Source organism: Amycolatopsis jiangsuensis (assembly GCF_014204865.1).
Classification (GTDB): domain Bacteria; phylum Actinomycetota; class Actinomycetes; order Mycobacteriales; family Pseudonocardiaceae; genus Amycolatopsis; species Amycolatopsis jiangsuensis.
The window spans coordinates 2,744,782-2,973,594 of record NZ_JACHMG010000001.1 but is presented as its reverse complement, the minus strand read 5'-3'; the positions used below and the strand labels follow the sequence as shown (position 1 = coordinate 2,973,594).

The window sequence follows — 228,813 nt, the reverse complement described above, 5'->3', positions numbered from 1 at the left end:
CCGGTCAGCGCGGCGACCAGTACCGAGGCCGGGGTGCTGTTGCCGATGCCCAGATCGCCGGCGATGAGCAGGTCGGCGCCGCCGTCGACCTCGGCGTCGGCGACCTTCCTGCCGGCCGACACGGCCGCGCGGACCTCGGCGTCGGTGAGGGCGTCCTCGACGTCGATCGACCCGGAGCCCCGGCGCACCTTGAACTCGCCGATCGAGCGCATCGCCGATTCTTCGGTGTCCACCGCCATGTCCACCACCCGCACGCCGGCGCCCGCCGCGGCGGCCAGCACGTTGATCGCCGCACCGCCGGTGAGCATGGTGGACACCAGCTGCGACGTGACCTCCCGCGGGTAGGCGGACACGCCCCTGGCCGCGATGCCGTGGTCGCCGGCGAACACCACCACCCGTGGCCGGGTGAACGGCCGCGGCGGGGCCTGGCCCTGACACGCCGCGATCCACACGCCGAGCTCCTCCAGCCGTCCGAGTGAACCGGCCGGCTTCACCAGCTTGTCGTGCAGTGCGATGGCCGCCGAACGTGCCTGGTCGCTGGGTGGCTCGATCTCGCCGAATTCGATGCCGGTTTCCGCGTCCACACCAGGCCTTCCTCTCGGCGGGTTTTCCCGCGCCCAACCTACCGCCCGCCCGGACGGGGTGGTTAGGGTCGGGTGCCGTGCGGGAAACGACGGCGGCCGGGGTCGTGCTGGCCAGTGGTGCGGGAACCCGGGTGGGGGCTACGCTCAACAAGGCTTATCTGCCGGTCGCGGGACGGCGCGTGGTCGCCTGGTCGCTCGCGGCGTTCGGTGAGGTGCCCGAAATCGGCGTGCTGGTGCTGGTGATCCGCCCGCAGGACGCCGAACTGGCCCGTGAGGTGCTGGCCGCGCGTCCGGGGCCGGTGGAGATCGTGCCCGGCGGCCCGACCCGGCAGGCCTCGGAACTCAACGCCCTGCGCCATCTCGCCCCGCGGATCGAGGACGGGACCGTGGACGCGGTGCTCCTGCACGACGCGGCCCGGCCACTGGTCCGGCCCGAGCTGATCGGTTCGGTCCTGCGACAGACGCGGGAGCACGGGGGAGCGGTGCCCGGCGTGGCGGCCGACGACGTGGTCTCGATGGCCGGACCGGACACCGTCGCGGGCCCGCTGCCCGGGGCGATCCGCGTGCAGACGCCCCAGGGTTTCCGCGCGCGGCCGCTGCTCGCGGCGTACGAACAGGCGGAGGCCGAAGCGTTCCTCGGCACCGACACGGCGTCGTGTATGGAACGGTTCTCCACCCTGCGGGTGCAGTGGGTGCCCGGCGGCGCGGAGAACCTGAAGATCACCTACCCGCACGACCTCGCGGTGGCCGAACGGCTGCTGACCCGCTGACCTGGTGGGGAGCGTGCGAACCCCGGGTCAGCCGGGGATCGGGTCGCCTGCGCGCAGCCGGGGTTTGGGGACCCGCAGCTTGCGGATCTGGCTGGCGCGGACGAAGGCGTACCAGCCCACGCCGCGGGTCACTTCCTTCGGGAAGCGCTCGCGGGCCAGCTTGCCGATCCGGCGGCCGTTGACGGTGCCCTCGATGGCCATGACCAGCAGCATCGCCATGCAGATCAGGGTGATGTACTGCTGCGCCGCGGGCGCCGGGATGAGCAGCGCCACGAACACCAGGATGGCCAGCGGCATGAACAGGCCCAGGATGTTGCGCCGGGAGTCCACGAGGTCGCGCACGTAGGCCTTGACCGGGCCGCGGTCGCGCGGGGGCAGGTACTTGTCCTCGCCGGACATCATCCGCTCGCGCCGCTGCTTCGCGGCCGCCCGGCGTTCTTCCTTGGTCACCGGGTTGGCCTTGCGCAGTTCCTTGTTGCGCTTCATCGCCTCGCGCATGGTGGTCGGCGGCGCCGCGACCGGTCCGCGCTTGCGTCCCTCGGCCTCCCGCCGCGTCGGCGTGGCCTTGCCCTTGCCCGGCGTGTACGCCTTGGCGGCGGGGGCGGACTCGACCCCGACGGCCTCGGCCGCGGACTCGTCGGCGGCGGGATCATCGGTCTTTCGGCGCAGGAACCTCACCGCACCAGGGTATTGCAGACGTCACGACGTTGTTCACCAGGTCGTGGCATGTGCGACGATGGAGTGGGAACAGATCGGGTGCCACCCGTGTTGGACGTGGTGGATGAGAAGTACCCGCAGCGAGTTCGACCTAGAGGGAGTGCCATGACGACCGCTGAGCAGACCGGCGTGGAGCAGACCGGCGCGCAGGCCGAGACCGCCGAGGAAACCCACGGCGTGACCTTGACCGACAACGCGGCCGCCAAGGCGAAGGCGCTGCTCGAGCAGGAGGGCCGCGACGACATGCACCTGCGCATCGCCGTCCAGCCCGGTGGCTGCGCGGGCCTGCGCTACCAGCTGTTCTTCGACGAGCGCACGCTCGACGGCGACCTGTTCCGCGACTTCGACGGCCTGCGTGTGGCGGTCGACCGGATGAGTGCGCCCTACGTGTCCGAGGCCGTGATCGACTTCGTGGACACGATCGAGAAGCAGGGCTTCACGATCGACAACCCGAACGCCACCGGCTCGTGTGCCTGCGGCGACAGCTTCCACTGAGCTGAGCACGAACGAAGGCCGCCTGCCGGGAACTTCCCGGCAGGCGGCCTTCGTTCGTTCCACGCGGTGACCGGGGTACGACCCGGAGTGCGGCCGGCGGGGTGACCAGCAGTGCGGCGCCTGGCTGGACCAGGCTTTCGGCACGCCCGGAGCTGCCAGGGATGTGTCGCAGACCGGCCGTGGGTCCGTTGCTGGTCACCCGTAGGGCGCCTGGTCGACCAGCAGCGCTGATCGACCGTGGATCAGACGTAGGCATCCAGGTCGGCGACCTGGGCGTGGCAGGCGTCGTCGACCGTCCACGGCCGCGGGCTGCGCGGGGTGGGCAGCCGGCCCGCCACGGCGGCCGTCCGGGGCGCGTGCAGCGCGGACGGGAGGTGGGCGCAGTCGGCGATCAGCTCGTCGAGACTTTCCGGTTCAGGCGTGAGGTCCACCCCTCGTACGCTATTGAGCCGCGTTCGAGGGCGACAGCGGTACCAGCCGGTAGTGTCGGCTCGTGCGCGGGAACTACCCGGAAGGGGCATGCCCGCGCCGAGGCGGGTACCCGACAGCTTCTGAGGAGAACCGGTGGCAGACAAGCCCAGGATCGCCGTGTCCGGCAGCATCGCGACGGACCACCTGATGCACTTTCCCGGGAGGTTCGCCGAGCAGCTCGTGGCCGAGCAGCTGCACCGGGTCTCGCTGAGCTTCCTCGCCGACGACCTGGTGGTCCGCCGGGGCGGGATCGGCGCCAACATCGCGTTCGGGCTCGGCGTGCTCGGGGTGGAGCCGGTCCTGGTCGGCGCGGTGGGGCCGGACTGGGCCGACTACGACTCCTGGCTGCAGCGGCACGGCGTGGACACCGGCGGGGTGCTCGTGTCCGAGGTCGCGCAGACCGCGCGGTTCGTCTGCACCACCGACGAGGACCTGTGCCAGATCGCCACCTTCTACGCCGGTGCGATGGCCGAATCCCGCAACATCGAGCTGAAGCCCATCGCCGACCGCGTTGGCGAGCTGGGCCTGGTGCTGATCGGCCCGGACGACCCCGACGGCATGGTCCGGCACGCGCAGGAGTGCCGGCAGCGCGGGTACCCCTTCGCCGTCGATCCGTCCCAGCAGCTCGCCCGGATGGACGGCGCGCAGGTCCGCGCCTTCGTCGAGGGCGCGAAGTACCTGTTCAGCAACGACTACGAATGGGAACTGCTGCTGCAGAAGTCCGGCTGGACCGAGGCGGACGTGCTGGAGCGCGTCGGCATGCGGATCACCACGCTCGGTGAGAAGGGCGTGGAGATCGTCGGCCGGGACGGGCTCGCCCTGCAGATCGGCGCGGTCCCCGAGCACGGCAAGGTCGACCCGACCGGCGTCGGCGACGGCTTCCGCGCCGGGTTCCTCACCGCTCTCGACGGCGGCCTGAGCCTCGAAAGGGGCGCCCAGCTCGGTGCGCTGATCGCGGTGCTCGTCCTGGAGACCGTCGGCACGCAGGAATGGTCCTTCGACCGCACGGAAGCGCTGCAGCGGCTGCGCGAGGCCTTCGGACCGGAGACGGCCGACGAGATCGCCCCCGTCCTCCCCGCCTGACGCACTCCTCTCGTGGGTGGGAACCGGGGTTCCCACCCACGAGGCGTCAGAGCTTGACCGGGTACACCGGCTGCGGGATGTCCGGTTTGATCCGGTGCTCGACGAAGATCCCGTGCCACAGCATGAACACCAGCAGCGCCCAGATCTGGCGGCTGCGGTCGAGCTGGCCGGCCTTGTGCTCCTCCAGCAGTCGCAGCACCGCGGCCTTGTCCAGCAGCTCGTCGGTCTTCGAGTCGGTGATGATGCCGCGCGCCCAGTCGTACATCTCGCCGCGCAGCCACAGCCGGATCGGCACCGGGAAGCCCAGCTTGCGGCGGTTGAGCACGTGTGCCGGGATGATCTTCGCCAGAGCCTGGCGCAGCGCGTACTTCGTGGTGCCGTGCGCGAGCTTCTGGTCCAGGGGAATCGAAGCGGCAACCTTGAACACCTCTGCGTCCAGGAACGGCACGCGCAGCTCCAGCGAGTTGGCCATGGTGACCTTGTCCGCCTTCACCAGGATGTCGCCGCGCAGCCAGGTGTAGAGGTCCACGTGCTGCATCCGGGCCACCGGGTCCCAGCCGCGCGACACGTCGTACCACGGGGCGGTGACGTCCTTGAACCCCACGCCGTCCTGGTAGGTGCGCAGCACCGCGCGCAGCTGCTCGTCGCGGAAGTTGCGCGCGTTGCCGTAGTAACGGTCCTCCAGCGACAGCGCACCACGGCGCAGCAGGTCCTTGCCGCGGGTGCCTTCCGGGATCTTGGTGGACACCTTCCCGATGAGCTTGCGCACACTTCCGGGCACCTTTTCGAACGGTGCCAGCGAAATCGGCTCGTTGTAGACGGTGTACCCGCCGAACAGCTCGTCCGCGCCTTCGCCGGACAGCACGGCTTTCACGTGCTTGCGGGCCTCGCGCGCGATGAACCACAGCGGAACCAGCGCCGGGTCGGCGACCGGATCGTCGAGGTACCAGACGATCAGCGGCAGCGCCTCCATCATCTCGTCCGCGGACACCGTGCGGACGACGTGCCGCACGCCGATCGCCGCGGCCGATTCGGCGGCGACGTCGACCTCGGAGTACCCCTCGCGCTCGAACCCGGTGGTGAACGCGATCAGGTTCGGGTTGTGCTCCTTGGCCAGGGTCGCGGTGGCCGTGGAGTCGATGCCGCCGGACAGGAACGCGCCGACCGTGACGTCCGGGTCCGAGATCATGTGCTTGCCGACGGAATCCCGCAGCACGTCGGCGATGCGCTCGTACAGCTGCTCGGCCTCGGCCTCGCCGCGCACCGGTTTCGCGGTGAACTGCGGGTGGAAGTAGCGGCTGAACTCGGGCTGCCCGCCCGGCGTGACGCGGAACCAGGTGCCCGACTCGACGCGGCGGATCGCCGTGTGCAGCGACTCCGGCTCCGGCACGTACTGCAGGACCAGGTAGTGCTGCAGTGCCGTGCGGTCCAGCTCCTGCGCCACGCCGAGCGTGTCCGACAGCTCGAGCAGCGACTTCTTCTCACTGGAGAAAGCCACTCCGCGCGGGCCTTCGGAGTAGAAAAGCGGTTTGATCCCGAACGGATCCCGTGCCCCGAAAACGACCTTTTCCGCCGAATCCCAGATCAGGAAGGCGAACATGCCGCGCAGCTTCTCCACCGCCGCCGCGCCGAGGTAGTGGTAAGCCGCGACGATCGCTTCGCCGTCCCCCTCGGTGGCGAACTTCGCACCGAACTTCTCCGCCAGCTCGTCGCGCAGCTCGCGGTAGTTGTAGATCTCGCCGTTGAAGTTGAGCGTGTACCGGCCCGGCGCCTCCGGCGGGCCCCACACCAGCGGCTGGTGCGCGTGGTCGACGTCGATGAACGCGAGCCGGTTGAAGCCGTAGACGACCTCCGCGTCGGCCCAGGTGTCCTGCTCGTCGGGCCCGCGGTGCCGCTGGCAGTGCATGGCCACGCCGACGGCGGAACGGGCCTTCGCCGCGTCGCTTTCGGTCGCGCAGATCAGTCCAAGCAGGCCGCACACGCGTACTCACACACCTCAGGTCGGGCCGGTCCGGGGAAGCGCCCAGTATGCCGCCCGCGCAGTGGGTACCCCGGCAGTGGGTGACGCGTGGCGCAACTGGTCCCCCCTTGGTCAGCGGGAGGCGCCAACTCGGCTAGGCTCCGCGTGTCACGAAGAAGGTGGAGGCGGCTCCGGTGACCGGGGCCGGTTGGGTGAAAGGGCAGGGCGCAGTGGGAAAGCCAGAGCGCACCCCGGTGGTCAAGCGGGCAGGGCGGATCACCGTGCTGGTCGCGTTCGTCGCGCTCGCCGCGACGGGCTGCTCCGGGGACGAGGTCCTCCGCTTCGGCTGGCCGGTCGGGGTGACCCCGCAGGCCGACCAGATGCGGAACCTCTGGACGTGGACGGTCATCGCCGCCCTGGTCGTCGGTGTCATCGTGTGGGGCCTGATCTTCTGGACCGCCACCTTCCACCGCAAGAAGAAGAACGCGACGGCCGAGGGTCCGCAGGACCTGCCCCGTCAGTTCCAGTACAACATCCCGCTGGAGATCTTCACCGTCGTCGTCCCGACGATCATGGTCTGCGTGCTGTTCTTCTTCACCGCGACGACCGAGAACCAGGTGCTGGACAAGAAGCCGGACCCGGACGTCACCGTCGACGTGGTGGCCTTCCAGTGGAACTGGGAGTTCAAGTACGACGACGCGAACGCCAAGCGCCCGGACGGCAGCCAGGTGAGCACCGTCGGGTCCTCCGGCGAGATCCCGCTGCTCGTGCTGCCGACGAACCGCACCATCGAGTACCGGCTGCGGTCCACCGACGTGATCCACTCGTTCTGGGTCCCGGAGTTCCACTTCAAGCGCGACGTGATGCCGGACCCGGAGAAGAACAACCAGGACAACTCCTTCCAGAACTCCATCGACCGCGAGGGTTCCTTCGTCGGCCGGTGCGCGGAGCTGTGCGGTACCTACCATTCGGTGATGAACTTCGAGGTGCGGGCGCTGTCCCCGGACAAGTACGACCAGTACCTGAAGCTGCGTACCCAGAACAACCCGAAGACCGGGGTGCCGAACACGGCGTCCGAGGCGTTGTCGGAGATGAACTGCGGCGAGCTGTGCAGCCCGTACGCGGTGACCACCAAGCCGTTCAACACCGACCGCACCGCACGTACCGCGTCCAACTGAGTCCACCCGGCCGTTCCGGCGAACCAGAGGAGTAGGGGAAAAGGCCATGAAGGTCGAAGCCCGGATTTTCTACCTGGTGGCGGCGTTCGCCGTCGTCATGTCCGCCATCTACTGGGTGATGACCGCCCTCTTCGCGACCGACCAGAAGGCCGAGCCGGTCGGCATCGTCGCGCTCCTGCTGACCGGTGGCCTCGCGTTCCTCGCGGGCAGCTACCTGCAGTTCGTGTCCCGCCGGATCGAACCGCGTCCGGAGGACCGCGAGGACGCCGAGGTCAGCGACGGCGCGGGGGAGCTGGGCTTCTTCAGTCCCGGCAGCTACTGGCCGATCGGGCTCGCCGCCTCGGCCGCGCTCGCCGGCCTGGCGCTGGCGTTCTTCCACATCTGGCTGCTCGTGATGGCGGTCGTGGCGCTGCTGATCACGATCGGCGGCTTGGTGTTCGAGTACCACACCGCCCCGGAACACGACTGACCGCGGCCGGTGCGCCGCCGCGCCGCGGAGCCAGCGCGGCGGCGAGCACCGCGAGCATGCCCAGCGCTTCGAGCCAGCTCAGGCGATGGCCGAAGGCGAGCACGTCCACGATCACCGCGACCACCGGGTACAGGTAGGACAGCAGCGCGACCGTCGTGGTCGGCAGCTTGCCGATGCTCGCGTACATCAGCACGTACAGCACCGCGGTGTGCACCGCGCCGAGCAGGACGAGCCACAGTAGACCCGGCACGGAGTGCGGTAGCGGCGTGAAGGCCAAGGCCGGCGCCAGCACGACCGTGCCGGTCACCAGTTGCACCGCGGCCAGCAAGTGCGGCCGCATGTGCTTCAGCTGCTTCGCGACCATCGAAGCTCCCGCGTAGAGCACGGCCGCCGCCAGGGCGAGTGCGATGCCCGCAAAGCGCACTGGTTGCCCGTCGTCGGCGTGCGCGGACAGCGCGATCACCACCACACCAGCGAAGGCCACGCCTGCGCGGGCGAGATGGGAACGAGACACCTTCTCACCGAGGAACACCGCTGCCAGACCGACCAGAATCAACGGCTGGGTGTGGTAAACGACTGTGCTCACCGAGATCGACGACAGCGCGTACGACGCGAACAGCAGCACCCAGTTGCCCACGAGCAGCAGCCCGCCCAGCACAGCCGTCACGATGTCGCGTCGCGGCGGCCGCCACCCGCGAAACCAGCCGCGCGCGAGGCACCACACCACGAGCAGGAGACCGCCGACGAGGCAACGTGCGAAAGCGACCGCTGGGGCGGCGGCACCGCTGGCGAGGACGACGGCACCGATCGTGCCGGACAGCGCCATCGCGGCGGACCACTGCAGGAGCGGGCGGGATTCGGAATTCGTCATGCGTTCCAGGCTCGGCTCCGCGGCCCGAGCCGACCAGTGTCAGAGATGACAGCGGTCGCAAAACTTGTGACATGCTGTCGGTCATGGACGTACGACGGGTCGCGGTGCTGCTGGCGGACCGGGTCTCGCCGTTCGAACTGGGGGTCGCGTGCGAGGTGTTCGGCACCGACCGCAGTGCGGACGACATGCCGGGCTGGGACTTCGGGGTCTGCTCGCCCGGTGGCGCCGACGTGGCCAGCTGGTCCGGATTCGGGCTGAACGGTGTGCGCGACCTGGACTTCGCCGCGTCGGCCGAGCTGCTGATCGTGCCCACCTGCGCACCTCGCACAGCCCCGCCGCCGGAGCCGGTACTGGCCGCGCTGCGCGTAGCCGCCGAGCGCGGCGCCTGGGTCGCGGGGTTCTGCGCGGGAGTGTTCTCCCTCGGGCACGCGGGCCTGCTCGACGGCCGGCGCTGCACCGTGCACTGGGCTTACGAAGCGGAATTCCGCCGTCAGTTCCCGGCCGCCGGGGTGGATCCGCAGGCGCTCTACGCGGAGGACGGCGGCGTGTTCACCAGCGCCGGCACGGTCGCCGCCGTGGACCTGTGCCTGCACCTGGTCCGGCGGACGCGCGGGGTCGCCGCGGCCACCGCACTGGCCCGGCGGATGGTCGCGGCACCCCACCGCGCCGGCGGGCAGGCGCAGTTCGTGCAGGCCCCGGTCCCGGCCACCGCGGCCCCGGACGACGCCGTGGTCGCCGAGGCCCTGGAATGGGTCGAACGGCGGCTCGACCGGCCGTTCACCGTCGCCGAGCTCGCGCGCCGCAGCGGGCTGGGGGAGCGCACGTTCCTGCGCCGGTTCGCCGCCGCCACCGGTACCACGCCGCACCGCTGGCTCACCGAACGCCGCCTCGACCGTGCCCAGGACCTGCTGGAACAGGGCCTGCTGTCCATCGAGGACATCGCGACGGCGTGCGGCTACTCGTCATCGGCGGCGCTCCGACACCAGTTCACCCGCCTGCGAGCAACGACGCCGAGCGCCTACCGCGCCGCGTTCGCCCGCTGAACCGCGGTGGACCGGGGCCCCGAAGCTTCGGCGCGAGTGCTCAGTGGCCGAACGCGATCCAGCGGTCCAGCAGGGCCGCCGCGGCACCGCTGTCGATGGCCTGGCGGGCGCGGTCCAGCCCGGCGCCCAGATCGTCCTCCAGGGAGCCGGAAAAGCCGCTGAACGCGGCGAGCGCGGCGGCTGCGTTGAGCACCACCGCGTCGCGCACCGGGCCGGTCCTGCCGCCGACCAGCTCGCGGATCACCTCGGCGTTGGCGGCCGCGTCGCCGCCGCGCAGGTCCTCGGCGGTGGCGCGGGCGATGCCGAGCGCCGCCGGGTCCAGCGTCCGTTCCGTCACGGTGCCGCCGGAGACCACCCACACCGACGTGGTCGTGGTGGTGGTGATCTCGTCGAGGCCGTCGTCCCCGCGGGCGACCAGCACGGACATCCCGCGGCGCGCGAACACCTCGGCCAGCACGTGGGTCTTGTCCGCGTAGGCGCAGCCGATCAGCGCGCTGCGCGGCTGCGCCGGATTGGTCAGCGGACCGAGCAGGTTGAACGTGGTCGGCACGCCCAGCTCGCGCCGCGGCGGGCCGGTGTGCCGGAACGCCGGGTGGAAGGCCGGCGCGAAGCAGAACCCGATGCCGATCTGCTCCAGCGACGCGCGGACGGCCGCGGGCGGCAGGTCGATCTTCACGCCGAGCGTTTCGAGCACGTCCGCGGCCCCGGACTTCGACGAGGCGCTGCGGTTGCCGTGCTTGGCCACCGGCGCGCCGGCCGCGGCCGTGACGATCGTCGCCATCGTGGAGATGTTCACCGAATTCGAGCGGTCGCCGCCGGTGCCGACGATGTCGACCGCCGGGCGGCTCAGCTCGATCCGGCGCGCGTGCGCGAGCATCGCGTCGGCCATCCCGGAGATCTCCTCCGGCGTCTCACCCTTGGCCCGCAACGCGACCGCGAACCCGCCGATCTGCGCCTGGGTGGCCGCGCCGGACATGATCTGGTCCATCGCCCACGCGGTGTCCTCGGCGGGCAGATCGGCCCGCGCGATGAGCCGGGTGAGCAGGGCCGGCCAGGTCGCCGCCGTGGTCGGGGTGCTTCCCACCGCGGCTCAGCCGCCGTTGACGGCGGGAACCCGCCCTGCGCGCAGCACGCCGGCGACGGTCTCCGCCGCGGTCAGCGGGTCGAGCGGGTGCTCCAGCACGGCGTCGGCCTGCGACCAGGTGGCGAGCCAGCGGTCGTCGCGCCTGCGGACGGTCACGACGATCGGCGGGCAGTCGGTGATCTCGTTCTTCACCTGACGGGTGAGGCCGATGCCGCCGGTCGGCTGCGCCTCCCCGTCCAGGATGGCCAGGTCGACGGTGCCCGCGTCCAGCTCGGCGAGCACATCCGCGACCCCGGCCGCCTCCACGTACTCGACCCGGCCCAGGTCGGCCGCGGGCCGCCGGCCGACGGCGTTGATGATCGCCTCCCGCACCCCGGCCTTGTGGCTGAACACCAGGATCCGCTGGGACTGCTCGCTCATTGAGCCCGCCTCCGTCTCGTCGCGCGTGGAACGTCCGTGATGCTATCCGCCGAGACACATCTCACGCGGACGCGGTCGGTGCGTCACCCGGTTGCCGCGCGTCCCAGCCGAGCGCGTCACCGCCGAGGCGCTGCGCCAGGCCCGCCATCCGCGCGCGTTCCTGCGCGCAGTGCAGTGCGTCGAGCACCTGCACCCGCACCGCGTGCGCCAGTACCCGGTCCCCGTCCCGGCCCTGTTCCCGCAGTTCGTAGCCGTCCTGGGCGAGAATGCCGGCTGCCTCGGCGATCCGCCCCGCGGGCAGGCTCAGGTGGTGGGTCAGCACCGCGGGCGCGGAGGTGACCCAGGCAGGTGAACTCTCGAGCACGTCCGAGTCGGCGACCGCCGGATCGAAGGCGGCCACGACGACCCGCAGATCGGGCGTGTCGGGCGTCAGACCGGGGGTTTTCGGCTTTCCGGCCAGGTCACGCAGCTTCTGCAGCCAACTCACGAGTAGCCGCTCCCTCCGCCGGTTACGGGTGTGATGCGAAGCTCCCACGACCCGCCGCGGACCCGGCAGGCGGGGTGGCGGCGCGGGAGGACATAATGCGATCCGTGACAACGGCAGCTCCCACCATCAGCCAGCGGGTCCACTCGCTGAACCGGCCGAACATGGTCAGTGTCGGCACCGTCGTGTGGCTGTCCAGCGAACTCATGTTCTTCGCCGGACTGTTCGCCATGTTCTTCACCGTCAAGGCGCAGAACCCGGCCGGGGCGTCCTGGCCGCCGCCGTTGCACGGCGAGGAATTCCACCTCAACGTCGGGTACGCGATCCCGTTCACGGTGATCCTCGTGCTGTCGTCGCTGACCTGCCAGTTCGGCGTGTTCGCCGCGGAACGCGGCGACGTGTTCGGCCTGCGCCGCTGGTACATCGTCACGCTGATCATGGGCGCGATCTTCGTGTTCGGGCAGGCGAACGAGTACCACAACCTGGTCGAGGAGGGGCTGACCATCCCGTCCGGGCCGTTCGGCACGGTGTTCTACCTCGCCACCGGGTTCCACGGCCTGCACGTCATCGGCGGGCTCTTCGCGTTCGTCTACCTGCTGATCCGCACCAAGCTCAGCAAGTTCACGCCCGCACAGGCCACCTCGGCGATCGTCGTGTCGTACTACTGGCACTTCGTGGACATCGTGTGGGTCGGCCTCTTCGCGGTGATCTACATCCTTCCGTGATCGCCTCCGCCGCCCACCTCGCACCATCGGCCTGAACTGACAGCAAGGGTTGCCGCAAGATGACCACCAGCAAGAAGTCCCCGGAGCGCCGCTCGCGCGCGCGCTCGAAGCTGCGCCGGCGCCTCGCCGGCGCGGTCGCGCTCGGCGTCGCACTGGTGGGAGCCGGTGCGCTGTACGCCGTGTTCGCGCCGGAGCCGCAGACCGCGCAGGCCCAGGGCGATCCGGCGCTGCTGCGCCAGGGTGAGCAGGTCTACAACAACACCTGCATCGAGTGTCACGGCGCGAACCTGGAAGGTGTGCAGGACCGCGGTCCGAGCCTGATCGGCATCGGCGACGCGGCGGTGTACTTCCAGACGTCGTCCGGCCGGATGCCCGCGGCCCGCCAGGAGGCGCAGGCCGCGCGGAAGCCGCCGAAGCTGACGCCGAGCGAGATCGACGCGGTGGGCGCTTACGTACAGGCGCACGGTGGCGGCGCGCAGCGGCCCGAGGAGCGCGGCGAGGCGCTGCGCGGCAGCGACCCGGCCCGCGGTGGCGAGCTGTTCCGGCTCAACTGCGCCTCGTGTCACAACTTCACCGGCCGCGGTGGCGCGCTGTCGGCCGGCAAGTACGCGCCGGACCTCGACCCGGCCACCGAGGAGCAGATCTACGACGCGATGCTCACCGGGCCGCAGAACATGCCGAAGTTCTCCGACCGGCAGCTCAACCCGGAGGAGAAGAAGGACATCATCGCCTACGTGAAGTCGGTGTCCGACGGCAACAACAACCCGGGCGGCAACGGTCTCGGCGGGGTGGGGCCCGCTTCGGAGGGCGTGATCGCGTTCGTCGTCGGAATCGCCGCGCTGGTCGGCATCACTCTGTGGATTGGATCGAAGGCATGAGTGCCGAAGGGCCCCAGCCGCCCTCGGAGGCGGAACTCGCGGAGATGGACCGCGACCAGCTGCTCAAGCTCGGCGGGCAGCTGGACGGCGTCGAGATCGTCGACTACCCGACCCCGTGGCCGGTCGAAGGAACCCGCGCGGAGCGGCGGGCGCAGCGCCTGGTGGCGCTCTGGTTCGCGCTGTCCGCGCTGTTCGGGCTGGCGTTCGTCGTGGTCATGGCGTGGCCGCACTGGTGGGAGTACAAGGACCCGAGTGACCCCAGCGGGCACGCGACCTACAGCCTCTACACCCCGGCGCTGGGCGTCTCGCTCGGCCTCGCGGTGCTGTTCCTGGGCATCGGCGTGATCGTCTACACGAAGAAGTTCGTGCCGCACGAGACCGCTGTGCAGCAGCGTGGCGACGGTCCGTCGAAGGAGGTCGACCGGGCCACGATCGTGGCGCACCTTGCCGACGCGGGGAACCGCAGCACGATCGCCCGCCGGTCGCTGATCAAGCGCACCGCGGGTGCCGGCGCCGGCGCGCTCGGCCTCGCGGTCGCCGCGCTGCCCGTCGCGTCCTTCATCAAGGACCCGTGGAAGGACACCGAGAACGAGGACGGCCTCTGGCACACCGGCTGGCTGCCGAAGTTCGAGGGCGAGAAGGTCTACCTGCGGCGCAACATCGGCAACCTGGACGAGGAGGTCGAGAAGGGCGTCACCCTGGTGCGGGCCGAGGACCTCGACGCCGGCGCCATGGAGACGGTCTTCCCGTACCGCGATTCGGAGAAGGGCGACCGTGAGGCGCTGGCCGAGGCGCTGACCCGGGTGGACAACCCGGTCATGCTCATCCGGCTGCGCCCGACCGACGCCGCGCGCGTGGTCAAGCGGAAGAACCAGGAAGACTTCAACTTCGGCGACTACTACGCGTACACGAAGATCTGCAGTCACGTGGGTTGCCCGACCTCGCTGTACGAGCAGCGCACGAACCGCATCCTGTGCCCGTGCCACCAGTCCCAGTTCGACGCCCTGCACTACGCCAAGCCGATCTTCGGCCCGGCCACCCGGCCGCTGGCGCAGCTTCCGATCACGGTTGACGACGAGGGATACTTGGTCGCGAAGGGCGATTTCATCGAGGCCATCGGCCCGGCCTTCTGGGAGCGTAAGTCATGAGTTCACTCACCACTCCGACCAAGGGGACGAGCGGCCTCGAGAAGCACCTCGGCGAGGCCGCGGACAACGCGGACCAGCGCTACAAGCTCGCCAAGGGCCTGCGCCACCAGTTCAACAAGGTCTTCCCCACGCACTGGTCGTTCCTGCTGGGCGAGATCGCGCTCTACAGCTTCATCATCATCCTGCTGTCCGGGGTCTACCTGACGCTGTTCTTCGACCCCTCCATGCAGGAAGTGACCTATCACGGCAGCTTCCAGAACATGCAGGGCATGCAGATGTCCCAGGCGTTCCGGACGACGCTGGACATCTCGTTCGACGTGCGGGGCGGCCTGTTCGTGCGCCAGCTGCACCACTGGGCGGCGCTGATCTTCGTCGCGTCGATGATGATCCACATGTTCCGGATCTTCTTCACCGGCGCGTTCCGCAAGCCGCGTGAGGCGAACTGGATGATCGGCGGGCTGCTGCTGATCCTGGGCATGTTCGAGGGCTTCTTCGGTTACTCGCTGCCGGACGACCTGCTCTCCGGTACCGGGATCCGGGCCACCCTGTCCGGCATCGTGCTGTCCGTGCCGGTGGTCGGCACCTGGCTGCACTGGGCGCTGTTCGGCGGGGAGTTCCCCGGCGACCAGATCATCCCGCGGCTCTACACCCTGCACATCCTGCTGATCCCGGGCATCATGCTCGCGCTGGTCGGCGCGCACCTTGCGCTGGTCTGGTACCAGAAGCACACCCAGTTCCCGGGGGTGCGGCGCAAGGAGACGAACGTCGTCGGCGTGCGCATCGTGCCCTACTTCGCGCTCAAGGGCGGGGCATTCTTCACCCTGGTCGTGGGTGTGCTCGCGCTGATGTCCGGGATTTTCCAGATCAACCCGGTGTGGAACTTCGGGCCGTACAACCCGTCCATGGTCTCGGCCGGTTCACAGCCGGACTGGTACATGGCCTGGGCCGACGGCATGCTGCGGATCTGGCCCGCCTGGGAGGTCTATCTCGGGAACTACACGATCCCGGCGGTCTTCTTCCCCGGGGCGATCGGGATGCCGCTGCTGTTCGGCCTGCTGCTCAGTTATCCGATGCTGGAACGGAAGCTGTCGAAGGACACCGCGCACCACAACCTGCTCCAGCGGCCGCGCGACGCCCCGGTCCGCACCGCGCTGGGCATGATGGCGCTCGGGTTCTTCGCGGTGATCGAGCTGTCCGGCTTCAACGACATCATCGCCGACAGTTTCGACATCTCGCTGAACGCGACCACCTGGGCCGGCCGGATCGGCGTGCTGGTCGTGCCGCCGATCGCGTACTACGTGACCTACCGGATCTGCCTGGGCCTGCAGCGGGCCGACCGTGAGGTGCTCGACCACGGCGTCGAGACGGGCATCATCAAGCGCCTGCCGCACGGTGAGTTCATCGAGGTCCACCAGCCGCTGGGCGGCGTGGACAGCCACGGCCACGCCATCCCGCTCGAGTACCAGGGCGCGGCGGTGCCGAAGAAGATGAACAAGCTCGGCACCGCGGGCCACGCCGTCCCGGGTTCGATCTGGACGCCCGATCCGGCGGAGGAGACCGCCGCGCTGGAGCGTGCGCACGACCACAACGGGCATGGCGAGCTGGGCAGCCCCCAGCTGACCGGCGCCCCGTCGGAGCAGCGCAGCCCCGAGCAGTGACCCACGAACGGCGAAGGCCCCTCGACCCGGTTCTCGGGTGGAGGGGCCTTCGCCGTTCGTGCGGGAGGCGTGCTCAGGCGCCTTCGACGCCGATCTCGAACGCCGAATCGGTGTCCGCCCGCGAATAGGAGCGGAACGCGATGTGCGTGACCGTGTCGAGCACGCCGCGGACCTTGCCGATCCGGCCGGGGATGAGGTCGGCGAGGTCCTCGTGGGCACCCACCCGGACGGTGGCGATGAGGTCGACGTCGCCGGCGCAGGAGTAGACCTCCCCGACCCCGTCGAGATCCGCGATCGCCTGCGCGGCCTCCGGAATCTCCTCGGCCTCTACGTTGATCAGCACGATCGCCGTGATCACAGCGTTCCTCCACTCCCTGGCGGTAACCGGTAGAGCGCGATCGTAGCCGGGAACACCCCGGGCTTCCCGGTTCGGCTTCCCGCGGCTCAGCCGGCGAGGTGTTCGAGCCCGCGGGCGTCCGAGACGCGCTCGAGCCAGTCACGCCAGCCGGCGACGGCTGCCGGTTCGGCCCAGGGGCGGGTGGTGCGGACGAGCCGGGTGCCGGGGCGGGCGAGCCAGCGCAGCAGGACGCCCACTTCCTCGCCGGACGCACCGTGCAGCGGTCCCTCGCCGGGCAGCACCGTCTCTCCGGCCGCCACCAGAGCCTCGACCACCGGCATCGGTGGTACGCCGCGCCGGGCGACGCCGGCGGAGGCGAGGCGGCCGTGCCGGATCACGGTGAGCTCCCAGCCACCGTTGCCGTCCGGGGCGGCGGCGATCAGCTCCGCGATCGACGCGAGCGCGGCCTGTCGATGCGCCCGGCCGACGGCGCGTACGAGGGCGGCCAGCTCGTCACGGCGCCGTGCGGCTTGTTCGTAGTGCTGCCCGTCCGACAGCCGCTCCAGCCGGTCCGCGGCCAGGTGCAGCGAACGGCCGTCTCGACCCGTGATCAGTCCGCGGGTCACGTCGACGGCAGGCGCGTACTCCGCGACGCTCTGCCGCCCCGCGCACGGCGCGCCACAACGGCCCAGCTCCGCCAGCACGCACGGAGTGCCGGCGGCGGCCGTGGCCGGGATTCGTTGCGTACAGGTGCGAAGCCCGGTCGCGTCGGCGAGCGTCTCGGCCGCGGTACGCGCGTCGGCTTGGCTGCGGAAAGGGCCGAGCGTGCCCGCGCGGGGGAGCCGTACCACCGACAGCCGGGGAAACGCCTCGTCGGTGAGACTCACCCACCACGCGTGGTGCGGATTCTTCGAACGGCGGTTGTACGCGGGCCGGTGCGCCGCGATCAGCCGCAGCTCCCGGATCTCGGCCTCGAGGGAATGCGCGCACTCGACCGCGTCCACGCGCTCGGCCAGCGCCACCATCTCGCGGATCCGGCCGCGGCTCTCCGAACCCGTGAAGTACGAGCGCACGCGCCGCTTCAGATCGCGCGCGGTGCCGACGTACAGCACTTCGTCGTTCGGCCCCTTGAACAGGTAGACGCCCGGCCGTGCGGGAAGATCGGCCGCCAGATGCCGCTTCCGGCGCTGCGCGGGTGTGACCTCGGGTAGGTAGTCGGCGAGCTCCTCGACGGTGTGCACGCCGAGGTTGCCGACCCGCTCCAGCAACGCGTGCAGTACGTCCACAGTGGCGCGGGCGTCGTCGAGCGCCCGGTGCGTGGGCCGGGTACGCGCGCCGAGGAGCATGGCCAGCGACGAGAGACGGTAGCTGCGTGCTTCTTCTCTCGGAATCACCCGTCGCGACAGCTTCACCGTGCAGATGACCGTGGCGCGCGGCCACACGTAACCGTGGCCCTCGCAGGCCGCCCGCATGAACCCGGTGTCGAAGCCGGAGTTGTGCGCCACCAGCACCGCTCCGGAGATGAACTCCAGGAACGCCGGCAGCACCCGGTCGATGCGCGGCGCGTCGTAGACCATCGCCTGGGTGATCCCGGTCAGCTCCACGACCTGCGGCGGGATGGGCGCGCCCGGGTTCACCAGCGTGGCGAACTCGCCCAGCACCTGCCCGCCGCGGACCTTGACCGCGCCGATCTCGGTGATCCCGTCCGGCCCCGGTTTGGTCCCGGTGGTCTCCAGGTCGAACACGACGAAGGTGGTGTCCCGCAGCGGGGTGCCGAGTTCGTCGAACGCCAGCTGTGCCGGGGAACGGTCGGGACGCGTCTCCATGATCGCGCACAGTAGGGCCGCCCACCGACAATCCCGGGCACGCCGCGGTCGTTCAGTCCAGATCGGAGAGATCGAGGACGAAGCGGTAGCGGACATCGCCGCGGCGGAGGCGGTCCACTGCCTCGGCGACCCGGGCCGAGGGCAGCACTTCGACGTCCGCCGTCACGCCGTGTTCCGCGCAGAACCGCAGCAGCTCCGCGGTCGCCGGACGGCCACCGCTGCCCGCGGAACTGAGTTTCTTGCGCCCTGCCAGAAGGTCCATCATCTCGACGGTGGAGCTGCCCAGGTAGCCGACCTGGCTCAGCGTGCCGTCCATGGCCACCATCCCGAGATAGGGCTTGAGGTCGTGTTCGGTGGCGATGGTGTCGATGACGATGTCGAAGCGATCGCGTGCGGCGGCCACCTGCGCGGGATCGGTGGACACGACGAGGTCCCGCGCGCCGAGCCGGCGGGCGTCCTCCGCCTTGTCCGCAGATCGGCTGATCACCGAGGTCTCCGCGCCCAGCGCGACGGCGAGCTTCACCGCCAGGTGTCCCAGCCCGCCCAGCCCGGCCACCGCGACGCGCGTGTCCGGGCCCGCGCCCAGCGACCGCAGTGGCTCCCAGACGGTGATTCCCGCGCAGAGCAGCGGTGCCGTGGCCGCCGGGTCGAGGCCGTCCGGCAGCGGATAGGCGAACGCCTCCCGGACGACGTACTCGCGGGAGTAGCCGCCGAGTGTGGTCGAGCCGTCGTGGCGGTCGGTGCCCTGGTAGGTCAGCGTGGGGAACTCCCGGCAGAAGTTCTCCTGCCCGGCGCGGCACGGCGGACAGATGCCGCACGAGTCGACGATGTTGCCGACCGCGACCGGGTCGCCGGGCCGGAACCGGGTGACCTCGCCGCCGGCCTCGGTCACCACGCCGGTGAACTCGTGGCCGGGCACGAGCGGGAGCCCGCCGGGGGAGTGTGCGTCGAGTGCGTGCAGATCGGTGTGGCAGACCCCGCAGTGGTCCACTCGCACGGCGATGTCGTCCGGACGCAGGTCCCGCCGCTCGAGGGTGGTCCGTTCCAGCACCGCCGGGGTGCCCTCGGCCTGGTATCCGCTCGTGGTGCGCATGGTGCTGCCTTTCAAACAGACTGTTCGGTCTATTAACCGTAGCGGGCGTTCCCGTGTAAGGCAAACCAACTGTTCTGTTGCTAATCTGGGTGCATGTCCGCACAGCCCCGTACGGCGAGGGGGACCGCGACCCGCGAGCGCATCGTCGAGGTGGCGACCCGGGAATTCGCCGAGTACGGCATCGCCGGCGCCAGGGTGGAGCGGATCGTGGCCGAGGCGAGTACCAACAAGGCCCAGCTCTACGGGTACTTCGGCAGCAAGGAAAAGCTGTTCGACACGATCTTCACCGCGTCGCTGGACCAGATCGTCGACGCCGTCCCGATCGGTCCGGATCTCGCCGACTGGGCGGTGCGCCTCTACGACCGGTACCTGCTCCGCCCCGACCTCATCCGGCTGGCGACCTGGGCCCGGCTCGAACGCCGTCCGGCCGGGCACCTGGTCGAGAACGCGATGGAGCGCACCGGTCACAAACTGGACGCGATCGTCGCGGAGCAGGAGGCCGGGACCGTGCGCCCCGGCGAGCCGTTCGACCTGATGGCCATGGTCATCGCCATGTCGATGGCCTGGTCGCCGGTCAGCAACGTCTACGCCGCCACCGCCGGAGAAGCCGCCGAGGTGCACGAGCGGCGCCGTGGTCTGCTCCGGGAGAGCGTCCGCCGTGCCGTGGCCGCCGGCTGAGCGCGTCCCAGACGGCGCGGGATCCGCCGCCGAGGCCTACCCTGGACCAATGCACCCCCAGCCCGTGCACCCCGAGGAACCCGAGGAGGCCGCAGGCCCCTCGGAGGTTCCGGCGCGGGCTCAGCCGGACGCTCCGGTGCCCGAACCGGCGTCGTGGGCGAACCTACCGGCGGCGGTGCGGGAGCGGATCGCCGAGCTGACCGCGGCGGCGGTCGCGAAGCTGCCCGCCGCCGACGTGCCACGGCAACTGCGGCCCGTGGCGAAGTTCGCGCCGGCGAAGCGCGCGAAGCTTGGCGGCACGGCGCTGTTGTCCGCTCTCGGTGATTCGGCGCAGTTCCGTACCGCAGTGCTCGAGTGGTTGCGGGAACATCGCACGGACGCGCTGGACCCGAATGCCGGCGACACCGTGGTCGCGGCGGCCGCGGCTGTGCTGCTCGGGGAATCGGGTGCCGCCGGGCGGGTCCGGCTCGTCGCGAAGAACGCCGAGGAGACGGCGTTGCGCGCGGAGCGGGACGCAGTGCTCGCTCGGAACCAACGGCTCGAGGCGGAAGTTGTCGAACTGCGCGCGGAGCTGGAGCATGCCCGCGAAGCAGTGGACAGTGCGCGCGGAGAGCGTGAAGGCGAAGTCGAAAAGCTGCTACGGCGGCTTCGTGAACAAGGCATGCAGCTGCGGCAGGCGAAGGACGCGGCCGAGGCCGCGCGCGCCGAACTGCGAACCGGGGGAGCGGAGCAACAGCTCGAGCTCGAAGCGCTCACCGCGAAGCTCGAGCGTGAGCGTCGTCGAGTGGCTGCCGAACGGACGCGCGCCGAGCGCGCTGTCGCCGACGCCGAGATGGCCCGCCAGTCGGCGCGTGAAGCTCGCGAAGCCGACGAGGTGCGGCTGGCGTTGCTCGTGGACACCATCGACGGCGCCGTACACGGCTTGCGCCGCGAGCTGGCTTTGGGAGACCGCGGCGCGCGCCCGGCCGACATGGTCAGCGGCGCGCGGTCCGGTCTCGGCCCCGGTGGGCGGATCCCGGACATCGTGTCGCTCGACCGGCACCTCGCGCTGCCGAACGTGCACCTGATCGTCGACGGCTACAACGTCACCAAGACCGGGTATCCCGAACTGGCGCTGGCGGATCAGCGGGATCGCTTGGTGCACCAGATGTCCGCGCTGGCCGCGCGTACGTCGGCGGAGGTGACCGTGGTGTTCGACGGGGCAGGCGTGCTGTCCGTGCCGGCTTCGGTGCCGCGCGGGGTGCGCGTGCTGTTCTCCGAACGCGGCGTACTGGCCGACGACGTGATCCGCTCGCTGGTCTCCGCCGAGCCGAAGGGCCGCCCGATGGTCGTCGCGACCTCCGACCGGGCAGTGGCCGATTCGGTCCGCGCGGCCGGCGCCCACCCCGTCCCGTCGGCGGTGCTCGTCAGCCGATTGGGTCGAGTCTGAGCCGCTCGCCCCGCGACTGAGCCGAAACTGTCGGTGGTGCTTCCTACCGTGCGAACCGGACGTGCTCCGGAACCGATCCGGACACGCGGACACCCGGAGGAGCCGGCCGTGGACGAGATCAGTGGGCAGTGCGGTGGACGCAGTGGGCACAGTGGGCAGCACGGCATCGAGCCGGATATCGGCAAGCCGGAGCCAAGCCGGCCGGAGCCAAGCCGGCCGGGGGCAGCCAAGATGAGTGAGGTCCGGTCGGGAAGCGCGGAAACCGAGCCGGCGCCCGTTCCCCGCCCGGCGGCGTCGCTGCCGCAGCGCTCGCCGTTGGCACTGCAGTCGCCCGCGTCAGGATCCGCTGTGGGTCAGCTACCCGGTTCGTCGCCAACCGCTTCGTCACCACCTGCTTCGGCACCGCCCGCGGCTCAGTCGCCGTGGCGCCCGAAGCAACCGCCGGATCCGGGGCGTCCACGTGCCGCGGCAGCCGGCATCGAGCCAGACGGTGCCACGCCGCAGAGTGCCGTGCCGGAGGGAGCGACCGCGGACGGGAGCGGCACGCTGGTCGTCGACTGTGATCGGTGCGCGGTGCGGGGGAGGGCGTGTTCCGGGTGTGTCGTGAGTGTGCTGCTCGGGCCTCCGGCCTGGGTGGTGTGGGACGCCGACGAGCGGCGGGCTGTCGACAGCTTGGCCGAGGCGGGGATGGTGCCCCGGTTACGGCTGGTTCCGTTGCCCGACCGTAAACCGGCGTGACCCGGGTGGGTGACGGCTGCTCGCCGAGCGGTCGGGGCACTGCGGTGAACGGTCTGTAATGACAGCGATCCCCAGGGCCAACTCAGTGTATGACGCGCGTCACATTCTGCTTCGCCGCTGGTCCGATGGTGTTTCCGCGCACTACGGAGAGTTTTTGTCCGGACCCCGGTGGACGCGCCCCGGGTCTTTTCGTAACCTGGCCGAGATCTCGTGGCAGGTAGCCGTCGGCAGGACGGCGACGCGGGATCGCCGCCGGGACGGCTTTGTCGGGGAGCCACTACCGGAACCACACCGCACGTGGGAAGGCCGGTGCAGTGCACCGCGGCCGGAACACGGGCGTCGCAGGCGCCTGAGTGAGGGCCCCCGACCTCACGGCGCAGCGGTTTCGGCGAAGGCGGCCCGACAAGCAAAGGAGACCCGCGCGACCGTGCAGTCGCATCCAGTCAAGCGCGTGGTGTCAGGTGCACTCGCGGCGGCGTCTGTGATCGCAGTCGTCACCGTGGCACAGCCGACGGCCGCCACCGCCGCCCCCCTCCCCGCCCTCCAGACCCCGCCGGACTCCGGTGGTTCGAGCGCCTTGGCCAAGTACCGCGACCTCGCGGCACAGGCCGAGAAGGCGAACGAGGACCTCCTGAAGGCACAGGACGACCTCAAGGCCAAGCAGAAGGACCTCGACAAGGCCAACGGCGATGTCGACACCGCCCACTCGCAGTCCGACGCCGCCGCGGCCGACGAAGCGAAGTACAAGGTGGACGTCGACAAGTTCGCCGGTGCGTCGTTCCTGTCCGGGGTGCAGATGAACAAGCTGTCAGCGTTGCTGGCCGGTTCGTCCACCCAGGAGTTCCTCGACCGTTCCGCCGCGCTCGACCAGATCGCGGCGGAGAAGGACGCCGCGCTGCAGAAGCTGGCCGGCGCGGTCCAGCAGGCCAAGGACGCGGAAAACCTGGCTTCGGATGCCGCCGAGCGGGCCACCACGGCCCGGGACGGCGCGAAGAAGCTGACCGACGACATCACGGCCAAGAAGAAGAAGCTGAACGACCAGATCGATCAGCTGAAGAAGACCGAGCCGTCGCTGAGCGCGCTCGACCGGAGCCTGCGTGGCGACACCGGCGGCGAGGTGCCGTCGAACATCCACGCTCCGGGTCCGGCCGCGGATGCCGCACTGCAGGCCGCGCTCAGCAAGCTGGGCAGCCCGTACGAATGGGGTGCCACCGGTCCGAGCCAGTTCGACTGCTCGGGCCTGATGAAGTGGGCCTACGAGAAGGCCGGGGTCTCGCTGCCGCGGTCCAGCAGCGCGCAGTCGACCTTCGGCACGCCGGTGCAGCGCAGCCAGCTGCAGCCGGGTGACCTGGTGTTCTACTACTCGCCGGTCTCGCACGTCGGCATGTACATCGGCAACGGCAAGATGGTGCACGCGCCGACCACCGGCGACGTCGTGAAGATCTCGCCGCTGCAGAGCCAGTACGTGGGCGCCCGCCGGGTGGCCTGAGCAGCGTCCTCGACCGGGGCGGTACCGCACACGCGGTGCCGCCCCTTCGTCGTCCGCGCTCCGACAGTAGCCTTCCGGGTGTGCTGAGGACCCTGCTCGTGACCAACGATTTCCCGCCGCGTCCCGGGGGGATCCAGAACTACCTCAACTCGCTCGCCACCCGGCTGCCGGGCGACGACCTCGTGGTCTACGCCCCCTCGTGGGAGGGCAGCAGTGGTTCGCACACCGAGTTCGACGCGGCGGCGTCGTTCGAAGTCGTGCGGCATCCGACGTCGCTGATGCTGCCGACCCCGGACGTGCTGCGTCGCGCGAAGCAGATCATGCGCTCCCGCGAGTGCGAGGCCGTGTGGTTCGGTGCGGCCGCGCCGCTCGCGTTGCTGGCGCAGCCGTTGCGAGAGGCGGGCGCGCGGCGCGCGGTCGCGTCGACGCACGGGCACGAGGTCGGCTGGTCGATGCTGCCGGGTTCGCGGCAGGCGTTGCGCCGGATCGGCGACACGGTCGACGTGGTCACCTACGTCAGCAAGTACACCCGCCGCAGGTTCGCCGCGGCCTTCGGCCCGCTGGCCGGCTTGGAGATGCTGCCGAGCGGGGTGGACACCGCGGTGTTCGCGCCGGATCCTGCTGCCCGCGAGGAAATCCGGGCCCGGCACGGCCTCGGTGACCGGCCGACCGTGGTGTGCGTTTCGCGGCTGGTGCCACGCAAAGGGCAGGACATGCTGGTGCACGCGCTGCCCGCGATCCGCGAACGGGTGCCCGGCGCGGCCCTGCTGCTCGTCGGCGGCGGCCCGTACCGCAAGCGCCTGACCCAGCTGGCCGAGGAGCGGGGCGTGGCGCGCGACGTGGTGCTCACCGGCTCGGTGCCGTGGGAGGAACTGCCGGCGCACTACAACGCCGGTGACGTGTTCGCGATGCCGGCCCGCACCCGCGGCAGGGGCCTGGACGTCGAAGGCCTGGGGATCGTCTACCTGGAAGCGTCCGCGACCGGTCTGCCGGTGGTCGCCGGCACCTCGGGCGGAGCGCCCGAGGCGGTGCTGGACGAGGTGACCGGCCACGTCGTCGACGGCCGCGACGTCGAGCAGCTGGCCGACACGCTGTCCGCGCTGCTGACCGACCGGGTCCGGGCCCGGCGGATGGGTGAGGCGGGCCGGGCCTGGGTGTCCGGACACTGGCGCTGGGACGTGATGGCCGAGCGCCTCTCGGGCCTGCTGGACGGAGAACCGGTCGCCGCGGTCCGCTGAACAGCGACCGCACGGACCACGACGGGCGTTCCCGGCGTTGCTGTGATCGCGGACGAATGTCGGTCACTCGCGGCGGTGCCGTGATCGTGGCCGGGCGGTTCCGTGCGGTGCAGGTCCCGCGGGCGGGTCAGGGCTCATACACCGCCGGATGTCGCGGATCGTCCACGCGGATCACGACGTCGGCGAGTGCGCTCGGGTCCACCTCGGCCTCGTAACGCTCGTACGCCGGCAGGGCCCAGGCATCGTCGTCCGGTATCCGCCGGCGCAACGCGGGCAGCGAGAGCCACAGGTGCACCACGAAGTCGAATGCCAGGCCGGCGCCCTGCAGGAACTCGCCGTCCACCAGGACCACGCCGCCTTCCGGGACCGGAACGCGGGGCAGCCGCGTGGCACGGTCGCGGGACGGATCCCACAGCGCCGGCAGGACCTCGCCGGTACCGCCGTCGCCGAGCGGTTCCAGCACCTCGCGGCGCAGGCCGCCCAGGTCGAGCCAGTCCGTGTAGCGCGCGTCCGGATCGCGTTTCCCGTGCTCGAAGCGCAGCGACGCCGGGCGCAGGAACCCCCGGGCGGACACCCGCAGCGTCTCCCGGCCCCGCACGCGCAGCGGGCCGGCCAGTGAGTCCGCCAGTCCGGCGGCCGAGGTGGCGTGGTCGGCGCCGTCGATGGCGACCGCGATCCGGCGTCCGGGCGCGAGCGCGGCGACCCGGTCGGTGAGCTCGGCGGTCAGCACCTCGGGGGAGATCGGGCGGTAGCGCACACCTCATGGTCTCGCACCGGATTCTGTCGATGCCCGGTGCCATCATGGCGAGCGCGCGGCTTCCCCCGGCGGCGGCGGAGCGTGCCGCGTCGCGGGCATACTGGAGGACACGTGATCGAGAGCGGCGGAGCCGTACTGGCCGAGCGCTAGAGAACCGCTACCGGGGAGGCCGGGTTGAGCGTCGAGGAATTTCCGGTGATCGACGACCGATTCCTGCAGCACACGCACGAGCGACTGGACGAGCTGCGCGGGCCGGTGTGCCCGTTCCACGGGTCCTGGGGCGGGGGTTCCTACCTCGTCACCGGGTACGAGGACGCGCGGGCGCTGCTCACCGATTCGCGGGTGAGCAAGAGCAACCAGGGGGCGCGCGAACTGCTGGCCGCGAAGATCGGCGAGGAGAACCTGTCCGGTCTGGGCACCCTGCTCGGCGACCACATGCTCAACAGCGACCCGCCGGACCACACGCGCCTGCGCAAGTTGGTGAACCGGGCGTTCACCGCCCGCACGGTCGCCCGGCTGCGGCCGCGGATCGAGGAGATCACCCGCGAGCTGCTCGACGGGATGGCCGGGCAGGAGCAGGCCGACCTGATGACCGCGTTCGCGCTGCCGCTGCCGATCACGGTGATCTGCGAGCTGCTCGGGGTGCGCCCGGAGGACCGCGGCGAGTTCTCCGGCTGGTCGAACACGCTGCTGGCCGGGGCGACCGAGGACTTCGGCGCGATCGAGCAGGCCGCGGTGCAGATGCACGGCTACCTCGCGAGCCTGGTCGAGGGCAAGCGCGCCGAACCGGGCGAGGACATGCTTTCGGCGCTCGTGCTGGCCACCGACGAGGGTGACGCGCTCACCGAGCAGGAGCTGGTCGGGATGGCGTTCCTGCTGCTCGTGGCGGGGCACGAGACCACGGTGAACCTGATCGGCAACGCCACGCTCGCCCTGTTGCGGGCCCCGGAGCAGGCGGCGAAGCTGCGTGCCGATCCGGAGCTGCTGCCCGGTGCGGTGGAGGAGTTCCTGCGCTTCGACGGGCCGATCAACCTCGCCACGATGCGCTACACCACCGAGGACGTGCCGGTCGGCGACAGCACCATCCCCGCCGGGGAGTTCGTGCAGGTCTCGCTGCTCGCGGCCAACCGCGACGAGGGCCGGTTCCCCGATCCGGACGATCTCGACGTCACCCGCCCGCCCGGCGGGCACCTCGCGTTCGGCCACGGCATCCACTACTGCGTGGGCGCCCCGCTGGCCAGGCTGGAAGCGGAGATCGCCCTCGGCGGCCTGCTGAACCGCTTCCCGGACCTGACACTCGCCGTGCCCGAGGACGAACTGGACTACCGCAAGAGCACGCTGGTGCACGGCCTGAACGCACTGCCCGTGCGGCTGGGAGCCGCCCGCCCGTAGCCGCAGTCGCTGTGGGGCCGTCCGGGCGTGGTGGTGAGCGGCCCGCCGTAGCCATCCGTGTGGGGCGATCCGGGTGTGGTGGTGAGCGGCCCACCCGTAGTGGCCCTCAGCGCCGTGCGGCTCGGGCCCGGCGGGAGTCGCCTGCCCGTAGCGGCAGTCAGTGCCGAGCGGCTCGACCACTGTGCGGCCGGGCGGTTCGGCGGCAGTGGTTGTGGCGGTGGTTGTGGCGGTGGCTGTGGCCGCTCGAACGCGGTCGCGGCCGGTTCGGCTCGGCTCGGCTGCCGTCCTGGCCGGGCGGCTGTAGCGACAGCCGCAGCGACTGGCCGTTGGCGACGATCCCACCCCAGTAGCGACAGTCACATTCACGGGCCGCGGCGGGTGGTTACTGTCCGTGGCATGGACTCCGCCGGCCTGCTCGCGCTCGACGCCGCTCACGTGTGGCATCCCTACGCTCCGATGCCGGGGCGGGTGCCTCCGCTGCTCGTCAGCGAGGCGAGCGGGGTGCGGCTCCGCCTCGCCGACGGCCGCGAGCTCGTCGACGGTATGTCGTCGTGGTGGGCGGCGGTGCACGGCTACCGGCATCCGGTGCTCGACGCGGCGCTGGCGGAGCAGGCCGGGCGGATGAGTCACGTGATGTTCGGCGGGCTCACCCACGAACCGGCGATCACGCTCGCGAAGAGCCTGGTGGACCTCACCCCGGACGGGCTGCAGCACGTGTTCCTGTGCGATTCGGGTTCGGTGTCGGTCGAGGTCGCCGTGAAAATGTGCCTGCAGTATCAGCGTTCCCGCGGCCTGCCCGGCAAACGGCGGCTGCTGACCTGGCGCGGTGGCTACCACGGCGACACCTTCACGCCGATGAGCGTCTGCGATCCGGATGGCGGGATGCACTCGCTGTGGTGCGGGGTGCTGCCGGAGCAGGTGTTCGTGCCCGCGCCGCCGGCGGGGTTCGGCACGCCACCGGATCCGTCCTATGTGGACGAGCTGGCCGCCGCGCTGGAACGGCACGCGCCGGAGCTGGCCGCAGTGATCGTGGAACCGGTGGTGCAGGGCGCCGGTGGCATGCAATTCCACCACCCCGGCTACCTGCGTGCCCTCCGGGAGCTGACGCGGGAGCACGACGTGCTGCTGGTCTTCGACGAGATCGCCACCGGCTTCGGCCGCACCGGCCGGATGTTCGCCGCCGAGCATGCCGGCGTGACGCCCGACGTGCTGTGCCTCGGCAAGGCGCTGACCGGTGGTTACCTGACGATGGCCGCCGCGTTGTGCACGCCGCGGATCGCCGGCGGCATCGCCCGGGGCGAGCTGCCGGTGCTGGCGCACGGCCCCACGTTCATGGGCAACCCGCTGGCCTCCGCGGTCGCGAACGCCTCGATCGGCCTGCTCGCCGACGGTAGCTGGGCGCGCGAGGTCACCCGGATCGAAGCCGGTCTGCGCCGAGGTCTGGAACCGGCGCGCGGGCTGCCGGGCGTCACCGACGTGCGGGTGCTCGGCGCGATCGGGGTGCTGGAGCTCGATCACGACGTGGACCTGGCGGTGGCGACCGACGTGGCGACCGCCGCGGGGGCGTGGCTGCGGCCGTTCCGCAACCTCGTCTACGCGATGCCGCCGTACGTCACCGGCGACGGCGACCTGGCCGTGATCACCTCCGCGATGTGCGAGGTGGCGCGGAAAGCGTGAATTCACCTGAAAGCGGCGGCGAGCCCGGATCGTGCACGGAGTGTCGACGCGAGTTGACGCAAAGTACTTGTCATCCCCGAGACGGGTGGATTTGCCCCCGTTCGTCCCGCTGTCGCAAGCGGCTTATGACCGTTATGTCCGTATCGGCGCCTCGCCGGCTAATCCGAGCATCGCTCACGTAGCGGACTTTTCCGCCGTTTTCCGCAATCCTGCGATCATGATCGAGATCATTCGCGGAGAACACGACACCGGACCCCCGTCCCGCCGTCCCGGAGGAATCGGATTCGGCCGGGCCCTGCGCACCGTCGCGCGCCATGACCTGCCCGCCTCGCTGGTCGTCTTCCTCGTCGCCATCCCGCTTTCCCTCGGTATCGCGCTCGCCGTGGGAGCCCCGCTGCTCGCCGGCCTCGTCTCCGCCGTCGCCGGCGGCCTGGTCGCGAGCCTGCTCGGCGGATCGCCGCTGCAGGTCAGCGGACCTTCGGCAGCCCTGACTGTGGTGCTCGCCGACACCATCGCCACCTACGGCTGGGCGGTCACCTGCGCGGTGACCGCCGGTGCCGGACTGCTGCAGATTTTGTTCGGCCTCTCCCGCGTCGCGCGGACCGCGCTGGCCATCTCCCCCGCGATCGTGCACGGCCTGCTCGCCGGCATCGGTGTGACCATCGTGCTCGGCCAGCTGCACGTCGTGCTCGGCGGCCGGGCGCAGGGCTCCGCCCTCGCCGACCTCGCCGCCCTGCCCGGGCAGCTCGCCGCGCACCACGACAAAGCGGTGCTGATCGGTTTGCTGACCATCGCGGTCCTGCTGCTGTGGCCCCGGCTGCCCGGGCCGGTGCGGAAGGTGCCCGCTCCGCTGGCCGCGGTCACGATCGCCACGGTCGTTTCCGTGACCACCGGAATGACGCTGCCGCGGATCGAGATGCCGGATGCGTTGCCATCGTTCGGTTTCGTGCCACAGCTGCCCGTCGGTGACTGGAGCGGGCCGGTGCTGGCCGCGGTGAGCGTCGCGCTGATCGCGAGCCTGGAGAGCCTGCTGTCCGCGGTGTCGGTGGACAAACGCCGCGGCGGGAAACGCAGTGACCTCGACCGCGAGCTGATCGGGCAGGGCGCGGGCAACGTCGTGTCCGGTGCGTTGGGCGGCTTGCCGGTGACCGGCGTGATCGTGCGCAGCATGACGAACTTCGAGGCCGGCGCGCGGACCCGTGCCTCGGCGGTGCTGCACTCCTGCTGGATCCTGGCGTTCTGCCTGCTGCTGACCGGAGTGCTGCGCTTCATCCCGCTCGCCGCGCTGGCCGCACTGCTGGTGTTCGTCGGCGCGAAGCTGGTGAACGTGCCCGCGCTGCGAGCAGTGCGGCGGCACGGCGATCTCGCGGTGTACGCGGTCACGCTCGGCGGCGCGGTGGCGATGAACCTGCTGACCGGGGTTGCACTGGGAATGCTGCTGGCACTGGGGTTGCTGGTGCGCCGCATGGTCAGCTCCGGGGTGCACGTCGAGCCGGACGGCGCACGGGTGCGGGTGGTGATCGAGGGTGCGCTGACCTTCCTTTCCGTGCCCCGCCTGACAAAAGTGCTGGTGCAGGTGCCGGAGCGGGCGGACGTCACGCTGGAGCTGATCGTGGACTATCTCGATCACGCGGCGTTCGACTGCCTGCGTGGCTGGCAGCAGGCGCACCAGCGAGCCGGCGGCAGCGTGCACGTCGACGAGATCGGCCATCCCTGGTACGAGCGGGGCAGTGCGGGGGAGCCGACGGTCCGGCGCGGGCTCGCCTCCCGGGTGTTGCCCCGGTGGCTGGCGCCGTGGTCACAGTGGCAAGCCGAGCATCTGCCCGGTCAGCGATCGGGGGAGTCGCCGCTCGGTCGCGGAGCTTCGGAATTCCAGCGCCGGGGCGCGCCGCTGCTGCGGGAGACGTTGAGCGGCCTGGCGAACGGCCAGCAGCCGCACACGTTGTTCATCACCTGTGGTGATTCGCGGATCGTGCCGAACCTGATCACCACGTCCGGCCCTGGCGACCTGTTCACGGTCCGCAACATCGGCAATCTGGTGCCACCCGCCTCGGCCGAGAGCGACGATTCGGTGGCCGCGGCGATCGAGTACGCGGTGGGTGTGCTGGAGGTGCCGGAAATCGTGGTGTGCGGCCATTCGTCGTGCGGTGCGATGAAGGCGCTGCTGAGCCGGGTCCCGGAAGGGATGACGGGGCTGGACGGCTGGCTCCGGCACGGTGCGCCCACGCTGCGCCGCCAAGCCGCAGAGCGCACCCCGACGCTGGCCGGTCACCGCCCCCCGGCCGAGGCGGACCGGCTGGCGCTGCACAACGTGGTCCAGCAACTGGCGCACCTGCGCGGGCATCCGGTGGTGGCCGCCGCCCTCGCACAGGACCGGCTGACCCTGACCGGCATGTACTTCGACGTCGGAGCCGCCCAAGTCTTCCTCCTGGACACCGCGACGACCGACTTCGCCCCGGCCGGAGTCCCGGCCCCCTGACGCGAAGGCCCGGCTCCCCGATCCCGACGCCGGGAGCCGGGCCTTCGCCCCGTTCGCCCCCTGTTCGACCGTCGCCCGGCCCCTGCGGTCCGCCTGCCCGGTTCGCCGGTCGCCCGGCCCCTGCGGTCCGCCGGTCGCCCGGCCCCGGTCGCCCGGCCCCTGCGGTCCGCCGGTCGCCCGGCCCCGGTCGCCCGGCCCGTTCGTCCGCCCGGCCGCCCTTCCCGTCCGTCCGGCGCGCGTCGTCCGCGCGGCCCCGTTCGTCCGGCCGGCCTCGTCCGCCGGCGCGCCCGCGCTTCGGTGCTCCGGCGGGCGCGAATGTGCCGGTCGGACTAGTTGCGGCAGAGCGGTGCGGTGGCCGGTCATCCTTCGCGGCGAGTAGTTGCGAGTAGCGGCGAGAGAGACCCGGCTCGCTTACTTCGACACTGGAGCCGGGACTTCGGCCCGTTCGCCCCGGCACCGGTCGCCCGGTCGCCCGCGCTCTGGCGCTTCGACGGGCGCGACTGTGCCGGTCGGGCCGGTTGCAGCAGAGTTGTGGCGGTCGCCGGTCGTCCTTCGCGGCGGGTAGCGGCGATGCGGCGGCCCGGTCTCCTGATCTTGACGCCGAAGGCCGGGTTTTCGCCCGTTCGCCCGGTGCCCGCCGTCCGGCACTCGCCGCCCCGTGCTCCGAAGTTGGTGCCGGTGAGTTTTCTCGGCTCACCGGCTCACCGGCTCACCGGCTCACCGGCTCACCGGCGCATGTGGCTGGGACGGCCCTGGTGTCCGCTCGCTCCGAGACAGCCGCCGGCGCGATGCTCGGACACCGCCCGCCCATTTGCCTGCTTGCTTGCCCGGTCCACTGCTTGCCTGCCTGCCTGCCTGCCTGCTGCCTGCTGCCTGCTGCCTGCGCCCGACCCTCACCCCTTCCATGCCTTGATCAACAGCGCAACCCGAAAGTGAGGGATCCAATAAAAATTCACTCCAAAGTGTGAGTCATAGCGGACATTTCACACAAATCCCGGTTTCCTGGTGATCATGAGACGTCTTGCCGTGCTTCGCCACGACGTGCCCGCCTCGCTCGTGGTCTTTCTTGTCGCTGTGCCGCTTTCGCTCGGGATCGCGCTCGCCTCCGGGGCGCCGATCGTCGCCGGGCTGATCGCCGCTGTCGTGGGTGGGGTGGTCGCCGGGGCGCTCGGTGGCTCCGCTCTGCAGGTCAGCGGGCCTGCCGCGGGGCTGACCGTGCTGATGGCGGAAACCATCGACACGTTCGGGTGGCAGGTCACTTGCCTGATCACCGTGCTCGCCGGGGGGCTGCAGGTGCTGCTCGGGCTGAGCCGGGTCGCCCGGGCCGCGCTCGCCATCTCGCCGGCCATCGTGCACGGGATGCTCGCCGGGATCGGGGTGACGATCGTGCTCGGCCAGCTGCACGTGATCCTCGGCGGGAAGGCGCAGAGCTCGGCCATCGAGAACATCGCGGAGCTGCCCGGGCAGATCTTCGATCACCAGGGCGCCGCCGCGGTGATCGGCCTGCTCACCATCGCCATCCTGCTCCTGTGGCCGAAGCTGCCCGCCGCGGTGCGGAAGGTGCCCGGTCCGCTCGCCGCGATCGCGGTCGCCACCGTGGTGTCCCTGGTCGCGGGCATGACGCTGCCCCGCGTCGAGCTGCCGGGTGACCTCCTGCAGATCCGCTTCGCCCCCGAGCTGCCCGGCGGCGGCTGGGTGGACGTCGCGGTCGCGGTCGTCACCATCGCGCTGATCGCCAGCGTGGAAAGCCTGCTCTCGGCCGTCGCGGTCGACAAGCTGCACACCGGGCCGCGGGCGAACCTCGACCGCGAGCTGATCGGCCAGGGCACCGCCAACATGGTGTCCGGCGCGATCGGCGGCCTGCCGGTGACCGGAGTGATCGTGCGCAGCTCCACCAACGTCGCGGCCGGCGCCAAGACCCGGGCCTCGGCGGTGCTGCACGGGGTGTGGGTGCTGGTGTTCGTGGTCGCGCTCGCCGGCGTCCTCGGCAGCATCCCGCTCGCCGCGCTCGCCGGGCTGCTCGTGCACGTCGGTGCGAAGCTGGTCAACCCCGGGCACCTCCGGCAGGTGCTGCGTCACGGCGATCTCCCGCTGTACCTGGTCACGCTCGCCGGGGTGGTGGTGTTCGACCTGCTCACCGGCGTGCTCGCGGGCGTCGCGCTGGCGGTGCTGCTGATGCTGCGCCGCACCGTGTGGTCCGGCATCCACGCCGAGCGGCACGGCGACGACTGGCGCGTGGTCGTGGAAGGCGTGCTCACGTTCCTGTCCGCGCCCCGGCTCACGAAGGTGCTCAGCACGGTCCCCGACCGTGCGAACGTCACGCTGGAGCTGGTGGTCGACTACCTGGACCACGCCGCCTTCGAAAGCCTCACCACCTGGCAGCAGGCGCACGAGCGCGCCGGCGGCACGGTGACCGTCGACGAGGTCGGGCATCCGTGGTTCGGCAAGGGCAAGGAGGGCAGTCCGACGCTGCGGCGCACCGCGGCCGCGCAAGCCGTCCCGCGCTGGCTCGCGCCGTGGTCGGCCTGGCAGGCGGCCGATCCGCCGCTGCCCGGCCAGCGCACGCACCGCGGTACGGCGGAGTTCCAGCGCCGGGCCGCCCCGCTGCTCAAGGACACCCTCAGCGGGCTCGCGAACGGCCAGAAGCCGCACACGCTGTTCATCACCTGCGGGGACTCGCGGATCGTGCCGAACCTGATCACCACGTCCGGGCCCGGCGACCTGTTCACCATCCGCAACATCGGCAACCTGGTGCCGGCCGGCCAGGCCGACCCGTCGATGAACGCGTCCATCGAGTTCGCCGTGGGTGTGCTCGGGGTACGGGAGATCGTGGTCTGCGGGCACTCCTCGTGCGGTGCGATGGGCGCGCTCGCCGAAGGCGCCCCGCCGGGCACGGCGCTGGCGGCGTGGATGGAGCACGCCCAGCCGAGCAAGCACCGCTCCGGCCCGGTGACCCTCGATGGCGAGCTGCCCGCGACCGAACGGGACCGGCTGGCACTGCACAACGTGCTGCAGCAGCTCGACCACCTGCGGCACTACCCGCTGGTCGCACAGGCCGAGGAACGGGGTGAGCTGCTGCTGAGCGGCTTGTACTTCGACGTCGGCGCCGCACAGGTGTACCTGTCCGATCCGGCACGCGGTGCGTTCGTCGCCGCGGGCTCACCGGCGACGGCGCTGCCCGCCCCCGCCGGCGGGTGATGCCGGACGGGCGTGGTGCGGGTGGGGTGCGGGTGACTAAGTTGGTGGTCCGTGACCACGCTCGTGATGACGGGGACCGGGACCGACGTCGGCAAGACGATCACCACCGCGGCGATCGCGGCGGTGGCGACCGGGCAGGGACGCCGAGTCGCGGTGCTCAAACCGGCGCAGACCGGCGTGGCGCCGGGCGAGGCGGGCGACCTCGACGAGGTCGTGCGGCTGGCCGGCAAGGGCGTCACCACCCGTGAGCTGCGCCGGTACCCGGACCCGTTGTCGCCGGAGGCCGCTGCCCGCCGCAGCGGCCTTCCGGCTCTCGGGCCGGGGGAGATCGCGGCGGCGGTGAGCGAGCTCGACGCCGGGCACGACCTCACGCTCGTGGAGGGCGCCGGCGGCCTGCTGGTGCGCTTCGACCCGCACGGCAGCACCCTGGCCGACGTGGCGTGGTCGCTGGGTGCGCCGGTGGTCATCGTCGCCACAGCGGGCCTCGGCACGCTCAACGCGACCGCGCTCACCGCCGAGGTCGCCACCCGGCGCGGGCTGAACGTGGTCGGTGTGGTGATCGGCTCGTGGCCGCCCGAACCGGACCTCGCGTCCCGGGAGAACCTGACCGACCTGCCGGTCGCCGCGGGAGCGCCGCTGCTCGGCGTGCTGCCGGCCGGCCTCGGCGGCGCCACACCCGAGGCGTTCGCCGAACAGGCGCGGCTCGGTCTTTCGCCGTGGTTCGGCGGGGAGTTCGATCCGGAAGCCTTCCCCACCCGGATGCCGGGCGGGATGACGTGAGCAGAGACGTGAGCAGGGTCGCATCCGGGCCGCGAGCGGCTCGGGCAGCATGGCATCCGTTCGCACCCCACTCGAAGGAGACGCCGTGACCGCAGCCCCGCAGACCACCGGCCCGGAACTCGGCGACGTGCTCGCCGTGGCCCGCGAGCAGGTACTCGGCCGCGGCGAAGGGCTGACCGAAGCACAGGTGCTTGCCGTGCTGCGGCTGCCCGACGAGCGGTTGTCCGAGGCCCTGCAGCTGGCGCACGAGGTGCGGATGCGCTGGTGCGGCCCGGAGGTGGAGGTCGAGGGCATCATCAGCCTGAAGACCGGCGGCTGCCCGGAGGACTGCCACTTCTGCTCGCAGTCCGGCCGGTTCCCCACACCGGTGCGTTCGGCGTGGCTGGACATCCCGGGCCTGGTCAAGGCCGCGCGGCAGACCGCGGAGACCGGCGCCACCGAATTCTGCATCGTGGCCGCCGTGCGCGGGCCGGACGCCCGCCTGCTGGCGCAGGTCCGCCAGGGCGTCGAGGCGATCCGCGCGGACGGCAACGACATCCAGATCGCCTGTTCACTCGGCATGCTCACCCGGGACCAGGTCGACGAGCTGGTCGGGATGGGCGTGCACCGCTACAACCACAACCTGGAGACCGCGCGTTCGCATTTCCCCGAAGTGGTCACCACGCACTCGTGGGAGGAGCGCTGGGAGACCCTGCGGATGGTCGGCGAGGCGGGCATGGAGGTGTGCTGCGGCGGCATCATCGGCATGGGGGAGACGGTCGAGCAGCGTGCCGAGTTCGCGGTGCAGCTGGCGCGGCTGAGTCCGCACGAGGTGCCGATGAACTTCCTCATCCCGCAGCCGGGCACGCCGTACGAGAACTACGAGATCGTCGAGGGCAAGGACGCGCTGCGCACTGTCGCGGCGTTCCGGCTGGCCATGCCTGCCACGATGCTGCGGTTCGCCGGCGGGCGTGAGCTGACCCTCGGTGACCTGGGTGCCGAACAGGGCATGCTGGGCGGGATCAACGCGATCATCGTGGGCAACTACCTGACCAACCTCGGCCGCCCCGCGTCCGCGGACCTGGACATGCTCGCGGAGCTGAAGATGCCGGTGAAGGCACTCAGTGACAGCCTCTGAGTATTGCGTCCACTGTGGACAGCCGGAGGCGGACGCCGGTCACGAGGCCTGCCACACCCTGCGCACCGCGCTGGAACCACCGCGCTTCTGCCGGTCCTGCGCGCGGCGCATGGTGGTACAGGTGACGACGTTCGGCTGGACGGCGCGGTGCAGCAGGCACGGGGAGACCTCCGGCGGGTGAGCCGCGCATGCCCTCCGGTGGGGCCACCGGTTACGCTGCGATCCGCACATGCGCAGGGAGGGAGTCCAGGGTGGTCGATTCCGCGGGCAAGGCAGCACACCGGTCGTCCGCCGTGGCCGAGACCTGGTCGGTACCGCTGCTGTTCCCGCCGCAGCGCCCTCGCGTGGTGGTGAAGGCGGATCTGCTGCCTGCCGTGAGCGTGCTCTCCACCGCGGCCCTGCTCGGCATTCCGCTCGGCTGGCTGTGGTCGCTGATGGCCCCGCCGCAGCGCGCCCGCGTGGTGACCGCCGACGGCGGGCTCGTACCGCTGGAGCTGGAGAGCTGGCACCGCTTCGACGACCTGGCGATCTTCGGCTTCCTCGCGATGGCCACCGGACTGCTGGTCGGCCTGGTCGCCTGGTTCCTGCGCGAACGCCGCGGACCGGTCGTGCTCCTGGCCGCGGCGGGCGGGGCGCTGCTCGCCGCCTGGCTGGGCACGCAGATGGGTGCGGCCTTCGCCAACTCGAAGTACTCGGTGGACAGCGCCCCCGCGCTCGGCGCGGTGATCGACCAGGCGCCACGACTGGAGTCCGGCTGGGTGATCCTGGCCGCGCCGCTGCTCACCAGTCTGGTCTACGCGCTGATGACCGCCTGGAACGGCCGGGAGGACCTGGGCCGCCGGCTCGGCTGAGGCCGCGCACGGAATTCAGGCCACCTGGCCGACCGGTCCGCCGTCGGCGGCGGGGACGAAGCGCGGCAGTTTCGCGGGGTTGAGGTTGTAGACCGGGTCGAACGTGTCGCGTTCCCAGGCCTTCGCCCAGGCCAGATCCGCTTCGGACAGCCCGCCGCCTGCCATCGCGGCACGGAGGTGCTCGCCGTAGCGGGTGTGGTCGTGCGAGGTCAGCACGACCAGGTTCGGCAGTGCCCGGTGCAGCCACTGGATCCGCCGGATCGAGTCGGCGAACAGCCCCGCGTCGGCGGTCTGCATTTGGCGGACCTGGTCGAGCGCCAGGTGCTGGATCGTGTACATCGCGTCGCCTGGCAGCAGCACGTCGTAGCCGTCCATCCGGACGAGGACGCTGGTGCTGCCCGGGCTGTGTCCCGGGGTGGGCAGCAGGACCAGGCTGCCGTCGCCGAACAGGTCCGCCGAGCCGTCGAAGCCGCCGATGCCGGGGTCGGTGAAATCGACCGGCCGCCAGTGCCGGACCGCCTCGATCGAACGGGGGTAGGCCAGCGGTATCAGACCGAGCGCCTTGGTGTTGCGTGCCTCGTACTCGGCCCGGCCGAGATGCACCTGCGCGTGGGGGAAGAGGTTCAGTGCCCCGATGTGGTCTTCGTGGAAGTGCGTGATGACCACGTCTTGTACGTCGGCGGGTCGGTAGCCGTGCCGGGCGAGCTGTGCCTCCATCCGCTCGCCTGCGGGCAGCTCGTACTCGTCGTCGTCCATCAGGTACTCCATGATCGAACCCCGGTAGTAACGGGCGTGCTCGCCTGCCTGCTCCGGCCCGATCCCGGTGTCCACCAGCACCGGGCCGCGCTCGGCGTGCTCGATCAGGAACGCGTGGATCGGCACCCGGATGAAGTGGTCCTTGTCCTCGGCGAACTCCGCGATCGAGAAGTCGCCCAGGCCACCGTAGAACTGGCCGTAGGGGACCTTGGTCCGGCCGATCCGCAGGGGGAACACCTTGCTGGCGGTCATCGTTGCCTCCCGTGATTCACGTCGGAACGGTCCCGTTCCGGCCTCGCGTTCGAAGGTAGTCGCACGTACGTCGGGACGCAACCGTTCCGTTCCGGTATGGTGCGGGACCATGGTGCGCACTCCGCAACGCCGCCCCGGCCGGGAACCCGCCGGGGCCGCGGTGCTCCGGGAATCGGTGACCGAGGCGATCGCCGCCGCGATGTTCGGTGAGCTGGCCGACGTCGGCTACGCCCGGATGTCGATGGAGGCGGTGGCGCGCCGGGCCGGGGTCGGCAAGGCGGCCGTCTACCGGCGCTGGCCGTCCAAGGAGGCGATGCTGATCGACCTGGTCGGTGGGGTGGTGCGGCGCAACCTGCCCGAAGCCGCGGACACCGGCACGTTCGCCGGGGATGTCCGGGCGCTGCTGGAGGTCACGCTCGAGCAGGCGCGCCACTCGTCGGTCATCCGCATCGTGCTGGACCTGATCGCGGAGACCGCGCGCACTCCGTCGCTGGCCTCGGCGCTGAGCGAAGCCGTGGGCGGGCCTCGCCGGGCGGCCGTCGCGGCGCTGGTGACCCGGGCGGTGGCCAGGAACGAGCTGCCCGCCGACGTCGATCTCGAACTCGCCGTCGACCTGCTGCTGGCACCGCTGGTGTTCCGGCTCGGGTTCACCGGCGGGCCGATCGACGAGGGCTACCTGACCCGGCTCACCGGCTCGGTCTGCGCGGCGATCGCCGTCGCCCGCCCGGTCAGTTCAGATTCGCCGGCTTCGTGAACTCGGTGAGCTGGGTGGGGGGCAGCGGAACCGCGCCGAGGGTTTCCAGGAAACCGGCCTCGCGGGTGAGCAGGCGGCAGGCGATGCGCAGCCGTCGCAGCGGATGGGTCTCCTCCAGCAGCAGCTGACGGTCTTCCAGCGGCAGCAGGCAGTCCGCGGCCAGCTGGTAGGCCAGTTCGGTCAGGTCGGCGTCCTCGTGCGGGGAATGCCAGTCGTCGGCGTGCCAGGCGGACTCGCAGTACCGTTCGTGCGCGGTGCGGGCCACCTCGCCGAGCCGGCGGCCGGTCGCCTCGATCGCGGCGGGCAGTGGCGCGTCGGGCAGCCACTCCACCGTGCCGATCAGGTACGGGGCGGATTCCCGGTCCAGCTCACGCAACCGGAACCGCCGGGAGGCGCGGGTGATCACGTCGTAGCGGCCGTCCGGCAGGCGCTTGGCCTCGCGCAGTACGGTGCTGCACCCCACGTCGTACACATGGTCCAGACCACGTACCTCACGCACGAGCGGGGCACGCAGCGCGACCACGCCGAACTCGCGGCCCGGCACGGTGCCGGTGACCAGATCGGCGGTCAGCTGCCGGTAGCGCGGTTCGAAGATGTGCAACGGCAGGTGGGTACCCGGGAGCAGCACAGTCTGCAGCGGGAACAACGGCAGGATCGCCGTGGTCCCTGGTGCTTGCTCCGGCTCGGTCACGGCGTCCACGGTACGGGCAGGCGGGCGGGCGCGCAGTCCGTGCGCGCGGGCTCACTTGCGGGGCGGGGGTTTCAGCACCGCGAACGGGTCGGTCACCTGCATCCCCTTGTCCGCGAAGGAGAACAGCGCCGCCGGACGCCCGCCCGCCCGGCCGGGGGAGACGGTGTGCCCGGTGGGGACGAGCAGGCCGCGCCGCTGCAGCACGCGTTGCAGGTTCGTCGCCGCCACCGTGTAGCCCAGCGCCGCGGAATACAGGCCGCGCAGCGCGGAGACGGTGAACTCGCCGGGCGCGAGTGCGAAGCCGAGGTTGGTGTAACTCAGTTTCGAACGGAGCCGGTCGCGGGCGCGCAGCACGATGGCCTCGTGGTCGAACGCGGTGCGCGGCAAGGTGTTCACGTCGTGCCACCGGGTGTCCTCGGGAACCACCGGGTCGACGTCCGACGGGACGAGGCCGAGGAACGCGGTGGCCACGACGCGTGGCCCCGGCACCCGGTCCGGGTCGCTGAACACGGCGAGCTGCTCCACGTGCTTGAGCTGCCGGACATCCACCTTCTCGGCGAGCTGGCGGCGGATCGAGGTCTCCACGTCCTCGTCCGGGCGCAGCCGCCCGCCGGGCAGGGACCAGCGGCCAAGGTGCGGGTCGAGCGCCCGGCGCCACAGCAGGACCCGCAGTGTGTCCGAACGCACTTGCAGGACGGCGGCCAGAACCTCGTGGACGAGCGGGGCCTGAGTGTTAAGATGACTTCGCACAGTTTTCGATTGTAAGGCGAAAACCAGGCGGAGCGGAACCGGGTGGCAACGGCCGGTTTCCGGGTCCAGGAGGGCCACACATGACCACCACGGTGGAGAAGGACCTGATCCCCTACGGCGGGGTCGAGGCGGACGCGGACTGGGCGGCCCGGGTGCGGGAGCTCGCCCGGGCGCGCAACGCGGTGCTGCTCGCGCACAACTACCAGGTGCCCGAGATCCAGGACATCGCCGACCACACCGGCGATTCGCTCGCGCTCAGCCGGATCGCGGCGAGCAGCGAGGCGGACACCATCGTCTTCTGCGGCGTGCACTTCATGGCCGAGACGGCGAAGATCCTCGCGCCGGGCAAGACCGTGCTGATCCCGGACGCGCGGGCAGGCTGCTCGCTCGCCGACTCCATCACCGGCGAGCAGCTGCGTGCCTGGAAGGCCGAGCACCCCGGCGCCGTCGTGGTCTCCTACGTGAACACCACGGCCGAGGTGAAGGCCGAGACGGACATTTGCTGCACCTCCTCCAACGCGGTCGACGTGGTCGCCTCGATCCCCGCCGAGAAGGAGGTGCTGTTCCTGCCCGACCAGTTCCTCGGGGCGCACGTCAAGCGCGTGACCGGGCGGGAGAACCTGCACGTGTGGGCCGGTGAATGCCACGTCCACGCCGGGATCAACGGCGCCGAGCTGGCCGCGCGCGCCGAGCAGGACCCGGACGCGGACCTGTTCATCCACCCGGAGTGCGGCTGCGCGACCTCGGCGCTGTACCTGGCGGGCGAGGGCGCGGTGGCCCCGGAACGGGTGAAGATCCTCTCCACCGGCGACATGCTGCACGCGGCGCGGGACACCCGGGCGCGTTCGGTGCTCGTGGCCACCGAGATCGGCATGATCCACCAGCTGCGCAAGGCCGCGCCGGAGATCGACTTCCGTGCGGTGAACGACCGGGCCTCGTGCCGGTACATGAAGATGATCACCCCGGCCGCCCTGCTGCGGTGCCTGGAGCAGGGCGCCGACGAGGTGCACGTGGACGCCGCCGTGGCCGCGCGGGCGCGTGCTTCGGTGCGGCGGATGATCGAGATCGGGCAGCCGGGCGGTGGCGAATGACCACCCCGGTTAGCGATCTCCAGGCGAAAACCCCGGTGTGGGAAGCCAGGGCCGATCTGGTCGTGGTCGGCAGCGGGGTGGCCGGGCTGACCGCCGCGCTGCGGGCCCACGAGCTCGGGCTGCACGTGCTCGTGGTGACCAAGGCGGCGGTTTCGGACGGCAACACCCGGTGGGCGCAGGGCGGCGTGGCCGTGGTGCTGGCCGGCGACCACGACCGGGACGACACGGTGGCCCAGCACGCCGAGGACACGGTCACCGCCGGGGCCGGGCTCTGCGAGGAGGACGCCGTGCGCTCGATCGTCGCGGGTGGTCCGGCCGCGGTCACGGAGCTGTTCGCGAACGGTGCGGTGTTCGACCGCGGGGCCGGCGGGCTGTCGCGGACCCGGGAAGGCGGGCACAGCGCGTTCCGGATCATCCACGCGGGCGGTGACGCCACCGGTGCCGAGGTCGAGCGCGCGCTGGTCGGCCAGGTGACCGACCGGCGGGTGCCGGTGCTGGAGCACCACATCGCGGTCGACGCGCTGCGCACGCCCGCGGGCGAGGTCGCGGGAGTGACCGTGCTGGACCGGCGTGGCGTGCCCGGCGTGGTGCGGGCCTCGGCGGTCGTGCTCGCCAGCGGTGGCTTCGGCCAGCTCTACCAGGCGACGTCCAACCCCGAGCCGGCGACCGGTGACGGGCTCGCGCTCGCGTTGCGGGCCGGCGCGACGGTCGCGGACCTCGAGTTCGTGCAGTTCCACCCCACGGTGCTCTACACGCCGGGCGCGCGCGGACGGTGCCCGCTGGTCAGCGAAGCGGTACGCGGTGAAGGGGCGACGCTGGTCGACGGCGCGGGGGCGCCGGTGATGGCGGGCGTGCACCCGCTGGGCGATCTGGCCCCGCGGGACGTCGTGGCCGCGGCGATCACCCGTCGGATGTCGCAGGCCCCCGGCGGCATCGACGATCACGTTCTGCTCGATGCCACGGGCATTTCCGCGTTCGCCGCAAGGTTCCCGACAGTGCACGCGGCCTGTGCGAAGGTGGGCATCGATCCGGCCGTGGACCCGATCCCGGTCACTCCTGCCGCACATTTCGCCTGCGGCGGCGTAGTGACCACTGTGGACGGACGGTCCACGGTAACCGGGCTGTACGCGGCGGGCGAAGTGGCGCGGACCGGGTTGCACGGTGCGAACCGGCTGGCGTCCAACAGCCTGCTCGAAGGTCTCGTGGTCGGGCAGCGGGCGGCGGAGGCGGTCGCCGCGGACCTCGCGGCCGGGATGCTGCCGGATCCGGGTCGTGGCCGGATGCCCGAACGGACGTCCGCACCGATCGCCGAACGGGATGCGCTGCAACGGGTGATGAGCCGGTACGCCGCCATCGGACGGGACGCCGACGGGCTCGCGGCCGCCGGTTCGGTTCTCGATCTGTCCACCGAGCTGGGTCCACTGTGGACGCATGCGGCGGTGGAAGACGCGGCGCTCACCGTGGTGGCGCAGGCGTTGCTCGTCGCGGCCGCGTGCCGTACCGAATCGCGGGCCAGTCACGTGCGTACCGACTTCCCGGACCGTGACGAGCGCCGCTGGCGGCGTAGCCAGCTGCTCCGGCTCAGCCCGTCCGGCCAGCCGGTGCTGGTCGGCCCGAACTCCCTGGAAGGAGCAGCATGACCGTCTTGTTCCCGTTCTCCGCCCCCGTGGCACTGGCGCTGGCCGAAGCCGGTCTCGACGAGGCCGACATGCGCCGGGTCGTCACGACGGCGCTGGAGGAGGACCTCCGGTACGGCCCGGACGCCACCACGGCGTCGACAGTGCCCGCGAACGCGCGGGCCGTCGCGGAGCTGACGCCGCGGGTCGCCGGAGTGGTCGCCGGAATTCCGGTGGCACTGGCGGTTTTCGACGCCGTGCTGGGGCCCGATTTCGAAGTGGTGGCCAGCCGTGAAGACGGTGCGCGGCCCGCCGCGGGGGAGCCGGTGCTCGTGCTCCGTGGTCCGGTGCGCGGGCTGCTGACCGCGGAACGCACGGCGCTCAACCTGCTCTGCCAGCTCTCCGGGGTCGCGACCGCGACCGCGGAGTGGGTGTCCGCGATCGAGGGAACCGGTGCCGCGGTGCGGGATTCGCGCAAGACCACGCCCGGCCTGCGGTTGCTGCAGAAGTACGCGGTGCGCCGCGGTGGCGGGGTGAACCACCGGATGGGGCTCGGCGACGCCGTGCTGATCAAGGACAACCACGTCGTCGCGGCCGGATCGGTCACCGCGGCGCTGGCCGCGGCCCGCGAACACGCGCCGCAGCTGCCGTGCGAGGTCGAGGTCGACGACCTGGCCCAGCTGGACGAGGCGCTGGAGGCGGGCGCGGACGAGGTGCTGCTGGACAACTTCACCCCGGGCGACTGCGCGAAGGCGGTCACCCGGCGGGACGAGATCGCGCCGAAGACCCGGCTGGAATCCTCCGGCGGGCTCACGGTCGACCGTGCGCGGGAGTACGCCGAGTCCGGTGTGGACTACCTCTCGGTGGGCGCGCTCACGCACTCCTCGCCCGCGCTGGACCTCGGGATGGATCTGCGCTGAACCCCTGTCTTGGCGGTCCACTCCGGACTAGGCTCCCCTTGCCGGGCAAGGAAAACGACGGGAGGTGACCAGCGTGCGGGGACTCGCTTCCGCGGCGGCGGCCGGGCTGGTCGCGTTGAGTCTGCCGGCTTCGGCCGGACCTTCGGGCGCGACGGGATCCGAGGAGGTGGTCACGTCCGCCGGTGTGGCTGCGTGGGCCGGCGCGGCCACTTGCCCGAATTTATCCGGTACCTGCTCCGGTGCGATGCCGCGGGGACAGCGGCCCGTGCATCCGCCCCGGCTGTGGCCGGTCACCAGGGGCGGGATCCAGCTGGTGCTCGGTACGGGTGCCGGCCAGGCCGACGGTCAGTTCGCCGCCGGGCAGGTAGTCGGCGGGGCCCGCACCACCGACGGCGATTGCGACAACCCGGGCACGATCGCGGCCGGGCTCGTCGGCACTCAACAGGCGGTCCCTGCGGGACGCCAGGTCGTGAACCGGTCGACCCTGACGGCTTCCCACTCGCCGTCCGATGGTCACGTGCCACGCCGGGGCCGGGGACGTGTCGATACCCAGATCACGGTGCCCTGGGCGTCTCCATCCACTGTGGCCGGTCATGGCGCGCCGGCTGAGCGATCGGCCTTGCCGGTGGCGGGACCGGTGCCTGCGAAGTCCCCTCCGGAAGGGAATGTCGCGGCCGGGATGACCGTCGTGGGTGCAGTGGTCGTCGCGGTTGCCGCGGGAATCGGCGTGGCCGCGTTCCGCCGTGGCCGGTCCCGGGGCCGGCGGCCTTCGGGGTTCGAACCCGTACGGATCAGACCGGTTCGGGACAACGGTGGGAACCGATGACGGCGAACGCTGCCGCAAAAGCGATCACCTCGTGCGGGGGTTCTCCGGTGGGTCTCCACTGGCGAGCAACGGATCCTGGTTTCGCCGGAGAGGTCCGCCAACCACCGCAGTAGCCCTTTCCGGGCAAGGCAGCGCGCCCTTCGCTGCCGTGACGGCACTGTTGCCGGCAGCCGGTGCGGTGGGGAGAGCCCTACCCGAGCCAGGCGGGCGGACACCAGTGCTTGCCTGCCCGCTGTGGACAACGCTGGCAGCATGACCGACTGGGGACCCGTACTCCGCACGCTGCACCGCCCGCTGGTGGTGCTGGCCGCGGCAATGGCACTGCTGCTGGCCGCGTCTACGGTGGGGCTGCTCGTCGATCACCGCACCCTCGTCAACGCACCGATCTGGGCCAAACCGTTCAAGTTCGCGATTTCGGTGGGGATGTACGCGCTCACCCTGGCCTGGCTGCTGTCCCTGCTGCGCCGTGGCAGGCGGGTGGGCTGGTGGCTGGGCACCGTATTCACGGTGGGCATCGGTACGGACATGGTATTGCTGGCGTGGCAGGTGATCTTCCGCGCCCGCACGCTGCACTTCAACACGGCGACGCCTGCTGACATCCAGATCAACAACTTCCTCGCCACCGGAGCGTTCACCGCGTGGGGAGCGACCGCGGCGGTGGTGGTGCTGTTGTTGTTCCAGAAGCTGCCGGACCGCGCGTTGACGTCGGCATTGCGCTGGGGAACCGCACTCGCGGCTACCGGAATGGGGTTGGCGCTGTTGATGTTCAGCGCGACGCCCGGGCAAAAGGCGGTGTACGCGGAGGGGGTGAAGCCGTCCACGGTCGGTGCTCACACAGTAGGACTTGCCGATGGCGGCCCCGGCTTGCCACTGCTGGGCTGGAGCACCGCAGGCGGGGATCTGCGCATCCCGCACTTCCTCGGAATCCACGCGATCCAGGTACTGCCGTTGATCGCGTTCGGACTGGTCGTGCTGGCCCGGCGTTTTCCGGCGCTGTCCGGCGACGTGGTGCGACGTCGTCTGGTCCGGACCGCGGCCGCAGGCTACGCGGGCACGCTCGCGATCGTCACCTGGCAGGCACTGCGTGGCCAGTCGATAGTGCGGCCGGACTTCTGGACGCTGGCCGCGGTGGCGGCATTGCTCGTCGTGGTGGCGACCGGGACGGTGCTGTCGGTGCGGACGGCCAAACCGGCGCTGCGGGCAATGGAGGTGTGATGGCCGGAGCCGCGGAGGCGTCACCGGCTCCGGCCGACGCACTGAGGGGATTCTGAGAACTCTGCGGTACTCCTTGTCCAGGAGGGTCCGGGCGACGAGGAGGACGGCCACGATGGGGTATCCGCAGGCACTGCTGGACGCGTTGCGCCGGGAACCGGGCGCGGTGGCGTTCGAGCACGGTCCTCGCCGTGTCACCCGCGGCGAGGTGCTCGAGCTGGTCGGCCGGCTGACCGCCGGTCTGCGGGCGGCCGGGGTGCGTCCCGGGGACGGCGTCGGCCTCGCCACCGCGGTCACACCGGAGGGATGGGCCGCGCAGCTCGCCGTGCAGACGCTCGGGTGCCGGGCGGTGGGGGTGCGTGCCGGGTTGCCGCCGGAGCACCTCCAGGCGGTGCTGGACGGAGTGGCCGCCGTGGTCGTCGACGAGGCGTCCGAGAGCACGCGGCTGCGCGCCGCGACGTCGGCCACGATGCTCCGGATCGGCCCGGAACTGCTTGCCGCGTATGAGGAACCGGTACCGCAGGGCACACCGGGCGAGCTCGGCTGGGTGGTGTTCACGAGTGGCAGCACCGGAGTGCCGAAGGGCGTCGCGTTCGATTTCGGCGCGCTCGCGGCGCTCGGTGTGGAACACCGGGGCCAGCCGGAGACCGAGCTGGCCGAAGAGTACCGGCGGTTCCTGCTCTTCGGCACGCTCACCAGCGCGGTGATGGTGATGCACCTGCAGGCCTGCCTGCTCGCCGGCGGCACCGTGGTGATTCCGGAGGCGCTGCCGGACTTCCCGTGGATTCTGCCGCGGCTGGACGTGACCGCGGCGCTGGTGACGGTGCCCCGGCTCTACCGGATCCTCGACGTGCTGCGCGAGGAGAACGTCGACCTGTCCGGCCTTCGGATGCTGACCGTCGCGGGCTCGCCGGTGGAACCGCGGCTGCTCGCGGAGGCGTTCGACCGGATCGGCCCGGCCCTGCGCCAGGGTTACGGCCAGACCGAGACCGGCAAGCTGACGGTGCTGAGCGCCGCGGACGTGATTGCGTATCCGCCGGCCCTGGCTTCGGTCGGCCTGCCCTGCGAGGGCGTGGAAGTGCAGATCCGCGACGCAGCGGGCACCGTGCTGCCTGCCGGGGCCTCGGGGGAGGTCTTCGTCCGGACGTCCACCGCGTTCGCCGGCTACTGGCGGGACCCGGCGCAGACTTCGGCGGTCCGGTCGGCGGGCTGGGTCCGCACCCAGGACGTGGGGCAGCTGGACGAGCGCGGATTCCTGCACCTGACCGGACGATCGCGCGACGTGGTGATCGTGAACGCGGTGATCCACTACACCGGGCCGATCGAACGCGCCCTCGCTTCCCACGAGGACGTGGACCAGGCCTACGTCGTGGCCGCGCCGGACGAGCGGACGGGGGAGGCAGCGCACGCCTTCGTCGTCGCGGCTCCCGGCCGGGCACCCGACCCGGACCGGTTGCGTGCGACGGTGGCGGCCGAGCTGGGGGAGGCCGCGGTACCCGCGACGTTCACCGTGATCGGCGAAGTTCCCGTGACAGCAGCCGGAAAACCGGACAAGACGGCACTGCTCGCGCTGCGCTGACCCTCGCGTGCCACCGAGAAAGGCACGCAAAACAGCGAAACCCCGTGCACCACATCGGAATTCCGATGTGGTGCACGGGGTTTCGCCGGTGGGGATCAGACGCCGGCGGTCTGCTTGATCCAGTCGCGGCTGCTGGCGACGCTGGCGTAGTTCTGCGTGCCGTTCTTGTCGCTGCCCGAGTTCTCGCCGGTGGAGCACACGCCCACCTGCACACCGTCGGCCAGCTGCGGGCCGCCGGAGTCGCCGTGCCAGGACGCGCCGGTCACGCCCTTGCTCGCGATCGCCTTGCCGTTGAACGCGTCGGTGCTGCTGCCGGTCACCTCCACGTCGGCGGTCTTGAGGGTGTCCGAGGGCGGGCTGTTGCCCTCGGTGCGGCCCCAGCCGTAGATCTGGTTGGTGGCGCCCTCGTCCGGGTCGGCGTCGGCGAGCTTCATGAACGTGGTGTCCACAGCGGACTCCAGGTGCAGCAGGGCGATGTCGCCGTTCGGCGAGGCCTCCTGCTGGTCCACCGCCACCTCGGTGCCCTGGCCCAGCGCGACGTCCCCGACCTTGACGTGCATGCCCGGCTCATTGAGGCAGTGCTGCGCGGTGAGCACCCACTGCGCGTCGATGATCGTGCCCGAGCACTCGAAGCCGCCGTACTCGGTCTGGTCGTCCCAGAAGACCTGGGCGCCCCAGGGCGCGGAGTCCACAGTGTCCCCGCCGATGATCAGGGGACCGGCACTGGCCGGTGCGGCGACCCCGACACCCAGCGCGGCTGCGGCCCCGACGACCACCGCAACGGTCTTAGCCAAACGCATGGAGTTCCCTCCGGTAGTGGATGATTTCCCCACCGTAGGTGGATCTTGGAAACCGGATAACCTACTGAAGTCGGGTTCGTGACCGGCGTCGGTAGTAGGCCGTTCGGAGCAGTCCCGACGGCGGCAGCCGGTGACAACGCCGGTGTTCCGGGAGGACGGAGCAAGTCGTGAAGGCAGCCGCATTCCGCCGGTTCGGCGGTCCGGAGGTGCTCGAGCTCGTGGATCTCCCCGATCCGCGTCCCGGTCCGGGACAGGTGCGGATCGTCGTGTGCGCCGCCGGGGTGAATGCGAGCGACTGGAAGAAACGCCAGGGCCTGATGGACCAGGAGCTCCCCCAGACCATGGGCCACGAAGCGGCGGGCATCGTCGACGAGCTCGGCGCGGGCGTCACCGACGTCGCGGTGGGAGACCGGGTGTTCGGGTTCTCCGCCGTCGCCGGCGCGCAGGCCGAGCTCGCGGTGCTGTCGCACTACGCGCCCATCCCGCCGGCACTCGACTTCGCCGCGGCCGCCGCGCTGCCGTCCGCGATCGAGACCGCCGCGCGCGCCCTCGACCAACTGGGCGTCGAGAGCGGCCGCACAGTGCTCGTCAACGGCGCTTCGGGAAGCGTTGGCAGCGCGGCAGTCCAGCTCGCGGTGGCACGGGGCGCGCGCGTGATCGGCACCGGCAGTCCGGCCACTCACGATTTCCTGCGTTCCCTCGGTGCCGAGCCGGTCGCCTACGGCGCCGGGATGACGGACCGGATTCGCGCGCTGACACCCGACGGGGTGGATCGGGCGCTCGACGTGGCCGGAAGCGGTGTCCTGCCGGAACTCATCGCACTGGCCGGCGGCCCGGACCGGGTGGTCACCCTCGCCGACTTCGCCGGCGCCGAACAGCACGGAGTCCGCTTCAGCCGCGGCGACGCGGGCCGCGCGCTGTACGTACTGGCCCGGATCGGCGAGCTGGTCGAGTCCGGCCGGTTCACCGTGCCGGTCGGCCAGACCTTCCCGCTGAGCGAGGTGGCGGAGGCCCATCGCGTCGGCGAATCGGGGCGGGTGCGGGGAAAGCTGGTCCTGGTTTCCGGGTGACGTGGGCCGGGGTCGACGTGGTTGCTCCCTGGACGGTCGACGGCGTGACTGCCGGCCGGGCGTCGGGTGTCCGAAGCGGTGGTGAGCCCCGTGTCCGGCTCGAGCCGTACCCGGCCGGGTCGTTGGGGGGAGCCGGGCCCTCCGGTGCCCGGGCTGTTCAGCCGAACCGGCCGGCCGTTCCCACCAGGCCGCCGGACAGCCTCCGGTTGGCCAGCGCCCCGGTGGTGTCGCGGGCGTGGACCGCCGCGGCCGCTTCCACGTCGGCCAGCAGCGTTTCCGGGGCGGCGCCGAGTGCGGCGGTCACCCGGCCGAAGCCGTCGGCCACCAGGGAGTGGCCGATGCCGGTTGGGGCTTTCGGGTTGACCTGAAGGCCGGTCGCCGCCGGGTCGGCCTGGTCGCAGGCCACCACCCAGCAGCCGGAGTCCAGGGCGCGGGCGCGGACCAGCAGCTCCCACTGCTCGCGTTTGCCCTCGCCGGCTCCCCAGGACGCCGGGACCAGCAGCACGTCCGCACCGTCGTCGGCCAGCCGGCGGAACAGCTCGGGGAACCGCAGGTCGTAGCAGGTCGCGACGCCGAACACGGTGCCGTCGGCCTCGAAGGTGACCAGCTCCGAGCCCGGGGCCACGGTGTCCGATTCGGCGAAGCCGAACGCGTCGTACAGGTGGATCTTGTGGTAGCCCAGATGCTGCCCGAGGCCCGTGACGAGCAGCGTGTTGCGCACCCGCCCGTCGCCGGACGGGGTGAACATGCCGGCGACCACCAGCACGTCGTGCTCCCGCGCGACCTCGGCCACCGCGGACGCCCACGGCCCCTCCAGCGGCTCGGCGACCGGTGCGAGCGGACGGCCGAACCGGACCATGGTGGCCTCCGGGAACACCACCACCCGCGCCCCGTCCGCGGCCGCGGACGCCACCGCGGCCCGCACCGACTCCAGGTTGGCCTCCGCATCGTCGCCCGAGGTGAGCTGGCACAACGCGATCCGGGGCACAGTGGCCTCCTCGTCCGGGGACAGCTGGTCACCACCGAGTATCCCCGCCCGGCGCGTGAAAGCCACCTCGTACCCTGGTGACCATGCTGAACCGCACCGACCTGCGTGGGCAGGTCCCGTCCGCCGCCGAACTGCGTGCCGTGCTGCCACGCGCCGAATACGACGTCGACGCCGCACTGCATCAGGTCCGGCCGGTGGTCGAGGCGGTGCGGGACCGGGGCGTGCCCGCGGTGCTCGAGTTCACCGAGCGCTTCGACAAGGTGCGCCCGGAGACCGTCCGAGTGCCCGCGGCCGAGCTGGCCACCGCGCTCGAAGCGCTCGACCCGCAGGTCCGGGCCGCGCTCGAGGAGTCCATCGCGCGGGCCCGGAAGGTGCACGCCGACCAGCGCCGCCAGGACGTGACCACCCAGGTGGTCCCCGGCGGCACGGTCACCGAGCGCTGGGTCCCGGTCGAGCGCGTCGGGCTGTACGCACCGGGCGGGCTGGCCGTCTACCCGTCCACCGTGGTGATGAACGTGGTCCCGGCGCAGCTGGCCGGCGTCCGGTCGCTGGTCGTGTGCTCGCCCCCGCAGGCGGCGTTCGGCGGTCTGCCGCACCCGACGATCCTGGCCGCCGCCGCGCTGCTGGGCGTCGACGAGGTGTGGGCGGTCGGCGGTGCGCAGGCGGTGGCGCTCGTCGCCTACGGCGGCACCGACACCGACGGTGCCGAGCTGGCCCCGGTGGACATCGTCACCGGCCCGGGCAACATCTTCCTCACCGCGGCCAAACGCCTCGTGCGCGGCACCATCGGCATCGACTCCGAGGCCGGGCCCACCGAGATCGCGATCCTCGCCGACGAGACCGCCGACCCGGTGCACGTGGCGGCCGACCTGATCAGCCAGGCCGAGCACGATCCGCTCGCGGCCAGCGTGCTGGTCACCACTTCGGAGCAGCTCGCGGACGCGGTCGAGCGCGAGCTCACCACCCGGGTCGCGGCCACCAAGCATTCCGAACGGGTCGGTGAAGCACTGGGTGGCAAGCAGTCCGGCGTGATCCTGGTGTCCACTGTGGACGATGGACTGCGCGTCGTGGACGCGTACGCCGCCGAGCACCTGGAGATCCAGACCGCGGACGCCCGCGAGGTCGCCGCCCGCGTGCGCAACGCCGGCGCGGTGTTCGTCGGCGCGTACGCCCCGGTGTCGCTGGGCGACTACTGCGCCGGCTCCAACCACGTGCTGCCCACCGGCGGGTTCGCCCGGCATTCCTCGGGACTGTCCGTGCAGAGCTTCCTCAAGGGCGTACACGTCGTCGACTACTCCGAGGACGCGCTGCGTGAGGTCGCTCCCCGGGTGGTCGCGCTCGCGGACGCCGAGGACCTGCCCGCACACGGCGAAGCCGTCACCGCCCGTTTCGAAGGAGACCGCTGATGACCTCCATCGACGTACGCTTTTCCTCGGAGGTGGCATGACTTCCGCCATTCCCGGCGCCGACGTCACCCTCGAGCAGCTGCCGTTGCGCGAGGACCTGCGGGGCAGGACGCCCTACGGTGCGCCGCAGCTCGACGTGCCGGTCCGGCTCAACACCAACGAAAACCCGTATCCGCCGCCGCCCGAGCTGGTGGCGGACGTGGCCGAGGCGGTGCGCGCCGAAGCGGCGTCGCTGCACCGGTACCCGGACCGGGACGCGGTGGCGCTGCGCACTGACCTCGCCGACTACCTCACGGTGTCCACGCGGGTGGTGCTGTCCGAGGCGAACGTGTGGGCGGCCAACGGGTCCAACGAGATCCTGCAGCAGATCCTGCAGGCCTTCGGTGGCCCGGGCCGCAGCGCGCTCGGGTTCGAGCCGTCGTACTCGATGCATCCGATCATCGCGTCCGGTACGCGCACCGACTGGGTGCCCGTGCCACGGCGCGCGGATTTCACCCTGGACACCGAGCAGGCCGCCGAGACGGTACGCGAGCGGCAGCCGGATCTGGTGTTCGTGACCAGTCCGAACAACCCCACCGGCGGGTCGATCCCGCTGGCGCAGCTGCGCGGCGTGCTGGAGGCCGCGCCCGGGCTCGTGGTGGTGGACGAGGCGTACGCGGAGTTCTCCTCGCAGCCGAGCGCGGTGGAGCTGATCGCCGAGTTCCCGGCGAAGCTCATCGTTTCGCGCACGATGAGCAAGGCTTTCGCTTTCGCCGGCGGACGGCTGGGGTACCTCGCCGCGGCACCGGCCATGGTGGACGCGCTGGCGCTGGTGCGGCTGCCGTATCACCTTTCCAAGCTCACCCAGGCCGCCGCGCGGGCCGCGCTGCGCCACGCGGACGCCACCCTCGGCAGCGTGCACAAGCTCGCCGCCGAGCGCGATCGGGTACTGGAAGCGTTGCTGGGGCTGGGTTTCACCCCGGTTCCGAGTGACGCCAATTTCGTCCTCTTCGGCCGGTTCCGCGATCCGAAGGCGGCCTGGCAGTCCTATCTGGACCACGGCGTGCTGGTCCGCGATCCGGGCATCGACGAGCACCTGCGGGTGAGCATTGGCACCCCGGAAGAGAACGACGCCTTCCTCGAAGCCAGTAAGGAAGTCACGCGATGAGCCGCATCGGCAAGGTGGAACGCACCACCAAGGAGTCCGCCATCCTGGTCCAGCTGGACCTCGACGGCACCGGAGCTGTCGAGATCAGCACCGGCGTGCCGTTCTACGACCACATGCTCACCGCCTTCGGCGTGCACGGTTCGCTGGACCTGAAGGTCGAGGCGACCGGCGACGTGCACATCGACGCGCACCACACCGTCGAGGACACCGCGATCGTGCTCGGTCAGGCGCTGCGCCAGGCGCTGGGTGACAAGAGCGGTATCCGCCGGTTCGGCGACGCGTGGATCCCGATGGACGAGACGCTGGCGCACGCCGCGGTCGACGTGTCCGGGCGGCCCTACTGCGTGCACACCGGCGAGCCGGACCAGTTCGCCACCTTCACGATCGGCAACAACTATCCGTTCGTGCTGAACCGGCACGTGTTCGACTCGCTGTCCTTCCACGCGCACATCGCCCTGCACGTCCGCGTCGTGCACGGTCGCGATCCGCACCACATCGCGGAAGCGCAGTACAAGGCCGTCGCCCGTGCCTTGCGCGCGGCGACCGAACCCGACCCGCGCGCGGGCGGCATCCCGTCCACGAAGGGCGTGCTCTGACCCGGTGGCCGAGGAGGGCGAGACGATGAGCGGCGCCTGGTCGCCGGACGAGCTGCGGCTGCTGGATGCGGCCGCGGAGCTGGAGATCGCGGTCGAACGCAGCGACGGCAGCCTGCGCAGGTGGGTGCCGATCTGGGTGGTATCCGCCGGAGGCCAGGTGTACGTGCGGACGTGGTATCGGCGCGACACCGGCTGGTTCGGCCAGGCGCTGCGCACCCGGCGAGCGCGGATCCGCGTGCCGGGCCTGGAAGCCGCGGTCACCATCGAGGACGTGGGTGCCGCCTCGGCCGGGGTCACCGTCGAGGTCGACGCGGTCTACCGGGCCAAGTACGGCCACGGCGGAGCGGAATCCATGGTGAGCGCCACGGCCGTCGAGACCACACTGAGGCTTGACCGGCAGTAGCGCGGGGAGGCCTCGTCTTCGCTGCGGCCGGGGTGTGGCACGCTGGCCGGGTGAGCAAAGAGGTGATCGCCGTCCTGCTGCTGGCGCTCGGCGGCTTTCTGATCGGCGGGGTCTACTCGACCTGGAAGACGGCCAAGTTCGTCGCCGTGGCGCTCGGCGTCGCGGCCCTGCTCGCCGTCGGCGGTGCGATCGCCTGGCTGGCCGGCTGAGGACGCACCGCCCGGCCGGTGAGGCCGCCGGCCGCGCGAAGGCTCGATCTGAGTCCGGCGAACCGGCCAGTGAGGTTTGTGGGCGGCTGAGTCTTTCGGCCGCGTGAAGGCTCGAGCCCGGCAGGCCGGCCGGAATCCCGGCCGGCCTGCCGGGGCCGTCACACCCGGGCCAGTTCCCGTTCGTCGTCGTCCGGGGCGTTGAGCTTGCGGGTCAGGCCCTCGCCCTCGACGTCCACGTTCGGCAGGATCCGGTTCAGCCAGCGCGGCAGCCACCAGGCACCGCGGCCGAGCAGCGACATCACTGCGGGCACCACGGTCATCCGGATCACGAACGCGTCGACCAGCACGCCGAACGCGAGCGCGAAGCCGATCGACTGGATCAGTGACGATTCGGCCAGCACGAACCCGGCGAACACCGAGATCATGATCAGCGCGGCCGCCACGACCACCCGTGCCCCGTGCCGGAACCCGGTGACCATCGACTCCTGCGGATCCGCGCCGTGCACGTATTCCTCACGCATCCGCGTCACCAGGAACACCTGGTAGTCCATCGCGAGTCCGAAGAGGACACCGATCAGCAGGATCGGCAGCATGCTCATGATCGGGCCGGTCGATTCGACGCCCAGCAGGTCGCTCAGCCAGCCCCACTGGAACACCGCGACCACCGCGCCGAACGTCGCGACCACCGAGCCGAGGAAGCCCAGCGTGGCCTTCAGCGGCACGACCACCGAACGGAAGACCAGCATCAGCAACAGGAACGCCAGCCCGACGATCAGCCCGAGGTAGGGCAGCATCGCGTCGGACAGTTTCTGCGACACGTCGATGTTGGCCGCGGTCTGGCCGGTCACCGACAGGCTGCCGCCGGTCGCGTCGTGCAGCGGATCGGACTGCGCGCGGATGGCAGCGACCAGGTCCTCGGTCTGGGTACTGCTCGGCCCGCTCTTCGGGATCACGGTCAACAGGGCGGTGTCGCCAGCGGTGTTGACCCGAGGCGGGGTCACCGCGGCCACGTCCGGCAGGGTCCTGATCCCCGCGGTCGCCTGCTGCAGTGCCTGCGGATCGTGGTTCGGCCCGGTGTCGACGACGACCAGCAGTGGTCCGTTCGCGCCCTCGCCGAAGCTTTCGCTGACCAGATCGTAGGCCTTGCGCTGACTGGTCTCCGGTGCCGCCGTGCTGTCGTTGGGCAGGCCGAGTTGCATGCTCAGGGCCGGGATCGCGACCACGGCCAGCCCGGCCAGCGCGGTCAGCAGCACCGGCAGCCGGTGCCGGGCGACGAACCGTGCCCAGCGTTCCCCGTGCGAGGGCTCACTCACCTTGCGGCGCACCCGGATCCGGCTGCTCGCCACGCGGGCGCCGGCGAACCCGAGTACGGCGGGCAGCAGCGTCAGCGCGATGAGCACGGCGATCGCGACGGTCACCGCGGCGGCGACGCCCATCTGGCCCAGGAACGGGATCCCGACCACGGTGAGCCCGGCCAGCGCGATGATCACGGTCAGCCCGGCGAACACCACGGCGGACCCCGCGGTACCCGCGGCGCGGCCGGCGGCTTCTTCGGGTTCTCGGCCCTCGTGGAGTTCGTGCCGGTACCGGGAGACGATGAAGAGCGCGTAGTCGATGCCCACCGCGAGACCGATCATCAACGCGAGGATCGGGGTGTTCGAATTCAGCTCGGTGGCCCCGGAGGCCAGGAGGATGCCCGCCATCCCGATGCCCACGCCGATCAGCGCCGTCAGCAGCGGAATACCGGCGGCCAGCAGCGAGCCGAAGGTGATGATCAGCACCACCGCGGCCACCACGACACCGAGACCTTCGGTGGCGCCGGTTTCCGGGATGCCCTGGACAGCGTCCCCGCCGAACTCGACCTCGTACCCCTGCTGCTTCGCTTGATCACCGCTGGAAAGCAGGGCTTGCCGGTCACTGTCGGTCAGCTCGTAGCCCAGGACCCGGTAGCTCACCTGGGCGAGGGCGACGTGCCCGTCGGGGGAGACCGACTTCGCCTGGAACGGATCGGCGACGGTGGCCACCTGGGGTGCCGCCTTCAGCTTCGCCACCACCGATTCGACCGCGGCCCGCCCGGCCGGATCGATGACCGACTGCCCGTCCGGCGCGGCGATGGCCACGCGTGCCGTACCGCCACCGGCCGCGGCCTGCGGGAACCGTTCCGCCAGCCGGTCGATGGTCTGCTGCGATTCGGTGCCCGGGATGGTCACCGAGTCCGACAGCTTGCCCGAGAGCGTGAGCGCCCCGACGCCGAGCGCCACGAGCACGGCCGCCCATACGGCCGTGACGAGGGCGCGGCGGCGGAACGACAGCCTGCCGAGCCGGTAGAGAAAGGTCGCCACGAGTCGTCTCCGTTTCGCCCGAACAGGGCCTTCGTCACACGATTCAGTGAGACCCAAGCTAGCCGTTCGGCAAGGCGGGTGCCAAGCCGATCGGCTAGTGTGTGACTAGCCGCACGGCAAGTGTTTTCCCTGCCGATCGGCAGGTGATCGTGGTTTGCCCGGCCGTGTGGCGGTGACGTACGCTCCCTCCGTTTCACAGAGGAGGCACGATGACGACCGCGGTCCCGGCCGAGGACACCCGCACCCGGCTGCTCGGCACGGCGCTGCGGCTGTTCGCCGAACACGGTGTCGAGGGCACGTCGCTGCAGATGATCGCCGACGCGCTGGGTGTCACCAAGGCGGCCGTGTACTACCACTTCAAGACGAAGGCGGAGATCACCGAGTCGGTGGCCGAACCCGGTATCCGGGAACTGGATCTGCTCGTGGTGGAGGCCGCCCGGCACCGCCGCCGGGGTGCGCAGGTGGACCACCTGCTCGACGGTTTCGTGGACCTGGTGGTGCGGCACCGCGTGCTGGTCGCGCTGTTCTCCAGTGACCCCGGCATCAACCGCGCGATCGCGAAGTCGGCGCACGGCATGGAAGGCTTCAAGGACGCGCTGATCGGCATCCTGGCCGGCCCGGAGCCGGACGTGACCGCCCGCGTGACCGCCATGGTCGCCCTCACCGGCGTCGCGATGGCAGGTGGCTCGCCCGACCTGGCCGAGCTGGACGACGAAACGTTGCGCCACGAACTGATCGACGTGGGCCGCCGCCTGCTCGGCCGCCCCCGGCGCCATCACGACTGAGCGTGGGGGCGGGCGGCCGGGACCGTTCCGCCGGTGGAAGAATTGCCGGTACTGCGAGCGGGTTCCGACGGTGATCGCGCCGGTGGAGTGCCGAGCCCGCCGGCACCCGCGAGTGGTTTCCGGCGTGACAGCTCCGGCGGATCCGGGCGCGCTGCCGTACCTTGCGGCGATACTCCGGTCGATGCTGCCCCTGCCGCGGGTTGTCCGTCGGACGCAGCAGCCATGGGCCTCGTCTGCCCGGGTCGCCAGGGAAACCCTGTCCTGAGCGGGATCCGGGCTCAGATCCCGCCTTCCAGCCGGGGCCGCAGTTTGCTCGCGCCCGGGCCGAAGCGGGCCAGTTCGTCGTCGGCGTTGTAGAGGTGGCAGCCGCGCAGGGACAGGCAGCCGCAGCCCACGCAGCCGGTCAGGCGGTCACGAAGGCGTTGCAGTGCATCGATTCGCGCGTCCAGTTCGGTCTGCCATTCCCGCGAGAGCCGGGCCCAGTCGGCCTTCGTCGGGGCGTGTTCTGCGGGCAGGGTTTCCAGTGCCGCGCTGACGTCCTCGAGCGACAGCCCCACCCGTTGCGCCGCGCGGATGAACGCGATCCGCCGCAGTACCGAACGCGAGTAGCGGCGCTGGTTGCCCGCCGAGCGTTCCGAGCTGATCAGGCCTTTCTCCTCGTAGAACCGCAGGGCAGTGTGCGGAACCCCGCTGCGGTCCGCGACCTGCCCGATGCTCAGCTTCTCCGCCAACCTCGTCATTGGTCCAGGTTAGCGCTTGACCTACAGTTTGGTCGAGGTTGCATCGTCAGGGCATGAGCACCACGAGAACCCGGTTGCCCGGGCTGATTTCCCTGATGACCGGCGACGACAAGCACCACGCGGCCGCGGAGTCCACGGTGGACGTTCTGTGGGTGCTGTTCGACCGCGTGCTGCGCGTGACGCCGGAGACCCTGCACGATCCGGGCCGCGACCGTTTCCTGTTGTCCAAAGGACACGGCCCGATGGCCTACTACGCGGTGCTGGCCGCGAAGGGATTCCTCGACGAGGCGGAGCTCGCCGACTGGAGCTCCGTCCGTTCCCGGCTCGGGCACCATCCCGACCGCGCCCGCGTGCCGGGCGTCGAAATCTCCAGCGGTTCCCTCGGACACGGCCTGCCGATCGCGCTGGGGACGGCGGCCGGCCTGCGTGCGCAAGGCCGCGACGCGCGGGTGGTCACCCTGGTCGGCGACGCCGAGCTCGACGAGGGCTCCAACCACGAGGCGATCGTCGTTGCGGGGCGGATGGGCCTGGACAACCTGACCACGGTGCTCATCGACAATCAGTCCTCCACCCACGGCTGGCCGGGCGGCATCGCGCGGCGCTTCGAAATTGAGGGCTGGGCGGTGCGCACCGTTTCCGGTCGCGACCACGAAGCGCTGTACGACGCGTTCACCACCGACCATGCGGGCCGGCCGCTCGCCGTGGTCGCCGTCGTGGCACCGAAAGGCGGGCACTGATGCCGGACATGCGAGAGGTTTTCCTCACCACCGCCGAAGAAATCCTGGACACCGACCCGGACACGGCGGTGGTGCTCGCGGACATCTCCGCCGCCCAGCTCGCCGGCGCCGCGCGGCGGCATCCGCACCGGGTGCTCAATGTCGGGATCCGCGAGCAGCTGCTGGTGAGCACCGGCGCCGGACTCGCCCTCGCCGGGCTGCGGCCGATCGTGCACACCTTCTCCCCGTTCCTCGTGGAGCGGGCGTTCGAACAGATCAAGCTCGACCTGAGTCATCAGGACCTCGGCGCGGTGCTCGTCTCCTACGGCGCGTCCTACGACATGCCCGCCGAAGGCCGGACCCACCAGGCGCCGGGTGACGTCGCGCTGATCGATTCGCTGCCGTCCTGGTACGTGCACGTGCCCGGGCATCCCGAGGAGGCCCGCCGGCTGCTGCTCGATTCGGTGCCCGGCGACGACCGCGTGTACCTCCGGCTTTCCGCGCAGCAGAACGCTTCCCCGTACTTCGGCGTCGGATTGCAGGCGCTGCGCCACGGCCGCCGCGGGGTGGTGGTCGCGGTCGGGCCGATGCTCGACCGCGTGCTCGAGGCGACCGAGCACCTCGACGTGACCGTGCTCTACACCTCCACTGTGCGCCCGTTCGACGCCGCCGGCCTGCGTGCCGCGGTGACAGGCGCGCCGGACGTCGCACTGGTCGAGCCCTACCTGCGGGGCACGTCGGCATACCAGGCGTCCGAAGCGCTGGCGGACCTGCCGCACCGGCTGCTGAGCCTCGGCACCCTGCGCGAGAGCGAGGTACGGATCTACGGCACGCTCGCCGACCACGACCTCGCGCACGGGCTCGACGCGGGCTCGATCGCCTTGTCCCTCAAGGAGTTCTTCCGCTGAGCCGGGGCCGGGATCAGCGGAACGCCGCGATCCCGGTCACCGATTGGCCGAGCGAGAGCGCGTGCATTTCCTCGGTGCCCTCGTAGGTCAGCACCGTCTCGAGGTTCGCCATGTGCCGCATGACCGGGTACTCGAGCGAAATGCCGTTCGCGCCGAGCATCGTCCGGGCGGTGCGGGCGACCTCGATCGCGGAGCGCACGTTCGCCAGCTTCCCGAAGCTGACGTGGTTGTGGTGCAGGGAACCGGCGTCCTTCAGCCGACCGATCTGCAGTGCGACCAGGCCGGCCCGGTTGACCTCCACCACGAGGTCGGCGAGTTTGCGCTGGGTGAGCTGGAAACCGGCGAGTGGTTTGCCGAACTGCTCGCGGGCCAGTGTGTAGTCCAGCGCCGCCTGGTAGCACGCGCGAGCTGCGCCGACGACGCCGAACAGGATGCCGTAGCGGGCTTCGTTGAGACATGACAGGGGACCGCGCAGCCCGCGGACCTCCGGGAACGCCGCCGATTCCGGCAGCCGCACGCCGTCGAGCACCAGCTCCGCGGTGAGCGAGGCACGCAGGGAAAGCTTGTGCCTGACCTCGTTCGCGGTGAACCCGGGCGTGTCGGTGGGCACGACGAAACCGCGGACTCCCTCGTCGGTCTGCGCCCACACCACAGCCACGTCGGCGACCGTGCCGTTGGTTATCCACATCTTCGTGCCGTTGAGCACCCAGTCGGAGCCGTCGCGCACGGCGCGGGTGCGCATGCTGCCCGGGTCGCTGCCCGCGTCCGGTTCGGTCAGGCCGAAACAGCCCAGCGCGTCCCCGGAGGCCATCCGCGGCAGCCATTCGGACCGGTGCTCCTCGGTGCCCCAGCGGTGAATGGCGAACATCGCCAGCGAGCCCTGCACGGACACGAAGCTGCGCAGGCCGGAGTCCACGGCTTCCAGCTCCCGGCAGGCGACGCCGTAGGCCACCGCGCTCGTGCCGGCGCAGCCGTAACCGTGCAGGTGCATGCCCAGCAGGCCGAGCTGGCCGAAGCCCTTGGCCAGCTCCCGCGCGGGCAGCGAACCGGTCTCGTACCACTCGGCGACCTGGTCGAGCAGCTGGTCGCGGGCGTAGTCACGGACGGCGTCCCGGATCGCTCGTTCGTCCTCGTCGAGCCCGGCGTCGAGGGCGAGGAAATCGTGCGGATCCGGGCTGCTGCTCATCGGTACTCCTTCGGGAGACGCATCGGTGCGGCCCTCGAAGGAAAGCACAACGACGTCAGCGGGGACCCGCCGATCGGCGCGTGGGATTGCTCACGTGCGCGCCGTCGCGTACCGCGTCGACCTCCGCGCGCGTCAGCTGCGGCGGGACCGTGGGCACGGTGAACTGCGGGATCGGCACGCTGTCGATGTCCTCCCGCCAGGCTTGGAACATCCGGCAGAGCAGGTCGGACTCGGACATCTCGTCCTCTTTCCGGGTCCGGGGGCACCGGCGGTGCGCCCGCGTGAGGCTGGTGAATACCCGTTCGGGTGCACACCGAAACCCGGCCGGGCGAAAAACCGGGCGCGCGGCTCCGGGGACTACCCTTGACGTGTGTCTCGTGTGGTGATCCTCGACTACGGCTCCGGCAACCTCCGTTCCGCCGAACGCGCGGTCGCGCGCGCGGGCGCCGACGTGGAGGTCACCGCCGATCCGCATGCCGCGCTCGAGGCCGACGGGCTGGTGGTACCCGGCGTCGGCGCGTTCTCCGCGTGCATGGCGGGCCTGCGGGAGGTCCACGGGCACCGGATCGTCGGCAAACGGCTCGCCGGCGGCCGCCCGGTGCTGGGCATCTGCGTGGGCATGCAGATCCTGTTCGGCCGCGGGGTCGAGCACGGCGAGGAGACCGAGGGCACCGGCGAGTGGCCGGGCACGGTCGAGCGGCTGCACGCCGACGTCCTCCCGCACATGGGCTGGAACACCGTGCGCGCGCCGGCGGATTCGGCGCTGTTCGCCGGGATCGACCCGGAAGAACGGTTCTACTTCGTGCACTCCTACGCCGCGCGCCGCTGGGAGCTGGACTCCGGGCTGGCCGGTCAGCAGCCGAAGGTCACCTGGGCCTGCCACGGTGAGGACTTCGTCGCCGCGGTGGAGAACGGCCCGCTGTGGGCCACCCAGTTCCACCCGGAGAAGTCCGGTGACGCCGGCGCCCGGCTGCTGCGCAACTGGCTCGACACCCTCTGACCACCTCGCGAGGCCGCAGCGGCACGGCCTTAGGCTGGGCGCGTGACTTTCACGCTCCTTCCCGCAGTTGATGTGGCCGATGGCCAGGCGGTCCGACTCGTCCAGGGCGAGGCCGGCACCGAGACGTCCTACGGCAGCCCGCTGGAGGCGGCGCTGGCCTGGCAGCGCGACGGTGCCGAGTGGATCCACCTGGTGGACCTCGACGCGGCGTTCGGCAAGGGCAGCAACCGCGAGCTGCTCGCCGAGGTGGTCGGCAGGCTCGACGTGCAGGTGGAGCTTTCCGGCGGGATCCGCGACGACGCGTCGCTGGAGGCCGCGCTCGGCACCGGCGCCCGCCGGGTGAACCTCGGCACCGCGGCGCTGGAGGACCCGGAGTGGACGGCGAAGGCGGTGGCCGCCTACGGCGACCGGGTGGCGATCGGCCTGGATGTGCGGATCACCGAGGCCGGGCACCGGCTCTCCGCGCGCGGCTGGACCTCCGACGGCGGCGACCTGTGGGAGGTACTGGACCGCCTGGACCGCGACGGCGCGAGCCGCTACGTGGTCACCGACGTGAGCAAGGACGGCACCCTGCGCGGCCCGAACCTCGACCTGCTGCGCGAGGTCACCGCCCGCACCGACGCCCCGGTGATCGCCTCCGGCGGAGTGTCCAGTGTGGACGACCTGCGTGCGCTGGCGAGCCTGTCCGGCGACGGCGTCGAAGGGTCGATCGTGGGCAAGGCGCTGTACGCGGGCGCGTTCACCCTGCCAGAAGCCCTGGCCGCCGTCCGCTGACGCGGTGCGCGCCGGCCCGTCCGGATCAGGCGGAACCCAGGGTCACGGCGATGCCGATGGTGCGGTCCGTGCCGCCGCGCAGCCGGCTGAAGAACATCGTCACGCGGCCCACCACGCCGTACTTCCCGGCGATGGCCCGCCGCACCCGTTCGGAGCCCTGCCGGTCGAGCAGCCGTGCCGTGCCGGCGACCTCGGCACCGTGCGTGCTGCGGCCGCGGACGTCGCAGGCCTGCACCCGCACGTCGCCGCCGTTGCGGATGCGTTTCACCTTGCCCGCGTTGCGGTCCGACCACACCACCAGCTCGTCGCCCTCGCGCGCCGCCCAGACCGCGGTGGGCACGGCGCGCCCGTCCCGGCGGAAGGTGGTGAGCAGGACGTACTTCTCGTCGGCCAGACGCTCCAGTTCGGACGGCATGGCTCCACGGTAGTGCCTCAGTCGCCGAGCCAGCCGTAGTCCGGGGCCGAGTCGAGTTCCACGCCGTCGGCCACCGCGATCAGTTGCGCCTGCGGCACCCGCCCGGACGCGGTCAGCCAGCGGCCGGACGGCAGGCGCACGGTGACCGACGCCTCCGCCGGACCGGACGCGGCCACGTACGCCCCGGGCAGGCCCCGCACCCGCACCGGCGCCGATCCGCCGAGGCCGGGGGAGCCGGCCCCGACGGTCACCCGCACCGCCACCGCACGGGGTGCCGCCGGAGCGCTCGCGTCCAGCGTGGTGCTGCCGTCCTCGGGACTGCTGCCCTGCACCGTCGTGGCCAGCTCACGAAGCCCGTTCGGCAACGAGCCCAGCCGCGCCTCGCCGCGGACCTGGGCGGGTTCGGCGCGCACGGAATCGGCCACCTGTTCGGCGACGCCGCGCGCGTCCGGCATCCCGTCCACCTCCGCGGTGAGCACGTGCCGGTCGTCGGGCATCCAGGTCACCGTGGCCGCCGCGGCGTTCTCGCCGGTCACCATGCCCACCCTGCCGTCCACCACGACCTGGTCCCGCAGGGCCGCGATGCGCAGCGCGGTCTGTGCCCACTCCGGCTCGGCGGTGGAATGCGCGGCCAGTTCCACCCTGGCCGGACCGGCCATCCACCGTCGCACCTGGACAGCGGTGCCCGGCCCGCCGGAGCGGTACTGCTCGGTGAAGCCGTCGGGCAGCCAGTCCGGCGTGTACCCGAGCACCGGCCGGCTCGCCGCCGGCGTCAGGTCGGCGGACGTGCCGGACACCACGTTCAGCGCCACGGGGATCCCGGCACTCACCACGACCACGGCTGCGGCGACGGCGGCGAGGGCGAGCCGGGGACGCCGCCGGCGCCGGGCGCGGGCCAGCGCGCCCCGGACCTCGCGGCCGTCGGGTGCGCGGTCGGCGAGCCGTTCGAGGCTGTCCCGCAGCAGCGTCTCGGTCTCGTGCTCGCTCATTCTCCCGCTCCGGTCGTGAGGGTGGTGGACATCGGGCGCACGCCGGCGCGCAGCGTGGCCAGCGCGCGGGAAATCTGGCTTCGTACGGTCGAAACGCCGCAACGCAGCACGTCGGCGATCTCCGCGTCGGTGTAGTTCTCGTAGTAACGCAGCACGAGCGCGGCCCGTTGTTTACGGGGCAGGGTGGCCAGCAGCGCGAGCATCTCGTCGCGTTCGTCGTAGGCCACGCTGGGATCGGCTTCCGGCGGGCTGAGCGAGTCGAGCACGGCGTGGTTCGACGGCACCATCCGGCGGGCCGCCCGGCGCCGCCACGACAGGTACTCGTTGGTGATCATCCGCCGTACGTAGGTGGGCGGCGAGGCGATCCTGTCCCAGCGCTCCTGAGCCCGCAGCAGCACGTCCTGCACGATGTCCTGCGCCAGGTGCGGATCGTCGGTGAGGACGGTCGCGTAGCGCAGGAGCCCGTCGAGGCGGGCCGCCACGAAGTCGTCGAAGCCGGTGGTCACGTCCTCCTAGACGCGCGAGACCCCGGTTTGGCTGCATCGGGTTGCCGAACTCACCTCTGACCAGCACAGCTACCCTGGGGGCATGGCTGTGGCGGTGCGGGTGATTCCCTGTCTCGACGTCGACGCGGGCCGGGTCGTGAAGGGGGTCAACTTCGCCGGGCTGCGGGACGCGGGCGATCCGGTCGAGCTGGCGCGCCGCTACGACGCCGAGGGCGCCGACGAGCTGACCTTCCTCGACGTCACCGCGTCGTCGGGCGACCGGGAGACCACCTTCGACGTGGTCCGCCGCACCGCGGAACAGGTCTTCATCCCGCTCACCGTGGGCGGCGGTGTGCGCTCGCCGGACGACGTGAACCGGCTGCTGCGGACCGGCGCGGACAAGGTGAGCATCAACACCGCCGCGATCACCCGGCCGGAGCTGCTGCGCGAGGCGTCGCGGCGGTTCGGCGCGCAGTGCATCGTGCTGTCGGTCGACGCGCGGCGGGTGCCCGACGGCAGCGAGCCGACCGCGTCCGGCTTCGAAGTGACCACGCACGGCGGACGGCGCGGTACCGGTATCGACGCCGTCGAGTGGGCTGCCCGCGGCGAAGAGCTGGGCGTGGGGGAGATCCTGCTCAACTCGATGGACGCCGACGGCACCAAGACCGGCTTCGACCTGGAGCTGATCGAGCTGGTGCGCAACGTCGTGCGGGTGCCGGTGATCGCCAGCGGCGGCGCGGGCGCGGTGGAGCACTTCCCGCCGGCGGTGCACTCCGGCGCGGATGCCGTGCTCGCCGCCAGCGTGTTCCACTTCGGACAGTTGAAGATCGGTGACGTGAAAGGCGCCCTGCGCGTGGACGGGGTGATCGTGCGATGACGGCGCTGGCTCCGGAAGTCGCCGCCCGGCTCAAGCGCAACTCCGACGGCCTGGTCGCCGCGGTCGTCGTGGAACACGCGACGTCCGACGTGCTGATGATGGCCTGGATGAACGACGAGGCACTGGCCGCCACCCTCGCCACCCGGCGCGGCACGTACTGGTCCCGCAGCCGCCAGGAGCTGTGGGTGAAAGGCGAGACCTCCGGTCACGTGCAGCACGTGCGCGAGGTCCGCATCGACTGCGACGGCGACACCGTGCTGCTGCGCGTCGACCAGACCGGCCCGGCCTGCCACACCGGCGAGCACACCTGCTTCGACAGCGAAGACCGGCTGCTGCTCGCCGACGACAGCTGAGGGCGGCCGGAGCGGTGCGCGCTAGTCGATGTCGCCGGTGAGGTAGCGCTGCAGGGTCGGAGCCACCGCGGTGACCAGCGTTTCCACTTCCGCTGAGGCCAGCGGTTCGAATTCGGTGACGTAGCGGACGAGGCCCATGCCGAGCAGCTGCGACGCGCACAGCGTGGTGCGCAGCTCCGGGCGGTCCGTGCCGATGCCGCGGATCACCTCGGCGAAGAAGCCCGAGAAGAACTGGCGCAGCACGCTTCCCGCGATCTCGTGTCCGGCGACGCTGCGAATGAGTGCCTGGAACTGGCTGCCACCGGCTCCGTCCCAGCGCGTGAGAAAGGTGCGCACGATCCGGTAGCCCAGTTCGGAGTCCGGGCCGGTGCGCAACTCCGTGACGAGTTCGTGGGGCGCGAACGGCAGCTTGAGCACCGCCTGCGCGAACAGGCCTTCCTTCCCCCCGAACCAGTGGTTGACCATGGCCGCGTCGACTCCGGCCCGCGCGGCGATCGTGCGGACCGTGGCACGTTCGTAGCCGTTCTCGGCGAACACCGCGCGCGCGGCGGTGAGCAGCGCGGCCCGGGTGTCCTGCCCGGCCGGACGGCGGCCGCGACGACGCGAGGTAGTGTCTTCGGTGCTCACCTGTCCCATCTTGACCGGTTCGTGCTTCAAATTCAACATTGGCTGAATTGGGAGCCCGCGCGCCGGGTGCGAGGACCGTGGCGGCACAATGAACCCATGGTCAGCTCAGCAGCCACCCCGGCCGGGCCCGGCCCGGTCTTCCCGTCTCGCGCGGAGTTTCGCGCCCTCGCCGAAAGCCGCCGGGTGATTCCCGTGGTGCGCCGGGTGCTCGCCGACGGCGAGACACCGCTCGGTGTGTACCGCAAGCTCGCCGCGGACCGGCCGGGCACGTTCCTCTTCGAATCGGCGGAGAACGGGAAGTCGTGGTCGCGCTGGTCGTTCGTCGGCGTCCGCAGCCCGGCCGCGCTCACCGTCCGCGACGGGCGCGCGGTGTGGACCGGCACGCCGCCGGTCGGCCTGCCCACCGAGGGCGACCCGTTGCAGGTGCTGCGCGCCACCGTCGAGGCGCTGCACAGCGAGCCGCTGCCCGGCCTGCCGCCGCTGACCGGCGGCATGGTCGGCTACCTCGGCTACGACTCCGTGCGGTGGCTGGAAAAGCTGCCCGAGCTGGCGGAGCGGGACCTCGACATCCCCGAGCTGACCATGTTGCTGGCCACCGACCTCGCGGCGTTCGACCACCACGAGGGCACCGTCACGCTGATCGCGAACGCGGTCAACTGGGACGATTCGCCGGAACGCGTGGACGCGGCCTACGACGACGCGCTGGCCCGACTGTCGGCGATGACCGAGGAACTGGGCGTGCCCGCGCCGCCCACGGTCGCCACCTTCGACCGGCCGGCACCGGAGTTCGCCCGCCGCCGCACCAAGGACGACTTCCACGCCGCCATCGGCAGGGCGGTGGAGGCGATCAAGGCCGGCGAAGCGTTCCAGGTGGTGCCCTCGCAACGGTTCGAGATGGAAACCGGCGCCGACGCGCTGGACGTCTACCGCGTGCTGCGGACCTCGAACCCCAGCCCGTACATGTACCTGCTGCGGCTGGAGGGCTTCGACATCGTCGGCTCGAGCCCGGAGTCGCTGGTCACGGTGCGCGACGGCCGTGCGACCACCCATCCCATCGCCGGTACCCGCTGGCGCGGCGCGGATCCGGAGGAGGACGCCCAGCTGGCCAAGGACCTGCTGGCCGACGACAAGGAGCGCGCCGAGCACCTGATGCTCGTCGACCTCGGCCGCAACGACCTGGGCAAGGTCTGCACGCCGGGCAGCGTGCGCGTGGTGGACTTCTTCGAGATCGAGCGCTACAGCCACGTGATGCACATCGTGTCCACGGTGACCGGCGAGCTGGCCGAGGGCCGCACGGCGTTCGACGCGGTCACGGCGTGTTTCCCGGCGGGCACCCTGACCGGCGCGCCGAAGGTGCGGGCGATGGAGCTGATCGAGGAGCTGGAGCCGGTGCGCCGGGCGGTGTACGGCGGAGTGGTGGGATACCTGGACTTCGCCGGCGACGCGGACACCGCGATCGCGATCCGGACGGCGTTGATGCGCGGCGGCGTCGCCCACGTCCAGGCAGGCGGCGGCGTGGTGGCCGATTCGGTGCCCGACTACGAGGACACCGAATCGCTGAACAAGGCCCGCACGGTCCTGTCCGCGGTGGCCGCCGCCGGCACGATGACGCTCGCCGGCCGGCTGGATCCCGCCGAGGACGCGGCCGGTGTCTGATGCCTGAACCGTCCGCGCCCGGAGACCACCCGCCTGCCGGATCCGTCCCGCCGGGCCACGAGCCGCCTGCCGGTGCCGCGCCGGCCACGGAACGTCCGGCGAAGCGTCCACTGTGGACTATCTTGCTGCTCCTCCTGCTCGGCGCGCTGTCCCTGTGGGGCGCGTCGCGGCTGGTGTGGTTCGCCGAGTTCCGGGACGAAGGGGTCCGGGGAGTCGTGCGCTACACCGAAAACGGTGCGCAGCAGGCCACCGCGCTCGTGCCGCTCGCCCTGCTCGCGCTGGCCGGCGTCGCCGGGGTCATCGCGACCGGAGGCTGGATCCGGCGGGTGCTCGGCGCGTTGCTCGTGCTGGCCGGGATCGCGGGCATCTGGAGCGGCGTGACCAGGCTGAGCTTCGAGTCCGCCCCCGGGCTGCCGGGCACCGAGATCCTGCTCGGGCACGGGCTCGCCGTGCTCGGCGGAATTCTCGTGGCCCTCGGCGGGTTGGCAGCGATCAAGTGGGCGGGCACCGCGAGGCGGCTCGGCGCGCGGTATTCCGCGCCCGGCGCGAAACGGGCCCGCCGGGATCCGGACACCGAGCTGTGGGAGGCGCTTTCCGGCGGTACCGACCCGACCGATCCCACCGGGCAACCCGGAACGGATCGGCCAACGAGCGGGGGTTAGCATCGTTTCGGCGGGAAGGGGAAGGTTTTTGTGAGCGACCTTGCGAATGGACGAGCGAGTTCGGCAGCGGGCGGGGGCACCCGGTGAGCGTGCTCGAAGACATCGTCGCCGGCGTGCGGGAGGACCTCGCGCAGCGGGAGTCCGTGCTGCCCTTCGACGAGCTGAAGGCCCGGTCGGCGAAGGCCACGCCCGCGCGTGACGTGATGACCGCGCTGCGCGAGTCCGGGATCGGCGTGATCGCCGAGGTGAAGCGGCGCAGCCCGTCCAAGGGCGACCTGGCCCCGATCGCCGACCCCGCGGCGCTGGCCAAGGACTACGAGGACGCCGGCGCCCGGGTGATCAGCGTGCTCACCGAGCAGCGCCGGTTCGGCGGATCGCTGGCCGACCTCGACGCGGTGCGCGCCGCGGTGGACATCCCGGTGCTGCGCAAGGACTTCGTGGTCAGCCCCTACCAGGTGCACGAGGCCCGGCTGCACGGCGCGGACCTGGTCCTGCTGATCGTGGCCGCGCTGGAGCAGAACGCGCTCGTCGCGCTGCTCGACCGCGTCGAATCGCTCGGCATGACCGCGCTGGTGGAGATCCACAACGCCGAGGAAGCCGACCGCGCGCTGGAGGCCGGCGCGAAGGTGATCGGCGTGAACGCCCGCAACCTGCACACCCTCGAAGTGGACCGGGACGTGTTCTCCCGCCTCGCGCCCGGCCTGCCGATGGATGTGTTCAAGGTCGCCGAGTCCGGCGTGCGCGGCCCGGGCGACCTGATGTCCTACGCGGGCCACGGCGCGGACGCCGTGCTGGTCGGCGAGGGCCTGGTCGCCTCGGGCGACCCGAAGGGCGCGGTGGTCAAGCTGGTCACCGCCGGTTCGCATCCGGCCTGCCCGAGGCCGTCGCGGTGACCGGCAGCCACGATCCGGACGAACGCGGGTACTACGGCCCGTACGGCGGCCGGTTCATGCCCGAGGCGCTGATCGGCGTCGTCGACGAGGTCGCGGCGGAGTACGAGAAGGCCCGGCACGACCCGGATTTCGCCGCGGAACTGCACCGGCTGCTCACCGACTACGCGGGCCGCCCGTCGCTGCTCACCGAGGCCGCGCGGTTCGGGGAGCACGCCGGCGGCGCGCGGGTGTTCCTCAAGCGCGAGGACCTCAACCACACCGGGTCGCACAAGATCAACAACGTGCTCGGCCAGGCGCTGCTGACCAAGCGCATGGGCAAGCAGCGGGTGATCGCGGAGACCGGCGCCGGCCAGCACGGCGTGGCCACCGCCACCGCGTGCGCGCTGCTCGACCTCGATTGCATCGTCTACATGGGCGAGGTCGACACCGAGCGGCAGGCGCTCAACGTGGCGCGGATGAAGCTGCTCGGCGCCGAGGTCGTGCCGGTGAAGACCGGTTCGCGCACGCTCAAGGACGCGATCAACGAGGCGCTGCGCGACTGGGTCACCAACGCCGACACCACGCACTACCTGTTCGGCACCGCGGCCGGGCCGTCGCCGTTCCCGATGATGGTGCGCAACTTCCACCACGTCATCGGCGAAGAGGCGCGCGAGCAGATCCTGGAGAAGGCGGGCAGGCTGCCGGACGTCGTGGCCGCGTGCGTCGGCGGCGGATCCAACGCCATCGGCATTTTCTCCGGCTTCTACGACGATCCGGGCGTGCGGCTGGTCGGGCTGGAGCCGGGCGGCGAGGGCATCGACGGTCCGCGCCACGGCGCCACGCTCACCCAGGGCAGCCCGGGCAACCTGCACGGCGCGATGTCGTACCTGCTGCAGGACGAGGACGGGCAGACTCGGGAGTCGCACTCGATCTCGGCCGGGCTGGACTACCCGGGCGTCGGCCCGGAGCACGCGTGGCTGAAGGACACCGGGCGCGCCGAATACCGTCCGGTCACCGATGCCGAGGCGATGGACGCCTTCCGGCTGCTTTCGCGCACCGAGGGCATCATCCCGGCCATCGAATCGGCGCACGCGCTGGCCGGTGCCGTGGAGCTGGGCAAGGAGCTGGGGCCGGACGGTCTGCTCGTGGTCAACCTGTCCGGCCGGGGCGACAAGGACATGGACACCGCGGCGAAGTGGTTCGGGCTCGTGGACGGGGAGGACAAGTGAGCGGCCTCGACGAGCTGTTCGCGGCCACGCGGGCGGAGCACCGGGCCGCGCTGGTGGGGTACCTGCCCGCCGGATTCCCCAGCGTGGCGGGGTCGAAGGACCTGCTGGCGGCAACCCTGGACGGCGGCGCGGACCTGGTCGAGGTCGGCGTGCCGTACTCCGATCCGGTGATGGACGGACCGACCATCCAGGCGGCCGCGGAGGCCGCGCTGTCGAGCGGGTTCCGGCTCAAGCAGCTGTTCGAGGTGGTCGAGTCGGTGTCCGCGCGTGGTGGCCGGGCCGTGGTGATGACCTACTGGAACCCGGTGCACCGCTACGGCGTGGACGCGTTCGCCCGCGACCTGGCCTCGGCGGGCGGTCTGGGGATGATCACCCCGGACCTGATCCCGGACGAGGCCGCCGAGTGGAGCGCCGCCTCGGCTGCGCACGGCCTGGACCGGATTTTCCTGGTCGCGCCGTCCTCGTCGGAGGAACGGCTGGCGAAGACCACGGCCGCCTGCTCGGGCTTCGTCTACGCCACCGCGGTCATGGGCGTCACCGGTGCCCGTGACGCGGTCGGCACGCATGCCGAGGACCTCGTCCGCCGCACCCGGGCACACACGGAGCTGCCGATCGGCGTCGGCCTCGGCGTCCGCTCCCGCGAGCAGGCCGCCCAGGTGGCCGGCTTCGCGGACGCGGTCATCGTGGGCTCGGCCCTGGTCACGGCCGCGGCCGAAGGCCCGGAAGGCGTGCGCGGGCTGGCCGGCGAGCTGGCGACCGGCGTGCGCGAGGCGGTCACCCTCGCCTGAATTTCCGGCCCGGGCTTTCCGTGCTCCGGAAACTGTCGGTGGTCGTTCGTACTCTTTCGGTATGCGAAGGAACCGAGGGGAAGCGAACGACCATGGCAGACTGGAGGCGGTACCGAAGACCGAGCGAGGGGGGAGGTGACACGGGATGGCAGCGCCTGCTGAGCCTTTTCAATTCACGGTGGTCACTCCGCCCGGAGGGTGGACCGTCGACCACGTTTTCGAGTTGCCCGCTGAGCAGCTTGCACGCGGGACGGTCGAACTCGTGGACGGGGTCATCATCGTGAGCCCGCTGGCCAGGCTCGAGCACCAGCGGCTCGTCGGACGATTGTGGGGCCAGTTGAGTTCCGGCGCCTCGCCACGCTGGGAGGTGCTACCGGGCGCCAATCTCGTGCTGGGGAACCGCAACAATCGGTTGCTGATCCCCGACCTGGTGGTCAGCAACGCACCGGGACTCGAAGGCGTCAGCCTCACCGAGAAGGAAGCCGTCCTGGTCGCCGAGATCGAGTCGCCGTCCACGCGGCTGCAGGATCGGATCTTCAAGAAGGCGCTCTACGCCGAGGCGTTCATCCCGTACTACCTGCTGGTGGATCCGGAGCAGCAGTCGGCCACCGTCTTCCGGCTCGTCGGCGGGGAGTACGCGCCGCACGCGAAGAGTGCGGCCGGCGTGCTGACGCTGGTCGAACCGTTCGAGGCGGAGGTGGATCTGCGCGGCTGACCGGCCGGGTGTACGGATCGCGGTTGTACGGATCGTGTACGTGCGGTGGGCACCGTGGCGGGTATGGCTTTCGACATCGGGCAACTGCCTCGGCGGACGTTTCTGCACGGAGTGGCCGGTCTGGGTGCCGCGGCGGCGGGGCTCGTCCTGCCCGGGGTGGCGATGGCGGCGGAGGAGCCGCGGATCTACAGCTGCGCCGAGTGGGGTGCGCGTCCGCCCGCGGACCCGCTCACCACGCTCGGCCATCCGGCCGACCGGGTGCTCATCCACCACATCGCGTGCCCCAACAGCACGGACTACTCGCTCGAGCACGCGTTCCAGGTGGCGCGCGACGACCAGGCCGACCACATGGACAACAACGGCTGGTCCGACGCCGGCCAGCACTTCACCGTTTCCCGCGGCGGCTACCGCCTCGAGGGACGGCACGGCAGCCTGGACGCGTTGCGCAGCGGCACGGAGATCGTCCGCGCCGCACACTGCCCCGGCCAGAACGACAACGCCATCGGCATCGAGAACGAAGGCACCTACACGGAGGTGGACCCGCCGGAAGCACAGTGGGAGTCGCTGGTGGTGCTGGTCGCGCATGTGTGCCGCCAATACGGCATCCCGCCCGAGGAGATCAAGGGCCACCGCGACTACTACAACACCGAATGCCCCGGCGACAGGCTGTACGCGAAACTGCCCGAACTACGCTCCCGCGTCGCCCGGCACCTGACGGGCTGACCTCGCACGAGGGGAGTGACCGGTTCGATGCACGTCCGCGCTGCCTGCCTGGCCGCGACCCGCGCGGCCGTCGGACAGTGCGGGGCCGCGGTACGACCCGTCGGCCGCGAGGTCCGCGACAGCTGCCCGGTGACCTGCCGGCGACTCGCGTCCGCGTGGCCCGGCCGCTGAACGGCAGCGGCCGGGCCGAGGACGGGCTGCGGACGGTCGGGATCGGAACGGCCGTGGGGATGGGCTGTGCGGAAACGGTCGTGTCGGACCGGCTGGTCGGACTGCTCGCGCCGGAGCGGCAGCGCGCGACCGGGCTGTGCCGGACTTGCCGTGCCGGGCAGGCTGCACGGAACAGACAGTGGGGGATCAGCTGGGTGGGATTGGCTGTGCCGGGCCGGTCGTGCGGGACCGGCTGTGCGGGACCGGCTGAGCCGGAACGGTTGTGCCGGACGGCTGCGCCCGACCGGCCGTGCCCGACCGGCCGTAGGGATGGGCTGCGCGGGACCGATTGTGCGGGACCGAATGTGCGGGACCGATCGTGCGGGACCGATCGTGCCGGAGCGGCTGTGCAGGACCGGCTACAGCCGGACGGCTGTTTGGGACCTGCCGCGCGGGGACGGTCGTGCTGGACGGCTGCGCAGGATCGGCCGCGCTGGATCGGCCGCGCTGGACCGGTCGCGCGGGAACGGTCGTGCTGGACGGCTGCGCAGGATCGGCCGCGCTGGACCGGCCGCGCTGGACCGGTCGCGCGGGAACGGTCGTGCTGGACGGCTGCGCTGGACCGGCCGCGCTGGACGGTAGTGCGCGACTGGCCGTGCAGGACCGGCCCTGCGTAAGCGGCCGGCAAGGCGCTGGCCAGGTGCCCGGTTATCCGGCCGGCCCCGGGCATCCGGCTCCACATGGCCTCGCCGGGGCGGTGTGGCCGGTTACCGTGGCGGCTGGGCTGCCTCGAGCAGGAGTTCGGTGAGTTCGGCGGGCATGGTGATCATGCTGTCGTGGCCGGTCGGCAGCTCTCGTACCGGTTCGTTCGCGGGGACGGGGCGGCGGGTGATGTCCGGCGGCCGGTTGCCGACGGAGTGGATGTGCGTGCGCGGGATCGTGCGCGCGGCCGGGTTGTCCAGCCGGACCGGTTCCACGAGGCAGCCCACCGGCTGGTCGGATAGCATCGAGCGCAACCAGGCGACGTCGCCGGGGTCGGTCACGCCGAACAGGCCCAGCGGCGGCGGCTGTTCCGGCAACGGCGGAACCCGCCAGCCGTCGACGGCGGCGTCGACCAGCTGTTTCGTGACCGGAATGACGTCGACCGCGGTTTCGCCGTCCTCGGGGACCATCGCGTCGAGGAACACCAGGCGCGCGATCCGTTCCGGGACCCGGCCGGACACACCCGAGATGACCATCCCGGCGTAGCTGTGCCCGACGAGCACGACGTCGTCGAGACGCTCGTCCTCGATCAAGCCCGCGATCTCGCCGACATGGGTGCCGAGCCCCACTTCGGGGCTCAGCAGGGACGCCTTGTCGCCATAGCCGGTCAGCGACGGCGCGAACACCCGGTGCCCGGCCGCTTCCAGCAGCGGGACCACCCGGTCCCAGCTCCGCCCGCTGTGCCAGGCGCCGTGTACCAGCAGAAAGGTAGCCATGGTGCTGCGGTTCCTCCTCGTTCCTCGGTACCCTTCGGTAACTGGAAACATCCTGAACCGCGCGACCCGGACCGGGCAATACGGCACTTTTCGGTGCCCCGGTTCTCTGGAGGTAACCATGCAGGACCCGTGCGAAGCCCGCGAAGTACTCGGCATCGTCGGGGACAAGTGGGCGCTGCTGGTCGTACGCATGCTCAAGGACGGCCCGCGGCGCTTCACCGAGCTCAAACGGGCCATCGACGGCATCAGCCAGCGCATGCTCACCGTGACGCTGCGCGACCTCGAGCGCGACGGAATCCTGACGCGCACGGTCCGCAACGTCATGCCACCGCACGTCAGCTACGAGCTGACCACGATGGGCCGGACCCTGCGCGAGGCCACCGCGCCGCTGCTCGACTGGAGCATCACGCATCTGCCGGAAATCGACGCCGCCCGCGTGACCTACGACCGACGGCAGCGCGCGGCTTCGGAAGAACAGTGACCGGCACGGAGGTTCGCGCGCGGGACCAAGCGCACGGTCTCCCGGGTCAGCACGGCCAGATCCGCCGCCCGTACCGGATCCGTTGCAGCGACGGACAGTTCGGCTGCCCGTCGCTTACTCGGGGCGAATCTGCTTCCCCGACGTGCTGGCTGTCCGAAGTGGACATCAGTGCGGAGGGCGGCCGACGTGCTCACTCGGCCGCGAGCGGCCGCCCCGTGCCAGCCCGCTCGCGCCAGCCGCACTGCAGAGCGCGCTTCGGAGGGAGGCGGGCTCATCGTGGTGTCGTTGAATTGCACTGGAAACTTCCTCGTTCCCGTGGCGAAGGGGCGCATCGTGTCGGACTTCGCCTGCCGGGGCCATGGCGCGCACGCTGCCGGTCCGGCAAGCTGACCAGCAGACCGAGTCAGTCTCTGCACTCAAACCAGGCAGGTTCGCTCGTAGGGTGGGGTGGAGCTCTCGAAGGGAGGGCACATGACCGCGCTGCTGGACTTCGTGGCCGATGCGCCGTTGATCGATCACCACTGCCACGGCGTGGTCGCCCACGACGTCGACCGCGGTGGGTTCGAGCGGATGCTCACCGAGGCTGACGTCGTCTCGCCGCTCGGGGTGTCTCTGTTCGATTCGCTCATCGGTCTCGCCGTGCGGGCCCGCTGCGCTCCCGTGCTCGACCTGCCGAAGCACGCGCCCGCTTCGGATTACCTCGCGCGTCGCGCCGAACTGGGCGTGACCGAGGTAAACCGGCGTTTCCTGCGCGCCACCGGTACCACGGACTTCCTCCTGGACGGCGGTTTCCAGCCCGGATCCGTGACCACCACGGCCGAGCTCGCGGACCTGTCGAACGCACGTGCCCACGACGTCGTGCGGCTGGAGCAGGTGGCCGAGGACGTCGTTCGCGCCGGGACCACCGCGGCCGGGTTCGCGGCGGACTTCGACGCCGAGCTGACGCGTCGTGCGGCCGGGGCGGTGGGGGTCAAATCCATTGCCGCCTACCGGGTCGGGCTCGGCCTGTCCGGCGAACGCCCGGCGCCCGCCGAGGTCGCCGACGCCGCCGGACGCTGGCTCGCCCGTGTCGAGTCCGGCGAACCTGTCCGGCTGGCCGACGAGGTCCTGCACCGGCACCTGGTGTGGGCGGGCATCGACCGCGGCCTGCCCGTGCAGTTCCACGTCGGGTACGGCGATTCCGACGTCGACCTGCACCGCTGCGATCCGCTCCTGCTCACCGGCCTGCTGCGGGCCACCCGGGGCAGCGGCGTGCCGATCCTGCTGCTGCACAACTACCCGTTCCACCGCCGGGCCGCCTACCTCGCGCAGGTCTTCGAGCACGTCTTCGCCGACGTCGGCCTCAGCACGCACAACGCCGGGCTCCGCGCGCCTGCTGTGCTCGCCGAGCTGCTCGAACTGATCCCGTTCGGAAAGCTGCTGTTCTCCACCGACGCGTTCGGCCTCGCCGAGCTGTACCACCTCGGCACCGGCCTGTTCCGCGAGGGCCTGTCCGATTTCCTGCGCTCCGCGCTCGCCGCCGACGAACTGTCCGAAGTGGACGCGATCCGGCTCGTCCGGCTGGCGGGCCACGAGAACGCGGCCCGGATCTACCGGCTGGAGCCCCGATGACCGAATTCGTCAGCCGCTGGCGCGCGGCGCTGGCCGAGGAACTGCCCGCCGCGATCGAGCTGCGGCACCGGCTGCACGCCGACCCCCGGGCATCCGGCGACGAGGAGGACACCGCACGCCTGGTCGCCGCCGCGATCGGCGCCGGCGCCGGCGAGCGGGCCGCCAAGACCGGCAGGCTGATCGACCTGCCGGGGCAGCACCCGGGTCCCGCGGTGGCGCTGCGCGCCGAGATGGACGCGCTCCCGGTGACCGAACGCACCGGCGTCGCGTGGGCCTCGAAATCGGGCTTGATGCACGCGTGCGGCCACGACGTGCACCTGGCCGCCCTGGTCGCGGTGTGCCGCGCGGCACGGCGGACCGGTGTGCCGAGGCCGCTGGTGGCGGTGCTGCAGCCGCGGGAGGAGACCGCCCCGTCCGGCGCGCAGGACCTGGTCGAATCCGGGGCGCTGGAAGGCCACGACGTGGACACGGTGATCGCCGCGCACGTGCAGCCCCGGCTCGCGTACGGCGTCGTCTCGGCCGCGCCAGGGCCGGTGAACGCGTCCACCGACGAGTTCGAGATCACCGTGCACGGCCAAGGCGGCCACGCCGGCTATCCGCACCTGCTGCGCGATCCGGTGCTCGCGTTGAGTCAGCTCGTGGTGAGCCTGCAGCAGGTCGCCAGCCGGCGGATCGATCCGGTGCACGGCGCGGTCTGCACGGTCGGGCGGATCCAGGCCGGCACGGCCGCGAACGTGGTGCCCACCACCGCGTCCGCGCTCGGCTCGCTGCGGCTGATGCGCGCCGCCGACCGGGAGAACGCGCTGGACATGCTGGCCGACATCACGCACTCCACCGCGCGTGCCTACGGCTGCACGGCCGAGGTGCGGATCAACCCCTGCGAACCGGTGTTGGTGAACGACCCGGCGCTCGCCACCGCCGCCCAGTCCTGGCTGCTGCGCGGCGGCGCCGACCTCGACGTGGACTTCCGCTCGTTCGGCGCGGACGATTTCGCGCACTACTGCGGCGGCGGCACCCGCGGGCTGATGCTCTTCGTCGGGCTCGGCGACACCGCCGGTGCGCGCAGCCTGCACGACGAGCTGTTCCTGCCCGGTGACGACGCGGTCGGGCTGGTCGCGGACGCGCTGCTGGCCGGCTACCTCGCCGCGGCCTCCGGTCCGGAGTACCCGCCGCTGTCCGCGACCGGTCCGTGACCGTCGTGGTCTTCGGCGGATCCCGGACCACCGGCGACGGTCGACGCGCTACGGTGGCCGCGTGTACTCCGCAGCCTTCCTGGCCACGATCCCGAGCCCCGACCGCGGTGTCTGGCACCTGGGGCCGATCCCCATCCGTGCCTACGCGCTGTGCATCATCGCCGGCATCATCCTGGCGATCTGGTGGGGGGAACGCCGCTGGGCGGCCCGTGGCGGCACCCAGGGCACGGTGCTCGACGTCGCGGTGTTCGCGGTGCCGTTCGGCCTGGTCGGCGGGCGGATCTACCATGTGATCACCGATCCCGAGCTGTACTTCACCGAGGGCCGGAACCCGTGGAACGCGTTCGCCATCTGGGACGGCGGGCTCGGCATCTGGGGCGCGGTCGCCCTCGGCGGCGTGGGTGCCTGGATCGCCTGCCGGCGCAAGGGCATCCCGCTGCCCGCGCTGGCCGACGCGATCGCGCCGGGCATCATCGCCGCGCAGGCCATCGGGCGCCTCGGCAACTACTTCAACCAGGAACTCTACGGCGCGCACACCGATCTGCCCTGGGGCCTGGAGATCTATCAGCGGTTCAACCCGCAGACCGGGGCGCCGGACGGGCTCGCCGGCGTGGCCACCGGCAACATCCCGCTGCCGGACAGCCCGGTGCACCCGACGTTCCTGTACGAGCTGATCTGGAACCTGCTCATCGCCGCGCTGGTCGTCTGGGCCGACCGCCGGTTCAAGCTCGGCCACGGCCGCGCGTTCGCGCTGTACGTCGGGGGGTACACGGTCGGCCGCTGCTGGATCGAGCTGATGCGCACGGACACCGCCAACCACATCCTCGGCCTGCGGGTCAACGTGTGGACCTCGATCCTGGTCTTCGCCGGTGCCGTGGTGTACCTGGTCGTGGCCGGCCGTCGCGGCCCCCGCGAAGCCCCGGAATCCTTGCGCAGCAAGGACGACGAGCGCCGGACCGCCGACACGGCCGATCCCGCCGCGGAGCCGGCCGACCCGGAGTCCACCTCGGACACCGAGGCCCGCGACGAGGTACCCGCCACGGCCAAGGGGGAACCCGAAAGGCCCGGCGAGTCCTGAGAAGCCGCCCGACGCAGGAGGGCCCCGGCCGATCGGCCGGGGCCCTCCTGCTCGCGTACGCCCAGTGCGGTGAAGCCGTGAAGACCTCCTGCAGGGAACGAGATTCTCTGGAGGAGGCCTTCACGGACTTCCGGGTGCTTCAGCGGAGGTATCCGCCGCCGAAGTAGTCGTCGTCGGAGTCCGGCGGGTCGTCGCGCTTGCGGCGCGACGGCGGCGGGGTCGGTGGCGGGGCGGGCTTCGACGGCGGAGTGTCCCGGTCGGCGATCGGGTTCGCGAAGTCGTCGTCGCTGTCGGCACTGTCGTCGCGGTTCCGGCGGTGGCTGAGCGGGCTGGCGAACTCGTCGTCCGGGTCCTGCTCGGCCGCGCGGTGCCGCGGTGGCGCGGGCGGCGTCTGCGGGGGCTCCGGTTCGGAACCGCCATCCGAGGACGGATAGTCCGGCTGCGAACTGCTGTACACCGGGCTCTCGTTCGAGTAGCCCCGCGACTGCTCCGGCTGCTGCCCGTAACCGGACCGGCCACGGTCGTCGAGCAGGCTTCCGCCGGACGCGCTGCCGGTGCGTGCCTCGAGCAGCTCCTCCGGCGGCACACCGTCTTCCAGCTCGTCGAGGAGTTCCTTCGCCTCGCCGAGCCGGCCCGCGGCCAGTTCACGCACCTCCGGATCGGCGAACGCCTTTCCCGCGGCCACGTCCTGCCAGGACAGCTCGCCCGCGTCCACCTTCTGCCTGATCCGCCGCAGCTCGGGCGGGGCGTCCGGGCGCGACGCGGCGTTCTTCAGCGCCTCGATTCGCTCCGGGGTGTCCGGCTTCTTCACCGGCGGCAGCTTGATCTTCTCCAGGTTCTTCAGCAGCTGCCGCGACTGGCTGATGGAGCGGTCGAGCGCGGACTCGGCTTCCCGGATCTCGGGCGTCTTCCACGCGTCCGGACCGGGCATGGGCTGCGACATGCGGCACTTCCTCCTTAGTCGTCGATCCGACCGCTGATCCGGCCGCTGGCCGCTCGCGCCGGGGTACGGGCGGGCGGCGCGTCCGGAGCACCGGCGGACACCGTCTGCGGCGAACGGTCCGCACCGTTGCGCGACGGCGAGTCGTCGTTGCCGCGGGACGAGTCGCTGCTGTTCGAGTCTCCGTCGCTACGCGAGGAGTCACTGCTGTTCGAGGAATCGCTGCTGTTCGAGTCGTCGTTGTTCTCCCGCTCGTTGCGGCGGTTCTCGTTGTCCTCGTGCTGCTGGTCGGACTCCTCGACGCCCTCCTTCGCGGTGTCCTTGATGTCCCCGGCGCTGCCGGCGATGTCCTCGGCGTCGTCCTTGATGTCCTTCATGTCGCCGCCGATGTTCTTGGCGATGTCGACCGCGTCACCGATGCTGTGGATGTCCTTGATCTTCGCCAGCTGCGAGCCGATGTCCTTGATCGAGTTCCACAGGTCGCCGACCTTCTCGATGATGTCGGAGATCATGTCGATGATCGAGATCAGCGCGTTGATCAGCGGCAGCAGCTCCGACAGCGCGGTGATCGCGTCGGCGACCCAGCCCGCGATCGGCACGCACGCCTCGGCCGCCATGATCAGCAGCCGGTCGATCAGGCTCTTGAGCAGGTCCAGCGCCTTCGCGGCGAGCTTCTTCGACGTGTCGGCGAGCAGGTCGAAGCCCTTGGCGATCAGCTCGGCGATACCGGCCTCGGCGGTCAGCCCGGCGCGCCAGCCGAGGTCCACGTAGGCCTTGTGCGCCGTCGCGGCCAGGCCCGTCCAGCTTTCGCCGAGGACGCCCTCGTTGGACACCATCACCGCGGAGAACGCCTTCATCGACTCGGCGATGTTCCGCCACGCCTCCGCGTCCGCGGTCATCTTCGAGAAGTCCCCGGTGAGCGGCTCGATGAACTGCTGGGTCAGCGTGGTGCCGGTGAACTTCTGGTAGACCCACTCGACCGCCATCACCTCGACGCCGGCGTCCTTGATCAGGTCCTGGACGTCGTCGCCGGACGTGTCCTCGGGCGGCTGCAGCGTCTCGGTGATCGAGCCGCCGTCGTCGTAGCCGCCCGGGCCGGTGCTGCTCCCGCCGGGGCCGCCTCCCTCGCCGCCCGGCGAGTCACCACCGGAATCACCGCCGGAGTCGCCGCCGTCTTCCCCGTCTTCTCCGTCCTCGCCATCGCGGCCGTCCTCGCCGTCCTGGCCGTCTTCTCCGTCCTGCCCGTCCTCGCCGTCGCGGCGGTTGCGACCGTCCTGGCCGTCTTCGCCATCGCGGCCGTTGCGGGGATTGCGGCGGCCGTCGTCGCCGTCGTCGCCGCTGGGGTGGGTGCCGTCGCCGGAGTCCGAGCGGCGGGGGATGCCGTCGTCGCCGGTGCCCTGGCGTGCGTTCGGGTCCTGGCGCGGCCGGTCACCGCCGGTGCCGTCCGGGGTCCCGGTCTGCGACCCGCCGGGCGAGTTGCTGTGCGATCCACCGGGCGAGTTGCTGTGTGACCCGGAATGCGACCCGGAATGCGACCCGCTGTGGGAGCTGCTCTGGGAACCGCTGTGCGACCCGTGGTGCCTGGCCATGTCCCTACCCCTCTCAGGCCTGGATGCCGCTGTCGATGCCGTCGGCCTTCATGCCGAACTGGGCGAGGATCGTCGCGGTGTTGTCGTCGTGGTTCTGGTAGTGGTCCGCGGCCGCGCGCATGCCGTCGGCGAGCGAGGTGAGCCGCTCGTCGCCGAACTTCAGCGTCTCGCCGTACAGGTTGCCGACCAGGTCGACCACCGGCTGCAGCACGACGAACAGGCCGGTGAAGCCGGACTTGTCACAGGCGGTGCTCTTCATGTAGTCCCTGATCTTGGCGACGGCGTCGTGCAGGCCGTCCACCGCCTGGGCGTAGTCCCGCATCGACTGCGGGTCGACCTCGAAAGACACTGGAAATCCCTCCCCGGGGGACGCTTGGTTGCCGAACACTATGGCAGTGGACGGGCCCGGGGGATTGCCGGTTCCGGCGAATTTCCCCGACTTGTGCCGGCTGAACCGGCCATCGCGGGGCAAAGCGGGCGAGCGGGGCGTGCGCTGCCGGCCGTCGCGGGGAGGACGTATGCTGGGGGCGACGAACCAGCGCGGCCCCATCAGAAACTACGTCGTTCCGCGCAGCCAGATCGTTACCGTCCGGCCGGTTTCCGGGCGCTCCACAAGGCTGCTCCCGTGTTTCCCAGATGTTAAAGTCGCGCTCACAAGCGGGCCATCGTCGTCCCGTGCGCTCCCGCGGCCGGCTCTCCCGGCCACCGCACGAAACGACGAAGGAGGTCCCTTCGATGATCTTCTCCGCCATTCCCGGCAAGCAGGGTCTGTACGACCCGGAGACCGAGCAGGACTCCTGTGGGGTGGCCATGGTGGCCGACGTGCAGGGCCGTCGTTCGCACGGCATCGTCACCGACGGTCTCACCGCGCTCACCAATCTGGACCACCGCGGCGCCTCGGGCGCCGAGCCGACCAGTGGCGACGGCGCGGGCATCCTGCTCCAGCTGCCCGACGAGCTGCTGCGCGCGGAGGCCGGTTTCGCTCTGCCCGGCAGCGGCGGATACGCCGCGGGCATCGCGTTCCTGCCCGCCGACGACGAGCAGCGCCGCAAGGCGGCCGGGCTGGTCGAGCGCATCGCGGGCGAGGAAGGGCTGGAAGTCCTCGGCTGGCGCGAGGTTCCGGTGGACGCCGCCGCCGCGGACCTCGGCCCCACCGCGCGGTCGGTGATGCCGCACTTCGCCATGCTCTTCGTGGCCTCCCAACACGACGAGACCGGGCTGGCGCTGGACCGGCTGGCGTTCTGCCTGCGCAAGCGCGTGGAGCACGAGAGCCGCACCGCCGGCTGCGGGACCTACTTCCCGTCGCTGTCCGCGCGCACGATCGTCTACAAGGGCATGCTGACGCCCGAGCAGCTGCCCCGGTTCTTCACCGACCTCACCGACCGGCGGCTGGCCAGCGCGATCGCGCTGGTGCACTCGCGGTTCTCCACGAACACGTTCCCGTCGTGGCCGCTGGCGCACCCGTTCCGGTTCGTGGCGCACAACGGCGAGATCAACACCATCCGCGGCAACCGCAACCGGATGCGGGCCCGCGAGGCGCTGCTGGAGTCCGACCTGCTGCCGGGCGATCTGACCCGGCTGTTCCCGATCTGCTCGGCGGACGCGTCGGACTCGGCCTCCTTCGACGAGGTGCTCGAACTGCTGCACCTGTCCGGCCGCTCGCTGCCGCACGCGGTGCTGATGATGATTCCGGAGGCGTGGGAGAACCACGCCACGATGGACCCGCAGCGGCGCGCGTTCTACCAGTTCCACGCGAGCCTGATGGAGCCGTGGGACGGCCCGGCGTGCGTCACGTTCACCGACGGGCGGCTGGTCGGCGCGGTGCTCGACCGCAACGGCCTGCGCCCGGCCCGCTGGTGGCACACCGCCGACGACCGGGTGGTCCTGGCCAGTGAGGCCGGGGTGCTCGACGTCGCCCCGGCCGACGTGGTGGCCAAGGGCCGGCTCAAGCCGGGCCGGATGTTCCTGGTGGACACCGAGGCCGGGCGAATCGTGGACGACGAGGAGGTCAAGTCCGCGCTCGCGGCCAAGCAGCAGTACGGCGACTGGCTGCACGCCGGTCTGCTCAAGCTCGCCGAGCTGCCCGACCGGGACCACGTGGTGCAAAGCCATGATTCGGTGCTGCGTCGCCAGCTCGCCTTCGGCTACACCGAGGAGGAGCTGAAGATCCTGCTCGCGCCGATGGCCGCCAACGGTGCCGAGCCGATCGGCTCGATGGGCTCGGACACCCCGGTCGCCGTGCTGTCGCAGCGCTCGCGGCTGCTCTACGAGTACTTCAAGCAGAACTTCGCGCAGGTCACCAATCCGCCGCTGGACGCGATCCGCGAGGAGCTGGTCACCTCGCTGAGCCGGATCATGGGCCCGGAGCGCAATCTGCTCGCCCCCGGTCCGGCCTCGTGCCGGCATCTGAACCTGCCCTATCCGGTGATCGACAACGACGAGCTGGCCAAGCTCATCCACATCAACGACGACGGCGATCTGCCCGGCTTCGCCTGCAGTGTCCTTTCCGGACTGTATGAAGTGGACGGTGGGGCGGACGCGCTGCGGATCGCCATCGAGCGCGTGCGCAGGGAGGCGTCCGAGGCGATCGCCGCCGGGGCGCGCACGCTCGTGCTGTCCGATCGCGACTCCGACCACCGGATGGCGCCGATCCCGTCGCTGCTGCTGGTTTCGTCGGTGCACCACCACCTGGTGCGCACCAAGGAGCGGCTGCGCGTGGCGCTGGTGGTGGAGACCGGCGACGCCCGCGAGGTGCACCACGTCGCGCTGCTGCTGGGATACGGTGCCGCGGCGGTGAACCCGTACCTGGCCTTCGAGACGATCGAGGACATGATCGCCCAAGGCGCGGTGACCGGGCTCGAATCGGCGAAGGCGGTCGGCAACTACGTGCAGGCGCTCGTCAAGGGCGTGCTCAAGATCATGTCCAAGATGGGCATCTCCACCGTCGGTGCCTACACCGCGGCGCAGGTGTTCGAATCACTGGGCCTGAGTCAGGAACTGCTCGACGAGTACTTCACCGGCACGTCCTCGAAGCTCGGCGGCGTGGGGCTCGAGGTGCTGGCCGAGGAGGTCGCGGTGCGCCACCGCAGGGCCTTCCCGGACAACCCGACCGACCGGGTCCACCGTGGACTCGACACCGGCGGCGAATACGCCTACCGGCGCGAGGGTGAGCTGCACCTGTTCACCCCCGAGACGGTGTTCCTGTTGCAGCACGCGTCGAAGACCGGCCGCGAGGAGGTGTACCGCAGCTACACCGAGGAGGTGCACCGGCTCTACCGCGAGGGCGGCACGCTGCGCGGATTGTTCGCCTTCCGCGACGGCGTCCGGGAACCGGTGCCGATCGACGAAGTGGAGCCGGCCGAGTCGATCCTGCGGCGGTTCAACACCGGTGCGATGTCCTACGGCTCGATTTCCGCCGAGGCACACGAAACGCTGGCCATCGCGATGAACCGGATCGGCGGGCGGTCCAACACCGGCGAGGGCGGCGAGGACCCCGAGCGGCTCTACGACGAGCAGCGCCGCTCGGCGATCAAGCAGGTCGCGAGCGGCAGGTTCGGCGTGACCAGTGAGTACCTGGTCAACGCGGACGACATCCAGATCAAGATGGCCCAGGGCGCGAAGCCCGGGGAAGGCGGGCAGCTGCCGCCGAACAAGGTGTACCCGTGGATCGCGCGCACCCGGCACTCCACGCCCGGGGTCGGGCTGATCTCGCCGCCGCCGCACCACGACATCTATTCCATCGAGGACCTGGCCCAGCTCATCCACGACCTCAAGAACGCCAACGAGCGCGCCCGTGTGCACGTGAAGCTCGTGTCCTCGCTCGGCGTCGGCACGGTCGCGGCGGGCGTTTCGAAGGCGCACGCGGACGTGGTGCTGATCTCCGGGCACGACGGCGGCACCGGTGCCTCGCCGATGAACTCGCTCAAGCACGCGGGCACGCCGTGGGAGATCGGCCTCGCCGAAACCCAGCAGACGTTGCTGCTCAACGGTTTGCGCGACCGGATCACGGTGCAGGTGGACGGTGCCATGAAGACCGGCAGGGACGTGGTGGTCGCCGCGCTGCTCGGCGCCGAGGAGTACGGCTTCGCGACGGCCCCCCTCGTCGTCGCGGGCTGCGTGATGATGCGGGTGTGTCACCTGGACACCTGCCCGGTCGGGGTCGCGACGCAGAGCCCCGAGCTGCGCCGCCGCTACACCGGGCAGGCCGAGCACGTGGTGCGGTACTTCGAGTTCGTGGCTCAGGAGGTGCGGGAAACGCTGGCGCAGCTGGGTTTCCGCACACTCGACGAGGCTATCGGGCACGCCGAGGTGCTGAACACCGACGAGGCCGTCACGCACTGGAAGGCCGCGGGGCTGGACCTCGCGCCGATTTTCGACATGCCGGCGGAGACCCCGTACGGCGGGGCGAAGCGGCGGGTTCGCGCGCAGGACCACGGTCTGGAGCACGCGCTGGACCGCACGCTCATCCAGCTCGCCGAGGCGGCGCTGGAGGATGCCCACCCGGTGCGGCTCGAACTGCCGGTGCGCAACGTCAACCGCACCGTCGGCACGTTGCTGGGCTCGGAGGTCACCCGCCGCTACGGGGGCGCGGGACTGCCGGACGACACCGTGCACGTGGTGCTCACCGGGTCGGCCGGGCAGTCGCTCGGCGCCTTCCTGCCGAGCGGGATCACCCTGGACCTGGTCGGCGACGCGAACGACTACGTGGGCAAGGGCCTTTCCGGCGGCCGGATCGTGGTCCGGCCGCATCCCGAGGCCGGTTTCACCGCCGAACGCCAGACCATCGCGGGCAACACCCTCGCCTACGGCGCGACCGGTGGGGAGTTGTTCCTGCGCGGTCAGGTGGGGGAGCGGTTCTGCGTCCGCAACTCCGGTGCGACGGTGGTCGCCGAGGGCGTCGGCGACCACGCCTTCGAATACATGACCGGCGGCCGGGCCGTGGTGCTCGGCCCGACCGGGCGGAACGTGGCGGCCGGGATGTCCGGCGGCACCGCGTACGTGCTGGACCTCGACCCGGCGAAGGTGAACGGCGACATGGTGGACCTGCTGCCGCCGGACGCCGAGGACCTGTCCTGGCTCAAGGAGACGGTGCGCAGGCACCACGACCTCACCCGTTCGGCAGTGGCGGCGTCGCTGCTCGGCGACTGGACGCGGCGGGCGGCCGGGTTCACCAAGGTGATGCCGCGCGACTACCGGCGGGTCCTCGAAGCGGCCAAGGCGGCGAAGGCCGCGGGCCGCGATGTCGACGAAGCGATCATGGAGGCGGCTCGTGGCTGACCCCAGCGGTTTCCTCAAGTACCGGCGCGAAGAGCCGAAGAAGAAGTCCACCCAGGACCGGCTGGCGTCCTGGGGCGAGGTCTACGCGAACGTCGATCCCGGTGAGCGCAACGAGGCCGTGCGCACGCAGGCGTCCCGCTGCATGGACTGCGGTATCCCGTTCTGCCATTCCGGCGGTTCCGGCTGCCCGCTGGGCAACCTGATCCCGGAGTGGAACGACCTGGTCCGCAGGGGTGACTGGGCGGCCGCGTCCGATCGGCTGCACGCGACCAACAACTTCCCCGAGTTCACCGGGAAGCTGTGCCCGGCGCCGTGTGAGGCAGGCTGTGTGCTGTCGATCTCACCGGACTCCGGCGGTCCGGTGGCGATCAAGCGGGTCGAGGCGACGATCGCCGACCAGTCCTGGGAAGCCGGGTACGTGCAGCCGCAGGCGGCCGAGGTGGCCTCGGGCCAGCGGGTGGCCGTGGTCGGCTCCGGTCCGGCCGGGCTCGCGGCCGCGCAGCAGCTGACCCGCGCGGGTCACGAGGTCACCGTGTTCGAACGGGACGACCGGCTCGGCGGCCTGCTGCGCTACGGCATCCCCGAGTTCAAGATGGAGAAGAAGGTCCTCGACCGCCGACTGGCGCAGTTGCGCAGGGAGGGCACGAAGTTCGTCACCGGCTGCGAGGTCGGTGCCGATCTCACCGTCGCGGATCTGCGGGCGGAGTACGACGCGGTGGTGCTCGCGGTGGGCGCGCTGCGCGGCCGCGACGACCGCACCACGCCCGGCCGTGAGCTGACCGGGATCCACCTGGCCATGGAGCATCTGGTGCCGGCCAACAAGTACGTCGAGGGCGACGGCCCGTCGCCGGTCGACGCGGCGGGCAAGCACGTGGTGATCATCGGCGGCGGCGACACCGGCGCCGACTCCTACGGCACCGCCACCCGCCAGGGCGCGCTGTCGGTCACCCAGCTCGACCAGTACCCGATCCCGCCGGCGAACCGTGACGACGAGCGTTCGCCGTGGCCGACCTGGCCCTACCTTCTGCGCACCTACCCGGCGCACGAGGAGTCCGGCGAGCGGAAGTTCGGGGTGGCCGTGCGCCGGTTCGTCGACGACGGACAGGGCCGGGTCAAAGCGATCGAGCTGCAGCAGGTGCGGGTGCGCCGGGACCCGGAGACCGGCCGCCGCGAGGTGGTGCCGACCGGCGACGAGGTCCAGACGCTGCCCGCGGACCTGGTGCTGTTCGCGATCGGGTTCGAGGGCGTGGAGGAGATGCCGCTGCTGGACGGCCTCGGCCTGTCGCTGAGCCCGCGGGGCACGCTGTCCTGCGGTTCGGACTGGCAGACCGAAAGCCCCGGCGTCTTCGTGTGCGGGGACGCCCACCGCGGCGCGTCCCTGGTGGTGTGGGCGATCGCGGAGGGCCGTTCGGTGGCCAACGCGGTGGACACCTACCTCACCGGTGCCTCGGACCTGCCCGCCCCGGTGCACCCGACGGCGCTGCCGCTCGCGGTGGTCTGAGGCCTCACCGCCGGGCGGCCCTGACCAGTCCGCCGCCGATGATCAGGCGCTGGATCTCACTGGTGCCCTCGTACAGCCGGAGCAGGCGGACGTCGCGGTAGATGCGTTCCACCGCGACGTCGCGCAGGTATCCGGACCCGCCGTGGATCTGCACCGCCAGGTCGGCCACCTTCCCGGCCATTTCGGTGCAGTACAGCTTCGCCGCGGACGGGCCGATCCGGCGGTCTTCGCCGGAGACGTAGCGGGCGGCGGTGTCGCGGACCAGCGCCCGTCCGGCCAGTACCCCGGTCTGCTGGTCGGCGAGCATGGCCTGAACGAGCTGGAACTCGCCGATCGGCCGGCCACCCTGGGTGGCGGTGGCCGCGTGCGTGACGGATTCGTCGAGCGCCCGCTGCGCGGTGCCGACGGCGAGCGCGGCGATGTGCACGCGGCCGCGAGCCAGCGACGTCATCGCCGCGCGGTACCCGGCTTCCTCGTCCCCGCCGACGAGGTTCGCGGCCGGGATGCGGACGCCGGTGAAGGCGACATTCGCGGTCCAGGCGCCTTCCTGGCCCATTTTCCGGTCGTGCGGCCCGACCTCGACGCCGGGCGTGTCCGCGGGAACGAGGAACACCGCGATGCCGGTACCGGATTCGCCGGCCGGCCGGGTGCGGGCGAACACGACGAACAGGCCGGCGATCGGCGCGTTGGTGATGAAGCACTTTTCGCCGTCGAGGACCCAGCTGTCGCCTTCACGGCGCGCCGTGGTGCGCAGTCCGGCGGGATCGGACCCGGCACCCGGTTCGGTGAGCGCGAACGAGGCCACGACCTCGCCGGAGGCCAGCCGCTCGAGCCATTCGCCGCGCTGCGCCGCGGTGCCGAAGGCGACGAGCACCTGCCCGGCGATGCCGTTGTTGGTGCCGAACATCGACCGCAGCGCGAGCGAGGTGTAGCCGAGCTCCATCGCCAGCTCGACGTCCTGGGTCAGGTCGAGTCCGAGCCCGCCCCACTCGTCGGGCAGCGCGTAGCCGAACAGGCCCATCGCGGCCGCCTGGTTCCGCAGGTCGTCCGGGACCGCGTCGGCCTCGGCGATCTCCCGTTCCCGCGGAACCACCTCCGTACGCACGAACTCCCGGACGAGGTCCCGGATGTGGCGGAAGTCCTCAGCGCTGACCGATCCCATGTGCCCACTATGGCCGTCGCGGCGGCGGCAGGCGACCGGGGTCCCCGGTCACGGTTCGCACTCCGGTTCCGGGCCCTGGTAGCCGTCGCGGGAGGACTCGTCGATCCCGACCTCGCAGTCGATGGACGGATCGAGGTTGTTGTCCTGCACGTGCGCGTCGGTGGAGTGGTTCTGCAGGCCGATCGCGTGGTCCGGGCCGGCCGCCCAGGTGTTGCCCGCCACGGTGAGCTTCTGCACGTCGTCGATCATCACCGCTTGCGAGGCTTCCCGGGTTTCGCAGTAGTTGCCGCGGAAGGTCCAGTTCTCCGAGACTCCCTCGCCGCTGCCGTCGCCGGCCTCGGAGTCCGGGCCCTCGGCCATCAGGCACATGTTGTCGACGCGTTCGCAGCGGTTGTTCTCGATGTCGACGTTCGTGCTCGCGATGTCCTCGTCGTCGGTGGCGAAGGTCTGCATGCAGTCGGCGTGCGCGCCGGTGCTGTTGTCCGTGTCGCTGATGGTGTTGTGCAGGATCCTGATGTGGTCGCCGAAGAAGCGGATGCCGTCGCCGTCGCCGCCCTGGGGCGCCTTGACCGTGATGTTCTGCACCGTCACGTTGCTGCCGTGGATCTCGATGCCGGGCGCCTCCGGGCGGTCCATCGTGTAGCCGTCCACCACGACGTTGTCGGCCTCCACGTCGATTCCGCCGACCTGCTCGCCGTTGCCCGAGTAGGTCCGCGGCTGGTCCGGGGTGCCGCCTTCGGTGATCCGCAGCCGGTCGGACCCGGCCGGGCCCGGTTGCGCATCGGCCGCCGCGGTCACGAACGGCAGGGCCAGTGCGGCGACCAGTACCGCCTTGCCGAGCAGGATCGGAGCTTTCACGGCGGAGTCCCCCTCATTTCTCGCGTGGCGACGCGATGCCGCCGGAAACCTGGACGGTGCGGACGCTAGTCGTGGGCACCGGGACTGGTCCCGGATACGACTTTCGGGGTAGCCGGGACGAGCCGACGAGCCGATTCGCGCCCCGGCCGGACGTCCGCATAATCGGGTCATCGAAGCCGAGGGTCCGAAGTGGACCCCCGAAGACCGGGAGAGGAACCGATGACCGTCACCGCAGCACTGGCCGACTCGATGATCGAGGCAACGGACGTGGGGTCCTACCTCGGCGCCGGGCTGATCGTCGCGTTGGTGGCCGTGCCGCTGGTGTTTTTCATCGCCGCACTGGTCAGTGTGCTCGGCAGCCCGCTCGGCTGCGGGGTGAAGCTGCTGTGGATCGTGTTCGCGTTCTGCGCACCGCTGCTCGGCCCGCTGCTGTGGTTCCTGCTGGGCAAGCGCAGTGCGTACCTGGACGCACGCTGACCGGTGCCCTCCCAAGCCGGCCGCCGGTGGCTCACTCCGCCCGGACCAGCCCGCTCAGCCACGTCGCCAGCACCTGCTGGGTGTCCGCACGCACCCGGTCCGGGTCGGTGGCCTTGGCGATCATCCGGGCGGCTTCCATCACCGCGCTCAGCACCAGCTGGGCCAGCGCGCGCACCGGAATGTCCACCAGTACGCCGCTTTCCCTGGCCTTCGTCAGGGTTTCCACCAGCAGGCCGAGCCCGTACTCGTGCTCGATCTCGCGCCAGGTGTCCCAGCCCAGCACCGCGGGGGCGTCGGTCAGCGAAATGCGCTGCACTTCTTCCCGCAGGCAGGCGTCCAGGAACACGGTTAGCGCCGTGGCCAGCCCGCTGAGCGGATCGGCTGCGGCGGCCAGCACCCCGGCCACTTCAGCGGTCAGGTCGCGTTCCACCTCCACGACCACGGCGCGGAACAAGCCCTGCTTGTCGTTGAAGTGGTGGTAGAGCGCGCCACGGGTGACGCCGGCCGTCCGGGTGATCTCCTCGGCCGGCACGTCGTGGTACCCGCGGGTGCCGAACAGCGTGCGGGCGGCTGTGGTCAGGGCCGAACGCGTGCTGTCGGAGCGTTCCTGCTGGGTACGTCGCACCCACCTAATCTGCCATGACGCCCGCGAAGCGGATGATGTGCCCGGCGAGAGCGTCCGGCTGGTCCTCCGGGACGAAGGTGTAGGAGTCGGCGACCTCCACGACCTCGGCGTGCGGCAGCAGGTCTGCCAGCCGGTGCGCGAGGCGGATCGGGAACAGCTTGTCCTCGGGCGGCCACACGAGCAGGACCGGCGGCTCGAACCCCCGCAGCCGTTCCGCCGCGGCGAGCGTGTGCTTCGGGTGCACCGACCGCAGCAGCTTGCGCAGATCCCTTCGTACGCCTGCGGATTTCCGCAACGGGGACAGGTACGCCTGCGCGATCTCGTCCGGCATCGGCCGCTTCGACACCCAGCCGAACACCATCGGCAGCGGGTGGAGCGCCTTGATCCGGAGCAGCTGCCCGAGCACCGCCATCGATCCGGGCACGTGCGCGATCGTCGACAGCGGCTTGAAGATCGGCGGGAAGAAGTACTCGAAACTGTCCGAGGGCGTCAGCACCACCCGCCCGACCCGCTCGGGGTACCGCGCGAGCAGCAGCTGCGTGACCGCGCCGCCGGTGTCGTTGGCGACGAGGGTGACCTCCCGCAGGTCGAGCTCGTCGAGGAAGTCGCCGAGCAGGGTGGCCGCTCCGGGGGCGCTCAGGTCGGCGTCCGGGCGCATTGCCGCGCTGTGCGCGCCGAACGGTAGATCCGGTGCCAGCGTGCGGAATCCGGCCTCCGCCACCGCCGGCACGACCTTCCGCCACAGCACCGCGTTGGTCAGCACTCCGTGCACGAAAACCACCGGAGCGCCGGTCCCGCGGTCGAAGTAGCGCAGCTCGCCCTGCGGTAGCCGGACGTGACGTGCCTGGCCCAGTTCCTCGTGTGTGGTCATGCGGGGCAGATTACATACATGCAGTCTGTATGTAAATTACCCGGGAGGTCACCGGTCGGCTCGGGTGTGTGCGCGGCCGTCCGCCGAGCAGCGGGAGCACAGGCCGGCGACCGGTTCGCCGGACGGATCCGCGGTCGAGGGCACGGCGTCCAGCCGGCCGCACTGGCCGCACACCAGGTGCTGGTGGGTGAGCAGGGCGGGCTCATACCGCTGCGCGACGCCGACGTGGTCGAAGCGGCGGACGAGTCCGGCGGTGACTCCGGTGGTCAGCACGTCGTGCACGGCGCGGGTCGAGACCATCGGCAGCCGGTGGCGGACCTGGGGCAGCAGTTCGGCGACGGTGCAGTGCGGATGCTCGGCGAGGGTCTCCAGGACGACCTGCCGGGCGGTGGTCACGCGAAGTCCGGCGCGCCGCAGCTGAGCGACGGCGTCGAGAGGTTCGGCTTCGAACGGGCCGGCGCTGCGCGGTTCGGCGTTGGTGGGCTCGGCGCCGCGGGATCCGGCGCTGTGGGGGCCGGCGCTGTGCGGGCCGGTGGCGAGGGGTTCGGCGGTGGCTGAGGTGGTGGACACCGTTCCTTTGTAGCTCGCAGACTTGATCGGGTCAATTGTATGATCCAATCAAGTCTGGGGCTGTGAGCCGTTGCACTTCAGAATGGATCCGGTCAACTCTGGCGGTACGATCCCGGCTATGGACGAGGTGGCGGCCCGATTGCGGGACAGGGGCCTGCGCAACACCCCGCAGCGACGGGCGGTGCTGACCGCGGTCGAGCGCACGCCGCACGTCACGGCCGCGGAGATCGCCACCGCGCTGCAGGCCGAAGGCGCGGTGGGCGGGCTGTCCCGGCAGGGGCTCTACAACGTCCTCGACGACCTTGTGGCCGCCCGTCTGCTGCGTCCGCTCGAGCCCGCCGGCTCACCCGCGCGGTTCGAGCTGGAAACCCACGACAACCACCATCACCTGGTCTGCCGCGGCTGCGGCCGGATCCAGGACGTGCCGTGCGCGATCGGCGCCAGTCCCTGTCTCGACCCCGGCGAGGTCCCCGGTTTCCGCGTCGACCAGGCGGAGGTCACCTGGTGGGGTCTCTGCGAAGCCTGCGAAAGCGCGGCTTCCTGACGCGGCTCAGCCCACGGCGTCCTGCAGTGCGGCGAGGCCGACCGGACCCACGGCGAGCGCGTCGTGGTGCCACTGGCGCAGCGTGAATCCCGGCTTCGCGGCGGCTTCGGCTCGCGCCCGCAGCCACGCGCGTTCCCCGAGCTTGTACGCGATGGCCTGGCCCGGCCAGCCGAAGTAGCGCACCACTTCGGCGTGCACTCGGTGGCCTCCGGCGAGCCCGCGTTCGCGCAGGAACCGGCAGGCGGTGGCGAAATCCCACCGGCTGCCGTCCGGCAGCGGAAGATCGAGGTGCGCCCCGATGTCGAGCACCACGCGGGCTGCCCGCATCGCGGATCCGGCGAGCATGCCCAGCCGCGTGCCGGGCTCGGCGTACCAGCCCAGCTCGTCGGCGAGCCGTTCGGCGTAGAGCGCCCAGCCCTCGGCGTGCCCGCTCACCGAGTGCACCCTGGCGAACCGGCTCGCCCGGTCCGCCGCCAGCTTCGCGGTGCCGATCTGCAGGTGGTGACCGGGTACTCCCTCGTGGAAGACGGTCGTCAGCTCCGACCAGACGGCGAAGCGCTCGCGTCCGCCCAGCGGCCACCAGGTCCGGCCCGGTCGGGTGCCGTCCTCGCTCGGGCCGGTGTAGTACGGCGCCCCGGCCGCCGATCCGCGTGCGATCGTCACGTCCAGGGCACGCAGCTGGTCCGGGATGTCGAAGTGCTCACCCGCCGCGTCCAGCGCGCGCTCGTGCGCGGCCCGCAGCCAGTCCAGATAGGACTCTTCACTGTCCACAGAGTACTGCTCGTCGAGGAGGGTGACCGCTTCGGAGACACTCGCGCCCGGGCGTACCAGCTTCGCCTCGGCGGCGAGTTCCTGTTCGATGCGGTGGAGTTCGTCCCAGCCCCACTGGTACGCCTCGGCGAGGTCGACGTCCGCGCCCAGGCTCAGCCGGGCGCCGGCCGCGTAGCGTTCGGCGCCGACGCCATCGGTTTCCGTGGCCCGCGGCGCGTAGTCCGTGCGGAGGAAGCGGGCCAGCTCCGCGTACGCGCGATGCGCGGTGTCGGCAGCGGTGCGCAATTCCCCGGCCAGCCGGCGAGTATCGGTTCCGCACCGGCCAGCCGGACGGCGACCACGCGCCAGTCCTCGGCGTCACGGCGGGGGAGGAGGTCCACCGAATCGCGGATCTGGCCGAGCGTGCCGAAGTGCGCCTTCACGGTGCGCAACGGTTCACCCAGGTCGTGCCAGGTCAGCTGAGCCTCCAGCCGCTCCCGCAAATGCGCGCCGGCGATCCGGTCCCCGGCCGATTCCGGCGTCAGCCGGGCCAGCCGGGCGAGCGTGGCCCTGGCGAGGTCGGCGCGGGCGGCGAAGCCGGACGGCGAGTAGTCGGTGAGCGCGGCCGGATCGGTGTCGACGCCGCTCACCGTGGCGGTGACCGGGTCCAGCGCGGCCTCAGCGGTGACATGGTCGGCGGAGAGCTCGAAGATCGGGGTCACCCGGCGACGCTATCCCGGCCCGGCTGTCGCGGGCCACTGGCTTGAACACCGGTTACCGCTAGGATCACGCCATGCACATCGTGGCCGTTCTCGCGCTCCCGCAGGTCGTCCCGTTCGACCTCGCCACGCCGATCGAGGTGTTCGGCCGCACTCGGCTGCCCGGCGGGGAACCCGCTTACGAGGTGCGGATCTGCGGGCCCACGGCGGAAATCGACGCTGACGCCTTCACCCTGCGGCCGCGATGGGGACTCGAAGCGCTCACGGCCGCCGACACTGTGATCGTGCCCGGCCGTTCGGAAGTCGACGAGGTCCCGGACGAGGTGATCGACGCGGTGCGTGCCGCGGCCGCACGGGGAGCGCGGCTCGCTTCGATCTGCACCGGTGCCTTCGTGCTCGCCGCGACCGGACTGCTCGACGGCCTGCGCGCGACCACGCACTGGGCTGCCGCACCGCAGCTGGCCGCGCGCTACCCGCGGGTCGAGGTCGACCCGGACGTGCTGTACGTCGACAACGGGCAGCTGCTCACCTCCGCGGGTGCGGCGGCCGGGCTGGACCTGTGCCTGCACCTCATCCGCCGCGACCACGGCTCGGAGGTGGCGGCCCAGGCGTCGCGGCTTTCGGTGATGCCGCTGGAACGCGAAGGCGGGCAGGCGCAGTTCATCGCGGCGGACCTGTCTCCGGTGCCGCGGGGTTCGATGCTGGAGCCGCTGCTGGCGTGGCTCGAAGAGAACTGCGAGAAAGACCTCACCCTGGACGACGTCGCCGCGCACGCCGGCCTGAGCACCCGGACGCTGAACCGCCGCTTCCGTGAGCAGATCGGAACCACGCCGCTGCAATGGCTGCTGCGAGCCCGGATCCGCCGCGCGCAGTATCTGCTGGAGGCCACGGACCACCCGGTGGACCGCATCGCCGACCAGGTCGGCTTCGGCTCGCCGGCGTCGTTCCGGGACCGGTTCAAACGCGTGGTCGGCACCAGCCCGCGGGCGTATCGCGGGAGTTTCCAGCGGGCCTAAGGGCGTGTCTCATGTGGTGTGTTTTTGTAGGTTCTTGCAGCAGGCGGGGGTGGCTCCGAGGGTGAGGAATGCAAGGAAATGGCGGGCTTTGCGTTCGTAGCGCAGGGTCAGGCGCCGGTATCCGGTGAGCCAGGCCATGGTTTGCTCGATGACCCAGCGGTGCTGGCCGAGTCTGTCGACAGACTCGATGCCCTTGCGGGCAATTCGTACCACGACGCGTTGATCACGTATCCAGCGCTCGGACCGCACAGGGATCTTCGAGCCGGACTTGCCTCGATCAACCGGGCTCGGCCCGGTCAGCGATCCCCATTGTTCGCGCGGACACAGGCACCGTCCACGATCGCGCGACTCCAGTCGAGCAATCCTCGGCTACCACCCTGCGGACGCGACTCGAACCCCGGAAGCAGCAGCTCCACCAGCTCCCACAACTCATCCGGCACCTACCGCAACCACAACCGATCAACCACGACCAAGATCATGCCGCATCATCAACTGCCCACAACCACGTAAGACACGCCCTTGGTGTCAAGACTTCGACAGCGAGCTGGGTCGTCGACCCGGTCGTGGACCGCTGGCAGGGTGAAAGAGGGCGTCCAGCCGAGGGGGTCTCGGCAACTCGTGGTCTGTGGCGGCATCGGACAGTCCGGCAAGAAGGATCGCCAGCGTGCGTTGCCACGCTGCATCTCCAGTCGTGCTCTCCATGCTGCACTGCACAGCAAGGAGAACGAGAAGAAGATCTTCGGGTACCACACCCGCCCTCAGCACGCCCGCATCCTGCCCGGCCCTGATGAGCTTCAGTTGCCGCAGTCGGAGCTGGCGACGCAAGCGGCCCGCGATCTGCGAGTTCGGCAGTGGGAGTGTGAACGTTCGGATCAGGCTGCGATCGACGAGCCCGCGAGCGCACAGGCCCCGCACGTAGGAGAGGATTGCCTCTTCGGGAGCCAGCGCGAGCGCGTCGTCAGCGGTGTTCACGTGTTCCAGCAGGCGTTGTTCGATGACGGCTTGGACGAGCTGCGCGCGGTCGAAGTGGCGTGAAAGCGTTGCCACGCCGACCTCGGCGGCAGCGGCGACCTCGGACAGCGGCACCTCGCACCCATGCTCAGCGAAAATCACTCGCGCAGCGCTGATGATCCGAGCACGACTTTCCATCGCATCTCGTCGTAGTGGCTTCACACCCATGCCTCAAGACTAGCATCCGGAAGTAATGCTTCCATCTTCTCGCGAGCCGCGGTACGGTGAGGACAAGATGGAACAGTTTATTCCACATGGACTGGCTGACTGATGCGGAAGCGCCTTCGAGGCCGACTGTGAGCACCGGAACGCGCCCACCGGGTACGCGACGTGGTGGTCGTTCTCGAGCGCTGCTTGAGCGGCAGCGAGACAGTCCGTCGCGACCAGTCAGGAGTCTCGACTTGCGAGCCATTGTCTACCGTCGCCCCGGCGCCTCCGACGTTCTGTCGCTGGCCGAGCGCGACATTCCCGAGCCCGGTCCGGGCGAAGTGCGGGTCCGCCTGATGCGTTCCGGGGTCAATCCCACCGATTGGCGATTCCGAAGCCGACCGCTGCCCTTCGATGAAGTGACGCCAGGGCAAGACGGTGCCGGCGTCATCGACGCGGTGGGGCCGCAGGCAGCCGATTTCAAGGTTGGCGATCGCGTCTGGCTGATTCTCGCCCAGCACGGAAAGCCTTTCGGTACAGCGGCTGAGTATGTGGTGCAACCGATCAGCCGCGTCGTTCCTTTACCCGATGGGGCGAGTTTCGACATCGGTGCCGCCATCGGGGTTCCGGCGCTGACTGCGCATCGTGCTCTGACAGTGCACGATCGCGGCCCCGCGCGTCTGGGGCCAGGTGCGATGACCGGACTGACGGTCCTGGTGCAGGGCGGTGCAGGAGCGGTCGGCAACGCCGCAGTCCAGTTGGCGCGCTGGTCGGGCGCGACCGTCGTCACAACGGTGAGTTCCAGCAGGAAGGAATCCTTGGCGAAGGCCGCTGGTGCCCACGATGTGATCAACTATCGGCAGGGCGACGTCGAGAGCGCGGTACGCGCGGCCGCGCCCGACGGCGTGGACTTGGTGGTGGAGGTCGCTCCAGCCCAGAACAACGCACTGGACCTTGCTGTCTTGAAAACCGGCGGAACCGTAGCGATCTATGCCAAGCACGGAGGCGACGAATACTCAGTACCCATTTTTGAAACATATTTCAAGAACCTCCGATATCAGTACCTTGTCCTGTACTCCCTGCACGCCGAAGCGCTGGCGTGCGCGGCGAGCGACGTGACGGCGGCCATCGCCACTGGTGGCTTCTGCGTCGGTGAGGACTCTGGGCTCCCGATCCATCACTTCTCCCTCGCGGAGGCTTCGGTGGCGCAGGACGCGGTCGAACAAGGAACGGTCGGCAAAGTTCTTTTGGACATCGCGGAGACATGATGGCGACGCTGATGCCTGGGGTCGAGGAGCATCTGTCACATTCCCGCTGGCTGTCGGTGATTTCTCGGACCGCGCTGAACACGTGTACCCCGACCGGGCGGCCGGCCCGGCGGAAACGGCGGGCAACGGGCCAAGGTCGTGCGGTGCCGCCGCGCGGAACTGGGTATGTTGCGGAGACCCACGCGGAACGAGGAGAACGGACGGATGAGCGAATCGAGCGGTCGAGACGTCTGGCGGCCTGGGCAGGACTGTCAGGCTGTGGCCACGGCGCTGGCGTTGGGCCAGGACGTGGATCGGATCCACGGAGCGCCGTGGGGTGTCGTCGGAACCCTGGGTGACAGCATTTGCTACGTCGGTGTGAACGACAAGGTCGACGCCATCCACGCCGCCATGGGGCGCCGGATCGCGGAGCGGGACCTGCCGGTCCGGTTGCTGGCGCCGAACTACTCGGGCGGGATCTCGGACGGGCAGCGCAACGGCACACCGCAGATGCGCTACTCCCTGATCGGCAGGGAGACGACCAACGACGGGCTGTCACTGCACTTCGAGGGCAGCGACATCCGTGGTGTCGTCGCCGTCGTCGCCTGTGACAAGCCGCCCGTCGGTACCACCGCGGCGATCATGGAACGCAACGTTCCCGCCGTGGTGCTCTCGGACGGCTCCATCCGCCCGGGCACGGATCCGCTGACCGGCGAGACGATCGACCTCGTCAGTTGCTTCCAGGTCGCGGGAGACCCGGATGCGGCGAAGCGCGAGCGCTGGGCCCGCAATGCCTGCCCCGGGCACGGCAGCTGCGGTGGGATGTTCACCTACAACACCATGCAGACCTTCATCGCGCTGTTGGGGCTCGAGCCGCTGCACATGGTGTCGCCCGCGTCCGAGGACCCGCGCCGGACCGAGGTGTTCCCCGAACAGCTCGTGGACTGCCTGGAGATCATGACCCAGCGGGCCATCACTCCCCGCGACCTCGCCACGCCCGCCGCGTTCCGCAACGCCACGATCGTGGCCATCGCGATGGGCGGATCGACGAACGTGCTGCTGCACGCACCCGAGATCGCCCGGGCCACCGGGATCGATTTCTGGACCGAGGTCATGTCCCAGCACGACTTCAACCAGCTTTCCCGGACCGTGCCGGTGCTGATCAACGCCCGCCCGTTCGGGAAGTACAGCATGGTGGACATCGACGCGGTCGGCGGTCTCCCGGTGATCGTCAAGGAACTCCTCGACCACGGCGTTCTCGACGGTTCGACGCTGACGTGCACCGGCGAGACCCTGGCTGAGCAGGTCACTCGTCTCGACCCGCCGGCGCCGGATGGCGAGGTCGTCCTCGGCGTGGCCACGCCGTTCAAGCCGACCGGTGGTCTCCGGCTGCTGTCGGGCAATCTCGCCCCGAACGGCGGTGCGGTGATCAAGCTGGCCGGTGTCGAGACGGGCATCGTGGACAACCGCTTCGTCGGGCGTGCGCGAGTATTCGACAGCGAGCGAGACTTGTTGAGCGCCCTCGTCGACACGCCGGACATCTTCGCGGACCAGGACATGGTCGTCATTCGCTACGAGGGCCCGCGCGGCGCGCCCGGAATGCCTGAAATGCTGGATCCGACGTCACGCATCACTGCCTTGTGCCGGCGGAAGGGGATCTCTGTCGCGCTGATGACGGACGCGCGTTTCTCCGGCGGATCGGTCGGCCTGGTCATCGGGCACGTCGGGCCGGAGGCCGCTCTCGGTGGGCCGATCGCGTTGATCGAGGACGGGGACACGATCACCGTCGACCTCGACCACGACACACTCGACTCCGCTGAATTGGCCGACTCGGCGACGTTCGAGGCGAGGCTGCGGCGTTGGCAGGACGAGGCCGCCTCGCACGGCGGCGAGCATCCCCTGGTCCGGCCGGTCACGACGCGGCTGTTGCGTCGCATGCGCGCCGCTGCCGCCACGGCCCTGGAGGGCGCCGGGATGGCCACGCCTTCCGGTACCCAGCGCTGAGTCACCGGTTCCAGGCTCCCGCTCGCCCGCAACGGGATGCCTGGGACCGGCACCGGGGCATTGTCTTGAGCCGTACGCTCTGGTCGGACCGCGGACTGCGGACCGCGGCGAGGCGGGCGGTCGCGCGAGCGGCGGTCGGTCTGGCGACTGGTGCGCGGATGGGTCGGGCGCATCCCGGCACCTCCGGAGTCGTGCGTGACAGCCGCCGGGGTGTTCAGGCCAGGCGGTCGAGCGAGGCGGTGCGGGCGTGACCGAACCGTAACAAACGACAACCGTGGCTCGAACGCACTGCCGAACACCTCCTCGCCTTCCTCATCCTCGGAACCAGTGCTGTGTCGCACAAGGGTGACGGGGATTGCCTGCCGAACATTTCGTGGCTCAGCACCAGCCTCATGTGCTACACGGAACTCCGAAGGCCCGGCACATGAGACACGCTCTCAGGGCAAGGGTGCGCTGAAACGTTCGATCTTGCCGTTGGAATGTTGCCGAACTTGGTCATATCCACATGGATCAGCGAGCCCGGGGTAGGGGTGTTCGTAGCGGCGTCACGGATCCCCGGTCACGCGGTCGATGCGGGACAGACGGTTGATCCGGCAGCGAACCAGGACCGCGTGCACGGTGGAGGCGGGCATAACGGGTACGGGGGTCAGGGCGGCATTGGGTTGCGACACGACACGAAGGCCTCCGGTCAGTGACGTGGTTCCTCGACAGCTCCACTTCACAACCAGAGGCCTTCGTCTTTCTGCACGACAGGCCGCCCATCGATCACCTCAAACCACAACAACGTCCCTGAACATCACACCTAAGCCAGCACCCGGGCGAGGTTTTCCAGTGCTGCCAACGGATCCGGCCCGGCGGGGTAGAGCACGTGGTGGTCGGCGGGGATCTCGGCGAGGCGGGCGCGGGCCTGGTCCGGGGTGCCGGCGACGGAGAGCTGATCGGCCCATTCGTCCGGGAGCTGCCGGGCGAAGTCCGACGGGGAGGCCGCGTTCTCGCGCAGCCGACGGAATTCCGCGGCGAACGGCAGCGGGGCGATGTGCGGTGCCCAGTCGGGCTCGCCGAACGTCTCCAGGTGCGGGCGGACGAGGGCGCGGGCGCGCTCGGCGTCGTCGTGCACGGCGGCGACGTGGTAGGCCACGATGTCCTTCGTGCCGACGACTTCCCGGGCCTGGTGCAGGTATTCCGGGGTCACCGGCTCGGCCAGGATCACGCCGTCGGCCACCTCCGCGGCGGCGGCCAGCGACCGCGGGCCGCGGACCCCGGCGTACAGCGGGGGAGGAACCGCCGGTGGCTGCTCCAGCCGGACGTCCTCGAGTCGGACGTACTTGCCTGCCACCGTGATCCGCTCGCCGTGCAGCAGCGCGCGGGTGGCGTCGAAGTACTCGCGCAGCAAGGTGACCGGGCTGGCCGGCCACGTACCGGTCTGGCGCATCCACGCGGGCGTGCCGTGACCGATGCCCGCGATCAGCCGGCCGGGGAACAGCTCCGCGAGCGTCGCGAGATCCAGGCAGGCGAACGCCGCGTTGCGCGCGCCGGCGGGAAGGATCCCGATGCCGACCCGGATCCGGCCGGTCCGCGCGAGCACGGCCGCGGCCTGCGCCACGCCGCCGCGCAGGAAGCAGTCCTCGAACACCCACAGCTCGGCGAACCCGAGTGCGTCGGCACGCTCGGCGTAGTCGAGGAGCTGTCCGGCAGGCAGAGTGGGCGGGGCGATGACGCCGATCGGGGTTTCCACCGGACCCACTCTGCCAGCGCCCCGCCCGTCTCGTCCGTCCGCGAGTGCCGGAAGCGTCAGTCGGTGCCGTACTCCATGGCGGCGCTGTCCAGTAGCTCGTCGTCGCCTGCCTGGCCGCGGGAGGCGATGGCCTGGGCACCGCCCTCGGGCATCGCGCCGATCAGGCCGGTGGAGGCTGCCTGCGCGGCGCCGATCAGCCGCGGGTGCGAGCTGCCGACCATGCCGAGCCCGGCGTACTGCTCGAGTTTCGCGCGCGAGTCGGCGATGTCGAGGTTGCGCATGGTCAGCTGGCCGATCCGGTCGGTCGGGCCGAACGCGGAGTCCTCGGTTCGCTCCATCGACAGCTTGTCCGGGTGGTAGCTGAACGCCGGACCGGACGTGTCGAGGATCGAGTAGTCCTCGCCGCGGCGCAGCCGCAGGGTGACCTCGCCGGTGATCGCGGTGCCGACCCAGCGCTGCAGGGACTCGCGCAGCATCATCGCCTGCGGGTCCAGCCAGCGGCCCTCGTACATGAGCCTGCCGAGGCGGCGGCCCTCGTTGTGGTAGCTGGCCACGGTGTCCTCGTTGTGCACCGCGTTGACCAGGCGCTCGTAGGCCGCGTGCAGCAACGCCATGCCCGGCGCCTCGTAGATGCCCCGGCTCTTCGCCTCGATGATCCGGTTCTCGATCTGGTCGGACATGCCCAGCCCGTGCCGTCCGCCGATGGCGTTGGCCTCCAGCACCAGCTCGACCGAGGTGGCGAACGGCTTGCCGTTGATGGTGACCGGGCGGCCCTGCTCGAAACCGATCGTCACGTCCTCGGCGGGGATCTCCACTGCCGGGTCCCAGAACCGCACGCCCATGATCGGGTCGACGATCTCGATCCCGGTGTCGAGGTGCTCCAGCGACTTCGCCTCGTGGGTGGCGCCCCAGATGTTGGCGTCGGTGGAGTAGGCCTTTTCGGTGCTGTCGCGGTAGGGCAGGTCGTGCGCCTGCAGCCACTCGGACATCTCCTTGCGCCCGCCCAGTTCCCCGACGAACGCGGCGTCCAGCCACGGCTTGTAGATGCGCAGCGACGGGTTGGCGAGCAGTCCGTAGCGGTAGAACCGCTCGATGTCGTTGCCCTTGTAGGTGGAGCCGTCGCCCCAGATCTGCACGCCGTCCTCGAGCATCGCGCGCACCAGCAGGGTGCCGGTGACGGCGCGGCCGAGCGGCGTGGTGTTGAAGTACGCGCGGCCGCCGCTGCGGATGTGGAATGCGCCGCAGGTCAGCGCCGCGAGCCCCTCCTCGACGAGCGCCTCCTTGCAGTCCACCAGCCGGGCCAGCTCGGCACCGTACTGGCCGGCCCGCCCGGGCACGGACGCGATGTCGGGTTCGTCGTACTGGCCGATGTCGGCGGTGTACGTGCACGGGACCGCGCCCTTGTCCCGCATCCACGCCACCGCAACGGACGTGTCGAGACCACCGGAGAACGCGATGCCGACCCGCTCGCCGACGGGAAGGGAAGTGAGCACCTTGGACATGGGAATGATTATGCATGACGATGTATGAACGTGCATCCCGGGGTGGGCGTGCTCACGTTTCCACAGGTCAGCGCGGTGTGGTCACTTCCGGATGATCGGGGCGAAGGCCGCCCGTACGTCCGCGTCCGAGGGCTCGACGCCGGTGTCCGACGGCGGGCCCAGGTCGGCGACGTAGGAGCGGTAGTGCAGTTTCCGCGGGCAGCTGGCGCCACCGATCTCCACCTTCGTGTCCACCACCAGTTTGCCGGTGCGCAGTTCGTAGGCCTTCAGCGGAACGGCGACCTTGTGGAACGTCACCTCGATCGGGAACTCGGGCACCATCTTGTTCTCGTACGGGCAGGTCTGCACCGGAGTGCCGTCCTCGTCGTCACCCAGGCACACCACGAGCACTGCTTGCGCCGCGTCGGACGCGCGCCACTCCGCGGGGAAACGGCCGCTGTACCCGTCGTTGCCGTAGAAGAGTGCACGGTTCGTGCCCGCGCCGTACGGGGCGGCGGCGCTGTAGGGCGCGGGGCTGTCGCAGTAGTCCGGTTCGATGCCCGTCGGCCCGTCCAAGAGCTCCCGGACCTTGGCCAGCTCCAGTGCTTGAGTGGCTTTCGTGATGCCTTCCTTCGCCTTCGCCACGCGGGGATCGGTGGGGTAGCGGTCGACGATCCGCTGGTACCAGGTGCGTGCGGTGGTCCAGTCCTTTGCCGTCATCAGCCGGTCGCCGCAGCCGAGATACGCGGCGGGCGCGGTACGGGCGACGGTGGCGGCCGACTGCGCGGGCGCCGGCCCGGCCGACGCGTGCGCGGAGAGCCAGTCGTCGATCTTGGCGGTCGTGCACGCATCCGGGGTGGGGAGGTGCCGGAGAAAACCGCCGAGCACGACCGCGGCCATCGCCTCGTGTCCCGGCATCTCCCGGCGCACCGAGGCGAATTCGCCGAACGCGGCAGCCGTCGCGCCGGGCTTGCCGGACAGCGCTCGGGCGAGTTTCCCGTTCGCCGCGCGCAACCGGCGGCATGCTTCCCGGGTGGCTTCCTCTCCGGTCACGAGCGGAGCGTCCGCGACGCGGTGCCCGAGCCAGCGGCTGTCCAGCGCCTCGGTCGCCGTCGCGCAACTGCCTTGCGCCCGGGCGTCGGCGATCACTCCGTCGATCCGGACCGCGTCGAACCGCAGCAGTCCCACCGCGGCGAACACGACTGCCGTCACCGACAGCGCGATCATCCGTTGTTTGCCGACCTTCGCGGCATTCTCGCGCGCCAGGTACCACCCGTGTGCCACGACGAACGCCCACCACGCCAAGATCAGCACTTCGAACCAGCGGAACGGTGCGACGGTCGTCAGCAGCACCACGAGCACCACTGTGACCACGATGGTGACCGCGGCGAGCAGCCGCCGCCCCAATAGCAGGTAGCCGATTCCGAGCAGGGAAGCGTTGCCCACGGCGGCAGCCACCCGGTCGCGCGGGCGTGCGGCCGGCCGTTCGTCGGTGTCAGGCGGCGAGTACATGGCAGCCCTTTCGGTTCGCCGGAGGCGCCCAGTTTCCGGCAACCGACGCGGGACCGGTCCCGCGTCGGCCGGGACCGGTCAGTCATCAGACCAATGGGATACCCGATTGGTGTGCACGGTGGTGGGTTACACCGTTTGGAGCAGTGACGATGCACGATGCGGTCGGTGACTTTCTTCCGCGTGGCCTCATCCGGTTAGGCCTAGACGTCCGATCGATGCCGGATTTACGCTGCTGGCCGCGGCCCAACGGCGGGTCGGGGTCCGAGAGGGGAAGACATGACTCTGCCCGGCAGAATCCGGCTCGCCGCCGTGGCGGTGGCCGGCGCGATCGCCGCGACCCTCGCTCTCACCCAGCCCGCCGCCGCGGCTCCGGGTGGCGTGCCGGTCGTTTCCCCGACCCCGCAACAGATCAGTAGCCAGCCGGACGAGGTGAAGATCCCGTCCACCGTCGTGCTGGTGGTGGACCAGACCACCGACGCGGCGGCGAAGGACCTGCTCTCCACCCTGCTCAAGGAACACGGGGCCAAGCGGATCATCACGCTCGACCCCGATGCCGCGGCACAGCAGCACGGTCTCCTGCTGGTCCGCCTCGGCGGTCCCGGCTTCAGCAGCCAGGCGCCGTCGCAGGCGGAGGGTTACGCGCTCACGGTGTCCCGGTTGTCCGGCATCCTGATCGCCGGACGCGACGGTTCCGGCCAGTACTACGGAGTGCAGACGCTGCGGCAGTTGCTCGTCCCGTCCGGCGGCAGCTGGGCAGTACACGGCGTGAGCGTGCGCGACTGGCCGAACATGGCGCTGCGCGGCTCGATCGAGGGCTTCTACGGTCCGCCGTGGAGCACCGAGGCCCGGCTGCACCAGATCGCGTTCCTCGGCGAGACCAAGGCGAACACCTACATCTACAGTCCGAAGGACGACGCGTACCTGCGGGCGCAGTGGCGCGACCCCTACCCGCAGCAGGAGCTGGAGACGCTGGGCCAGGTGGTCGCCTCGGCCACCGCGCACCACGTCGAATTCACCTACGCGCTCTCGCCGGGCGTCTCGATCTGCTTCTCCTCGGCCGCGGACGTGGCGGCGGTGAAGGCGAAGTTCCAGTCGGTCTACGACCTGGGTGTGCGGTCGTTCTCCATGCCGTTCGACGACATCTCCTACACGAAGTGGAACTGCGACGGCGACCAGGCGGCCTACGGTGCGCCAGGGCAGGCCGCCGCGGGCAAGGCCCAGGTCACGCTGCTCAACGCGATCACCGCCGACTTCGTGAAGACCCACGACGGTGTCCGTCCACTTCAGACAGTGCCGACCGAGTACAGCGACCTGGAGGACTCGCCGTACAAGACCGAGCTGCGGGAGAACCTCGACCCGTCGGTGGTGGTCCAGTGGACCGGGACCGCGGTGGTCCCGCCCAGCGTGACCAACGACCAGGCGCGCCAGGTGTCCACATTGTACGGACGCAAGGTGTTCCTGTGGGACAACTACCCGGTGAACGACTACGGCGAGTCCGCCGGACGGCTGCTGCTGGCCCCGTACGACCACCGCGACGCCGGGCTGTCGCAGTACCTGGGCGGGATCGTCTCGAACCCGATGAACCAGGAAGCGGCCAGCCAGATCGCCGAGTTCGGGGTCGCGGACTTCTCCTGGAACGACGCCGCCTACTCGGCCGAGCGCTCCTGGCCGCAGGCCCTCGCGCGGCTCGCGGGTGGGGACCCGGAGGCGACCGCGGCGCTGACCGTGTTCGCCGACCTCGAGCACTACGGCCCCTCGTCGGGCCCTGGGCCGTGGCAGCCGCAGGCGCCGGTTCTCGCGGCCAAGACCGCCGACTTCTGGGACCGCTGGAACGCGGGCGACCACAGTGCTTCCGGCGAGCTGCGGGCCTACGCCGAGCAGATCCGTGACGCCGCACCGGTGATCCGCGACGGCCGGGTGGACAGCGCGTTCGTCACCGACGCCGGCCCGTGGCTGGACGCCACCGCGCTGTGGGGCCAGGCCATGGTGACCCGGATCGACGCACTCACCGCCGCCGCGGAGGGCGACCAGGACAAGGCCCGGCAACTGACCACGACCGGCGACAGCCTGGTCTCCCAGGCCCAGGCAGTGAAAACCGGCAACACCAACGCCTGGGGCGTACGTCAAGCCCTGGTCGGCGACGGCGTGCTCGACACTTTCCTCTCCCAGGCAAGGGATGCGACGGTCGGCTCCACAGCGGGAGCGGCATAACCGAGGCGGTCGGCGTCATCCGGTGAAGGCGGGGACCAGTGCGGGATCGTTGAACGCAGTGATGCGGGCGATCCCCGCGCCGGCGAGGGTGAGCACCTGCACGCCGTATGGGCGCTCGCCGTTGTGCACGACGTAGGCCGGTTGCCCGTTCGCGCGGGTCGGGGAAAATCCCCACTGCCCGCCGCCCAGCACCCGCGAAGACAGAGAACCGAGCACTGCGGGGCGTCCGGCGAACCACGCGGCGATCGGGGGCATCTCGAACTCGACGTCGGCCCGCAGCAGTGCAGCCAATGCGGGCACGTCGGCGCGGGTGAATGCCTCGGCGTAGCGATCCGCGAGGACGCGGTGTTCCGGCGGTAGCGCATCGGGGCCGGCATTGCGCCGGTGAGCCGCGCCCGTGCGCGGCGCAGCGCACTGTCGACGGCCGCGGCCGTCATGTCCAGCCGGCCGGCGACCTCGGCGGTGGAGAACGCCAGCACGTCGCGCAGGGTGAGCGCTGCGCGTTGGCGCGCGGGCAGCAGCTGCAACGCGGCGACGAACGCGAGCCGCACGTTCGCTCGGTCCACGGCCGCTGTGACCGGGTCGAGCAGGCGGTCGGGGACGGGCTGGAGCCAGGGCACGGATTCGTCGCGGAGGGTCGGCGCGGTCTCCCTGGGAAAGCAACGTCACGAAGTGCGTTTTCCGGTTCGCGCGCGCCGCCTCGCCGGCGGCGTAGCCACGGAGGTAGCGGATGGCGGCCTTGGCGCTGGCGTAGCCGCCACTGAGCGGAGAACCGCCGAGGACCGCACCACTGGACATGAGCATCACGACCGCCCCGTCCGGTAGCGGATTCCGCAGCACCGCGCGGATCCAGGCGAACGCGTGCTTCGCCTCGGTGTGCCAGTTGCGGCTGAAGGTTTCCCAGGTCTGGTCCTGGTCCGGCGCCATGTGCGGGGTGGCACCCGCGTTGAGCACGCGCAGTCCGGGACGGTGGGTGCACAGGACTTCTTCGGCAACCGACTCGTCGGTGGCATCGGCCGGGAGCGGGGTGAACCGGTCACCCAGTTCGGCGTGCACCGCTCGGAGGCCGTCGGTACCCCGGGCGATGCCGGTGACGGCGTATCCGCGGCCGACGAGTGCGGTGGCAATGGCTCGCCCGGAGCCCCGGCTCGCTCCGCTGACCACGGCACTGGGCAGCTGCTCGGACATCTCGTTTCCCTTCCTCGACCGGTCCTGATGTGGACCGCCGGGGGAGAAGGGACCCGTCGGGTGACCGAAGTGTCCTACGTCATAGCCGGCTGCTCGCGGTGCGCTCGCCAGCAGACTTGCGCTGGAGTGCGCTCCAGCTTCTAGCCTCGGCGGTACCACGTCCGGCGGCAGGGCCGGGCGGCAGGACGGGAGCCGGGTTCATGCAGCTGGGTATGCACGTGCCGATTTTCGACATCGAGGGTGGCACCACCGCGGTCGCGGGGGAGCTGGCGCGGGTCGGGGTGGCCGCGGAGGAGGCCGGGGTTTCCTGGTTGTCCTTCATGGACCACTACTTCCAGATCGAGCCCACCGGGCTGCCCGCCGAATCGCCCATGCTCGAGGGGTACACCACGCTCGGCTTCCTCGCCGCGCACACCTCCACCGTCGAGCTGGGGCTGCTCGTCACCGGGGTGACCTACCGGCATCCGGGGCTGCTCGCCAAGATCGTCACCACTCTCGACGTGCTCTCCGGCGGACGGGCCGCGCTCGGCGTCGGCGCTGCCTGGTACGAACGGGAGCACCGCGGGCTGGGGGTGCCGTTCCCGCCGGTCGCCGAGCGGTTCGAACGGCTGGAGGAGACGCTGCGGATCTGCGCGCAGATGTGGGACACCGCCAACGACGGGCCGTTCGAGGGCAAGCACTACCAGCTGGCCGAGACGCTGTGCTCGCCGCAGCCGATCCACCGGCCCCGGGTGCTCATCGGCGGTGGCGGGGAGCGCAAGACGCTGCGGCTGGTCGCGCAGTACGGCGACGCGTGCAATCTGTTCGGCAGTTCGCCCGAGGACGTCGCCCACAAGCTCGACGTGCTGCGCCGGCACTGTGACGACCTCGGCCGGGACTACGACGCGATCAGCAAGACGATCACCGCCAACAACCCCCGGCCGGAGCCGGCAACCCGGGACGAGTTCGTGCGGGCCATGGCGGACTACGCGAAACTCGGCGTGCAGACCGTCATCATCACGCCGACCACCGGCACGCCGGCCGCGTGGATCGACGGTATGGCGCCGGCTGTCGCGCAGCTGGCCCAGCTGGGCTGAGCGCGGGTCCGACCGCATCCGTGCGGGCCTCCGCGAGGGAGGCCCGCACGGACCGGTGCCGGGACGAGACCGGCTACTTGACGGCGAGCTCGCCCAGCTCGGACCAGTCGTCCTGGTCGAGCTTCGCGTTCACGATGCGCGGAGTCTGCGCCAGGTACTGCGGCAGCTCGCGCTGTGCGGCCTTGAAGTGCTCGGAGTTGACGTGCGCGCCGGCCGCGTCGTCGTCGAACGCCTCGAGCAGGACGTACTCGTTCGCGTCGTCCAAGCTGCGGGACCAGTCGAACCAGTGGCAGCCGGGCTCGGCGCGGGTCGCCTCGGTGAAGCTCCGCGAGATTTCCGGCCACTCGTCCGCGTGCTCGGGCTTGACCCGGAACTTCGCGGTGATGAAGATCATTTTCTTCCTCTCGTCCTAGGAACCGTGCGCCTGGTGCGGCACCGGCTCGGGCAGCTTCGCGTCGGCGCGGATCCGCCGCGCCAGCCGTTCGACGGACACCAGTGCGGCGAACACGTCCTCGCTGCGTACCTCGAACGGCATGGCGTGGATGGTCTCGCCGGGCGCCGTCGCCGCGTCCGCGACGGTACGCAGCGTATCCGGATCATCGGTGCGGAGCCCGGTTTCGGTCAGCGTGGTGGGCAGCCCCAGCTGGGTGGTGAACTCCACGAACTCGCGGATGTCCGACCGCGGCGCGCCCTCGAGCACCAGCTGGGTCAGCGAACCGAGATTGACCTTCTGTCCGTGCGCGAGACCGTGTGTGGCGGCGACCGCGGTCAGGCCGTTGTGCACGGCGTGCGCGGCGGCCAGCCCGCCGGACTCGAAACCGAGCCCGGACAGCAGCGTGTTCGCCTCGATCACCCGCTCCACCGCCGGGGTCACCTGGTGGTCGCGGACCGCGTCCACGGCCGCGACGGCGTTGTCCCACAGCACGTCCCAGCTGAGCTGGGCCAGCGCGGTCCCGGCAACGGTCGGCGCACCACCGGCCATCGTGGCCGAGCCCGACTGCGCGGTGGCGCGTGCCTCGAGCCAGGTGGCCAGTGCGTCCCCGACCCCGGCGACCAGGAACTCGGCGGGCGCGTTCGCGACCACCTGCGAGTCCACCAGCACCAGGTCGGGATTGCGCGGGAAGAACCGGTACTCGGAAAACCCGCCGTCCTCGGTGTAGATCACCGAAAGCGCACTGCACGGCGCGTCCGTGGAGGCCACCGTCGGGCAGGTCGCCCAGCGGGTCCCCGCCAGGAACCCGGCCGCCTTGACCGCGTCGATGGTGCTGCCGCCGCCGACGGCCAGCACCACGTCGGCCTCCCACGCCCGGATCACCGACACCAGGCGGTCGACCTCGCCGGCGGTCGGCATCCCGCCGAACCCCTCGCGGCGCACCGGCAGGTCCGCGGCCCGCAGCGAAGCCTCGACGTCGTGCCCGGCGAAGCCCCACACCACGTCGTCGGCCACCACCAGCGGTGCCGAACCCAGCTGCGCCAGGTACTCGCCGAGCCGGCTCAGCGCACCGCGGCCCTGCACGTACCGGCCGGGGCTGATCAGCGTGCGGGCGCTCACGGGACGAGAATCGCGCGGCCGCGGATGCGCCCGGCGTCCAGGTCGTCGAGCGCGTCCTGGAAGGACTCCAGCGGGTACCGCGTGGTGTGCAGCCGCACCTTGTCCTGGGCGGCCAGCACCATCAGCTCGCACAGGTCAGGATACGACCCAACCAGGTTACCGATGAAGTTGATCTCCGCGGAGATCACGTCGATCGTCGGCACGTCGATGTTCTCGCCGTAGCCCACCACGTGGTAGTCGCCCGCCGGGCGCAGCATGGCGACGCCGTCGCGGGTCGCGCCGCCCTCGCCGACGAAGTCGATCACCGCCTCCGCGCCCTCGCCGCCGGTGAGGTCGGCCACCGCGGCCACCTGGCCGCCGTCGGCGACCACGCCGTGGTCGGCGCCGATCGATTCGGCCAGCTTGACCGCTTCGGGATTGCGGTCCACCACGATCAGCTCGGCCGCGGTGAGCGCCTTGAGCACCTGGATGCCGATGTGCCCGAGCCCGCCCGCGCCGATCACCACGCAGCGGTGGCCCGGCCGCAGCCGGTGCGCTGCCTTGGCCGCGGCGTGGTACGCGGTCAGCCCGGCGTCGGCCAGCGCGGCGACGTCCGCCGGTTCCAGCGAATCGTCGAGCTTGACCACACTGCGCGCGGAGGTCTTGAGGTACTCGGCGTAGCCGCCCGCGGTGTCGATGCCGGGGAACTGGCTCGCCGAACAGTGCACGTCGTCGCCGGACCGGCAGGCGCGGCACAGCCCGCACGTCACCAGCGGGTGCACGATCACCTTGTCGCCCTCCACGACGTTGGTCACGGCGCTGCCGATGGCGTGCACCCAGCCGGCGTTCTCGTGCCCGATCGTGTAGGGCAGCGCGACGCCGGACTTCTCCTTCCACTGCCCTTCGAGGATGTGGATGTCGGTGCGGCACACCCCGGCGCCGCCGATCCGCACGATCACGTCGTAGGGCCCGGTGATCTCGGGTTCGGCCAGCTCGGTGAGCCGGAGTGGCTCGCCGTAGCCGACGACCTGTACTGCCTTCACGATGCTCGTGCCTCCATCGGGGATGTGGACGGGTCCTGCGGCCGGGGGGCCTGGTCGGACCCGGAATCGGGATAGCGGGTGCGCAGCAGGCCCCGGCAGAAGTGCGCGTTGCCGTCGATCGAGATGCGGATCGAACGGGCGAACCGCAGCCGCACCGGCACCTCCTCGCGCGGGTAGGGGTGCCCGTGGTCGTCCACGAGCACCGGCTGCTCCGGCGTCACGGCCAGGCCGAGGGATTCCCGGCGGCGCAGCAGCGCGGACGTCGTGCGTCCTTCGGGAAGGTCCCCGAGGGTGACGTCGTGCAGCTGCTCCTCGGCGAGGTCGGCGTCGGCCCGCAGGAGCCCGGTCAGCGCGCGCTCCATCGCCGCGGTGTGCGCCTTGCGCCGGAAGGTGAGCCGGAGCTCCTCGAGGTCCTTCTCCGCCTCGCTGCCGAACGTGCCGCGGTATCCGGCGTCGGCGGCCAGGCCCCGGTTGATCAGGTCCGAATCGTGGTGGTCGTCCAGCTGCACCACGACCCGCTCGACGCCGGGCAGCGCGGTCAGCACGTCCTTCGCGTCGGAGGCCATCAGATAGGCGAAGTTGGGGGAGCAGAACGAGGTCGGCAGCCGCAGGTGCACGTTCAGCTCGCTGCCGCGGGCCTCGATCGAGCGGACGAACCCGAGATCGGTGATCGGCTCGTCCAGCTCCGGGTCGTACACCTCGTCCAGCGCCGCGCGGGCGCGTTCCTCCACGGCCGGCATCAGGCGACCGCCACGGCTTCGGTCTCCGCCTTCGCCGGTGGGTCGGCGACCTGCAGTTCGGCGGGCACCTCGATGTCGTACATCGCGGCGGCGTTCAGGCCGAGGATCTTCTTCTTGACCTCGGTGGTCAGCGCCGGGTACTCGGTCATGTCCTCCGGGATCTCGAAGTCGACGAACTTCTCCACCAGCCACTTCGGGGTCCAGATCGCGTAGTCGCTGGAGAACTGGATCCGGTTCTCGTCCAGCCAGTACAGCAACTCGCCGATGATCTGCGCGAAGTAGCGCGGGCGGGTGTGGATGAACGGCATCGCGACCGCGAGCCCGGCGTGCACGTTCGGCTCCTGGGTGGCGATCCAGCAGAAGTCCTCCAGCCGGGGCAGGCCGCAGTGCTCGATCACGAAGTTCAGCTCGGTGAAGTCGGTGGCGACCTTGTCCACGTCGGCGACGTCGAAGGCGTCGCGGTCCAGCGGGCGGATGGTCGGGCCCTTGTGGATGTGGATGTTCTTGATGCCCAGTTCCTGCGCGGCCTCCAGGTACCGGTAGCTCCACTTGTCGTCGAGCTTCCAGCCGCGGGAGTCGCCGAACCATTCGGCGGTGTAGAGCTTGGCGCCCTTGAGGTTGAACCGCTTCGCGTCCTCGCGCAGCTGCTTGAGCCCGTCCTCGCCGAAGCGCGGGTCCCAGCAGTGGTTGTAGGTGAGCTTGTCCGGATGCTTCTGCGCCAGCGCGAACGCCTCTTCGGTCTGGCCGAAGTTGTTGCGGTAGAAGGCCGGCAGCGCGGCGGGCTGGAAGATCGCGTGGTCCACGTAGCCGTCGGTGAAGATGTCCTTCATCAGCCGTTCGCCGCCCTGGTAGAGGAAGTCCTCGTAGGGCCAGGTCTCGGACTCCGGGCCGAGGTTGCGGTGGTAGTCGTAGAAGCAGTCGATGAACTGCTTGCCGTGGATGTTGCGCTGGTTCTCGGCGCGGGCGTCCCAGAGCGCGATGTGCGCGTCGAGGATGTAGTAGTTCTCGCCGTCCTTGCTGTACATGGAGTTCCTCCGCCTTCGTGGCCGCGTTGGCACGTCAGGCCACGGACGGTAGGTCTGTTCACGCAGGTCAGCGAGTGCTTCGCTGTCTCAGTTTGAGACATCCGCACGGGCCGCCGGTTATGCTGGAGGACCTAGGCTGACCCCGTCGGACGCAAGGGCGCGGTCCAGGAGGTCGATGTGCCGGACAAGCAGGGCGGAACCGGGCCGGTCGAGGCCCGCGACGCCAGCGCACCCCGGTTGCGCGCGTCGTGGCAGCGCAGCGCGCGCTACGGCGTGCCCGATGACGAGGTCAACCCCGTTTTCACCGGTTCGGTCGACACCAGTTCGCTGCTCTACGAATGCGGCCACGAGGTGCTGCAGGGCCTGCACCAGACGCTGGCGAACGAGCCGATCAGCCTGATGCTCACCGACAGCGACGGACTGGTGCTCAGCCGGATCTGCGGGGACAGCACGATCACCCGCTCCCTCGACCGTGTGCACCTCGCCCCCGGCTTCTTCTTCGCCGAGAGCAACGCCGGTACGAACGGTCTCGGCCTGGCGCTGGCCGACCGCGCGCCGTCGCTGGTGCGTGCGGCCGAGCACTACTGCACCAGCCTGCGCGGCTACACCTGTGCCGCGGTGCCGGTGCTGGATCCGTTGTCCGGGGAGCTGGCCGGCAGCGTCAACCTCACCACCTGGTCGGAGCAGTCGTCCGAGCTGCTGCTGGCGCTGGCCCAGACCGCCGCCGGGCACACCAGCGCGCTGATGCTGGCACGGGCTTCCGGGCGCCGCCCGAGGCGCGCGCCGCGGGGCGAGGTGTTCCGGATGTACGCCGAGCAGGTCGAGCCGCCACCGCTGTCGGCCGGGTGGGAGCACCCGCTGATGGAAGCGATCGACGCGATGCGCCGCGGGCAGACCGTGCTGGTGACCGGGGAGCCGGGTGCGGGCAAGACCGCGCTGGCCGCGATGGCGCGCCGGGAACTGCGGCCGCGTGAGCGGCTGCTCAACGCGCGGCCGCCGGCGCCGGACGACGTCCGCGCCTGGCTCACGGTGTGGGCACCGGAGCTGGGCAAGGAAAGCACCTGCGTGGTCGTGTCCGGAGTGGACACTCTGCCCGCCTGGGCGGCCAGTGAGCTGGGGCAGCGGTTCTCGGCCGCACACGTCGAATCCGGGGCCTCGCCGTTCGTGCTGACCGCGGTGGATCCGGCCACGCTGCCGGAATCACTCGTCCCGCACGTGGACACCGTGGTCGAGGTGCCCGCGCTGCGGTTCCGTCCGGACGACGTGCTCCCGCTCGCGCACCACTTCGCGCGCCGGGTGCGCGGCCGCGAGGTCACCTTCACCCCGGCTGCCGCGCGGGCACTGACCGCCTACGACTGGCCGGAGAACGTGAAACAGCTGCGCCGTGTCGTGCGCGAAGCCGCCTCGCGGTCGGAGGTCGTCGACGCACCGCAGCTGTCCGCCGAGATCTTCACCACCGCCGGGCACCGGCTCAGCCGCCTGCAGGCGATGGAACGCGACGAGATCGTGCGCTGCCTCGCCCAGCCCGGCGCCACCGTGGTGGGCGCCGCGACCGAACTGGGCATGGGCCGCGCGACGATCTACCGCAAGATGGCGCAGTACGGCATCAAGGCCCGCCAGCTCCGCTCGTGAGTGGCGACGCCGGGTAGCCACTCCTCAGCGGGAGTGGTGCCCGCCCGTGGCGACGAAGTACACGATCGCGGCGATCACGATCAGCGCGACCACCACCGCGATCGCGATCTTCACCTTGCTCCACGGCCGCTCGCCGTGGACCTCGCCGGTGCGGCCGTTGACCAGGATCTGCCAGTTCCTGCCCTGGTAGACGTAGCTGGCCACCCATACCGGCAGCAGCATCAGCTTGAACGACACGTTGTGGTGGCGGGTGTCCACCGAATGCACCCGCTGGGTGTCGCCGCCGATGTCGTGTTCGCAGTCGTTCTCGATGACCGGGGCCATCCGCCGCTTCGCTTCCTCGAAACCGGCCTCGGGCTCCACGTCGTAGCGCAACGCGAAGTGCCCGGCGAGGTACTGCTGCTGGTAGGGGGCCGCCTCCGGCAGCGGCCACGGCGCGAGCTTGTCGATCTGCTCGATCGGCAGCTGGGTGCTTGCCGGGACCAGCACGTCGTCGAACGCCCGCGCGACCCGGCCCCGCGCCGGGTACCACCGGGTGCGGCGGACTCGGCGGGTCTTGCGCTGGCCGTTGTCGTAGTAGGTCTCGGTCACGTAGTAGTACTCGCCGCGCTGCCCGGTGTAGGCCGATTCGGTCTGCGAATCGTAGGTCCAGTGCGGCAGGTACGTGCTTTTGGTGGTTTCGGCGGTGGTGACCTTTTTCAGCGCGTTGGGCGCGAAACGGCGCGACGAGGTCCACTTCTTCAGATGCGTGCTCACCGCGGCGTGGTCGATCGCGAACGGCAGCACGCCCTCGGGAACCAGCTGGCCGGACGCCGCCGGGTCGATCACCAGCGGCGCACCGCAGAACTGGCAGAGGCTCGCGGTCTCGTTCGTCTCGGTGCGCGCCGAGCAGCGCTGGCACGCGAAGACGTACTTCCCGATGCTGCCCACCGGCTTGCGGGCCAGGTTCGCCAGCTCACCGAACGGGATCTCGCGGATCTGCCGGTCTCCCGCGGTGATTTCCTGCCGGAACCCGCAGTACGGGCACTGCAGCGCGGTGGTCCCCGGCGCGAACTCCAGGCGCGCGCCGCAGCCGCCGCACGGGTAGGTCGTGGCCGCCACGCCGGCCTGCTGGAAACGTGGGTCGGTCATCAGGTCCCCCGGGAGAGTGGCGTCCGGACCGCGCCGGCGGTGGCGTCAGGTCGGCGGTGACAACGGGTGTCAGGGTCGCGGCAGGGTCAGGACTGCGGTGGCAGCGGCGGCGGGGTCGCCGCGAGCAGCGGCGCCACCTCCGGCACCTGCGCGGCCGCGGTCCATTCGGCCATTCCCGCTTTCCAGACCAGGGTTTCCCGGGTCAGCGTGCCCGAGCTGACCTGCTGGGCCAGCTGGCCGCGGTCGAACGGACCGAGCTGCTGCCCGCCCGCGCCGAGGTACCACTGCTCGGCCTGCGGCAGTGGCGGCGGGCCCGGGGGTGCGGCGGGGGCCTGCTGGTACTGCGGTCCGGACGGTGGCTGCTGATACTGCTGCTGGTACTGGGGCTGGCCCTGCGGAGCCTGCTGCCCGGCGGCCCGTTGGCCGAGCGCCATGCCGAGGCCGACGCCCAGTCCCTCGCCCGCGCCGCCCGGGTTCTTCGCCGCCGCCTCGATGGCGTTCGCGGACTGGAACTGGGTGTACTGGTCGAGGTTGCCGGCGATGCCCATCTGCGTGCGCTTGTCGATCGCCGCCTCGACCTCGGGCGGCACCGAGATGTTCTCGATGATGAACTTGGTGATCTCGACACCGACCGAGCGCAGCTCGAGGTTGAGCGCGAGGGCGAGCTTGTCGCCGATCTGGCCCTGTTGGGTGACCAGGTCGAGCATCGGCACGCCGGAGGACGCCAGCGCCGGGCCGAGCTTGCCGATGATCAGCTGGCGGAGGTACTCCGAGACCTCCTCGGTGCGGAACTGCGGGTCGGTGCCGGCCAGTTCCCGCAGCAGCGCGACCGGCTCGACCACGCGCACCGCGTAGCCGCCGAACGCGCGCAGCCGGACCATGCCGAACTCCGGGTCCCGCACCATCACCGGGTTCTGCGTGCCCCATTTGAGGTCGGTGAACTGCCGGGTGCTGACGAAGTAGACCTCGGCCTTGAACGGCGAGTCGAAGCCGTACTTCCAGCCCTTGAGGGTGGACAGGACCGGCATGTTCTGTGTCTGCAGGGTGTACATGCCCGGCGGGTAGGCGTCGGCGACCTGGCCCTCGTTGACGAAGACCGCCGCCTGCGATTCGCGGACGGTGAGCCGGGCGCCCATCTTGATCTCGTTCTCGTGGCGCGGGAAGCGCCACACGATGGTGTCCCGGCTGTCGTCGGTCCATTCGATGATGTCGATGAACTCGCCGCGGATCTTGTCGAAAATTCCCACGTCGTCCCCTCTGCCACGGCTGGCTCGCTGCTGCCCGCGGCGACTGTACCTCGTCGAGCTGTGCGCGGCGGTCAGCCCGCCGAACCGGAGTCCTCCCGCAGCACGCCGCCGGCGAGCTGCAGCCTGCGCCCGATGCCGATTTCCGCCAGGAACCGCTCGTCGTGGCTGACGACCACGAACGCGCCCCGGTAGGCCTCGAGCGCGCTTTCCAGCTGCCCGGTGCTGACCAGGTCGAGGTTGTTCGTCGGCTCGTCGAGCAGCAGCAGCTGCGGGGCGGGTTCGGCGAACAGGACGCAGGCCAGCGTGGCGCGCAGCCGTTCGCCACCGGAGAGCACGCCGACCGGCAGATGCGCGCGATCGCCGCGGAAGAGGAAGCGGGCGAGCAGGTTCATCCGGTCCGCGGGCAGCATCTCCGGGGCCGCCGCGGCGAGGCTTTCCGCCACCGTGGCGTGGGCGTCGAGCAAGTCCAGCCGCTGCGACAGGTAGGCGATGCGGCCCTCGGCACGGCTCATCGCCCCGGAGTCGGGCTCCAGGCTGCCGTGCACCAGCCGCAGCAGGGTGGACTTGCCGGAGCCGTTGGGACCGGTCAGCGCGATCCGCTCGGGCCCACGGATCGACAGCTCCACGCCCTCGCCGGGGAACAGGTCGCGCACCCGCAAGTGCTTGCCGGTGAAGAGGGTGCGGCCGGCGGGCACCGCGGTCCTCGGGAGTTCGAGGCTGATCTTCTGGTCCTCGCGCAGGGAACGCTCGGCCTGGTCCAGTCTGGCCTTGGCCGCGCCGACCCGGGAGGAATGCGTGCCATCCGCCTTCGCGGCGGACTCCTGGGCGTTGCGTTTCAACGTACCGGCGAAGATCTTCGGCAATCCCGCGTCGGCGACGTTGCGCGCGGCGTTGCTCGCTCGCCGGGCGGCACGTTCGCGGGCCTGCTGCATCTCCCGCTTCTCGCGGTTCACCTCCTGTTCGGCGTTGCGGATGTTCTTCTCCGCCACCTCCCGCTCGGCCCGCACTGCTGCCTCGTACTCGGTGAAATTGCCGCCGTAAAACCGGATCGCCGAGCCGGACTCCAGTTCGGCGATCCGGTCCATCCGGTCGAGCAGCGCACGGTCGTGGCTGACCACCACGAGGCAGCCGGAGAAGCCCTCCAGCACCGTGTGGAGCTGGTCGCGGGCGTGCCGGTCGAGGTTGTTGGTGGGTTCGTCGAGCAACAGCACGTCGGGTTCGCGCAGCAGCTGCGCGGCCAGGCCGAGTGACACGATCTGGCCGCCGCTGAGCGTGCCGAGCCGCCGGTCGAGGCCGACGTCGTCGAGCCCGAGCCGGTCGAGCTGGGCGCGGGTGCGTTCTTCGATGTCCCAGTCGGTGCCGATGGTGGTGAAGTGCTCCTCGCCGGCGTCACCGGCCTCGATCGCGGCGATGGCGCACAGGATCGCGTCGGCGCCCAGCACCTCGGCGACCGTGCGGTCCGCGGTGAGCGGGAGGTCCTGCGGCAGGTAGCCGAACACCCCGTCGGCGGTGACACTGCCGGCGGTGGGCGCGAGCTGCCCGGCGATGATCTTCAGCAGAGTGGACTTGCCGGCCCCGTTAGGGGCGACGAGCCCGGTGCGCCCGCCCGGGAACGTCGCGGAGAGCCGGTCGAAGACGGGAGTGCCGTCCGGCCAGGAAAAGGAGATCCCGGACAGGACAACGCGAATTTCGGACATCGGGAAGCCTCACGGTGAATCGGCGGACCGCGATACGGCCCGCACGGAAAGAGTTCGGACGACAGCAGGCCCCGGCACCGCTACGGCAGCGGTCATCACGATCCGACAGCACTCATGCCGCATGCTTACGCACCCGGAAATCCCCGGGTGACGCACAAGCCGTCCCACGCGTGGGCGCGGACGGTGCTGTCCGATGCGAGCGGGGCCCGGCCTCACCGCAGCGCGCAGTCACCGTGCAGCGGTGACCGGCCGCATGCCGGCGGGCCGTGCCCCGGGCTCACCCGGAGATGTCGTCTTCACCTGCCACAGCTCGGATTCCTTTCGGAAGGCTCGTTCACCCGCCACGATACCGTGCCGGCGCCGATCCGGCCGGGCGCCGGCCTCACCAGGCGCGCACGGTGAGCGTCTGGCCGATCGGCTGGTCCGCCACCGGCACCGTGAACACGTGCCGGGTGCTGTCCCACGACCCGGTGGCGGCTCGTCCGTTCACGGTGACGTTCGCCGGTGCGGAGGTCAGCCCGGTGAGCTCCACAGTCCAGCCGCGTTTCGCCGGCTGCCCGGGGTACGTCCCGGCGGCCGGGGCGACGGTCAGCGTGTGCTTGCCGCCCTGTTCGGCGTAGCCGATCTTCGTGGTCGCGCTCCGGTTCGCGTGCGCGCCGTCGTCCTCGTACAGCGAGAAGGCGCCCGGTGCGCCCGCTGACGCGGTGACGGTGAGCTGGTCGGCTGTCTGGTCGTGCTCGACGTTTCCGGTGTGCGTGACCAGAACGCCGCCCGCGCGGAGGAAGACCGGCATGGTGCCCAGGTCCGTGGACACGGTCTGGGTCGTGCCGCCCTGGTAGGTGCGGCCGGTGAAGTAGTCGGTCCACTGGCCCGGCGGGAACCAGACGCTGGTCTCCGCCTGGGTGCCCGGCGTGGTCACCGGAGCGACGAGCACGTCCGGGCCGTAGAAGTACTCCTTCGACGCGGCCGGGTACGCGGCGGGCTCGTCCGGGTACTGCAGGTACGTCGGGCGCACCACCGGCATCCCGGTCGTCGCGGCTTCCTGGGCGAGGGAATAGGTGTAGGGCACCAGGTTTTCGCGCAGGTTCAGGAACCGTGCCGCCGAGGCGTCCGCCTCCGGACCGTACTGCCACGGCAGCCGGTCGCCGTGGTTGCTGTGCAACCGGTCGATCGGCTGGAAGGTGCCGAACTGCACCCATCGCGCGTACAGGTCGTCGGGGAGCTTCACGGTGCGCTTCTGCTGTCCGTTGTCGACATAGGTCTCACTGCCGGGCAGGCCCGTGGTGTCGACATGTCCACCGATGTCGTGACTGACCGCGGACATCCCGGTGGCGGCCGATTCGTTCGGCGTCGCCCCGACTTCGGTGGCCAGCGTGCCCCATGTGGACAGTGTGTCCCCGGTGAAGTGCACGGTGGTGCGCTTGTCCGCCCACGGGCCGGTAGGCACAGCGGTCGGGCTGCCGTACCCGCCCGACTGGAGCGAACCGTAGGCCCGCGAAAGCACGAACCCGCGTCCGGGCGTGTTCCCGGCGTACTGCCGGTTGATCCACGCGTCCGGGGTGACTCCGGCCAAAGTGGACTGTGACGCGTCGCAACACCAGTCGAGCCACCAGAAGTCGTTGCCCGCCTTGTCGAGGTCGGCGTGCAGGTCCTGGTAGGCCTTCAGCTGGTTCGGATCACCCCAGTCGAACACGTGGCAGCCGTCGCCGCAGCCGGTGGCCAGCTTGCCCTTCGCGGTCGCGCTGGCCTTCGCGTACTGGGGATCGGACTCCTGGATGCTCGGGTGCACGTTCAGTGTCGTGTGCAGGCCTTCGCCGTGCGCCCAGGAGAAGAACTCCGCCGGGTCGGGGAACTTCGCCCGGTGCATCTCCCAGCCGTTCCAGGTTGCCGGGGACTTGAAGTCGGTGTCGACCACGAGCACGTCCAGCGGCACGCCCTCGGAACGGAACCGGGGCAGGATGGTGTCGCGGTAGTCGGCTTCGGTGCGGTCGATGTACTCCGAGTACCACACGCCGTAAGCCCACCGCGGCAGCAGCTCCGGTGGGCCGGTCAGCTGCGCCAGTGCTTGCAGGCCGCCCCGGTAGTCGTGCCCGAAGCCGAAGAAATATCCGTCCTGGTAAGGCTTTCCGCCGTGTGCCGGGCGCTGGGTCACCTTGCCGCTGTGCTCGTCGTAGAACGCCGACGCGGTGTCGTCGAGCAGGTACCACCCGTCCTGGTGCAGCAACCCTTCGGACGTCGGCGGCGCGCCCTTGTCCCCGTCGACGCCGTCGAGGCCACGCCGGTACTGCCCGAGCGCGAAGTGCGGCTGCGGGGCCGCCGCGTCCGGCGCGGTGACCGAAACCGTGTCGGCGTTGACGTGGCAGCTGACCTCGTCCGGGCAGCCGAAGCCGACTTCGTCGGTGCCTGCCTTGAGCTCGACCGGAATCGAGGCGCTGCTCCAGGTGTTCCAGTCCGCGGTCGGCGGCAGCTGCAGCGCACGGGTGACGCCGCCCGCGGTGACCTGCACGGTGCGCGTCTCGTGCCGGCCGTCGCCGCCGGTTCCGTTGGCGTAACGGACATGCAGTGCGTAAGCGCCGTCGGCGGGCACGTTCTCGATCCGGTGCCCGAGACCCGCGCCCTGCTTCAGCTCGGCGGTGAAACCGCTGCCGGAGTACCCGGTGTGGTCGGTGGCGAGCTTCGCCGAGCCGGACATCCGGCCGTCCTCGGCCTCGCAGCTCGTGCCGAATCCGCAGCCCCCGATCGCGCGGGCCGACGCCGCCGGGTACTGCGCGCCCCGGTCCAGCATCGCGAAACTGTCCAGGTTGACGTGCCCTGAGTCGCCCGCCGCGCGGGTGAGCGCGACCGTGTGGTGTCCGGCGCCGAGCGGGACGTCCACCGACGCGACCGCCCAGGTGTCCCAGTCGGCGGTCGTCGGCAGGCTCAGCTGCCGCGGCGTCCCGCCGTCGACCGAGACGCTCAGCGTGCGGGTGACGTGCTGGTCGTCGCCGCCGATGCCGTTGGCGTAGCGGGCCGACAGGGTGTACGTGCCGTCCGCGGGGGCTTCCGCGTCGGTGGAGACGGTGGCGCCGTCGCCTTCGAACCCGGCAAGGAACCCGGTTCCGGTGTAACCGCCGTGGTCGGTGGCGATGCCGGGGCCGTCGTGGGTCACGTCTTCCGCCTCGCACAGCTCGCCCACCGCGCAGCTCACGTGCCGCCACGGCGCGGCGGCGCCCGGCGTCTGCCCGCCGGTCTGGCGCACCGTCAAATTGCCGGCGCCGAACGGGCCCGAACCGAGCCGGTAGCTCAGGCTCAGCGCACTGGTGCGAATGGTCAGCACTCCGTCGGAAACCGTGGAGGTGAACGGTGTTTCGGCGAAGGACCCGCGGCCGACGGCGTTGAACGTGACCGGGTCCGCGAACTTCCCGTCAGCCGCGTACTCGGTCCGTATCAGCGTGGGGGAGAGCACTTGGAACCGCGCGTCGTCCACGGTGACCGCCCGCGCCCGCACGGACGCGGTCGCCGGTGGCGCGGCCAGCCCGGGCACCGCCACGCAGACTGCCGCGGTGAGGACGCCGATCCGCTTCAGAATTCCCGCCGTTGTCCGCAAGGCGCTCTCCGTTCCGGAGTTCGAGCCGGTTTTACAACGTTGGAAAACACTCGCCGGATCGATGACAGCACATCGCGTAGTGAGGTGTCCAGACCACTGCGGGGAAGCTGTCCGGACAGGCTTGTCCGCGCGGCGGCGCCGGGTTCAGCCCCGTCCGCTGACCGTGTCCACGAACCGGCGGGCGACCTCGCGCAGTTTGGTGTTGGTGGTCTGCGATTCGGTGATCAGCCGCTGCATCGCGGCGTCCGCGTCGATGCGGTGGATCGCCATCAGCATGCCCTTGGCCTGTTCGATGACACTGCGGGAGCTCATCGCCAGGTCGAGCTGGTCGGCCCGCACCCGGGCCTCGCGGTAGCGCTGGGTGGTGCGCAGGCCGAACTCGACGACCGTGGTGTAGACGGTCAGCAGGTGGCTTTCCAGCGTGCGGAAACCGTTGTCGCCGAAGCCGAAGAGGTTCAGCGCGCCGCTGATCGTGTCGTCCACCCGCAGCGGCGCGGCCAGGTAACTGCCGACGCCGACCTTCTTGGCCGCGGCGACGAAATCCGGCCAGGCTTCCTCTGCGGCCGGCACCGACAGCCGCACCACCTCACCGGTGGTGGCCGCGCGCAGGCACGGGCCGTTCCCGATCGCGTACTGCGCAGCGTCGACCTGGTCGGCGCGGGGGTCGGTGGAAGCCGCGGTCTCCGCCCTGCCCTTGTGGATGGCGGTGATGCTGGCCAGGTCGGCGTCCGGGATGGCGCGCACCGCTTCGGCGCAGATCGCGCTGAACACGACGTGTTCCTGGTCGTCCTGTTCGAGCGCCTGCGTCAGGTCGCGCATCGCCGCCGCGAGGTCGTCCAGTCGCTCAGCCATGATCGGCTCCTCGATCACCCGCAGCGCACCCCTCTTTCATGGTGGAGCGCGCGCACGGTGAGGTACCAGCCGCGCGGCTCTCCGAAAAACGAAGCCGCTGCGGTCTCAACGGGCCACAGGAAACTTTACCCGGTTCCCGCCGGAGGCAGCCCAGCGGGAGGCCCAGGGCGCTTCCGGTCGCAAGCCCCCTTCACCGCGCTGCCCACGCCGGTGCACGGCGAACGCCGCCGGGCCGGGTCGTCAGGCGGGGCCGGGCCACTCCTGGCCGCGGATCCACGAGTCGAGCACGATCAACGTCCGGGTGCTGGTGATGTTGTGGCTGCGGCGCAGTTCGTCGATCGTCCGCTGCAGGTGCGCCATGTCGCGTCCGCGCAGCCACACCACGGCGTCCGGGTCGCCCGCGATGGTGAACACCGCCTGCGCTTCCGGGATCTTCGTGGTCGTCCGCACGATCTCGTCCACCTTCGTGCTGCCGAAGAAGCGCAGCTGGCAGAACGCCTCGATGCCCCAGCCGAGCTTCGCGTGGTCGACCTGCACGGTGAAGCCGGTGATCACCCCGTCCCGGCGGAGGCGGTCGACCCGGCGCTTCACCGCGGCGGTGGACAGCGACACGCGTGCGGCGATGTCGGAGAAGGTCCGCCGCGCGTCCTCCCGCAGCAGTGCGATGATCTCGTGGTCCGTGGCGTCGAGCTGGTCCTCGCTCATGACGGCATGGTACGCAAAAAACGTGCTCATGATCGTGTCGGACGGATCATCTTTTGCGTCTTCCTGGGAAGACCGGACGAGTATGTTGCGCATCGGTAGTCCGCCCGGTGAGGTGGGTCACGTCCCGGCGGTGGCAGTCCCGCCGGCCGAAGCTGCAGGGAAAGGAAGGGCCGGATGAGCGCGTTCACCTTGGCCGAGCGCTACCAGCGCGAAACGGGCACGGTCTACCTGACCGGGGTACAGGCGCTGGTCCGGATGGTGCTGGACCGGATCCGGCACGACCGGCTCGGCGGAGGCGATCCCGCCGCGTTCGTCTCGGGCTACGAGGGTTCCCCGCTCGCCGGGTTCGACCTGGAGCTGGCGCGCCGGTCCGCGCTGCTCGCCGAGCACGCGATCGTGCACAAGCCGGGCGTGAACGAGGAGCTGGCCGCGACGTCGGTGATGGGCAGCCAGCTCGCCGCCAGGGCCGGGACGCTGCGCCCGGACGGGGTGACCGGCTTCTGGTACGGCAAGGCACCGGGCCTTGACCGGGCCACCGACGCGCTGCGGCACGCCAACCTGGCCGGCACCGATCCGCGGGGCGGCGCCGTGGCGCTCGTCGGCGACGACCCGAACGCGAAGTCCTCGACCGTGCCGTGCGCGTCCGAGCACGCGCTCGCGGACCTGGCGATACCGGTGTTCTACCCGGCCGATTCCCAGGACGTGCTCGACTACGGCAGGCACGCGGTGGAACTGTCCCGCGCCAGTGGCGTGTGGAGCGCGATGAAGCTGGTCGCGAACGTCGCCGACGCCGGTGGCACCGCGCTCGTCGACCCGGTCTGGACCGCCCCGGAGCTGCCCGAGGGCGCCTACCGGCACCAGCCGAGCAGCCGGCTGCTCGGCCCGGAGCTGGTCACCCTCGAACACAGCCTGCACCGCATCCGCCTCCCGCTCGCCCTGGAGTACGTGCGGGCCAGCGGCGTCAACCGGATCGTCGCGTCCGGACCGCGCGACCGGATCGGCGTGATCGCCTCCGGGAAGTCCTATCTGGACCTCCGGCAGGCGCTGCGGACGCTCGGCCTGGACGAGGCCGCGCTGGCCCGCTATGGCATCCGGCTGCTCAAGCTCGGTGTGGTGCACCCGGTGGAACCGTCCATCATCACCGAATTCGCCGAAGGGCTCAGCGAAATCCTGGTGGTGGAGGAGAAGCGCGCGCTGATCGAGCCTGCGGTCAAGGAAATCCTCTACGGCCGTTCCGGTGCGCCGAGCGTGCACGGCAAGTCCGGTCCGGACGGACGTCCGCTGTTCACCGAGCTCGGCGAGCTCGACCCGGACGCGGTCGCCACCGGGCTGGCCAAGCGGTTCACCGCGCACGGCGACCTGGAACCGGTCAGCGCGTGGCGGAACCGGCGCCGCCGGGAGCGCATTTCCGTTCCGCTGCTCGCGCGGACGCCGTACTTCTGCTCCGGCTGCCCGCACAACTCCTCGACCAAGGTCCCGGACGGCACGGTCGTCGGCGCCGGGATCGGCTGCCACACCATGTCGTTGTTCATGGAGCCGGACCAGGTCGGTGACGTCATCGGCCTGACCCAGATGGGCGGCGAGGGTGCGCAGTGGATCGGCATGGCGCCGTTCGTGGAGACCCCGCACCTGACCCAGAACGTCGGTGACGGCACGTTCATGCACTCCGGCAGCCTCGCGGTGCGCGCGGCGGTGGCGGCCGGGGTCGACATCACCTACAAGCTGCTCTACAACTCCGCGGTCGCGATGACCGGCGGGCAGGACGCGGTCGGCGGGCTGCCCGTGGAACAGGTGGCCGCGCTGCTGCTGGTCGAGGGCGCGGCGAAGGTGGTGATCACCTCGGACGCTCCGCGCCGGCTGCGGCGGCGGGCGCTGCCGCGCGGGGTCGAGGTGCGCGACCGCACGGAACTGCTGCGCACCCAAGAGGAACTGGCCGCGATCAAGGGCGTCACGGTGCTGATCCACGATCAGGAGTGCGCGGCCGAGAAACGCCGGAAACGCCGCCGTGGCAAGCAGGAGACCCCGGCGAAGAAGGTGTTCGTCAACGAGCGCGTGTGCGAGGGCTGCGGCGACTGCGGCACCAAGTCGAACTGTCTCTCGGTGCAGCCGGTGCAGACGGAGTTCGGCCGCAAGACGCAGATCCACCAGGCTTCCTGCAACGTCGACTACTCGTGCCTCGACGGGGACTGCCCGTCGTTCCTCACCGTGGTGCCGACCGGGAAGGTGCGCCGTCGTGACGTCGCCCCGCTGGCCGCCGGCAGCCTGGCGGATCCGGTCCGCGCGGAGCGGGACGTCGCGGTGCGGATCACCGGGATCGGCGGAACCGGCGTGGTCACCGTGGCGCAGATCCTCGCCGTCGCGGCGGTGCTGGAGGGCAAACGGGTACGCACGCTCGACCAGACCGGGCTCGCCCAGAAGGGCGGCGCGGTCGTGTCGGACGTGAAGATCACCGCGGACGTACAGGAGCAGGCGGCCAAGCTCGCCGCGGGGGAGTGCGACCTCTACCTGGCCTGCGACCCGCTGGTCGGCGCCGACCCGGCCTACCTCGGGGTGGCCGATCCGGACCGCACGGTGGCCGTGGTGTCCACTTCGGAGATCCCGACCGGACGGATGATCGTGGACACCGCGGTCTCCTTCCCGGAGCAGTCGAGCATCCGCGCCGCGCTCGACGACGCGACCGCCCGCCGCCACTACCTCGACGCGCGGGGGCTGGCCGGGCAGCTTTTCGGCGACGACCAGCCGGCCAACCTGCTGCAGCTCGGCGCCGCCTACCAGTCCGGCGCGCTGCCGGTGTCCGCGGAGAGCCTGGAGCAGGCCATCACGATCAACGGCACCGCGGTCGAGACGAACGTGCAGGCCTTCCGCCGGGGCCGGCAGGCGGTCGCCGATCCCGACGGACTGGCCGCGGATCTGGCCGTCGAGGTGCCCGCTGCCGAGGTGCCCGCCGGCGAGGCGGTCCGCCGGGTGCGCGCACTCGTGCCGGCCGGGCCGGACACCGAACTGGGCCGGTTGCTCGACATCCGTGTCCCCGACCTCATCGCCTACCAGAACGAGCGGTACGCGCGGGAGTACGCGGAATTCGTCGAACTGGTCCGGGGCCGCGCGGGCACGACGGTCGCCGAGGCCGTCGCGCGCAACCTGTACAAGCTGATGGCCTACAAGGACGAGTACGAGGTGGCCCGGCTTTCGCTGGATCCGCGGCTGGTCGCCGAGATCGAAGCGGAATTCGGCGTGGGATCCACGTTCTCCTACCGGTTGCATCCGCCGGTGCTGCGTGCGCTCGGCATGCGGCGGAAGATCGCGCTCGGCAGCCGGAGCTTCCGGCCGGCGTTGCGGCTGCTGCGTTCGGCCCGTGCGGTGCGTGGCACGGCGTTCGACGTGTTCGGCTGGGCGAAGCTGCGCCGGCTCGAGCGCGAGCTGATCGGGGAGTACCGCGAAACCGTGACGCGGGCGCTGGACCTGGCCCCCGCCGACGAGGAGCGGCTCGTCGAACTGGCCGGTCTGCCCGATCTCGTCCGCGGTTACGAGGAGCTGAAACTGGCGAACGTGGCCGCCTACCGCGGGCGCCAGGCCGAGCTGCTGGCCGGGCTGGCCCGCGGTACGGACGCCGTCGAGGCCGTCCACAGCGCCTGAACCGGCCGGGTTGTTCACACCAACGGGTGGTTCCGTGCGAACCGCCCGTGGGGGCCGTCGCCGGCACCTGTTCGAGGGGTCCGGCCCGCTTCGCCGGCGGCGGTCCCGTGACCAGGCTGTTCGCCGGAAATCCCCTAATCCCCCTAACTGGGGAAGCCGGGAAGTCCCTAGTGATCCGGGCGGCGGACCCGGGGTGCCCCCCGATGGCACGCCGGAAGCGCGGGCCTATGTTCTTCCGGGAGCCGGCCGGATCGCCGGCTCATCCGTCTTTTTCCCCGGATCCCCCGATCCAGTGGCAGTACAGGAGAGAACGAACTATGGGCCCGGTGCAGACGCTGCACGAATTCGCGCTGAACCTGCTGAACGACCCGCAGTCGCTGGCGGAGTACCACGCCGACCCGCAGGGCGTGCTGAACAGCGCCGGCCTGGGCGAGCTGGCCCCGGCGGACGTGCAGGACATCATGCCGCTGGTCATGGACACCGCCCCGCTGTCCGCCGCCCCGGCACCGCTGCACGCCGGCGACGTGTCCGGCGTGCTGGACCAGGCCGCCGACGCCGCCGCCCCGCGCGTGCAGGACATCGCGGACCAGGCCGGCGCGGCCGCCGGTCCGCTGGACCTGAGCGGCGTGTTCGGCGCGGTCAGCGACGTCGCCGACCAGACCGGCCTGAACACCGCCACGCACGGTGTGCTCGGCACGGTCTCGAGCGTCGTCGACGGTGTCGCGGACGCGACCAGCGACGTCCCGGTCGTCGGCCCGCTGGTCGGCGCCGGCGCGATCGACCTGGAGAACACCGTGAACGCGGTGGGCGACCACCTCTTCGACGGCAAGCTCGTCGGCTCGGCGGTCGACGCGGCCACGAACCACCTGGGCGACGCCCTGCTGTGGAAGGCCGCGGTCGCCGAGGCCGGTCAGCTCCCCGTGGTCGGCGGCGCGGCCGGCGGCCTGGTCGAGGGTGTCCGCCAGACCGGCGCCGGCGCGCTCGGCTCGGTCAACGAGACGATCGGCTCCACCCCGGTGGGCGTGCACGGCGACGACGCCCGTGCGGACCTCCCGCAGGCAGGCGACCTGGCCGGCACGGTCACCCACGCGGCAGGCGACCTGCCCGTGGCCGACGCCGTCAGCCACGCCACCGGCGACCTGCCCCTGGCGGGCGAGCTGCCGCTGTCCGGTGGGGACCTCCCGCTGGCGGGTGGCGAGCTGCCGGTGTCCGGCGCGAACCTGCCGCTGTCCGGTGGCGACCTGACCGGCACCGTGACCGGTGCGGCCGGCGACCTGCCGGGCACGCTCAGCCACGCGGCCGGCGACCTGCCGGGCACGCTGACCGGCGCGGCCGGTGGCCTGTCCCCGGCCGACCTGTCCCAGGCGGGCGACCTGACCGGCACCCTGGACCACGCGGTTCCGGCCCTGCCGGCGGTCCCGGCGGCCGTTCCGGCGCTGCCCGCGGTCCCGGCGGCGGCCCCGTCGCTGCCGGCCGCCTCGTCGCTGCCGGACGCGGGTTCGCTGACCCACTCGATCGAGGGCGCGACTTCGCACGCCCCGGCCGTGCAGGACGCGAGCGAGCACGTGCTGGCCACCGCTCAGGACACGGCCGAGACCGCCGTGTCGCACTCGGTCAGCGGTGACCTCGCCGACACGCACACCGCGAGCTCCCTGGTCAGCGACGTGCAGACGCACGCGCACGACCTCGTCCAGGGTCTCGAGGCGCACGCCGGCGGCACCCCGCTCGACGACATCCACCTCGCGCACTGATCCCAGTGCCCGAAACCACGGGCCCGGACCGCATCGTGGTCCGGGCCCGTGGTCGTTCCGGCGGTGGGGCGTGCCCTGTCCGCCACGAGACCGCTCGCCACGGGAGGGTGAACGGACGTGTGGAGTCAGATCCGCTGGGCGCGGTCGGCAGCTCGAAGCGGGGCGCCGAGCTCGTGCAGATGCTCGAGGACCTGGCGGTAGGAGCGCACCAGACTGGTTTGGCTGTAGGGGATGTCGTGCTTGCGGCAGAAGCGTTCCACGATCGGCTGGGCGTGGCGCAGATGCGGGCGCGGCATGTTCGGGAACAGGTGGTGCTCGATCTGGTAGTTCAGCCCGCCGAGGACGAAATCGGTGACCTTTCCGCCACGCACGTTGCGCGAGGTCAGGACCTGCCGGTGCAGGAAATCGCCAGGGCGCCCGGACATGGTGGGCATGCCCTTGTGGTTCGGGGCGAACGAGCAGCCCATGTAGATGCCCCACAGTGCCTGGTGCACCACGATGAACACCACCGCGAGCCCGGGTGAGAGCACCAAGAACACCGCGGTGAGGTAACCCGCGATGTGGACGGTGAGCAGAACTCGTTCCAGGCGGCGCATCCCCGTTCCGCCGCGCCATACCGCTTTGATCCCCGAGACGTGCAGGCTGAGCCCCTCGAGCGTGAGCAGCGGGAAGAACAGCACGGCTTGGTGTTTGGCCATCCAGCGGAGGAAACCCTGCTTCACGCGGGCTTGCCGGCTGGTGAAGGCCAGAGCCGGAATGTCGAGGTCGGGGTCGCGCTCCTCGTGGTTGGGATTGGCGTGATGGCGGTTGTGGCCCTCGATCCACCACTGGTAGCTCATGCCGACCAGGCCGCCGTGGGCGACACCGAGCACGTCGTTGGGACGGCGGGTCCGGAAGATCTGCTTGTGCCCGGCGTCATGACCGACGAAGGCCAGCTGCGCGAACACCACGGCGAGCAGGGCGGCGATCACCAGTTGCCACCAGCTGTCCCCCAGGAAGGCGAACGCCACCCAGGCGCCGGCGAACACGACCAGGTTCGCGACGATCCTGATCGCGTAGTACCCGTACTGGCGACGCAGCAGACCTGCGTCGCGCACCTCGCCGAGCAGGCGGCCGTACAAGGCGGGCTGCGCGCGGGCGGTCATCGCCGCCGCGCAACCGGAGCCGCCGTCGCGGCGGAAAAGCAGACCCGGCGACTGCGGTTCAGATCGGCCTCAGGCACGGTGTCGGCCGGTGTTTGCCCGGCGGGATGGCTGAACAGCACCGGCGAGACCGGCGAGGTGCCGGAACGGGAATGGGGGTGCGTACGAAACAGGGAAACTCCTAAAGTAGGTGGCCGGGCGGCGAGCCCGGGAACGGCGCCGTGCGGCGGCGTCCGGTCTTCGGCCGTGGCCGGTGACAGAGGAGAAGCCGCCCGGCGAAACGAATACCTGTCGGCTCGTGGCTTCGGCTTCGGTGACAACGGCAGGTCGAACAGCGCAAAAGGCTCCTCGCGGCCCGTGCTCTCGGAAGCGCGGCGCTAACCTGCTTATTTCCGAGGGTACGCGGTCCCAGCGGAGACCGCCAGCCTGGGTGAGACCACGCTGCGGACTGTTTGACGGCTGCCAATATTCGTGCTCCACTGGTCGTGGTTGAAGATTTTTGTGTTCGTTGTTTTCCTGGCGCCCACAGAGGTTTTTGGTGCGCGTCATCTGGGTGTCTTTCCGGCTCCTCGGTTTCACGCTCGAAGCCCGGCCACCTCGTCCGAGGTCGTGCCGCATGTCGAAGCGACAAGAAGTGACAAGGAGTCCGGCTATGTCTCAAGGAACCGTGAAGTGGTTCAACTCCGAAAAGGGGTTTGGTTTCATCTCGCCCGACGAAGGTGGGGCCGACGTTTTCGTCCACTACTCGGAGATCGCCGGCGGCGGTTTCCGCAGCCTGGAAGAGAACGCCCGGGTGCAGTTCGACGTCGGACAGGGCAACCGGGGCCCGCAGGCCACGGGGGTGTCGGTCCTCTGACCACGACTACGCCGGCTGGGCGTCCGCACCGCGGGCGCCCGGCGGCATCCGGCCGCCAGCCGCACCTCCCGCCCCAGCTGTCCCTCGCGCGGGTCCCGAGCACACTGCCGCGTCGCAGCCCACACCGTCAGCCGGATGGCCGCGAGCCGCGCGACGCGGGTCTGCTGTCCACACCGGGTGCGAAACCCACCGCCGGTTCCGGAACGCATCGCCTGGAGACCGCGCTCGCCGCCTATGCCCGCCAGGTTGCCGAGGCGATCGGCGTACCCGCCGACGCGGTGACCAGCGAGGTCACCGACACCGCCACGGTCTACATCGGACTGACCGCCCGCACCGCCGATCTTCCGCGGCGCGATCTGATGCTCGTCTGGGACGAACGGTTCGGCTGGTACGTCGCGATCGAACCACGCGGAGACGACCGGCCGCCCGTGATCTGCCACCTCCGTGACCGGATCGCACCACCGCCCGCCGCCGTCGCGCAGTTCGTCACCGACGTCCTCGGCGGACACCGAAGGGGCCGGCTCAGCCCGGTACCCGCCCAGCTCGACCGTGCCACGCTGGCCGCGCACATGACCGAAATCCGGTCGTGACCGCGGCCGGGGACACCGGATCATCGGCCCGGAAACCGTCACCGCCCGGGTACAGCGGAAGCTCACGCTCCGCACGAGGGTCGCTGGGGTAGTCCACCGTGTGCGTCGTTCCCGAGCGCGTCGCCGCTACGGCCACACCGACGGCCTGCCGCGCCGTTTGCGTTCGAGTTTGCCCGTGCCGGGCGGGAATCCGTGCTTCGTGAGGCGGACCTCGGCGAGTTCGTCGGCGCTGGTCACGGTGAGGAACAGGCTGAGCAGGAGGCTCAGCAGCAGCGCCAGGAGCACCACCGGCACCGGAAGCGGCGTCAGCAGGGTGAGCAGCAGGAACGCCACGACCAACCACGGCAGGGCCTCCGCGACGATCCGGAGCGCGAAGCGCAGCTGCCACGTCTTCGCGGTCGCGTCGTAGAGCACCCATTCGCGGTAGTCGTCCGGCAGACGGCCGCCATAGACATAGTGGAGCCAGCGCAGTGGCCCGGGTCGCTTCCTGGCCATGGCGGGCGAGTACCCGCTCCGCGCGGGAATACCCGCGTCAACCGGGGAACGCCGAGAGTTTCACCGGGTTCATCGTCCAGAACAGGCGGTCGATGCCCTGCGCCGACACAGCGGCCGTCACCACCGCGAACGCGGCACCGTCGCGGCTCAGCAGTGCGCCGGCCCCGCCGTTCACCGTAACCCAGGAAACCTCGACGCCGGGCCAAAAACGCGCGGCGAACGCGCGATAGTACTTCGCGACCGTGGCAGCGCCGTGGACCGGGATCCGGGACGCTCCGCGCACCGCCCCGCCGCCGTCGGAGTAGCTCACCACATCGGCGGCGAACAACTCCTCCAGCGCCGCCAGGTCACCACTGCGGGCAGCAGCCACGAACGCGGTGAGCAGCCGGCGTTGTTCCGGCGGCTCGGCCGGGGTACGCCGCTGCGTGGCGAGATGCTTGCGTGCCCGGCTGACGAGCTGGCGGGCGCTCACCTCGCTGGTCCGCACGATTTCGGCGATCTGCCGGTACGGGTAGTCGAACGCCTCCCGCAGCACGTAGGCCGCACGCTCGGTCGGCGTGAGCTTTTCCAGCAGGTGCAGCACGGCCACCTCGAGCACCGCGGCACGCTCGGCGCCGAGCTGCGGATCGGCGGAGGTGTCCACCGGCTCGGGCAGCCACGGTCCGACGTAGGTCTCGTGCCGCACGCGCGCGGTCTGCCCGGCGGTGATGGCCAGCCGGGTCGTGGCGGTGGCGAGGTAGGCCGCCGGACTGCGCACCGCGGAACGGTCGGCGGTCTGCCAGCGCACCCACACGTCCTGCAGCAGGTCCTCGGCGTCGGCCACGCTGCCCAGCATGCGGTAGGCGATCCCGAAAAGCCGTGGCCGGACCGCGGCGAACTCGGCCGTCGCCTGGTCGAGGTCGGCACACTCCGGCATGGGCGGGTGGCCTCCTCGGCGTGCGGCACGGGTTTCGGACGGGCAGTGCGGGCGAATCCTGCGCCGGAGCCTACGCCGGGTTGTCACACCGCGGCGGGCTGTCCGGTCATGACTGGTGAACCGCGGCCGGGATCCGCCCGGCGCCGGAAGGAAGGGATGGACCATGAAGATCGTCGTCATCGGCGGAACCGGACTGATCGGTTCGCAAGTGGTGGCCACGCTGGGTGAACGAGGCCACGAAGCGGTGCCGGCCGCGCCGAGCACCGGCGTCGACACCCTCACCGGCAAGGGCCTGTCCGAAGTGATGAGCGGCGCCGACGTGGTGGTCGACGTGTCGAACTCCCCGTCCTTCGCCGACGACGACGTGCTGGAGTTCTTCCGCCGGTCCACCACGAATCTGGTGCGCGCGGCGCGGGATGCCGGCACCGGGCACTACGTCGCGCTGTCCGTGGTGGGCGCCGAGGGCCTGCCGGATTCCGGCTACCTGCGGGCGAAAGTGGCGCAGGAGCAGCTGATCCGCGAAGCCGCCGTGCCGTTCTCTCTCGTGCGGGCAACGCAGTTCTTCGAATTCGCCGCCGGGATCGCGGACTCGGCGACCACCGAGGGCGCCGTCCACCTCCCCGCGGCCACCGTCCAGCCGATCGCCGCGGCCGACGTCGCCGAAGCGGTGGCGAGCGCCGCGGTAGACGACCCGAGCGGCGGCAGCGCTGACATCGCAGGCCCGGAACCTCTTCCGATGGACGAGTGGATCCGCACGGTCCTGACCGCGAAGTCCGATCCGCGTCCGGTGATCACCGATCCGCAGGCCCGGTATTACGGCACCCGTCTAGGCGAACAGAGCCTCGTGCCGGCCGGGGAAGCGGACCGGGGGAAGACCCGGCTGGCGCAGTGGCTGGCCGGGTGACGCCGGTCCGACCCGCGGGTGGGCCGGATCTCCGGTAGCCGCCCACCGGACACGGCGAACGGCGCGAGACCTTATCCTGGCACCCGTGAACTGGACAGTGGACGTTCCCGTCGACACGCTTCCCGAACTGCCGCCGCTGCCGCCGGAGCTGCGTGCCCGGCTCGACGCGGCGCTGGCCCTGCCCGCCGCGCAGCAGCCCGAGTGGCCCGACGCCGAAGCGACCCACCGCGTCCGCGGCGTGCTGGAGAGCGTTCCGCCGATCACCGTGCCCGCCGAGATCGACCGACTGCAGGACCGGCTCGCCATGGTCGCCCGTGGCGAGGCGTTCCTGCTGCAGGGCGGCGACTGCGCGGAGACGTTCGAGTCCAACACCGAACCGCACATCCGGGCCAACCTGCGCACCCTGCTGCAGATGGCCGTCGTGCTGACCTACGGTGCGAGCCTGCCGGTGGTCAAGGTCAGCCGGATCGGCGGCCAGTACGCCAAACCGCGGTCGGCCAGCACCGACGCGCTGGGCCTGCCGGTCTACCGGGGCGACATCATCAACTCCCTCGTGGCCAAGCCCGAGCTGCGGGTGCCGGACCCGGGCCGGATGATCCGCGCCTACGCGAACGCGGGCGCGGCGATGAACCTGGTCCGCGCGCTGACCGGCGCCGGGATGGCCGACCTGCACCAGGTGCACGACTGGAACAAGGACTTCGTGACGTCCTCGCCGGCGGGGGAGCGGTACGAGGCGCTGGCCGCCGAGATCGACCGCGGCCTGCGGTTCATGAACGCCTGCGGCGTCACCGACACGTCGCTGCACTCCACCGAGATCTTCGCCAGCCACGAGGCACTGCTGCTCGACTACGAGCGCGCGCTGCTGCGGATGGACAACGCCGACGCGGCGAACCCGAAGCTGTACAACCTGTCCTCGCACTTCCTGTGGATCGGCGAGCGCACCCGGCAGCTGGACGGCGCGCACATCGCGTTCGCGGAGCTGCTGAGCAACCCGATCGGGCTGAAGATCGGCCCCACCACCACGCCGGAGCAGGCGCTGGAGTACGTGGAGCGGCTCGACCCGCGGGGCGAACCGGGCCGGCTCACGCTGATCTCGCGGATGGGCAACGGCAAGGTGCGCGACGTGCTGCCCGGGATCGTGGAGAAGGTCGAGGCCTCCGGGCACCAGGTCATCTGGCAGTGCGACCCGATGCACGGCAACACGCACGAATCGTCCACCGGCTACAAGACCCGCCACTTCGACCGGATCGTGGACGAGGTGCAGGGCTTCTTCGAGGTGCACCACAAGATCGGCAGCTACCCGGGTGGCATCCACGTGGAGCTGACCGGCGAGGACGTCACCGAATGCCTCGGCGGCGCCCAGGAGATCTCCGACGTGGACCTCGCCGGCCGCTACGAGACCGCCTGTGACCCGCGGCTGAACACCCAGCAGTCGCTGGAGCTGGCCTTCCTGGTCGCGGAGATGCTGCGCGGCTGAGCCGTCCCGCGGCTTCACGGAGCGCAGCGGTGGCCCGCGGTCAGTGGCCATCCGGCGGCCGCTGGCTATCCGGCGGCAGTGGCTGTCCGGCGGCAGTGGCTGTCCGGCGGGCAGTGACCAGCCGGCGGGCGCCGGCTATCCGGCGGGCTCGGTCCCCGGGCCGGGCCTCGGCTGCCGCTGCGGCAACTGCGCGGGTGTCCTTTCGCCGCCCCAGTCCGAACCGGTGATCTGCCGCATCGCGACGCCGTTGCCCGGGCGCCGGGGCAGCCCCGGCCACAGTTCCCCGGCGTCGCGGGCGGCGGCGCCGAGCCGGGCGCCGTCGAATTCGGTGTGCGTTTCCGGGATGTCGCGCTCGAGCCACTGCACGATGATCTCCAGCGGCCCGGCCGCGGGCAGCGGCCACACGAAGACGTGGTGCTCCTGGTGGAACTGGGTGCCGCTGCCGCCCGTCACGCGCAGCACCGGCTCGTCCGGCTGTCCCGCGGTGGGCACCGAGATGGTCTCCGAACTGGCCCGCCGCCCGTCCGGGAACAGCACCCCGACCAGCAGGGAGCGGTAGTCCGGGATCCGGCGGTGCGCGATCGGCGGGCCGCCTTCCATGGCGTCGCGTGAGTACACGCCGAGCACCAGCGTCATCGCCTCGGGCCACACCTCGATCAGGCGCAATGCCACGATGGCGTGTTCGGAGCGGCCCAGCGGCACCGTCCACGGCAGCAACGCGGGCACGATGTGATCACTCGGCGGCCCGGTCCACGGGCGGCCCTCGTACCCGAAAAGCTGCTGTTCCCGCACCGGGAACACCGGACGTTCACGGGCGCCGTCACCGAAGAACGTCATCGGCGGCCACACGACACTGCCGCCGAAACCCCCTCCGTCCGCCCCGCGGACCCGCCGGGTAACCAGGTCCGGGTGCGCTGGACCGACATCCCGTCCACGTCGTTCGGCGCCACCATGCGGCCTACGGTACCGAGAGCCGCCCACCGGGCGCGACAGTTTCCGGTGGGCGGGCGACCGGGCTGCCCGTCCCACGCCGCGGCCGGGTCAGCCGCCCCAGCCGCGAATCTGTACCTTCGTGCCCTTTTCGACGAGCGAGCCCGGCTGCGGATCCTGCTGCAGCACGAAACCGAAGCTGCCGTGGCCGTTCCCGTTCCCGTTCCCGCCGCCCTTGCGGTCGACCTCGAGGCCGGCCGCCTTGAGGATCTGCTCCGCCTCGTCGAACTGCTTGAAGCGCACGTCCGGCACCTGGACCGAGTTGGAGACCCAGACCTTCACTTCCTTGGTGCCGGGGGCCTTCGCCGCCGGATCGGTCCGGGTGACGCCGCCCGCGGGCACCGTCTGGGAGGCCTCCTCGCCGCCGTCCACTGGTTGGAACCCGCTCTGGCGCAGCAGCTCGAAGGCCTCCTCCTTCGGGCGTCCGGTGACGTCCGGCACCGGCGGCAGCGGTTCCGGTCCCTTCGACAGCACGAGCGTCACCTGGCCACCGACGTCCAGCGAAGTGCCGGCCGCCGGGCTCACGCTGACCACGGTGTCCTTGGGCGCGGTGTCGCTGTACTCGGGCGTGCCCTGGGTGACGGTGAGCTGCTGCGCCTGGATCGCCTTGGTGGCCTGGTCCAGCGAGGTGCCGACCTGGATGTCGGGGACCTTCGGCCGGCCCTTCGACACCACCACCGACACTGTGGCGTTCTGGTCCAGCTTCGTGCCTTCCGCCGGGTCCACCTTGATCACCGTGTTGGCCGGCACGGTGTTGCTGAACTCCTGGCTGTAGCGCGGGTTCAGCTGGGCCGCCCGCAGCTGGTCCCCGGCCGCGGCCTGGGTGAGCCCGGCCAGCCGCGGCACGTTCGTGGTGGTCGGGCCCGAATCGGTCAGGATGAAGGCGAATGCCCCGATGAGACCGCCCAGCACGAGCACCCCGGCGATCACCAGCGCGAGCACCTTCCGCCGGTCACGCGGTTTCGGCTCGTCCGCCGGCGGGGCCGGTTGCTGGTCCCGTGGTGCCTGGTCCCTCGGTGGGGGCGGCACCGGTGGCGGCCCGGCGGGGACCGCCCTGGTCATGGCGCGGGTTCCGCGCGGTCCGGACACCGGCATCGTCTGCTCGACGGCGGGGATGCGCGGCAGCGTGCGCTCGGTGTCGGACACGCGGTCGGCATCCGGTGGCGGGGGCACCGGCACCGCGACCGGCGCGATGCCCAGCGAGGTGCGCACGGCCTGCAGTTCGGCCAGGAACTCGCCGGCGTCGGCCGGGCGCAGGTCCGGGTCGCGCCGGGTGGCGCGCAGCACCAGTTCGTCCAGGGCCGGGGGCAGGTCCGGCCGCAGCTCACTCGGGCGCGGGACGTCGTCGTTCACGTGCCGGTAGGCGACCGACAGCGCCGTGTCGCCGGTGTAGGGCGCGCGGCCGGTGAGCATCTCGTACAGCAGGATGCCGGTCGAGTACACGTCCCCGCGGGAGGTGGTCGCGCCGGTGGCCACCTGCTCCGGGGAAAGGTAGGCGACGGTGCCGAGGATGACGCTGGAGCTGGTCGTGCCCGCGCTGGCGACGGCCCGCACGAGACCGAAGTCGCCGACCTTCACCACCCCGCCGGTGAGCTGGCCGCTGCGGCCGACGAGCACGTTCTCCGGCTTCACGTCGCGGTGCACCAGACCGGCGGCGTGCGCGGCGGCCAGTGCGGACAGCACCGGCTCGGCCACGCTGAACGCGAGCGGCACGTCGAGCCTGCCCTGTTCGGTCAGCAGATCGCGCAGCGTGCCGCCGTCGACCAGCTCCATCACCAGGAAGGCCAGTCCGGAGTCGCTGCCGGCCGGGGTGTCGAAGCCCTGATCGTGGACCGCGACCACGTTCGGGTGGTGCAGCTGCGCGGCCGATCGCGCTTCGCGCACGAACCGGTCGACGAACGACCGGTCGTCGGCGAAGCGGGGATTCATGATCTTGATCGCGACCTTGCGGTCGAGCCGGGTGTCCAGGCCCCGGTAGACCGCGGACATCCCGCCCTTGGCCAGCAGCCGGTCCACGCGGTAGCGGCGTTCGAGCAGCGTGCCGACGAGGGGCGGATCCGTGCGAGTCACGGTGGGCAATCGTACGGAAGGCTCACCGGACCGGGCGGGTCACCCGTGCGTACCAGTGGGGAATCCGGGCGAATGTGGCACAGTGTCACGTGTGAGTGGGATTCCTGTCGCCGACGACGTCCTCGACACCGCGGTCGCGGTCCTGCCGTTGCCGGAGGTGGCCGCCGCACTCGGGATCTCCGCGAACAAGGTGCGCCAGCTGCTGCGTGACGGCCACCTGATCGCGGTGAAGCGGGACGGCGAACTGTGCGTACCGAGCGACTTCTTCGTCGCCGACGGCGTGGTCAAGGGCCTGGCCGGCACGATCACCGTGCTCGGCGACTCCGGGTTCACCCGGACCGAGATGCTGCGCTGGCTCTTCACCGCCGACGACACGCTGCCGGGCACCACCCCGATCAACGCCCTGCGCACCAGCCACGGCACCGAGGTCAAACGGCGCGCGCAGGCCATGGCCTTCTGACCGCTTTGCCGGTCACCGAGCGTGCGGTAGCGCGCCGGTTCGAAAGGGCAGGAGTCCCCCGCAGCGTGCGGAGGACCCCCGCGGTACTCAGCCGTTCTGCTGGTCGCGCCAGGCCACCCACTTGCGCAGGTCGCTCAGGTCGTAGTCCGGACCGCCGACGCCGACGGTGAACAGGGACACGCCCAGTTCGGCGAGCTTCGGTCCCAGTTCCGCGGGCTCGCCTTCCACCCCGCAGGAACGCTCGATCTCGGCGGGGTCGCGGCCCAGATCGGCGCAGTGCGCGTCGAGCACCTCGACCTTGCGCTGTACGACCTCGGGATCGCCGAAGCCGTGCCAGATGTCCGCGTGCTTCGCGACCAGCTTGAGCGTCTTCTTCTCGCCGCCGCCACCGATCAGCACCGGGATCTTGCGCGTCGGTGCGGGATTGAGCTTGGCCAGCCGCGATTCGATCCGCGGCAGCGAGCTCGCGAGGTCGTTCAGGCGTCCGCCCGCGGTGCCGAAGTCGTAGCCGTACTCGGTGTAGTCCTTCTCGAACCAGCCGGAGCCGATGCCGAGGACGAGCCGCCCGCCGGAGATGTGGTCCACCGTGCGGGCCATGTCCGCGAGCAGCTCCGGGTTGCGGTAGCTGTTGCAGGTCACCAGCGCGCCGATCTCGACCCGCGACGTCGCCTCCGCCCAGGCGCCGAGCATGGTCCAGCATTCGAAGTGCTTGCCCTCGGGCTCGCCGTAGAGCGGGTAGAAGTGGTCCCAGTTGAAGACGATGTCGACCCCGAGGTCTTCGGCCTCCGCGGCCGCGCGGCGGATGCTCGCGTAGTCGGCGTGCTGCGGGTGCAGCTGGACCCCGACCCGCAGCTTCCGGTTCGTAGGAGTGGTCATGATCGCAGCCTAGTGCCGGCGAAACCCGTTCGCCTGTACAGCCAGCAGCCGGGGGAGGGCGACCGCGAGCCGCCTGCCGCGGCCGACCACCGCACGGCGGCAGAGCACGTCGTAGTCCAGTGCCTCGATCTCGTCCAGGATGCCCTCGTACAGGGTGATCGCGGTCCGCACGCAGGCCCGGGACTCCCGCCGCAGCAAGGGAATCCCGGCCTCGGCCCGGCGGTAGACGGCGCGGGTGCGTGACACCGCGACGGCGAGCGCGGCCCGCACGCGTGGATCCGGCCGTCCGGCGTGGCGCGCGGCCAGCAGGACGTCCCGGTTCACGCCGAAGGCACCCAGTTCCTCGGCAGGCAGGTACAGCCGCCCGCGGTCGAGGTCTTCACCGATGTCCCGGAGGAAATTGGTGAGCTGGAACGCTTCGCCCAGCGCGGCCGCGCCCGGTTCGGCCGCGGAGAGCGGACCGACGGTGCCGAACACCGGCAGCATCTGGAGTCCGATCACGGACGCGGAACCGTAGACGTACTCGGCGAGATCGGCGTACGTGGCGTACTCGGTGACGGTCAGGTCCATCCGCATCGAGTGCAGGAACGCCTCCACCAGCGCACGCCGGATGCCGTAGCGGTGCACGGTGTCAGCCAGCGCACGCAGCACCGGGTCGGCCGGTTCACCCCCGGCGTACACCTCGTCGACGAATCCGGCGACCTTGTCCAGCGCGGCTGCCGGATCGACACCGGGTTCGGGATTGTCGACCAGTTCGTCGGCCATCCGCGCGAAGCCGTAGAGCGCGTGCGCGGCCGGGCGGGCCCTGCCCGGCAGCAGCCGGGTGGCGAGGAAGAACGTGCGGCCGTGGCGGGCGTTGATGCGCCGGCATGCGGTGTAGGCGGCCCGCAGCCCGGGCTCGACGATGCCGGCGGCGTCCAGTTCGGTCACCGGCCGGTGATCCTTTCCGAGGCGAGGCGTCCGGAGATCAGCACCGGCGGGATGCCGACGCCGGGCGTGGTCCCGCATCCGGCGAGGACCACGTTGCCCGCCGCCCGCACGAGATTGGCGGGACGGAACGGGCCGGTCTGGGGAAACGTGTGCGCGAGCGAAAACGGGGTGCCCGCGGTGAGCCCGCGCGCCGCCCAGTCCGCGGGGGTGATCTGCTCGTCCACCACGAATTCCCCGCGAAACCCGGTGAGGCCGCGGGATTCCAGCGTGCGCAGAAGTTCCTCGCGGTAGGCGGGGGCCACGCGTTCCCAGTCGATGCGGCCGGTACGCAGGTTCGGGGCCGGGGCGAGCACGGAAACGATCTCACCGCCGTCCCCGGCGAGCGCCGGTTCGGTCGCGGTCGGGCGGGTGACCAGCAGCGACGGGTCGCTCATCAGCGTGCCGTCGCGGATGATCTCGGTGAAGGTCCGGTGCCAGGCCCGGCCGAAGAAGATCGTGTGGTGGTCCAGCTCCGGCCAAGACCGGCGCGCGTGCCCGTGCAGCAGAAAGGCTGACGGCGAGTATCGCAGTGGCAGCACGCGGCGCGGGCGTGCGCCGATCAAGCGGTACGCGGCCGAGAGCTCCGTCGCGAGCACCACCGCGTCACAGGCGATGCGCTCGCCCGCGCGCGTGCGTACGGCGCGTACGCGAGAAGAGACGCGCTCCAGCCACGCTGCTTCGGTACCGAAGCGCAGCTCGCCCCCGGCGCGCGCTACGGCGTCGGCCATGGCGCGCGCAATCGCTCCCATCCCGCCGCGCGGGTAGTAGACGCCGCCGACAGTGTCCATGTACGAGATCACGCCGTAAGCGCCCAAGGCGCGCATCGGCTCGAGACCCGCGTACAGCGCTTGAAACGAAAAGAGCCGCTGTACGCGCTCGTCGCGCAGGAAATGGGCGATGCGCGGACCGAGACGGCCGAAGCCACCCAGCGCGGCCAGCTTCACCAGCTCCGGCCGGACGAGATCGAACGGCGAATCGAAGTTGGCGCCGATGAAGTGGTCCTTCTGCGCCGCGTACAACTCGGTGAGCCACTGCCGCAGCTTCCGGTATCCGAGTGCTTCGTCCGGACCGGCGAACGCGCGGATCTCGGCCTCCATCGCTTCGCCACCGGTGTGCACCGCGAGCGTGCTGCCGTCGGCGAACCGCGCCCGGTAGGCCGGATCGAGCCGGGTGAGCGGCACCGTGTCCGCCAGCGAGGCACCCACCGCGTGCAGTGCCTCGTCCACCAGCTCCGGCATGGTGAGCACGCTGGCCCCGGTGTCCACCGCGTTCGCGCCGAAGTCCTGCTGTCCTGCGCGGCCACCCGGCGTCTTGTGCTGCTCCAGCAGGGTGACCCGGCGGCCGGCGCCGAGCAGGTGCAGCGCGGCCGACAGTCCGGCCAGCCCGGCTCCGACGACCACCACGTGGTCGGTGTGCGCACCGACGGTCCGCATCACGAGGTCCGCTGGGTGGCCAGCCGGATCAGTTCGGCCAGCGCCGACGGCGCGGGTTCGGCCAGGTGCGCGCGTTCGAGCGCGGCCACCGCGGACGTGGTCAGCTCGTCGATCCGCCGTTCCACCGCGGCCACCGCACCGACCGAGGTGAGCGCCTCGCGGACCCGGTCCACCGCGGCACCGGCCAGATCGGTCGCCCCGATCGCGTCCGCGATCACCCGCGCCGCGGCGTCGTCACCCCGCTCGGCCGCCAGCTGCAGGCCCAGCGCCACGAGCAGGGTGCGCTTGCCCTCCCGCAGGTCGTCGCCCGCGGGCTTGCCGGTCACCGACGGGTCTCCGAACACGCCGAGCAGGTCGTCGCGCAGCTGGAAGGCCACCCCGACGTCGCCGCCGAACTCCAGGAGGGTCCCGATCAGCTCGTCGCCGGCGCCGGCGAGCGCGGCGCCCAGGTGCAGCGGGCGCTGCACCGTGTAGGCCGCGGTCTTCAGCCGGTCGATCCGCAGCGCTGCCTCCGGCGAGGCGTCGCCCACCGCCTGCGTGCGCACGTCGAGGTACTGCCCGGCGAGCACCTCGGTGCGCATCGCACGCCAGGCCGGCCGCGCCGCGGCGAGCGTGGCCGCGGGCAACGGAGCGCCGGCGAACATGTCGTCGGCCCAGGCCAGGGCGAGGTCACCCACCAGCACGGCGCTGGCGAGCCCGAACGTGGCCGGCGAGCCGAGCCAGCCCCGGTCGGCGTGCAACTTCGCGGAGGCGACGTGCACCGTCGGACGGCCGCGGCGCGAGTCCGAGGAGTCGATGAGGTCGTCGTGGATCAGCGCGCACGCCTGGATCAGCTCCAGGCTCGACACCACCTGCAGCGCACCCTCGGCGGCAGGCCCGCCGGCCGCCCCGCCCGCGCCGCGCCAGCCCCACCAGGCGAAGGTCGGCCGGATCCGCTTGCCACCACCCAGCACGAAGCCGGACAGCGTGTCGATCCCGGCGGCCACACCCGGTTCGGTACGCACGATCTCCTCCCGCGAGTGGCCGAGGAAGTCGGCCAGCGCACGCTCCACCTGCGCCGGGAGATCGGCGTCGAATCCGGGCCCGTCCATACCGCCATCCTCACCGACACCGCTGCCCGCACACGCGGCGGGTGCCCCGGATGTGGTGAACGAAACGTGCTCAGCCCTCCGCTTTCCGCCTCTTCGGCACCCCTCGGCTGCTCGACGCGCCGGTGAAACCCGCCGCCGCGAAGTACTCCGCTGCCTGCGCCGGTCCACGCGGCCGGTAGCCGGGCTCGAGGCAACCGGTGTACCAGTCCTTCGCCAGAAACCACAGCGTGGGCAGGTCCAGCACCTCACCTGGACTGTCCACACAGGACTCACCGCAGTACAGCCGCTGTCGGGCGCGCCGGTCTGCCGGGCCCGCGGGGGAGCCGGGGAAGTAGGCGACGAGCGTGGCCTCCGGCGGCCGGTCGCGGCGCACGACCAGCGCGGACGGCTCGCCGCAGCCGGGACAGCGGGTCGCCACCAGCACCTCGGGCTCGTCTGCCACGACATGCGGAATCGCGAACGAGTCCCAGGCACAGCCACCCCACCACAGCGTGCGCTCACCCATCACCGAGAACCCCAGCGGAATCGCCGCGAACGGCGCGGCCAGCGCCACGTGCTCCCGGTCGTCCAGCCACAGCCAGCCCGGATCGGCCATCCGGTGCAGTGCCTGCTTCGCCACCGCGAGGGAGCCGTTCGCGGCGTCCGCCAGCTCCGGCGCGCCGGGAGGGCGGCCACGGGTGGCGAACGACCGGTACACGGCCAGCCGCACGTCCTCGTCCCAGTCCAGATCGTCGTCGCTGCTCACCGGCGGCTCCTTCGTCGAGGATCCGCCCCGACGCTACGCTCGAGCCGTGGTCAAGGCCACGTGGCGCGGCTGCCCGGGCTCGCCGCGAGCCACTACCATTTCTTCCCATGACGTCGGTGATCGAGCGGCTGCAGGGGGACGCGCCCGCGTTCTCGGTCGAGTTCTTCCCGCCCCGGGACGAGGCGGACGAGGCCGTGCTGTGGCGGGCCATCCGGGAGCTCGAACCACTGGACCCCGGATACATGTCGATCACCTACGGCGCGGGCGGCTCCAGCCGCGACGGCACCATCCGCAGCATCGCCCGGGTCGCGACCGAAACCACGCTGTGCCCGATGGCCCACCTGACGGCGGTCGACCATTCGGTGGCCGAGCTGCGGAACGTGATCGGCTGGTACGCCGCGGTCGGCGTCCGCAACATCCTCGCGCTGCGCGGCGACCCGCCCGGTGACGTCTACGGCGACTGGGTCCCGCATCCGGAAGGCCTCACCTACGCCGAGGAGCTGGTGGAGCTGGTCCGCTCGCTCGGCGACTTCTGCGTGGGCGTGTCCGCGTTCCCCTACGGCCACCCGCGCTCGGCCGATCTGGAGACCGACACCAAGTACCTGGTCCGGAAGTTCCGCGCGGGCGCGGACTTCGCCATCGCGCAGCTGTTCTTCGAGGCCGAGGACTTCCTGCGGCTGCGCGACCGGGTGGCCGCGGCCGGCTGCGACGCGCTCGTGCTGCCCGGCATCATGCCGCTGACCACGCCGCGCACGCTGCGCACCACGATCAAGCTGTCCGGCGCACCGGCGTCGCAGCGGCTGCTCGACCGGCTCGAACCGTTCGAGGACGACCCCAAGGCGTTCCGCGCGGCCGGCCTGGACGCGGTCACCGAGCTGTGCGAGAAGCTCATTGCCGAAGGCGTGCCCGACCTGCACTTCTACACGTTCAACCGGTCCAAGGCCACGCGTGAGGTGGTGACCCGGCTGGGCCTGGCGCCGCCCCGCGCGTAATCGGGTGCTGACGGCGCGGGCGGGGCGGTAGCGTGCCCGCCATGGCTTCCAGCGAACAGAGCGTGCCGGGTATCTGCGACCGGTACGTCGACGATTACGCGGCCGTGGACCCGGTCGCGGCGACCATGCTCGGCGTCGCGGGGTACGACGACCGGCTCACCGACTACTCGCCCGAGGGGCACGCCGAGCGGGCGGAGCTGGGCAGGCGCGCGCTGGCCGCGGTCACCGCCGCGGAGCCCGCCGGCTCCGGCGAGCGGGTCGCGAAGGCGGTCTTCACCGAGCGGACCGGCCTCGAGCTGGAGATCCACGACGCGGGTCTCGACGTGGCGGCCCTCAACGTCATCGAAAGCCCGGTGCAGGACCTGCGCATGGTGTTCGACCTGATGCCGAACGAGACCGCGCAGGACTGGGCGAACATCGCCGCCCGCATGCGCGCGGTCCCGGAGGCCCTCGCCGGGGTGCGGGCGTCGCTGCTCGCCGCGGCCGGCGCCGGGCGGGTGTCCGCGCTGCGGCAGGTCGGCAAGGTCGCCGAGCAGTGCGACACCTGGGCCGGGCTCAAGGACGGGCCCGGCTTCTTCCGCGAGCTGGTGTCCGGCGCGAAGGTCGATTCCCTCCGCGGTGAACTCGACGCCGGTGCCCGTGCGGCCGAGGAGTCGTTCGCCGAGTTCGCCGGCTTCCTGCGGGCCGAGCTGGCCCCGAAGGCCCCGGCGAAGGACGCGGTGGGCGAGGACGTCTACCGGCTGTGGTCGCGGTACTTCATCGGCGCCGAACTGGATCTGCGGGAAGCCTACGAATGGGGCTGGCAGGAGTTCGCCCGGATCGAGGCGGACATGCGCGAGGTGGCCGGCCGGATCCGCCCGGGTGCCTCGGTGGCCGAAGCCGCCCAGGTGCTGGACGCCGATCCGCGCTACCACGTGCACGGCCGCCCGCAGTTCGAGGCGTGGATGCAGGAACTCTCAGATGACGCGCTGAAGTCGTTACGCGGCAAGCATTTCGACATTCCGGACCGGCTGATGGCACTGGAGTGCCGGATCGCCCCGCCCGGCGGTGGCGTCGGCGCGTACTACACCGGACCGAGCGAGGATTTCCGCCGCCCCGGCCGGATGTGGTGGTCGGTGCCCGCCGACCGCGAGGATTTCGTCACCTGGCGCGAGCTCACAGTCGTCTACCACGAGGGCGTTCCCGGTCACCACCTGCAGATCGCGACCGCGGTGAACCAGGCCGCGACGCTGACGAAGTACCAGCGCCTGATGGCGTTCGTCTCCGCGCACGGCGAGGGCTGGGCCCTCTACGCCGAACGCCTGATGCGGGAACTGGGGTATCTCTCCGACGACGGCAACCTGCTGGGCATGCTGTCGGACCAGCTGTTCCGCGCCGCCCGCGTGGTCGTCGACCTGGGAATGCACCTGGAACTGACGATCCCCGCCGGCACCGGCTTCCACGAAGGGGAGCGCTGGACCCCCGAGCTGGGCCTGGAGTTCCTGCTGACCCGGACGATCACCGACGAGGCCCACGTCCGCGACGAGATCGACCGCTACCTGGGCTGGCCGGGCCAGGCGCCGGCGTACAAACTGGGCGAACGCCTGTGGATCGCGGCCCGCGAAGACGCCCGCCGGCGTCAGGGCGAGGCCTTCGACCTGAGGCAGTTCCACACCAAGGCCCTCCGCATGGGCGGCATGGGCCTGGACACCCTGCGGGAACAGCTGGCGCAGCTGGACTGAACCCGTGGGTGACCCGGTCGTGTGGCCGGGTCACCCACCGGTCCACTCCCGCAGCGCGTCGCGCCAGGTCCCGTCGACCGAGGACCCGGCCCAGGCGAGGTAGCCGTCGGGCCGGACGAGGACGGCCGGTCCCCGGTCGGCGCGCTCGGCGTGCAGCAGCCGCGGCTCGTCCGGCCGGTCCGCGCCCCGTTCCCGTACGAGCACGAAACCCGGCGTCCGCTGCACGACCGTCAGGCGTTGCGCGGTCAGTGGGATTTCGGTGCCGCGGGTGCCGGCGAGCCGGTGGTGACCGGAGCGCCGTGGGTAGCGCAGCCCGGTCCCGGCGAAGCTGCCGGCGACCGCGTCGCGTACCGCCGGGAGACGGAAGAGCCACGGCGCCACGAGGTCGCGTGCCCCGCGCGCGATTCGCGGAGACAGCGTGATGCCTCGTGCCATGAGCCCGGATTGGCGCAGTACCCGTCGTCCGATCGGATGCCGTTCGTCGTGATAGGTGTCGAGTACGCAATCCGGGGCGCCGCCGAGTACCGCGGCGAGCTTCCAGGCGAGGTTCGCCGCGTCCTGGATGCCGGTGTTCATGCCCTGCCCGCCCATCGGCGAATGCACGTGCGCCGCGTCGCCCGCGAGGAACACCCGGCCGTGCCGGTACCGCTCGACCTGCCGTTCGTCGCAGTGGAACCGTGACAGGGAACCGATTTCCAGCACCCCGAAGTCGGTGCCCATCGCCCGGCGCAGCACGTCGGCCACCTCGGAGTCCCCGACCGGGGCGCGGTCGGAAACCTGGTGGCCGCGGTCCCACACCATCGCCCGGTGCCACGAACCGTCCGTCTCGTGGCGGCCGTAGGGCGCGAGGAACCCGAACTCCCCGGCCGTGCTGCCGAGGGTGAGCCCGCCACCGGGACCGTTGCGCAGCTTGACATCGGCGAGCACGACCGAGGAAAGCACTGTCCTGCCAGGGAAACCGATTGCCAGCAGGCGGCGGACCGTGCTGTGCGCGCCGTCGGCGGCGACCAGATAGCTTGCGTGCCAAGTGGTGCGCTGCCCGGGTTCGTTCTTCGGCTGGGCGGTCACAATGACGCCATCCTCGTCGTGGCAGACCCCGACGACCTCGATCCCGCGCCGGATGTCGGCTCCCTGTGTCTTGGCGTAGCCGCCGAGCGCAGTGTCCACTGTGGTCTGTGGCGTGATCATCGCGTACCGGTAGCGCGAACGCAGGTGTCGCAAGTCCAGCCGTGCGCCCCCGAAGAGGCTGACTTCCTGCGCCCGGTTCGCGTCCGCGAGCAGGCCCTCGGCCAGCTCACGGGAGTCCAGTAGCTCAAGGGTGCGGGCCATCGTCGCGAAAGCCCGGCTCGACGGATTGATGCCCGGCCGGCGTTCGAGAACCGTGACCGAGCGTCCCGCGCGGGCGAGGTCGCCAGCCACGGTCATCCCGGTCGGCCCGCCCCCGACGACGAGCACGTCGGTGTGTCGCACGGCGTTCACCGGGCGGTGGCTTCGGGAGTGGGGTACCAGCGCCGGATGTCCTCCGGCGTCGCCTCGGCCGCGCGGTTGAAGACGAACCGGCAGCCCGGCTGCGTACGGTGCGCGTCGTTGACGATCGATTCGAACAGCAGGGAATTGCCTGCGACGAGCCGCACGCCGGCGCCGATCAGCACCGCGTCGTAGTGACCGGCTTCAAGCTGTTCCCTGGCGGCCGCCGCCCCTGCTTCGCCGAAACCGATCAGGCAGTTGTCGATCCGGTATCCCGCCGCTCGCAGCTCCGCGACGTTGCGGTCGTTGGCTTCCCGCAGCTTCTCCCGGGTGAGGCCGGGAAAGCGGGCGAAGTCCGGCGAACGGTAGTCGATGACGTCCGGATCGAGACCGATCTGGACGGCGCGCACAGGCATGGCGCTTCCTCTCCGAGCGAAGTCAACGGTTGTTGATTAGGCTGTGCGGTATGAGCCCGAGAGCCCGTGACGCCGAGGCCAGCCGGGCCTCGATCCTGGCGGCGGCCCGGGTGCGGTTCGGGGAGCACGGTTTCGAGCGCACGACGATCCGCTCGGTCGCCGCACGGGCCGGCGTCGACCCGGCGCTGGTGATGCGCTACTTCGGCAGCAAGGACGGCCTGTTCGCCGCGGCCTCCCGCCTGGACGTGCGCCTGCCGGACCTGTCCGGAACGGATCCCGCACGCGTCGCCGACGTGCTGCTGCCGGTGTTCATCGAACTCTGGGGCCCGGACGGCCCGTTCCTGTCCCTGCTGCGCGCGGCCACCTCGAACCCTGCCGCGAGCGAAGCGCTGCTGCAGGTCCTGAGCGACCAGGTGACCCCGGCACTGGCCACCGTCGCCCGCGACCGCCCGGCCGAACGAGCCGCCCTCGTCGGCGCGCACCTGCTGGGCATCGCCGTGGCCCGCTACGTACTGGGCAGCCCACCTTTGTCCACAATGGACGATGTCACGCTGATCAGGTGGCTGCGCCCCGTCCTGGCCCACTACCTGACCGGCGACGTCCCCGCCTAACCCGCGGCTTCCCGGCTTTCCGGCGCTCCGCCGCGCCCGCCCGTCTCTTCTCAAACGGTCTACCTGACCGTCGCGCCTGCCCTTCCCGTCTTGAACGAACCCGCCAGGCCGTCGCGCCCGCCGGATAAACTCGTTGGCCCGCACTCCGCCCGTGGTTAAACTCCCGCCCGTGCATCGGATCCTGTTCGTCACCCCGCCGCCACGCGCCTGAGCGGGGTGGTCCTCGCCGCGTGAGCCGGAGGCCCGCGGCCGGTCGGTGATGCCGCGAAGCGGCGTCGCCAGGGGAAGGCCGCCCCGCGTCGATGAAGTCCGGATTCCTTCGACGCAGGAGCGTTTCTCCCGATGTCCAGTTCTGTCGTCCTGCCCTCGCGCGCCCGTTCGTCGGCCGCGCTCGTCCTCGCCGGGGTGCTGTGGGGGACCGGTGGTCTCTCCGGTTCGCTGCTCGGCCAGCTCGCCGGGCTGCACCCGCTCGCCGTCGCCACGTACCGGCTGCTGCTGGGCGGCGTCGCCGGCCTCGCCTACGTCGCCGCCACCGGTCGCCTGCGTGTCCCGAGCCGGGCAGCGCTACGCCGCTTGCTCGCCGTCGGCGGCTTGTTCGCCTTCTTCCAGACCAGCTACTTCGTCGCTGTCTCGCTCAGTTCCGTCAGCATCGCGACCATGACGACCATCGGCAGCTCACCAGTCGTCCTCGCCGTCGTCTCGGCGGTACGCAGCCGTCGCGCCCCTCGGCTTTACACGCTGGTGTCGCTCACCGGTTCCCTCGGTGGGTTAGTGCTGCTTCGCTGGTCACCGGAAGCCCCGCAGCTGGCCGGTATCGCCTTCGCGGTTCTCGCCGGAGCAGGCTTCTCCGTATTCACCCTCATCACCGCGAAGCCGGTGCCCGGGTTGGACTCGATGGCCACCACGGCGTACGGCTGTCTCGTCGGCGGAGTACTGCTCACCCCTGTCGCCGCGTACGTGGGCATGGCGCTGCCCGCGCAGGCAGGTGTATTACTCGTGGCCGCGTACTTCGGTGTCGTGCCGACTGCTGCCGCGTACGCCGCGTACTTCCGCGGCCTTGCCGGCGCGCATCCGGTACTCGGCGCGCTGTCGGCACTGCTGGAACCACTCACCGCGACGATCCTGTCGGTCGCGTTTTTGCACGAACGGCTGAGCGCGCACGCGTGGGCAGGCGCGGTGCTGCTGGTCGCCGCGCTGGCAGTGGGCTACTGGCGGCCCGAACCGCGGTGAGCTAACGCGGGTCCAGTGGTAACGGCCGGCCGAGGATGGCGAACGGGCGCGGGTCGCCGGTGAAGTGATAGTCGCGCAGCACGTCGACGAACCCGGTGCGGCGGTACAGGTTCCACGCCCGGTTGGTGCCCTCGGGAGTGGAGAGCAGCACGTTCTCCTTGTCGATGCCCTCGAGCAGCCGGCGCAGCAGGTCCTCGCCGATCTGCTTGCCCTGCTTCTGCGGGTCCACGTGGATCTCGGTGAGCTCGAAGTAGTCCGAGAGCCACCGTTCGGCTGTCTCGTGGCCGAACCGGCGGGTGAGGCCCTGGCGGACCTGCTCGTGCCACCACTGCCCCGCCCGGCCGTGGTAGCCGTAGGCGAGGCCGAGCAGGACTCCGTCGGCGTCGAGGGCGGCCATGCAGCGCCAGCCTTCGCGCAGTGCGTGCGTGAGCCACATCGGCGCGCGCTGCTCGGCCGTGCCCTCGGGATAGTGCATGGCGTTCACGTAGATGGCGAGTGCTTCCGGCAGCCGCGCGCGGAACTCGTCCGGGGACAGCTGCACGTACCGGGAGCATCCGGAGGACATGGCGGTCACGGTCGTCCATCCTCCCCTTCTCCGGCGAGCGCGCCCGCGCTGCCCCCGGTGAGCTCGACGAGCCGGTCGAACGTCGTCGGGAAGATCGACTTCGGATGCCCTGCCGCGGCCCACACCTCGGGGTGCTCGCGCAGCGCGGTGTCCACGAGGGTGACCAGCCGGGTGGGGTGCCCGACCGGGGCGACGCCACCGATCACCTGCCCGGTGTGCTGCCGGACGAAGGCGGCGTCGGCCTTGCCCACTTCGGCGAAGCCGGCGAGCGCGGCCAGCCGGGACTCCCGTGCCCGGTGCGCGCCCGAGGTGAGGGCGAGCAGCGCGGCCTCCGTGCCGTCCGCGGCGCGGGCGCGGAACACCAGGCTGTTGGCGATGGCGCCGACCGGAACCCCGAGCGCCTCCGCGGCCTGCGCGGCGGTGCGGACCTCGGCGGGCAGCATCCGTACGCGGTCGGCGGAGGCGTGCTGCCCCGCCTCGGCCAGCGCGGCGGTGACCTTGGCGACAGCGGGATGGTCGTGGGAGCTCATGCGGTTATGAGACCACGTCAGGATGGTCGTGTCCCGCGCCACGCCCCCGGATTTCCCGGCCAGGGTTGAGCAGACCCGCTCCCACGGCTACTCTGGAACCGTTCGAACAAACGTTCGACAATCGGTGGGATACACCGGACCGGCCCCGGGGTGGGGGAAGCGCCTCGAGGCCGGACCGGTCCCCGCCTGAGCAGGAGGAGGGTCGTCATGTCCGTTTCGGTCGTGTCCCCCGCGGATCGTTCCCCCGACCGCGGGCAGTCGCAGCTCCCGCTGTCGCTGCGCCCGCCGGCACCCCCGGCGGCCGCCGCCCTGCTCACCCAGGCCAAACGCGGTCTGGACCACGCGGCGAACGAGCGTGATCCGGCCGAGCGGTTCATCGGCGCCTACCTGGCGGCGTTGCGCGGGGCCGCGGCGGTGCTGGCAGTGCGCGGCCGCCCACGCCGCGGCCGGGGCCGTCCGGCCAGTGGCTGGGTGCTGCTCGACGCGGTGGCGCCCGAGCTGCGGGAGTGGTCGGCTTTCTTCGCCGCCAACTCCGAGACCCGGGCCGCCGCCGAGGCCGGTATCACCGGCCGCGTCACCGCCGAATCGGCCGCCGGCCTGCTGCGGGCCACCGGCCAGTTCCTCGAGCTCGTCCGCCGGGTCGTGCACGGGCTGCCGATGTCCGGCGAAGCCCATGTCGCGTGAGCTCGGCACGGTCGATCACGGCCGGTTGCTCGAGGCGTTCCGGATCGAGGCCCGGCTGCTGGGGGAAGTGGCCCACGCGGCGTCCCCCGACGCGCCGGTGCCGACCACCCCCGGCTGGACGCTGGACGATCTGCTCCGGCACGTGGCCGGCACGCACCGGTACGTGCTGAGCTGGCTGCGCCGGGGCCGCCGTCCCGAGCAGTGGCAGCGGGCACCGCGTCCGGGCCAGTCCGTGGCCGGGTTCTACGAGTCGAGCCACGAGGAGCTGGCCGCCGAACTGGCCGCGCACGATCCCGCCACCCGTGCCGCCACCTGGTGGCCCGCCGACCCGACCCACGGCTTCTGGCGCCGCCGGGCCCTGCACGAGACCCTGGTGCACCGGGTGGACGCCGAACACGCCGCAGGCGCCGATGGTCCGCAGATCCCCGCCGACCTGTCCACCGACGGCGTCGACGAGGCCCTCACCCTCTACTTCGGACACCGCCTCACCACGATGGGCCTCTCCGGAACCCGTTACGGCACAGTGGGTTTCCACGCCGGCGACCACAGCTGGACAGCCAGAGCCGGCCCCGGCGAAACGGAGGCCTGGCGCTGCGCGGCGCCCGAGGCCGACACCGCGGAAGCCGTGGTCACCGGCTCCCCGGCCACGATGTACCTGTGGCTGTGGGGCAGAACCCCGGTCACCGCGACCCACACCGAAGGAGATCACGAACTGTCCGCACAGATCTGGGCGCTGCTCCGCCTGGCCACCCGCTGAACCGGAAAGCGGGGAAGCTTCCCCGGTTCCAGCCCGCTGGCCCAGGCCCGCTCCGCTGAGTCGGTGGCTCGGTGGCTCGGTGGTTTGTTGCTTCGCCGTCTCGCCGCTTGGCTGCCGGGGTTCGTGTTGGCGATGTGGCTGCCGAGGCTCCGTGATGACTTGGCTGTTGGGGTTCGTGTTGGCGATGTGGCTGCCGAGGCTCCGTGATGACTTGGCTGTTGGGGTTCGTGTTGGCGATGTGGCTGCCGAGGCTCGTCTCGGTGGTTCGGCGGCCTGTTGGTGGTGTCTGTCGTGGTGGTTCGGCGGCCTGTTGGTGGGGTTTGTCTCGGTGGTTCGGTGACCTGCTGCTCGGTTTTGCCTCGCCGGCTCGCCGGCACGCCACCCGGTCCGGCCTGGATGATGTGTCGGTCCGCGGACCGAGTCCGTCCAGACGTGCTGCCGATCTGACGGCCCGCCACTCGGGTGTCCTCCGCCGGTTCGCGGGCCAGCTGCCCGGGTCTGCGTCGGTGGTTCGTGGACTTGCTGCTCGGGTCTGCTTCGCCAGCTCGGCGGCTTGTTGCTCGGGTTTGTCGCGCTGGTTCGGCGGCTTGCAGCTCGGATTTGTCGCGCTGGTCGGTGGTTTTGCTTGTGGCCCGGGTCTGTTTCGGTGATTCGTTGGTGTGTCTGTCGCTGGCGGTTTGTCTCGTCGCTTTGCAGGCTCGCCGCTCGGGTTTGTCTCGCCGTTGACAGGCCCGCCACTCCAGGTTGTTGGCGATTCGGCGCCCACAGCCCCGGCTCACCTTGGCGATCCGCCGCCCGGGTCGGCTGTGTCGGTTCGGCCGGTTGTGATGCCGGTTTCGTCAGTCGGTGGCCTGGTTCCACACCCGTCCAGCCCGTGCACCCGTCCAACCTGTGCAGCCGAACGCACCCGCACCCGCACCCCTGCCCGTGCACCCGCGTCCCGTGCGGTCAGCTGGTGCCGAGGCGGAATTCCAGCAGGCAGCGTTGGTCGCTCAGGTCGGTCAGGGTGTCGAGGACCAGGTGGTGGGCGGAGGCGAGGCTGCGGAATTCGTCGACCCGTCGTTCGCGGCTGCCGAAAATCGTGAGCATTGCCAGGTCCATTGCGGTTTCCCCACGTCGTCCGCCGATTGGTTCGACGATCAGGATGCGGCCGGCGGGGTGGGCGGCTTCGACGCAGCGGTCCAGGATCCGGTGCGCGTGCTCGTCGTCCCAGTCGTGCAGGATGTCCGACAGCAGGTAGGCGTCCGCTCCGGCCGGGAGCGGGTCGAAGAAACTCGCCGCGGTCACGCGTGCCCGGTCGCCCAGCTCGCAGGCACGGAAAGTGCCGGCGGCGGCCGCCGCGGTCGGCTCCAAATCGACCAGGTGCCCCCGCACTCCGGGACATGCGGCGAGAATCGCGGCGAGCAACGTGCCGCGTCCCCCGCCGACGTCGACGACGGTGGCGAAACGTCCCCAGTCGTACCCCGCGACGATCTGCGGAACCTGGTCCCGGAATCGGTGCGTCATCTGCCGATCGAACGACTCCCGCAGAGCCGGCTGCTCCGCGAGATCAGCCCAGAAATCCTGCCCGTACCGGCGGGCATACCCGGCCTCGCCGGTGGTGACGCTGTGCAGCAGCTCGGCGAAAGCCAGCTCCGCGCGCCCGCCGGCCGTGTTGAGATCCAGCAGATTCGCCAGACCGTTGCCTGCGTCGGCGCACAGGGCACTGCCGTATCCGGTCGTCCGGTAGCCCTCGGTCCCCTGCGCGAGAACGCCGAGCGTGACCAGATGTCCCAGCAGCAACTCGAGCGCGACCGGCGAAACACCGAGCTCCTCCGCGACCTGTGCGCTACTCATTGCGTTGTCACGCAACCGGTCCGGCAGCCCCAGGGTGACTGCCACCCGCAATGCCATCGGAGTGGCCAGCCCGGCGAGGTCCCGGAGCACGGCAGAATCCCGTTCGCCCATGGAAAACACAGTGGCATGCCCGTCAACCGGAAAACGCGACCTGCCGGATGTTTCGCTCGCGTCACACGCCTCGCAAAACTGCTGACAAATACGAAACACCAGAAGACCTGGCCGGTTACCTGCGCACGGAATGGTATGGTCATGGAAACATTCCGAGTGCGGTCCGCGCGCGTTCTTCCGGCTGAAGGGGAGACGGCGTCCGCGTGGCAGCTCCGGGTGCGGATGGACGACCGGCCCGGCACGCTCGCGCGCATCGCCATCCGGCTGGCCGATCTGGGGTGCAACGTCCTCGGGCTCACCGTGTTCCCGGTCCCCGGCGGGGTACTCGACGACATCGTGCTGCGCCCGGCTATTGGTCTGCCGAAAGACGTCCTCGCCGAGGCGATCCGGGACGAGGGGTGCGTCTGCTCGGGAGTCGTCGAGGCCGGTGTACACGAGTTGCGGGATCCGCCGACCGCCGCACTTTACGCGGCACACCAAGCGGTCGACGCACCGGAACGACTCATGGACGTGGTACGGCAGGTGCTGACGGCGGACCTCGTCACCCGAGTCCCGGCGGCGGAGGCCAATCCCGGCCGTACCGAAGGTGGGCACCGGGCAGTGTTCCCGATCGAGGCGGGAAACGCACTGGTGGCCCGCCGCCAGTGGGCACCATTCGTCGAGCTCGAACTGACCCGCGTCACCGCCCTGATCGACCTGCTCGCGGCGGCGCGGAACAACGTGGCGGGTGCGGTCGTGCTCGACCGCGCCGACGGAGCTGCCGTGGTCCTGCGCCACGGAACCCCGCGGGACACCGAAGCGGTGGCCGCGCTGCACCAGCGTTGTTCGAGGACGACGTTGTTCAACCGCTACCACACCGGGGTGCGCACGGTGCCGCGAAGATGGTTGCACAAGCTGCTTTTACCGCCGCGCGGAGTGAGCGTGCTCGCGGTCTGCGGCCGGGACGTCATCGGCCTCGGCCAGCTGATACCTCAGCCGGACGGGACCGCGGAGATTTCGCTCCTGGTGGAGGATTCGTGGCAGCGCGAAGGAATCGGGGCCGCGCTGCTGTCGAGACTGGCGGTCCTGGCCGCTGCGAGGCGCATCACGGAACTCATCGCGACCCGCCTCCCCGGCGACGACGCCCTGATCCGCACCGCCCGCCGCGCCGGCCTGCACCCCGTCCCGGCGCCGGGCGAGGCCGAGACGGTGCGGCTGATCTTTCCTGACGGTCCGGTTCCGCGGTGAGTCAGCGGTTCCAGAACCAGTCCTTGCCGCGTGCCTCGCGCAGGGCCTGCTTCTTGCGTTCCGGGGTGAGGCGGTCGAGGTACAACTTTCCGTCGAGGTGGTCGGTTTCGTGCTGGAGGCACTGGGCCAGCACGTCGACGCCCTCGACCTCGATCGGCTCGTTGCGCAGGTCGACGCCCCGGACGACCGCTTGCTTCGCCCGCACTGTGGGGTACCACAGCTCCGGAACCGACAGGCAGCCTTCGCCGATCTCGTGCGTCTCCTCGGAGAGGTGGGTGATTTCGGGGTTGATGACGTACCCGGTCAGCCCGCCGACGTCGTAACTGAACACCCGCAGCCCGACTCCGATCTGTGGCGCCGCCAGTCCCGCGCGCCCCTCCGGCTGCACGCTGTCGAGCAGGTCTTTCACCAGCGCTTCGATCCTGCTGTCGAAGGTGGTCACCGGGTCGCAGCCGGACTTCAGTACCGGGTCACCGAAGTAGCGCAGCTCGCGCATAGCCATGTCGAACGTCCTTATGTCACCGAAGGGCCGTACCGAGTCTAGTGACCACGCCCGCCCCACCCGGCAGGGTGCTTTCCCGAGGTGCCGAACCCACCTCGGCCGAGCCCGCGCACACCCGGATGGCCGGGAACCGCGCTGAGCCGGACAGCGGTCTTCGGGCAGGCGCTTGCGGCTGGTGGCAGGGCATCCTGCAGGCGTGAGGTGTGTACCGGCCGGTCTGGTGTCCAGCTGCTGTGTACCAGTCGAGAAGCCCGGCCGTCCGGCCCGAGTGTAAGTGCGCCGACTGTCGGTTACGTCCGCGGAGGTGGTGTACGGGTTCGTCGCTGGTGAGCGGCGTGGCGTCGTGACGTGAGACGGCCACCGCGTGATCTTTCTCGAGTACCGACCAAGGAACTCCAGGAAGGACCACCACGATGGCCGCACCACACAGTGTGGACCCTGCCCAGCTTGTCGAGGAGCTCGCCTCGGCGGGTGTGTCGCCGGATCTGTTGCAGACGATGATCGCGACGATGGCGAACGCGTTGATGTCGTCGCAGGCCGATCAGCAGTGCGGGGCCGGCTATGGCGAGCGCAGCAGCGAGCGGACGAACCAGCGCAACGGCTACCGGGCCCGGGAGTGGGACACCCGAGCGGGCACGATCGAGTTGGCGGTGCCGAAGCTGCGCCAGGGCTCCTATTTCCCGGACTGGCTGCTGACCCACCGCCGCCGCGCCGAGCAGGCCCTGGTCACCGTCGTGGCCACGGCCTACCTACTCGGTGTCTCCACCCGGCGGGTGGAGAAGCTGGCCGAACAACTCGGGGTGAAGTCGCTGTCGCGTTCGCAGGTCAGCGAGATGGCCACGCACCTCGACGGGCAGGTCGCCGCGTTCCGCGAGCGCCCGCTCGACCAGGGCCCGTACACGTTCGTGTGGGTCGACGCGCTCACGGTGAAGGTCCGCGAAGACGGCCGGGTGGTCAACGTGCACGCGCTGCTCGCGACCGGGGTGAACGCCGACGGGCACCGCGAGATCCTCGGCCTGGATGTGGCCTCCAGCGAGGACGGAGCGGGCTGGTTGGCGTTCCTGCGCGGTCTGGTCGCCCGCGGCCTGTCCGGGGTCCAGCTCGTCATCTCCGACGCCCATCCCGGCTTGGTGGCGGCGATCGCCTCGGCGTTGCCGGGTGCGGCGTGGCAGCGGTGTCGCACCCACTACCTGCGTAACCTGCTCTCCCGTGTTCCGAAGTCGGCGCAGCCGCATGTCGCTACGCAGGTGCGCACGATCTTCGACCAGCCCGACGCCGACGCCGTCACAGCCCAGTACGGACGCGTGGTCGACACTCTCACCGCGCGCTGGCCCGACGCAGCCGAGCACCTCGACAACGCCCGCGATGAGCTGCTGGCGTTCACCGCATATCCGCGCGAGGTCTGGCGCCAGATCTGGTCGAACAACCCTCAAGAGCGACTGAACAAGGAGATCCGCCGTCGCACCGACGTGGTCGGGATCTTCCCCGGCCGCGACTCCCTGATCCGCCTCGTCGGCGCCGTCCTGGCCGAACAGAGTGATGAGTGGACCGAGAACCGCCGCTACATGGGCCTCGATCTACTGGCCCGCTCACGCATCCGCATCGTCACCACCGAAGCCGCACCGACCGGCAGCGAGGCACTCATGACAACCGAGGCAATAACCGCCTAGAATCCCGAACCAAGATCACGCGGAGTCGATCTCATACACCACTCCGCCGGACGTGACCCGACTGTCGGGGATGACAACCGATCGCATCCGACCTCGGGTGGTTGGCGCCAGCAGCCACCAACCGCACTCGCCTGCCTTCCAGTAGCGTCAGCCGGTTGCCAACTGTCGTCAAGTGCCGCTGACGGTCATCGTTTGCTGCTGCTCGTGGGTGGTTGCCGGAGATTGCATCGGACTGAGGTCAACCGACGCCGGCATCGCTGACGGTTACCGGCCGTCGTCTGTACGTGGTTGTGGTCAGGTGCCGGGTGGAGTCAGTCGGCGTCTGACACCGCCGTCCGTCGAGGTTGGCAAAGTCGCCGCTGTCGGTGGTCGGCGAATGTCGCTGATCGCAAGCGGCTGCGGGAGGGTGCTGCTGGATGCCGCCGCCTGGCCACCGGTGGCTGGCGAATGCCGCTGATTCCGACAGGCCGCCGCGGAGGGCTGCCCGCCGGGCCACTGACGGCGGAGAGCGGTCGGATGGCTGCCGGTGGCGGAGGGCGGTGGGCTGGCCACCAACGGTGGAGTTCGGCCAGGTGGCGGAGGGCGGTCGGGTGGCTGCCGGTGGCGGAGAGCGGTGGGCTGGCCGCCAACGGCGGAGAGCGGCCAGGTAGCTGCCGACGGCGGAAGGCGGTCAGGCGGTCGCCGGTGGGTTCATGCGCGCAAGCGGAGTCCTTTCGGGGTTGCCCGAAAGCCGGCTTCCTGGAGGATTTCGGCCAGTTCCGAGGTCAGGGCGTGTTCGCCGTCGGCGCGTTGGACTGCCAGCTGGCCCAGCCACCCCTCTCGGACGGCGGTGGACAGGGCGGCCGCGGCGGCTTGCAAGGGTGTTCGTTCCTCGGTGAAGCTCAGCAGGGAGCGGCCGCCGCGTTCGACGTAGAGGGCCGGTACTCCGTCCACCAGGACTGCCAGTGCGCCGGCTTTGCGGGCGGGACGGTGTTTCGTGTCGCCGGTTGCGGCAGGCCACTGCAATGCCGCGCCGTACGGCTGTGCCGGATCGGCCGCCGCGAGGACCACCGCGCCGTCGCGTCCGCGGTCGGTGGAGGTCGGCGGTCCGGACAGCGCGCGCAGCCGGTCGACGGCGCCCTTGGCGGCGAACTGGGCCGCACCGAGACCTTCGACCACGTACCCGCGTACGACCTGCCCGGTGTCCTCCATACCCCGCAACACTTTGTAGATACCGGAGAAACCGCCGGTGACCCGTTCGGTGTCGAGAGCGCCGCGGGTGAGTACACCGTGCCGTTCGAGGAACGCCTCGGTGCGGGCGTGGGCGCGACGCGTCGGTTCGGCTTCCCGGGGCGGCGTGAGTGCCCATCGGCCGGCCGCGGTGGGCGGACCGGTGCGCGAGGGCATGGCGGGACGGCTCGCGCGCATTCGCGCGTAACGGCCGCGTGGTGCGGCCCGGCGGGGTTTGTGCGCGCCGCGGCCGGCCACCTGCGCCCGCAGCGGCGCGAAGGTGTCGCCCGTGACCACACCGGCCCACACCAGATCCCACAGCGCCGCCACGACGTCGCCGTCGTTCGGAGGGGCCTCCAGCGCGGGCGTGATGCGGTCCACGAGCTGCCTGAAGAACAACGCTCCGCCTTCCAGCGTCGTGACGATCGCCTCGTGCAGGGGACTTTCCGGCAGGTTCTCCTCCACCTCGGGCAGCAGCAGGTCCGCGACGTCGGACGGCGCCAGCGCCAGCCAGCCGTCACCGCCGGCGAGCGCGCCGCAGCCCGCCCACGTGACCTCACCGGCCGTGGTGAGTTCGTCGAGCAGCGCCGGCGAGTACCCCGGCAACCGGCTCGGCAGGATCAGGGACTCGACGGCACTGGCCGGCAACGGTGCGCCGGCCAGCTGCTCGACCACCGCCAGGACGTCATCGGCGGTCGGCGCGGACCGCACTCGTGCGCCGATCCCGTGCCAGGCGGGCAGAAACCGGCCTAGTGCCGCGGGTTCCACGGGTTCGACCTCGGCCCGCAACCGTGCCAGCGATGCCCGCCGCAGCCGGCGCAGCACCGCGGCATCACAGTATTCGAGGCCCACCCCGTGGGTGTCCGGATGACCGATCGGGCTCAGCTCGCCCCGCACCAGCCTGCCCTCCCCGGTCAACCGGTCGAGCACGCCGGCGACCACGGCGGTGCCCAGCCCGAACCGTGTGGCCGCGGCCGCCGCGGTGAACGGGCCGCGGGCGCGCGCGTACCGGGAGACCAGGTCGCCCAGCGGATCCGCGACCGGTTCGGTGAACGCTTCCGGTACGCCCACCGGCAGCGCGACGCCCAGCGCATCGCGTACCCGCCCGGCGTCCTCGATCGCCAGGTACCGCTCTGCGCCGCCGATGCGCACCTGGATCGCCCGCCTCGCCGCGACGAGTTCGGTGAGCCACTCCGGTTGGATCCCGCGCTCCGAAGCCTCCGCAGTGGACAGGTCGCCGAGGAACCGCAGCAGGTCCGCCGCGTCCTCCGCGGACCGGGCGTGCCGCTCCGGATCGAGCCGTTGCAGTGACCGCTCGACCTCGGCCAGCGCTTCCGGATCGAGCAGCTCGCGGATCGCCTCCGTGCCGAGCAGTTCGGCGAGCAACGCCGAGTCCAGCGACAACGCGGCCGCCCGCCGCTCGGCCAGCGGCGCGTCCGTCTCGTACAGGAACATGCCGACGTAGCCGAACAGCAGGCTCCGCGCGAACGGCGACGCGCCCGGCGTCTCGACCTCGACCAGCCGCACTCTGCGCGCCCGGACGTCGCCCATCAGCTCCCGCAGACCGCCCACGTCGTAGACGTCCTGCAGAACCTCGCGCATGGCCTCCAGGATGACCGGGAACCGTTCGTACTTGGCCGCCACCGACAGCAGCTGCGAGGCCCGCTGCCGCTGTTGCCACAACGGCGTGCGCCGCCCCGGGTCCCGGCGAGGCAGCAGCAGCGAACGGGCCGCGCATTCCCGGAACCGGGCCGCGAACACGGCCGAGCTGCTGACCTCCGCGACGATCAGCTGCTCGACCTCCTCCGGGTCGAGCAGCACGTCGTCGGAACCGATGGTGACCTCGCCGCCGTCGGCGTCGAGCGCGTCCGGCAGCCGCAGCACGATGCCGTCGTCGGAGTGCGCCACCTGGGCATCGACCCCGCGGTGTTCCCGCAGCCGGGCGGCGATCGCCAGCGCCCACGGCGCGTTGACCTGCGCACCGAACGGCGAGTGCAGCACGATCCGCCAGTCACCCAGCTCGTCGCGGTAGCGCTCCAGCAGAAGCGTGCGGTCGTTCGGCACGTGCCGGGTCGCCGACTTCTGTTCCTCCAGATACGCCAGCAGGTTGTCGCACGCCCGCTGGTCGAGTCCGGCCGCGGCGGCCCGGTCGCGTGCCGCCGCGGTGTCCGAAGTGGACAGCTCACGCACGAACGCGCCCAGCGCGCGGCCCAGCTCCAGCGGACGGCCCGCCGCGTCGCCCTTCCAGAACGGCATCCGGGCCGGCTGCCCCGGTGCCGGCACGACGAGCACTCGGTCGTGCGTGATGTCGGTGATGCGCCACGAAGACGTGCCGAGCAGGATCGTGTCGCCGACCCGCGATTCGTAGACCATCTCCTCGTCGAACTCGCCGACGCGGGAGCCGGGCTTGCCTTCCTCGCCCGGGGTCATCACCGTGAACAGTCCCCGGTCGGGGATCGTGCCGCCGGACGTGACCGCCAGCCGCTGCGACCCCGGCCGGCCGTGCAGCTCGCCGGCGACCCGGTCCCAGGTGATCCGCGCGCGCAGTTCGCCGAACTCCTCGCTCGGGTACCGGCCGGCGAGCATGTCGAGCACCGCGTGCAGCGCGTCGTCCGGCAGCGCGGTGAACGGCGCCGCCCGCCGCACCAGAGCCGCGAGATCCGGCACCGTCCACGGCTCCAGCGCCACCATCGAGACCACGTGCTGGGCCAGCACGTCCAGCGGATTGCGCGGGTAGCGCACCGCCTCGATCGCCCCGGTAGCCATCCGCTCCGCGACCACCGCGCAGGACACCAGGTCGCCGCGGAACTTCGGGAACATGACGCCGGAGGACACGGCGCCGACCTGGTGCCCGGCCCGGCCGACGCGCTGCAGCCCGGACGCGACCGTGGGAGGCGCCTCGATCTGCACGACGAGATCCACCGCACCCATGTCGATGCCCAGCTCGAGCGAGGAGGTGGCCACCACGCACGGCAGCCGCCCGGACTTCAGCTCCTCCTCGACGTGGGTGCGCTGCTCCCGCGACATCGACCCGTGGTGCGCCCGCGCGATCACCGGCGCCGCGCCCGTGGTGAGCCCGGACTGCCCGATCGCCTCGGCCGGGAAACTGCCGCCGTCGGGCAGCTCGGTCTGCTCCGCGGCCAGCTCGTTGAGCCGCGCGGTGAGCCGTTCGGTGAGCCGCCGCGAATTGCCGAACACGATGGTGGAACGGTGTGCCCGGATCAGCTCCAGCACCCGTTCCTCCACGGCCGGCCAGATCGACGGCCGCCGCGCCGCCGCGCCGGAATCCTCGTCCGGGGAGCCGCCCTCGGACGGCAGCTGCGACAGCGAGGTGAGGTCCTCGAGCCGCTCCATCGGCGACGGCGCCGGTCCGTCGAGGTTGGCCATGTCCTCGACCGGCACCTCTACGCGTACCTGGATCGTCTTCGCGAGCTTCGGCTGCACCACGGTGACCGGGCGCCCGCCCGCGAGGAACGCGCTGACCTCGTCGACCGGGCGCACCGTGGCGGACAGGCCGATCCGCTGCGCGGGCCGGGGCAGCAGCTCGTCGAGCCGCTCCAGCGACAGCGCGAGGTGTGCCCCGCGCTTGCCGCCGGCGACCGCGTGCACCTCGTCGACGATGACCGTCTCGACCCCGGCCAGCGATTCGCGTGCCGACGAGGTGAGGATGAGAAACAGCGACTCCGGGGTGGTCACCAGCACGTCCGGTGGGGTCTTGCCGAACGAGCGGCGCTCGGCCGCGGTCGTGTCGCCGGTGCGCATGCCGACCTCGATCTCCGGCGCCGGCAGCCCGAGCCGGCGGGCGGCCTGGGAAATCCCGGTCAGCGGCGCACGCAGATTGCGCTGCACGTCCACCGCCAGCGCCTTCAGCGGCGACACGTAGAGGATCCGGCACCGCTCACGAGGACGGGATGGCGGTGGTTCCGAGGACAGCCGGTCGAGCGCCCAGAGGAACGCGGACAGCGTCTTGCCGGACCCGGTGGGCGCCACGACCAGGGCATGCTGCCCGGCGTGCGCGGCCCGCCAGGCCCCTTCCTGCGCCGCGGTCGGGGCGGCGAAGGCTCCGGCGAACCAGGTACGGGTCGCCGGGGAGAAGAGATCGAGGACGTCTTGTGCCACGTCGTCCATGATGCGCGGCACCTCCGACAGTTTCCGATCCGCGGCCGGGGCACCCCGGTCGAACAACCCTCGTGTGGGTGACCCGAGGTCGCCGGCGACCCGTTTTCCGGGTCCGCACGCACGGTGACCGGGCTCGTGGCAGCATCACCGCCAGCACTGGCACGTCGAGGGGAAGTACTGTGCGGATCCTGTCGGTGGACCTCGGGACGTCCAACACCGTCGCCGTCCTGTCGGCGCACGGCAGGCCGCCGCGCGTCGTGGAGGTGGACGGATCGGCCACCATGTCGTCCGCCGTTTACGCCGGCGAAGAGGGCACGCTCATGGTCGGCCGCGACGCCGAGCGCCGCGCACGGCTCGATCCGACGCGGTTCGAGCCCAACCCGAAACGCCGGATCGACGAGCAGACGTTGCTGCTCGGCACCGACGTCATTCCCGTCAACGAGGCGCTCGCCGCGATCCTGCGCCGGGTGCTGGACGAGACCACGCGCCAGCTCGGTGGTGAGCAGCCCGAGGAGGTGCGGCTCACCCACCCCGCGCAGTGGGGTCCGGTGCGTCGCAACGTACTGCTGTCGGCGGCGCGGCTTTCCGGGATCCGCGGGAACCTCGTTCTCGTCCCCGAGCCCGTCGCGGCTGCCGCGCACTTCGCGTCCTACCCCGGACGCGCGCTCGCTCCGGGGCAGGCTCTCGCGGTGTACGACCTCGGCGCCGGCACCTTCGACGTCGCTGTCGTGGGCGCGAACCAGAACGGGTACACCGTGCTCGCCGAAGACGGGCTGCCGGACCTCGGCGGCCTCGATGTGGACCAGGCGCTGATGGTGCACGTCGGGCGGGAGGTGTCGCATTCGGACCCGCAGCGTTGGCAACGGCTTCTCCGCCCCGAGTCCACTGCGGACCGCCGTACGCGGCGCGCGCTGCAGGAAGACGTGAAGGCCGCGAAGGAAGCGCTGTCCCGGCATCCGCAGACTGAGGTGCCGATGCCGGAGCCGTTCAAGGACGTACTCGTCACGCGCGGCGAACTCGAGGGTTTGGTGCGTCCGGCGATGCTGCGGAGCGTGGAGCTGCTGTCGCGGACGCTGCGTTCGGCCGGGCTGACGCAGGACCGTCTCGCGGGCATCTACCTCGTCGGTGGGTCGAGCCGGCTGCCGTTGGTCGGATCGATGATCACGGAAAAGCTCGGCGTCGTACCCGCGAGCCTCGACCAGCCGGAGACTGCTGTCGCGCTGGGTGCGCATCACGTGGCGCGTGACGGGCTGTCGATGCGTACGCAGAACGTCGAGGGGCAAGTCGCTTCGGGTGGGCACGCGCCGGCTGTGGGCTCTCCGCCCGGCAACTATCCCGCGTACGCGCCTCCCGCTCCTGCGTTCCCCTCGGGGCCGGCGCCGTCCAACTTTCCGGCGTACTCGCCTGCTGTGCCGGAGAAGAAGAGCCGTACGAAGCTGTGGATCGGCATTGCCGCGGCGGTGGTGGTGCTGCTGGCCGCAGGGCTCACGGTGTTCCTCACCACGAGGTCGTCGGTGGACACGTACACAGCTGACGAGTGCCGTACGCCGGGTCGGACCGACTCGTCCGGCCTGACCGGCTGTATGCGCCAGCTGGCCGGGAAGGTCGCCGATTCGGGCGGCTGTCAGGCCGGCACGGGCAACGGTCCCGCGGCGCCGGCGAACAAGCTCGGAACAGCCGTGACGTGTGCCGCGCCGGGCCGCGCGGGCACTCAGGTGACCTATATCCAAGGACAGTCGGCGGAGGAGCTGAAGGCTTACACCGACGGGTTGCTCAGTTCCGCGGCCGGGGACCGCGTCGAGGCGGACTGGAAGGGCAACGACCTGCAGGGGCACTACGCTTCGGCGGCCGGGCGGACGTCCTCGGTGCTCGTGTTCACCGTGCGGGACCGGCCGCTCGTCGGGTTCATCTACCAGGTGAATTCCGGTGGTCAGGCGACCACGCCGAGCGCGCTGGCCGACTACTTCGAGCAGAACGTGCAGCCGGGGGAGTGAGTCCGGCGCCGGAGCGGGAGTTAACATTCGGCCGATGCGTATCACGGTGTTCCGGCGGCTGATGACCGACGAGTTCGGGGCCGCCCGCGCCGACGTTCTTTCCCAGGACCACGTGCTCAGCGGGCTCGGCGGCCGGACGGTCGAGCAGGCGCTGGCGGCGGGGGTCCCGGCCAAGGAGATCTGGCGCGAGGTCTGCGTGGCCTTCGAGATCCCGCCGGAGCGGCGCTGACCTGTGCCTTTGCCCGGTGGCGACCGTCCGGCGGGCGAAAAAAGCCCGGGGCGGGCGTGTCGGTGCCGGCCTCGAACACCTGTTCGTCTATGGTGTTGTCCACAACGGGGCCAGCGATCCACAGATCGGTCGCCGCGCCTGGAATTGTCGGTCCCTCCCCGTAACGTCGGACCGGAACAGAGCTTGACCCCGGACGAGCTTGATCTGGACAACCGAACAAGACACAGGCCCCAACCAGCGAGGTGGACTTCCATGCCAGCAGCACCCGACAAGGACAAGGCGCTCGAGCTCGCCCTTGCGCAGATCGACAAGCAGTACGGCAAGGGCTCGGTGATGCGCCTCGGCGAGGACACCCGCCCGCCCATCGCGGTGATCCCCACCGGCGCGATCGCTCTCGACGTCGCGCTCGGCATCGGCGGGCTGCCGCGTGGCCGGGTCATCGAGGTCTACGGCCCGGAGTCCTCGGGTAAGACCACGGTCGCCCTGCACGCGGTGGCCAACGCGCAGCGGGGCGGCGGGATCGCCGCGTTCATCGATGCGGAGCACGCGCTCGACCCGGAGTACGCGAAGGCGCTCGGCGTCGACACCGACGCGCTGCTCGTCTCGCAGCCGGACACCGGTGAGCAGGCGCTGGAGATCGCCGACATGCTGATCCGCTCCGGCGCGCTCGACATCCTGGTCATCGACTCCGTCGCGGCGCTCGTGCCGCGGGCGGAGATCGAGGGCGAGATGGGCGATTCGCACGTGGGCCTGCAGGCCCGCCTGATGAGCCAGGCGCTGCGGAAGATCACCGGTGCGCTGTCCAACTCCGGCACCACCGCGATCTTCATCAACCAGCTGCGTGAGAAGGTCGGCGTGATGTTCGGCTCGCCGGAGACCACCACCGGTGGCAAGGCGCTGAAGTTCTACGCCTCGGTCCGGCTCGACGTGCGCCGGATCGAGACCCTCAAGGACGGTGGCGAGGCGGTCGGCAACCGCACCCGGGTCAAGGTCGTCAAGAACAAGGTGGCCCCGCCGTTCAAGCAGGCCGAGTTCGACATCCTCTACGGCCAGGGGGTGTCCCGCGAGGGCTCGCTCATCGATATGGGGGTCGACCAGGGCATCCTGCGCAAGTCGGGCGCCTGGTACACCTACGAGGGCGACCAGCTCGGCCAGGGCAAGGAGAACGCCCGACGCTTCCTGCGGGACAACCCGGACATCGCCAACGAGGTCGAGAAGCGCATCAAGGAGAAGCTCGGCATCGGCCCGCAGCTCGACGCCGACGCGGTCGAAGCAGTGCCGGCTCCGGTCGACTTCTGACCGGCGGCTGACCACGCCGAGTTCCCCGCCGGCACCGCCGCCGGACCGGGATTGCCGATCGTTTCCCGGCCTCGTGCCGACCAGGGGCGACATGGGTGATCCTGGTCGGTGGCGTGGTGGCGTGGTGGCGCGCGAGGTCAGGGTCGGCGTCGGGCGTTTCCTGCCGCGGGAACGGAGAGTCGGTCTTGCCCTGATGTCCCCGTAGTCGCACCGTGTCGTGGTTCGACGCTTAGACGTCGGTATGGAGTCGCGTTGCCGGTTGCGGCTTGTGAGCGGCAGTTGTGGCGTGGTGAGGGCCTTCGTGTCACTGTGTGGCGACTTCGGTGTCGTGGCTTGGTGTGGCTGCCGAGGGACGCGGGTGTCACGGTCCGGGGTAAGTGCGTGGTTGCGGTGACTCTGGCGTGGTGAGTGTGCCGGGGTCGTGATGAGGGTGCTGCCGATCGGCGGTACCGGAGTGGGAGTGCGGTCGTGGCGAGGGCGCCGAAGGTCGAGCCGGCGGAAATGGCTCCGGACGAGCGGGCGAAGAAGGCCAAGGAAATCTGCTTCGACCTTCTTGCCGCGCGGCCGCGGACTGCCGACGAGCTGCGGCAGACGTTGCAGCGCAAGGGGTTCGACAGCGAAACCGTGGAAACCTTGCTCGGCAAGCTGGACCGTGCGGGCCTCGTCGACGACGCCGCGTTCGCCGAAACGTGGGTCCGCAACCGGCATGCCAACCAAGGGCTCTCCCGCACCGCGCTCGTCGCGGAACTGCGGCGCAAAGGCGTCGACGAGGAGATCGCGAACCAGGCCGCAGGGGAAGTCGACCGGGAATCCGAGGAGGAACGGGCGCGGGAACTCGTACGCAAGCGCCTCCGCTCGCTCGGCAACGTCGACGAGCAGACCGCGATCCGCCGGCTGCTGGGCTTTCTCGCGCGCAAGGGTTACCCGCAGGGCCTCGCCTACACCGTCATCCGCGACGAACTCCGCACCTACGGCGCAGAATCCGCCCTCCTCGACGACGCGGCCCTCGACTGACCGCACCCGTCCAGTCCGTCGCGTGAGAGGCAGGGCTCGCGGGAACGCGGGATTTCGCAGGCGATCGCGGGAAAGCCCAGGCGGTGGTGGGAACGGCTCGGGGAAATCCGCCCGTCGTGTGCGAAAGATTGCTTCGTGCGCGGCGCGCACGCGAACCTGGTGGTGTTCGCCGCCCGGCGCGAGAGCCAGGCCGGTGTGCGCCTCGCGATCCGAGCCAGCCTGCGCGACGCGCGGTCGTAGGCGCCAGTCCGTGGGACGCCGGTCGTGAAGCGGCATGCAAAGGCGACTCGGTTCGTGAGGGCAGGCTGCGCGGAAGTCAGGCGTGGGCAGCTCGTGTGAGAGGCGAGGGTGAGCCAGTCCGGAAAGGGCGGAGGCAGCTTGCGTGAGAGGCGAGGGTGAGCCAGTCCGGAAGAGGCCAGTGTAGGGCAGCTCGCGTGGGAGGTAAGGGAGTCAGCTCGGGAAGCGGAGGCAGCTTGCGCCTGAGCCAGGCGTGGGGCCGGTCCGGAAGTATCCAGCGTGGGGCAGCTCGTGTGAAAGGCAACGGTGAGCCAGCCCGGGAGAACGTGCGGGCAGCGTGAGCCAGAACCAAGCGTGGAGCCAGTCCGGAAGGGGCCCGGGACGAAGCCACACCTGACACGCAGGCACCGCACCCCCACGCGAGCGCGGAGGGGAGCGTGGCGCTGCGGCAGGTGCTGACGCCCGAGCTATCCGGCCGCTACCGGCCCCGCTGTGCCAAGCACCGCTGCTTGCGGTCATCTGCGTCGGGGCGCAGATGCGGCCCGCCCGCGACTGATCGTCGGAGCGGGCGGGCACCGCGGGGGTGGCCGCGGGCGGCTCACCGTAGCGTGGCGGCCTCCGCGGCGAGGTTGCGTACCTCGTCGAAGTCCTTGGTGGACAGGAGCTTTTCCGGGGTCAGCCAGGAACCTCCGACGCAGCCGACGTTGGGCAGCGCCAGGTAGGACCGCGCCGAATCCGGGGTGACGCCGCCGGTCGGGCAGAAGCGCAGGTCCGGCAGAGGGCCGGCGATCGACTTCAGGAACGCAGTGCCCCCGCTCGCTTCGGCGGGGAAGAACTTCAGCGCCGTCAGTCCCCGTTCGGCCAGGCGCAGCGCCTCCGACACAGTGCTCGCACCGGGGAGGAACGGCAGCCCGGTCGCGAAGGCGGCGTCCAGCAGGGCATCCGTGCAGCCCGGGGTCACCAGGAACTGCGCGCCCGCGGAAGCGGCCAGTTTCGCCTGCTCCTCCGACGTCACCGTGCCGGCGCCGACGACGATGTCCGGGACCTCGACGGCCACGCGCTCGATCGCGGCCAGCGCGGCCGGCGTACGCAGCGTCAGCTCGATCACGCCGACGCCGCCGGCGAGCAGCGCGCGGGCGGTCGGCACCGCGTCGTCGGCATCGTCGATCACCACGACGGGCATGACGGGCGAAAGGGTGAGCAGATCCGTCACTGACCGACCTCCTGGGTGTAGTGCGCGTACGAGGGCACCGCCATTGTCCCCTGCCCGAACGCCGGGACGCCGCGGGCGAGGGCGAGCTCCGGAGTGAGCGCGCCGAAAACGCTTGCGCCCTGGTCGGCCGGGCCCACCGCGCGGCGCAGCGCGCCGAACAGCTCCCGCCCGGTGCCGCTCCACGCCGACTCCGACGGGGGAGCGTCGATCAGATCGCGGCGGGTCAGCTCTTCGCCGGCGACCAGTGCGTCGAGGGTGCCGCTGCGGGCGTCGAAGCGGATCACGTCACCGTCGGCGATCCGGGCGATCGGACCGCCCACCGCTGCCTCCGGCGTCACCTGGATCGCCGCCGGGACCTTGCCCGAAGCGCCGGACATCCGGCCGTCGGTGAGCAGCGCGACGCGGAAGCCGCGATCCATCAGCACCCCCAGCGCCGGAGTCAGGCCGTGCAGCTCCGGCATCCCGTTGGCCTGCGGGCCCTGCTGCCGCAGCACCACGACCACGTCCCGGTCCAGCTCCCCGGCACGGAACGCGGCCGTGAACGACTCCTGCGAGGTGAACACCCGGGCCGGGGCCTCCACGACGCGGTGCTCCGGCGCGACCGCCGACACCTTCGTGACCGCGCGGCCCAGATTTCCCGCCACCATCCGCAGCCCGCCGTCCGGCGCGAACGGCCGCGACGCCGGGCGCAACACCTCCTCGTCGAGACTGCGGGCCGGCACTTCCCGCCACACCAGCTCACCGTCGGACAGGATCGGTTCCTGTGTGTAGTGCCGCAGGCCGAAACCGGCGACCGTGTGCACGTCCTCGTGCAACAGCCCCGCGTCCAGCAGCGTGCCCACCAGGAACTGGATGCCGCCGGCGGCGTGGAAGTGGTTGATGTCCGCGCTGCCGTTCGGGTACACCCGCGCCAGCAGCGGCACCACGGCCGACAGGTCCGAGAAGTCGTCCCAGGTCAGCTGGATGCCCGCGGCCGCGGCCACCGCGACCAAGTGCATCGTGTGGTTCGTCGACCCACCGGTGGCCAGCAGCGCGATGATGCCGTTGACGAAGGCTTTTTCGTCCAGCACCCGCGAAACCGGCGTGTACTGCTCGCCGCGGGACAACGCGACCACGCGCCGGCCTGCCTCCTCGGTGAGCGCCTGCCGCAGCGGCGTGCCCGGTTGCACGAAGCTCGACCCCGGCATGTGCAGGCCCATCACCTCCACCACCATCTGGTTGGAGTTGGCGGTGCCGTAGAACGTGCAGGTGCCGGCCGAGTGGTACGAGGCCGCCTCGGCGTCGAGCAGCTCCTCCCGCGTCGCGCGGCCCTCCGCGTACCGCTGCCGCACCGCCGCCTTCTCCTTGTTCGGCAGGCCCGAATTCATCGGCCCGGCCGGAACGAGGACAGCCGGCAGGTGCCCGAACGACAGGGCACCGATCAGCAGCCCCGGCACGATCTTGTCGCACACACCCAGCAACAGGGCCGCGTCGAACAGGTCGTGCGACAGCGCGATCGCCGTGGCCATCGCGATCACCTCGCGGCTGAACAGCGACAGCTCCATTCCCGGGCGGCCCTGCGTGATTCCGTCGCACATCGCGGGCACCCCACCGGCGAACTGCGCGACACCGCCGGCCGCGCGCACCGATTTCTTCAGCCACAACGGGTAATCCCGCATCGGCTGGTGCGCGGAGAGCAGATCGTTGTACGAGGACACGATGGCCACGCCGGGCGCGCGCGACTCCCGCAGCGCTTGCTTGTCCACGCCTTCCATGGCGGCGAAGCCGTGCGCGAGATTGCTGCACGCGAGGCCGCGGCGGGCCGGACCTTCCTCGTGGGCGGCCGCGCTACGGACGAGGTAAGCCGAGCGGGTCTCCGCACTGCGCTCGGCGATGCGGGCGGTGACTTCGGCGACGATCGGGTGGACCGCGGTGGGCGGATTCGGGCTGCTGCTCATGTCCGGCTCCCGGCTCACAAGTGGTGTGGTGGGGTTCGCGGGACGGCGGCGCTGGCGTCGCAGGAACGTGACGGTGACCACGGTAACCCGGCGGGCCTCCGAGACAAAATCGATTCAGAAAACCCCTACGAGTGAGCCGCGTCACGTCCGACCTGGTCAATGTGCTACTTGTCACATCGCACAATGCCAGGCAGAGTCGTATGTGACGAGGTGATCGTCATCCCGCACTGACGGCCCACCGATCAGGGAGGCTTTCGATGTCCACCACAGAACTCGCCGAACTACGGCGCACCATCGGCCAGTTGCGGCAGTGTGTGGGCGCCCTGCGCTCCCGGTACGGCGACGCTTCGGCAGTCCGCCGGCTGGCCAACGACGTCGAACGGCTCGACATCGACACCGCCGAACTCGACGGGCACCCGCAGGCGGTGCCCGCGCAGGCGAAACCCATGGACCGCGTCCCCGTGCCGGACACGCCTTACGACCCGGCGCTGTGGAGCGGCGCCGACGACGAAGGTGTCGGCGGCTACAAGCGCGACCAGCGGTGAGCGCGCCCGCTGACAACGACGTCAGCCGGGCAGGTACCGGCGTCCGCTCCCCGGGGCGGGCGCTGCTGGCCGACCGGACGCTGCGTACCGACCGGTGGTGGCTGCAGCCCCTGCTCACCGTGCTCGGGCTCGCCGCCTTCATCGTCTACGCGACGATCCGGGCGTTCGTGCGCACCGCGTACTGGGTGCCGGATTACCACTACCTGACGCCGTTCTACTCGCCGTGTGTGTCCACTTCGTGCGTCGAAGGGTCCAGCCACTTCGGACACTGGTTCGGGGATTTCCCCGGCTGGCTCCCGCTCGGCGTGCTCGTGCTGCCGTTCCTGCTCGGGTTCCGGCTCACCTGCTACTACTACCGCAAGGCGTACTACCGCTCGGTGTGGTTCTCGCCGCCGGCGTGCGCGGTCGCCGAACCGCACGCCCGCTACACCGGCGAGACGCGGCTGCCGCTGATCGTGCAGAACGTGCACCGGTACTTCTTCTACGTCGCGGTGCTGGTGTCGCTGGTGAACATCTACGACGCGGTGGTCTCGTTCCAGAGCCCCAGCGGGTTCGGTTTCGGTCTCGGCAACATCATCATCGTCGCCAACGTGGTGCTGCTCTGGGCGTACACGCTGTCGTGCCACTCCTGCCGGCACGTCACCGGGGGACGGCTCAAGCACTTCTCGAAACATCCGGTCCGGTACTGGATGTGGACGCAGATCACGAAGCTCAACACCCGGCACATGGCGCTCGCGTGGACCACGCTCGGCACGCTCGTGCTGACCGACCTCTACGTGATGCTGGTGTCGAGCGGGGCGATCGCGGATCTGCGTTTCGTCGGCTAGCGTCGGCACCCTCCTTTCGCAGGCAAGACAACGGCGTCCCAGCTCCGAGGTGGCTCATTTCATGACCGAGGTCGAACGGCACAGCTACGACGTGGTGGTGATCGGTGCCGGCGGCGCCGGTCTGCGCGCGGTGATCGAGGCGCGCGAACGCGGGCTGAGCGTCGCGGTGGTGTGCAAATCACTGTTCGGCAAGGCGCACACCGTGATGGCCGAAGGCGGGTGCGCGGCGTCGATGGGCAACGCGAACTCGAACGACAACTGGCAGGTGCACTTCCGCGACACCATGCGCGGCGGGAAGTTCCTCAACAACTGGCGGATGGCCGAGCTGCACGCCAAGGAGGCCCCGGACCGCGTCTGGGAGCTGGAGACCTACGGCGCGCTGTTCGACCGCACCGCCGACGGCCGGATCAGCCAGCGCAACTTCGGCGGGCACACCTATCCGAGGCTGGCGCACGTCGGGGACCGCACCGGGCTCGAGCTGATCCGCACCATGCAGCAGAAGATCGTTTCGCTGCAACAGGAGGACTTCACGGAGTACGGAGACTACGAGGCCCGGATCCGGGTGTTCGCCGAATGCACGGTGACCGAGCTGCTGCTGGATGACGGCGCGGTGGCCGGCGCGTTCGGCTACTGGCGGGAGAGCGGGCGGTTCGTGCTGTTCGAGGCGCCCGCGGTGGTGCTCGCGACCGGCGGCATCGGCAAGTCATTCAAGGTCACCTCCAACTCGTGGGAGTACACCGGCGACGGGCACGCGCTGGCCCTGCGTGCGGGAGCGAAGCTGATCAACATGGAGTTCGTGCAGTTCCACCCCACCGGGATGGTCTGGCCGCCGAGCGTGAAGGGCATCCTCGTCACCGAGGGGGTGCGCGGCGACGGCGGCGTGCTGAAGAACTCCGAGGACAAGCGGTTCATGTTCGAGTACGTGCCGGACGTGTTCAAGGGGCAGTACGCCGACAGTGAGGACGAGGCCGACCGCTGGTACGCCGACGCGGACAACAACCGCCGCACGCCGGACCTGCTGCCCCGCGACGAGGTGGCCCGTGCGATCAACACCGAGGTCAAGGAGGGCCGGGGTTCGCCGCACGGCGGGGTGTTCCTCGACATCGCCAGCAGGCTGCCCACCGAGGAGATCCAGCGGCGGCTGCCCTCGATGTACCACCAGTTCAAGGAACTCGCCGACGTCGACATCACCAAGGAGGCGATGGAGGTCGGCCCGACCTGCCACTACGTGATGGGCGGGGTGGAGGTCGACCCGGACACCGGCGCGGCGAGCGTGCCGGGGCTGTTCGCGGCGGGTGAGTGCTCCGGCGGGATGCACGGTTCCAACCGGCTCGGCGGCAACTCGCTGTCCGACCTGCTCGTGTTCGGCCGCCGCGCGGGACTCGGCGCCGCATCCTATGTGGACGGTCTGGACGGCGGGCGGCCGGAGGTCCGGGAGTCCGACGTGGACTCGGCGGCGCGGACCGCGCTGGCACCGTTCGATCCGCCCGGCGACGGCGCCGCGGAGAACCCGTACTCGCTGCACACCGAACTGCAGCAGTCGATGAACGATCTGGTCGGCATCATCCGCAAGGCACCGGAAATCCAGCAGGCGCTGGACAAACTCGGCGAGATCCGGGAACGGATGAAGCGGGTGACGGTGGAGGGGCACCGGCAGTTCAACCCCGGCTGGCACCTCGCCGTCGACCTGCGCAACATGCTGCTGGTCAGTGAATGCGTGGCCCGTGCGGCGCTGCTGCGCACGGAAAGCCGCGGCGGGCACACCCGCGACGACTATCCGAGCATGGACGCCGACTGGCGGCACAAGCTCCTGGTGTGCTCGGCGGTCGCCGGGGAGAATCCGGCGATCCCCGGGGTCGAGGTGGTCGAGAAGGAGCAGCTGCGGCTACGGGACGACCTGCTGGAGCTGTTCGAGCTCGACGAGCTCGGAAAGTACTTCACCGATGCCGAACTGGACAACCACCCGGGGAGGAACGCGTGAGCTATCAGGCCAGTTTCCGGGTCTGGCGCGGCGACGAGACCGGCGGCGCACTGCAGGACTTCCGGGTCGAGGTGAACGAGGGTGAGGTCGTCCTCGACATCATCCACCGGCTGCAGGCCACCCAGGCCTCCGATCTCGCGGTGCGCTGGAACTGCAAGGCGGGCAAATGCGGTTCGTGCTCAGCGGAGATCAACGGCAAACCCCGGTTGCTGTGCATGACGCGGATGTCCACGTTCACCGAGGACGAGGTGGTCACGGTGACGCCGATGCGCAGCTTCCCGGTGATCCGCGACCTGGTGACCGACGTGTCCTTCAACTACACCAAGGCACGCGAGATCCCGTCGTTCACCCCGCCGGAGGGGCTGAAACCGGGCGAGTACCGGATGCAGCAGGTGGACGTGGAGCGTTCGCAGGAGTTCCGCAAGTGCATCGAATGCTTCCTGTGCCAGAACACCTGCCACGTGGTGCGTGACCACGAGGAGAACAAGGAGAGCTTCGCCGGCCCCCGGTACCTGATGCGGATCGCGGAGCTGGAAATGCATCCGCTCGACGTCGCCGACCGGCGTGACGACGCGCAGGACGAACACGGCCTCGGGCTCTGCAACATCACCAAATGCTGCACCGAGGTGTGCCCCGAAGGAATCCACATCACCGACAACGCGCTCATTCCGATGAAGGAGCGGGTGGCCGACCGCAAGTACGACCCGATCGTCTGGCTCGGGAACAAGCTTTTCCGGCGCGACCGGTGACGTGGTCGCGTGCCGCACTGGCGCACGCGACCGTGACCGCACTCGCCGCGGCGTGCCCAGGCTCGCGGGCGGACCTCATCGGCTCGCTCGGGGCCGGGACCGCCGACGAGTACAGCGACATCGACGTGGAATGGGTCGTGCCGGACGGCCGGCTCACCACCGCTGTGACGAGCGCCCGCGCGGTGCTGGACGAGGTACAGCCGGTGGCCGCGGTGCGCGTTGCGCCGGACTACTTCCACTCGGCTCGGCGTCGGCTGCTTTTCGTGCGCTTCGCGGAAGTGTCGTTGTTCTGGCGGCTCGACCTCGCCGTACGCGAGGTGTCCGGCCCGCCGGCCAAGGGGGAGAGTGACCCAGGTGAGCACGCCGGCGACCACGAGTGGTCGCGCCCGGCGAGTGCCCTGGCCAACGCCTTGGGCACGATCAAGGCGGTCGCCCGGGGCCGGTTCGACGACGCCGGTGGCCTCGTGGACCGCGGGTTCGTCCGGATCGCCGAGGCGGACGGCGCGACCGGCCGCTGGGTTGCCGACGTGACCCGCCTGTGCCGGGCGGCGGTCGCCCGCGAACCAGATCTGGCCACGCTGGCGCACGAAACAATCGCGCTGGCCGAGGCGGAGCTGCGCGGACAACCGGGTGCGCCGAAGAAGAGGTGACCACACCGATACGCAGCGTTCCGGTGGTCCGCAGATGGTCACGGCAGGCCGCGACGAATACGGGCCGGCGGTTCGCAGACGACCACCGGTCGCGACGAATGGGCCGTGCACCTGAGGCGATTTCCCTGCCTCCGGTGTACGGCCCATCTCTATTCACGCCGGTATTCGCGGAATGGGCGAACGCCGGCGATGCGGCGTCATCAGATCGAGTAAGTCACGTTCGCCACCGGGCTGTTGCGCGACTGCACCCGCACCTCCAGGTTGGACGCCGTGTTCGCCGGCCATTTGACCGTGCCCGTGCCCAGCGTCCCGCAGCCCACCGACTGCCACGAGTCCGGGTTGCGCGCCTTGCCCATCCGGGCCTGCACGCAGGCGGTCTGGTTGGTGCTCGCCTGGACGTTCCAGGTGATGCGCAGTTTGCCCTTCCAGCCGCTGGCCGGGCTGGTGTAGGAACATTCCTTCGAAACGGGACCCCATTTCCCCAGGAATCCCGAAGTGCGGCTCTTGCACAATGCCGTCACGCTGTTCTCGGACGCGGCGGCCGGAGCCGCCGTGAATGTCGCCGTGGCCAGCGCGGTCACCGCGAACGCGGTGAGCACCGAGGTGACCCGGCCTTTTTTGGGCGCACGAATTCCCGTCATGGACATCACTCTTCCCTCAGTCTTCCCAGTGGCCGTTCTTGATCAACGGCTTGGCTCGAGTATTGCAGTGCTTCGACGATCTTGCACGCGCGGGCGGAAAAAGGCCGTTGAGCAGCGACGACGTGCGTTGGTGAGATCGATTCGGGTTTACTTGATGCTTTGTTAAGGTTGGCGGGTGCTGGTGACGAATGCGCGGGTTCTCGACCCCGATTCCGGTGTGGCGGAGCCCGCGAACGTGCGGGTCGACGGCGCGGTGATCACCGCCGTCGGGTCCGATGTGGACGGCCCGGACGCGGTCGACGGTGAGGGTGGGCTGCTGGTGCCCGGCTTGATCGACTGCCATGTGCACGTCGCGTTTCCCCGACGGGAGCCGTTGCCACGCAGCGCGCGCGTACTCGAAGCGGTGCCGGTCCTCGTCGGCTTGCTGAACCGGGGGATCACGACGGTCCGCGACGCCTGGGGTGCCGACGCGGGCATTCGGCACGCTGTGCGGGAGGGCTGGATCGCCGGACCCGAATTGCTGATCAGCCTGCGGCAGCTGTCGCCGACCGGTGGGCTGGGTGACTCCTGGGCCCCGGACGTCGGACAGGCCGACAGCTTCGGGGATCCGTCGTTGCCCGAGCCCGGATTCGACGGGCCGGACGAGGCACGCGCGGCGGTGCGGCGAATGGTGCGTGCCGGTGCCGACTGGATCAAGCTGGGCGCGAGCGGGGCGATGGCGCACCTGCGCGACCGGCGGAACGTCGAGCCGACTGCGGAAGAGATGCAGGCAGTCGTCGACGAGGCCCGCCGTGCGGGCCGTGCCGTGCTGGCGCACGCGCATACGGCGAGTGCGGCGGCTGCCGCGGCACACGCCGGTGTCCGCAGTGTCGAGCACGGTGTCTTCCTCGATGACGAAGCCGCTTCCGCCTTACGCCGCAACGGATGCTGGTACGTGCCGACGCTCGCACCGATCGCGCCCGAGTACGGCGAAGCGCACCGGCGTTCGCTCGCGTTGGCTCTCGAGGCGGGCGTGCCGATCGCGGCAGGATCGGACCTCGCGGTCCGTCCCCATGTCGACTTGCTGACCGAGCTGCGGTTGCTGTCCGAGGCCGGACTGGGTGCGTCCGGGGCGCTGCGAGCGGCCACGAGCGAGGCAGCGCGGCTGCTTCGGCTGCCCGACCGCGGACGGATCGCGCCCGGGCTGCGGGCGGACATCGTTCTGTTGCGTGACCCCGAAATCGACGTACGGGACTTCGCTTCCCGCATCCGGATGGTCTGGCAGGCAGGACGCCGGGTGCGGTGACGACGCGAGCACGAAACAAGGCCCCGGCGCGGTTCAGCGCGCCGGGGCCTTGTTCGAGCCGATTCCGGTCAGGTCCCGGCGGCGCCACCGACCGCACCGCCACCCGCGGCCGCGCCCTGCACGATCTGCTCGGCGCGGTTGTCCGTGGTTTCGATGTGCTTCTTGTTGCGCCGGTTGCGCTTCTCCAGGTACGTCGCCAGTGCGGTGAGCAGCAGGCAGAGCACGATGTAGATCGCGGCCGCGACGAGCGTCGACGGCACGATCGGGCGGCCGAACGCGCCCTGGGTACCGATGTAGCGCGCGTAGTACAACAGCTCCGGGTAGGTGACCAGGAAGCCGAGCGCGGTGTCCTTCAGCAGGACCACGAGCTGGCTGATGATCGACGGCAGCATCGCGCGGATCGCCTGCGGCAGCAGGACGGTGAACATCACCTGCGTCTTGCGCATGCCGAGCGCGTACGCGGCTTCGCTCTGTCCCTTCGGCAGGGACAGCACGCCGGCACGGAAGACCTCCGCCAGCACCGAGCCGTTGTACAGCGTCAGGCCGAGCACCACGGCGAACAGCGGCGAGGTCTGCACGCCGAACGTCGGCAGCCCGTAGTAGAACACGAACATCAGGATCAGCAACGGGATCGCGCGGAAGAACTCCACCACGAACGTGCAGATCCCGCGCAGCCACGCCCGATCGGAGAGCCGTCCGGCGGCGAAGATCGCGCCGAAGACCATCGCGAACACCGCACCGAGCGCGAACGCCTCCAGCGTGGCGACCACCGCGGCACCGAGGTCGCGCTGTACCTGTGCGTACTGCAACCATTCCCACTTGCGCCCGGCGAACTGGCCGCTGTCGGCGAAGCGGTAGACCACGAACGCGATCAGCGCGAGCACCACGACGATGCCGGCCACCGCGTAGATCCGGTGCCGGATCCGGGACTTCGGCCCCGGCGCGTCGAAGAGGACAGAACTCATCGGGCCACGCTCCAGCGCTTCTCCAGGTTGCGCTGGACCAGCGAAAGCACCAGCACGAGGATGATGAACCCGAGCGCCACCCACAGCAGGGCGACCATCTGGTCCCCACCACGCTCGGAGACGTACTGGCGGATCGCACCGGCCTCGGCGACCGAGAACCCGCTCGCGATCGTGGTGTTCTTCAGCAGCGCGATCAGCGTGCTGATCAGCGGGGGCACGACCGACCGCAGTGCCTGCGGCAGCACCACCTGGCCGAGTACCTGGCCGAAGTGCAGGCCCAGCGCGCGGGCCGCCTCGGCCTGGCCGACCGGCACCGTGTTGATGCCCGAGCGCACCACTTCACAGATGAACGCCGAGGTGTAGATGGTCAGCGCCACCGCGGCGGACGGGAAGTAGTCGATCTTCACGATCTCGAGCAGCGGATAGGCGAACACGAGGAACGCGAACACCAGGGTCAGCGGTGTGTTGCGCAGCAGGGTCACGTAGACCGTGCCGATCGCGCGCAGCGCCGGTACCGGGCTCACCCGCAGCATGGCCAGGATCGTGCCGAGCACCAGGCTGGCGACCCCGGCGATCAGGAACAGTTCGATCGTGGTCAGAAAGAACGGACCGAACAGGTCCAGATTGTCGAGCAGGACGTCCATGGAGCCTTCCCCGCGTCCGTGGGACGGAAATCGATGTGGAGCGGCCGGTGGACGGGAACCCCGTCCACCGGCCGTGACCTCAGGTCAGTACTTCTGGATCTTCGGCTTCGCCACGGTGGAACCGGGCGTGCCGAGAGTGGCGTCGTAGATCTTCTGCCAGGTGCCGTCGTCCAGCGCCTTCTGCAGGATGTCGTCCATCTTCGACCGCAGCGCCTTGTCGTTGAGGTCGAGGCCGATGCCGTAGGGCTCCTCGGAGAACGGCTTGCCGACGACCTTGAAGCTGTCCGGGTCCTGCTTGGCGAACCCGCGCAGGATCGCGTCGTCGGTGGTGACCGCGTCCACGTCCTTGGTGGCCAGCTTCTCCACGCACTGCGAGTACTTCTGGAACTCGACGATGTTGCCCGGCTCGGTCAGGTTCTGCTCGCGCACCCGCTGGATCGGGGTCGACCCGGTGATCGAGCAGACCTTCTTGCCCTTCAAGGCCTGCGGGCCGGTGATGGAGGCGTCGTCCTTGCGCACCAGCAGGTCCTGACCGGCCTCGTAGTACGGCCCGGCGAAGGACACGAGCTTCTTGCGCTGGTCGTTGATGGTGTAGGTGCCGACCATGTAGTTGACGTCGCCGTTCTTGATCGCCTGCTCGCGAGCACCGGAGTCGACGACCTTGTACTCGATCTTGTCCGGCGAGAAGCCCAGTCCGGCCGCGATCAGCTTGGCAATCTCGATGTCGAACCCGGCGTACTGCCCGGTCGTCGGGTCCTTCTGGCCCAGCCCTGGCTGGTCGTCCTTGGCGCCCACGACGATCTTCGGCGCCGCCTTCATCTTCGCGAACACCGGCGAACCCGCCACGTCCACGTTCTGCGCGACCGGGTAGGTCGGCAGCGCGGCGGCGGACTCCGAGCCGCTCTGGTCACCGCCGGGCGCGGCCGGGGTGCCTTCCTTGCCGCAGGCCGTGAGCAGCAGACCGCCGGCCAGCAGTCCGACCGCGAGGGTGCGGATCCTCATGTGAATCTCTCCTGTGTCGGTCCGTCGGATCCGGATGGTCCGGACGGGTCAGTGGGTCAGGATCTTGCCGAGGAAGTCCTTCGCGCGATCGCTGCGCGGCTGGGAGAAGAACTCCTCCGGGGTGGCGTCCTCGACGAGCTCGCCGTCGGCCATGAACAGCACGCGGTCCGCGGCGCGGCGGGCGAAGCCCATCTCGTGGGTGACCACGAGCATGGTCATCCCGTCCTTGGCAAGGCCGGTCATCACGTCGAGCACCTCCTGGACCATCTCCGGGTCCAGTGCCGAGGTCGGCTCATCGAACAGCATCACCTTGGGCCGCATGGCGAGCGCGCGGGCGATGGCCACGCGCTGCTGCTGCCCGCCGGACAGCTGCGCCGGGTACTTGTCCGCCTGGTTCGCGATGCCGACCCGCTCCAGCAGCTCCATCGCGGTCGTGCGGGCCTCGGCGGCCGGGGCCTTGCGCACCTTCACCGGCGCGAGCATCACGTTCTCGAGGATCGTCTTGTGCGCGAAGAGGTTGAACTGCTGGAAGACCATGCCGACGTCGGCGCGCAGCGCGGCGAGCGCCTTGCCCTCGGCGGGCAGCGGCACACCGTCGACGGCGATCTCACCGGAGTTGATCGGCTCGAGCCGGTTGATCGCCCGGCACAGCGTCGACTTGCCCGATCCGGACGGTCCGAGCACCACCACGACCTGGCCGCGCGGCACCTCGAGGGTGATCTCCCGCAGTACGTGCAGGTCGCCGAAGTACTTGTTCACGGCGACCGCCTTGATCATCGGCGTCGCCACGTCCGTGGTCATCTGGCCTCCAGAGCTCCTTGGTCGTCATCGTCGGCGGCTGCGGGACCCCGGATCCCACGTCGATGGCGGAAACCTACTCCCGTCGGCCCTCGTGTAAAGGCCGCTTGAGCAATCCTTAGGGTCTCAACTACGTATCGAACGCGGCCGCCGCGGCGATCCGGCGCTGCTCAGCCTAGCCGCGCCCGGCGCGGCCGCCACCCGGGTGCGGGCACGGCGCGGTGCCCTAGAGTTCCCGGCTACCGTGGTCTGGATCACCGGGGAGGCGAGCGGTGCGAGTGCTGCTGGTGGAGGACGACGACCGGGTCGCCGGCGCGCTGGTGCCCGCGCTGACCCGCCGTGGGCTGGCCATGCAGCGGCTCGCCTCCGGGGCCGGGGTGCTCGAGCGGGTGCACGACGTCGACGTGGTGCTGCTCGACCTCGGTCTGCCCGATGTGGACGGTGTGCAGCTGTGCCGCCGGATCCGCGCGGTCAGCGACGTGGCGGTGATCGTGGTGTCCGCGCGCGGTGAGGTGGACGACCGGGTGCAGGGCCTGCGTGCCGGCGCGGACGACTACCTGGTGAAGCCCTACGACGTCGAGGAGCTGCTGGCCAGGGTCGAGGCCGTGCGGCGCCGCCGCGGGGAGCCGTCGGCCGGCGCGGTGCCGGTGGTGGAGGTCGGCGACGTGCGGATCGACCTGGCCCGGCACGAGGTGCTGGTGGCCGGCGAGCCGGTCGCGCTGTCGCGCAAGGAGTTCCAGGTGCTCGCGCTGGTCGCGGGTGCGCACGGCGCGGTGTGCTCGCGTGAGCAGGTGCTGAACGAGGTGTGGGGGCACCGCGGCGCGGCCGAGAGCCGGTCGCTGGACGTGCACGTGGCCACGCTGCGCACCAAGCTCGGCCGTCCGGCGCTGATCGAGACCGTGCGCGGAGTCGGCTACCGCCTGAGCGGAGGAGGCTGAGCGGTGCGCGTCCGGTTGCAGGGCATCGTCGTCACGCTGGTGGCGCTGCTCGTGTTCGGGCTCGGCATCCCGCTGGCGCTGAGTATCGCCGGCAGCCTGCAGCAGCAGTTCTTCCTCGACCGGCTCACCGACGCCTCGCGGTTCGCTTCGCTCGCGCAGCGTCCGCTGCTGGACGATCAGGCGTCCCTGCTGGAACCCGAACTGCGCCGCTACACCGAGGTCTACGGCGTCACCGTGGTCGTGGTGGACCAGGACGGCGAACCGGTGCTCAGCTCCTCCGGCGGAGCGGCCGCGGGAAGCATCGACCGGGCGAGCATCCGGACGCCGGTGAACCAGGCACTGGCGGGCCGGGCCCCGGAACCCGGGCCGATGCTGTTGCCGTGGACGGACGATCCGCTGGTGCTGGCCGAGCCGATCCTGATCGATGGCGAGGTGCGCGGCGTCGTGGTCACCGAATCCTCGACCGGGCACGTTCGCACGCTGCTGCTGTGGCGGTGGCTGGTGCTGGCCGCGGGCGCGGTGGTCGCGTTCGGGCTCGCCCTGCTGGTCGCGATCCCGGTCGTGCGCTGGACGCTGCGCCCGGTGCGCCGGCTGGACGAGGCTACCGGGGCGCTGGTCGCCTCGGTGGTCAGCGGCCGCGACGCGGTGAAGGTGGGGGAGAGCGGCGGCCCGCCCGAGCTGCGGAAGCTCGGGCGGTCGTTCGACCGGATGGCCGAGAGCGTGTCCGAAACCCTGGCCGCCCAGCGCGCGTTCGTGGCCGATGCCTCGCACCAGCTGCGCAATCCGCTCACCGCACTGAAGATCCGGCTCGGCAACCTGACCGGCGAGGTCGCGGACGAGGCCGCCGCCGACCTCGAAGCCGCGCGGGTGGATGCCAAGCGGCTCAACGAAATCCTCGACGAACTGCTGTCCATGGCGCGGGCCGAGGCGGCCGGGGGAGAACTGGTGTCCGAGGACCTCGCCGAGGTCGTGGCCGACCGGGTCGCGGACTGGTCGGTCGTCGGCGCCGCGCGGGAGGTGACCCTGGAGAGCGAGGTCGACGTGGCCGGTGCCCGGGTGCTGGTGCCCCCGCGCGGGCTCGAGGTCGTACTCGATGCGTTGCTGGACAACGCGTTCAAGTTCACCGCTTCGGGGACCGTGGTGCGGGTGAGCGCGCAGCGGACCGGGCAGCGGGTGACGCTGGCCGTCCGCGACCACGGGCCGGGCCTGCGCAAGGACGAGCTGGAGCGTGCGGTGGACCGGTTCTGGCGCAGCAGCACGCACCAGAACGTGCCCGGCTCCGGGCTGGGGCTGGCGATCGTGCACGAGATCGTCCGGCATTCCGGTGGGCAGCTGCGGCTGTCGCTGCCCGACGGCGGCGGGTTGCGGATCGAGCTGGAACTGCCGGTGGGCTAGAGCTTCCCGGCGCGGTAGTAGGCGAGCGCTCCCGGGTGCAGCGGCACCGGGCTGGTCTCGATCCCGGGATGCACGTCGATGGACAGCGCCGCCCGGTTGGCCGCGGCCAGTGCCGGACGGGCGTCGTAGAGCCCCCTGGTCAGTGCCTCGGCCACGTCGCCGGGCATCGAGGTCGGCACGACCAGGAAGTTCGGCACCACGAGCGTGGTCACCGGACCCGGCTGGTCGTAGGTGCTGGCCGGGATGGTCGCGCTGCTGTACACCGGGCTGAACCGCCGCATGTCCGGCATCAGCCCGGCCATGTCGAGCAGCCGCAGGCCGACCGTGCGCGTGTATCGGGTGATCAGCGGGGTCGGCAGCCCGCCGGACCAGAAGAGCGCGTCGACCCGGCCCTCGGCCAGTGCGGTGAGCGAGGCCTCCAGCCCCAGATCCTGCACGGTGACCGACCCGGTCAGCCCGGCCACCTGCAGGACGCGCCCGGCGATGTACTCCACGCCCGATTCCGGCGAGCCGACCGCGATGTGGTGCCCGCGCAGCGCCTGCACCGAGGTGTAGGGCGAATCGGCGCGTACCACGATGTGCAGGTAGTCGTCGTGGATCCGGGCGAGCGCGGCGAGTTTCCCGGGATGCGCGGCGGCCGAGTCGGTGGCCAGGTCGGCGGCCACGAACGCGACGTCGGCGGTCCCGGAGAGCACGCGGTTGAGGTTGTCCCCCGAGCCCTGGGTGGCCAGCACCTGCGGCCGTTCGGTGCCGAGCCCGGCGGCCCACGCGTCGGCCAGCGGCCCGGCCAGATCGTGGTAGACCCCGCCGACCGCACCCGCCGCGATGCGCAGGTGCAGATCCGGGAAGTCCGCTTCGCATCCGGCCAGCAGCGCCCCGGCCGCCACCAGCGCGGCCGTCATCGCCGTACGCCTCCGCATGCAGGGATCGTGCCAGATCGAGGCGGACGGCCAGCGGATGACGGACGCGGAGACCACGTGAGATGCGCGAGGGCCCTCCCGGTGCCCGGCCGACCAGGCAGGCAGGCGCCAAGGTCGCCGGACCGGCGCGGCGTTACTCTGGTTGCTGATGACCGAGAAGCAGGCACCCAGGGCGTACCAGATCCGGACCTTCGGCTGCCAGATGAACGTGCACGATTCGGAGCGGCTCGCCGGGCAGCTCGAGGCGGCCGGTTACGTTCCGGCGGACGCGTCGGCGAAGCCGGACCTGGTCGTGTTCAACACCTGCGCGGTGCGCGAGAACGCGGACAACAAGCTGTACGGCACGCTCGGGCACATGCGCCCGGACAAGATCGCGAACCCCGGGATGCAGATCGCGGTCGGCGGCTGCCTCGCGCAGAAGGACCGGGGCGAGATCGTCAAGCGGGCGCCGTGGGTGGACGTCGTGTTCGGCACGCACAACCTCGGTTCGCTGCCCGCGCTGCTCGAGCGCGCGCGGCACAACTCCGAGGCCGAGGTGGAAATCCTCGAATCGCTCGAGACCTTCCCGTCGACGCTTCCCGCGCGCCGCGAATCGTCCTACGCGAGCTGGGTGTCGGTTTCGGTCGGCTGCAACAACACCTGCACGTTCTGCATCGTGCCCTCGTTGCGCGGCAAGGAACGCGACCGCCGTCCGGGGGAAATCCTCGCCGAGGTCGAGGCGCTGGTCGCCGAGGGCGTGCTCGAGGTGACCCTGCTCGGGCAGAACGTGAACTCCTACGGCGTCGAGTTCGGCGACCGGCTCGCGTTCGGCAAGCTGCTGCGGGCCTGCGGCGGTGTCGACGGGCTGGAGCGCGTGCGGTTCACGTCGCCGCATCCGGCGGCATTCACCTCCGACGTGATCGACGCGATGGCGGAGACCCCGAACGTGTGCCACCAGCTGCACATGCCGCTGCAGTCCGGCTCCGACCGGGTGCTGCGCGAGATGCGCCGCTCCTACCGGTCCACGCGGTTCCTGAAGATCCTCGACGAGGTGCGTTCGGCGATGCCGGACGCGGCGATCACCACCGACATCATCGTGGGTTTCCCCGGCGAGACCGAGGAAGACTTTCAGGCGACGCTGGACGTCGTGCGCGAGGCCCGGTTCGCCAGCGCGTTCACCTTCCAGTACTCCCAGCGCCCCGGCACGCCGGCCGCGACGATGCCCGGCCAGCTGCCGAAGGAGGTCGTGCAGGAGCGCTACGACCGGCTGGTCGAGCTGCAGAACGAGATCTCCTGGGAGGAGAACCGGGCGCTGGTCGGCCGGACGGTCGAACTGCTGGTCGCCGAGGGCGAGGGACGCAAGGACGCCGAGACGCGCCGGATGAGCGGGCGCGCCCGTGACGGCAGGCTGGTGCACTTCACCCCGACCGGGCCGGCCGTGGACCGCGCGGTACGCCCGGGCGACGTGGTGGAGACGGTGCTCACCTACGGCGCCCCGCACCATCTGGTCGCCGACGGCGACCTCCGGACGCACCGCCGCACCCGGGCGGGCGACAACGCCGAGGCAGGTCTTCGGCCCAAGACGAACGGGGTCACGCTGGGTCTGCCCGGCTTCGGCGCCCCGCCGGCACAGCCGGCCCCGGTGAGCGAGTGTGCACGGTGAGCGAATCGGGAACCCCGGCCGAGGTCGACCGGCAGCTGAGCGAGGAGATCGACCAGGCGGGCCGGCGCGCGGCCCGCACGGTGGAGCTGGGCAGGCGCGGGTTCACCATCTCGGTGCTGATCTTCGTGCTGCTGGTGGCGCTGCTGCTGCCGTGGGCCGAGGGACATGCCGGCTGGCAGGCGGTGACCGGTGCGGCGGGCGGCATCCCTCAGCTGTTCGCGGTGACCTCCACCGGCATCGGCGTGCTCGCCGGCGCGGTGGCGCTGGTGACCCGCCGCTGGTGGGTCTCCTGGTGCTGTGCGGCCGGCGGCTGGTTCGCCTCGGTCGACGGGCTGCTGGCGATCTGGTCGCAGCAGTCCGCGCACGCCAACGGAGCCACCGGAAGCGGCCCGGGCCTGGGCATGATCATCGCCTGGATCACGACGATCATCCTGGCCGCGCTCTGGATGCGCACCGCGTTCTCCCGCGCCTGACCTTCCGTGGCTGCCTTCTGCGCGGAAACGCCGTGAAGGCCTCGTTCCGGAAACTGAACGAGGCCTTCATCCCGGAGTGAGCCGGGGCCGGCTCAGCGGTCGGCGACCGCGGCTTCGGCGGCTTCCATCCACTCCCGCCACTGGGCGGCCTGCTCGTCCGCCTTCTTCGCGCGTCGTTCGTCGCCCGCGGCACGGGCCTTCTCGGCCTGGCTCTCGAACTGCTCGACGCGTTCCCGGAACTGCGCGGCGCGGGCCTGTGCCTCCGGGTCGGTGCGGCGCCAGCGGCTGTCCTCGGCCGCCTTGACCGCGTCCTGCACCGCCTTCAACCGGCCGTCCAGCTCGCGGATGCGCTCGCGCGGGACCTTGCCGATCTCGTCCCACTGCTCCTGGACCTTGCGCAACGAGGACTTCGCCGCGTCAAGGTTCGCCGCGGCGTCGATCTTCTCCGCTTCGACCAGCAGCTCTTCCTTGCGCGTTGCGTTGCCGGCGAATTCGGCGTCCCGTTCGGAGAAGACCGCCGAACGGCGGGCGAAGAAGGAGTCCTGTGCCGCGCGGAAGCGCTGCCACAGCGCGTCGTCGCTGTCCTTGGGGGCCCGGCCGGCGGCCTTCCATTCGGCCATCAGGTCCTTGTACCGGCCCGCCGTCGGACCCCAGTCCTCCGAATCGGACAGCGCCTCGGCCTCGGCGATCAGCTCTTCCTTGCGGTGCTTCGCGCCCGCGCGCTGCTTGTCCAGCTCCGCGAAGTGCGAACCGCGGCGCCGGTTGAACGACTCGCGCGCCTTCGAGAACCGTTTCCACAGCTCGTCGTCGGTCTTGCGGTCGACGCCCTTGACCGTCTTCCACTCGTCCAGGATCGCGCGCAGCCGGTCGCCCGCGGCTTTCCACTGCGTCGACTCGGCGGCGATCTTCTCCGCCTCCTCGGCCAGCCCCTGCTTGCGGGAGACGGCGGCGCTGCGCGCCTGCTCGCGCTCCTGCTTGACGTTGACCAGCGCCTTCTCCGCGACGCCGATCACGTACTCGAGCCGCGCGGCGAGCGCCACGAGGTCGCCGACCACGGCGGACTCACCCAGCCCGTCCCGCAGCTGCGTCGCGCTGCTCAGCGCGTGCTTCGGATCGCCTGCCCCGGACTTCAGCCGCGTTTCGAGCAGCTCGACCTCGGTCCGGACGTCGTCGAAGCGGCGCGCGTAGTGCAGCAGCCCCTCCTCGGGCGTACCGGCCTGCCAGACCCCGACGGTCCGCTCGCCGTCGGCGGTGAAGACGTAGACGGTGCCCTCCTCGTCGATCCGTCCCCAGGTGGCCGGGGCGGTTTCGGCGGACGGCACGGCCGGTGCGGCAGGGCCGGCGTGGTGCGCGTGCGGTACCGGGTGCGGTGCCGGGGTGCCGGGGGACGTGTTCTCCTGGGCCATCGCAGGCTCCTTATCGCCTGTACGCCCGCTGGTGCGGGCGCCCCGCCGCGGGAGCGGGGCCGGGTTGCGCTTCTCGTGCGGGGGCGAAAGTGCCCCAGCGGCATTCAAGCAGCTCAGCGCCCGCCGTGGTACTCCGATGAGCCGCCTGAAGCCGTTGATCCTACTTCGCCCGGACGCTCCGTGCCCGTGTCCCGGCCCGGCCGGGTACCCTTCGCCAGCGTGATCAGCCCTGCTCAGCCGCCGGTTCCGGTGGCCGTCGTCGGCCCCACCGCCACCGGGAAGACGGCGCTGGCCGTGGAGCTGGCCCTCGCGCTGGGCGGCGAGGTCGTGAACGCCGACGCGCTCCAGCTCTACCGCGGGATGGACCTCGGCACGGCCAAGGCGACCCGGGAGGAACGCCGGGGGGTACCGCACCACCTGCTGGATGTCCTCGACGTGACCGAGACGGCGTCGGTGGCCGCCTACCAGCATGCCGCCCGGCGCACGATCGAGCGGATTCGCGCGGCGGGGCGGGTGCCGGTCCTGACCGGTGGTTCCGGGCTCTACGTGCAGGCGGTGCTCGACGATCTGCGGTTTCCCGGCACCGATCCGGCGATCCGGGCCAGGCTCGACGAGGAGGCGGCAGGCCTCGGCACCGCAGCGCTGCACTCGCGCCTGGCCGAGCGGGATCCGGCCGCGGCGGCCGCGATCCTGCCCACGAACACGCGCCGGATCGTGCGGGCACTCGAGGTCATCGAGATCACCGGCGAACCCTTCTCGGCGAACCTGCCGAAGCCGGGGCCCGCTCGCTACGGGACCGTGCTGATCGGGGTGGACCGCGAGCCCGCCGCTCTCGACGAGCGCGTCGACCTGCGGGTGGAGCGGATGTTCGCGGCCGGGCTGGTGGCCGAGGTCCGCGAGCTGGCCGGCCGTGGCCTGCGGGAGGGGAAGACCGCTTCGCGGGCGCTCGGCTACCAGCAGGTGCTCGCGGAGCTGGACGGCGCGGGTGATTTCCCCGCGGCCGCCGCGGCGACCGCGCAGGCCACTCGCCGGTTCGTGCGCCGGCAGCGCTCGTGGTTCCGCCGGGACCAGCGGATCCGGTGGTTCGACGGTGCGGAACCGGACCTGGCCGCGCGGGTTCTCACCGTGCTCGCCCAGTAACCTGGAGCCATGGGCGGTATCGAGTTCCTGAAGGGCCACGGCACGCAGAACGACTTCGTGCTGCTGCCCGATCCGGCCGGCCGGCTGGACCTGACGCCGGAGCGCGTCGCGGCGCTGTGCGACCGGCAGCGCGGGCTGGGAGCCGACGGCGTGCTGCGCGTGGTGCGGGCGAGTGCGCTCGGCGTGGAATCCGACGGCGAGTGGTTCATGGACTACCGCAACGCCGATGGCTCGATCGCCGAGATGTGCGGCAACGGCGTGCGGGTCTTCGCCCGCTACCTGGTCGACTCCGGACTCGCCGCGCAGGGGGAGTTCACCGTGGGCAGCCGGGCGGGGGACCGGCCGGTCACCGTGCACCCGGACCGTTCCGTCACCGTGCACATGGGACCGGCCACGATCACCGGCACCTCGGTCACCGTGGTGGCCGGGCGGCCGTTCTCCGGGGTGGCCGTCGACGTCGGCAACCCGCACCTGGTGTCCGTCCTGAATGACGACGTGGCCGGCCTGGACCTGCGCGAGCAGCCCGATTTCGATCACGACGTGTTCCCGGCGGGGGTGAACCTGGAATTCGTCAACCTGCTCGGCGACGGTGCGTTGCGGATGCGCGTGCACGAGCGCGGCGTGGGGGAGACCCGCGCCTGCGGCACCGGCACGGTGGCCGCGGTGGCCGCCGCACTGCACCTGGCGGGCACCGACGCCGGGGAGTCCACAGTGGACATCCCAGGCGGGCGGGTGGTGGTCACCGTCGAACGCGGTTCGGCCACGCTCAGCGGCCCGGCGGAGCTCGTCGCACGCGGCGAGCTGGACGAGGCCTGGTGGGCCGCGGCCGGCTCCAGCGCTTCCTGACCGCCTGATCGTGAAGGCCCCTTCAGGGGATTTCCGTCAAGGGGCCTTCACGACCTCGATGGCGCCCGACCGCACGCTCACGCGCCGATCGTCACCTCGACCGCGAGGTCACCTTCGCCTTCGTGAGTGGTCACGGTGGTGACCGCACCGGCGAGGCGGACGTCAGCGGCGACCTCGCCGAACTCGGCGAGCAGCCGGGCCGGCGCGGTCACCGCGAGGCTTTCCACGGCGGACCGCATCGACACCTTCGCGTCGCTCTTGGCCCGCCGCACCGCCGCGATGACCGAGCCGGCGAGCGGGAGCAGGCCGGGATCGCCGTCACCGCCGGGCGCGGCCGGCCACGGCGCGCGGTGCACCGAACCCTCCTGCCACCACGACCACACCTCCTCGGCCGCGAACGCCACGACCGGGGCGAGCATCCGCACCAGCGCGGAGAGCGCCGTCGTCAGCGCCACCCGGGCGGATTCGGCCGCGGCCTCGCCGAGGTCGCCGTACGCGCGGCCCTTCACCAGCTCCACGTAGTCGTCGCAGAACGTCCAGAAGAACGTCTCGGTCGCCTGCAGGGCGCGAGCCTGGTCCAGCGCCTCGAACGCAGTGGTCGCGTCCTCGATCACCCGGCCGAGCAGGGCGAGCAGGGACCGGTCCAGCGCTTCGGTGGCCACCGCGTCCGGCGCGGGCAGCCCGAGCCCCAGCACGAACCGGCTCACGTTCAGCAGTTTCGTCGCGAGCCGGCGGCCGACTTTCATCTGCCCCTCGTCCACCGCCGTGTCCACGCCGGGGCGGGCGCTCGCCGCCCAGTAGCGCACCGCGTCGGACCCGTGCCGTTCCAGCAGGTCGGCCGGGGTCACCACGTTGCCGACCGACTTCGACATCTTCTTGCGGTCCGGATCGAGCACCCAGCCGGAGATCACCGCGTCACGCCACGGCAGCACCCCCTCCTCCAGCTCGGCGCGCACCGCGGTGGAGAACAGCCAGGTGCGGATGATCTCGTGGGCCTGCGGCCGCAGCGAGTACGGGAAGACGCGGCGGAACAGGTCGTCGTCGAGACTCCAGCGGCCGGCGATCTGCGGGGTGAGCGACGACGTGGCCCAGGTGTCCATCACGTCCGGCTCGGCGGTGAACCCGCCGGGGGAGTCCCGCTGCGCCTCGGTGTGGCCCGGCGGCACGTCGGTGCTCGGGTCGACCGGCAGGCTCGCGTCGTCCGGGACCAGCACCGAGCCGTGGTCAGGCTCGCCGTGCTCGTCCAGCGGGTACCAGACCGGGATCGGCACGCCGAAGAACCGCTGGCGGCTGATCAGCCAGTCGCTGGTGAGCCCTTCGACCCAGCTGCGGTAGCGCACCTGCATGTGCGGCGGCACCCAGTTCAGCTCGGCACCGCGGCCGAGCAGCCTGGCACGCAGGTCCTCGTCACGGCCGCCGTTGCGCAGGTACCACTGCCGACTGGTGACGATTTCGAGCGGCTTGTCGCCCTTCTCGTAGAACTTCACCGGATGCGTGATCGGCCGCGGTTCCCCACGCAGCGCACCGGTTTCCCGCAGGGCCTCCACCAGAATCTGCCGTCCGGTGTGGACGGTCTTGCCGGCCAGCGGCGCGTACGCCTCCGCGGACACCCCGTGCGGTGCTTCGGGCCGGAACCGCCCGTCGCGCCCCAGGACCGGCCGGGTCTCCAGCCGCAGCGCACGCCACCAGGTGACGTCCGTGGTGTCGCCGAACGTGCACACCATCGCGATACCGGTGCCCTTGTCCGGGTCCGCGAGGTGATGTGCGTGCACCGGCACCTCGGCGCCGAACACCGGAGTGCGCACGGTCTGCCCGAACAGGTGGTGGTAGCGCTCGTCGTCCGGGTGCGCCACCAGCGCGACGCAGGCGGGCAGCAACTCCGGACGCGTGGTGGAGATCAGCACCTCGGCGCCGTCTCCGGCGGTGAACACCAGATCGTGGTAGGCGCCCGGCCGTTCACGGTCTTCGAGCTCGGCTTGCGCGACCGCGGTGCGGAAGGTGACGTCCCACAGCGTCGGGGCTTCGGACTGGTAGGCCTCGCCGCGGGCGAGGTTGCGCAGGAAGGCGCGTTGCGAGATCTGCGTGGTCGCCGGGTCGATGGTCTGGTAGGCCAGCGTCCAGTCCACCGACAGCCCGATCCGCCGCCAGACGTCCTCGAACACCTTCTCGTCCTCTTCGGACAGTGCGCGGCACAGCTTGACGAAGTTCCGCCGGGACACCGGTATCGCGTTCTTCCCCGGCTTGTCCGGTGGGGTGAACGCGGGGTCGTAGGCCACGGCGGGCTCGCAGCGCACGCCGAAGTGGTTCTGCACCCGGCGCTCGGTGGGCAGGCCGTTGTCGTCCCAGCCGACCGGGTAGAACACCGAACGCCCGCGCATCCGCTGGTAGCGCGCGAGGACGTCGGTGTGGGTGTAGGAGAACACGTGCCCGATGTGCAGCGAACCGCTGGCGGTCAGCGGCGGGGTGTCGATCGAGTAGACCTCGCCCCGCGTGCGGTCGAACCGGTAAACGCCGTCGTGTTCCCATACCGGTACCCACTTGGCTTCGAGTCCGTCGACACCGACCTTGCGCGGGACTTCGGGAGTGGGTTTCATGAGCCGACTTTACCCAGCCGGTACAGCGGTTTCCGACGCCGCCCGGCGCTCATCCGGCGGGCACTGCGGTGTCCGGCGCGACGGGAAGATTCCGCATGTGCCGCAACGGAGAGCAGATCACCCAGAGCGCGCCGGTGAGCTCTCCGGCCAGCGCCACCCACAGCGCACCGGTCAGCCCCAGCCCTTCGCCGAGCGCCCCACCCAGCAGCCCGCCGAGCGGCATCGCTCCCCACACCACGAACCGGACGCTCGCGTTCACCCGGCCGAGCAGCCGGTCCGGGGTGATCGCCTGGCGGTAGGAGACCTGGGCGACGTTGTAGAGGATCACGCCGAATCCGGCCGCGGCGAGCCCGAGTCCGGCGAGCGGCAGCCGCCAGCCCGGCCCGGCCAGCGGGACCAGCAGATTCCCCGGCCAGACCAGCACCGGCACCAGCCAGATCGACCGCGCCTGCCCGAGCCGCCGGATGACCGGGCCGGCACACAGCGCGGCCACGATCCCGCCGACGCCGCCCACCGCGAGCAGTACCCCGACCTCGGCGGGGGCGAGCCCGGCCCGGCGGGTCAGGAAAAGCACCTCGACCGCCTGCGCGGCCGCGCCGAAGAGGTTCGCCGTCGCGGTGCACGCGACGATCGCGCGCAGCGGCCGGTCGGCCGTCACGAACCGCAGGCCCTCGACCATCTGCGGCAGCAGCCGTTCGCGCCCCGTGCGGCTGCCGCTCGCTTCCACGGTGCGGATCCGCCACAGGCACAGTGCCGAGGTGAGGTAGCCCGCGCCGGTGACCACGATCGTGCTCGCGGCGCCGAGGAACTGCACGAGCACGCCGGCCAGGCTCGGTCCGGCGATCTGTGCCGACGACTGCACGCCTTGCAGCTTCGCGTTGCCCTCCAGCAGCCGTCGGCGGCCGACGAGCGCGGGCAGGTAGGCCTGGTAGGACACGTCGAAGAAGACCGTGGCGAAGCCGGTGAACAGCACGACGGCGAGTACCTGCGTCATGGTCAGCACGCCCGTCCACCACGCGGCCGGGATGCTCAGCAGCAGCACGGCGCGGACCAGATCGGCGGCCAGCATCAGCGGCCGCTTGCGCAGCCGGTCCACCCACACCCCGGCAGGCAGCCCGATGAGCAGGAACCCCACCGTCTCGGCAGCGGTGAGCAGACCCATCTCGAACGGCGTCGCGGCGAGCGTGACCGCGGCCAGCAGCGGGATCGCGGTCGCGCCGACGAACGTGCCGAGCTGGCTCGCGGTGTCACCGGCCCAGAGCCGCCGGAAGTCCGCGTGGAACAGCAACGAGTCGCGTCTCACCCGAGGGAGTGTTCGCCAGCGATTGGAAACTGTCAATCACTGGGGCGGCTCTAGGCTGTGCGCGTGGCGCGGAAACGACGATCCTCCACCGAAGCCGAGGCGGCCGCGCTCGCCTCCGGAATACGGCTGCGCATCATCCGGTTGACGTCCTTCGAGGCGATGACGAACAAGGAGCTGGCGCGGCGGCTCGGCCGCGACCCGGCGACCACGCTGCATCACGTGCGACGGCTGGTCGACACCGGTTTCCTCATCCCGCAAGAGGTCCGGCGCGGCGCGCGCGGGGCGAAGGAGATCCCGTACCTGTCGACCGGTCTTTCCTGGGAGCTGGCGAACGATCCGCCGGAGGCCGCGGTCGGCGAAGCCATGCTGGAAGCGTTCCTCGCCGAGCTGGCCGAAGCCGATCCGGCCGAAGTCGACGCCAGCCGGCTGGTGGTCAAACTGGCACCGGAGGCGGTCGGCGAGCTCCGGGACCGGCTGTCCGAGCTGCTCGACGAGTTCCGCGACCGGGCCCCGGATCCCGCCGCGGACCGCACCGCGATCTACGTCTCGATCTATCCCGGCAGGTAATCCGCTCGGCTCCGGCGCCGAATCGTGGGAGCATGGAGGCACGATGACAGAACTGACACACAACGATCCGAACGACGCCGGGTTCGACGCAGTGGATCCCTCGGATCCCTCGGTCGGTGAGATGGAGCTCGAGGACCGGGCGTCACTGCGCCGGGTCGCGGGCCTGTCCACCGAACTCGAGGACATCACCGAGGTCGAGTACCGGCAGCTGAGGCTCGAGCGCGTCGTGCTGGTCGGCGTGTGGACCGAGGGCGCCGCGGCGCAGTCCGAGGCCTCGCTGGCCGAGCTGGCGAGGCTGGCCGAGACAGCCGGTTCCGAGGTGCTCGAGGGACTCGTCCAGCGGCGCACGAAACCCGACCCGGCCACCTACATCGGCTCCGGCAAGGTGCGGGAGCTGCGGGACGTGGTCGTGGCCACCGGCGCCGACACGGTGGTCTGCGACGGGGAGCTTTCGCCCGGCCAGCTGCGTCAGCTGGAGGACAAGGTCAAGGTCAAGGTGATCGACCGGACCGCGCTGATCCTGGACATCTTCGCCCAGCACGCCCGCTCCCGTGAGGGCAAGGCGCAGGTCGAGCTGGCCCAGCTGCAGTACCTGGTCCCGCGGTTGCGCGGGTGGGGTTCGGCGCTGTCCCGGCAGGCCGGTGGCCGCGCCGGCGGCGCGAACGGCGGCGTGGGCCTGCGTGGTCCCGGTGAGACGAAGCTGGAGACCGACCGGCGGCGGATCGGCAAGCGGGTGGCCAAGCTGCGCCGCGAGATCGCCGCGATGGACACCATCCGCGAGACCAAGCGCGGCCGGCGGGTGGCCAACGAGGTGCCGAGCGTGGCCATCGTCGGCTACACCAACGCCGGTAAGTCGAGCCTGCTCAACGCGCTGACCGGGGCGGGAGTGCTGGTGGAGGACGCGCTGTTCGCCACTCTGGACCCGACCACCCGGCGTTCGCGCACGGCCGACGGGCGAGCGTTCACCCTCACCGACACCGTCGGATTCGTCCGGCACCTGCCGCACCAGCTGGTGGACGCGTTCCGTTCCACGCTCGAGGAGGCCGCCGACGCCGACCTGCTGCTGCACATCGTCGACGGCTCCGATCCGGCGCCGGAGGACCAGGTCAACGCGGTGCACGAGGTGCTTGGCGAGATCACCCGCAGCCGCAAGGAACCGTTGCCGCCGGAGCTGCTGGTGATCAACAAGGCGGACACCGCCGACGAGGTCACGCTGGCCCGGTTGCGGCACGCGCTGCCCGGTTCGGTGCAGGTGTCCGCGCGCACCGGCGCGGGCGTCACCGATCTGGCTGAGGCGCTCGCGGAGCGGTTGCCGAGGCCGGACCGGCAGATCGACGTGCTGGTGCCGTACGCGAGGGGCGAGCTGGTGGCCCGGGCGCACACGGAGGGCGAGGTGCTGGAGGAGGAGCACGTCGCCGAAGGCACGCGGCTGGTGGTGCGGGTCCGCGCGGACCTGGCCGCGGCCCTGCGCCGGTTCGAGACCAACTCCTCGGCGCTCTGAACGTCTTCCGTAGTGCGCGGCCGGCCCGGTCCGCGCACTACGGAGGTGAGCGGGTGCGCGTCGTCTGGGCCTTGGTGGCGGTCCTGATGCTGGTCGGGGCGTTGCCCGCCGCGGCGGTTCCGGCTCCCGCGCCGGAGACGGTGTGCCGGGTCGGCGATTCCCGCGTGGGCGAGCTGTCCGGCCTGGTCTCGGACGGCGACCGCTGGTACGCGATCAACGACGGCGGCACGAAGGTGCAGGTCTTCGTGCTGGACCGGACGTGCCGGGTCCGGCAGGTGCTCTCGGCCCCGACCGACCCGTACGACGTCGAAGATCTGGCGCGTGCCGCGGACGGCACGCTGTGGCTGTCCGACACCGGTGACAACCGGCATCAGCGCGGCACGGTGGCGTTGCTGGAGATGAAGCCCGGCAGCGGCTCGGCCGTCGTGCATCGGCTGACCTATCCGGACGGCGCGCACGACTCCGAGGCTCTGCTGCTGGACCGTTCCGGTACTCCGTACCTGGTCACCAAGGATGTGCTGGGGGACGCGAAGGTGTACCGGCCGACCGGCGCGTTGGCCTCGCCCGGTCCCACGCCGCTGGAGCAGGTCGGCACCCTGCGCGTGCACAGCACCGACACTCCCGGCGGTCCGGTCGGCTCGTTCGGGTCGGTGCTGGTGACCGGTGGAGCGACCAGCGCCGACGGGACGGTGCTGGCCCTGCGCACTTACACCGACGTGTACCTGTACCCGGCCCCGGACGGCGACGTGCCGGCCGCGCTGCGCCGCGAACCGGTCCGCGTCGCCCTGCCGAACGAGAAGCAAGGCGAGGCCATCGCTTTCGAACCGGACGGCACCCTCCTCTCGGCAGGGGAGGGCACCGGCCAACCGGTCCGCGCAATCCGGAACGCGACCGCCCTCGTGACGTCACCGACCGGCCCCGCCACGGCAGACACCACCTCGTCCGGCACCTCGTCCACCACCCCGGACGCGGCCGAGGCCCCCGCCGCCACCGAGGAGAGCGGCTCCGGCGTACCCGTACTGCCCGCAGCCGGAATCGCAGCCACGCTGGTCCTGGGCGCCTGGCTTCTGCTGAACCGAACCCGCCGCCGTGGCAGTCGTCGCCGCTGACCGGTTGCTTCACTGGACTTGCTGGATTCGCGTGATGGCCGGCGAGGGAGGCGGAGGCGCGTTCACGCTCGACCGGGACTCCGGACTTACTGAACTTGCTGGCTGCCCTGCCTGCTCGATCGACCTCTCTGCTTACCAGCCAGCCGACCGCTGACCGGTGACTGACCGACCGTCGTGCGTCTGACCGGCGTGCGATCGACCGGCGTCTGACCGGCGTGCGTCTGACTGGCGTGCGATCGACTGGCGTCTGACCGGCGTGCGCCTGACCGGCTTGCCAGCCGGCTGATTGGCCGACTGGCAAGCAGACCGGCTCACCAGCAGGCCAACCGGCCGGCGGACTTACCAACCGACGGGGCCGCTGACTGACTTACCAGCCGCCGAAGCCGGCCGCCTGACCGCCAAGCCGCCCGGCCGCCGACCGAGCGTGCCTCTTCCTGGTCCGGTCGGCGTACTGCACCGCACTGCCGCACTGCCCAATCCGGGCCGTGTGCGAGGGCGCCGTCTGTGGCGTTCGGTGCCCTCGCCGTGGGTCAGAGCCTGCGCAGTACTGCCACGACCTTGCCGAGGATCGTCGCGTCGTCGCCCGGGATCGGTTCGTAGGCCTCGTTGTGCGGCATCAGCCAGACGTGGTCATCCGTGCGCTTGAACGTTTTCACCGTGGCCTCGCCGTCGATCATGGCGGCCACGATGTCGCCGTTCTCCGCGGCCGGCTGCTGGCGGACCACGACCCAGTCGCCGTCGGTGATGGCGGCGTCGACCATCGAGTCACCGGTGACGCTCAGCAGGAACAGCTCGCCCTCGCCGACGATCTCCCGGGGCAGCGGGAAGACGTCCTCGATCGACTGCTCCGCGAGGACCGGGCCACCGGCGGCGATCCGGCCGACCAGCGGCACGTACGCCGCCTTCGGCACGGACGGCTGCTGGTCCATGTCGATGCCCATCGGATTGTCGTCGGTGGACGCGAGGACACCGACCGCGCGCGGCCGGTTCGCGTCGCGCCGCAGGTAGCCCTTGCGCTGCAGCGCGCGCAGCTGGTGCGACACCGACGAGGTCGACGTGAGTCCCACCGCCTCGCCGATCTCGCGGACGCTCGGCGGGTAGCCGAAGCGGCTCACCCAGGTGCGGATCACGTCCAGCACCTGTTGCTGGCGAACGGTCAGTGTCTCGTCCACGTCGTACACCTCCGGCAGAGCGCTGACCTTGCCCCCGCTGCCCTGGTCGGCATCGCCGCCGGGCCCTTTCGCCACAGTGGCCTTCACCGTGTCCTTCTCCAACGCTGTGTCGCCTCCAGCTCCTCCCGCGGCCGCCGGCAGGCGTTCCGCGCTTTCCCGCGTGCGCCGGCTCCGCTCCCCGCGTGCCGGCGCGCTCTGCCCGGGGCAGATGTCCTGGTTGACGACGTTAGCCACCCCGCCCGGCGATTTCAAACATCTGTTCGATCGACACGCCGTGTCCGCTCGATTTTGTCGGTGCGGGGTGGTAGACCTTCGCACGGACGTTCGATAGAACGCCTGTTCGACCCGGGTCGCGCCGTCGCGGTGCGTACCCGGATCGGACGGAACAGCAGGTCATGAGGAGGTTCCGTCATGTCGATCCTGGCCGACCGCGGGCTCGTCCGCCCGTTCCGGCCCGCCCTTGCCGGGCGGGCCGCCGACCCTGTTTGCCCCGCTCCCGCGTCCAGGCGGGCCCCCGCCACCCCCGGTCCGGCAGCGGACGACCCGGCTGTCCGGGAGCACGACGCTCCGCGATCGGGCACGCGGATCACTCGGTCGGGTGGTTCTGTGGGCCGGAATCCGGCGCGCGAGTCCCGGGCCCGACAGGTTTCGGCCGGTGTGCCGGCGATCCGGGAGCTTCCGAGTCGTCGCGGGGGTGTGCGGCACGTTCCCGCCGCCGTGCCGGCCAACCCGGGCCGGACCGCGCGGGAGCGGCGAGGCGAGCCGTTGCGGCCGCCCACGCGGGCGCGCGTCGTCGCGGGACGGGCGGCCGGTGCGGCTGGGTGCTCGCAGGCGCGGCGGCCTCCCGTACGGTGGCCGTGGCTGGTGGCGATCGCCGCGGCGGTCTGTCTCGTCGTCACCGGACTGGGTGTTTTCGGCGGCGGGGTTCCCGGCGCGGCCGTCCCCGAGCGCACGGCGTCCGTGTCGGTCCGTCCCGGCGACACGCTCACGGCGCTGGCCACCCGGTTCGCGCCCGATTCCGATCAGGCGGCGGTGGTCTCCCGTATCAAGCAGCTGAACGACCTGGACGACACCGCCCTCGTGCCCGGCTTTCCGCTCACCGTGCCGGTCACCGGAGCCGCCGGCGGCGGGCCCGCCCGAAGCGGGTCGTGACGCTCGGCGGCAGTGCGATCGCGGGGCGCGAAGGCCTTCTTTCACCCGCTCGTGCCGCTTGCGTCCATTCGGGCGACGATCTAAGGTCTACCCCTATATCTAGTAGTTACACCGCTGTAGTTGGTCCACAGGTAGGGGTAGACTGGAGTCAGTTATCCACAGCTGGCTGGCGTTCACCCACCGGATGTCCACAGATCGATCACCAGGCGCGGGGCCGCGCGGGGTGATCGTGGTCCAGGCCGTAGCGTGGCGGCAGGGGCCGGACGGGAACAGGAATCGGCCGGCGCGGAGGGGAAGGTGACTGGCGGATGAGGTGCCCGTTCTGCCGGCATGCGGACTCTCGGGTGGTCGACTCCCGAGAGGTGGATGAAGGTCAGGCGATCCGGCGGCGGCGCTCGTGCGCGCAGTGCGGCCGGCGCTTCACCACGTCGGAGACGATGGTGCTCGCCGTCGTCAAGCGGTCCGGCGTCACCGAGCAGTTCAGCCGGGACAAGGTGGTCAACGGCGTGCGCCGGGCCTGCCAGGGCCGGCCGGTCGACGACGACGCGCTGCAGAAGCTCGCGCAGCGCGTGGAGGAGTCGATCCGCTCCGCCGGTCTGGCGGAGATCCCGAGCCACGAGGTCGGCCTGGCCATCCTCGGTCCGCTCCGGGAGCTCGACGGCGTCGCCTACCTCCGGTTCGCCAGCGTCTACCGCTCGTTCTCCTCGGTCGAGGACTTCGAGAAGGAGATCGCCGACCTGCGGGAAGCCATGGCGGGCAGCGCGGAGGACACAGAAGGCGAGCGTACGGCGGACGACTGAGCCGTGCGTGGGGAGTGAGGGACAGGACCGCATGACCGAAACCGTGGGAGCCGGCACGGCCGCCGGACGGAACAAGAAGAAGGCCGCGAACGGGCTGAGCGTGCAGCGCGTCTTCACCACCGAAGGGGTGCACCCATACGACGAGGTCGCGTGGGAGAAGCGTGACGTCGTGATGACCAACTGGCGCGACGGCAGCGTCAACTTCGAGCAGCGCGGGGTCGAGTTCCCCGAGTTCTGGTCGGTCAACGCGACGAACATCGTCACCAGCAAGTACTTCCGCGGCGCGGTCGGCACCGACCAGCGGGAGAGCAGTCTCAAGCAGCTCATCGACCGCGTGGTCGGTACCTATGTCAAGGCGGCCGCCGCACACGGCTACTTCGCCGGCGCGGCCGACCTCGAAATCTTCGAGCACGAGCTCACCTGGATGCTGCTGCACCAGGTCTTCAGCTTCAACTCCCCGGTGTGGTTCAACGTCGGTACCTCCTCCAAGCAGCAGGTGTCGGCCTGCTTCATCCTCTCGGTCGACGACACCATGGAATCGATCCTGAACTGGTACCGCGAGGAAGGCCTCATCTTCAAGGGCGGCTCCGGCGCCGGCCTCAACCTCTCCCGGATCCGGTCCTCGAAGGAACTGCTGTCCTCCGGTGGGACCGCGTCCGGTCCGGTGTCGTTCATGCGCGGCGCCGACGCCTCCGCCGGCACCATCAAGTCCGGCGGCGCCACCCGACGCGCGGCGAAGATGGTCGTGCTCGACGTGGACCACCCGGACATCGAGGAGTTCGTCGCGACGAAGGCGCGCGAGGAGGAGAAGATCAAGGTCCTGCGCGACGCCGGGTTCGACATGGACCTCTCCGGCGCGGACATCTCCTCGGTGCAGTACCAGAACGCGAACAACTCGGTCCGGGTCTCCGACGAGTTCATGCAGTCGGTGGAGACCGGCACCGACTTCGGCCTGCGTGCCCGGCTCACCGGTGAGGTCATCGAGCGCACCGACGCGAAGAAGCTGTTCCGTTCCGTGGCGAAAGCCGCCTGGGAGTGCGCCGACCCCGGCCTGCAGTACGACGGCACGATCAACGACTGGCACACCTGCCCGGAGTCCGGCCGGATCACCGCGTCGAACCCGTGCAGTGAGTACATGCACCTGGACAACTCCAGTTGCAACCTGGCGTCGCTGAACCTGCTGAAGTTCGTGTCCGCCGACGGCACGTTCGACGCGCCGCTGTTCGCGAAGGCCGTCGAATTCGTCATCACCGCGATGGACGTCTCCATCTGCTTCGCGGACTTCCCGACCGAGCCGATCGCCGAGACCACCCGCAAGTTCCGCCAGCTGGGCATCGGGTACGCCAACCTCGGCGCGTTGCTCATGGCGCTGGGCCACGCCTACGACTCCGAGGGCGGCCGGGCGCTCGCCGGTGCGATCACCTCGCTGATGACCGGGGTCTCCTACCGGCGCTCGGCCGAGCTGGCCGGCGTGGTCGGCCCATACGAGGGCTACGCCCGCAACGCCGAGGCGCACCAGCGGGTGATGCGCAAGCACGCGGCGGCCAACGAGCTGATCCGCACCTACCACGAGAACGACAAGGCGGTCCGCGCGCTCGCCTCGCAGGAATGGCAGCGCGGGGTCGAGCTGGGCACCCGCCACGGCTGGCGCAACGCGCAGGCCTCGGTGCTCGCACCCACCGGCACCATCGGCTTCATGATGGACTGCGACACCACCGGGATCGAGCCGGACTTCTCCCTGGTGAAGTTCAAGAAGCTCGTCGGCGGCGGGTCCATGCAGATCGTGAACCAGACCGTGCCGCGGGCGCTGCGGGCGCTCGGCTACCAGGACGAACAGGTCGAGGCGATCGTCGAGTACGTCGCCCAGCACGGCCACGTCATCGACGCGCCGGGCCTGCGCCCCGAGCACTACGAGGTGTTCGACTGCGCGGTCGGTGAGCGGTCCATCGCGCCGATGGGGCACGTGCGGATGATGGCCGCGGTCCAGCCGTTCATCTCGGGCGCGATCTCCAAGACGGTGAACATGCCCGAGGCGGCCACCGTCGAGGACGTCGAGGAAATCTACTTCCAGGGCTGGAAACTCGGCCTGAAAGCGCTCGCCATCTACCGCGACAACTGCAAGGTCGGCCAGCCGCTGTCCACGGCGAAGAAGAAGGAAGCCGAGGCCGGGACCGAGCCGGAGAAGGTCGTCGAATACCGCCCGGTACGCCGCCGGCTGCCGAAGAAGCGCCCGAGCCAGACGGTGTCGTTCACCGTCGGCGGCGCCGAGGGCTACCTGCACGCCGGTTCGTACCCGGACGACGGGCTCGGCGAGATCTTCGTCAAGCTCGGCAAGCAGGGTTCCACACTGGCCGGAGTGATGGACGCGTTCTCCATGTCCATCTCGGTCGGTCTGCAGCACGGCATCCCGCTGGAGTTCTACGTCTCGAAGTTCTCCAACCTGCGCTTCGAACCCGCCGGGATGACCGACGACCCGGACATCCGGATCGCCACGAGCGTCATGGACTACCTGTTCCGGCGGCTCGCACTCGACTACCTGCCGTACGAGAAGCGCTCCCAGCTCGGCATCTTCACCGCCGACGAGCGCTCGGCCGAGGTCGAGCAGAACTACGGCGGCGGAATGGACCTGGAGGCACTGCGCACCAGCGTGGACTCCTCACCGGCCGCCGCTCGCGAGGAGAAGCGGGAGTCCGAGGCAGCCGACGACGCGCACAGTACGGCCGAGCTGATGGAGCTGCACCTCGGCAAGGCCGCCGACGCTCCGCTGTGCATGACCTGCGGCACGAAGATGCGCCCGGCGGGCTCCTGCTACGCCTGCGAAGGCTGCGGCGCCACCTCCGGCTGCAGCTGACCAGCAGTCCGCGCGCACCGCACCCGGCAGAGCAGCTGCCGGGTGCGGTGCCGTGTCGGCACCACGGTCGCCATGTGCGGTGCTGTGCCGTGCCGGCATGACGACCGCCATGTGCGGTAAGCCGCGGCGACGTGAGGATTGCCGGATGCGGTGAGCCGTGTCGGCACCACCGTCACCGGACGTCGGCGGCCGTGGCGGGACGAGAGCCGCCGGGCGCGGTCAGTCGCGGCGCGGTGAGGCATGCTGGGTTGTGGTCGGTCATGAGGCGGTGAAGGTTGCCGGGCATGGTCGGTCGTGGCCGGGCAAGTTGCGGCGGGTGCACCAAGTCGGATCGAGCCGTGGTCGCCGGGGGTGGGCAGCCGGGGCCGGCGTGGCGGTCGCCGGGTGTCGTCGGTGGCGCCGGCTATGCGCCGTCTCGACAGGCACAGGGTGCCTACGCAGGCAGGGCGCCGGAACTCGAGTCGAAGCGGGTCGGCTCAGGCAGGTGTGGCGGGGCCGAGGAGATCCCAGCGGTTGCCGGCGACGTCGCGGAAGACGACGACCCGGCCGTACAGCTCGGTGCGCGGCTCCGCGACGAACTCGACCCCTGCGGCGCGCATGCGCTGGAAACTGGCCTCGAAATCGTCCACGCGCAGGAAGAAGCCCACTCGGCCGGCGTGTTGCGTCCCGATCGCGGCGGTCTGCTGCTCTCCGTCGGCGCGGGCGAGGAGGATGCCGGCCTCCGCGCCCGGTGGGCGGACGACCACCCAGCGCTTGACGCGGCCGTCGTTGGTGCGGGACGGGGAGTCCTCGGCCAGTTCGAACCCGAGCGCCTCGGTGAAGAAAGCGATCGCGTCGTCGTAGTCCTCGACGATGATCGTGGTCAATTGCAGGAACGCGACCATGGCAGCATCCGTCCTTGCCGGCAGGGAACACAAGGCAGGGAACACAAGGCAGCAAGCAGCGGACAGCGCCGCCGCGGCGGGTCGATGAACCGGCCGGACAGCACGACACAGGTGTCCACAAAGGGCACCCGCAGGCCCGGGATCGCGCGCGACCCCGGGCCGGGCGGTCAGGACAGTTTCGACCACAGGAACTCGTAGGCCAGCGCCGTGCGGAAGGCCAGCTGTTCGTTGTCCGCCGCCGCGCCGTGGCCGCCTTCGAGGTTCTCGAAGTACTCGACCTCCGCGTGCCCCTGTTCGCGCATCCGGGCCACCATCTTGCGTGCGTGTCCCGGATGGACGCGGTCGTCCCGGGTGGACGTGACGAACAGGATCGGCGGGTACTCCCGGTCCGCTCGCACGTTCTGGTACGGCGAGTACTTCGCGATGTACTCCCACTCGGCCGGCACGTCCGGGTCGCCCCATTCGGCCATCCACGACGCGCCCGCCAGCAGCAGGTGGTAGCGCTTCATGTCGAGCAGCGGAACCTGGCAGACGATCGCGCCGAACAGCTCCGGGTAGCGGGTGAGCATCACACCCATCAGCAGGCCGCCGTTGCTGCCGCCCTGGATTCCGAGCCGTTCCGGGGTGGTGATGCCGCGTGTGGCCAGATCACGGGCGACCGCGGAGAAGTCCTCGTACACCTTGTGCCGGTCGGCTTTCACCGCCTGCGCATGCCACTGCGGACCGTACTCGCCGCCGCCGCGGATGTTCGCGACCACGTACGTGCCGCCGCGCGAGAGCCAGGAACGGCCGATGGAACCGCTGTAGGACGGCGTGAGGGACACCTCGAAGCCGCCGTACCCGCTCAGCAGCGTCGGCCCGCCTTCGGCGTCCGCCGGGCGGAGCACGAAATACGGAATCCGGGTGCCGTCCTCCGACGTCGCGAAATGCTGGCTGACCTCGATCCCGTCGGTGTCGAAGAATCCCGGCGCCTGCTTGAGGACCTCGACGTCACCGCCGACCACGCCGCGGCTGAGCGTGGACGGCTGGACGTAGCTGGAGGAGTCCACCAGGTACTCGTCGTCGACGTCGGGTTCGGTGTCCACGATCTGCGCGCTGCCGAACTCGGGTGCGCCGGCCAGCGGAGCCTCGGTCCAGCCGTCCGGTCCCGGGGTGAGTACCCGCAGTTCGGTCTTCACGTCGTGCAGCGTCCCGAGCAGCAGGTGGTGCCGTGTCCACGTGTAGTAGTCCAGCGAAGTGTGCGCGTCCGGGGTGAACAGCGCGGTGAAGTTCCGGTCGCCGGAAGTGAACGCGTCGTACCGGATGGCCAGCAGCGCTCCGGCCGGGTACGCCACGCCGCCCACAGTCCAGGAGGTCCGCGGCTGCACGAGCAGCCAGTCGCGGTGCGCCGACACGTCGACGTCGTCCGGCAGGTCGAGTTTCACGAGCCCGGACGCGGTCCGCTCGTGCACCTCGGTCCGAAAGAAGTCCAGTGAGCGGTACACGAAGTCGCGCTCGAATCCCTCGGTCGGGTCGTGGAAGGCGGCGACCGCGACGTCGTCGGGCTTGCCCTCGAACACCGGCACCGCGTCCTCGATCGGGGTGCCGCGCCGCCACTCCTTCACCAGCCGCGGATATCCGGAGCTGGTGAGCGTCCCGGGCCCGAAGTCGGTGCCGAGGTACAGCCGGTCGGCGTCGATCCAGCCGACGCGGTTCTTCGCCTCGGACAGGAAGAAGCCGCCTTCGACGAACTCGTGCGCATCGAGGTCGAACTCCCGGACCACGGTCGCGTCGGCCCCGCCGCGGGACAGCTGCACCAGCCCGAGCCGGTGTCCCGGGCGCAGCACCGCGGCACCCTTCCACACCCAGTTCTCGTCCTCGGCTTCGGCGAGCGCGTCGACGTCGAGCAGCAGCTCCCACTCCGGTTCCGCGCTGCGGTACTGCTCGAGCGTGGTGCGCCGCCACAGTCCCCGCGGATGCGCGCCGTCCTGCCAGAAGTTGTAGAGGTGCGGCCCCCGGCGCACCACGTAGGGGATCCGGCCGCCCGCGTCGAGCACCTCGCGGATCGAGTCCCGCAGCTGCCCGAACCGCTCACCCGCCGTCAGCACGTCCAGGGTTTCGGCGTTGCGGGCGCGGACCCAGTCGAGTGCCGCTTCCCCGGTCACGTCCTCCAGCCACAGATACGGATCTTCGACAGTCATGGCGCCCAGTCTCGCTGTCCTCCTGCCGTCCGGCCAAGTGGACCGGTGTTCTCGTTTCGTGATCCGGCTCGCGTGACCGTCTCCGTATGCTGGGGTGCGTGGGGGATCGATGATCGTTTCGCCGTCGCCGCGCCGTCGTGGGGCCGGGAAGGCGCTCGGCGCGCTGCTGGCGCTCGTGGTGGTCGCGGCCGCGATCGTGGCAGTGGTGCCACGCGAGGTGCGCGGCCACGCGGTCGCGGTGTCCGGCAGCGGGGTGGCGCGGGCTCGCGAGGACGGCAGGCGCCCGGTCCGGGAGCTGGCCACCAATCCACTGCTCGCCGGTGAGGTCGCGCTCGGGCGGGCTTCGTGCGATCTGCCGCGGCTCGGGCGCTCCGGCCCGCAGCTCGCGGCGTACTACGAAGCGCTGTCCGGTTGCCTCGCGCAGGCGTGGCGGCCCGCGCTGGAGCGTGCCGGCGAGCCGGCTGGAGAGGTCCGGGTCTCGATCACGCTGCCGAAGGTGAGCGCGTGCGGCACGGCGCCGTCGCGCGAGGAAGCGGTGGCGTACTACTGCGGTGGCGACACCACGATCTACGCGCCCACCGACTGGATGCTTTCGGACGCCGGGTCGAACGGCGCCCGGCACGTGGCGACCATCGCCCACGAGTACGGCCACCACGTACAGCGGGAAAGCGGCATCCTCGACGCGGCGAGTGCGCGGATGGGCTCGGACCGGCCGGGCGGTAAGGCCGGCAACGCAGTGGTACGCCGCATCGAGCTGCAGGCGAACTGCTTCGGTGCGCTGTTCCTGGCCGCCGCCGCGGGACGCGGATCGATCAGCCGGGCGATGGCGAACGCCGCCGTGGCCGACTACGGCCGAGCCGACGACAGCGGTGACCACGGCAGCCACGACCACCAGATCGCCTGGGCGAAAGCGGGCTACTCCGGCCGCGGCCCGTCCGCGTGCAACACCTGGTCGGCCTCGGAATCCCAAGTCAGCTGAGCCGGTCACGCGAAGACGCGGCGGGGCAGGTCGAGGACGGAGGTGCTTCGGTCGGCGGGCGCGGGCTCGTCTTCGGCTACGGTGCGACCACGACCGGCCGGATCGGGCCGGAACCTGCCCGGCAGCGCCGGGCTGCCCGACGAAGGAGATCGATGACCGACGACGTGATGGTGGCGATCGATGCCGGGCTTCGCAGGCATCTCGCCGGCGATCGGGCCGGGGCGAAGACCGATCTTCTCGCGCTGTGGGGGCGCCTCGGGGAGGACGGCGACCCGCTGCACCGCTGCGCACTCGCGCACCACCTCGCCGACGTCTGCGACGACCCGGCCGAGGAACTCGAATGGGACCGGCGCGCACTGGCCGCGGCGGACGGGCTCACCGACGCGCGCGTCCAGGAGCACCATTCGACGCTCGCGGTGCGCGGGTTCTACCCGTCACTGCACCTGAACCTCGGTGAGGACTACCGCAAACTGGGTGATTTCCCGGCCGCCCGTAGGCATCTCGCCGCTGCCCGCGAGAAGCTCGACGCTCTCGGCGACGACGACTACGCCGAAGGCGTCCGGCTCGCCCTCGACGGGCTGGCCGAGCGGCTGGACTGAACGGCCATACCACGGACCGGCAGGTGCTGCCGGACTTTCGCACTCGGCATCCGGGCCCTAACCTGATGTGACCCGAATCACCGAGGAGAGGGGTTCGCCATGCGAATCGCGGAACTGCTCGAGCGCAAGGGAACGACCGTCGCCACCGTCTCTCCCGGGACCACGGTCACGGAGCTGCTGGCGGGTCTGGCCAGGCAGAACATCGGTGCGATGGTCGTGGTCACGGCGGACGGCGGCATCGCCGGGATCGTGTCCGAACGTGACGTGGCACGCCGGCTGCACGACCACGGCCCGGCAGTGCTCGACGGCCCGGTCGCGGACATCATGACGAAACTCGTCGCCAGCTGCGGCCCGGACGATTCGATCGACCAGCTCAGCGTGCTGATGACCCAGCGGCGGATCCGGCACGTACCGGTGCTCGCCGAGGGCAGGCTGGCCGGCATCATCAGCATCGGCGACGTGGTGAAGACCCGGATGGAGCAGCTGGAACGCAGTCAGGAACAGCTCGAGGCCTACATCGCCCAGGGCTGACTCACTCGCGCCACCCGGCGAGCCGGACGCCCTTCGCCACCTCCACGCGGTAGCCGAGCGAGACAGCCGCGGACGCGCCGGGTGCCAGCGTGAGCTGCCAGCTGTACTGGCCGAGTTCGGTCTGCTCCGACGGCTCCGGCGTCGCGCGCACATCCCGTACGGTGATTGCTTCGTCGCGCGACACCGGGGCCTGGTCGAGCACGGTCACCAGCGCTTCGCGTGGGCTGTGATTGTGCACAGTGGTGCGGTATTCCGCTTCACGACGGCGTTGGCCCGACAGTGTCGCCTTGCTCGCCGTACGCCGCACGAGCTCTCGTTCGACGCGGATCCGGTCGTCGACACCGAGCGCCAGCTCCCGCTCTTCGCCGGGCGCCCACAGGCCCAGCCGCGTGGTGCCGACGAACTCCGTCTCGTGGAACACCGACGCGCTTCCGGGAAGGAACGGATGCTCGCCGGTGTTGACGACCTTCGCCCGCAGATAAGCCTCCGGCGCCTGGCCGGGCGCGGTCACATAGTCCAGCTGGGCGGTGAGGTCCAGCTGCGCCAGCGTGGTCCGGTGTCCTTGCGCGCCAGAGGGAACAGCGATCGCTCGTGACGGCCGGTAGGTCACCGCGGTGGTGCCCTGTTCCGCTGTGGCGAGTTTCGCCCCGAACCGCGCGTCCGCCGGCACGGCCGCGGCGGCGAACGCCATTCCGCGGCCGGGCGGGGCGGGCTGTTCCCGGTCGAGGTACCAGGGTTCGGGTTCCGGGAGCACCACGGTGTTCGCCGGGCGGGCGGTGGACAGCGCCAGCTCGCATTCCGGCCAGTCCTCGCCGGTGTGCTGGCTGACCAGCCCGTACGCGGTGACCGAGACGTTCGTGTCGCGGACTCGTACGTCGTAGCCGGATTCCCAGCTCGCGCCGGGGACCACATAGGACAGTTCCAGCTCGAGTTCGCCGGTGCCGGACGGCTCGATTTCCACAGTGACCGTGGAACTGTCCTGCTGAGACTGTCCACTGTGGTTTTCGATCTGCCGGTCCAGCGCGGCCAAATCGTCGCGCAGCTCGGCCAGGTGGGTGCTGAGCGCGCGCCGCTCCTTGAGCGTGTCAGCCAGCTGCCTGCCCAGCGCCGCGCTGACTTCGCCCACGCGCGCGGGTTCCGCTGCACCGCCCGCGAGCGCCTTCGCGAAGCTGGCGCCGCTACGGCGTGCTACGCCGGTGAGCAGGTCGACCTGTGCCGACGCGGCTACCTCTTCGTCGGCTACTGCGTCGACTGTGGCCTGCTTCGCCCGCCGTTGCTCGACGAGTGCGCGCAGTGTGGCGTCGGCGGGTGCGGCGTGCTGGGCGAACCCGACGTCGACTCCGGTGACGAGCGCGTCGCCGGTACCGCCGACGCGGACCGATCCGGCGTCGAGGGAGGCAGGCAGGCCGGTGATCTCCACCCGGTTGCCCGCGGCCGGATCGACCGTCCCGCGCCGGGTGACCCGCGCGTGTTGCGGGTAGACGGTGACGGCGACGATGGGTGCGTCCATGGCTCCGACGTTAGTCGCTTGACGGCTTACCCGGTTGCCGGAAGTGTCGGACAGGTTCGTGTGCTTCGTCCGGCTTGGGGGTCCTGTGAGGGTCGCTGCTCGGGTTGCTGTCGTTCTCGCCGCTGTGGTCACGTTGTCGGTACCTGCGGTCGCGCAGGCCGCTTCGCCGCCTGGACCGGTCTTCGCGGACGGTCAGGCGCAAGCGGTGTTCGATCCTGCCGATGTGGTGCGTGAAGACGTCTGGGTGACCGCGCCGGTCGACAGCGACCACGACGGTCAGCCCGACCGTGTCCACGCGCAGGTAGTGCGGCCGAAGGCGACCGAGCTGGGCATGAAAGTCCCCGTGGTGTACGAGGCGAGCCCGTACTTCGCCGGCGGCAACGACGTCGCGAACCACGACGTCGACAAAGAGCTGTACGTGCCGGGGCCGCACGCCGCGGAGCCGATCGAATGGGCCTACCAGGACTACTTCACCGCGCGTGGATTCGCGGTGGTGTACGGCGAATCCCTCGGTACCGGACTGTCCACCGGCTGCCCGACCACGGGCGGCGCGAACGAGACGATCGGCGCCCGTTCGGTGGTCGACTGGCTCAACGGCCGTGCGCCCGCCCACGACGCCGCGGGCACTTCGGTGACCGCCGGCTGGAGCACCGGGAAAACCGGGATGATGGGCGTGTCCTACAACGGAACGCTGCCGAACGCCGTGGCGAGCACCGGCGTCGAAGGGCTCGAGACGATCGTGCCGATCGCCGCGATCTCCAGCTGGTACGAGTACTACCGCACCGACGGCGCGGTCGTCGCGGCCGGCGGCTTCCAGGGCGAAGACACCGACGTGCTCGCCGACTACGTGTACACCCGAGCGGACCGGGAGATCTGCCGTCCGGTGATCGATCAGCTGACCGCTTCACAGGATCGGGTGACCGGCGACTACGGCCCGTACTGGGACGTGCGGAACTACCGCAACGACGTCGCCAAGGTGCGCGCCTCGGTGCTCGCGGTGCACGGCCTGAACGACTGGAACGTGAAGACCGACCAGGTCGCCCAGTGGTACGAAGCGCTGAAGGCACACGGTGTCGAGCACAAGATCTGGCTGCACCAGGCCGCGCACGCGGACCCGATTTCGCTGCGGCGCGACGTGTGGCTGCTGACGCTGAACAAGTGGATGTCGCATTATCTGTACGGAATTGAAAACGGCATCGAAGAGGAGCCGAAGGCCACGATCCAGCGTGAGGACAAGTCGTGGACCGACGAGGCCGACTGGCCAGCGCCGGGCACCGCGGACGCTTCGCTGCACCCATGGCCGGGAGGCGGTGCGACAGGCACCCTCGCCGGACAGCAGGTACCGGGAAATCCGGCTGTCGAATCGTTGGCGGACGACGCGAGCAAGACCATCGAACAGCTCGCCGACGCAGCGTCGTCCGGCAACCGGTTGCGTTACGCCTCGTCTGCCGCGACGCGTGCGCTGCGCCTGTCCGGCACAGCGCACGCCGATCTACGGCTCTCGTTCGACCGCCCGGCCGCGAACGTCACCGCGGTTCTCCTCGACCGCGCGCCGGACGGCAGCTCGCATGTGATCAGCCGCGGCTGGACGGACCCGCAGAACCGCGTGAGCCCCGCGGTGACGACGCCGATCACCCCGGGACAGCGGTACCCGATCCGGGTCGATCTGATGCCGAAGGACTACGTTCTGGCCGCCGGACACCGGCTGGAATTCGTGCTGGCCTCCAGCGACCACGACTACACGCTCCGCCCGCGGCCGGGCGCCGGACTGTCGCTCGATCTCACCGGCACCACCGTGACGCTGCCCGTGGTGGGCGGCAAGACAGCGCTGGGGGAGGCGTTCCTGCGGTAAGCCGTTCCCGGAGTCAGTCGGCGACCCAGTTGCCGTGGAAGCCGAAAGGCACGCGGACGGGCAGATGGATGGTCGCGACCGGGTCGGTGAGGTCCTGGGCGTGCCGGATGACCACGTCGCAGCGTTCTGTGGCCGTGTCGTGGAGGTAGGCCATCAGCCAGCCGTCGTCCTCCGCGGTGCTCCCGGCCGACGGCACGAAGACCGTTTCCATGGTCAGCATGCCCGGCCCGTAGTCGATCCGCTCGCCCGTTCCGCGCTGGACGTCGTACTTGAGCAGTCCGGTGAATCCCTGCGGCATGTCGTCGGAGGTGATCGTGTACGAGTAGCGGTAGTCGCGGCCCACCCGGCGCTCGTCGTGCCGCGGGAACTCCTGTGCGCGGTCGTCGAGCAGCTGCTCGCTCACCTGGCGGGTCGCCGGGTCGGCTGTCCAGCGGTACAGATGACCCGGGTCGGCTAGCGGGTGCAGGAGGTTCGTGCGGAACATCGACTCGTAGCGCACCACCTCCATCACGACGGTGCCGTCCTCGGCGTCGTAGGCGTTGCCGGTGTGGAACACGAAAGGCGTGCCGGGCAGCTCGCACCAGACGACGTCTTCCGCGTTGCCCTCGCGGGGCAGCAGGCCCACCCGGCAGCCGTGCCCGGGATTCCACCGCAGCGGTACGGTCTCGGTGCTCGCGGCCTCCGGCGAGAAGGTGACCGGCATGTCCATGATGACGATGTACTTTTCGGTCAAGCAGGTGTCGTGCACCATCACGTGCCCGGGCAGCGGAACGTCCACGATGCGGCGTACCCGGCCCTCGGGCGTGACGACCTGGTACTGCACCTTCTCGTGCTGCGGGGTGTAGGTGATGGCGTGCGTCTCCCCGGTCACCGGGTCGACGCGGGGGTGCGCGGTGAACGCCTCACCCAGCGTCCCGCCGAAATCGCACCGGGCCTCCGTCCTGAGGTCGTAGGAGACCAGCATCGGCAGCGCTCCGGCCTCGGCGACCGCGTAGACCTCTTTGCCGATCCGGATCATGTTCGTGTTGTTGGAGTTGTCGAATCCCCGGGTCGGCCCCGGCACCGGTGGTTCGTCGAGCGCCGCAAGCACCTCCGTACCCCGGACGAAGCGGTTGCGGTACCACTCGGCCCGGCCGTGGCGCAGTCGGAGGCCGTGCATCATGCCGGTCCCGGCCAGCCAGTTGTGGTTCGCCGGATCGTCGACCGGGGCGACCGGATTGGGTCCGACCCGCAGCAGCCGTCCGGACAGCTCGGCCGGGATCTGCCCGTCGACCGTGAGATCGTAAGCCGTGATCTCCTCCCGGACCGGCGCGTAATTGCCGGTGAGGTACAGGCTGCCGTCCCGCGTCAGCCCGGTGGCCATGGTGTCGTCCGACGTCATTGCGCAGCTCCTTTGCCGTGCTTTTCCCGGTGTTCTGGTGAACCGATGTCAGATCTGGGATCCGCCGCCGTCCATGGCGAGTTCCGCCCCGGTCGTATAAGTGGCGTCGAACGCGAGGAACGCCACCGTCCTGGCGACTTCCTCCGGTGTCCCCAATCGCTGCATGGGAACCTGCACGACCATGTCCGATCTCGTCTTCGCGGCCTCTTCCGAGGGCATCGACTTGTCCAGGATCGCGGTGTCGATCACGCCGGGGCTGACCGCGTTGACCCGGATGTCGTTCGGGAGCAATTCACGGGCCAGGCTCCGGGTCATCGAACGCAGTGCCGCCTTGCTCGCCGCGTACACGCTGATCATCGGCAGGCCCACCACGTTGACGACCGAGGTGGTCAGCACCACCCCGCTTCCCACGGCCAGCAGCGGAGCGAGCTTCTGCACCGTGAAATAGGTACCCTTGGCGTTGACGGTCATCAGCTGGTCGAACAATTCCTCGCTGGTCGCCTCGAATGGCGCGAAACCGCTCACCCCGGCATTGGCGAACAAGGCGTCGACCGTGCCGAACTCGGCCTTCACCCGGTCGGCCAGCTCATCGATGTCCGCAGCGATGCCGCATCGCTGCGGACGGCGATCGCGTTTTCGCCGAGTTCTTCGCGTGCGGCGTCCAAGGCGGATTGGCTGCGCCCGGTGATCAGCACCCGCGCTCCTTCTGCGCAGAACAGCTTCGCGGTGGTCAGCCCGATCCCGCTGCTGCCTCCGGTGATCACCACGTTCTTGCCCTCGTACCTGGCCATATCAGTACTTTCCTCGGTCCGGAATCGGTGTTCCGCCGCGGTGGGAAGTAATCCAGGCGGGCTGTATCCGAGCCAACAACCGTCCGGACCGGATGTCCAAGACCTGTTCGGTATCCCGTTATGCAGGGCGCGTATACCGCGTACAGTCGGGGTGTGACGGATGAAGTCCTGTTCTCACCGGCAGCCGGTTCCCACTCCGACTTCGACCTGCGTCTGGTGCGGTATTTCACCGTCGTCGCCGAGCACCGGAACATCGCCAGGGCGGCAGCACTGCGTGTCGCCCAGCCGTCGCTGAGCCGCCAGATCCAGCGACTGGAGGACACGCTGGGCACCCGCCTGCTGGAGCGCACCACTCAGGGCAGCACGCTCACCGCGGCCGGCGCCGCGTTCCTGCCGCGAGCACGCGCGCTGCTGCATGCCGCCCGCGCCGCCGCCCTCGCGGCCCACGACGCCTCGGTGCCGCACGCGATCACCATCGGTTACACCGAGGACCTCGTCATCACCCCCGCGGTGCGGAGTCTGCGCCACCGCGACCCCGATGCCCAGGTGCGCACCCGGCACCTGAACTGGGATGAAGCCAGTGCACTCCCCGAGGGCAGGGTGGACGTGCTCGTCACCCGCACACCGCTTCCCATCCCCAGCGACGACCTGCTCGTGAGTCTCGTCTACGACGAGCCCCGGTCGCTGCTCGTCTCCGCGTCGCACCGCCTGGCGGGCAAGGAATCGGTCACCGTCGACGACTTCGCCGACGAGCCTCTTCTCGCGTGTCCCACGATGGCCGCGGCGTGGGTCGAGTTCTGGCGGCTCAACCCCCGTCCGGATGGTGCCCCGGCACCGTCCGGCCCCACGGTCGTGCACTCTGTGGAGGACAAGATCGAAGCGGTCGCCGATGGGCGAGCCGTCATCGTCGTGCCCGCCGGCGACCGGCGCAGCACCCTTCGCGACGACCTGGCCACCGTCCCCATCGACGGGATCGAGCCCTGCCAGGTGGCGGTCATCGCCCGCACCGACGACGGCAATCCGCTCATCGCGCACTTTCGGGAAGCTGTGGAGAGTCATCTCGCCGGCAACGCCTAATCGGCGATTCCGGCTCGGTAGGCGAAGGCCACGGCCTGCGCGCGATCGCGGAGCCCGGCCTTGGCGAACAGGTGGTTCACGTGAGTCTTCACCGTCGCCGCGCTGACCACCAGTGTGCGTGCGATCTCCGTGTTCGACAGGCCGGCCGCGATCAACCGCAGTACCTCCACCTCGCGCGCCGTGAGCCCTTCCAGCTCCTGCGTGCGCGCTGGCGCGCGGCTCGTGGCGGCTGCCACCAGCCGTGCCTGCAGCTGACCGTCGACCGTCGACTGGCCGGCCGCGGCCGAACGAAGCGCGCGAGCGATCGCTTCGGCGTCCGCGTCCTTGGTCAGGAACCCCCGTGCACCGGCTTTGAGCGCGCCGAGCAGAGACTCGTCGTCGGTGTAGGTGGTGAGCACGACGACCTCGGTCTCCGGGAACTGCGCGCGGACCAGTTCGGTGGTCTCCACCCCGTCGCGCTTCGGCATCCGGAGATCCACCAGCAGTACGTCCGGGCGGTGCTCGGCGACCAGCTCCAGCGCCTGCACCCCGTCGACAGCAGCTCCGACGACCTCCACCTCGGGCAGCAGACCGAGCAAGGTGACCAGTCCTTCACGCACCACCGCCTGGTCGTCGGCCAGTACGACGCGCAGCTTCACACCGGCACTGTCAGCTGAATCCGCCATCCGTCCTCTCCAGGTCCGCTTTCGAGCGCTCCGTCCAGCAGCGCGACCCGCTCGCTCATGCCTCGCAAACCGTATCCCGGCGCCGGCGCGTCCGGAGGCCGCCTGCCCTGCCGGTCGGCAATGGTCAGAGCCACCTCGTCGGCACCGAAGACCAGCCGTACGTCCACTTCGGCTCCCGCGGCGTGCTTACGCGTGTTCACGAGGGCTTCCTGCACTGCGCGCACCAACGTGGCGCCCACGGACGCGTCCAGCTCACGCTGCTCACCTTCGACGACCAGGTCGGCGCGCGCGCCACTGTCGAGCCGGTACGCGGTCAGCAGGTCGGACACTGTGCGCTCTACGGGCACAACGTCCTCGCGAAGCGCCGCGACAGCATTGCGCGCCTCCGAGAGCCCCTCCGAAGCGAGCTTCTGTGCCCGCTCGACCTGCGCGAGCGCGTCGTCGCTAGCGCCGTCGCGGACCAGCATGAGCCTTGCGCCCTGGAGGTTCAGGGCAAGCCCGGCGAGCGAGTGCGCCAGCACGTCGTGGAGCTCACGGGCAATGCGCGCGCGTTCGGCGAGGGCGGCGGCGCGGCCGTGTTCCTCGGCGGCGGTCTGCGCGCGGGCCAGCGCAAGCTCCGTCTGTTCGAGCCGTTCCACCCGGCTGCGCCGGTTGGCGGCCAACAGGACCATCACGATCAGGACGCACAGGATCGCGAGCGCGTTGAGCCACCCGAGGTGCTGCGTGATCGACCAGGCGACGATCGTGCCGGTCGCGGCGGCCACCGCGAACGCCGAGGCGAGGCGCCCGAACGACCGCAGCGTGAAGAAGGTGGCGCCGAACATCGACACTGAGGTGAAGCCGCCCGGGCGAAGGACCCACAGTGCGCCGGTCACGGCGATCACCAGGACCAGCACGGTGGGCAGCAGCCACGGCGGCCGGACCGTCCGCAGCAGCAGGACCGGCACCGAGCACGCCGCGACCAACGCGATCAACGGCCAGGTCCAGGCGGGCGCGGATGGGATCGCGAACAGCGAGGGCAGCGTGAGCACACCCCAGCGCACCCAGTCGACGCCCTCGAGCCGCCGTAACGCGTTCATCGGCCCCCCTCGGCGCTTGTACGGAAAATGTACTGGCTTCGGCTTGGCTGGGCCGCATCCGGCATTTCCGCCCCACGGAGGTAAGCCTCATGAGACGGTTCGCAACGACCGCCGCGCTGGTGTTCGCGTCCGGCCTGGCCCTGACCGCCCTGGCCGCCCCGGCGTCCGCGGCGCCGAACTTCCAGGTGCCGTTCAAGTGCGGCGTCACCGTGACCGCGGCGACGTTCAGCGGCCACAACCCGGCCAACTCCGTGGACTTCCAGAAGGCCGGCATCACCGGCATGCCGGTCGTGGCGTCCGCGCCGGGCAAGGTCACCCGGGTCGAGAACGAGGGCAGCACCAGCTACGGCCGCTGGATCGAGCTCGACCACGGCGGCGGCTGGCGCACCCGGTACGCGCACCTGTCCGCCCAGGAAGTGTCGGTGGGCCAGAGCGTGGGACAGGGCGTGGAGATCGGCAAGGCGGGAGCGACCGGCGGCGTGACGGGTCCGCACCTGCACTTCGAGGAAAACCTCAACGGGACCACGCAGAAAGCCGTGCTGAACGGTGTCGCGGCGACCTACTACGGCAAGAAGGACTTCACGAGCAAGAACAACTGCGGCGGCAACCCGTACTCGGCCACCCAGGTCTGCGGTAGCGGCTTCTCGGTCGTCGACCAGCAGAAACTGGGTACGGCGGGCACGGCGTACCTGCTCTACAACGCGACGTCGAAGGCCAACTGCGTGACCACCCTCAAGGCGACTTCCCTGGGCAAGGCGAGCCCGGTATCGGCCTTCGTGGAGGCGAAAGGCGCGACCCGGGTCACCGACCAGGGCGACTACACCTACTACGCCGGCCCGGTGAAGAAGACGGCAGGCGCGACGTGCGTGAAGTGGGGAGGTTCGGTGGGCGCCACGACCTACGAAAGCCCCTTCGAACACTGCGGCTGACCCCGGGGCGCTCCTTTGTTTCGGCTTGGCTTGCGCTGACTTGGTCCCGGTTGCCTTGCTGCGGACGGTCTTGCCCGGCACGCCTTGCCCCGGCTGCCGTCTCGGACCGCTGCCGTCTCGGACGCTGTCATCTTGGACCGCTGCCACCTCGGACGCGGACGACTGCCGGGCCACCAGTTCCGGCCGCACCGCCGGCCGCTGCTTCGTCCGGCGGGCACGGCCACAGACTCGGCCGGGGGGACCCCACGGCCGGCCCGTCGAGGCCCTGTACATCCCCCAGGACCTCGACGGGCAATCCCTTGCTTACACGGCGTGCTTCCGAACGCTACTTTCCCTCCGTAGCAAGGTAATTTCGCGCACCATGGCGCAGCCACCACACTTCTCGGGCCGCGGGCACACCCCACCGACACTTCCGCTCGGACTCCGCGTCCGGGCGAGTGGTTGTCCACAACCGCTCGCACCATCCACAGATTTCCCGCCGGCGCCCCATCCGCCGGTTTTCCGCCGCACAGTGGAGGCGTGACCACCTCGACCCCGCCCGGCACCGACCGGGTCACGCTCCGGAATCCGGCCCAGCTCATCGCGGCGCTGCCGTATCTGCTCGGCTTCCACCCCGCCGATTCGCTGGTCCTGCTCGGGCATCGAAGACCCGGCACCTCGATCGGCCTGATCCTGCGTGCCGACCTGCCACCTCGGGAACTCTTCGCCGCACAAGCCGATTCCCTCGTCCCGCGATTCGACGACGAGGAGCACATGGGAGTCACCGCCGTCGTCGTCGGCGGTACTCCGGACGATCTCGGACCACCGTACCCGGATTTCGTCGACGAGCTGCGGCGTGCGCTGGCCGAGCACGACCTCCGGCTGTTCCATCCACTGTGGACGGCGAAGGTCGAGGCCGGGGCGCGCTGGGGGTGTTACCGCGATCCGGAGTGCGGCGGAGTCCTGCCCGATCCGCGGAGCACGGTGGCCGCGGCAGCCGTCACCAAGGCCGGGTTCGTCGTCTACCGCAGCCGTGAAGAGATCTCCGCCCTGCTCGAGCCTCGCTCGCCCGACGCGCTCGCTCGCCGTGCCGCGCTACTCAGGCGTTCCCCCGAGCCCCTGAGCGATCCCGAATTCACCGCTGTGGCATCGGGTGCGCCCAGCGTGCCGCCGCACCGAGCTCTCCTCGATCGGGCGGCAGCGGAAGTCCGGGAAGCATTCTTTCGACACCGCAACGGTTTCGGACCGCCTGATGACGGGCAGGCTGTCCGGCTGGCGCACGCCCTCGCTTTGCCGCCGATCCGCGAGGCCTGTCTCGCCATGGCAGTACCGGTGGGAAGCCCGCTGGCCCGCGAAGCCGAAGAGGTGTGGCTGTCCCTCGTCCGCGAGCTGCCCCCGCCGCACCGTGCCGAAGCCGCCTGCCTGCTCGCTTACACCACGTTGCTCCGCGGTGAAGGTGCGTTCGCCGGGATGGCGGTCAACAATGCCCTCGACGCCGATCCCCGAAGCGTGCTGGCGCGTCTGCTCCACGCGGTCTGGAACAGCGGTGTCGAGCCCAAGCGGCTCCGCGGTCTTGCCGTCCCCACCGGAAGCGTCGATCTGGGATTGGCGGGGGAGACGTGAACGACAGCGGGCCCGGCTCGCCCGAGCCGGGCCCGTAAGTGAGCGGCAGGTCAGGCGCGCCGGCGTCCCCGGGTGAACTCCCAGGCGTCGGAGACGATGCCGTCCAGGTCGGTCCGTTCCGGCTTCCACCCGAGTTCCTCGCCGGCCTTCCCGCTGGAGGCCACGAGCACCGAAGGGTCGCCCGCCCGGCGAGGGGCGACCACGGCGGGGATCGCGTGCCCGGTCACCCGGCGGCAGGACTCCACGACCTCGAGCACGGAGAACCCGGTGCCGTTGCCGAGGTTGTAGATGCGGTGCTCGCCGCCGGTCGCGTGCCGCAGTGCCAGGAGGTGGGCGTCGGCGAGATCGGCCACGTGGATGTAGTCGCGGACCGCGGTCCGGTCCGGGGTCGGGTAGTCGTCCCCGTAGAGGGAGATGTGCTCGCGGTCGCCGGTGGCGACCTGGAGAACGAGGGGAATGAGATGGGTTTCGGTGGTGTGCCGCTCGCCGAAGGCGCCGTACGCGCCGGCCACGTTGAAGTAGCGCAGGCTGACCGCGGCGAGGCCGTGGGCCCGCGCGAAGCTGGTGATGGCGTGGTCGATGGCGAGTTTCGAAGCGCCGTAGGTGTTGGTCGGCCGTGTCGGCGCCGTCTCCGGGATCGGGGACACGTCGGGCTCGCCGTACGTCGCGGCGGTGGAGGAGAAGACGAGGCGCGGGGTGCCGTTCGCCTTCATGGCTTCCAGCAGCCGCAGGGAGGTGACGACATTGCCCTCCCAGTACTTCGCCGGATCGGTCATCGATTCGCCCACGAGCGACTTGGCGGCGAAGTGCAGCACCCCGTCGAATCCTTCACCGAGGAGGTCCGCGGCCACCTCGGCGGCGTCACCCTGCACGAAACGGGCGTCCGGGTGCACCGCGTCGGCGTGCCCGGTGGAGAGGTCGTCCACGACGGTGACCTGGTGACCGGCCTCGATGAGCCGCGCGGCGCACACGCTGCCCACGTACCCCGCGCCGCCCGTCACCATCAGTTTCAGGGGGCTCTGCTGGTCCGTCACGTCTTGGCCTTTCTGATGAGGGGTGCTGACCGTGCGCCACAGTGTTCCCCTTGCGCGCAGCGCCGCCGCCTCCGGGGGTTGCTCCGGAGGACACTGCGGCCCCGCCACCGTGGAACAGCGTGGCGGGGCCGGGAAAGTGCTCCGGTGTGCTCAGATCTCGTCGCGGCCGGCGCCGCGGGAGGGCACCGCGGTGAACATCCGGGGACGGCGCCAGCCTGCCCGGTCGTAGGCGTTTTCGACCGCGTCGCGCACGGTGTCGAGGTCGGCCTCGCGGACCAGGGCGATCGCCGAGCCGCCGAACCCGCCACCGGTCATCCGTGCGCCGAGGGCGCCGGCGGACCGGGCGGAGTCGACCGCGAGGTCGAGCTCGGCGGTGGAGATGCGGTAGTCGTCGCGCATGCTCACGTGCGAGGCGTCGAGGTACGGCCCGATCTCGGTCAGCTTCCCGTCGCGCAGCAGGTCGACCACGTCCAGCACCCGCTGGTTCTCGGTGACCACGTGCCGCACCAGCGGGACGAGGTCCTCCGGCAGCCGGGCCAGCGCTTCGTCGAGCCCGTCCACGGAGACGTCGCGCAGCGCCTTCACACCGAGCAGTTCGGCCGCCCGCTCCGTGCCGCGGCGGCGTTCCCCGTACCCGCCCTCGGCGTGGGAGTGCTTCGTGCGGGTATCCATGATCAGCACCCGGACCCCGGTTTCGGCCAGCGGGAACGGCACCTGCTCCATCTCGCCCGAGCGGACGTCGAGGAACAGCACGCAGGCGTCCTCGCAGCACAGCGAAGCGGTCTGGTCGAGCAGGCCGGTGGGGGCGCCGACGAAGTCGTTCTCCGAACGCTGGACCCAGCGTGCGATTTCCGGGCGGCTCGGCGTGCCGGGCGCGCCGTCACCGAGTTCCACGCCGGCGACGCCGAGCAGCGCCAGCGAAACCGCGCACTCGAGCGCGTGCGAGGAGGAGAGACCGGCGCCGGAGGGCACGTCGCCGGCGATGACCAGGTCTGCGCCACCCGTGTGGCCCTGCTCGCGCAGCACCCACGCCACTCCGGCGGCGTAGGCGGCCCAGCCGCCGATCGAACGCGGCTCGAGCGAGGCGATGTCGAGCGGACCGGAGTGCTGGAGCTGGCCGTCGTCGCCGAGGGTGGCGACCACGAGCTTGCCGTCACGGCGCGGCGCGGCCGCCGCGGCGAGCCGGTGCGGCAGGGCGAAGGGCAGCACGAACCCGTCGTTGTAGTCGGTGTGCTCGCCGATCAGGTTCACCCGGCCCGGCGCGGACCAGACACCGGCCGGGGCCCGCCCGTGGACCTCGCGGAACGCGGCGGCCGCGTCGGTCGCGGGGCTCACCTGGCGAGTGCCAGCACGGCGTGCAGCGCCGAGGTCGAGACCTGCGCGGAGCTTTCGGTGCCGGCGACCTCGATGGTCACCCGGCCCCCGCTGGCCCGGCCGACCCGGACCCGGCCGCCCGGCACGATGCCGACCGACTTGAGCTCGGTGAGCAGGGATTCGTCGAGCTGCACGTGCTCGGCGATGCGGCGGACCTCCGCGTCGCCGCCGCCGGTGCGGGCCAGCTCGTCGAGCCGGACCAGATCGGCCTCGGCCGGCGGGGCCGGGTCGCCGTCGCCGAGCTTGTCGAGGCCGGGAATCGGGTTGCCGTAGGGCGAGGTGGTCGGGTGGTCGAGGAGCTTGACCAGCTTGCGCTCCACGGCCTCGCTCATCACGTGCTCCCAGCGGCAGGCCTCGTTGTGCACGTGTTCCCACTCCAGGCCGATGACGTCGACGAGGAGGCGCTCGGCGAGGCGGTGCTTGCGCATCACGGCGATGGCCAGTTCACGCCCGTGGTCGGTGAGCTGCAGGTGCCGGTCGTCCGCGACGACGACCAGCCCGTCACGCTCCATCCTGGCCACGGTCTGGCTCACGGTGGGGCCGCTCTGCTGCAGCCGTTCCGCGATCCGGGCCCGCAGCGGGACGACACCTTCCTCCTCGAGTTCGTAGATCGTACGCAAGTACATCTCGGTGGTGTCGATGAGATCGTTCACGCTGTCCCCTTCGTCCGCGTAGCTCATCGTAGTCGTTCGCTCCGGCGGCGACGGCACGCCTGGGGCTAACCACCCGGCCGCGGGGAAAAGGCCGGCCGTGGTGCGCCAACCCGCGGCGGACCTGCAGGATGGAGGCCATGGATGCGTTGATCTCGCCCGCCGGGCTCGCCGCTCTCCCCGCCGGTGAGCGTCCCGTCGTCCTGGACGTCCGCTGGCGGCTGGGCGGGCCGCCCGGTGCGGACTCCTACCGCGAGGGTCATCTGCCCGGTGCGGTGTTCGCGGACCTCGACACCGTGCTCGCCGCTCCGCCGGGGGAGGGCGGGCGGCATCCGCTGCCCGACCCGGCGGACCTGCAGTGCGAGCTGCGGAAAGCCGGAGTGCGGACCGGCTGGCCGGTGGTCGTGTACGACGACGCCGACGGTTCCGTCGCGGCCCGGGCGTGGTGGCTGCTGCGGTGGGCCGGGCACGCCGACGTCGCGGTCCTCGACGGTGGTTACGCAGCGTGGCGGGCAGAGGGTCGTCCGGTGACCACCGAGGTGCCTTCGCCGGGACCGGGCGACATCGAGGTCCGGCCGGGCGCGATGCCCGTGCTGACTGCCGAGGGCGCCGCCGCTCTCGCTCGGGAGGGCCTGCTGCTCGACGCACGCGCGCACGTCCGTTACACCGGCGAGACCGAACCGGTCGACCCGAGGGCGGGACACATCCCGGGTGCGGTCAACGCGCCGTCGTCCGGGCACGCCGGCGCGGACGGGCGCTGGCTCTCCCCGGGTGAGCTCGCCGAGCGGTTCGCGGCGCTCGGCCTGAGCGCGGAGACGCAGGTCGGTGCTTACTGCGGATCGGGCGTCACGGCGTCCTCGGTCGTGCTTGCGCTGGAAGTCGCGGGGCATCCGGCACCGGCCGCGCTGTACGCGGGTTCGTGGTCGCACTGGTCACGCGATCCGGACCGTCCGGCGGCGACCGGGCCCGAGCGCGGCTGACTCCGCCGGACGTCGTGCGCGCGCTGAATCCCCGTTGCGGCGGGAACTTCTTGCACGCGCGCGGCGACTTCTTCCCCGGAAGGTCCCTTCGGGTGGAATGAGGCGTGCATGGAACGGCGGACTTTTCTCCGTGGCGCGGCAGCGTCCGGCGTGGCGACGACGGTCTCGGCCGGCGCCGCGGCGCCGGCCGGGGCGGCGGAGCGCGGGCCACTGCGCGTGCAGGTCGTGTTGTTCGACGGGGTGGAGGAGCAGGACTTCGCCGGCCCGTATGAAGTCTTCTCCGCTGCGGGTATGCATGCGGCGCGGGGGACGGAGGTTTCGTACGCGCGCGTCGACGGTCCCGGTGTGGTGACTGCCGCCTACGGCACCAAGGTGCAGGTTGAGCGCGGCTGGGCGCCGGGCGAGGCGGACGTTCTGGTCGTGCCCGGCGGCGGATACTCGAAAAAGCAGGGGCCGGGCATCTGGGGAGAGATCCGGAAGGGGGCACTGCCGTCGGCGCTCGCGGAGGCACGGCGTGACGGGCTGATCTTCGCGTCGCTGTGCACCGGTGCGCTGCTGCTGGGAGCTGCCGGCCTGGTCCGCGGCCGCCCGTGCACGACGCACCACGGTGCGAAAGCCGATCTCGCCGCCCAGGGCGGCGTGGTGAAGGACGCCCGTGTGGTCGATGACGGATCACTGGTCACCGCCGGTGGCATCACCAGCGGCCTCGACCTCGCGCTCTGGCTCGTGCACCGCGAACTCGGCGCGGACGCCGCGGTGGGCGTCGAAACCATGCTGGAGTACGAGGCTCGCGGCACGGTCTGGACCCACTGACCACACCGGCATGCCGGCCGCGTGAACCGGACGCCGCCGACATGACGCCGTGGATGGGACGCGTGAACCGGACGCGTGGACGGGATGCGCGTGAGCTGGCGCGTGGACGGGATGCCGTGGAGGAGATGCGCGTCGGCTGGATGCGTGGACGGCATGTGTGTGGACCGGCCGCGTGGACGAGACGCGTTGGCCGGGCCGTTCACCGGAAGCGGTGGGATGCCGGTGGCCGGACGTGTCCGGACGTGGCCGTCGGCGGGACCGGGCTGGGTGGCCGTTCGGCCAGTACAGTGCGGTACATGTCCTCGCGTGCCGTTGTCTGGGATCCCGCGCTGCTGGGGTACGACCTGGGCGGGGAGCATCCGTTCAATCCCGTCCGGCTGGAACTCACCGTCCGGCTGGCCACCGCGCTCGGGGTGCTCGACGGGGTGGACCTGCTCGTGCCGACCGCCGCCGGGGACGAGGAGCTGCTGCGGGTGCACGTGCCCGAATACCTGGCCGCGGTGCGGGAAGCCCCGGAGGTCGGCTGGGACGTCGGGCACGGTCTCGGCACCACGGACAACCCGGTGTTCAGCGGGATGCACGACGCGTCGGCCCTGGTCGTCGGCTCGACACTGCTCGCCGCTCGGAAGATCGCCGAGGGGCAGGCGCGGCGCGCGGTGAACATCGCGGGCGGGCTGCACCACGCGATGCGCGACCACGCCGCCGGGTTCTGCGTCTACAACGATTGCGCGATCGGCATTTCCTGGCTGCTCGACCACGGTTTCGACCGCATCGCCTACATCGACACCGATGTGCACCACGGCGACGGCGTGCAAGCAGCGTTCTACGACGATCCGCGCGTGCTCACCGTCTCCCTGCACCAGCACCCGTTCACGCTCTGGCCCGGCACCGGCTATCCGGGGGAGACCGGCCGTGACGGCACCGCGGTCAACATCCCGCTGCCGCCATCGACCCGTGATCCCGGGTGGCTGCGCGCGTTCCACGCGGTGGTGCCGTCGCTGCTGGAACAGTTCAAGCCGCAGCTGCTCGTCACGCAGTGCGGGGTCGACTCCCACGAGGAAGACCCGCTGGCCGACCTGTCCCTTTCCGTCGACGGGCATCGCACGATCTACGCCACCCTGCGTGACCTCGCCGAACGGTATGCCGGAGGTCGCTGGCTCGCCGTCGGCGGTGGCGGCTACCAGCTGATCCGGGTGGTCCCGCGGTCGTGGACGCACCTGCTGGCCACCGTCCTCGACCGGGACGTCCCGCCGGAGGCGCCGCTGCCGTCGTCCTGGACCGCGACGGTCACCCGAGCCGCCCCCAACGCCGAGATCCCGCACGCGATGACAGACGGGAAAGACACCACGTTCGTCCCGTGGGGCGATGCCGCCGACGAACCGGTGGACATCGCCATCCGCGACACCCGCCGCGCCGTCTTCCCCCTGCACGGCCTGGACCCGGACGACCCGAGGGACTGACCATGCCCGCCGACCCGACCGACCCTGCCGCCCCTGGCGACCCTGCCGACCGCGCTGACCCTGCCGGACCGACAGGCGCGTCAGGAGCAATAGAGCCGCCAGAGCCAACAGAGCCAACAAAGCCGCCAGAGCCGATACCGTCCGCCGAAGAATCTTCGGCCTCCGCAGCGTCCGACCCGCACCGCTTCGAGGCTGGCCCCCGAGGCGATTCGGCGACGCCCTCCACGTCTTCCCGGCAGAGTGGGGGGCCTCGCGACCCCTACGACTATCCGCGGGGGTGGGAAGCCGATGTACTGCTGTCCGACGGGGGGACCGTGCACCTGCGGCCGGTCGTGCCGGGGGACGCGGACGGGTTGGTCGCCCTGCACGGGCGGTTGTCCGAGCGGAGCCGGTACTTCCGGTACTTCGGGGCTTATCCGCGGATCCCGCCGCGGGATCTCGAGCGGTTCTCCACTGTGGACCACCACGACCGGGTCGCGTTCGTGGCGTTGCTGGGTGACGACGTCGTCGCGGTGGGGCGGTACGAGCGGCTCGAGCACGGGCGTTCGGCGGAGGTCGCGTTCCTGGTCGACGACCGGCATCAGGGGCGGGGGCTCGGATCGATCCTGCTCGAGCACCTGGCCGCGGCCGCCGCGGAATCCGGGTTGCGGCGGTTCGTCGCCGAGGTGCTGAGCGAGAACGCCGCCATGGTGCGGGTGTTCCGGGATGCCGGCTACCAGGTCAGCCGCGCCTTCGAAGAAGGAGTGCTGCACCTCGAATTCGACATCGAATCCACCGAGGAGTCGCTGGCGGTCGCGCGGGCGCGGGAGCAGGCGGCCGAGGCGCGGAGCGTGCACAACCTGCTGCACCCGGCCTCGGTGGCGGTCATCGGGGCTTCGGCCGACCCGGCGAAGGTCGGGCACGTCGCGTTCGCGAACCTGCTCGCCGCCGACTTCGCCGGGACCGTCTACCCCGTCAACCCCGAGCACCGGTCGGTGCGCGGGGTGCGGGCTTACCCCTCCGTGCTGGACATCCCGGACCGGGTCGACCTCGCGCTGGTGGCGGTACCCGCGGAGGCGGTCGAGTCGGTACTCGACGCGTGCCTGGACAAGGGCGTCAAGACGTTGCTGATCGTGTCCGGCGGGTTCGCCGAGTCCGGGCCGCTCGGGCTGCACGCGGAGCTCCGGCTGGTCGGCGAAGCCCGCGCGCACGGGATGCGCGTGGTCGGGCCGAACGCGCTCGGGGTGCTCAACACGGCCGCGGACGTGCGGCTCAACGCCACCCTCGCACCCCGGCTGCCCCGCCGCGGGCGGACCGGGTTCTTCTGCCAGTCCGGTGCGCTCGGCACCGCGATCCTCGCCGACGCCGAAGCCCGCGGGCTCGGCGTGTCCACGTTCGTCTCCGCGGGAAACCGCGCCGACGTGTCCGGCAACGACCTGCTCCAGTACTGGGAGACGGATCCGGAGACGGATCTGGTGCTGCTGTATCTGGAATCGTTCGGCAACCCGCGCAAGTTCGCCCGCCTCGCCCGTCGCCTCGCGCGGTCGAAGCCGGTGGTCGCGGTGAAATCCGGTCGGCACGCGGTGCGTCCGCAGCTCGCGGCGACCTCGGCGGAGGTCGACGAGGCCAGCGTGCAGGCGTTGTTCGAGCACGCCGGCGTCGTGCGGGTCGAGTCGCTGGCGCAGCTGTTCGACACGGCGCTGGTGATCGCGCACCAGCCGCTGCCCGCCGGGTCGCGGATCGGCATCGTCGGCAACTCCAGTGCGATCGGGCTGCTGGCCGCGGACACCGCACGGGCCGAGGGGCTGCGGCTGGCCTTCGACCCGGTCGACGTCGGACCGCAGGCCGGGCCGGACGAGTTCGCCGCGGCGGTGCGCGAAGCCC

General features: G+C 71.0%; 203 protein-coding genes and 4 pseudogenes (2 of these 207 cut by a window edge). 111 read left to right on the top strand and 96 right to left on the bottom strand.

The window, feature by feature from the left end; all coding sequences use genetic code 11:
• Positions 1–584, bottom strand: partial view of a nicotinate-nucleotide--dimethylbenzimidazole phosphoribosyltransferase gene (cobT, locus tag BJY18_RS13040; RefSeq protein ID WP_184780231.1) — the 5' portion only. It extends 496 nt beyond the left edge of the window; only the first 584 of its 1,080 coding nucleotides appear in the window; its start codon is at positions 582–584; its stop codon lies off the left edge, out of view.
• Between the two features lie 77 nt (positions 585–661).
• On the opposite strand from cobT, the gene BJY18_RS13035 reads away from it, so the two are divergent.
• Positions 662–1,354 carry an IspD/TarI family cytidylyltransferase gene (locus tag BJY18_RS13035; RefSeq protein WP_184780230.1) on the top strand — a complete coding sequence of 231 codons (693 nt, stop codon included), beginning with the start codon at positions 662–664 and terminating at the stop codon, positions 1,352–1,354.
• A 27-nt stretch (positions 1,355–1,381) separates the two neighbouring features.
• Here BJY18_RS13035 and BJY18_RS13030 read toward each other — a convergent pair whose 3' ends face one another.
• Entirely contained in the window at positions 1,382–2,032 is a 651-nt protein-coding gene (locus BJY18_RS13030; protein ID WP_184780229.1) for a DUF3043 domain-containing protein, read from the bottom strand.
• 144 nt (positions 2,033–2,176) lie between these two features.
• Between BJY18_RS13030 and BJY18_RS13025 the strand changes: the two genes are divergently transcribed.
• On the top strand, positions 2,177–2,566 hold the full coding sequence (locus BJY18_RS13025; protein ID WP_184780228.1) for a HesB/IscA family protein: 390 nt from the start codon (positions 2,177–2,179) through the stop codon (positions 2,564–2,566).
• Between the two features lie 242 nt (positions 2,567–2,808).
• Here BJY18_RS13025 and BJY18_RS13020 read toward each other — a convergent pair whose 3' ends face one another.
• Positions 2,809–2,997, bottom strand: a complete 189-nt coding sequence (locus tag BJY18_RS13020) for a hypothetical protein (protein WP_184780227.1) — start codon at positions 2,995–2,997, stop codon at positions 2,809–2,811.
• A 133-nt stretch (positions 2,998–3,130) separates the two neighbouring features.
• Between BJY18_RS13020 and BJY18_RS13015 the strand changes: the two genes are divergently transcribed.
• Positions 3,131–4,120 (top strand): carbohydrate kinase family protein, encoded by a 990-nt coding sequence (locus tag BJY18_RS13015; protein ID WP_184780226.1) that lies wholly within the window; start codon positions 3,131–3,133, stop codon positions 4,118–4,120.
• Positions 4,121–4,166: 46 nt separating this feature from the next.
• Here the strand turns inward: BJY18_RS13015 and asnB are convergent, their stop codons facing one another.
• Complete coding sequence (asnB, locus tag BJY18_RS13010; RefSeq protein WP_184780225.1) at positions 4,167–6,101, bottom strand: asparagine synthase (glutamine-hydrolyzing); 1,935 nt, start codon at positions 6,099–6,101, stop codon at positions 4,167–4,169.
• A gap of 209 nt (positions 6,102–6,310) precedes the next feature.
• Between asnB and ctaC the strand changes: the two genes are divergently transcribed.
• Both ctaC and BJY18_RS13000 read left to right on the top strand, forming a co-directional pair.
• Positions 6,311–7,258 (top strand): aa3-type cytochrome oxidase subunit II, encoded by a 948-nt coding sequence (ctaC, locus tag BJY18_RS13005; RefSeq protein ID WP_184780224.1) that lies wholly within the window; start codon positions 6,311–6,313, stop codon positions 7,256–7,258.
• A 46-nt stretch (positions 7,259–7,304) separates the two neighbouring features.
• Positions 7,305–7,727 carry a cytochrome c oxidase subunit 4 gene (locus BJY18_RS13000; RefSeq protein ID WP_184780223.1) on the top strand — a complete coding sequence of 141 codons (423 nt, stop codon included), beginning with the start codon at positions 7,305–7,307 and terminating at the stop codon, positions 7,725–7,727.
• Here BJY18_RS13000 and BJY18_RS12995 read toward each other — a convergent pair.
• Positions 7,675–8,598: a DMT family transporter gene (locus tag BJY18_RS12995; protein ID WP_184780222.1), complete on the bottom strand. Its 924-nt coding sequence runs from the start codon at positions 8,596–8,598 to the stop codon at positions 7,675–7,677. The genes BJY18_RS13000 and BJY18_RS12995 overlap by 53 nt on opposite strands.
• 83 nt (positions 8,599–8,681) lie before the next feature.
• Here BJY18_RS12995 and BJY18_RS12990 point away from each other — a divergent pair, with 83 nt between their 5' ends.
• Entirely contained in the window at positions 8,682–9,641 is a 960-nt protein-coding gene (locus BJY18_RS12990) for a GlxA family transcriptional regulator (protein ID WP_184780221.1), read from the top strand.
• A gap of 40 nt (positions 9,642–9,681) precedes the next feature.
• Here the strand turns inward: BJY18_RS12990 and trpD are convergent, their stop codons facing one another.
• The 3 genes from trpD to BJY18_RS12975 form a co-directional block, all read right to left on the bottom strand.
• Positions 9,682–10,725: an anthranilate phosphoribosyltransferase gene (gene trpD, locus BJY18_RS12985; RefSeq protein ID WP_184780220.1), complete on the bottom strand. Its 1,044-nt coding sequence runs from the start codon at positions 10,723–10,725 to the stop codon at positions 9,682–9,684.
• 6 nt (positions 10,726–10,731) lie between these two features.
• Positions 10,732–11,145: a hypothetical protein gene (locus BJY18_RS12980; RefSeq protein ID WP_184780219.1), complete on the bottom strand. Its 414-nt coding sequence runs from the start codon at positions 11,143–11,145 to the stop codon at positions 10,732–10,734.
• Positions 11,146–11,206: 61 nt separating this feature from the next.
• The gene (locus BJY18_RS12975) at positions 11,207–11,632 is read right to left on the bottom strand and encodes a hypothetical protein (protein ID WP_184780218.1); all 426 of its coding nucleotides are present in this window, start codon (positions 11,630–11,632) and stop codon (positions 11,207–11,209) included.
• Positions 11,633–11,727: 95 nt separating this feature from the next.
• Between BJY18_RS12975 and ctaE the strand changes: the two genes are divergently transcribed.
• The 4 genes from ctaE to qcrB are packed head-to-tail and all read left to right on the top strand — an operon-like array spanning position 11,728 to position 16,038.
• Positions 11,728–12,354, top strand: a complete 627-nt coding sequence (ctaE, locus tag BJY18_RS12970; protein WP_184780217.1) for an aa3-type cytochrome oxidase subunit III — start codon at positions 11,728–11,730, stop codon at positions 12,352–12,354.
• 59 nt (positions 12,355–12,413) lie between these two features.
• The gene (qcrC, locus tag BJY18_RS12965; RefSeq protein WP_184780216.1) at positions 12,414–13,232 is read left to right on the top strand and encodes a cytochrome bc1 complex diheme cytochrome c subunit; all 819 of its coding nucleotides are present in this window, start codon (positions 12,414–12,416) and stop codon (positions 13,230–13,232) included.
• Positions 13,229–14,380 (top strand): cytochrome bc1 complex Rieske iron-sulfur subunit, encoded by a 1,152-nt coding sequence (qcrA, locus tag BJY18_RS12960; protein WP_184780215.1) that lies wholly within the window; start codon positions 13,229–13,231, stop codon positions 14,378–14,380. Before qcrC ends, qcrA begins: the two co-directional genes overlap by 4 nt.
• A complete protein-coding gene (gene qcrB / locus BJY18_RS12955) occupies positions 14,377–16,038 on the top strand; it encodes a cytochrome bc1 complex cytochrome b subunit (RefSeq protein WP_184780214.1) in 1,662 nt (553 codons plus the stop codon). Before qcrA ends, qcrB begins: the two co-directional genes overlap by 4 nt.
• Positions 16,039–16,111: 73 nt before the next feature.
• On the opposite strand, the gene BJY18_RS12950 is transcribed toward qcrB, so the two are convergent.
• The 3 genes from BJY18_RS12950 to BJY18_RS12940 form a co-directional block, all read right to left on the bottom strand.
• Complete coding sequence (locus BJY18_RS12950; protein WP_184780213.1) at positions 16,112–16,396, bottom strand: Lrp/AsnC family transcriptional regulator; 285 nt, start codon at positions 16,394–16,396, stop codon at positions 16,112–16,114.
• An 86-nt stretch (positions 16,397–16,482) separates the two neighbouring features.
• A complete protein-coding gene (locus tag BJY18_RS12945) occupies positions 16,483–18,201 on the bottom strand; it encodes a DEDD exonuclease domain-containing protein (RefSeq protein WP_184780212.1) in 1,719 nt (572 codons plus the stop codon).
• Between the two features lie 52 nt (positions 18,202–18,253).
• Complete coding sequence (locus tag BJY18_RS12940; RefSeq protein ID WP_184780211.1) at positions 18,254–19,294, bottom strand: NAD(P)-dependent alcohol dehydrogenase; 1,041 nt, start codon at positions 19,292–19,294, stop codon at positions 18,254–18,256.
• Between the two features lie 93 nt (positions 19,295–19,387).
• Between BJY18_RS12940 and BJY18_RS12935 the strand changes: the two genes are divergently transcribed.
• From BJY18_RS12935 to BJY18_RS12915, 5 genes are all read left to right on the top strand, one after another.
• The gene (locus BJY18_RS12935; RefSeq protein WP_184780210.1) at positions 19,388–19,972 is read left to right on the top strand and encodes a TetR/AcrR family transcriptional regulator; all 585 of its coding nucleotides are present in this window, start codon (positions 19,388–19,390) and stop codon (positions 19,970–19,972) included.
• Between the two features lie 49 nt (positions 19,973–20,021).
• Positions 20,022–21,401 carry an NYN domain-containing protein gene (locus BJY18_RS12930; RefSeq protein ID WP_184780209.1) on the top strand — a complete coding sequence of 460 codons (1,380 nt, stop codon included), beginning with the start codon at positions 20,022–20,024 and terminating at the stop codon, positions 21,399–21,401.
• Between the two features lie 510 nt (positions 21,402–21,911).
• Complete coding sequence (locus BJY18_RS12925) at positions 21,912–22,139, top strand: hypothetical protein (RefSeq protein ID WP_184780208.1); 228 nt, start codon at positions 21,912–21,914, stop codon at positions 22,137–22,139.
• 427 nt (positions 22,140–22,566) lie between these two features.
• Positions 22,567–23,628 carry an NlpC/P60 family protein gene (locus BJY18_RS12920; RefSeq protein WP_184780207.1) on the top strand — a complete coding sequence of 354 codons (1,062 nt, stop codon included), beginning with the start codon at positions 22,567–22,569 and terminating at the stop codon, positions 23,626–23,628.
• Between the two features lie 80 nt (positions 23,629–23,708).
• Entirely contained in the window at positions 23,709–24,866 is a 1,158-nt protein-coding gene (locus BJY18_RS12915; protein ID WP_184780206.1) for a glycosyltransferase family 4 protein, read from the top strand.
• 127 nt (positions 24,867–24,993) lie between these two features.
• Here the strand turns inward: BJY18_RS12915 and BJY18_RS12910 are convergent, their stop codons facing one another.
• A complete protein-coding gene (locus tag BJY18_RS12910; protein WP_184780205.1) occupies positions 24,994–25,623 on the bottom strand; it encodes a nucleoside/nucleotide kinase family protein in 630 nt (209 codons plus the stop codon).
• A 174-nt stretch (positions 25,624–25,797) separates the two neighbouring features.
• On the opposite strand from BJY18_RS12910, the gene BJY18_RS12905 reads away from it, so the two are divergent.
• The 8 genes from BJY18_RS12905 to BJY18_RS12870 all read left to right on the top strand — a co-directional run bounded on the left by BJY18_RS12905 (position 25,798) and on the right by BJY18_RS12870 (position 37,117).
• Positions 25,798–27,015, top strand: a complete 1,218-nt coding sequence (locus BJY18_RS12905) for a cytochrome P450 family protein (protein ID WP_184780204.1) — start codon at positions 25,798–25,800, stop codon at positions 27,013–27,015.
• A gap of 396 nt (positions 27,016–27,411) precedes the next feature.
• Entirely contained in the window at positions 27,412–28,692 is a 1,281-nt protein-coding gene (locus BJY18_RS12900) for an adenosylmethionine--8-amino-7-oxononanoate transaminase (protein ID WP_184780203.1), read from the top strand.
• 217 nt (positions 28,693–28,909) lie between these two features.
• The gene (locus tag BJY18_RS12895) at positions 28,910–31,171 is read left to right on the top strand and encodes a SulP family inorganic anion transporter (protein WP_184780202.1); all 2,262 of its coding nucleotides are present in this window, start codon (positions 28,910–28,912) and stop codon (positions 31,169–31,171) included.
• Positions 31,172–32,182: 1,011 nt separating this feature from the next.
• A complete protein-coding gene (locus tag BJY18_RS12890; protein ID WP_184780201.1) occupies positions 32,183–34,369 on the top strand; it encodes a SulP family inorganic anion transporter in 2,187 nt (728 codons plus the stop codon).
• A 51-nt stretch (positions 34,370–34,420) separates the two neighbouring features.
• Positions 34,421–35,149 carry a dethiobiotin synthase gene (gene bioD / locus BJY18_RS12885; protein WP_184780200.1) on the top strand — a complete coding sequence of 243 codons (729 nt, stop codon included), beginning with the start codon at positions 34,421–34,423 and terminating at the stop codon, positions 35,147–35,149.
• 85 nt (positions 35,150–35,234) lie between these two features.
• Positions 35,235–36,266: a biotin synthase BioB gene (bioB, locus tag BJY18_RS12880; RefSeq protein ID WP_184780199.1), complete on the top strand. Its 1,032-nt coding sequence runs from the start codon at positions 35,235–35,237 to the stop codon at positions 36,264–36,266.
• Complete coding sequence (bsaP, locus tag BJY18_RS12875) at positions 36,253–36,447, top strand: biotin synthase auxiliary protein BsaP (RefSeq protein WP_184780198.1); 195 nt, start codon at positions 36,253–36,255, stop codon at positions 36,445–36,447. Before bioB ends, bsaP begins: the two co-directional genes overlap by 14 nt.
• A 70-nt stretch (positions 36,448–36,517) precedes the next feature.
• Positions 36,518–37,117: a DUF2567 domain-containing protein gene (locus BJY18_RS12870; protein ID WP_184780197.1), complete on the top strand. Its 600-nt coding sequence runs from the start codon at positions 36,518–36,520 to the stop codon at positions 37,115–37,117.
• A gap of 15 nt (positions 37,118–37,132) precedes the next feature.
• Here the strand turns inward: BJY18_RS12870 and BJY18_RS12865 are convergent, their stop codons facing one another.
• Entirely contained in the window at positions 37,133–38,125 is a 993-nt protein-coding gene (locus BJY18_RS12865; RefSeq protein ID WP_184780196.1) for an N-acyl homoserine lactonase family protein, read from the bottom strand.
• A gap of 109 nt (positions 38,126–38,234) precedes the next feature.
• Here BJY18_RS12865 and BJY18_RS12860 point away from each other — a divergent pair, with 109 nt between their 5' ends.
• Positions 38,235–38,879 (top strand): TetR/AcrR family transcriptional regulator, encoded by a 645-nt coding sequence (locus BJY18_RS12860; RefSeq protein ID WP_184780195.1) that lies wholly within the window; start codon positions 38,235–38,237, stop codon positions 38,877–38,879.
• Here the strand turns inward: BJY18_RS12860 and BJY18_RS12855 are convergent.
• Positions 38,854–39,570 carry an LON peptidase substrate-binding domain-containing protein gene (locus tag BJY18_RS12855; RefSeq protein WP_184780194.1) on the bottom strand — a complete coding sequence of 239 codons (717 nt, stop codon included), beginning with the start codon at positions 39,568–39,570 and terminating at the stop codon, positions 38,854–38,856. The two genes, BJY18_RS12860 and BJY18_RS12855, sit on opposite strands and share 26 nt — an antisense overlap.
• Before the next feature lie 51 nt (positions 39,571–39,621).
• Positions 39,622–40,263, bottom strand: coding sequence for an NUDIX hydrolase (locus BJY18_RS12850; RefSeq protein ID WP_221459143.1), 642 nt, complete (start codon positions 40,261–40,263; stop codon positions 39,622–39,624).
• A gap of 137 nt (positions 40,264–40,400) precedes the next feature.
• On the opposite strand from BJY18_RS12850, the gene nadA reads away from it, so the two are divergent.
• From nadA to nadC, 3 genes are read left to right on the top strand one after another with little or no spacing between them, the layout of a single operon-like run.
• Positions 40,401–41,411, top strand: a complete 1,011-nt coding sequence (gene nadA, locus BJY18_RS12845; RefSeq protein WP_184780193.1) for a quinolinate synthase NadA — start codon at positions 40,401–40,403, stop codon at positions 41,409–41,411.
• Positions 41,408–43,051: an L-aspartate oxidase gene (locus BJY18_RS12840; RefSeq protein ID WP_184780192.1), complete on the top strand. Its 1,644-nt coding sequence runs from the start codon at positions 41,408–41,410 to the stop codon at positions 43,049–43,051. The genes nadA and BJY18_RS12840 overlap by 4 nt, the downstream gene beginning before the upstream one ends.
• Positions 43,048–43,947, top strand: coding sequence for a carboxylating nicotinate-nucleotide diphosphorylase (gene nadC / locus BJY18_RS12835; RefSeq protein WP_184780191.1), 900 nt, complete (start codon positions 43,048–43,050; stop codon positions 43,945–43,947). Before BJY18_RS12840 ends, nadC begins: the two co-directional genes overlap by 4 nt.
• A gap of 220 nt (positions 43,948–44,167) precedes the next feature.
• Here nadC and BJY18_RS12830 read toward each other — a convergent pair whose 3' ends face one another.
• Entirely contained in the window at positions 44,168–44,389 is a 222-nt protein-coding gene (locus BJY18_RS12830; protein WP_184780190.1) for a hypothetical protein, read from the bottom strand.
• A 636-nt stretch (positions 44,390–45,025) separates the two neighbouring features.
• Here BJY18_RS12830 and BJY18_RS12825 point away from each other — a divergent pair.
• On the top strand, positions 45,026–45,988 hold the full coding sequence (locus BJY18_RS12825) for a hypothetical protein (protein WP_184780189.1): 963 nt from the start codon (positions 45,026–45,028) through the stop codon (positions 45,986–45,988).
• A gap of 112 nt (positions 45,989–46,100) precedes the next feature.
• Positions 46,101–47,564, top strand: coding sequence for a class I adenylate-forming enzyme family protein (locus BJY18_RS12820; protein WP_184780188.1), 1,464 nt, complete (start codon positions 46,101–46,103; stop codon positions 47,562–47,564).
• 95 nt (positions 47,565–47,659) lie between these two features.
• Here BJY18_RS12820 and BJY18_RS12815 read toward each other — a convergent pair whose 3' ends face one another.
• Positions 47,660–48,364: a S1 family peptidase gene (locus BJY18_RS12815; RefSeq protein ID WP_184780187.1), complete on the bottom strand. Its 705-nt coding sequence runs from the start codon at positions 48,362–48,364 to the stop codon at positions 47,660–47,662.
• A gap of 167 nt (positions 48,365–48,531) precedes the next feature.
• On the opposite strand from BJY18_RS12815, the gene BJY18_RS12810 reads away from it, so the two are divergent.
• A complete protein-coding gene (locus BJY18_RS12810; protein WP_184780186.1) occupies positions 48,532–49,434 on the top strand; it encodes an NADP-dependent oxidoreductase in 903 nt (300 codons plus the stop codon).
• A 157-nt stretch (positions 49,435–49,591) separates the two neighbouring features.
• Here BJY18_RS12810 and BJY18_RS12805 read toward each other — a convergent pair whose 3' ends face one another.
• Complete coding sequence (locus BJY18_RS12805; protein ID WP_184784593.1) at positions 49,592–50,422, bottom strand: carbon-nitrogen hydrolase family protein; 831 nt, start codon at positions 50,420–50,422, stop codon at positions 49,592–49,594.
• Positions 50,423–50,505: 83 nt separating this feature from the next.
• Here BJY18_RS12805 and hisD point away from each other — a divergent pair, with 83 nt between their 5' ends.
• The 5 genes from hisD to BJY18_RS12780 are packed head-to-tail and all read left to right on the top strand — an operon-like array spanning position 50,506 to position 54,183.
• A complete protein-coding gene (gene hisD, locus BJY18_RS12800) occupies positions 50,506–51,828 on the top strand; it encodes a histidinol dehydrogenase (RefSeq protein ID WP_184780185.1) in 1,323 nt (440 codons plus the stop codon).
• Positions 51,829–51,865: 37 nt separating this feature from the next.
• Complete coding sequence (locus BJY18_RS12795; RefSeq protein ID WP_184780184.1) at positions 51,866–52,975, top strand: histidinol-phosphate transaminase; 1,110 nt, start codon at positions 51,866–51,868, stop codon at positions 52,973–52,975.
• Positions 52,972–53,571 (top strand): imidazoleglycerol-phosphate dehydratase HisB, encoded by a 600-nt coding sequence (gene hisB, locus BJY18_RS12790; protein WP_184780183.1) that lies wholly within the window; start codon positions 52,972–52,974, stop codon positions 53,569–53,571. Before BJY18_RS12795 ends, hisB begins: the two co-directional genes overlap by 4 nt.
• A gap of 4 nt (positions 53,572–53,575) precedes the next feature.
• Complete coding sequence (locus BJY18_RS12785; RefSeq protein WP_221457705.1) at positions 53,576–53,974, top strand: DUF2255 family protein; 399 nt, start codon at positions 53,576–53,578, stop codon at positions 53,972–53,974.
• Positions 53,975–54,024: 50 nt separating this feature from the next.
• A complete protein-coding gene (locus tag BJY18_RS12780; protein ID WP_184780182.1) occupies positions 54,025–54,183 on the top strand; it encodes a CG2302 family histidine operon protein in 159 nt (52 codons plus the stop codon).
• Between the two features lie 158 nt (positions 54,184–54,341).
• Here the strand turns inward: BJY18_RS12780 and BJY18_RS12775 are convergent, their stop codons facing one another.
• Positions 54,342–56,525 (bottom strand): MMPL family transporter, encoded by a 2,184-nt coding sequence (locus BJY18_RS12775; protein WP_184780181.1) that lies wholly within the window; start codon positions 56,523–56,525, stop codon positions 54,342–54,344.
• A 209-nt stretch (positions 56,526–56,734) separates the two neighbouring features.
• Here BJY18_RS12775 and BJY18_RS12770 point away from each other — a divergent pair, with 209 nt between their 5' ends.
• On the top strand, positions 56,735–57,310 hold the full coding sequence (locus BJY18_RS12770; protein WP_184780180.1) for a TetR/AcrR family transcriptional regulator: 576 nt from the start codon (positions 56,735–56,737) through the stop codon (positions 57,308–57,310).
• A gap of 278 nt (positions 57,311–57,588) precedes the next feature.
• Here BJY18_RS12770 and soxR read toward each other — a convergent pair whose 3' ends face one another.
• A complete protein-coding gene (gene soxR, locus BJY18_RS12765; RefSeq protein WP_184780179.1) occupies positions 57,589–58,050 on the bottom strand; it encodes a redox-sensitive transcriptional activator SoxR in 462 nt (153 codons plus the stop codon).
• 53 nt (positions 58,051–58,103) lie between these two features.
• Between soxR and BJY18_RS12760 the strand changes: the two genes are divergently transcribed.
• Both BJY18_RS12760 and BJY18_RS12755 read left to right on the top strand, forming a co-directional pair.
• Positions 58,104–58,787 (top strand): thiamine pyrophosphate-binding protein, encoded by a 684-nt coding sequence (locus tag BJY18_RS12760; RefSeq protein ID WP_184780178.1) that lies wholly within the window; start codon positions 58,104–58,106, stop codon positions 58,785–58,787.
• Complete coding sequence (locus BJY18_RS12755; RefSeq protein ID WP_184780177.1) at positions 58,787–59,674, top strand: transketolase family protein; 888 nt, start codon at positions 58,787–58,789, stop codon at positions 59,672–59,674. The genes BJY18_RS12760 and BJY18_RS12755 overlap by 1 nt, the downstream gene beginning before the upstream one ends.
• 13 nt (positions 59,675–59,687) lie before the next feature.
• Here the strand turns inward: BJY18_RS12755 and BJY18_RS12750 are convergent, their stop codons facing one another.
• Positions 59,688–60,860 (bottom strand): acyl-CoA dehydrogenase family protein, encoded by a 1,173-nt coding sequence (locus BJY18_RS12750; protein ID WP_184780176.1) that lies wholly within the window; start codon positions 60,858–60,860, stop codon positions 59,688–59,690.
• A 55-nt stretch (positions 60,861–60,915) separates the two neighbouring features.
• Positions 60,916–61,098: a hypothetical protein gene (locus tag BJY18_RS12745; protein ID WP_184780175.1), complete on the bottom strand. Its 183-nt coding sequence runs from the start codon at positions 61,096–61,098 to the stop codon at positions 60,916–60,918.
• Between the two features lie 141 nt (positions 61,099–61,239).
• On the opposite strand from BJY18_RS12745, the gene hisH reads away from it, so the two are divergent.
• Together hisH and priA are read left to right on the top strand one after the other, a co-directional pair.
• Entirely contained in the window at positions 61,240–61,860 is a 621-nt protein-coding gene (gene hisH, locus BJY18_RS12740) for an imidazole glycerol phosphate synthase subunit HisH (protein WP_184784591.1), read from the top strand.
• Between the two features lie 42 nt (positions 61,861–61,902).
• A complete protein-coding gene (gene priA, locus BJY18_RS12735) occupies positions 61,903–62,634 on the top strand; it encodes a bifunctional 1-(5-phosphoribosyl)-5-((5-phosphoribosylamino)methylideneamino)imidazole-4-carboxamide isomerase/phosphoribosylanthranilate isomerase PriA (RefSeq protein ID WP_184780174.1) in 732 nt (243 codons plus the stop codon).
• Between the two features lie 25 nt (positions 62,635–62,659).
• Here priA and BJY18_RS12730 read toward each other — a convergent pair whose 3' ends face one another.
• Genes BJY18_RS12730 through BJY18_RS12720 form a run of 3 tightly spaced genes read right to left on the bottom strand, consistent with a single transcriptional unit; the run spans position 62,660 to position 64,544 of the window.
• Positions 62,660–63,049, bottom strand: coding sequence for a PPOX class F420-dependent oxidoreductase (locus tag BJY18_RS12730; RefSeq protein WP_184780173.1), 390 nt, complete (start codon positions 63,047–63,049; stop codon positions 62,660–62,662).
• Positions 63,050–63,066: 17 nt separating this feature from the next.
• Positions 63,067–64,038, bottom strand: a complete 972-nt coding sequence (locus BJY18_RS12725) for a hypothetical protein (RefSeq protein WP_184780172.1) — start codon at positions 64,036–64,038, stop codon at positions 63,067–63,069.
• Positions 64,035–64,544 carry a SigE family RNA polymerase sigma factor gene (locus tag BJY18_RS12720; protein WP_184780171.1) on the bottom strand — a complete coding sequence of 170 codons (510 nt, stop codon included), beginning with the start codon at positions 64,542–64,544 and terminating at the stop codon, positions 64,035–64,037. Before BJY18_RS12720 ends, BJY18_RS12725 begins: the two co-directional genes overlap by 4 nt.
• An 82-nt stretch (positions 64,545–64,626) precedes the next feature.
• Between BJY18_RS12720 and hisF the strand changes: the two genes are divergently transcribed.
• Together hisF and hisI are read left to right on the top strand one after the other, a co-directional pair.
• Positions 64,627–65,400: an imidazole glycerol phosphate synthase subunit HisF gene (gene hisF, locus BJY18_RS12715; RefSeq protein ID WP_184780170.1), complete on the top strand. Its 774-nt coding sequence runs from the start codon at positions 64,627–64,629 to the stop codon at positions 65,398–65,400.
• Positions 65,397–65,753, top strand: a complete 357-nt coding sequence (gene hisI / locus BJY18_RS12710; protein WP_184780169.1) for a phosphoribosyl-AMP cyclohydrolase — start codon at positions 65,397–65,399, stop codon at positions 65,751–65,753. Before hisF ends, hisI begins: the two co-directional genes overlap by 4 nt.
• Before the next feature lie 21 nt (positions 65,754–65,774).
• Here the strand turns inward: hisI and BJY18_RS12705 are convergent, their stop codons facing one another.
• Positions 65,775–66,380 (bottom strand): TetR/AcrR family transcriptional regulator, encoded by a 606-nt coding sequence (locus tag BJY18_RS12705; RefSeq protein ID WP_184780168.1) that lies wholly within the window; start codon positions 66,378–66,380, stop codon positions 65,775–65,777.
• Positions 66,381–66,476: 96 nt separating this feature from the next.
• Here BJY18_RS12705 and BJY18_RS12700 point away from each other — a divergent pair, with 96 nt between their 5' ends.
• The 7 genes from BJY18_RS12700 (at position 66,477) to BJY18_RS12670 (ending at position 73,025) form a co-directional block, all read left to right on the top strand.
• Entirely contained in the window at positions 66,477–68,036 is a 1,560-nt protein-coding gene (locus BJY18_RS12700; protein ID WP_184780167.1) for an anthranilate synthase component I, read from the top strand.
• 122 nt (positions 68,037–68,158) lie between these two features.
• Positions 68,159–68,698, top strand: coding sequence for a Trp biosynthesis-associated membrane protein (locus BJY18_RS12695; RefSeq protein WP_246458858.1), 540 nt, complete (start codon positions 68,159–68,161; stop codon positions 68,696–68,698).
• A gap of 83 nt (positions 68,699–68,781) precedes the next feature.
• Positions 68,782–69,591: an indole-3-glycerol phosphate synthase TrpC gene (trpC, locus tag BJY18_RS12690; RefSeq protein WP_184780165.1), complete on the top strand. Its 810-nt coding sequence runs from the start codon at positions 68,782–68,784 to the stop codon at positions 69,589–69,591.
• Positions 69,570–70,799, top strand: a complete 1,230-nt coding sequence (gene trpB / locus BJY18_RS12685) for a tryptophan synthase subunit beta (RefSeq protein ID WP_184784590.1) — start codon at positions 69,570–69,572, stop codon at positions 70,797–70,799. Before trpC ends, trpB begins: the two co-directional genes overlap by 22 nt.
• Entirely contained in the window at positions 70,796–71,587 is a 792-nt protein-coding gene (gene trpA / locus BJY18_RS12680) for a tryptophan synthase subunit alpha (RefSeq protein ID WP_184780164.1), read from the top strand. Before trpB ends, trpA begins: the two co-directional genes overlap by 4 nt.
• A gap of 223 nt (positions 71,588–71,810) precedes the next feature.
• A complete protein-coding gene (locus BJY18_RS12675; protein ID WP_246458857.1) occupies positions 71,811–72,302 on the top strand; it encodes a Uma2 family endonuclease in 492 nt (163 codons plus the stop codon).
• A 63-nt stretch (positions 72,303–72,365) separates the two neighbouring features.
• Positions 72,366–73,025, top strand: a complete 660-nt coding sequence (locus BJY18_RS12670; protein ID WP_184780162.1) for a peptidoglycan recognition protein family protein — start codon at positions 72,366–72,368, stop codon at positions 73,023–73,025.
• Positions 73,026–73,942: 917 nt separating this feature from the next.
• Here BJY18_RS12670 and BJY18_RS12665 read toward each other — a convergent pair.
• Positions 73,943–74,653 carry an alpha/beta fold hydrolase gene (locus tag BJY18_RS12665; RefSeq protein WP_184780161.1) on the bottom strand — a complete coding sequence of 237 codons (711 nt, stop codon included), beginning with the start codon at positions 74,651–74,653 and terminating at the stop codon, positions 73,943–73,945.
• Positions 74,654–74,771: 118 nt separating this feature from the next.
• Here BJY18_RS12665 and BJY18_RS12660 point away from each other — a divergent pair, with 118 nt between their 5' ends.
• The 4 genes from BJY18_RS12660 to lgt all read left to right on the top strand — a co-directional run bounded on the left by BJY18_RS12660 (position 74,772) and on the right by lgt (position 79,016).
• A complete protein-coding gene (locus BJY18_RS12660; RefSeq protein WP_184780160.1) occupies positions 74,772–75,134 on the top strand; it encodes a winged helix-turn-helix transcriptional regulator in 363 nt (120 codons plus the stop codon).
• 471 nt (positions 75,135–75,605) lie between these two features.
• Positions 75,606–76,745 carry an amidohydrolase family protein gene (locus BJY18_RS12655; protein WP_184780159.1) on the top strand — a complete coding sequence of 380 codons (1,140 nt, stop codon included), beginning with the start codon at positions 75,606–75,608 and terminating at the stop codon, positions 76,743–76,745.
• On the top strand, positions 76,742–77,938 hold the full coding sequence (locus BJY18_RS12650; RefSeq protein WP_184780158.1) for a M20 metallopeptidase family protein: 1,197 nt from the start codon (positions 76,742–76,744) through the stop codon (positions 77,936–77,938). The genes BJY18_RS12655 and BJY18_RS12650 overlap by 4 nt, the downstream gene beginning before the upstream one ends.
• A gap of 61 nt (positions 77,939–77,999) precedes the next feature.
• Entirely contained in the window at positions 78,000–79,016 is a 1,017-nt protein-coding gene (gene lgt, locus BJY18_RS12645) for a prolipoprotein diacylglyceryl transferase (protein WP_184780157.1), read from the top strand.
• A 139-nt stretch (positions 79,017–79,155) separates the two neighbouring features.
• On the opposite strand, the gene BJY18_RS12640 is transcribed toward lgt, so the two are convergent.
• The 3 genes from BJY18_RS12640 to BJY18_RS12630 are packed head-to-tail and all read right to left on the bottom strand — an operon-like array spanning position 79,156 to position 81,894.
• Positions 79,156–79,959, bottom strand: coding sequence for a hypothetical protein (locus BJY18_RS12640; protein WP_184780156.1), 804 nt, complete (start codon positions 79,957–79,959; stop codon positions 79,156–79,158).
• Positions 79,960–79,973: 14 nt separating this feature from the next.
• On the bottom strand, positions 79,974–81,545 hold the full coding sequence (locus BJY18_RS12635; RefSeq protein ID WP_184780155.1) for a hypothetical protein: 1,572 nt from the start codon (positions 81,543–81,545) through the stop codon (positions 79,974–79,976).
• A gap of 13 nt (positions 81,546–81,558) precedes the next feature.
• Positions 81,559–81,894: a hypothetical protein gene (locus BJY18_RS12630; RefSeq protein ID WP_312873829.1), complete on the bottom strand. Its 336-nt coding sequence runs from the start codon at positions 81,892–81,894 to the stop codon at positions 81,559–81,561.
• A gap of 386 nt (positions 81,895–82,280) precedes the next feature.
• Here BJY18_RS12630 and gltB point away from each other — a divergent pair, with 386 nt between their 5' ends.
• On the top strand, positions 82,281–86,822 hold the full coding sequence (gene gltB / locus BJY18_RS12625) for a glutamate synthase large subunit (protein WP_184780154.1): 4,542 nt from the start codon (positions 82,281–82,283) through the stop codon (positions 86,820–86,822).
• A complete protein-coding gene (locus BJY18_RS12620) occupies positions 86,815–88,323 on the top strand; it encodes a glutamate synthase subunit beta (protein WP_184780153.1) in 1,509 nt (502 codons plus the stop codon). Before gltB ends, BJY18_RS12620 begins: the two co-directional genes overlap by 8 nt.
• Before the next feature lie 4 nt (positions 88,324–88,327).
• Here the strand turns inward: BJY18_RS12620 and BJY18_RS12615 are convergent, their stop codons facing one another.
• Positions 88,328–89,485, bottom strand: a complete 1,158-nt coding sequence (locus BJY18_RS12615; RefSeq protein WP_184780152.1) for an acyl-CoA dehydrogenase family protein — start codon at positions 89,483–89,485, stop codon at positions 88,328–88,330.
• 48 nt (positions 89,486–89,533) lie between these two features.
• Positions 89,534–90,343 (bottom strand): right-handed parallel beta-helix repeat-containing protein, encoded by an 810-nt coding sequence (locus tag BJY18_RS12610; protein ID WP_312873828.1) that lies wholly within the window; start codon positions 90,341–90,343, stop codon positions 89,534–89,536.
• A 219-nt stretch (positions 90,344–90,562) separates the two neighbouring features.
• On the opposite strand from BJY18_RS12610, the gene BJY18_RS12605 reads away from it, so the two are divergent.
• Positions 90,563–90,820 (top strand): PLDc N-terminal domain-containing protein, encoded by a 258-nt coding sequence (locus tag BJY18_RS12605; RefSeq protein ID WP_246458855.1) that lies wholly within the window; start codon positions 90,563–90,565, stop codon positions 90,818–90,820.
• Between the two features lie 31 nt (positions 90,821–90,851).
• Here the strand turns inward: BJY18_RS12605 and BJY18_RS12600 are convergent, their stop codons facing one another.
• The 3 genes from BJY18_RS12600 to BJY18_RS12590 are packed head-to-tail and all read right to left on the bottom strand — an operon-like array spanning position 90,852 to position 92,886.
• On the bottom strand, positions 90,852–91,445 hold the full coding sequence (locus BJY18_RS12600; RefSeq protein ID WP_184780150.1) for a TetR/AcrR family transcriptional regulator: 594 nt from the start codon (positions 91,443–91,445) through the stop codon (positions 90,852–90,854).
• Between the two features lie 4 nt (positions 91,446–91,449).
• Positions 91,450–92,316 (bottom strand): alpha/beta fold hydrolase, encoded by an 867-nt coding sequence (locus tag BJY18_RS12595; protein ID WP_184780149.1) that lies wholly within the window; start codon positions 92,314–92,316, stop codon positions 91,450–91,452.
• Positions 92,317–92,364: 48 nt separating this feature from the next.
• A complete protein-coding gene (locus BJY18_RS12590; protein WP_312873827.1) occupies positions 92,365–92,886 on the bottom strand; it encodes a Fur family transcriptional regulator in 522 nt (173 codons plus the stop codon).
• Between the two features lie 118 nt (positions 92,887–93,004).
• On the opposite strand from BJY18_RS12590, the gene BJY18_RS12585 reads away from it, so the two are divergent.
• On the top strand, positions 93,005–93,430 hold the full coding sequence (locus BJY18_RS12585; protein WP_184780148.1) for a Fur family transcriptional regulator: 426 nt from the start codon (positions 93,005–93,007) through the stop codon (positions 93,428–93,430).
• Positions 93,431–93,436: 6 nt separating this feature from the next.
• On the opposite strand, the gene BJY18_RS12580 is transcribed toward BJY18_RS12585, so the two are convergent.
• Both BJY18_RS12580 and BJY18_RS36815 read right to left on the bottom strand, forming a co-directional pair.
• The gene (locus tag BJY18_RS12580; protein WP_246458853.1) at positions 93,437–94,486 is read right to left on the bottom strand and encodes a DUF885 domain-containing protein; all 1,050 of its coding nucleotides are present in this window, start codon (positions 94,484–94,486) and stop codon (positions 93,437–93,439) included.
• Positions 94,487–94,573: 87 nt separating this feature from the next.
• Positions 94,574–94,830: pseudogene (locus BJY18_RS36815) on the bottom strand (DUF885 family protein); the annotation flags it as partial.
• Between the two features lie 143 nt (positions 94,831–94,973).
• On the opposite strand from BJY18_RS36815, the gene BJY18_RS12575 reads away from it, so the two are divergent.
• Positions 94,974–95,915: a GlxA family transcriptional regulator gene (locus BJY18_RS12575; RefSeq protein WP_184780147.1), complete on the top strand. Its 942-nt coding sequence runs from the start codon at positions 94,974–94,976 to the stop codon at positions 95,913–95,915.
• A gap of 9 nt (positions 95,916–95,924) precedes the next feature.
• Here the strand turns inward: BJY18_RS12575 and BJY18_RS12570 are convergent.
• Both BJY18_RS12570 and BJY18_RS12565 read right to left on the bottom strand, forming a co-directional pair.
• Positions 95,925–96,355, bottom strand: a pseudogene (locus tag BJY18_RS12570) (transposase).
• An 85-nt stretch (positions 96,356–96,440) separates the two neighbouring features.
• Positions 96,441–97,094 (bottom strand): TetR/AcrR family transcriptional regulator, encoded by a 654-nt coding sequence (locus BJY18_RS12565; protein ID WP_184780146.1) that lies wholly within the window; start codon positions 97,092–97,094, stop codon positions 96,441–96,443.
• A 233-nt stretch (positions 97,095–97,327) separates the two neighbouring features.
• Between BJY18_RS12565 and BJY18_RS12560 the strand changes: the two genes are divergently transcribed.
• Positions 97,328–98,341, top strand: coding sequence for an NADPH:quinone reductase (locus BJY18_RS12560; protein ID WP_184780145.1), 1,014 nt, complete (start codon positions 97,328–97,330; stop codon positions 98,339–98,341).
• 204 nt (positions 98,342–98,545) lie between these two features.
• Entirely contained in the window at positions 98,546–100,324 is a 1,779-nt protein-coding gene (locus BJY18_RS12555) for a dihydroxy-acid dehydratase domain-containing protein (protein WP_184780144.1), read from the top strand.
• Positions 100,325–100,799: 475 nt separating this feature from the next.
• On the opposite strand, the pseudogene BJY18_RS12550 reads toward BJY18_RS12555, so the two are convergent.
• The 4 genes and pseudogenes from BJY18_RS12550 to BJY18_RS12535 all read right to left on the bottom strand — a co-directional run.
• A pseudogene (locus BJY18_RS12550) lies at positions 100,800–100,956 on the bottom strand (IS481 family transposase); the annotation flags it as partial.
• A 170-nt stretch (positions 100,957–101,126) separates the two neighbouring features.
• A complete protein-coding gene (locus tag BJY18_RS12545; protein WP_184780143.1) occupies positions 101,127–102,059 on the bottom strand; it encodes an LLM class flavin-dependent oxidoreductase in 933 nt (310 codons plus the stop codon).
• A 56-nt stretch (positions 102,060–102,115) separates the two neighbouring features.
• Positions 102,116–103,561 (bottom strand): argininosuccinate synthase, encoded by a 1,446-nt coding sequence (gene argG / locus BJY18_RS12540; RefSeq protein ID WP_184780142.1) that lies wholly within the window; start codon positions 103,559–103,561, stop codon positions 102,116–102,118.
• An 81-nt stretch (positions 103,562–103,642) separates the two neighbouring features.
• On the bottom strand, positions 103,643–105,052 hold the full coding sequence (locus tag BJY18_RS12535; RefSeq protein WP_184780141.1) for a tetratricopeptide repeat protein: 1,410 nt from the start codon (positions 105,050–105,052) through the stop codon (positions 103,643–103,645).
• Positions 105,053–105,328: 276 nt separating this feature from the next.
• Between BJY18_RS12535 and BJY18_RS12530 the strand changes: the two genes are divergently transcribed.
• Complete coding sequence (locus BJY18_RS12530; protein ID WP_184780140.1) at positions 105,329–107,263, top strand: glycoside hydrolase family 84 protein; 1,935 nt, start codon at positions 105,329–105,331, stop codon at positions 107,261–107,263.
• On the opposite strand, the gene BJY18_RS38010 is transcribed toward BJY18_RS12530, so the two are convergent.
• On the bottom strand, positions 107,176–107,814 hold the full coding sequence (locus BJY18_RS38010; protein WP_376774759.1) for a sigma factor-like helix-turn-helix DNA-binding protein: 639 nt from the start codon (positions 107,812–107,814) through the stop codon (positions 107,176–107,178). The genes BJY18_RS12530 and BJY18_RS38010 overlap by 88 nt on opposite strands.
• A gap of 145 nt (positions 107,815–107,959) precedes the next feature.
• Positions 107,960–108,451 (bottom strand): annotated as a pseudogene (locus tag BJY18_RS38005) (SDR family oxidoreductase); the annotation flags it as partial.
• 200 nt (positions 108,452–108,651) lie between these two features.
• Between BJY18_RS38005 and BJY18_RS12520 the strand changes: the two are divergent.
• On the top strand, positions 108,652–109,527 hold the full coding sequence (locus BJY18_RS12520; RefSeq protein ID WP_184780138.1) for an LLM class F420-dependent oxidoreductase: 876 nt from the start codon (positions 108,652–108,654) through the stop codon (positions 109,525–109,527).
• A gap of 73 nt (positions 109,528–109,600) precedes the next feature.
• Here the strand turns inward: BJY18_RS12520 and BJY18_RS12515 are convergent, their stop codons facing one another.
• Genes BJY18_RS12515 through BJY18_RS12495 form a run of 5 tightly spaced genes read right to left on the bottom strand, consistent with a single transcriptional unit; the run spans position 109,601 to position 113,866 of the window.
• Positions 109,601–109,921 carry a putative quinol monooxygenase gene (locus tag BJY18_RS12515; protein ID WP_184780137.1) on the bottom strand — a complete coding sequence of 107 codons (321 nt, stop codon included), beginning with the start codon at positions 109,919–109,921 and terminating at the stop codon, positions 109,601–109,603.
• Positions 109,922–109,936: 15 nt separating this feature from the next.
• Positions 109,937–111,079 (bottom strand): glycerol dehydrogenase, encoded by a 1,143-nt coding sequence (locus BJY18_RS12510; protein WP_184780136.1) that lies wholly within the window; start codon positions 111,077–111,079, stop codon positions 109,937–109,939.
• Positions 111,076–112,101 carry an NAD(P)-dependent alcohol dehydrogenase gene (locus tag BJY18_RS12505; protein WP_184780135.1) on the bottom strand — a complete coding sequence of 342 codons (1,026 nt, stop codon included), beginning with the start codon at positions 112,099–112,101 and terminating at the stop codon, positions 111,076–111,078. The genes BJY18_RS12510 and BJY18_RS12505 overlap by 4 nt, the downstream gene beginning before the upstream one ends.
• Positions 112,098–112,841, bottom strand: coding sequence for an iron-sulfur cluster assembly protein (locus tag BJY18_RS12500; RefSeq protein WP_184780134.1), 744 nt, complete (start codon positions 112,839–112,841; stop codon positions 112,098–112,100). The genes BJY18_RS12505 and BJY18_RS12500 overlap by 4 nt, the downstream gene beginning before the upstream one ends.
• The gene (locus tag BJY18_RS12495; protein ID WP_184780133.1) at positions 112,841–113,866 is read right to left on the bottom strand and encodes an amidohydrolase family protein; all 1,026 of its coding nucleotides are present in this window, start codon (positions 113,864–113,866) and stop codon (positions 112,841–112,843) included. Before BJY18_RS12495 ends, BJY18_RS12500 begins: the two co-directional genes overlap by 1 nt.
• Before the next feature lie 177 nt (positions 113,867–114,043).
• Here BJY18_RS12495 and BJY18_RS12490 point away from each other — a divergent pair, with 177 nt between their 5' ends.
• Positions 114,044–115,498, top strand: coding sequence for an AAA-type ATPase lid domain-containing protein (locus BJY18_RS12490; protein WP_184780132.1), 1,455 nt, complete (start codon positions 114,044–114,046; stop codon positions 115,496–115,498).
• Between the two features lie 24 nt (positions 115,499–115,522).
• Here BJY18_RS12490 and BJY18_RS12485 read toward each other — a convergent pair whose 3' ends face one another.
• From BJY18_RS12485 to BJY18_RS12460, 6 genes are all read right to left on the bottom strand, one after another.
• Positions 115,523–116,629 carry a TFIIB-type zinc ribbon-containing protein gene (locus tag BJY18_RS12485; protein WP_184780131.1) on the bottom strand — a complete coding sequence of 369 codons (1,107 nt, stop codon included), beginning with the start codon at positions 116,627–116,629 and terminating at the stop codon, positions 115,523–115,525.
• An 86-nt stretch (positions 116,630–116,715) separates the two neighbouring features.
• Entirely contained in the window at positions 116,716–117,876 is a 1,161-nt protein-coding gene (locus tag BJY18_RS12480) for an SPFH domain-containing protein (RefSeq protein ID WP_184780130.1), read from the bottom strand.
• 71 nt (positions 117,877–117,947) lie between these two features.
• Positions 117,948–119,573, bottom strand: a complete 1,626-nt coding sequence (locus BJY18_RS12475) for an ABC-F family ATP-binding cassette domain-containing protein (RefSeq protein ID WP_184780129.1) — start codon at positions 119,571–119,573, stop codon at positions 117,948–117,950.
• A 382-nt stretch (positions 119,574–119,955) separates the two neighbouring features.
• Positions 119,956–123,159, bottom strand: a complete 3,204-nt coding sequence (locus BJY18_RS12470; protein WP_221457700.1) for a TIM-barrel domain-containing protein — start codon at positions 123,157–123,159, stop codon at positions 119,956–119,958.
• A 144-nt stretch (positions 123,160–123,303) separates the two neighbouring features.
• A complete protein-coding gene (locus BJY18_RS12465) occupies positions 123,304–124,011 on the bottom strand; it encodes a GAF and ANTAR domain-containing protein (RefSeq protein WP_184780128.1) in 708 nt (235 codons plus the stop codon).
• Between the two features lie 240 nt (positions 124,012–124,251).
• Entirely contained in the window at positions 124,252–124,716 is a 465-nt protein-coding gene (locus tag BJY18_RS12460; RefSeq protein ID WP_184780127.1) for an Lrp/AsnC family transcriptional regulator, read from the bottom strand.
• Positions 124,717–124,890: 174 nt separating this feature from the next.
• Between BJY18_RS12460 and BJY18_RS12455 the strand changes: the two genes are divergently transcribed.
• Complete coding sequence (locus BJY18_RS12455; protein ID WP_184780126.1) at positions 124,891–128,349, top strand: indolepyruvate ferredoxin oxidoreductase family protein; 3,459 nt, start codon at positions 124,891–124,893, stop codon at positions 128,347–128,349.
• Positions 128,350–128,666: 317 nt separating this feature from the next.
• Complete coding sequence (locus BJY18_RS12450; protein WP_184780125.1) at positions 128,667–130,100, top strand: IniB N-terminal domain-containing protein; 1,434 nt, start codon at positions 128,667–128,669, stop codon at positions 130,098–130,100.
• A 125-nt stretch (positions 130,101–130,225) separates the two neighbouring features.
• Here the strand turns inward: BJY18_RS12450 and BJY18_RS12445 are convergent, their stop codons facing one another.
• A complete protein-coding gene (locus tag BJY18_RS12445; protein WP_184780124.1) occupies positions 130,226–131,245 on the bottom strand; it encodes a fatty acid desaturase family protein in 1,020 nt (339 codons plus the stop codon).
• Positions 131,246–131,894: 649 nt separating this feature from the next.
• On the opposite strand from BJY18_RS12445, the gene BJY18_RS12440 reads away from it, so the two are divergent.
• The gene (locus BJY18_RS12440; protein ID WP_184784585.1) at positions 131,895–132,098 is read left to right on the top strand and encodes a cold-shock protein; all 204 of its coding nucleotides are present in this window, start codon (positions 131,895–131,897) and stop codon (positions 132,096–132,098) included.
• A gap of 161 nt (positions 132,099–132,259) precedes the next feature.
• A complete protein-coding gene (locus tag BJY18_RS12435; RefSeq protein WP_312874099.1) occupies positions 132,260–132,688 on the top strand; it encodes a DUF6292 family protein in 429 nt (142 codons plus the stop codon).
• Between the two features lie 126 nt (positions 132,689–132,814).
• Here BJY18_RS12435 and BJY18_RS12430 read toward each other — a convergent pair whose 3' ends face one another.
• Positions 132,815–133,183: a DUF5313 family protein gene (locus BJY18_RS12430; protein WP_184780123.1), complete on the bottom strand. Its 369-nt coding sequence runs from the start codon at positions 133,181–133,183 to the stop codon at positions 132,815–132,817.
• A 37-nt stretch (positions 133,184–133,220) separates the two neighbouring features.
• The gene (locus tag BJY18_RS12425; protein WP_184780122.1) at positions 133,221–134,099 is read right to left on the bottom strand and encodes an RNA polymerase sigma-70 factor; all 879 of its coding nucleotides are present in this window, start codon (positions 134,097–134,099) and stop codon (positions 133,221–133,223) included.
• 163 nt (positions 134,100–134,262) lie between these two features.
• On the opposite strand from BJY18_RS12425, the gene BJY18_RS12420 reads away from it, so the two are divergent.
• Both BJY18_RS12420 and BJY18_RS12415 read left to right on the top strand, forming a co-directional pair.
• On the top strand, positions 134,263–135,003 hold the full coding sequence (locus BJY18_RS12420) for an SDR family oxidoreductase (RefSeq protein WP_184780121.1): 741 nt from the start codon (positions 134,263–134,265) through the stop codon (positions 135,001–135,003).
• An 85-nt stretch (positions 135,004–135,088) separates the two neighbouring features.
• Positions 135,089–136,480 carry a class II 3-deoxy-7-phosphoheptulonate synthase gene (locus tag BJY18_RS12415; RefSeq protein WP_184780120.1) on the top strand — a complete coding sequence of 464 codons (1,392 nt, stop codon included), beginning with the start codon at positions 135,089–135,091 and terminating at the stop codon, positions 136,478–136,480.
• 135 nt (positions 136,481–136,615) lie between these two features.
• Here the strand turns inward: BJY18_RS12415 and BJY18_RS12410 are convergent, their stop codons facing one another.
• Both BJY18_RS12410 and pknB read right to left on the bottom strand, forming a co-directional pair.
• On the bottom strand, positions 136,616–137,317 hold the full coding sequence (locus BJY18_RS12410; RefSeq protein ID WP_184780119.1) for a hypothetical protein: 702 nt from the start codon (positions 137,315–137,317) through the stop codon (positions 136,616–136,618).
• A gap of 204 nt (positions 137,318–137,521) precedes the next feature.
• The gene (pknB, locus tag BJY18_RS12405) at positions 137,522–139,540 is read right to left on the bottom strand and encodes a Stk1 family PASTA domain-containing Ser/Thr kinase (protein WP_184780118.1); all 2,019 of its coding nucleotides are present in this window, start codon (positions 139,538–139,540) and stop codon (positions 137,522–137,524) included.
• A 91-nt stretch (positions 139,541–139,631) separates the two neighbouring features.
• Here pknB and BJY18_RS12400 point away from each other — a divergent pair, with 91 nt between their 5' ends.
• Positions 139,632–140,000, top strand: coding sequence for an Rv2175c family DNA-binding protein (locus tag BJY18_RS12400; protein ID WP_184780117.1), 369 nt, complete (start codon positions 139,632–139,634; stop codon positions 139,998–140,000).
• Between the two features lie 87 nt (positions 140,001–140,087).
• Here BJY18_RS12400 and BJY18_RS12395 read toward each other — a convergent pair whose 3' ends face one another.
• From BJY18_RS12395 to merB, 5 genes are all read right to left on the bottom strand, one after another.
• On the bottom strand, positions 140,088–140,876 hold the full coding sequence (locus tag BJY18_RS12395; protein WP_184780116.1) for an LLM class F420-dependent oxidoreductase: 789 nt from the start codon (positions 140,874–140,876) through the stop codon (positions 140,088–140,090).
• A gap of 9 nt (positions 140,877–140,885) precedes the next feature.
• On the bottom strand, positions 140,886–141,806 hold the full coding sequence (locus BJY18_RS12390) for a phytoene/squalene synthase family protein (RefSeq protein WP_184780115.1): 921 nt from the start codon (positions 141,804–141,806) through the stop codon (positions 140,886–140,888).
• A complete protein-coding gene (gene crtI, locus BJY18_RS12385; protein ID WP_184780114.1) occupies positions 141,803–143,278 on the bottom strand; it encodes a phytoene desaturase family protein in 1,476 nt (491 codons plus the stop codon). The genes BJY18_RS12390 and crtI overlap by 4 nt, the downstream gene beginning before the upstream one ends.
• Positions 143,278–144,369: a polyprenyl synthetase family protein gene (locus BJY18_RS12380; protein ID WP_184780113.1), complete on the bottom strand. Its 1,092-nt coding sequence runs from the start codon at positions 144,367–144,369 to the stop codon at positions 143,278–143,280. The genes crtI and BJY18_RS12380 overlap by 1 nt, the downstream gene beginning before the upstream one ends.
• Positions 144,370–144,439: 70 nt before the next feature.
• The gene (gene merB, locus BJY18_RS12375; RefSeq protein WP_184780112.1) at positions 144,440–145,114 is read right to left on the bottom strand and encodes an organomercurial lyase; all 675 of its coding nucleotides are present in this window, start codon (positions 145,112–145,114) and stop codon (positions 144,440–144,442) included.
• A gap of 107 nt (positions 145,115–145,221) precedes the next feature.
• Here merB and BJY18_RS12370 point away from each other — a divergent pair, with 107 nt between their 5' ends.
• Together BJY18_RS12370 and BJY18_RS12365 are read left to right on the top strand one after the other, a co-directional pair.
• Positions 145,222–146,106: a methylenetetrahydrofolate reductase gene (locus BJY18_RS12370; protein ID WP_184780111.1), complete on the top strand. Its 885-nt coding sequence runs from the start codon at positions 145,222–145,224 to the stop codon at positions 146,104–146,106.
• Positions 146,107–146,147: 41 nt separating this feature from the next.
• Entirely contained in the window at positions 146,148–147,827 is a 1,680-nt protein-coding gene (locus BJY18_RS12365) for a DUF885 domain-containing protein (RefSeq protein ID WP_184780110.1), read from the top strand.
• A 30-nt stretch (positions 147,828–147,857) separates the two neighbouring features.
• Here the strand turns inward: BJY18_RS12365 and BJY18_RS12360 are convergent, their stop codons facing one another.
• Complete coding sequence (locus tag BJY18_RS12360; RefSeq protein WP_184780109.1) at positions 147,858–149,297, bottom strand: FAD-dependent oxidoreductase; 1,440 nt, start codon at positions 149,295–149,297, stop codon at positions 147,858–147,860.
• A gap of 5 nt (positions 149,298–149,302) precedes the next feature.
• Positions 149,303–149,710: a hypothetical protein gene (locus BJY18_RS12355; protein WP_184780108.1), complete on the bottom strand. Its 408-nt coding sequence runs from the start codon at positions 149,708–149,710 to the stop codon at positions 149,303–149,305.
• Positions 149,711–149,760: 50 nt separating this feature from the next.
• Between BJY18_RS12355 and BJY18_RS12350 the strand changes: the two genes are divergently transcribed.
• Entirely contained in the window at positions 149,761–150,321 is a 561-nt protein-coding gene (locus BJY18_RS12350; RefSeq protein ID WP_184780107.1) for a TetR/AcrR family transcriptional regulator, read from the top strand.
• A 342-nt stretch (positions 150,322–150,663) separates the two neighbouring features.
• On the top strand, positions 150,664–151,551 hold the full coding sequence (locus BJY18_RS12345) for a DMT family transporter (RefSeq protein WP_184780106.1): 888 nt from the start codon (positions 150,664–150,666) through the stop codon (positions 151,549–151,551).
• Between the two features lies 1 nt (position 151,552).
• Here the strand turns inward: BJY18_RS12345 and BJY18_RS12340 are convergent, their stop codons facing one another.
• Positions 151,553–152,125 (bottom strand): GNAT family N-acetyltransferase, encoded by a 573-nt coding sequence (locus BJY18_RS12340; protein WP_184780105.1) that lies wholly within the window; start codon positions 152,123–152,125, stop codon positions 151,553–151,555.
• Complete coding sequence (locus BJY18_RS12335) at positions 152,122–152,646, bottom strand: YbaK/EbsC family protein (RefSeq protein ID WP_184780104.1); 525 nt, start codon at positions 152,644–152,646, stop codon at positions 152,122–152,124. Before BJY18_RS12335 ends, BJY18_RS12340 begins: the two co-directional genes overlap by 4 nt.
• Positions 152,647–152,853: 207 nt before the next feature.
• Here BJY18_RS12335 and BJY18_RS12330 point away from each other — a divergent pair, with 207 nt between their 5' ends.
• Entirely contained in the window at positions 152,854–153,330 is a 477-nt protein-coding gene (locus BJY18_RS12330) for an SAV_6107 family HEPN domain-containing protein (RefSeq protein ID WP_184780103.1), read from the top strand.
• On the top strand, positions 153,320–154,087 hold the full coding sequence (locus BJY18_RS12325; protein ID WP_184780102.1) for a maleylpyruvate isomerase family mycothiol-dependent enzyme: 768 nt from the start codon (positions 153,320–153,322) through the stop codon (positions 154,085–154,087). The genes BJY18_RS12330 and BJY18_RS12325 overlap by 11 nt, the downstream gene beginning before the upstream one ends.
• Positions 154,088–155,035: 948 nt before the next feature.
• On the opposite strand, the gene BJY18_RS12320 is transcribed toward BJY18_RS12325, so the two are convergent.
• Positions 155,036–156,034 carry a methyltransferase gene (locus tag BJY18_RS12320; protein WP_184780101.1) on the bottom strand — a complete coding sequence of 333 codons (999 nt, stop codon included), beginning with the start codon at positions 156,032–156,034 and terminating at the stop codon, positions 155,036–155,038.
• Positions 156,035–156,175: 141 nt separating this feature from the next.
• On the opposite strand from BJY18_RS12320, the gene BJY18_RS12315 reads away from it, so the two are divergent.
• Positions 156,176–157,261 carry a GNAT family N-acetyltransferase gene (locus BJY18_RS12315; RefSeq protein WP_184780100.1) on the top strand — a complete coding sequence of 362 codons (1,086 nt, stop codon included), beginning with the start codon at positions 156,176–156,178 and terminating at the stop codon, positions 157,259–157,261.
• Between the two features lies 1 nt (position 157,262).
• Here the strand turns inward: BJY18_RS12315 and def are convergent, their stop codons facing one another.
• Positions 157,263–157,763, bottom strand: coding sequence for a peptide deformylase (gene def / locus BJY18_RS12310; protein WP_184780099.1), 501 nt, complete (start codon positions 157,761–157,763; stop codon positions 157,263–157,265).
• Between the two features lie 413 nt (positions 157,764–158,176).
• Here def and BJY18_RS12305 point away from each other — a divergent pair, with 413 nt between their 5' ends.
• Entirely contained in the window at positions 158,177–159,433 is a 1,257-nt protein-coding gene (locus tag BJY18_RS12305; protein WP_184776778.1) for an IS256 family transposase, read from the top strand.
• A 690-nt stretch (positions 159,434–160,123) separates the two neighbouring features.
• Here the strand turns inward: BJY18_RS12305 and BJY18_RS12300 are convergent.
• A complete protein-coding gene (locus BJY18_RS12300; protein ID WP_184780098.1) occupies positions 160,124–164,770 on the bottom strand; it encodes an ATP-dependent helicase in 4,647 nt (1,548 codons plus the stop codon).
• Positions 164,771–164,940: 170 nt separating this feature from the next.
• On the opposite strand from BJY18_RS12300, the gene BJY18_RS12295 reads away from it, so the two are divergent.
• From BJY18_RS12295 to BJY18_RS12280, 4 genes are all read left to right on the top strand, one after another.
• Positions 164,941–166,755, top strand: coding sequence for an Hsp70 family protein (locus BJY18_RS12295; RefSeq protein WP_184780097.1), 1,815 nt, complete (start codon positions 164,941–164,943; stop codon positions 166,753–166,755).
• A 34-nt stretch (positions 166,756–166,789) separates the two neighbouring features.
• Positions 166,790–166,984, top strand: coding sequence for a DUF3046 domain-containing protein (locus BJY18_RS12290; protein WP_184780096.1), 195 nt, complete (start codon positions 166,790–166,792; stop codon positions 166,982–166,984).
• Between the two features lie 252 nt (positions 166,985–167,236).
• Positions 167,237–168,283 (top strand): recombinase RecA, encoded by a 1,047-nt coding sequence (recA, locus tag BJY18_RS12285; protein ID WP_184780095.1) that lies wholly within the window; start codon positions 167,237–167,239, stop codon positions 168,281–168,283.
• 501 nt (positions 168,284–168,784) lie between these two features.
• A complete protein-coding gene (locus tag BJY18_RS12280) occupies positions 168,785–169,297 on the top strand; it encodes a regulatory protein RecX (RefSeq protein ID WP_184784583.1) in 513 nt (170 codons plus the stop codon).
• 835 nt (positions 169,298–170,132) lie between these two features.
• Here BJY18_RS12280 and eda read toward each other — a convergent pair.
• Both eda and edd read right to left on the bottom strand, forming a co-directional pair.
• Positions 170,133–170,747 carry a bifunctional 4-hydroxy-2-oxoglutarate aldolase/2-dehydro-3-deoxy-phosphogluconate aldolase gene (eda, locus tag BJY18_RS12275; protein WP_312873826.1) on the bottom strand — a complete coding sequence of 205 codons (615 nt, stop codon included), beginning with the start codon at positions 170,745–170,747 and terminating at the stop codon, positions 170,133–170,135.
• Positions 170,744–172,684, bottom strand: coding sequence for a phosphogluconate dehydratase (gene edd / locus BJY18_RS12270; RefSeq protein ID WP_184780094.1), 1,941 nt, complete (start codon positions 172,682–172,684; stop codon positions 170,744–170,746). Before edd ends, eda begins: the two co-directional genes overlap by 4 nt.
• A gap of 257 nt (positions 172,685–172,941) precedes the next feature.
• On the opposite strand from edd, the gene BJY18_RS12265 reads away from it, so the two are divergent.
• From BJY18_RS12265 to BJY18_RS12245, 5 genes are all read left to right on the top strand, one after another.
• Positions 172,942–173,229 (top strand): Rv0250c family protein, encoded by a 288-nt coding sequence (locus BJY18_RS12265; RefSeq protein ID WP_184780093.1) that lies wholly within the window; start codon positions 172,942–172,944, stop codon positions 173,227–173,229.
• Complete coding sequence (sdhC, locus tag BJY18_RS12260; protein WP_184780092.1) at positions 173,226–174,056, top strand: succinate dehydrogenase subunit SdhC; 831 nt, start codon at positions 173,226–173,228, stop codon at positions 174,054–174,056. The genes BJY18_RS12265 and sdhC overlap by 4 nt, the downstream gene beginning before the upstream one ends.
• 61 nt (positions 174,057–174,117) lie before the next feature.
• The gene (locus tag BJY18_RS12255) at positions 174,118–176,037 is read left to right on the top strand and encodes a fumarate reductase/succinate dehydrogenase flavoprotein subunit (RefSeq protein WP_184780091.1); all 1,920 of its coding nucleotides are present in this window, start codon (positions 174,118–174,120) and stop codon (positions 176,035–176,037) included.
• Positions 176,034–176,786, top strand: coding sequence for a succinate dehydrogenase/fumarate reductase iron-sulfur subunit (locus BJY18_RS12250; RefSeq protein ID WP_184780090.1), 753 nt, complete (start codon positions 176,034–176,036; stop codon positions 176,784–176,786). Before BJY18_RS12255 ends, BJY18_RS12250 begins: the two co-directional genes overlap by 4 nt.
• Positions 176,783–177,436 (top strand): hypothetical protein, encoded by a 654-nt coding sequence (locus BJY18_RS12245; protein ID WP_221457695.1) that lies wholly within the window; start codon positions 176,783–176,785, stop codon positions 177,434–177,436. Before BJY18_RS12250 ends, BJY18_RS12245 begins: the two co-directional genes overlap by 4 nt.
• 200 nt (positions 177,437–177,636) lie before the next feature.
• On the opposite strand, the gene BJY18_RS12240 is transcribed toward BJY18_RS12245, so the two are convergent.
• Positions 177,637–178,077 (bottom strand): hypothetical protein, encoded by a 441-nt coding sequence (locus tag BJY18_RS12240; protein ID WP_246458851.1) that lies wholly within the window; start codon positions 178,075–178,077, stop codon positions 177,637–177,639.
• 175 nt (positions 178,078–178,252) lie between these two features.
• Between BJY18_RS12240 and BJY18_RS12235 the strand changes: the two genes are divergently transcribed.
• Entirely contained in the window at positions 178,253–179,362 is a 1,110-nt protein-coding gene (locus BJY18_RS12235; RefSeq protein ID WP_184780088.1) for a metal-dependent hydrolase family protein, read from the top strand.
• A gap of 68 nt (positions 179,363–179,430) precedes the next feature.
• Here the strand turns inward: BJY18_RS12235 and BJY18_RS12230 are convergent, their stop codons facing one another.
• From BJY18_RS12230 to BJY18_RS12215, 4 genes are all read right to left on the bottom strand, one after another.
• On the bottom strand, positions 179,431–180,327 hold the full coding sequence (locus tag BJY18_RS12230) for an amino acid ABC transporter permease (RefSeq protein WP_184780087.1): 897 nt from the start codon (positions 180,325–180,327) through the stop codon (positions 179,431–179,433).
• The gene (locus tag BJY18_RS12225) at positions 180,324–180,971 is read right to left on the bottom strand and encodes an amino acid ABC transporter permease (protein ID WP_184780086.1); all 648 of its coding nucleotides are present in this window, start codon (positions 180,969–180,971) and stop codon (positions 180,324–180,326) included. The genes BJY18_RS12230 and BJY18_RS12225 overlap by 4 nt, the downstream gene beginning before the upstream one ends.
• Positions 180,972–181,055: 84 nt before the next feature.
• Positions 181,056–181,973 carry a glutamate ABC transporter substrate-binding protein gene (locus BJY18_RS12220; RefSeq protein WP_184780085.1) on the bottom strand — a complete coding sequence of 306 codons (918 nt, stop codon included), beginning with the start codon at positions 181,971–181,973 and terminating at the stop codon, positions 181,056–181,058.
• Positions 181,974–182,021: 48 nt separating this feature from the next.
• Positions 182,022–182,750, bottom strand: a complete 729-nt coding sequence (locus tag BJY18_RS12215) for an amino acid ABC transporter ATP-binding protein (RefSeq protein ID WP_184784580.1) — start codon at positions 182,748–182,750, stop codon at positions 182,022–182,024.
• 293 nt (positions 182,751–183,043) lie between these two features.
• Here BJY18_RS12215 and BJY18_RS12210 point away from each other — a divergent pair, with 293 nt between their 5' ends.
• The gene (locus BJY18_RS12210; RefSeq protein WP_184780084.1) at positions 183,044–183,709 is read left to right on the top strand and encodes a response regulator transcription factor; all 666 of its coding nucleotides are present in this window, start codon (positions 183,044–183,046) and stop codon (positions 183,707–183,709) included.
• Positions 183,710–183,712: 3 nt separating this feature from the next.
• Complete coding sequence (locus BJY18_RS12205) at positions 183,713–185,104, top strand: sensor histidine kinase (protein ID WP_184780083.1); 1,392 nt, start codon at positions 183,713–183,715, stop codon at positions 185,102–185,104.
• Here the strand turns inward: BJY18_RS12205 and BJY18_RS12200 are convergent.
• Positions 185,101–186,024, bottom strand: coding sequence for a TAXI family TRAP transporter solute-binding subunit (locus BJY18_RS12200; protein WP_246458850.1), 924 nt, complete (start codon positions 186,022–186,024; stop codon positions 185,101–185,103). The two genes, BJY18_RS12205 and BJY18_RS12200, sit on opposite strands and share 4 nt — an antisense overlap.
• A gap of 148 nt (positions 186,025–186,172) precedes the next feature.
• Between BJY18_RS12200 and miaB the strand changes: the two genes are divergently transcribed.
• Positions 186,173–187,666: a tRNA (N6-isopentenyl adenosine(37)-C2)-methylthiotransferase MiaB gene (miaB, locus tag BJY18_RS12195; RefSeq protein ID WP_184780082.1), complete on the top strand. Its 1,494-nt coding sequence runs from the start codon at positions 186,173–186,175 to the stop codon at positions 187,664–187,666.
• A complete protein-coding gene (locus tag BJY18_RS12190) occupies positions 187,663–188,139 on the top strand; it encodes an Rv2732c family membrane protein (RefSeq protein WP_184780081.1) in 477 nt (158 codons plus the stop codon). The genes miaB and BJY18_RS12190 overlap by 4 nt, the downstream gene beginning before the upstream one ends.
• A 92-nt stretch (positions 188,140–188,231) precedes the next feature.
• Here BJY18_RS12190 and BJY18_RS12185 read toward each other — a convergent pair whose 3' ends face one another.
• Positions 188,232–189,545 carry a DUF349 domain-containing protein gene (locus BJY18_RS12185; protein WP_184780080.1) on the bottom strand — a complete coding sequence of 438 codons (1,314 nt, stop codon included), beginning with the start codon at positions 189,543–189,545 and terminating at the stop codon, positions 188,232–188,234.
• Positions 189,546–189,764: 219 nt separating this feature from the next.
• Here BJY18_RS12185 and miaA point away from each other — a divergent pair, with 219 nt between their 5' ends.
• The gene (gene miaA / locus BJY18_RS12180) at positions 189,765–190,685 is read left to right on the top strand and encodes a tRNA (adenosine(37)-N6)-dimethylallyltransferase MiaA (protein ID WP_184780079.1); all 921 of its coding nucleotides are present in this window, start codon (positions 189,765–189,767) and stop codon (positions 190,683–190,685) included.
• A gap of 9 nt (positions 190,686–190,694) precedes the next feature.
• The gene (gene dapF, locus BJY18_RS12175; protein WP_184780078.1) at positions 190,695–191,531 is read left to right on the top strand and encodes a diaminopimelate epimerase; all 837 of its coding nucleotides are present in this window, start codon (positions 190,695–190,697) and stop codon (positions 191,529–191,531) included.
• Between the two features lie 77 nt (positions 191,532–191,608).
• Here dapF and valS read toward each other — a convergent pair whose 3' ends face one another.
• Positions 191,609–194,125: a valine--tRNA ligase gene (valS, locus tag BJY18_RS12170; RefSeq protein ID WP_184780077.1), complete on the bottom strand. Its 2,517-nt coding sequence runs from the start codon at positions 194,123–194,125 to the stop codon at positions 191,609–191,611.
• Positions 194,126–194,174: 49 nt separating this feature from the next.
• Positions 194,175–195,428: an MFS transporter gene (locus BJY18_RS12165; protein ID WP_184780076.1), complete on the bottom strand. Its 1,254-nt coding sequence runs from the start codon at positions 195,426–195,428 to the stop codon at positions 194,175–194,177.
• 63 nt (positions 195,429–195,491) lie between these two features.
• Here BJY18_RS12165 and BJY18_RS12160 point away from each other — a divergent pair, with 63 nt between their 5' ends.
• The 3 genes from BJY18_RS12160 (at position 195,492) to BJY18_RS12150 (ending at position 198,605) form a co-directional block, all read left to right on the top strand.
• Positions 195,492–195,995: an ArsR/SmtB family transcription factor gene (locus BJY18_RS12160; protein WP_184780075.1), complete on the top strand. Its 504-nt coding sequence runs from the start codon at positions 195,492–195,494 to the stop codon at positions 195,993–195,995.
• A gap of 43 nt (positions 195,996–196,038) precedes the next feature.
• A complete protein-coding gene (gene hflX / locus BJY18_RS12155) occupies positions 196,039–197,496 on the top strand; it encodes a GTPase HflX (protein WP_184780074.1) in 1,458 nt (485 codons plus the stop codon).
• Positions 197,497–197,582: 86 nt separating this feature from the next.
• A complete protein-coding gene (locus BJY18_RS12150) occupies positions 197,583–198,605 on the top strand; it encodes an SdiA-regulated/phytase-like domain-containing protein (RefSeq protein WP_184784578.1) in 1,023 nt (340 codons plus the stop codon).
• A gap of 530 nt (positions 198,606–199,135) precedes the next feature.
• Here the strand turns inward: BJY18_RS12150 and lexA are convergent.
• The gene (gene lexA, locus BJY18_RS12145) at positions 199,136–199,795 is read right to left on the bottom strand and encodes a transcriptional repressor LexA (RefSeq protein ID WP_184784577.1); all 660 of its coding nucleotides are present in this window, start codon (positions 199,793–199,795) and stop codon (positions 199,136–199,138) included.
• An 846-nt stretch (positions 199,796–200,641) separates the two neighbouring features.
• Here lexA and BJY18_RS36805 point away from each other — a divergent pair.
• The 3 genes from BJY18_RS36805 to BJY18_RS12130 all read left to right on the top strand — a co-directional run bounded on the left by BJY18_RS36805 (position 200,642) and on the right by BJY18_RS12130 (position 204,580).
• Positions 200,642–200,929 carry a LysM peptidoglycan-binding domain-containing protein gene (locus BJY18_RS36805; RefSeq protein ID WP_312873825.1) on the top strand — a complete coding sequence of 96 codons (288 nt, stop codon included), beginning with the start codon at positions 200,642–200,644 and terminating at the stop codon, positions 200,927–200,929.
• Positions 200,930–201,237: 308 nt separating this feature from the next.
• Positions 201,238–201,729, top strand: a complete 492-nt coding sequence (nrdR, locus tag BJY18_RS12135) for a transcriptional regulator NrdR (RefSeq protein ID WP_184780072.1) — start codon at positions 201,238–201,240, stop codon at positions 201,727–201,729.
• Positions 201,730–201,760: 31 nt separating this feature from the next.
• Positions 201,761–204,580, top strand: a complete 2,820-nt coding sequence (locus BJY18_RS12130) for a vitamin B12-dependent ribonucleotide reductase (protein ID WP_184780071.1) — start codon at positions 201,761–201,763, stop codon at positions 204,578–204,580.
• Between the two features lie 476 nt (positions 204,581–205,056).
• Here the strand turns inward: BJY18_RS12130 and BJY18_RS12125 are convergent, their stop codons facing one another.
• Both BJY18_RS12125 and BJY18_RS12120 read right to left on the bottom strand, forming a co-directional pair.
• A complete protein-coding gene (locus BJY18_RS12125) occupies positions 205,057–205,464 on the bottom strand; it encodes a VOC family protein (protein ID WP_184780070.1) in 408 nt (135 codons plus the stop codon).
• Between the two features lie 167 nt (positions 205,465–205,631).
• Positions 205,632–207,644 carry a prolyl oligopeptidase family serine peptidase gene (locus BJY18_RS12120; protein ID WP_184780069.1) on the bottom strand — a complete coding sequence of 671 codons (2,013 nt, stop codon included), beginning with the start codon at positions 207,642–207,644 and terminating at the stop codon, positions 205,632–205,634.
• Positions 207,645–207,753: 109 nt separating this feature from the next.
• On the opposite strand from BJY18_RS12120, the gene BJY18_RS12115 reads away from it, so the two are divergent.
• From BJY18_RS12115 to BJY18_RS12105, 3 genes are all read left to right on the top strand, one after another.
• Positions 207,754–208,623: a neutral zinc metallopeptidase gene (locus BJY18_RS12115; protein WP_184780068.1), complete on the top strand. Its 870-nt coding sequence runs from the start codon at positions 207,754–207,756 to the stop codon at positions 208,621–208,623.
• 152 nt (positions 208,624–208,775) lie between these two features.
• On the top strand, positions 208,776–209,222 hold the full coding sequence (locus tag BJY18_RS12110) for a hypothetical protein (RefSeq protein WP_184780067.1): 447 nt from the start codon (positions 208,776–208,778) through the stop codon (positions 209,220–209,222).
• 99 nt (positions 209,223–209,321) lie between these two features.
• The gene (locus BJY18_RS12105) at positions 209,322–209,753 is read left to right on the top strand and encodes a CBS domain-containing protein (RefSeq protein WP_184780066.1); all 432 of its coding nucleotides are present in this window, start codon (positions 209,322–209,324) and stop codon (positions 209,751–209,753) included.
• Position 209,754: 1 nt separating this feature from the next.
• Here the strand turns inward: BJY18_RS12105 and BJY18_RS12100 are convergent, their stop codons facing one another.
• On the bottom strand, positions 209,755–211,263 hold the full coding sequence (locus BJY18_RS12100) for a DUF4139 domain-containing protein (protein WP_184780065.1): 1,509 nt from the start codon (positions 211,261–211,263) through the stop codon (positions 209,755–209,757).
• Between the two features lie 85 nt (positions 211,264–211,348).
• Between BJY18_RS12100 and BJY18_RS12095 the strand changes: the two genes are divergently transcribed.
• The gene (locus BJY18_RS12095) at positions 211,349–213,115 is read left to right on the top strand and encodes a Xaa-Pro dipeptidyl-peptidase (protein ID WP_184780064.1); all 1,767 of its coding nucleotides are present in this window, start codon (positions 211,349–211,351) and stop codon (positions 213,113–213,115) included.
• A 13-nt stretch (positions 213,116–213,128) separates the two neighbouring features.
• On the opposite strand, the gene BJY18_RS12090 is transcribed toward BJY18_RS12095, so the two are convergent.
• The 3 genes from BJY18_RS12090 to BJY18_RS37445 are packed head-to-tail and all read right to left on the bottom strand — an operon-like array spanning position 213,129 to position 215,287.
• Positions 213,129–214,496, bottom strand: a complete 1,368-nt coding sequence (locus BJY18_RS12090; protein ID WP_184780063.1) for a carotenoid oxygenase family protein — start codon at positions 214,494–214,496, stop codon at positions 213,129–213,131.
• A gap of 48 nt (positions 214,497–214,544) precedes the next feature.
• Complete coding sequence (locus BJY18_RS12085; RefSeq protein ID WP_312873824.1) at positions 214,545–215,069, bottom strand: SDR family oxidoreductase; 525 nt, start codon at positions 215,067–215,069, stop codon at positions 214,545–214,547.
• Entirely contained in the window at positions 215,066–215,287 is a 222-nt protein-coding gene (locus BJY18_RS37445) for an SDR family NAD(P)-dependent oxidoreductase (RefSeq protein WP_281393664.1), read from the bottom strand. The genes BJY18_RS12085 and BJY18_RS37445 overlap by 4 nt, the downstream gene beginning before the upstream one ends.
• A gap of 153 nt (positions 215,288–215,440) precedes the next feature.
• On the opposite strand from BJY18_RS37445, the gene BJY18_RS12080 reads away from it, so the two are divergent.
• Entirely contained in the window at positions 215,441–216,364 is a 924-nt protein-coding gene (locus BJY18_RS12080; RefSeq protein ID WP_312873823.1) for a LysR family transcriptional regulator, read from the top strand.
• Here BJY18_RS12080 and BJY18_RS12075 read toward each other — a convergent pair.
• Both BJY18_RS12075 and BJY18_RS12070 read right to left on the bottom strand, forming a co-directional pair.
• Positions 216,361–217,002: a response regulator gene (locus BJY18_RS12075; RefSeq protein WP_184780061.1), complete on the bottom strand. Its 642-nt coding sequence runs from the start codon at positions 217,000–217,002 to the stop codon at positions 216,361–216,363. The genes BJY18_RS12080 and BJY18_RS12075 overlap by 4 nt on opposite strands.
• A complete protein-coding gene (locus BJY18_RS12070) occupies positions 216,999–218,108 on the bottom strand; it encodes a sensor histidine kinase (protein WP_184780060.1) in 1,110 nt (369 codons plus the stop codon). The genes BJY18_RS12075 and BJY18_RS12070 overlap by 4 nt, the downstream gene beginning before the upstream one ends.
• Before the next feature lie 89 nt (positions 218,109–218,197).
• On the opposite strand from BJY18_RS12070, the gene BJY18_RS12065 reads away from it, so the two are divergent.
• Complete coding sequence (locus tag BJY18_RS12065; protein ID WP_184780059.1) at positions 218,198–219,037, top strand: M23 family metallopeptidase; 840 nt, start codon at positions 218,198–218,200, stop codon at positions 219,035–219,037.
• A 519-nt stretch (positions 219,038–219,556) separates the two neighbouring features.
• Positions 219,557–220,639: a DUF4192 domain-containing protein gene (locus BJY18_RS12060; protein ID WP_184780058.1), complete on the top strand. Its 1,083-nt coding sequence runs from the start codon at positions 219,557–219,559 to the stop codon at positions 220,637–220,639.
• Between the two features lie 50 nt (positions 220,640–220,689).
• Here BJY18_RS12060 and galE read toward each other — a convergent pair whose 3' ends face one another.
• From galE to BJY18_RS12045, 3 genes are all read right to left on the bottom strand, one after another.
• Positions 220,690–221,643, bottom strand: coding sequence for a UDP-glucose 4-epimerase GalE (gene galE / locus BJY18_RS12055; protein WP_221459110.1), 954 nt, complete (start codon positions 221,641–221,643; stop codon positions 220,690–220,692).
• Positions 221,644–221,823: 180 nt separating this feature from the next.
• Positions 221,824–223,008 (bottom strand): galactokinase, encoded by a 1,185-nt coding sequence (galK, locus tag BJY18_RS12050; RefSeq protein WP_184780056.1) that lies wholly within the window; start codon positions 223,006–223,008, stop codon positions 221,824–221,826.
• Positions 223,005–223,727 carry an iron-dependent transcriptional repressor DtxR gene (locus BJY18_RS12045; protein ID WP_221457688.1) on the bottom strand — a complete coding sequence of 241 codons (723 nt, stop codon included), beginning with the start codon at positions 223,725–223,727 and terminating at the stop codon, positions 223,005–223,007. The genes galK and BJY18_RS12045 overlap by 4 nt, the downstream gene beginning before the upstream one ends.
• Positions 223,728–223,837: 110 nt before the next feature.
• Here BJY18_RS12045 and BJY18_RS12040 point away from each other — a divergent pair, with 110 nt between their 5' ends.
• The 4 genes from BJY18_RS12040 to BJY18_RS12025 form a co-directional block, all read left to right on the top strand.
• Entirely contained in the window at positions 223,838–224,677 is an 840-nt protein-coding gene (locus BJY18_RS12040; protein ID WP_184780055.1) for a sulfurtransferase, read from the top strand.
• Positions 224,678–224,785: 108 nt separating this feature from the next.
• Entirely contained in the window at positions 224,786–225,490 is a 705-nt protein-coding gene (locus tag BJY18_RS12035) for a DJ-1/PfpI family protein (protein ID WP_184780054.1), read from the top strand.
• A gap of 296 nt (positions 225,491–225,786) precedes the next feature.
• Positions 225,787–226,950 carry an acetoin utilization protein AcuC gene (locus BJY18_RS12030; protein ID WP_184780053.1) on the top strand — a complete coding sequence of 388 codons (1,164 nt, stop codon included), beginning with the start codon at positions 225,787–225,789 and terminating at the stop codon, positions 226,948–226,950.
• 2 nt (positions 226,951–226,952) lie between these two features.
• Positions 226,953–228,813, top strand: partial view of a bifunctional acetate--CoA ligase family protein/GNAT family N-acetyltransferase gene (locus tag BJY18_RS12025; protein ID WP_246458847.1) — the 5' portion only. It continues 1,061 nt past the right edge of the window; the window shows 1,861 of its 2,922 coding nt (coding positions 1–1,861); the start codon lies at positions 226,953–226,955; its stop codon lies off the right edge, out of view.

What these genes read in the sequence shown, in the direction of transcription:
- BJY18_RS13025 (WP_184780228.1), top strand. Translation starts at nt 2,177, where the DNA reads ATGACGACCGCTGAGCAGACCGGCGTGGAGCAGACCGGCGCGCAGGCC.
- BJY18_RS13000 (WP_184780223.1), top strand. Translation starts at nt 7,305, where the DNA reads ATGAAGGTCGAAGCCCGGATTTTCTACCTGGTGGCGGCGTTCGCCGTC.
- BJY18_RS12995 (WP_184780222.1), bottom strand. Translation starts at nt 8,598, where the DNA reads ATGACGAATTCCGAATCCCGCCCGCTCCTGCAGTGGTCCGCCGCGATG.
- BJY18_RS12990 (WP_184780221.1), top strand. Translation starts at nt 8,682, where the DNA reads ATGGACGTACGACGGGTCGCGGTGCTGCTGGCGGACCGGGTCTCGCCG.
- BJY18_RS12980 (WP_184780219.1), bottom strand. Translation starts at nt 11,145, where the DNA reads ATGAGCGAGCAGTCCCAGCGGATCCTGGTGTTCAGCCACAAGGCCGGG.
- ctaE (WP_184780217.1), top strand. Translation starts at nt 11,728, where the DNA reads ATGCGATCCGTGACAACGGCAGCTCCCACCATCAGCCAGCGGGTCCAC.
- qcrC (WP_184780216.1), top strand. Translation starts at nt 12,414, where the DNA reads ATGACCACCAGCAAGAAGTCCCCGGAGCGCCGCTCGCGCGCGCGCTCG.
- qcrA (WP_184780215.1), top strand. Translation starts at nt 13,229, where the DNA reads ATGAGTGCCGAAGGGCCCCAGCCGCCCTCGGAGGCGGAACTCGCGGAG.
- qcrB (WP_184780214.1), top strand. Translation starts at nt 14,377, where the DNA reads ATGAGTTCACTCACCACTCCGACCAAGGGGACGAGCGGCCTCGAGAAG.
- BJY18_RS12945 (WP_184780212.1), bottom strand. Translation starts at nt 18,201, where the DNA reads ATGGAGACGCGTCCCGACCGTTCCCCGGCACAGCTGGCGTTCGACGAA.
- BJY18_RS12940 (WP_184780211.1), bottom strand. Translation starts at nt 19,294, where the DNA reads ATGCGCACCACGAGCGGATACCAGGCCGAGGGCACCCCGGCGGTGCTG.
- BJY18_RS12935 (WP_184780210.1), top strand. Translation starts at nt 19,388, where the DNA reads ATGTCCGCACAGCCCCGTACGGCGAGGGGGACCGCGACCCGCGAGCGC.
- BJY18_RS12930 (WP_184780209.1), top strand. Translation starts at nt 20,022, where the DNA reads ATGCACCCCCAGCCCGTGCACCCCGAGGAACCCGAGGAGGCCGCAGGC.
- BJY18_RS12900 (WP_184780203.1), top strand. Translation starts at nt 27,412, where the DNA reads ATGGACTCCGCCGGCCTGCTCGCGCTCGACGCCGCTCACGTGTGGCAT.
- BJY18_RS12895 (WP_184780202.1), top strand. Translation starts at nt 28,910, where the DNA reads ATGATCGAGATCATTCGCGGAGAACACGACACCGGACCCCCGTCCCGC.
- BJY18_RS12890 (WP_184780201.1), top strand. Translation starts at nt 32,183, where the DNA reads ATGAGACGTCTTGCCGTGCTTCGCCACGACGTGCCCGCCTCGCTCGTG.
- BJY18_RS12865 (WP_184780196.1), bottom strand. Translation starts at nt 38,125, where the DNA reads ATGACCGCCAGCAAGGTGTTCCCCCTGCGGATCGGCCGGACCAAGGTC.
- BJY18_RS12860 (WP_184780195.1), top strand. Translation starts at nt 38,235, where the DNA reads ATGGTGCGCACTCCGCAACGCCGCCCCGGCCGGGAACCCGCCGGGGCC.
- nadA (WP_184780193.1), top strand. Translation starts at nt 40,401, where the DNA reads ATGACCACCACGGTGGAGAAGGACCTGATCCCCTACGGCGGGGTCGAG.
- BJY18_RS12840 (WP_184780192.1), top strand. Translation starts at nt 41,408, where the DNA reads ATGACCACCCCGGTTAGCGATCTCCAGGCGAAAACCCCGGTGTGGGAA.
- nadC (WP_184780191.1), top strand. Translation starts at nt 43,048, where the DNA reads ATGACCGTCTTGTTCCCGTTCTCCGCCCCCGTGGCACTGGCGCTGGCC.
- BJY18_RS12825 (WP_184780189.1), top strand. Translation starts at nt 45,026, where the DNA reads ATGACCGACTGGGGACCCGTACTCCGCACGCTGCACCGCCCGCTGGTG.
- BJY18_RS12820 (WP_184780188.1), top strand. Translation starts at nt 46,101, where the DNA reads ATGGGGTATCCGCAGGCACTGCTGGACGCGTTGCGCCGGGAACCGGGC.
- BJY18_RS12815 (WP_184780187.1), bottom strand. Translation starts at nt 48,364, where the DNA reads ATGCGTTTGGCTAAGACCGTTGCGGTGGTCGTCGGGGCCGCAGCCGCG.
- hisD (WP_184780185.1), top strand. Translation starts at nt 50,506, where the DNA reads ATGCTGAACCGCACCGACCTGCGTGGGCAGGTCCCGTCCGCCGCCGAA.
- BJY18_RS12795 (WP_184780184.1), top strand. Translation starts at nt 51,866, where the DNA reads ATGACTTCCGCCATTCCCGGCGCCGACGTCACCCTCGAGCAGCTGCCG.
- hisB (WP_184780183.1), top strand. Translation starts at nt 52,972, where the DNA reads ATGAGCCGCATCGGCAAGGTGGAACGCACCACCAAGGAGTCCGCCATC.
- BJY18_RS12770 (WP_184780180.1), top strand. Translation starts at nt 56,735, where the DNA reads ATGACGACCGCGGTCCCGGCCGAGGACACCCGCACCCGGCTGCTCGGC.
- soxR (WP_184780179.1), bottom strand. Translation starts at nt 58,050, where the DNA reads ATGACGAGGTTGGCGGAGAAGCTGAGCATCGGGCAGGTCGCGGACCGC.
- BJY18_RS12760 (WP_184780178.1), top strand. Translation starts at nt 58,104, where the DNA reads ATGAGCACCACGAGAACCCGGTTGCCCGGGCTGATTTCCCTGATGACC.
- BJY18_RS12755 (WP_184780177.1), top strand. Translation starts at nt 58,787, where the DNA reads ATGCCGGACATGCGAGAGGTTTTCCTCACCACCGCCGAAGAAATCCTG.
- BJY18_RS12750 (WP_184780176.1), bottom strand. Translation starts at nt 60,860, where the DNA reads ATGAGCAGCAGCCCGGATCCGCACGATTTCCTCGCCCTCGACGCCGGG.
- BJY18_RS12745 (WP_184780175.1), bottom strand. Translation starts at nt 61,098, where the DNA reads ATGTCCGAGTCCGACCTGCTCTGCCGGATGTTCCAAGCCTGGCGGGAG.
- BJY18_RS12730 (WP_184780173.1), bottom strand. Translation starts at nt 63,049, where the DNA reads ATGCCGTCCGAACTGGAGCGTCTGGCCGACGAGAAGTACGTCCTGCTC.
- BJY18_RS12725 (WP_184780172.1), bottom strand. Translation starts at nt 64,038, where the DNA reads ATGAGCGAGCACGAGACCGAGACGCTGCTGCGGGACAGCCTCGAACGG.
- hisF (WP_184780170.1), top strand. Translation starts at nt 64,627, where the DNA reads ATGGCTGTGGCGGTGCGGGTGATTCCCTGTCTCGACGTCGACGCGGGC.
- hisI (WP_184780169.1), top strand. Translation starts at nt 65,397, where the DNA reads ATGACGGCGCTGGCTCCGGAAGTCGCCGCCCGGCTCAAGCGCAACTCC.
- BJY18_RS12700 (WP_184780167.1), top strand. Translation starts at nt 66,477, where the DNA reads ATGGTCAGCTCAGCAGCCACCCCGGCCGGGCCCGGCCCGGTCTTCCCG.
- BJY18_RS12670 (WP_184780162.1), top strand. Translation starts at nt 72,366, where the DNA reads ATGGCTTTCGACATCGGGCAACTGCCTCGGCGGACGTTTCTGCACGGA.
- BJY18_RS12665 (WP_184780161.1), bottom strand. Translation starts at nt 74,653, where the DNA reads ATGGCTACCTTTCTGCTGGTACACGGCGCCTGGCACAGCGGGCGGAGC.
- BJY18_RS12660 (WP_184780160.1), top strand. Translation starts at nt 74,772, where the DNA reads ATGCAGGACCCGTGCGAAGCCCGCGAAGTACTCGGCATCGTCGGGGAC.
- BJY18_RS12655 (WP_184780159.1), top strand. Translation starts at nt 75,606, where the DNA reads ATGACCGCGCTGCTGGACTTCGTGGCCGATGCGCCGTTGATCGATCAC.
- BJY18_RS12650 (WP_184780158.1), top strand. Translation starts at nt 76,742, where the DNA reads ATGACCGAATTCGTCAGCCGCTGGCGCGCGGCGCTGGCCGAGGAACTG.
- BJY18_RS12640 (WP_184780156.1), bottom strand. Translation starts at nt 79,959, where the DNA reads ATGTCGCAGCCCATGCCCGGTCCGGACGCGTGGAAGACGCCCGAGATC.
- BJY18_RS12635 (WP_184780155.1), bottom strand. Translation starts at nt 81,545, where the DNA reads ATGGCCAGGCACCACGGGTCGCACAGCGGTTCCCAGAGCAGCTCCCAC.
- gltB (WP_184780154.1), top strand. Translation starts at nt 82,281, where the DNA reads ATGATCTTCTCCGCCATTCCCGGCAAGCAGGGTCTGTACGACCCGGAG.
- BJY18_RS12615 (WP_184780152.1), bottom strand. Translation starts at nt 89,485, where the DNA reads ATGGGATCGGTCAGCGCTGAGGACTTCCGCCACATCCGGGACCTCGTC.
- BJY18_RS12605 (WP_246458855.1), top strand. Translation starts at nt 90,563, where the DNA reads ATGACCGTCACCGCAGCACTGGCCGACTCGATGATCGAGGCAACGGAC.
- BJY18_RS12595 (WP_184780149.1), bottom strand. Translation starts at nt 92,316, where the DNA reads ATGACCACACACGAGGAACTGGGCCAGGCACGTCACGTCCGGCTACCG.
- BJY18_RS12585 (WP_184780148.1), top strand. Translation starts at nt 93,005, where the DNA reads ATGGACGAGGTGGCGGCCCGATTGCGGGACAGGGGCCTGCGCAACACC.
- BJY18_RS12575 (WP_184780147.1), top strand. Translation starts at nt 94,974, where the DNA reads ATGCACATCGTGGCCGTTCTCGCGCTCCCGCAGGTCGTCCCGTTCGAC.
- BJY18_RS12565 (WP_184780146.1), bottom strand. Translation starts at nt 97,094, where the DNA reads ATGGGTGTGAAGCCACTACGACGAGATGCGATGGAAAGTCGTGCTCGG.
- BJY18_RS12555 (WP_184780144.1), top strand. Translation starts at nt 98,546, where the DNA reads ATGAGCGAATCGAGCGGTCGAGACGTCTGGCGGCCTGGGCAGGACTGT.
- argG (WP_184780142.1), bottom strand. Translation starts at nt 103,561, where the DNA reads ATGTCCAAGGTGCTCACTTCCCTTCCCGTCGGCGAGCGGGTCGGCATC.
- BJY18_RS12535 (WP_184780141.1), bottom strand. Translation starts at nt 105,052, where the DNA reads ATGTACTCGCCGCCTGACACCGACGAACGGCCGGCCGCACGCCCGCGC.
- BJY18_RS12530 (WP_184780140.1), top strand. Translation starts at nt 105,329, where the DNA reads ATGACTCTGCCCGGCAGAATCCGGCTCGCCGCCGTGGCGGTGGCCGGC.
- BJY18_RS12520 (WP_184780138.1), top strand. Translation starts at nt 108,652, where the DNA reads ATGCAGCTGGGTATGCACGTGCCGATTTTCGACATCGAGGGTGGCACC.
- BJY18_RS12515 (WP_184780137.1), bottom strand. Translation starts at nt 109,921, where the DNA reads ATGATCTTCATCACCGCGAAGTTCCGGGTCAAGCCCGAGCACGCGGAC.
- BJY18_RS12500 (WP_184780134.1), bottom strand. Translation starts at nt 112,841, where the DNA reads ATGCCGGCCGTGGAGGAACGCGCCCGCGCGGCGCTGGACGAGGTGTAC.
- BJY18_RS12495 (WP_184780133.1), bottom strand. Translation starts at nt 113,866, where the DNA reads ATGTACAGCAAGGACGGCGAGAACTACTACATCCTCGACGCGCACATC.
- BJY18_RS12485 (WP_184780131.1), bottom strand. Translation starts at nt 116,629, where the DNA reads ATGACCGACCCACGTTTCCAGCAGGCCGGCGTGGCGGCCACGACCTAC.
- BJY18_RS12475 (WP_184780129.1), bottom strand. Translation starts at nt 119,573, where the DNA reads ATGTCCGAAATTCGCGTTGTCCTGTCCGGGATCTCCTTTTCCTGGCCG.
- BJY18_RS12465 (WP_184780128.1), bottom strand. Translation starts at nt 124,011, where the DNA reads ATGGCTGAGCGACTGGACGACCTCGCGGCGGCGATGCGCGACCTGACG.
- BJY18_RS12460 (WP_184780127.1), bottom strand. Translation starts at nt 124,716, where the DNA reads ATGAGCGAGGACCAGCTCGACGCCACGGACCACGAGATCATCGCACTG.
- BJY18_RS12455 (WP_184780126.1), top strand. Translation starts at nt 124,891, where the DNA reads ATGAGCGCGTTCACCTTGGCCGAGCGCTACCAGCGCGAAACGGGCACG.
- BJY18_RS12450 (WP_184780125.1), top strand. Translation starts at nt 128,667, where the DNA reads ATGGGCCCGGTGCAGACGCTGCACGAATTCGCGCTGAACCTGCTGAAC.
- BJY18_RS12445 (WP_184780124.1), bottom strand. Translation starts at nt 131,245, where the DNA reads ATGACCGCCCGCGCGCAGCCCGCCTTGTACGGCCGCCTGCTCGGCGAG.
- BJY18_RS12440 (WP_184784585.1), top strand. Translation starts at nt 131,895, where the DNA reads ATGTCTCAAGGAACCGTGAAGTGGTTCAACTCCGAAAAGGGGTTTGGT.
- BJY18_RS12430 (WP_184780123.1), bottom strand. Translation starts at nt 133,183, where the DNA reads ATGGCCAGGAAGCGACCCGGGCCACTGCGCTGGCTCCACTATGTCTAT.
- BJY18_RS12425 (WP_184780122.1), bottom strand. Translation starts at nt 134,099, where the DNA reads ATGCCGGAGTGTGCCGACCTCGACCAGGCGACGGCCGAGTTCGCCGCG.
- BJY18_RS12420 (WP_184780121.1), top strand. Translation starts at nt 134,263, where the DNA reads ATGAAGATCGTCGTCATCGGCGGAACCGGACTGATCGGTTCGCAAGTG.
- BJY18_RS12410 (WP_184780119.1), bottom strand. Translation starts at nt 137,317, where the DNA reads ATGACGTTCTTCGGTGACGGCGCCCGTGAACGTCCGGTGTTCCCGGTG.
- BJY18_RS12395 (WP_184780116.1), bottom strand. Translation starts at nt 140,876, where the DNA reads ATGACCACTCCTACGAACCGGAAGCTGCGGGTCGGGGTCCAGCTGCAC.
- crtI (WP_184780114.1), bottom strand. Translation starts at nt 143,278, where the DNA reads ATGCGGACCGTCGGTGCGCACACCGACCACGTGGTGGTCGTCGGAGCC.
- BJY18_RS12380 (WP_184780113.1), bottom strand. Translation starts at nt 144,369, where the DNA reads ATGGACGGGCCCGGATTCGACGCCGATCTCCCGGCGCAGGTGGAGCGT.
- BJY18_RS12370 (WP_184780111.1), top strand. Translation starts at nt 145,222, where the DNA reads ATGACGTCGGTGATCGAGCGGCTGCAGGGGGACGCGCCCGCGTTCTCG.
- BJY18_RS12365 (WP_184780110.1), top strand. Translation starts at nt 146,148, where the DNA reads ATGGCTTCCAGCGAACAGAGCGTGCCGGGTATCTGCGACCGGTACGTC.
- BJY18_RS12355 (WP_184780108.1), bottom strand. Translation starts at nt 149,710, where the DNA reads ATGCCTGTGCGCGCCGTCCAGATCGGTCTCGATCCGGACGTCATCGAC.
- BJY18_RS12350 (WP_184780107.1), top strand. Translation starts at nt 149,761, where the DNA reads ATGAGCCCGAGAGCCCGTGACGCCGAGGCCAGCCGGGCCTCGATCCTG.
- BJY18_RS12345 (WP_184780106.1), top strand. Translation starts at nt 150,664, where the DNA reads ATGTCCAGTTCTGTCGTCCTGCCCTCGCGCGCCCGTTCGTCGGCCGCG.
- BJY18_RS12335 (WP_184780104.1), bottom strand. Translation starts at nt 152,646, where the DNA reads ATGAGCTCCCACGACCATCCCGCTGTCGCCAAGGTCACCGCCGCGCTG.
- BJY18_RS12330 (WP_184780103.1), top strand. Translation starts at nt 152,854, where the DNA reads ATGTCCGTTTCGGTCGTGTCCCCCGCGGATCGTTCCCCCGACCGCGGG.
- BJY18_RS12325 (WP_184780102.1), top strand. Translation starts at nt 153,320, where the DNA reads ATGTCGCGTGAGCTCGGCACGGTCGATCACGGCCGGTTGCTCGAGGCG.
- BJY18_RS12320 (WP_184780101.1), bottom strand. Translation starts at nt 156,034, where the DNA reads ATGGGCGAACGGGATTCTGCCGTGCTCCGGGACCTCGCCGGGCTGGCC.
- BJY18_RS12315 (WP_184780100.1), top strand. Translation starts at nt 156,176, where the DNA reads ATGGAAACATTCCGAGTGCGGTCCGCGCGCGTTCTTCCGGCTGAAGGG.
- def (WP_184780099.1), bottom strand. Translation starts at nt 157,763, where the DNA reads ATGGCTATGCGCGAGCTGCGCTACTTCGGTGACCCGGTACTGAAGTCC.
- BJY18_RS12305 (WP_184776778.1), top strand. Translation starts at nt 158,177, where the DNA reads ATGGCCGCACCACACAGTGTGGACCCTGCCCAGCTTGTCGAGGAGCTC.
- BJY18_RS12300 (WP_184780098.1), bottom strand. Translation starts at nt 164,770, where the DNA reads ATGGACGACGTGGCACAAGACGTCCTCGATCTCTTCTCCCCGGCGACC.
- BJY18_RS12290 (WP_184780096.1), top strand. Translation starts at nt 166,790, where the DNA reads ATGCGTATCACGGTGTTCCGGCGGCTGATGACCGACGAGTTCGGGGCC.
- recA (WP_184780095.1), top strand. Translation starts at nt 167,237, where the DNA reads ATGCCAGCAGCACCCGACAAGGACAAGGCGCTCGAGCTCGCCCTTGCG.
- BJY18_RS12280 (WP_184784583.1), top strand. Translation starts at nt 168,785, where the DNA reads ATGGCTCCGGACGAGCGGGCGAAGAAGGCCAAGGAAATCTGCTTCGAC.
- edd (WP_184780094.1), bottom strand. Translation starts at nt 172,684, where the DNA reads ATGAGCAGCAGCCCGAATCCGCCCACCGCGGTCCACCCGATCGTCGCC.
- BJY18_RS12265 (WP_184780093.1), top strand. Translation starts at nt 172,942, where the DNA reads ATGTCCACCACAGAACTCGCCGAACTACGGCGCACCATCGGCCAGTTG.
- BJY18_RS12255 (WP_184780091.1), top strand. Translation starts at nt 174,118, where the DNA reads ATGACCGAGGTCGAACGGCACAGCTACGACGTGGTGGTGATCGGTGCC.
- BJY18_RS12240 (WP_246458851.1), bottom strand. Translation starts at nt 178,077, where the DNA reads ATGACGGGAATTCGTGCGCCCAAAAAAGGCCGGGTCACCTCGGTGCTC.
- BJY18_RS12230 (WP_184780087.1), bottom strand. Translation starts at nt 180,327, where the DNA reads ATGAGTTCTGTCCTCTTCGACGCGCCGGGGCCGAAGTCCCGGATCCGG.
- BJY18_RS12225 (WP_184780086.1), bottom strand. Translation starts at nt 180,971, where the DNA reads ATGGACGTCCTGCTCGACAATCTGGACCTGTTCGGTCCGTTCTTTCTG.
- BJY18_RS12220 (WP_184780085.1), bottom strand. Translation starts at nt 181,973, where the DNA reads ATGAGGATCCGCACCCTCGCGGTCGGACTGCTGGCCGGCGGTCTGCTG.
- BJY18_RS12215 (WP_184784580.1), bottom strand. Translation starts at nt 182,750, where the DNA reads ATGATCAAGGCGGTCGCCGTGAACAAGTACTTCGGCGACCTGCACGTA.
- BJY18_RS12200 (WP_246458850.1), bottom strand. Translation starts at nt 186,024, where the DNA reads ATGCGGAGGCGTACGGCGATGACGGCCGCGCTGGTGGCGGCCGGGGCG.
- miaB (WP_184780082.1), top strand. Translation starts at nt 186,173, where the DNA reads ATGACCGAGAAGCAGGCACCCAGGGCGTACCAGATCCGGACCTTCGGC.
- BJY18_RS12185 (WP_184780080.1), bottom strand. Translation starts at nt 189,545, where the DNA reads ATGGCCCAGGAGAACACGTCCCCCGGCACCCCGGCACCGCACCCGGTA.
- dapF (WP_184780078.1), top strand. Translation starts at nt 190,695, where the DNA reads ATGGGCGGTATCGAGTTCCTGAAGGGCCACGGCACGCAGAACGACTTC.
- valS (WP_184780077.1), bottom strand. Translation starts at nt 194,125, where the DNA reads ATGAAACCCACTCCCGAAGTCCCGCGCAAGGTCGGTGTCGACGGACTC.
- hflX (WP_184780074.1), top strand. Translation starts at nt 196,039, where the DNA reads ATGACAGAACTGACACACAACGATCCGAACGACGCCGGGTTCGACGCA.
- BJY18_RS12150 (WP_184784578.1), top strand. Translation starts at nt 197,583, where the DNA reads ATGCTGGTCGGGGCGTTGCCCGCCGCGGCGGTTCCGGCTCCCGCGCCG.
- nrdR (WP_184780072.1), top strand. Translation starts at nt 201,238, where the DNA reads ATGAGGTGCCCGTTCTGCCGGCATGCGGACTCTCGGGTGGTCGACTCC.
- BJY18_RS12130 (WP_184780071.1), top strand. Translation starts at nt 201,761, where the DNA reads ATGACCGAAACCGTGGGAGCCGGCACGGCCGCCGGACGGAACAAGAAG.
- BJY18_RS12125 (WP_184780070.1), bottom strand. Translation starts at nt 205,464, where the DNA reads ATGGTCGCGTTCCTGCAATTGACCACGATCATCGTCGAGGACTACGAC.
- BJY18_RS12120 (WP_184780069.1), bottom strand. Translation starts at nt 207,644, where the DNA reads ATGACTGTCGAAGATCCGTATCTGTGGCTGGAGGACGTGACCGGGGAA.
- BJY18_RS12115 (WP_184780068.1), top strand. Translation starts at nt 207,754, where the DNA reads ATGATCGTTTCGCCGTCGCCGCGCCGTCGTGGGGCCGGGAAGGCGCTC.
- BJY18_RS12110 (WP_184780067.1), top strand. Translation starts at nt 208,776, where the DNA reads ATGACCGACGACGTGATGGTGGCGATCGATGCCGGGCTTCGCAGGCAT.
- BJY18_RS12105 (WP_184780066.1), top strand. Translation starts at nt 209,322, where the DNA reads ATGCGAATCGCGGAACTGCTCGAGCGCAAGGGAACGACCGTCGCCACC.
- BJY18_RS12100 (WP_184780065.1), bottom strand. Translation starts at nt 211,263, where the DNA reads ATGGACGCACCCATCGTCGCCGTCACCGTCTACCCGCAACACGCGCGG.
- BJY18_RS12090 (WP_184780063.1), bottom strand. Translation starts at nt 214,496, where the DNA reads ATGACGTCGGACGACACCATGGCCACCGGGCTGACGCGGGACGGCAGC.
- BJY18_RS37445 (WP_281393664.1), bottom strand. Translation starts at nt 215,287, where the DNA reads ATGGCCAGGTACGAGGGCAAGAACGTGGTGATCACCGGAGGCAGCAGC.
- BJY18_RS12070 (WP_184780060.1), bottom strand. Translation starts at nt 218,108, where the DNA reads ATGAACGCGTTACGGCGGCTCGAGGGCGTCGACTGGGTGCGCTGGGGT.
- BJY18_RS12065 (WP_184780059.1), top strand. Translation starts at nt 218,198, where the DNA reads ATGAGACGGTTCGCAACGACCGCCGCGCTGGTGTTCGCGTCCGGCCTG.
- galE (WP_221459110.1), bottom strand. Translation starts at nt 221,643, where the DNA reads ATGGTGACGGGCGGCGCGGGGTACGTGGGCAGCGTGTGCGCCGCGCGG.
- BJY18_RS12045 (WP_221457688.1), bottom strand. Translation starts at nt 223,727, where the DNA reads ATGAGCTACGCGGACGAAGGGGACAGCGTGAACGATCTCATCGACACC.
- BJY18_RS12040 (WP_184780055.1), top strand. Translation starts at nt 223,838, where the DNA reads ATGGATGCGTTGATCTCGCCCGCCGGGCTCGCCGCTCTCCCCGCCGGT.
- BJY18_RS12035 (WP_184780054.1), top strand. Translation starts at nt 224,786, where the DNA reads ATGGAACGGCGGACTTTTCTCCGTGGCGCGGCAGCGTCCGGCGTGGCG.
- BJY18_RS12030 (WP_184780053.1), top strand. Translation starts at nt 225,787, where the DNA reads ATGTCCTCGCGTGCCGTTGTCTGGGATCCCGCGCTGCTGGGGTACGAC.